Source organism: Micromonospora sp. NPDC047467 (assembly GCF_040643095.1).
Classification (GTDB): domain Bacteria; phylum Actinomycetota; class Actinomycetes; order Mycobacteriales; family Micromonosporaceae; genus Micromonospora.
In genome coordinates this window covers 1-230,686 of record NZ_JBEYTO010000008.1, presented here as the reverse complement: position 1 = coordinate 230,686, position 230,686 = coordinate 1, and the positions used below count along the sequence as shown (strand labels likewise).

The following is a 230,686-nucleotide window of genomic DNA, read 5'->3' as shown; positions in this document are numbered from 1 at the left end:
GACCGAGACCGACCAGTATCCCGACGAGTCTCTGGTCATGTCCCTGAGGAACTCGGTGCCTCCAGAGTGGTAGCGCCCCGGCTGCCACGCTTCCGGCTGATACCGCGTGTTGCCGGTGTTGACGTCGAGCAGAGTCAGGTCCCCGGCAAGGCGGACCTGCGTGGCGTTGGGATTGTGGTAGACGAACTTCGCGGTGTATCCGGTCGGTGAAGCGGGATCCGCCTTGACGGTCGCGCCCTGCACAATCGCGGGTCCGGCTGCGGCGGCAGCCGGCGCCGAGACGATGGCGCCCGCACCGAGTGACACGAACGCGAGCATCGAGATCGCACGCCTGAGCCGGCGCCTTCCGATCGCCTTCCTCAACTGAGCACACTCCTTTGTAGTCTCAAATCGCGGCCTTGAGCTGGGAAAAGCTCCCTCCTGGGCCGCGCGGGTTCCCTCAATCAATGACGTGACCCGCGCCGATGCTCCGGTGGACCTGGTATTCAGCTAAATCGAATTAGCACAGGTAGTGTGGCGGGGCGCTCCTTCCGGTGTCAAGGGATCTCGGGGCCGTCGCGGCCTCGGGTTACTCCTGGTCACGGCATCGACGAAGTCACCCCCGACACGCCGACCCCTGGCTAGACTCAGGGACCGGCGTCGATCGGGGGAGCATGCGCAGGTGAGTTCGTCCCAGCTCCTCGTCACGCTGGACCGTGACAGCCCGGTCCCGTTGCAGCAGCAGCTCTACGACCAGATCAGCAGATCCGTGCGCGCCGGTCGGCTGCGCCCCGGCGACCCGCTGCCGCCCAGCCGCGAACTGGCACACCAACTCCGGGTCTCCCGGACGGTGGTGACCCGGGCGTACGAACTGCTGCGGGCCAACGGGGTGCTCACCTCACGGCGCGGATCCGGCACGCGGGTCAGCGGCGCCCTGCCCGACGCGCCGCCACCCGCCCAGCGCGGCACCCGCGCGCACCTCTGGCCCGAGCCGCCACTGCCCACCGACGCCGGCAGTCCGCTGTGGAAACCCTGGGAACCGGCACCGATGCACCGGCCGGACGGGACGTACGACTTCCGGCACGGCACCCCGGCGCTGGCCAGCTTCCCGATCACCCGGTGGCGGCAGTCGCTCGCCGACGCGGTGAGCCGGGCCGACGCGGCGGCGCTGGGCTACGGCGCGGCCGAGGGCTCCCCGTCGTTGCGTACCGAGATCACGGCGCTGCTGCGCCGTAGCCGGGCACTCGACGCCACCCGCGAGAACACGGTGGTGACCAGCGGCGCCACCCAGGCCATGGACATCCTGGTGCGGCTGCTCGTCGGCCCCGGCGACGTGGTGGTCATCGAGGACCCGAGCCACACCGTGCTGCGCCAGATCTTCGGCTATTCGCGGGCCGCGGTGGTGCCGGTCGCTGTCGACGAGGAGGGCCTGCTGGTCGACGAGATCGACTGCCGGGTCCGCGAGCACGGCCTCGACCCCGCCCGGGTACGCCTGGTCTACGTCACCCCGTCGCACCAGTTCCCGACCGGGTTCATCATGTCCGACCGGCGGCGACGGGCGCTTCTGCGCTGGGCCCGCGAACACGCCGCGACGGTGCTGGAGGACGACTACCACAACGAGTTCACCTTCGTCGAGGAGCGACTCCCATCGCTGGCCGCCGATCCGCAGGACGCGGACGTGGCCTACGTCGGCAGCTTCAGCAAGACCCTCTTCCCCTCACTGCGCATCGGGTACGCGGTGCTGCCGCCGCACCTCGTCCGGTCCTTCCTCGGCGTCAAGTGGATCACCGATCGGCTGAGCCCTACCCTGACCCAGGAGGCGCTGGCCGAGTTCATCTCCTCCGGCGCGTACGCCCGGCACATCGGCCGGATGGACCGCCTCTACCGGCAGCGACGCGCCCGGCTGCTGGAGGCGCTCCACGAGCACTTCGGCGCGGGGGCGCGAATCTCCGGTACGGCGGCCGGGCTGCACGTGCTGGTGACCCTGGGCGGCGCGCCCGACGCCGACGAGGCGGAGATCGTGCGCGCCGCCGCCGCGCGGGGCGTCCGGGTCTACCCGGCCTCGGGTTACTTCGTCACCCGGCCACCGACCGAACCAACCTTCCTGATCGGGTACGCGGCACTGCCGACCGCCCGGATCACCAAGGGTGTGGCGCTGCTGGCCGCCGCGGTGCGGGCCGTGACGGCTCGGTGAAGCGGGGCCGGTTCGGTGGCGGCGACCACGCTGCGGAACTGGGCCGCGTACCGGCCGGCCGCCGGCCGGTAGATCACCAGGATCGCGCGGTTCACGGGCGGCTCCCACGGTGGGTGCCGGCGGGGCTGAGCGGCCCGCCGCCGGTGGACGGGCCGGCGGTGCGCAGGACCACGCTGGTCGTCGTGCCGTCGAGCACCGCCTCCTGCCGCGCGTCGTCCTCCTGCCGCGCGCCGTCGGCCAGCTCGTCGAGGACGGCCGCGAGCCGGGCCAGCGCGTCCGTCACCTCCGCCCGGCCGCCGGGGTGCGCCGACTCGACGGTGAGCAGCAGCCGGTGCCGGCCCAGATCGGTGCGGACCAGGTGGCCCTGCCGCCAGTTCCAGCGCCGCGAGTGGGCCCGCCCGTCGGCGTCCGCGTAGACGACCTCGCCCGGCTCGGGCTGCTCGGGCGCGTCGGGCGCGCCGAGCGGCAGGTACGTCTCGGTGCCGTCGGCCGGCCGGACGACGAGGTCGGCGAAGCCGTCGACCGCGCACGAGGCCACCGGCAGCGCCGCGCCGAGCGAGACCGCGTTGCAGAGATCGACCAGGGCGTTGATCCGGGGCAGTCGATCTCCCTTGGCCACCCGGCGGGCGATCGACTCGGCGGCGCACGGGAACCTGTTCGGGTTCACCCCCACCGCCCGGTACGCGTCCCGCCACGCGGCGATGCCCGGCAGCCCCGCCACCCCGGCCTTGTCCAGGCCCGCCGCGTGCAGCGCGTCCTCGGCGGCCGTCAGCAGCGCCGACACGGCGGGAGGCGCCGGCGCGACCTCGACGGCCGGTATGGCGAGCACGCCGAGCACGTAGTCCGGCACCGCGGTCAGCACCCGGTCGTCGATGCGTATGGTGAGGGTGGCCGCACCGTCGCTGAGCTGGGTCATCGTGATCCTCGTGGAGTTCGGGTCCTGTGGTCGGACCGACCGTACGCAGCGGTGCGGCCACCGGGTGTGGCCAATCCGGGGTGATCCGGTGAGGCCAATCCCCATCACGTAGCCGTCGTCGGGTGACCGCTCGGTGCCGGCCTACTCCACCAGGGTGGCCTTCAGGGCCTTGAGGTCGTCGGCGCCGAAGCCCCGCGCCGCCAGCCAGGTGGCGACGCCGCCGTGCCGCTCCTGCACCAGCGTCAGGAAGTGCTCCATGGTGGCCGGCTCGGCGGTGTGCGCCTCCTCGGGGAGGCTCGCGATCCGCTTCTCCCAGGCCGGTAGGACCCGCGTCTGGTTCCGGATGGCGACCAGGTGTTCCCGGGTACGCGCGTAGTCCTCGACCACGTTGCGCGGGTGCACTCCGAGCGCGGCGAGCAGCACGGCGACGACAACGCCGGTGCGGTCCTTGCCCGCTGTGCAGTGCACGAGCAGGGGATTCTCGCGGGCGTCCACCGCGTGCCGTACCGCCGTAATGATCGTCGGTGCGGACACCACGAGCATGTCGGCGTAGTGCTCGGCCAGGCGCACACTGGGGTCCGGATGGATCGGCCGCAGGCTCGATCGGCCGAACGGCAGATGCATGATCCGCAGCCCGTCGGTGAGCCGGTCCCGTTCGCTGGTCTCGGCGATCTCCCGGCGGCCCCGCAGGTCGATCCTGATGCGGATGCCTGTCGTCTCGCGGAAGGTCTGCGCCTGGTCCGGGTCGAGGAACACCGGGGTGGCGCTGCGGTAGATCGCGCCGGGGCGCACCCGCCCACCCTCGACGGTCGGCAGGCCACCGAGATCCCGGAAGTTCAGCGGCGCGTGGACGCTCATCGGACGGCGAGCAGGTGGTCGATGAGTTCCTCCCGCTGCGTGGCCGGCCCGTCGAACAGCAACTCGCTGCTCTTGGCCCGCTTGAAGTAGAGGCCGATCGGATGCTCCCAGGTGAAGCCGATGCCGCCGTGCACCTGCACGGCCGTGGCGGTGACCCGGAAGTACGCCTCGGAACAGAACGACCGCACGGTCCGGGCCTGGACGGCGAAGGCGTCGTCGGCGAGGGTGTCGTCCACCGCGAGGACGAGCGACCGCATCGATTCCACGTCGAGCAGGCGCTCGGCACACAGGTGTTTGATCGCCTGGAAACCTCCCACCGGGCGGCCGAACTGCTCCCGGGTCAACGCGTGCTCGACCATCAGCTCCAACGCGCGGGCCGCGCCGCCGGTCTGCTCCGCGGCCAGCGCGACCATCGCCTGGTCCCGCACCCGGTCCACCACCGCGCCCGCCTGCCCCGGCCGGCCGAGCCGCCGTGCCCGGACGGAGCTGAACCGCACCACCGCCTGCCGGCGGGTCGGGTCCAGCACGGGGGACGGTTCCACGGTCACCCCCACCTCGGCCGGGTCCACCGCCAGAACGTCGACGCCGTCAACGGTCCGGGCAACCACGAGCAGGAGTGCCGCCGCCTCGGCGTTGACGACGTGCGTCGCCGTGCCATCGACCAGCCACGTGCCGTCCTGACCGGCCCGGCCCCGCAGGTCGCCCCGCAGGGAGACGGCCGTTCGCAGGGACCCGTCGGCGATCCGTGGCAACCAGTCCGAGCAGGCCAGCTCGTCGCCGAGCCGCAGCAGCAGTTCGGCCCCGAGGGCCACGGTGGCGAAGTACGGGCCGCCGTACAGGACGCGACCGAGTTCCTCGAACACGAGCCGCAGCTCCGCGCCGCCGAACCCCTGCCCGCCGTACGTCTCGGGAATGGCCACGCCGGGCAGCCCGAGCTCGACCGCCATCCGCTGCCAGATGGCGGGATCGAAGCCGACCGGGTCCTCCATCAGCCGCCGTACCTCGGACTCCGGTGACGCCTTCGCCAGGAAGCCGCGCAGCGACCGGCGGAAGTCGGCCTGGTCGTCGCTCACCGGGTCGCCTCCCAGGTGTCCCAGTAGACGACGGACTCCACCGGACGTCGGCGGGCCTCGCCCCAGCGGCCGGTCGGGACGCCGATCGGGATCAGCGCCCAGGCGATCGCGTCCGGTGGCAGTCCGAGCACCTCGCGCACCTCGTCGGCGGCGTGGCGGTGGGTGGTGGTCAGGGTCGTGCCCAGGCCCAGCGCCCGCGCCGCCAGCATCAGGTTCTGCACCGCCGGGTACACCGACGACGGCTCGTCCACGGTCGTCACCGGAACGATCAGAGCAGGTGCCTCGCCCATGTGCTCGGCCAGATGGTCCGCCGAGCGCAGCATCCGGGCCTGCTGCTCGGCCGCCTCGGGGTCGTCGGGCACGCGGTCGTCGTACCGCCGGCGGACCGGTGCCCAGCAGGCCCGGTAGATCTCGCCGAGTCGGGCGCGCCGCTCGGCGTCGGTGACCACCACCCACCGCAGCCACTGCGCGTTCCCGCCGGACGGCGCGCAGTGGGCCGCGCGCAGAATGGTCCACAGTTGTTCATCGGTGACCGGTGCGGTCGGGTCCAGCCGCCGCATCGCGCGCGTCGTCCGGATCACCTCGAAGACGTCCATCGGTCAGGCTCCTTCGGCAGCGTTCATCAGGCGGCGTTCCAGGCTGGGGGTCGCCGAGATCAGGGCGCGGGTGTAGTCCGACTCGGGCCGGGTGAGCACCTGCTCGGTCGGCCCGTGTTCCATCACGGTGCCGTTGCTCAGCACCAGGACCCGGTCGGCCAGGTGGCTGACGACGGCGATGTCGTGCGAGATGAAGACCATCGCGATGCCGAGCTCCTCCCGGACCCGGTTGAGCAGGTTGAGAACGGTGGCGCGTACCGACACATCGAGCGAGGACACCGCCTCGTCGCAGACCAGCACCGTCGGCTTGGCCGCCAGCGCTCGGGCGATCGAGACGCGTTGTCGTTGACCGCCGGAGAGCTGTGTCGGGCGGCGGTCCGCGTCGGCCTCAGTGAGACCGACGTATCGGACGTACTCCATCGACGGCTCGCGGAACCGGCGCGACAACCGCCGGTTCACGGCGGAAACCTCGGCCATCGAACGCCAGACCGGCAGCCGGGGGTTCAACGCCCCGGCCGACTCCTGGACGATCATCTGCACCGATCGCGGCCCGCCAGCGAGGTGCTCGACGGTGCCCTCGGTCGGCGGCAGAAACCCGGCGATGATCCGGCCCAGCGTGGACTTGCCCGAGCCCGACTCGCCGACGACGCCGAGCACCTCACCGCGCGCCAACTCCAGGCTGACGTCGGAGAGCACCCGATGGGCCTTCGCGCCCGAGCCGTAGTCCTTGGACACCTTCGAGACCCGCAGGACCGCGCTCACCGGAGCGCCTCCGTCCGGCCGGCGCTCCCGGCGGGGGCGGCCACGCCGAGCGGGTGCCGGCACCGCACCAGGCTCTCCTCGACGGTCCACAGTTCGGGGTGCTCCCGGCAGTCGTCGGCGGCCCGGTGGCACCGGGCGGCGTAGTTGCACCCGCCGCCGGTCCAGCCGCCCGGCCGGTCGGCGGTGATTTCCGGGAACGTCCGCAGCCGGTTGCCCCCGAGCCGCGGCACGCAGTCGAGCAGCGCCTGCGAGTAGGGGTGTCGCGGCCGGCTCAGCATCGCGTCCACCGCGCCGACCTCCTTCACCTCGCCGCGGTAGAGCACCATCACCCGGTCGCTCACGTCGCCGAGGACACCCAGGTCGTGGCTGATGAAGACGGCGCTCAGCCCACGCGAGGCGACCAGTTCCCGGATCAGGACGAGGATGTCCTTCTGCAACGAGACGTCCAGCGCCGTGGTGGGCTCGTCGGCGAGGACCACGTCGGCCTCGCAGCTGAGCGCCATCGCGATCATCACCCGCTGGCACATGCCGCCGGAGAGTTCGTGCGGGTAACTGTTCATGACCCGGTCGGGGTCGAGCCGGACGTCGCGCAGCGCCACCACCGCGCGTGACCCGGCCTCGGTCCGGCTGGCGGGCAGGTGGGCACGGATCACCCGGACGATCTGGTCACCCACCCGGCGCATCGGGTGCAGCGCCGAGACGCTCTCCTGGAAGATCATCGCGATCCTCCGGCCACGGATCGCGCGGAGCGGGCGGCCCCGGAGCCCGACCAGTTCCTGGTCGCCGAGGCGGATGCTTCCGGTCACCTCGGCGTCCGGCGGCAGCAGGCCCAGCGCGGCGAGGGCGATGGAGGACTTGCCGCTGCCGGACTCCCCCGCCACACCGAGGACCTCACCGCGTCCGACCGTGAACGAGACGTTCCGCACCGCGGGCTCGGGGCTCCCCGCGAACCTGATGCTCAGGTCGCGGATCTCCAGGGCCGCCTGCTCCGCGCCTGTCACTTGCGGGCCACCGTCGACATGTCCGGCCGACCGCTGGCGTTCGGCTCATAGCCGGCCACCTGGTCGGACAGCCCGACGATCATCGGCACGGTGAACAGCGGCGCGAACGGCGCGACCTCAACCACCTTCTTGGCGAGGTCGGTCGCCGCGGCCTTGCGCGGCGCGAAGTCGAACGTGGTCAGCAGCTTCTCCTGCAACTGCGCGGTGCCGAAGTCGGTCTTGCCGGCGTTGTAGAAGGAGTCTGGGTTGAGCAACCGGCCGTAGGTGATCGCCGGGTCGGCGTGGCCGGTCCAGCCGGACAGGAAGCAGGGCGCCTGGTCCTTGGCCCAGAAGGCCTCGGTGGCGGCGGCGGCGGTCTCGGACTGGATGGTGACGTCGATGCCGATCTTCTTCAGCGAGTCGATGATGATCGGGCCGCTGGTCTCGTAGTTGAGGCCCGGGAAGGTCAGGCACTTCATGGCCACCCGCTTGCCCCCGGTGGCCTGCGCGACGAGCGCCTTGGCCTTCGCCTCGTCGTAGGCGTAGGTGGGTGTGATCGACGCGTCGTGGTACGGGTGCGTCGGCGGCAGCGCCGTCCAGGTCACCTCGGCGGCCTCACCGCTTGCCGCCTTCCGGATGACCTCGCGATCGAGCGCGTAGTTGATCGCCTGCCGGATCTCCACCTTGTCGGTCGGCGCCAGCTTGGCGTTGAAGTTGATCATCGTCTCGGAGTACGCGGGACCGACCACCACCTCCTTGCCCGGCACCGTCTTCAGCTTCTCCACGCTCAGCGGCGGCACCGAGATCGCCACGTCGACGACATTGCTCTGGAAGGCCGTCACCATGGCCTGCGGGTCCTTGAACACCTGCCAGTTGAGCGTGGGCGCCTTGCCCTTGTCACCCCAGTACGCGTCGTTGCGCTTGTAGTTGACGGCAGCGCCGGTCTGCAGGCTCTCCAGCGTGTACTTCCCGGCTCCGACCGGACGGGCGGCGAAGTCCTTGCCCTCCTTCTCGACCGCGGTCGGTGAGACGATCATCCCGGCCCGGTCACTCAACGCCGTCGGGATCGAGGAGTCCGGCTTGCTCAACGCGAGCACCACGGTGTTCGCACCCTCGGCGGTGATCGCGGAGACGCTGGCGATGTCCTGGCCGTTGGCGGACGCCTTGAACCGGTCCATGCTCGCCTTCACGGCGGCGGCGTCCATCGTCGTTCCGTCGGAGAACGTGACGCCGTCGCGCAGTTCGAGGGTGATCTTGGAGCCGTCGTCCGCGACCTTCCACGAGGTGGCCAGGCCAGGCCCCAGCTCGCCGGTCTTGGGGTCACCGACCAGCAGCCGGTCGTAGACCAGGTTGAGGTGCGGATAGTCGTACCCCGAGGAGCTCACCGTCGGGTCCAGCGAGGTCGGGAAGTTGACCGTGCCGATCTTCAACGGTGCGGCGGCGGACGAGTCGGTTCCCGACTCGCCGGACCCGCAGGCGGACGCGGACGCGAGGACAAGGATGCCGACGGCGAGGGCGGTGATTGGTAGGCGGCGTGGGCCGAAGATGGTCATAGTTGCTCCTCATCGAGGGAATTGGTGAGAAGGATGGGCCGGATGGTGGGACGCTCATCCGATCCGTAGGCGGTCGCGCAGGCCGTCTCCGAACTGGCTGATCGCGAACGCGGTTGCGGTGATCAGCAGGCCGGGGGCGACGGTGAGCAACGGGTTGACGTAGAAGTCGGCGTAGGCGCGGGCCAGGTCCGGCCCCCAACTGGGTGCCGGCGGCTGCACGCCCAGGCCGAGGAATCCGAGAGCGGCCTCGATGATCAGTGCGGTGCTGGCCAGGCCGCAGAGCTGGACGACCACCGGCCCCATCGCGTTGGGCAGCACATGCCGCAGAGCGATCCGCCAGCCGCGCACGCCGAGTGAGCGGGCCACCAGCACGAACTCCGCCTGCCGCAGCGCCAGCACCTGGGCGCGCAGCAGCCGGGCGACGATCGGCGCGAAGACGACGCCGACCGAGAGCATCGCGGTGAGCAGGCTGGGGCCGAGCGCGCCGGTGATCGCGATGGCGAGCACGATGCCCGGGAAGGAGATCACGGCGTCGGCGAGCCGCATCAACACCTCGTCGACCGGCCCGCCGACATAGCCGGCGACCAGGCCCCAGAGGCTGCCGAAGATTCCGGCCACGCCGACGGTGATGGCGATTCCGCGAAAGCTGGAGGCCGACCCGTGCATCAGTCGGGACAGCACGTCGCGGCCGTTCGCGTCGGTGCCGAGCCAGTGCGCGCCGGACGGCCCGGCGTACGGGTTCGAGGGGTCGATGGCCAGCGGGTCGTACGGCGCCAGCCAGGGCGCGAGCAGACCGGCCAGCAGCACCAGCAGGACGACCGCGCCGCCGAGCCAGAAGGCGACGGCACGCGAGGCGCCGGCCGGTCGGGGCCGCCGGGCGGCCGACCCCGGGCGGAACCGGGGCGGCGTGACCGTGGTGCTCGGGTCCATCGACGTGGTCATCGGTGTGCCTCCTGCGATCGGGCTACCGGTGCGGCCAGCCCACGGTCGGCCGGGTCCTGCTGCTGGCGCGGGGCGAGCCCGAGCTCGGTCAGGAGTTCCGCGGTGTGCTCTCCGGTCCTCGGCACGGTGAGCGCGCCGGGCCGGTCGGTGAGGCCGACCCGCACCGGGCGGCCGGGCACCCGCACCGGGCGGCCGTCGGGACCGTCCACGGTCAGCACCATGGCCGCGTCGGCCATCGCCGCGACCGCCTCCCCGACCGAGCGCATCGGTCCCGCCGCGACGCCCGCGGCGTGCATCGCGCCAAGCACCTCGGCGACGCTGCGACCGGAGGTCCAGTCACTGACCACCTGTTCCAGGCGGTCACGCGCCGGCCCGGTGGACTCGTCGTAGCTGACGTCGGTGCCGCCCAGAACGGCCCAGAACCGCTGCCAGGCGGCGTCGCCCAGTGGGGCCAGGAAGACCTGCCCGTCGCGCGCCGGAAAGACGGTCGCGAACGCGGTCTGGACCTGGTTGCCCCAGCGCCCACGGGGGACGCCGGCGGCGGCCAGGCCGACCTCGTGGGCCAGCATGGCGGTGTACGAGTCGAGCATGCTCACGTCGACGAAGGTTCCGACGCCCGTGCTCTCGCGCTCACGCAGAGCCATCAGCACGGCGATTGTCGCGTGGTAGGCGGCCACATGGTCGGCCACGAAGGCCCCGACGAACGTCGGCTCGCCGCCGGGATGCCCGGTGAGATCGGCGATCCCGCCCATCGCCTGGATCACGCCGTCGTACGCGCCCCGGGGCGCGTCGGGCGTCCCGGAGCCGAACCCGGTGACGTGCACCATCACCAGCCGTGGGTTACGGGCCCGCAGCACGTCGTAGGACCAGCCCAGTCGCTGCGGCACGTCGGCGCCGTAGTTGGTCACCACCACGTCGGCGGTGTCGCAGAGCCGGAGCAGCGCCTCCCGGTCGTGCGGGGTCTTCAGGTCCAGGCAGACGCTGCGCTTGCCCCGGTTGTGCGAGGCGAAGTAGACGCTGCGACCGTCCACGACCGGCAGGGCGTTGCGGGACATCTCCCCCGCCGGCGGCTCGACCTTGACGACGTCCGCACCGTGGTCGGCGAGCATCTGCGCGCAGTGCGGGCCGGCGATCGCGTGGCCGAGTTCGATCACCCGGATGTCGGCCAGCGCGCCGGTTGCCGCGCTCACGCCGCCACCCGCCGGTCGAGCCGGGCCAGCACGAGGTCGGCGACGAAGTTGAGGACGAGCACCAGCAGCGCCATCAGCAGCACGGCGCCCTGCAACGTCGCGTAGTCCCGGTTGTCGACCGACTGCACGACCAGGCTGCCCAGCCCGGGGATCGCGAACACGTTCTCGACCACCACGGAGGCCCCCACCAGAGTGGCCACCAACAGCGGCAGCAGGGTCACCACGGCGGGCGCCGCCGAGCGTAACGCGTCGCCGAGGTACACCTGCCGGGGAGAGAGACCCATCGCCCAGGCCGTCCGGATGTGCGCGCTGTCCAGCGCCTGGCCGACCGCGCTGCGTACGTGCCGGCAGACCAGCGCGCCGGTGGCGAAGGAGAGCACCAGCACCGGGAGCACGATCGAGCGGATCGTCTGTACCCAGTCGTCGCCGAGCGGCGTGTAGCCGACAGCCGGCAGCAGTGCCAGGTCGAGGCCGATGAAGCCGGCCGCGATCGTCGCCAGCCAGAAGTCCGGAACGGCGAGGCCGATGCCGGACACCGCGAGCACCGAACGGCCGTCCAGGTGGCGACGCCGGGCTGCCGCCCACAGCCCGGCCCCGCCGCCGATCACCAGGGCCAGCACGAGCGCCGAGACCACCACCAACACGGTCGGTTCGAGGCGGCGGGCGAGCAGCGTGTCCACCGGTTCCCGGCTGAAGTAGGAGGTGCCGAGGTCGCCGCGCACCAGGCTGCCGATCCAGGACGTGTACTGCTCGACGAGCGGCCGGTCCAGCCCGAGCTGCCGGTTGATCTCGTCGATCGACTCCTGGGTGGATCCCGCGCCCGCGATCGCCTCGGCGGGGCCGCCCGGCACGATCTGCTGCAGCCCGAACACCATCAGGGTGATCAGCAGCAGGGTGGGCACGAAGGTGGCCAGTCTGCGAATCAGGAAGGCGCGCATCCCGTCACCTCTCTCGCCATCGGACCGGGAGACCCGACACGCGGGCCCACCAGGGGAAGCTATATTGACGCTGACGTCGGGGTCAGAATCGTTGAGAGGACGTTAAGACGAGGCAGGACCGATGTCCAGGATTTTCTATGATTCGGTTCACACGGCCGGTCGACCCCGGCCGACCGGGCGACACGAGATCGAATGGGGCGACGAGTGACCAACAGGACCACCACGCCGGCGAGTCCGGACGGTGCGGCGACGCAGTCGAAGCGCTATCTGGAGCGTCGCGCCAAGCTGGTGGAGGGTGCCCACCGGGTCTTCGAGCGGGACGGGTTCATCGATGCCCGGATCACCGACATCGCGAAGGAGGTCGGCCTGGCGCACGGCTCGTTCTACACGTACTTCTCCTCCAAGGAAGAGATCTTCCGGGTCGTCGCCGAGCAGATCCAGGCCGAGATGTTCGACGGCCACCGCAGCGGGTCGGCCGACCTCACGCCGTATCAGCGGATCGAGGCCGCGAACCGCCGCTACCTGGAGTCCTACCGCCGGCACAGCCGGATCATGGCAATCATCGAGCAGGTGTCGACGTTCAACGACGACATCCACGCGATCCGCGAGTCCCGGGCGCAGCAGACCATGGGCCGGACCGAACGGTCGATCCGCAGGCTCCAGGCCGAGGGCTTCGCCGACCCGGACCTCGACCCGCACCTGAGCGCCGTCGCCCTCACCTCGATGCTCAGCCGGTTCGCGTACCTGTGGATGGGCGCCGACGCCGGCCCGGACTACGAGTTCGACCTCGACGCCGCGGTCGACGGCCTGACCCGGTTGTGGGCCAACGCGATCGGGCTCAAGAGAGACTGACTCAGGGCGGGCCGGCCGGCCGCACCTCCTTCGGCATCCCGAGCAGGCGCTCGGCCACCACGTTGCGCAGCACCTGCGTGGTGCCGGCGTAGATGGTCCCGGGTCGGGCGTTGTAGAAGATGTCGACCCACGAGGCCGAGCTGATCGGCGCCCCGGCCGCGTCCGGGCCGCCGTAGCCCAACTCCAGCACGCGCCCGGTCGGCGTGGTGGCCTCCGGCCCGAGGATCTCCAGGGCGAGCTCGGTCACCGCCTGGTGGTGCGCGCTCCACTGCAACTTGAACAGGGCGGCGTCCCCTGCCGCGTCGACCCCGGTGAGCCCGCCGCCGGCCAGCCGCCGGCCGAGCGCGTCCATCACCTCGATCCGGACGTACGCGGCGGCCAGGCCGTCGCGGACCCAGGCCCGCTCCAGCATGCCGTTCTCGCGTGCGGTGCGGACCAGCCGCTCCCACTCCGCGCGGTAGCGGATGGCCTGGGTGGTGGCGGACTGCCCGCGCTCGTGGCCGAGCAGCGCCATGGCCACCGCCCAGCCCGCACCGACCGCACCGACCACGTCGGCGGCCACCGCGTCGGTGAGGAACACCTCGTTGAAGTGGGAGGCGCCGGAGAGTTGCCGGATCGGGCGGACCTCGACGCCCGGCTGGTCCAGCGGCACGAGCAGGAAGGTCAGGCCACGGTGCCGATCGGCGCGGGTCCCGGTGCGGGCCAGCACGAAGATCCAGGACGCCAGGTGCGCGTTCGAGGTCCAGATCTTCTGCCCGGTGAGCCGCCAGCGCCCGTCGGACCCGAGCACCGCGCGGGTCTGTACCGCGGCCAGGTCGGACCCGGCGCCCGGCTCGGAGAAGCCCTGGCACCACACGTCGGTGCCGTCGAGGATCCGGGGCAGGTAGTGGGCCTGCTGTTCGGGCGTTCCGAGCGCGAGCAGCGTGTTGCCGAGCATGTCGATGCCGAACGGGTCGTTACCGCTGCCGCTCGGCACTCCGGCTCGGGCGAACTCCTCCTGGAGCACCACCTGCTGGTCCGGGGTCAGACCGAGCCCGCCGTGCTCGACCGGCCAGCCCGGGGCGAGCAGGCGGTGCCGGGCCAGAACCGTGCGCCAGCGCGCGATCCAGGGGTGGAGTTCGTCGCTCCCGAGCGCCCCGAGGCCGCTCCAGCCCGGCGGGAGCTCCCGTTGCAGCAAGGCGCGTACGGAGGCTCGGAACTCCGGTAGCCCGACGCCGGTCTCCAGGCCGCGCACGGGCAGGTACCGCTGCCGCAGGCGGTTCTTGGCGAGCTTGCCGGTGGGCAGCCGCGGCAGGGCCTCCACCACGAACACCGAACGCGGAATCTTGTGCCGGGCCAGCCGCCCGGCCAGGTACGCGAGCAACCCGGCCACGAGTTCGTCGTGGTCGGTCGTCGGATCGACCGGCTGGACCACCGCCACGACCTGCTCACCCAGCTCCTCGTCCGGGACGCCGAACACCGCGACGTCGACCACCGGCTCGTAACCGATCACCGCGTTCTCGATCTCCTGCGGCGAGACGTTCACGCCTCCGGAGATGATCAGATAGTCCCGCCGGTCGGTGAGGTAGAGGTAGCCCTCGTCGTCGAGGTGCCCGATGTCGCCGAGCGTGGACCACTCCGGGCGTACCGGGTGCCGGGCCGCCGAGTTGTCGGCCCCACCGACGTACTCGAACTCGGACCGGCCGCCCTCGGACTCGAAGTACACCAGTCCGTCCTGTCCGGACGGCAGCTCGTCACCCTCGGGGCCGCAGATGTGCACGCGGCAGCCGGCGATGGCGCGGCCCACCGACCCGGGGTGCGCCAGCCACTCCGGCGAGTCGATGAAGGTGGTGCCGTTGTCCTCGCTGCCGGCGTAGTACTCCAGCAGGATCGGCCCCAGCCAGTCGATCATCTGGCGCTTGACGTCGACGGCGCACGGTCCGGCACCGTGGATCATGACCGACAGCGAGTCGAGCACGGCCGTCCGGCGCCGGTCGGCGGGCAGCCGCAGCAGGCGGACGAACATCGTGGGCACCATCAGCGCGTGCGTGATGCCGTACCGCTCGATCGCGGTCAGCGCGGCGTCCGCATCGAACCTGCGCATCAGCACGACGGTGCCGCCCGCCGCCGTGACGGTGCTGGAGAACGAGAGCGGCGCGGCGTGGTACAGCGGGGCCGGAGTCAGGAAGACCGAGTCGTCGGTGAACTTCCACAACTCCCTCAGCCAGCGCAGGAAATGCGGGTGCCCCTCCTGCACGGTGCGGCCGGACAGCTTGCGACGGACCCCCTTGGGCCGCCCGGTGCTGCCGGAGCTGTACACCATCGCGACGCCCAGCGGCTCGTGCTCCAGCGGCTCGGCGGACGACCTGGCGAGCGTCTCGGCGTAGTCGTCGAAGCCCTCCAGCGGGCCACCGACCGCCAGCCGCAGCACCGTCCCCGCAGCGGCGGCGAGGGCCCCCGCGGCAGGCGCCGCCGCGTCCACCACCAGGGCCTTGGCCTCGCAGCTGTCGACGATCCAGGACGCCTCCTCGGCGGTCAGCGACGTGCCGACCGGGGTGAGGAAGAGCCCGGAGCGCATCGCCGCCCAGTACACCTCCAGGAAGCTGAGGTGGTTCGCCATCATCAGGGCGACGTGGTCGCCCGGACGCAGGCCGGCGTCCCACATCGCCCGGGCCAGCCGGCGGGAGGCGTCGTCCAACTGACCATAGGTGAGGGTCTCACCGGTCTCGGCGATCACGACGGCCGGTCGATCCGGCCACCGCAGCGCGTGAGCCGTGGGGTACGTCATCGCGTCACGCCATCCGCTCGACAGCCATGGCCATCCCCTGCCCGCCGCCGACGCACATCGTCTCGACGCCGACCGTACCGCCGGTGGCCTCGAGCCCGTTGAGCAGCGTGGTCATGATCCGGGCACCGGTCATGCCGAAGGGGTGACCCAGGGCGATCGCGCCGCCGTGCGGGTTGAGCTGGTCCTCCACCGAGATCTTCAGGGCGTCCACGACCGCCAGCACCTGCGCCGCGAACGCCTCGTTGAGCTCCAGCACGTCGACGTCCCGGACGGTCAGCCCGGTGCGGTCGAGCAGCCGGCGCACCGCCTCGATCGGGCCGACTCCCATGATCTCCGGTTCCAGGCCGGTGATCGCGCAGCCCAGGATCCGCGCCATGGGCTCGATCCCCAGGTCGCGGGCACGCTCGGCGGACATCACCACGACGGCCGCCGCGCCGTCGTTGAGCGGGCAGGAGTTGCCGGGCGTGACCCGCCCGTCCACCTTGAACGGGGTGGGAAGTCCGGCCAGCACGTCGAGGTCGACGTTGGCGCGCGGGCAGTCGTCCTGCTCCACGAACGTGCCGTCGGCCAGCGTGTACGGGCTGATCTCCCGGGCGAAGAAGCCGCGGTCGCGGGCGGCGACAGCGCGGTCCTGGGAGAGTTTGGCGTACTCGTCCATCCGGGCGCGGGAGATGTCGAACCGCTCGGCCACGTTCTCCGCCGTACGCCCCATCGTGATGTACGCGTCCGGCAGGAGGTCGACGCCGAACCGGGGGTTCATGGCCGCGTCGTCGATGTGCGCGCTGGAGGTCCGGGAGACGCTCTCGACGCCGCCCGCGACGTACACGTCGCCCTCGCCGGCCATGATCGCGTTGGCCGCGATCCGGATCGCGTCCAGCGAGGAGGCGCACCCCCGGCTGACGGTGGTGCCGGTGACGGTGTCGGGGAGCCCGGCCAGCAGCGCGGCCAGTCGACCGATGTTCAGGCCCTGCTCCCCCGCCGGGTTCGCGGTGCCGACGATCACGTCGCTGATCTGGTCGGGGGTGACCGCGGGGACCTTCTCCAGGACCTGCGCGATGGCGAATCCGGCCAGGTCGTCCGGCCGTGCCTGACGGAGCGACCCCTTGTGGGCACGACCGACCGGCGTCCGTGCCGTGGCCACGATGACTGCTTCCCGGGCTGGCGCCACGTCGTCTCCATTCGTCGCGAAAAGGCCCGCGAACGGACCTGTCCGATTTCTTGACGCCGACGTCGACGTCGGATCTAATTTGAGCACCGGGACCGGGCCGACGCAACCATCCGGATCGTCGGAGACCCGGACTCACCTCCGCTTCCGACCGGTCCGCTCGACGACGCTTGGAGCTCCCCGTGGACTTCGCCTACTCGCCCACCTCCGCCGCCCTGCGAGAAACCCTGCTGACGTTCATGGACGAGTGCGTCTATCCGGCCGAGCCGGTGTACCGGCAACAGCTCGCCGACAGCGGCGACCCGCACTTCTTCCCTCCGGTGATGGAGGAGCTGAAGCGCGAGGCGCGCACCCGCGGCCTGTGGAACCTGTTCCTGCCGCACAAGACCCAATGGACCGAGGGCCTGTCGAACCTCGACTACGCGCCGCTGGCCGAGATCCTGGGCCGCTCGCACATCGCCTCGCAGGCGCTGAACTGCTCGGCCCCGGACACCGGGAACATGGAACTGCTCACCATGTTCGGCACCGAGGAGCAGCAGAAGCAGTGGCTCCAGCCGCTGCTGGAGGGCGAGATCCGTTCCTGCTTCGCGATGACCGAACCGGCAGTGGCCAGCTCCGACGCCCGCAACATCCAGTGCTCGATCGTCCGCGACGGCGACGAGTACGTCATCAACGGCCACAAGTGGTGGATCTCCGGAGCCGGCGACGCCCGGTGCAAGCTCGCCATCGTGATGGGCAAAACCGACCCCGACGGCCCCACCTACCGGCAGCAGAGCATGGTCCTCGTGCCGCTGGACACCCCCGGCGTCACCCTCGTCCGCAGCCTCACCGTCATGGGCTACCAGGATCAGGAGGGGCACTGCGAGATCACGTTCGAAAACGTCCGGGTGCCGGTGACGAACCTGCTGGGCGAGGAGGGCGGCGGCTTCGCGATCGCCCAGGCGCGGCTCGGACCGGGCCGGATCCACCACTGCATGCGCTCGATCGGGGCGGCCGAGCGCGCCCTGGAGCTGCTCTGCCAGCGGGTGACGTCCCGGGTGGCGTTCGGCGGCCCGCTCTCCGAGCAGGGCCAGATCCAGCGGTGGATCGCCGACGCGCGGATCGAGATCGACCAGGCACGGCTCTACACGCTCTACACCGCCTGGCTGATGGATACCCAGGGCAACAAGGCCGCCCGGACCCAGATCTCCGGGATCAAGGTCATCGCTCCCAACGTCGCGCTCCGCGTGCTCGACCACGCCATCCAGGCGTTCGGCGCCGCCGGCCTCGGCCCGGACACCCCACTGCCCAGCATGTACGCCCACCAGCGCACGCTGCGCTTCGCCGACGGCCCGGACGAGGTGCACCGGCGCTCGATCGCCCGCGCGGAGCTGAAGGCTCAGACATCAGCCTGACCGGGACGATGACGGCGTGGGCGACAACGCAGAGGAGCTGACCGTGGGGATCTACCCGGATCGCGTGCTGGTGGCAAACCGGGGCGAGGTGGCCGTCCGTGTGCTGCGGACGCTCGCCGACCTCGCCGTACCGTCGGTGGCGGTGTACGCCGCCGACGACGACCGCTGCCTGCACGTACGCCGGGCGGACCAGGCGGTGCCGCTGCCCGGCGCCGGAGTCGGCGCGTACCTCGATCAGAACGCGCTGATCGAGGCCGCCCACGCGGCCGGCGCCACGGCCCTGCACCCCGGCTGGGGGTTCCTGAGCGAGAACGCCGAGTTCGCCCGCCGCTGCGCCGAGGCCGGGCTGGTGTTCGTCGGCCCGGCACCGCAGGTGCTGCGGGTGCTGGGCGACAAGACCGCGGCCCGCGCGACGGCGGAGTCGGCCGGTATCCCCGTGGTGCCGGCGACCGGGCCGGCCACGCCGGACGAAGCGGCGAAGTTCCTGGCCGGCGCGCCGGAGGGCATCATGCTCAAGGCCGTGGCCGGGGGCGGCGGACGCGGAATGCGACCGGTCACCGACCCGGCCGATCTGGCCGCCGCGTTCGAGCGCTGCCGGTCCGAGGCGCTCGGCGCGTTCGGCGACGGCACCCTCTACGCCGAGCGGTTGCTCACCGGCCGCCGGCACATCGAGGTGCAGATCGTCGGTGACGGGACCGGCGCGGCCGTCGCCCTCGGTGACCGGGACTGCAGCCTGCAACGACGCCGGCAGAAGGTGGTGGAACTCGCCCCGGCGCCCGGGCTGACCCCGGAGCTGCGCGACGCGTTGCACAGTGCGGCGGTACGCCTGGCCACCGGTCTGCGCTACCGCGGGGTCGGCACGGTCGAGTTCCTGGTCGGCAAGGACGACTTCGTCTTCCTGGAGGCCAATCCGCGGTTGCAGGTCGAGCACACGGTCACCGAGCAGGTGTTCGGCGTCGACCTGGTGGAGATCCAGCTGCGCCTGGCGGCCGGGGCGACCCTGGCCGCGATCGGTCTGGCCGGTCCCGCGCCGGAGCCGGCCGGAACGGCGATCCAGCTGCGGGTGACCACCGAGACGGCCCGCCCGGACGGTGGCAGCCTGCCCGCCACCGGCGTACTCACCGCCTTCGACCCGCCCGCCGGCCGGGGCGTACGCACCGACACCCACGGCTACGCCGGCTACCGGGTCGGCACCGGGTACGACTCTCTGCTGGCCAAGGTGGTCGTCCACGAACCCGGCGGTGACCCGGCCGTGCTGCGGCGCAAGGCGTCCCGGGCGCTCGCGGAGTTCCGCGTCGAGGGCGTGGACACGAACATCGGCGTACTCGGGCGGCTTCTGCGACGGGCTGAGGTGACCGACGGGACCGCCACCACCGCCTTCCTCGACGAGCACGCCGCCGACCTGACCGCCGCGCCGGATGGCGAGCCGCTGTGGTTCTCGGGCGTCGACGCCGACCCGGCCGTCGCACTCGAGCCGGAGCGGGACGAGGACGGGATCGCGGTTCGGGCGCCGATGGAGGCCACGGTCATCGCGGTCCCGGCGGTCGAGGGCGACCAGGTGACCGCGACGTCCGTCCTGGTCGTGCTCGAGGCGATGAAGATGGAGCACCAGGTCGAGGCCGGCGTGAGCGGCGTGGTGGACCGGCTGCTGGTCACCGTCGGCCAGACCGTGCACCCCGGCACGGTGCTCGCCTCGCTGCTGGCCGGCGAGGTCGCGGCGACGGCGGTGGACACCGTCACCGAGGCCGACCCGGACCTGATCCGCCCCGACCTGCGGCGCGTCCTGGACCGGCAGCACAAGACCCGCGACGAGGCGCGGCCGGACGCCGTGGCGAAGCGGCACGGCCGCGGGCACCGCACCGCCCGGGAGAACCTCGCCGACCTCTGCGACCCGGGCAGCTTCGCCGAGTACGGCTCGCTGGTCCTCGCCGGTCAGCGGGCCCGGCGCAGCCTCGACGACCTGATCGACCGGACCCCCGCCGACGGTCTGGTGGCCGGCGTCGGCCAGATCAACCGCGCCGGCTGCGTGGTGATGGCCTACGACTACACCGTGCTGGCCGGCACCCAGGGCTACAACGGGCACCGCAAGAAGGACCGGCTCTTCGAACTGGCCGAACGCAACCGCTGGCCGGTCGTCATGTTCGCCGAGGGTGGGGGCGGTCGGCCGGGCGACACCGAGAACCCGGGCGTGGCCAACCTGGACACCCGCGCGTTCGCCCTGCTCGCCCGGCTCAGCGGGCTGGTGCCGACGGTGTCGGTGGTGACCGGCAAGTGCTTCGCCGGCAACGCCGCACTGGTCGCGTGCAGCGACTTCATCGTGGCCACCCCGGACGCCAACATCGGGATGGCCGGGCCGGCGATGATCGAGGGTGGCGGCCTCGGCGTGTACCGCCCGGAGGAGATCGGGCCGACCTCGGTACACGCCGTCAACGGCGTGGTCGACCTGGTGGTTCCGGACGACGCGGCGGCCGTGCGCGCCACCCGTCAGTATCTCTCCTACTTCCAGGGCCGGCTCGACACCTGGGAGGAGCCGGACCAGCGCGCGTTGCGCCACGCGGTGCCGGAGAACCGGCGGCGGACGTACGACGTCCGTACCGTGATCGACACGCTGGCCGACCGGGACTCGGTGCTGGAACTCCGGCGCGAGCACGGCGTCGGGATGATCACCGCGCTGATCCGGATAGCGGGCCGCCCGGTGGGGCTCATCGCCAACAACCCGCGCCACCTCGGCGGCGCGATCGACGCCGAGGGCGGCAGCAAGGCGGCCCGGTTCATGGAGTTGTGCGACGCGTTCGACCTGCCGATCGTCTCGCTCTGCGACACGCCGGGCTTCATGGTCGGCCCGGCGGCCGAGGAGACCGCGCAGGTGCGGCACTTCGGTCGGATGTTCCTGGCCGGGGCCAGCCTGACCGTGCCGATGGTGACAGTGGTGCTGCGCAAGGGGTACGGGTTGGGCGCGCAGGCCATGGCCCGGGGCGGCTTCTACGAGCCGGAGCTGACCCTGTCCTGGCCAACCGGCGAGTTCGGCGGAATGGGCCTGGAGGGCGCGGTGCGTCTCGGCTACCGCAAGGAGTTGGACGCGGTCGCCGACCCGGACGAGCGCGAGGCGCTCTACCAGCGGCTGGTGGCGCAGATGTACGAGCGAGGCAGCGCACTGAACATCGCCAGCGTGTTCGAAGTGGACGACGTGATCGACCCGGCGCAGACCCGGGACCGGATCACTGGTGTGCTGGACGCGGCACCGCCGCCGGCGCCCCGGGCCGGGAAGAAGCGGCCCCTGGTCCCCGCATGGTGACCGGGCCGGCAGGACAAGGAGGAGGCGGAATGAAGGCGTGGCAGGTGACCCGGCTGGGCGAGCCCACGGACGTCCTGGAGTGGACCGACGTGCCGCCGCCCCCGGCGCCCGACGGCGCCCTTCGGGTCGCGGTCGAGGCGGTGGCCCTGAACTTCCCCGACGTGCTGCTGTGCCGGGGCGAGTACCAGGACAAGCCAGAACTCCCGTTCACGCCCGGCGCGGAGGTGTGCGGGCGCATCGTGGACGGGCCGAGGGCCGGCGAACGGGTGCTGGCCGCACCCGAACTGCCGTACGGCGGGCTCGCCGAACAGGTGGTCGTCGCGCCGCACCGGGTGTTCGCCATCCCGGACGACCTGCCCGCCGAGAAGGCGGCGTCCATGCTGATCACCTACCAGACCGGCTACGTCGGCCTGCACACCCGAGCCCGGCTGGAGCCCGGCGAGTGGCTGCTGGTGCACGCCGGCGCCGGTGGCGTCGGGTCGGCGGCGATCCAGATCGGCAAGGCGGCGGGGGCCCGGGTGATCGCCACGGCGGGCGGGCCGGACAAGGTGCAGGTGTGCCGGGACCTCGGCGCGGATGTGGTCGTCGACTACCTGTCCGAGGACTTCGTGCCGGTGGTCAAGGAGGTCACCGGCGGGGCCGGCGCCGACGTGGTCTACGACTCGGTCGGCGGCGACGTCTTCGACAAGAGCCGCAGGTGCGTCGCCTTCGAGGGCCGGATCGTCGTTGTCGGCTTCGCGGGCGGCCGGATCGCCCAGGCGCCGACGAACCACGCCCTGATCAAGAACTACAGCGTGGTCGGCCTGTACTGGGGGCTATACCACGTCAAGAACCCAGCCGTGATCGCCCGAACCCACGAGCGGCTGGTCGAGCTGTGGCACCAGGGACTCGTCGATCCCCTGGTCAGTGAGGTGCTCCCGATGAGCGCCGCCCCGTCCGCCCTGGCCAACCTCGGCGACCGCCGCACCGTCGGCAAGGTCGTGCTGGTCAACAACCCCAACTGAGGACGTACGCATGAGTGAACAGGATCTGGTCCGCGACCGGTGCGTGGTGGTCACCGGCGGCGGCAACGGTATCGGCCGGGCGATCGCCCGGAAGATGGCGGCCCAGGGCGCCCGCGTCGTCGTCGGCGACCTGGACCCCGTCGCGGCCGAACGGGTCGCGGCCGAGGTCGGCGGCGTGGCGGTGGGCGGCGACGTGTCGACCGACGAGGGCGTGGCGCGGTTGCTGAGCGCCGCCGGACGCGTCGACGTCTTCTTCGCCAACGCCGGGGTCGGTGTCGGGAAGGGCATCGACACACCCGACGCCGACTGGCACACCGCCATCGAGGTAAACGTCATGGCCCACGTCCGCGCGGCACGCGCGCTGATCCCCGGCTGGCTGGAATCGGGCGGCGGCCGGTTCGTGGTGACCGCCTCGGCGGCGGGACTGCTCACCATGCTGGGCAGCGCGCCGTACTCGGTGTCGAAGCACGCGGCCGTCTCGTTCGCGGAGTGGCTCTCGGTCACCTACGGGCATCGCGGCATCACCGTGCAGGCGCTCTGCCCGCAGGGGGTGAGGACGAAGATGCTCGACGACTCGGGCGAGTTCCGGGACCTGCTGAGCCACGACGTCGCGCTGGAGCCCGAGCAGGTCGCCGAGGTGGTCTGGGAGGCGTTGCACGATGACCGATTCCTGATCCTCCCGCACCCCGAGGTGCAGCGATACTACGAAAACCGCGCGGCCCGGACCGACGCCTGGCTGACCGGCATGCGCAAGCTCCAGAAGCGCTTCGACGACACGGCGGCGGTGCACCATGGCTGAGCGCAAGGTAGCCGTCGTCACCGGGGCGGCACGCGGAATCGGGGCGGCTGTGGCCAGCCGGCTCGGCGCGGACGGCTACGCCGTGGCCGTCTGGGACCTGGACGCCGACGGATGCGACACGATGGTGGCCGACCTGGGCGAGCGGGGAGTCCCCGCGTACGCGGTGGTCGCGGACGTGTCCGACGAGGCGGCCGTCGAGGCCGGTGTCGAGCAGATCGCGCAGCGGCTGGGCCCACCGGTGGCGCTGGTCAACAACGCCGGCGTCCTGCGAGACAACCTGCTGTTCAAGATGTCCTCCGCCGACTGGGACACGGTTCTCGGGGTGCACGTCCGGGGCGCCTTCCTGATGAGCCGGGCGGTCCAGGCGCACATGGTCCGGCAGCGGTGGGGGCGGATCGTCTCGTTGTCCAGCACCTCGGCGTACGGCAACCGGGGTCAGGCGAACTACTCGGCGGCGAAGGCGGCGTTGCAGGGCCTGACCAAGACGCTCGCCATCGAGCTCGGCCCGTTCGGGATCACCGCGAACGCGGTGGCGCCGGGCTTTGTGCAGACCGAGATGACAGCGGCGACCGCGCGCCGGATCGGCCGCCCGTTCGACGAGTTGATCGCCGAGGCGGCGGCCGGGATACCGGTCCGCCGGGTGGGGCAGCCGCAGGACATCGCCGAGGCGGTCTCGTTCTTCCTGGGGGAACGGGCCGGCTACATCAGCGGCCAGGTGCTCGACGTGGCGGGCGGGCCGCAGCGATGAGGGTCTTCACCGGCATCGAGGAGTTGCGCGCGGCGGTCGGCGAGCACCTGGGCCACAGCGACTGGCACCTCGTCACGCAGCGGCAGGTCGACACGTTCGCCGAGGCCACCGGCGACCACCAGTGGATCCACGTGGACCCGGAGCGGGCAGCCGGCGGGCCGTTCGGCGCGACTATCGCGCACGGCTTCCTCACCCTGTCGCTGATCCCCACGCTGGCCGCGCAGGTGTACCGGGTGGACGGGATGAGCATGGGCGTGAACTACGGCTCGGACCGGCTGCGGTTCCCCGCCCCCGTGCCCGTCGGCTCGCGGATCCGTGCCGGGGTGACCCTCACCGGGGTGCACGAGGCCCGGCGCGGTTTCCAGGTCACCTCGGACATCCAGATCGACCTGGAGGCGGGCGGGCCGCCGGCATGTGTGGTCGCCGCCATCTCACTGCTCGTCCCCTGACCCGAACTCATCGATCCCTGACCCGGAACTCAGAAACAGGAGCGAATCGCGTGCAGGATTCTTTCGAGGGCCGAACCGCCGTGGTCACCGGCGCGTCGCGCGGGATCGGTCTCGCCGTCGCCCGGGAGTGGCACGACCGTGGCGGGAACGTGGTGCTCACCGCCCGCACCGCCGAGGCAGCCGAGGCCGCCGCCGCCACGCTCGGCGAACGGGCGCTCGGGTTCGGCGCGCACGTCACCAGAGAGGACCGGGCCCAGGCCTGCCTGGAGGCCACCCTGGAGCACTTCGGACGCATCGACGTGCTGGTGAACAACGCCGGGACGAACCCGGCGTTCGGACCGGTGGTCGAGCAGGACCACGGGCGCTTCGCGAAGCTGATGGATGTCAACCTGTGGGGTCCGCTGTTGTGGACCTCGCTGGCCTGGCGGCTGTGGATGCGCGACAACGGCGGCGCGATCGTCAACGTGGCGTCGCTGGGCGGCATGGCGGTGAGCCCCGATCTCGGCCTGTACCACGTCTCCAAGGCGGCGCTGATCCACCTGACCCGGCAACTGGCCCTGGAACTCGCACCGGGGGTACGGGTCAACGCCGTCGCGCCGGGCGTGGTGCGGACCCGGCTGGCCGAGGCGCTGTGGAAGGAGAACGAGGCCGACGTGAACGCCGTGACCCCGCTCGGGCGGATCGGTGAACCCGTCGACGTGGCGGAGTTGGTGGCCTTCCTGGCCTCCCGCTCGGCGTCCTGGATCACCGGGGAGACCGTCCTCGTCGATGGTGGGCAACTGCTCACCGGCTCCGCCGTCGACCCGGTCGGCGCCTGAGATGGCCCTGGATGTCACCGCGCTCGGGCACTGGCTGCGACAGTCGGGGCAGGACGTGGTCGAGCCCCTGACCGCCAACCGGATCGGCCTCGGCCAGTCCAACCTCACCTATCTGCTGACCGATGCGGCGGGCTGGCGCGGGGTGGCCCGTCGCCCGCCGCTCGGGCACCTCCTCGCCTCGGCGCACGACGTCGCCCGCGAGCACCGCATCCTCGCCGCGCTGGGCCGGACCGGCGTGCCGGTCCCCGGCGTCCTGGGCCTGTGCCGCGACGACCGGGTGGCGGACGTTCCGGTGCTGATCGTCGAGCACGTCGACGGTCTCGTGGTGGACCGGTTGGAGACCGCGGAGGCGATGACGCCCGACCTGCGTCGCGCCGTCGGCCTCGAACTGGGCCGGGTGCTCGCCGACCTGCACGCCGTCGACCCGGCCGAGGTGGGCCTACACGATCTGGCCAGCCATTCCCCGTACGCGCCCAGGCAGTTGAAACGGTGGTCCCGACAGTGGGCCGACAGCCGTACCCGTGAACTGCCCGAGTTGGAGAAGCTGACCGCCCTGCTGCGGGACCGGGTCCCCGAGCCCGGTGACCTGGTGCTCGTACACGGCGACTTCCACCTGGTCAACCTGATCGTGGACCCGTCGTCGGGTGCCGTCCGCGCGGTGCTGGACTGGGAACTCTCCACTCTCGGCGACCCGTTGGCCGACCTCGGCAGCCTGCTCGCCTACTGGCAGGAGCCGGGCGACCCGCCGCTGGGCCTGTTCAACGCCTCCCGCCTGCCCGGCTTCCCGTCCCGAGCCGAGGTGACCGCCGCCTACGCCGAGCGGTCCGGCCGTGACCTGGCCGCGCTCCCCTTCTGGCACGTGCTCGGCCTGTGGAAGGTGGCCATCATCCTGGAGGGCGTGTACCGCCGTGCGCTCGACGAACCGGCGAACGCCGCGCAACCGGGCTCCCTCCCGGACCGTGACGTCGTCGACCGTCTCGTCTCCCAGGCCTGGTCCGTCGCGTACGAGACGGGCTTGGCCGCTTAGGGTGTCCCGTCTCACCGCGGTCTCTCCGGGTGGTGGGCGGTAGCGGCCCGGTAGTCTTGATTGGGACCGGACTGTACCTATATGTCCCACGCACCGGAGGGGTGACCATGCCCGATCACGTGTCCGACCGCATCGACCTCGCCCGCCTGCAGGAAATGCTCGACGGACCGTGGGCCAAGGTGCGCAACGCGCACCGGGACCACCTCGACGAGCGCTTCCTTCCGGTGTACGGCGAGACCGGCGACCAGGCACGTGAGCGGATCACCCGGCTGCTCACCGAACTCCCCGTCGAGCTGGGCATGGCGTCGGCCTTCCCCACCGAGTACGGCGGCAGCGCCGACGTCGGCGGCTCGATCGTCGCCAGCGAGATGCTGGCGCAGGTCGACCTGTCGCTGATGGTCAAGGCGGGCGTGCAGTGGGGTCTGTTCGGCGGCGCGGTCCAGGCCCTCGGCACCCAGCGGCACCACGACGCCTATCTACGGGACATCATCTCGGGCACGATCTTCGGCTGCTTCGCGATGACCGAGACCGGCCACGGCTCCGACGTCCAGCAGCTGCGCACCACCTGCACGTACGACCCGCAGACGCAGACCTTCGACCTGCACACCCCGCACGAGGCGGCCCGGAAGGACTACATCGGCAACGCGGCCCGGGACGGGCGGATGGCGGTGGTCTTCGCGCAGCTGATCACCGACGGGCAGCGGCACGGCGTCCACGCGTGGCTGGTCCCGATCCGCGACGAGCGGGGCAACCCGCTGCCCGGCGTGACAATCGGCGACGCCGGGCCCAAGGCCGGCCTGCTCGGCGTGGACAACGGCCGGCTCAGCTTCGACCACGTGCGAGTGCCACGGGACATGCTGTTGGACCGCTACGGTCAGGTCGCGGAGGACGGGACGTACTCCAGCCCGATCGAGAACGACTCCCGGCGCTTCTTCACCATGCTCGGCACCCTGGTCCGGGGCCGGGTGAGCGTGGGCGGCGCCGCGGCGGCGGCCACCAAGTCGGCGCTGACCATCGCGGTGCGCTACGGCGACATCCGCCGCCAGTTCGACACGCCCGACGCCGACCGGGAGGTGCTGCTCAACGACTACCTGGCCCACCAGCGCAAGCTGCTGCCCGCCCTGGCCACCACGTACGCGCTGCACTTCGCCCAGGCCGAGCTGGTCGCCGCGCTGAGCGAGGTGCAGGGCGGCGGCGGACCGGTCGACGAGCACCGGCAACGGGAGTTGGAGTCCCGGGCCGCCGGCCTGAAGGCCGCACAGACCTGGCACGCGACCCGCACCATCCAGACGTGTCGCGAGGCGTGTGGCGGTGCCGGCTACCTGGCCGAGAACCGGCTACCCAGCCTCAAGGCCGACACCGACGTGTTCACCACGTTCGAGGGTGACAACACGGTGCTGCTGCAACTGGTCGCCAAGGGGCTGCTCACCGGCTACCGCGACGAGTTCGGCTCGTTGGACGGCTGGGGGCGCGCCTCCTTCGTCGCCGAGCAGGTCCGCGAGATGGTGCTGGAGCGCACCGCCGCGCGGTCGCTCATCGAGCGGCTGATCAGCGCCGTGCCCGGTCGCGACGACGAGGTCGCCGTCACCGACCGCGGCTGGCAGCTCAAGGTCTTCGAGGACCGCGAGAAGCACCTCCTCGACGGCGCGGTCCGCCGCCTGCGCAACGGCGCGGCCACGAAGAAGGACCGTCCCTTCGACATCTTCAACGACGTTCAGGACCACGTCCTCGCCGTCGCCGCCGCGCACATCGACCGGGTCACCCTGGAGGCGTTCGTCGCCGGTATCGCAGACACCGCGGACCCGGCGGTCCAGGCGCTGCTCTCCCGGGTCTGTGACCTGTACGCGCTCAGCGTCATCGAGGCCAACAAGGGATGGCTCCTGGAGCACGGCCGTCTCACCCCGGCCCGCGCCAAGGCGATCACCGGCGTGGTGAACGGTCTGCTCAAGGAGCTACGCCCACACATGCGGACACTCGTGGACGGTTTCGCCATCCCGGACACGTGGCTGCACTGCGCCGTCCTGCGCGAGGAACCCCACCGGCAGGAGACCATGGCCGCCCATGACGCCGCCGGTGACCCGCAGGCGGTCCGGGCGTAGGAGCGCCGTCGCCGCGTTGCCGCAACCTTTGCGGGCCGGAGGGCGTGTTGTGGGAAATCACCGCTCCTGCTGGCACCGGAGGAATGATGACCCCGACCGCGCTCCGCGCCCTCGTGCCCGTCGCCCTGCTGGCGGGCCTGGCGGCCTGCCTCAGCGCCTCCCCCACTCCCGCGGCCGAGGGAAGCACCGCACCAGCCTCTGGTGCGGCGCTCCCCTCGGCCTCGAACGACACGGCGGCGACCCGCAGCGCCACGTCACCGACGCCCCGCACCACCGAGAAGGGCTGTCCGGTCAGCGCAGCGACCCTACAGAGGGCATCGGGGCTGACGAGCACCACCCACCGGATCGACCCCGATCACATCAAGTGCGCCGGGCGGTGGGCCACCGCCGGGGTGATCGCCGTCGACCCCGCAACCCAGGGCGACGGAGTGTTCCTGTTCGAGTACGTCGACAGCAGGTGGAAGAAGCTGGATGAGGGCAGCGCGCTCGAATGCAGCCCGTACGGCATCCCGAAGGAGATCGGCGACCAGATCGGCTGCCACGACCGCTGAGGTCTCCGCTCGTCGGGGCGTCAGCCACCCACGCCACGGACCGCCTCGATGATCGTCTCGGCGACCTCGCTCGACCGGACCACCGCCATCGCGTGCGAGCCGCCGGCGATCTCACGCTGGCCCCGCGGGTTCGCCCGCTCGGCCATGAACCGATGCGCGGCGACCGGGATGTTCATGTCGGCGTCCCCGAACACGAACCAACTGGGCAGCGATCGCCAGGCGGGGTCGCCGGAGAGCCCGTCACCGAGGGCCGTTTCGGTGATCGGCCGCTGGGTTCGGGCCATCAGCGCGGCCAGGTCGGCGGGCACGTCCGCGGCGAACTGCGCGTGGTAGGCGTCCTGGCCGATCGCCACCTCGTTGCCACCCGTGGACAGCGGATACTGCACCAGCGTGTCGGCGAGCGTGCTGCCGGGGAACTGCCCGGACAGCCCCAGCGCCGATTCGCCGGTGTCCGGGCAGAGGGCGTTGACGTACACGAGGGCGCGCACCGTTGGATCGCCCGCGGCGGCCTGCGTGATGACCATGCCGCCGTACGAGTGGCCGACGAGGATGACCGGGCCGCCGATCCCGCCCATCACATCCCGGACGTACGCGGCGTCGGCCGCGACGCTCCGCAGCGGGTTCGCGACGGCGACCACGTCGTACGCGGCACCCAGGCGATCGATCACACCGTTCCAGCTCGCCGACTCGGCGAACGCACCGTGGACGAGGACGATGGTGGGCTGCGGATCGGGCATCGCACGCACTCCTTACTCCGTGGCTGTTGACCCACCGGCCGCGGCGGTCCGCATGAGTACCCGACACACGAGCGTGAAACATCCACCTGCCTCTGTAGGGCACGCCAGGTCAGCGCCGGCAACACCCCTTCGCGCCGCGTCGCCCCGTCAGGGATTTCCCGGCCGTCGGCCGTCGGGAGGACGTTGGGACGGATCCTCCGGGACCGGGACCACCCGCTGGTCCCGGTCGGTCGACCGCGCCGAGGGCTGGTGCGGCAGCCGTGACGCGTCGCCGGTCTCGGCGACCAGACGCTCGGTCTCCTGCACCAGATAGTGCGGTCGGCGCTTGGTCTCGTAGTAGATCCGGCCGATGTACTCGCCGATCACGCCCAGGATCATCATCTGGATGCCGCCGAGCCCGATCACGCTGACGATGATGGTGGTGTAACCGGGAACGTCGATGCCCTTTTCGATGGCGTCCGCGACCACCCAGGCCATGTAGCCCACCGCGATGAGGGTGAGAAACAGGCCCCCGTAGATCGCCAGGCGCAGCGGGCGGTTGTTGAACGACAGCAGGCCGTCGAAGGCGTAGTTGAAGAGCTTGCTGAACGTCCACCTGCTCTTGCCCGTCTGCCGGGTCTCGTTGTGATGCGCCACCACCACCGTCCGGAACCCGATCCAGGAGAACATTCCCTTGGAGAACCGGTTGTATTCGGGCATCGCGAGGATCGCGTCCACCGCGAGTCGGGACAGCAGCCGGAAGTCACCCGCCCCGTCCTGCAGGCGCACGTCGATCCACCAGTTGACCACGCGGTAGAAGGACCGCGAGGCGACCATGCGTATGAACCGGTCGCCGCGCCGGTCCCGGCGGGCGATCACCTGGTCGAAGCCCTGCCGGTACAGCGTGACCATCTCGGGCAGCAGCCGTGGCGGGTGTTGGAGGTCGGCGTCCATGATGACGACCGCGTCACCGGTGGCCCGCTGCAGGCCGGCGAGCATCGCCGCCTCCTTGCCGAAGTTGCGGCTCAGCGACGTGTAGCAGACAGCGGGGTCGGCGGCGGCGAGTCGGCGCAGCGCCGCGAGGGTGCCGTCCTCGCTGCCGTCGTCGACGTACACCACCTCGACGTCCACGTCGGACAGCTCGGCGAGCGCGGCTGTCACGCTCTCGTGCAGCCGCTCGACCGACGCTTCCTCGTTGAAGCAGGGAACCACGACGGACAGGCGCATCGTCGTCACCCCGCCCGGCCCGTGCCCAGGCGCCCACCGGCGCCGGCACGCCCTTGCTCAGAGGCGATAGACCAACACACCATCAAGATCCTCTCGGGTGATGCCCAGTCCGTCGACGGGCCGGGCCTCGATGCCCTCCCACGGCGTCCCCGCGGCGCGGCTCGGCACGGCGACGACCGACCGCACGCCGATCCCCCGCAGGTACGCCACGCTGCCCGCGTCGGGGAACGACTCCACCGCGATTCGGGTCTGCGCCTGGGTGACCGGCTCGAATCCTGCCAGCCCGTTGGTCACCCGTGGGAACCCGTCGGTCGTCCACAACATGTACGTCAGGTCGCCGACGCCGCCGGCGGGGAGCACCAGCATCGGTTCCTGCGCTGCCCGCATCGCGGCCGGCGGCTGTGGCACGGTCGGGTGGGGTGTCCGGTTGACGCCCTCCAGGGTGACCAGGGTCAGCGGCACGAGCAGGACCAGCGGCATGACGATCCGCGTCCAGCGGCGCGGCGACGTCTGGCCCGACGGCTCGGTCAACGCCGCCTGGCCCGACGGCTGGGCCAGCGCCGTCACCAGGCCGGCGGCCAGCACCGCCAGCAGAAGGCTGATCCAGTGCATCATCCGGCCCGGTGTGCGCAACGCGTCCCAGCCGGGCAGGTGCACGGACAGGGTCAGATAGCCGGGATCCCCGTCCCCACCGAGGGTGGCGCCCAGGCCCAGCAGCACCGCGCCGAGCACGCCGAGCCCCAGCGCGACCCGGTGCCAGGGCCGGTAGACCGAGACGAACAGCCCCGCCGCTGCCAGCCCGATCAGCGTCATCCCCGGCAGCAGCGCCATCTCCGGTGGCCAGGACAACTGCTCCCGTGCGGCGGCGTGCGCCTCGCCCCACACCCACGAGTCGGCAGGCGCGGTGACGAACCCGATCAGCGGAGGGGAGAACATCTTCGTCCAGTCCAGCGTCCGCTCGGCCTGCGGGTTGATGTCGACAACGCGCAGGTAGACCAGACCGAGCAGCAGCGTCACCGCGCCGAACGCGGCACCGCCGGCCAGATCCGCGAGCAGCAGCCGCCGGCCGAACGGCGGGCGTTCCCGCTTGCGCCACCAGGACCAGCCGTAGCAGCCGGCCGCCACGAGCACTGCGCCCAGCAGGAAGTAGACAAGCGGCAGCCCGATGCCGAAGCCGAGGGTGACCTGCCAGGCAGCGACCAGCCACCCGGCCAACGCCCAGCCGGGCCGTCGTCGCTCCGGCCGGTATCCGTGGCGCAGCGACCAGCCGTGGCCACGGGCCAGCATCGCCAGGGCCAGCGCGATTCCCCCGCTGGACAGGATGTTCAGGTGGCCGGAGTGCGCCAACCGCCAGGGCGCGTACGCCCACGCGATGCCGGCGACCGCCCCGCCCCACCGGCTCGCTCCGAGCTGCCGGGTCAGCGCGTACGCCCCGAGGAACGCCAGTGCGTGCAGCAACACGTACAGCACGTTGTACCGGATCACGGCGGCCTCGAAGCCGGAACCGATCATCCCGAACGGGGCGTAGCCGAGCAGGGTGTCGCTGTAAACGTACGTGTATCTCTCGGGGTAGAACGTGTTCGAGTGCCAGAGGTCGGCCGGGCTGTTCACGAGGGCGTGGCCCGCCCAGGCGACCTGCCACGCCTGCAACGTCGGGTCGCCGAGGTCACCGGGGATCGTGCTCGCCGGATGCCGCAGTGTCGGCCAGGTCAGCACCACGGCCAGCAGCAGGCTGCCCAGTGTCGCCAAGGTCCATTCGTGGCGGGGCCAGCGCCAGCGCCATCGGCTCCGTCCGCCCGGAACCTGGTCGTCTGACGTCTGTTCGGGGCTCGCACTCTCAACTGTTGGCCGAGCGCCGGTGGACCGGATATTCACAAGATGGATGTTCTCCAATATTTTTGGCGTTGTCCACCGACTGCCCGATCCGTGGATCTACGCGCGGTGACGTGACCCGCCACAGGCCGCGATGTTTGCCCTGCGGCCGGGCCGGACGAACGTCGGCGTGCTCGGCCTGGACAACGGCAGCTAGGAGCTGGCCGACGATTGTCACGCATAGGTGCCGCCGGGTCGGGAAGTGCCGGTAGCGAGTGCCGAAGCCCACGCCGGCGCGCCGGACGACCTCGTCGAACGGCGCGTCGGTCCTGCGGTCGATGGTGATCAGCGACGAGGACGCGTCGAGCCCGGACCACGAAACTGGGGAGCTGCGATGGAGTACGCCGTTCATCACGTACGCCGGCCGAGTATGACCCGTGACCTGCCGTACGGTCCGCAGGACCTGCTGTGGGTCGCCAACACCGCCACGCTCCTGGTGGCCGAGAGCGACGCGGTGCTCGTCGACACCTACGTCACGGTGGAGCAGAATCAGCAGTTGATCGACTGGGTACGGTCGTTCGGGCGCAGGCTGACCCACGTCTACGTCACCCACGGCCACGGCGACCACTTCTTCGGCCTCGGCCAGATAGCGGAGGCGTTCCCGGGGGTGCGGGCGGTCGCCACCGAGGCGACCGCGGCGGCGGCCGAGGTCCAGGCCGGGCCCGACATGGTCAGTTCGTTCTGGGAACGGCTGTTCCCCGGCCAGATCCCGGCCCAGCTGACGCCTCCGCAGCCGCTGGCCGACGATCACCTCGACCTCGAAGGTCAGAGGTTGGAGATCGTCGAGACCGGCTTCAGCGACACGGCGGGGAGCACGGTCGTGTGGGTGCCCGATCTCCGATTGATCGTGGGCGGCGACGTCGTCTACAACGACACCCATCCGTACCAGTCCGAGAGCACCGCCGCGACACGCCAGGAGTGGGCCGCGACGCTCGATCGGCTGCGGGAGCGCGACCCCGCCGCCGTGGTGGCCGGGCACAAGAACCCGGCCCAGCCCGACGATCCGCGAATCCTCGCCGACACGGCCGCCTACCTGCGGGAGTTCGCCGAGCTCGACGCCCGTACCGCCACCGCCGAAGAGTTGTACGCCGCGATGCTCGAACGGCATCCCCGGCGGCTCAACCCCGGCTCCCTCTGGGGTGCCGCGAAGCAGGCGAAGCAGGTGCCCTAGTGCTCGACGTGGTGGGCTCGGTGGGGTGACAGCTACTCGAACACGCTGCTGTAGGCGTTGATGGCCGGCTGGCCGCCGAGGTGGGCGTACAGGACGTTCGAGTCGCGGGGAATGTCGCCGTTGCGAACGAGGTCGATCAGCCCGGCCATCGACTTCCCCTCGTACACCGGGTCGATGATCATGCCTTCCAGCCGGCCGGTGAGCCGGATGGCGTCCAGGGTGGACTCCACGGGAATGCCGTAGAGGTCGCCGGCCCAGCCTTCCAGCACGGTGATCTCGTCGTCGCGCAGATCACGGCCGAGCCCGATGAGCGCGGCGGTGTTGTGGGCGATCTTCGCCACCTGGGTCCGGGTCGCGTCGATCGTGGCGGACGCGTCGATGCCGAGCACCCGCCGCAGCCGGTCCTGACCGGCGAACCCGGCGATCATGCCGGCGTGGGTGCTGCCGGTCACGCTGCACACGATGATCGTGTCGAAGAAGACGCCGAGCTCCTGTTCCTGCCGCTGCACCTCGTAGGCCCAGTTCGCGAAGCCGAGGCCGCCGAGCGGGTGGTCGGACGCGCCAGCCGGGATCGCGTACGGCGTACCGCCGGCGGCACGGACATCGTCGAGCGCCTGGTGCCAGCTCTGTTTGAAGCCGATGCCGAACCCGTCCCGCACGAGGCGTACGTCGGCGCCCATGATCCGTGACAGCAGGATGTTGCCGACCTTGTCGTTGACCGGGTCCGGCCAGTCCACCCAGCTCTCCTGCACGAGGACGGCCTTGAGCCCGGCCCGGGCGGCGACCGCGGCCACCTGACGGGTGTGGTTCGACTGGATGCCGCCGATGCTGACCAGGGTGTCGGCGCCCTGCTTCAGCGCGTCCGGCAGCAGGTACTCCAGCTTGCGGGTCTTGTTGCCGCCGAAGGCCAGACCGCTGTTGCAGTCCTCCCGCTTCGCCCAGATCCGGGCACCGCCGAGGTGGTCACTGAGCCGGTCCAACGGATGGATCGGGCTGGGGCCGAACAGCAGCGGGTAACGCTCGAACGCGTCGAGGGGCATGGGCATTCCTTCCTCAGAGGGTCTCGAGCAGGAACTGCGCGCGAGGGCCGGCGCCGCCCCTCCGTCGATGTCACCAGCCTGGCCAGCGCCCTCGACATGCAATATATTGCGTACTGCTCGCGCCGCTGTCAAGGAGAAGTCGACCCGTCCGAGGTGGACGGGGCCACGGACGACCACGATGGAGAGGAATCGTCAACGGTGCGCCGCGATGGCGGGCGCTACGAGCAGCGGGCGTGCCTCAGCGACGCCGAGGCGACGGATGCCTCATCGCGCGGGCGCGTCGTCCGACGCCCCGAAATCGAAGAGCGGATCCAGGCTCAACCAATTGTCCCGGGCGGCCAACGCGGCTCGCTCGGCATCGCCGGCCTCGCACAGAACGATGATGCGTTCATGCAGAGCGACCGAATCGCGCCCGTTCAGCGAGGAGAAGCGCAGCCGTTCGAGCCGTCGCAGAATCGGCGTGAACTGCTCCAGCACCGACCTGATCGCCGAATTGGCGGAGGCCGTCACCGCTACGCGGTGGAATTCGTCGTCCGAGGCGATCGCCGCGTCGACGTCGCCCGTCCGCAGAGCTGCCGCGAACCGCCGGTTGGCCGCCCGCATGGACTCGATCTCCTCGGCGGACAGATTGGGCACAGCCTGACGCACGGCCAACTCGTGCATCGCCGCAGTGACCGACTGCGCTGCCCGCGCGGCCTGGACGTCCAGCGGAGTGACCATCGTGTAGCGGCCGGGCTTGGTCTGGACCAGGCCCGCCTCCTCAAGCCGGGCCAGCGCCTCCCGCACCGGGGTGCGACTCACGCCCAGCCACTGCGCCAGATCCGCATCGTTGAGCCGCTCCCCCGGCGCCAGGGTGCCATCGACAATCGCGTCCCGGATGGTCCGGTACGCGTTGTCCCGCAGCAGGGCACGCGGGATCACACCCTGACGCTCGGGGATCGGCATGCAACATATCCCACACCGCGTCGGACCAGCCGTCAACGAGTGACGCGCCACTACCGATGCAGCTCTCCTCGGGAGAGAGTCAAGGGACGTGACGGCGTCGACTACGGTTCGATCACCAGCCGGGTGATCAGGGCGCCTTCCAGGGCGAACCGATAGTAGGTACGGCCCTCGTCGGTCACCGCGGCGTCGGCGGCGAAGACGCTGATGGCTGCCTCCGTGTCGCGAGCCTGGTGCGCGGGGAGGTACGCCCTGATCGGGGCCGGCAGGTCCTCCCAGGAGATGACGATGCCTCGGCCTGCGTTCGTTTCCATCCCTGCACGGTCAGGCCTCCCCCGGCGGGAGAGTCAAGAGAGCAGACGGGCTCCTCGTTCCGCAGCCCCGTGACGGGAGGCCGTCAGCCGGAGGTGAGACGGAAGACCGGCCAACCGAGCTCGGTCCGCCACCGCGCGGGGTCCCCGGTGTCCCGAGGACCGACGAGGTATGTCTCGTGGACGGGCCCGGCGACGCCCAACGCGTGGGAGATCACCCAGGCACCCAGGCGGCCATAGGTGACGTCGATGTCGTCGTGTGGCCCCCACGTGGACCACCACGGCGAGATCGACCGGCGGCAGGTCGACAACCTCGATCCGGCCAGGTTCCGCACGCTCAGATGACTCAGCGTGGCGAACTCGCCGATGGTCAAGCCCTTTCGCATGGTCACAGTGTCGCCGGTTCCTCAGGCCTCAGGGGCGAGCGTCTCCCACAGGTGTGGGTGCCGTGTCAGGTGCAGCAGCCGCTGCGCAAGCCGTCGGTTGGCGGACGTCCGCGTCGAGGCGCCCCACAGCGGTGCGGTGCTCATCCCGTCCGCTGCTGCCACCACCAGCGCCAGCACGTCGGCGGGCAGCCCGTCAGCGGCAAGTGCCGCCTCCAGCCGTTCCGCGTCGGCCCGGGCGAGTTCGGCGACCGCGGGCAGGGTCATGAGCTGAGTAATCAGGGCAAGAGATTCGCGGGCCGCTGCTTCGTCACCGTCCGGCGCCAGTGCCGCCCGGACGTAGGCCCGGGTCAGCCGTCCAGGCGCGGTGTCCGACGGGTCCAGTGCGGCGTCGACGCTGGCCTGGAAGGCGGCGAGCTGATCACGGGCCAATTCCAGGATCAGCTCGTCCTTGCTGGCGAAGTGGTAGATCAGCCCGCCCTTCGACACGCCGGCGAAGCGGGCGATCTCGTCCAGTGACGCGTGGATCCCACGGACACGGACGGCGTCGGCGGCCGCGTCCAGCAACGCCCGTCGGGTGTCGTGCGGTGACCGCCCAGCTGTGCGTCCCACGGCGACACCGTACCTACGGCCGCGGTGTGCGCGGCGACGGGATCAGCACCCATGCCAGCACCGCCGCTACGAGGGTCAGCGCCGCCGCGACCAGCGAAGTGACCTGCATGCCGGTGATGAACGCGTCCCGCGCGCCGGCAGCGGCCTGCGGCGGCAGCACCTGCAGCGCCGAGCCCAGCGAGTCACGTACCCGCGCCGCGTCCTCGGCCGGCAGCCCGGACGGCACGCTCACGTTGTTGCGGTACAGCAGCGACAGAAGGGAGCCCAGCACCGCGATGCCCAGCACCACGCCGAGTTCGTTGGCGGTCTCGGTGATCGCGGAGACGGAGCCGGCCTTGCGTGGTGGTGCGGCCGAGATGATGGCGTCGCCGGTCAGCGTCATCGCCAGCCCGATGCCGAGGCCGATGGGCACGAGCGCCAGACCGAGCCACAGGTACGGCCCGTGCGCCGCCGCCGCCACCGCTGCCAGCCCCACGGCGGCCAGGCCCAGGCCGAGCGCGATGGCCCGACCCCGGCCGAGCCGGGCCACGACCAGCGCGATGATCGCGATGACGACGATCGAGGCCAACGTCGCGGGCATCTCGGCGAGGCCAGCCTGCAATGGGCCGAACCCGCGGGCGAACTGCAGATACTGCGAGAAGAAGAACAGCAGCCCGACCAGCGCGAAGATGGAGATGACGTTGGCGACGACCGCCCCGGAGAACGCCGCGTTGCGGAACAGGTCGACGTCGAGCATGGGCTGCTCCAGCCGCCGCTGGCGCCGCACGAACAGCACGCCGGCTGCCAGTCCGGCGAGCAGGCAGGACACTGTCACGCCGTCGACGCCAGCCCCGACCACATGCTTGATGGCGTACACCAGGGGCACGATCGCCGCCATGGACAGCACCGCGGATAGCACGTCGAAGCGGCCCGGTTGCGGATCGCGCGACTCCGGCAGCAGAAGAAGGCCGGAGACCACCACCAGGATCATCACGGGCACGTTGATGAGGAACACCGAACCCCACCAGTAGTGCTCCAGCAGGAACCCGCCGACGAGCGGCCCGATCGCCGACCCCGCCCCGAAGGCGGTGGACCAGATCGCGATCGCCCGGGTCCGTTCGCCGCTGTCGGTGAAGATGTTGCGGATCAGCGACAGCGTGGACGGCATCAGCGTCGCCCCTGCCACACCGAGCAGCAGACGCGCCCCGATCAGCGCCTGCGCGCTGGGAGCGAACGCGGCCAGCAGCGACGCCGCACCGAACGCCACCGAACCGATCAGCAGGATCCGCTTACGCCCGAACCGGTCGGCCAGATTGCCCATCAGCACCAGCAGACCCGCCAACGTCAGCGAGTAGATGTCACCGATCCAGAGGATCTGTTCCGCGCTCGGCGCCAGGCTCGCGGTCAGCGCCGGCACCGCCAGCGAGAGCACCGTCCCGTCGATGGCGAGCAACAGCACAGCCGCGGCCAGCACAGCGAGCGCCGCCCACCGTCGACGGGCCGACAGCGCCGGCTCTGGAGCCGACGTCACCAAGGAGGTCATCCCGAAACTGTACCGACCAGTCGGTTCGGTTCGTCAGGATGATCCTGGCCACACGGGGAGCGGCAGCGGTCCTGCGTCGGTCGTGGCGTCGACGTCGAGGACCAGGCGGCGTGGCAGGCGGGCAATCGCCTTGCGCCGGCGTCGCGTTGTGGGCCATAGTCGTTCCATGATCTCTTACCGGAAGGGCGGCGACGCCCTGGCGCTGTGAGCGCCCCCGCGCGGCGCGACGACGCCGCGAAACCCCCACAGGCCGTTCGCAGCGGCAACCCGCGCGACCTGTGGCAGCAGGCCATTCGAATCCGTCAGGAATGGCTCGACCACGCACTGTCCACACAGCCGGCTGACAGGTCGGCCGCCGAGCGCTGCCTGACCGCCATCTACGCCAGGGCATCGCGGCCCCGACCCCGGTTCGAATGGGTCGACTCGCCAGCCAAGGCACTCCCCCTGATCACCGGCTGGCCCACCCTCGATCAACTCTACGAGCGCATCCGGGACCCCCGGCCGCGCGGAACACCGCCGCTGGCAAGCGGTATTGCCATGATCGCCTCCCAGCTGCGCGGCGCGCTGAGTGCGGGCGTCACCCACACCGATCCCGAACTGTCACCCGTGCGTGCGAGCAAGACCAAGGAACCATGGCCGGAACTGGCGCCGCCACACGCGCTCGACAGTGGCGTTCCGCTCGCTGTCGTGCTGCACCAAGGCGTACGCACGGCATTGCACCGAAGCCTCGCGCACGGGTACTACCTGCCCGTGCGCGCGGTCCTCGCGGACGAAGCTCCAGTGCCCGTGTGCTGGTACGGGCAGCAGGACGCGTCATGGATCGCCTACTACGACGTGCTGCATCGGCTCGGCCTTGCCAGGTACGGGCCGGACGAGGCCGAACATCTCGACGCCTGGGCCGGCCTGGCCCGCTCCTGCGGCTGGTGGTGGCCCGGCGAGGACGTCTGCGTCGTGGTGGACCGGCCGCAGGCGATACGAACCGAGCCGGTCTCCGGAACAGCGCACGACCAGATTCGGCTCCACCCTCGCGGTCTGCGCTACCGCGACGGCTGGCAGCCGCTCCTGACCGGGTGACCTGACGAGGGCCGGCCGGGACGGGCACTCGCCAGTCCCGGCCGGCCCGCCCGAGATCACACTCGACACCGACGACAACATCCCGCACGCGCTGTGCGCCGGGCCAGCGGCTTGCCGCTCAAGGGCACCCCGCCGGGACCGGATCGCCGAGGCGGTCCGGTCCCGGCGCTGTCAGCCGCTGGTCGACATACGGGCGCGGTACGCGGCGACGGCGGCACGATTTCCGCAACGACCGTCGCAGTACCTCTTGGATCTGTTCTTGGAGAGGTCCACCATCACGTTGTGGCATTCGGGGTGGGCGCACGACCGTAGCCGGCGAAGCTCTCCCTGACGAAGCAGGTCGGCAACGGCGATCGATGTTCTGATGGCGAAGCGGGTCGCGAGTGGCGCATCCGCTGGAGCGACCTCCCAGCGGAAACCCCAGGTGCCGCGTTTCACCAGTTGCGGAAGCGCGTTGAACTCGTGGAGCAGTTGATTGACCACCTGTGCCGCGGCATCTCCGGTTGCCTGCCAGAGTTCACGGAGTCGAGGGTGGAGGCTGCGGAGCGTCTGCAGATCGTTCCTGCCACAGGTCGGCCCCTCGTCCCAGGCCAGGATCTGCACAATGCGTCTGAGCGCGGCATCATCGGGCTGGGCGCCGTCTCCTCCGCTCGTGTTGACCAGCGCCGCGGCGGCCACCAGTGCCCGTGCCGCGTCCTGCGGGAGGACCAGGCTGGCCCCCTCGTGCCCGCCGATATCCGGTCCTGCCCGCCATCGGTGCGGACCGTACCCACCCGCCCGCGACGGCTGGCTCCCCGCGGGACCGGCGAGCCGAGACGTCATCGCGCGCTGGAGGGCGGGGCCACCGGCCAGTCGATGTCGGTGGCCGAGGCGGCGCTTGTCGTGCACAGCACGGAGACGAGGACGGCAACGGCGATCATGAGGAACCTACGCACAGTCAACTCCAGATGTGAGGGATGCGGGTGAGGGCAAAGCCGGCGGTCGTACCGCGTCGGGTTGTCCTCCCTGGTACGACCAACCTATCTGGGGCACCAGTGCTTGGCAATAAGTTGCCAGAAGATGGCATTAGTGAATATCCGTTTAGGCAACCGCGCTTTAGGTGCGGAAATACGCCGCAGATCGGGATAGGCCGGCACGGCACGGGCACGCGAGTACGCGTTCGTCGACCAGGGCGCAGCCACGGTAGCCCAGCCGTGTTGTCTCGCATGTGCCAAGTTGGTTGTCTCGGACGGCGCGGATCTCGCCCCACGCGTCGAGCCGGGGCCGCCACACGGCGGTGACCCGGCTCCCCGGCGGCTGCTGACCGGCCTCGGTCAGCCGAGCACCCGCCTCAGCCAGCCAATGCGGGCCTGCTGGGCGTTTCGCGAGACCGTGGCGGTAGGCACCCACTCGTCGAAACTGTGGAACGCGCCCGACCAGACGTGCAGCTCGGCCTGCCCGCCGGCACGCCATATCCGGCTCGCGTACTCGATGCCCTCGTCGCGCAGCGCCTCGACCGAGCCCACCTCGATGAAGGCCGGCGGCAGACCGGACAGGTCCGTCGCCCGCGCCGGAGCGGCATAACAGGACACCGACGGCGTGCCTCGGCGCTCGCCGAGCAGCGCGGTCCAGCCCGCTTCATTGGACAGCCCGTCCCACAGGCCGACCCGGCTGAGCTGACGGCAGGAGTCCGAGGCGCACCGGTCGTCCAGCATCGGGAACTGCAGCAGCTGTCCCTTGGGCCGGAGGCCACTGCGGTCCCGCGCGAGCAGGGCCAGGCCGGCGGCCAGGGCGCCACCGGCGCTGTTGCCGCTCAACACGATCCGGTCAGGATCGAGGCCGAGGGAGCCGGCGTGATCGGCGAGCCACAGCAGACCCGCGTGACAGTCCTCCACGGGTGCCGGATCGGGGTGCTCGGGCGCGAGCCGGTACTCGACCGACACCACCGCGAGGGAGAGCGCCTGAGCTCGGTCGAGCTCGCCGATCAGCTCGGTGCTGCGGTGGCTGCCGGCCACCATGCCGCCGCCGTGGGTGTGGTAAACCACCGGGACCGGCGTCGTGACGCCCACCGGCCTGCAGATCAGCAGGCTGATGTCAGGGGCGCCGGCCGGGCCGGGGACCTTCCGTTCCTCGATCTCGAACGCCCCATCGCGGCGGATCTGCGCGTCGGTCAGACGGCCGCTCCGGGAGCGTTGCCGTCGGTCGGCGATCAGGTCGGCGGTGAGCGGCATCGGCAGCTGGGACAGAATCTCCGCCAGCGGACCGGCCAGCTCGGGGTCGAACGGTGGTGGGGCTGCGACGGTCACGGTCCCGGTCATCACGCCTCCTCCAACAGTGCCAGAGCGTCCACTTCGAGCAGCAGGTCCGGGCGGTAGAGCGCGACCACCTGCACCACGGTGCTGGCCGGCGGCCGGGAGGTGTCGATGAACTCGTCACGTACCGCCAGCACCGCCGGCACGAACGCGACGTCGGTGACGAAACAGGTGAGCTTGACGACGTCGTCAAAGCCGCCGCCAGCTGCTGCCAGGCAGCGACCCATATTGGTGAAGACCTGCCGCGCCTGCGCCTCGGGGTCACCCGGGCCGACCAGCTCCCCATCGGCGTCGAACGCCATCTGGCCGGCGATCGCGGCGAGCCGGCCCCGCCCGAGCACGACATGGGTGTAACCGGAGCTTGGCTGCACGCCGGCGGGCTCGGCCAGGTGCGTGATACGTGGTGTTGGCACAGGTGTCCTCCCGAGGGGTTCGGTGATGGTGCGGGCGTACCCGCCGGTTAGCGCGCCCGCAGCCGGACCGGCAGGCTCTCCGTGCCGTTGACCGCGATCGAGCTGACCCGGCGGACCGGGCCGTCCAACTCGATCGCGTACGCCCCGTCGAGCAACTCGGAGAAGAGCACCCGCATCTGGGCCCGGGCCAGCGTGGCACCGATGCAGAAGTGCTCACCGACGGCGAGGGCGATGTGCCGATTGGGCGTACGCGTGATGTCGAACTCGTACGGGTCGGTGAACACGTCCTCGTCACGGTTGGCGGAGGGAAGCCAGAGCACGACCTTGTCGCCGGCGGCGATGCGCTGACCGCGCAGCTCGTACGGGCGCGTGGCGGTCCGCACGCTGTGGGTGGCGCTCGACGTCCACCGCATGATCTCCTCGATCGCGCTGGGCAACAGCGTCCGGTCAGAGGCGAGGCGGTGCCACTGCTGCGGGTGTTCGAGTAACGCCTGCGCCCCGCCGATGAGGGCCAGCCGGCCGTTCTCGGTGGCGCCGATGAGGTTCTCGCAGTTGAGCACGACCTCGATCTCGGTGAGCAGGTCACCGCCCACGGTGCCGTGCAGCAGCGCGCTCACCAGGTCTTCGGTCGGTTCCTCCATCCGGCGGTACAGCAGGTCCATGAAGTAGTCGACGATGTCGGGGTGCGAGACGAGCGAGCTGTGGGCCGCGAACGCCTCGTCGGTCCATCGGTACAGCTTGTCGTGGTCGGCCTCGGGCACCCCGAGGATGTGCGCGATCACCATCAGGGACAGCCGTCCCGCCACATCGGTGGCGAAGTCACAGGTGTCCTGCTCCGCCGCGCGGTCCAGGACGCCTCGGACACTGGCGCGCACGTAGCCCTCCAACGCCCGCACCGCGCGGGTGTTGAACCAACCGGCCATCAGCGCCCGTAACTGCTTGTGACGGGGGGCGTCGGTGAGCGCGAGCGTGAGGTTGCCACCCGGATCGGGGCCTGCCACGGCTGGCCGCAGCAGCACGCCCTGCGCCGAGCTGAACGTGGCGCTGTCCTGGTAGACGGCGCGGATGTCCGCATGCCTGGTCAGTGACCAGAACCCTGGCAGCTCGGTCGCGGGCTGCCAGTGCACCGGCGCTTCCGCGCGCATCCACGCCCACAGTGAGTGCGGATCGCCGGTGGCGTACAGGTCCGAGTCGGTGAGCCGGGACAGCGACGGCGTGCCGGCCACGGCCCGGCCCGGCGCGTCGGTCTCCGCTGGCTCGGTGGTGGTGGCCGGAATGGTGCTAATGGTCATGGCCGGACTCCCGTCGCCTGGCTGTACACGTACTCGGAAAAGTGCTTGGCGAGGTCGGCCGCGGTTTTCTCGGTGACCGCCGTGGGGTTGTAGGTGACCTCCAGCCGCAGGCCGTCGCCGTCGGGCCACAGCTCGGCGTGCAACTGGAGGGGCAGGTCGAGATACGGCTGCCGGACGAAGGTGACGCGGGCGTCCGGCATCCGCAGCTCGGGGACGGCATTGTTCTGGTAGGCGAACAGCGTCTGGTACGCCGGTGGTCGCCCGGCCTCGCCGAGCAGCTGGAACCCGGCCAGGCTCTGGGCCGCGAGCATCTGCTGGACGGTACGACCCACGATCCGGACGGCAGCGGTGTCGCCGGCGCACGCGGCACCGCGCAGTGGCAGGCAGACCATGGTGATGTGGCAGCCGATCGCGCGTTCCAGGGCGGGGTCGTCGCGGCGGGCCACCGGCACCCCGAAGGCGACGTCCCGCTGGCCGGTGACGTCGGCGACGCTGGCCGCCCAGAGGGCGAGCAGCACGACGAAGCGGGTGACGTTGGCAGCGGCAGCGGCGGCGTCAACGGCCGCGAGGGCGTCCGCGGCCAGCGTCGCCTCGACCCGCTCGGGTTGCCGGCGCGGCACGATCACGAACGGTGCCGTCGTGCTGGTCGCGGCCTCGAACGCTGTCACGCCGTCGGCTGCGGACGGCAGGCCGCTCAGCGCGCGGCGGGGGCGTTCGGCGGATGCGACGCGGCCGTCGGATCCCGTGCCGTCGCCGTCGCCGTCGAGGGTTGACGGATCGGAGGGCCACCGCAACGGCGGCACACCGGCCAGGGCGGCGCGCACTTCGGCGAGGCGGCGTTCGGGCTCGGCCAGCCGGCAGCGGGCCAGTTCGGCGTGGGCCAGGTCGGCCAGGGCCGGGCCGGGTCCGAGCGCGACCGCGAGCCGGTCGGGGTCGACGTTGGCCAGGGCGATCCGGTAGGCGGTGCCGAGATCGTTGGCAAGGACCGCCTCGGACCACCCGTCGAAGGCGACATGGTGCACCGCGCATCCGAACACGGCCGTGGGCGGTGCCGGCTCCGGCATGTCGACAGGCACGAGGACGGTCTGCCACACCTGGGCGTCCTGTGGCGCCAACGGCGCGGCGAGCGCCTCGCGGGCGGCGGCCAGGGCCACGTCGACGTCGGCCCGCGGCGGCAGCACGGTCAGCGTGGGCGCCGGCACGTCGTCGGGATACGCCGCCGGTTCCGGGTCGAGCAGGTATGCCGCGCGCAGCGACTCGTGCCGCAGGTGTACGGCAGCGATCGCGGCGGACAGGGCCGACCGGTCGAGTTCGCCCTCGACGACCCAGCTGAGCAGGCAGTGCCCGGTACGGTCGGCCGGGTTCAGCAGTTCCCGGGTCAGTTGCATGACCTGGACGGCGGTCAGCGGGGCGGTGTCGTCGTCGGGGACCGGCACGGCGGCCTCCCGCCCTGAGTCCGGGACGTCCGCCGCGTCGGACAGCCGGCGAGCGAGGCCGGTGACGGTCGGGTACTCGTACAGCCAGGACACCGGCACCGGAATGCCGGTGCGCGCCGAGAGACGGGCACACACCCGGCCGGCGTCGAGCGAGGTCAGACCCATCTCGGGGAACGGCGTGCCCAGCCGGATCGTGCCGACACCGAGGACGGCGGCGACGCACTCCGCGACGTCGCGCAGCACCGGGTCGTCGAGGGTGGCCGGGTCGCGGCCCGCGGCCGGGTCGGAGGTGACAGCGGGGGGTGTCAGCAGCGCCAGCAGCGCCCGCTCGTCCAGCTTGCCCTGGGCGGTGAGCGGAAGCGCGGCGACGCTGACCACCGCGGCCGGGCGGTGGTAGGCGACGAGCGCGTCGCGGATCCGAGACGTCGCCTCGGGCAGCGGGTCACCGTCGCGGACGGGCACGCAGAACGCGACCAACTCCCGGTCGCCACGGCCGGTGGCGCGGGCCACCACTCGGCAGTGCCGTACGTCGACGAGCAGTTCCTCGATCTGGCGTTCGACCTCGGCCGGCTCCACCCGGTTGCCACGAATCTTGAGCTGACGGTCGGCGCGACCGGTCAGGTGCAGCAGACCGTCCTCGTCCCAGGTGCCGAGGTCGCCGGTGCGGTAGACGCGGACGTCCCGATCGCCGACGCGGATCCGGGTGAACTTGACGGCGGTGAGGGCGGGGTCGCCGAGGTACTCGATCGCCAGTCCATCGCCGGCCAGGCAGATCTCGCCGGTCTCGCCGACGGCGCAGGGGCGCTGACCGTCCAACACGTACACCTCGGTGCCGGGCACGGGTCGGCCGAGCGGGATGCCGCCGGGCCGCTCGCAGTCGTCGGCGCGGATGCGGTGGGTGGTGGCGAAGACCGTGCACTCGACCGGGCCGTACCCGTTGAGCAGGACGGTGTCGGGATGCAGCGCCAGGAATCGGCGTACGTGCGGCACGGACAGCCGCTCCCCGCCGATCATCACCTGGCCCAGGCCCTCGAACGCGTCGGGCGCCTCGTCCATGATCAGGTTGAACAGGCTCGCGGTGCACCACGTGGTGTTCGCACCATGCCGGGCCACCCCGTGGCGCAGGGCCGACGCCGACAGGTAGGGATCGGACACGATCACCGAGGTGCCGCCGTTGAGCAGGGCGGACCACAGTTCGAGGGAGAACGCGTCCCAGGGGGTGGCGGCGGCGAGCGGGATCACCGTCCGGTGGTCGAAGCGGGCGAAGCCGCCGGGCCGCAGCAGGCGGGCGGTGGCTCCGTGCGGGCTGACCACCCCCTTCGGCCGACCAGTCGTGCCGGAGGTGAAGAAGACGCAGCACGGGTCGGTGGCGGCGACGGCCACCGACCGGAAGCCGGGGCCCGCATCTACCGGTGCGGCCGAGATCGGCCAGGCCGGCACCGCGAGGTCCCCGGCCGGTTCGGTGCCGGTGACCACCAGTGGGGGTCGCAGGTCGGTGAGCACGGCGTCGAGGCGCGGCGCGGGCCAGTCCGGCGGCAGCAGGCAGTAGGCGGCTCCGGTCTTGAGCACGGCCAGTAGCGCGACGACCAGGTTGGCGCTGCGCGGCAGCAGGATCGGCACCCGGTCACCGGGCCGCACCCCGGCGTCGACCAGGCCGGCCGCCCAGGCATCCGCGGCGGCGTCGAGTTGCGCGTACGTGATGGTGCGAGGGCCCTCCACGACGGCGGCGGCGTCGGGTCGCTGCCGCGCCTGCCGGGCCACGGTCTGGTGGAGCCCTTCCGCCGGAGCGGTGTTGGGCGGGCCGACCGACCATCGCGGGTCTGCGTGCACGCTGTTTTCCCCTCGTCGGTACCTCTCGGGGTGACCAGGCGACGTGCGCCGCCATGTTCGACACGAACGTTGCCATGACATTGCCTAGTCTGGCAACCTACTGGCAAGCCCCGGGCAGGTAGACCGCATCGATCCACGCCGGACGGTGCTCCTGGTGACTGATCAAAGGTGGGTGCATGGCACGCGACCATTCCCTCGACATCGCCGTATCCGGCATGGCCGGCAGGTTTCCCGGCGCACCGGAGCTGACCCAGTGGTGGGACGCTCTCACTGCCGGACGGGTGCTCACCCGGCGTTACCAGCGGCAGGAACTCGCCGCCGAAGGGGTGCCCCCGGACCTGCTCGACGACCCGGACTACGTGGCGGTCCACGGCCACCTCGCCGACGCCGACCGGTTCGACCACGTGCTGTTCCGGATGAGCCCGCGCGAGGCCGAGATGCTCGACCCGCAGCACCGGCTGATGCTGGAGTGCGCCTGGTCGGCCCTTGAGGACGCCGGCGCCAACCCGCTCGACACCGGGTTCACCACCGGCGTGTTCGCCAGCGCCAGCAGCAGCGACTACCTGCGGCGGATGGTGGCCGGCGGCCAGCTCACGCCGCTGACGCTGGAGGACGCGCTGCACGGCACCGAGCCCGACTTCCTGGCCAGCCTCCTGTCCTACCGGCTGAACCTGAACGGCCCCGCGCTGGCGGTGCAGACCGCCTGCTCGTCATCGCTGGTGGCGGTACACCTCGCCGTGCAGGCGCTGCTCAACGGCGACTGCGACCAGGCGCTCGTGGTCGCCGCCGGGATGGCCTTCCCACAGGCGGGGCACCTGCACGTGCCCGGCGGCATCCACTCCCCCACCGGCCACTGCCGCCCGTTCGACGCGAGCGCCGACGGCATCGTCGCCGGGTCCGGTGTCGCCTGCGTGGTGCTGCGGCGCCTCGCCGACGCCCTCGACGACGGCCCCGCCCCGCACGGGGTCATCCTGGGTACCGCCATCAACAACGACGGATCCGCGAAGGCCGGCTACTACGCGCCGTCCGTCGAGGGCCAGCAGTCCGTCATCCGTGCTGCCCTGCGGGCCGCCGACGTCGGCGGCGAGTCCATCGGATACCTGGAGAGCCACGGCACCGGCACCCGCATCGGCGACCCCATCGAGTGGGCCGCCGCGTCCTCGGCCCTGCGCGCGAGTGGCGCCCGTCCCGGGCAGGTCGCGGTGGGCGCGCTGAAGGCGAACACCGGCCACCTCGACAACGCCGCGGGTGTGGCCGGCCTGATCAAGGCGATCCTGGTGGTCCGGGAAGGGGTGATCCCTCCGGTCGCCGGGCACACCACGCTCAACCCGCTCCTCGACCACGACGGGTCGCCGCTGTACGTACCAGACCAGGCTCGGCCATGGCCCGGCACGGCACCTCGGCGCGCCGGGGTCAGCTCGTTCGGCGTCGGCGGCACCAACGCCCACGTGGTCGTGGAGCAGCCCTCGGTCGAGAGCACCGCCCCTCGCAGCGCCCGCCCGGGCCGCCACCTGGCCGTGCTGTCCGCGGCCGACGGTGCCGCGCTCGACCGCGCCGCCACCCGGCTCGCCGCGCACCTGCGCACCCACGACGTCCTGCCGCAGGACGTCGTGCGGACCCTGGCTGCCGGCAGGGCACACCTGGCCGAGCGACTCGCCGTCGTCGGAACCGACGCCGACGAACTCGCCGAGCGGCTGGCGTCCCGTCACACCGCCGTGCACGGCCGCGTGCCCGCGACCGGCCCGGCGCCACTCGTGTTCGCCTTTCCCGGGCAGGGCGCCCAGTACCCCGGCATGGCCCGGCCACTGGCCGCCGACCTGCCCGGCTTCAGCGCCGCGCTGGCGACCGTGCTCGACGAGTACGACCCCGCCACCGCTGAGCTGGTCGGCCGCGCGCTGCTCGACCCCGGGTTCCCCGCCGACGACCTGGCCGAGACCGCCCTGGCCCAGCCCGCCCTGTTCGCGGTGGAGTACGCCGCCGCGATGGCGCTGCGTGAGCTCGGCCTGCGCCCGGCGGCGGTCACCGGGCACAGTCTCGGCGAGATCACCGCCGCGTGCGTGGCCGGTGTGCTCGACCTGGCCGACGCCGCCCGGCTGGTGACCGTCCGCGGGGCGGCCATGCAGCAGTGCCCACCCGGTGCCATGCTCGCCCTGACCTGCGGCGAACAGGAAACCGCTGACCTGGTACGCGCATCCGGCCTTGCGCTGGAGACCGCTGCCGTCAACTCTCCCGAGCACACCGTGGTGGCCGGCACACCGGACGTCGTCGACACCTTTGCGGCCTGGCTGAACGGCCGGGTGCGTGCGCGGCGGCTGCGCACCCGACGCGCGTTCCACACCGCGCTCGTCGACGCCGTGGACGCCCCACTGCGGGAGGCGCTGGCCGGGATGCGACTGCGACCGCCCACGCTGCCGTGGGCCGCGAACAGCGGCGAACTGCTCCTCCCGGGAGCCCCCGTCGGCGCGGCCCAGTTCACCGCACAGGCGCGCCACACGGTGCGGTTCGGACCAGCACTGCGGCGGCTGGCCGACCGGTTCGCCGATGCGGTGGTGGTCGAGGTCGGGCCAGGCCACGCGCTGTCCACTCTGGTGGAGAGCGGCGGCCTCACCGCCGTGCCGCTGTGCGGCGGTCGGCCCGGTGCCGACGACGAGGCGGCGCCCACTGCCCTCGGGCGTTTGTGGACGATCGGTCAGCCGGTGGCGATCGAGGCGACGTGCCCCACCGGGCGCCGCGTCCACCTGCCCGGCTACGCCTTCCACGGGCCACGCCACCTGGCCGCCGAGGCCAGACCGGCACCCGCCGCGCACCAACCGTCGGCTGCCGTCCCGCTGCCCGTCACCGCCCCGGCGCCGGATGCGACCGCACTCGTGACCGGGCGCGACAGCGGCATCGGCGCGACGCCCGGCGCCGACCGCCCGGCTGCGGCTTGCGAGCAGGACGTGCCTGCGCTGCTCGGCCGGCTGTGGAGCGATCTGCTCGGCCGGGACCAGTTGCCCGATGACGCCGACTTTTTCGCGCTGGGCGGCGACTCGCTGAGCATCACCCACCTGGCTCGCCGGCTACGTACCGAACTCGGCATCCGGGTGCCGATCCGCGACCTCATGACCCGCCCGACGCTCGGCGATCACACGTCGATGTGCCGAGCCCTGGTCGACGGCGTCCGCGCACCTGTCGCGGTTGGCTGATCGACGCCGGGGCGACCGCCGTCCGCCGCTACCGCACCTCCGTCCGCACCCTTGTCACCAGGGAAGAAGGAGCTCGTCCATGACCACCCTGTCGATAACCCCACCGCTGGGTACGCCGGCCGAACTGCCGTACCTCGGCGGTCCCCTGCCGGACGGCCCGCTGCCGCCGGTGCCGGACCTGGTGACCGCGGTGGCCGCGCGCACGCCGTCGCGGCCGGCGGTGCGCTGCGGCACCGACGAGATGAGCTACGCCGAACTCGCCACACGCAGCTCCCGGATCGCCGCCGCGCTGACGAACGCCGGGGTGGGCCGCGGCGACCGGGTGGCGGTCCCCGCCGAGGCCAGCACGGCCACCGTCGCCGCCATCCTCGCCGTGCTGCGCTGCGGCGCGGCGTACGTGCCTCTGGACCCCGGCCAGCCCGACCAGCGGTTGGCCGAGATCCTCGCCGATGCCCAGGTCAGCGCGGCCCTGGTCAGTGACGGCACAGGCGACCGTCTGGCGGGCACGGGCCTGCCCCTGGTGTCGGTCACGGCGGGCGACACCGCCGCCGGCGACGACGGGGCACCGGTCGACGTCCCGGTGCTGCTCACCGACCCGGCGTACCTCATCTACACCTCCGGCAGCACCGGGGAGCCCAAGGGCGTGGTGGTCGAGCACGGGCAGTTGGCCGCCTCGACGCTGGCCCGGCGCATGGTCTACCCGGGCGAACCCACGTTCCTGCTGGTCTCCCCACTCAGCTTCGACTCCTCGGTGGCCGGCCTGTGGGGCACGCTGACCGCCGGTGGCTGCCTGATCGTGGCCACCGGCGCGCAGGTACGCGACCCGGAGCAGTTGGTCGGCCTCGTCGACGACCACAGGGCCACCCATCTGCTGTGCATCCCGTCGCTGTACAGCTACCTGCTCGATGCCGCCGCGCGCCTGGGCGCGGGCCGCCTGGAGTCGCTGCGGACCGCGATCGTGGCCGGTGAGGCCCTGCCGCAGGAGCTGGTGGAGCGGCACTTCGTCCAGACCTCCGGTCGCTGCGAGCTGGTGAACGAGTACGGCCCGACGGAGGCGACCGTGTGGGCGACCTACCAGCGCTTCACCGCACCAGCCCCGGTGACCATCGGCCGCCCCATCCCCGGCGCCCGGGTGTACGTCCTGGACGAGCAACTGTGCCCGGTCCCGGTCGGCCAGTCGGGCGAGCTGTACGTGGCCGGCGCCGGTGTGGCCCGCGGCTACCACGGGCGCCCCGAGGCCACGGCCCGGGCGTTCCGCGACGATCCGTTCGCGGCCGATCCCGGCGGGCGGATGTACCGCACCGGTGACCTGTGCCGGTGGACCCGCGACGGCACCCTGGAGTTCCTCGGTCGCCGGGACCATCAGGTCAAGGTACGCGGACATCGGGTCGAGCTCTCGGCCGTCGAGGCACAGCTGTGCGCGCTGCCCGGCGTCCGCGAGGCCGTGGCCGTCCCCGCCGCCGGTGACACCGAGCTGGTCGGCTTCGTCCTCTCCCCCGCCGGAGCTGCTCCGGAGTCCCTGCGACGGCAGTTGGCCGACCGGGTTCCGGCGGTCATGGTGCCGAGCCGGATCGTGGTCCTGGACCACTTCCCGCGCACCGCCAACGGCAAGACCGATCGGGCCGCACTGCGCGGCCTGGCCGACGCCGGCCCCGCGACCGCCGAGGCGGCGACGCCGGCCGGACCGGCCACAGCGGACCCGGCCGATCTGGCCGTGCAGGTCAGTGCGGCGTGGACCGATGTGCTGCAGCGCGACGACGTCCCCGCCGACGTCAACTTCTTCGACCTGGGCGGTCACTCGCTGGCGATGTTCCGGCTACGAGACACGCTGGAGCGGCGTACCGGGCGCCGACTGTCGGTGGTCGCCCTGTTCCAGCACACCACGGTGGCCGCGCAGGTGGCGTTGCTGCGCGACGGCGGCGACGCGGCCGACGCCGACGCGGCCAACGGCGCGGCCCGCTCCGCCCGTGCCCAGCGGGCCCGCGCGCTGCGTGCCCGCCGTACCGGCCTGATGCAGGAGGCAGAGTGATGACGATGCGCGAAACCACCACCTGGTTGCAATGCCCGGTCCCGCTCACCGACCCGAACGCGCGTCTGGTGTGCTTCCCCCACGCGGGCGGCTCCGCCGCCATGTTCCATTCGTGGGGCGGGCGTCTGCCCGGCGTCGAGGTGCACGCGGTCTGCTATCCCGGCCGCGCGCACCGGATCGCCGAACCGCCGCCCACCGACCTTCGCCGGCTCGCCACGCAGATCACCGACGCGCTGGTGCCGCTGGCGGACCGCCCTCTGATCCTGTTCGGTCACAGCATGGGCGCGGCCATCGCCCTGGAGACCGCTGTCGCACTGCAGGACCGCGGGATCGAGCCGTTCCACCTGTTCGCGTCGGGATCGCGCGACGCGCCGTACCCAGGGCCGGAGCAGTTGTCGGACCCGGACGACCTGAACGACGCGGCGGTCGTGCAGCGCCTGCTGACGCTCGGCGGCACCGACCCGGAGTTGGCCGCCGACCCCGAGTTCCAGGAGTTGGTCCTGCCGTACGTGCGCGCCGACGGCCGGATGTTCCACGCGTACGAGCCGGGCGCGGGGCCGATGCTGCGGTGTCCGGTGACGACGATCGTGGGCGACGCCGACGACGACGCTGACTGCCGCCCGTGGTCGACGCTGACCACCGGGACGGTCCGCGCGTACGGCACCCGTGGCGACCACTTCTACCTGGTGGCCGAGCCACCGCTGGCGCTGCTGGGCGACTGCCTGCCCGCGCCGGTGAGGAGCGGGCCGTGACGATCACCTCCACCGACCTGCCCCGTTCTCCCGCCGTCGATGTCGGTCCCGTGGGCGGTTCGCCGCGCCGGACCGCGGCGGACGTCCTGGCGCTGGTCGAGCGGCACGACGTGGAGATCGTCCGCTTCCTGTGGGTGGACCACAACGGAATCCTCCGCGGCAAGGGCGTTGCCCGGGACATGCTGCCCGGCCGGCTACGGTCCGGGGTGCCGCTGTCGGTGGGTCGCCAGGCGGCGAGCCTGCTGGACCAGGCCCAGCCGGTGCCGGGGTTCGCGGTCATGGACGAGGTTCGCATCTCCGCCGACCCGGACACCCTGGCGCTGCTGCCGCACGCGCCGGGTTCCGCAGCCATGCTCGGTGACCTGCTCACCAGGGACGGCACCCCATGGGGAGCGTGTCCGCGGGCGTTCCTCCGCGACGCCGTGGCCGCGGCCGACCAGGAGGGGTACGCCGTCGTGGCCGCGTTCGAACCGGAGTTCACCCTGCTGCGCGACGGGGTGCCGTTCGACGACGGACTCACGCTCGACAACGAGGCGTTCGACATCACCAACGGCTACGTGATCGCGCTGATCCGCGCCCTGCGCTCGGTCGGCGTGGCGGTGGAGCAGTACCACCCGGAGACCTCGCCGGGCCAGCACGAGGTCACGGTCCGGCCCGCCCCGGCGCTGCGGGCCGCCGACAACCACGTGTGGCAGCGGATACTCACCCGGGGTCTGGCCCGGCAGCACGGGCTGCGCGCCACGTTCGCCCCGGTGCCGCTGCCGGGGCTGCGCGGCAACGGCAACCACCTGCACGTGTCCCTCTGGCGTGACGGCAACGCGTTCGCCGCGCCCGGCGCGGGGCTGTCGGACGTCGCGCACCACTTCATCGCCGGGGTGCTGACGCACCTGCCAGCGCTCAGTGCCCTGCTGTGCCCCAGCGTCAACAGCTACGCGCGGCTGGTGCGGGGCAAGTGGGCCGGCGCCTACGGGTGTTACGGCTTCGACAACCGCGAGGCCGCGGTACGGGTCCCGTCGGTGCTGGGCGGCGACGAGTCCGGCACCACCAACGTCGAGATCAAGCCGTGCGACGGCACCGCCAACCCGTACCTGGCCCTGGGCGCCGTCATCCATGCCGGCTTGGACGGGGTACGGCGGCGGCTCGATCCGGGCCCGCCGCTGACCGTCGACCCGAACACCCTGTCCGACGCGGAACTGCGTCGCCGCGGGGTCACCGTCCTGCCCGGCAGCCTGGCCGAGGCGGTGGCCGCGTTGGAACGCGACGAGCTGTTGATGTCGGTGCTGGGCTCGCCCCGCCGGGACCTCTACACCGCGATCAAGCGCGCCGACGTTCGCGACCTGGCGGCGATGCCCGAGTCGGAGGTGTACGCCATACACCACACCCGGTTCTGACCCGGATACGCAGGGTTGCCGGCGCGGCAATGTGCCGGCAACCCGCCGAGGCAACGCCTGTGCCGCCACGCTGTCACAGCGCCTGCCGGCGTGGCTATACTCCTTTTCAGTCACATACCGTCGATGGCAACGCCGAATCATTACCGGCGGTCACACCCGCGGCGCTTGATGTCGGTTGTCGGTGACCTTGGCCTTGGGGGTTTGGAGATGCTGCAGCAGTCCGAGTTCGGGCCCCGGCTCCGTGCACTGCGCGAGAAGCGCGGCCTTTCCCAGGCGGCACTGGCAAAGGGTGGAATCTCCACCGGCTACCTCTCCCGCCTCGAGTCCGGGGCCCGGCGGCCGACCCCCCGGGTGGTGGCGTACCTCGCGCAGCGCCTCGGCGTGCCGCCCTCGGTCCTGGAAGACCCGAATGCCGACCCGGTAGACGCCGTGCAAGCGTCGCCGTTGACCCAGATCCTGGCCGCGATGATCTCCGCGAGCGGTGACGACCGTGTCGCCGAGCCACTGGCCGAGGCGCTGCGCACCGACGGCCAGCGAGACCCGGCCGAGCGTTGGCAGGCGCTCTGGCTGCTCGCGGAGATCCGCGGTGACGCCGGCGAGCGCGACGAGCAGCGCCACCTGTTGGAGGAGCTGGTCAAGCTGAGCACGCAACTCGGCGTCGCGCCGCTGCTGGCCCGCGCGCAGACCCAGCTGTCGCGGTGCCTGCGCACCCTCGGTGACACCACCGGCGCCCGGGAGTACGCGCAACAGGCGCACAGCATCACCGACGAGCTGTCGCTCACCGACCGCGCGGCGACCCTCCAGGCCCTCGTCTCCGCGCTGGCCGAGGCGGGCCAGCTCGACGAGGCCCGTACCCACGCCGACGAGTTGTGCCGCCTCACCAAGCCTGCCGGGGGGACGCTGCACGTCGAGGCGCTCTGGTCGGCCGCGACGGTCCGCACCCGGCAGGGTGACCACGCCGGTGCCATCGCCTATCTGGAGGACGCGCTGTCCGGCGCGACCAGCCGCAACGACCTGCAACTGTGGATCCGGTTGCACCTGGCCGCCGCCTCGCTGTACCTACAGATCACTCCGGCGCGGCCGACGCAGGCCCGCACCGCGCTCGACGCCGTCGGCCCGGTCCTGAACCTGATCGGCACCGAGCGCCACCACCAGGAGTTGCAGAGCCTGCAGGCTCACCTGGCGTTCGCCGAGGGGCGCCTCGACGACGCACGCGTTCTGTGCGAGGCGGCCGCCGCCCAGCGTTCGCTGCTGTCGTTCCGCGACCGGCTCAAGCTCGCCGCCCTGCACGCGCGTCTGTCCATTCTGGGCGGCGACGCCGACGGCGGCATCCGGGCCCTGCAGGACGTCGCCCGCCAGGCCGAGGAGGCCCACAACGTCGAGCTCGCCGCCGAGCTGTGGCGCAACCTCGCGGAGACCCTCGCCAAGCCGTACGGTGACGGCCCTGCCCTCGCCGGCCGAGCCGCAACCGGCTGAACCGGGGCAGCCGAACCGGCGGCCGGCCGGGCCGCCACCGGCTGAGTCGGGGCCGGCTGAGTCGGGGCCGGCTGAGTCGGGGCCGGCTGAGTCGGGGCCGGCTGAGTCGGGGCCGGCTGAGTCGGGGCCGGCTGAACCGGGACCCGCGACCGCTCGCCCCTCGGTGGCACGCGCGTCGGGAGCGGCCCGGTCCCGTACCGGTCAGGCGGCGCAGACACGGCGCAGCGAACGGCCGAGCGCCTCGATGTCGGCGAGGCTGTTGTAGTGGTGCACCGACGTGCGCACGAACCGTTCGATCCCGGCCGTGGCCAGGTAGAGCGGGGTGTGTGCGCCGACGCCGACCCAGGTGTTGAGCCCGTCCTCGGCAAGGGCATCACGGATCCGTTCCGGCGGCAGTCGGTCATGCGTGAAGGACGCGATGCCGCCGTGTCGGCTGCCGGGCATCAACGGGCGGGCACCGGGCGTTTGCCGAATGGTGGCGGTCAGTGCCGCGTACACCTCGGCCGACGGCGCCGGCGACGTGGTGCGGGCGTACTCGGCGGCGGCGAGCAGGCCAAGCACCGCGGCGTTGCCACGCTCGGCGGTCTCGAATTGGGCCGCCGTGGCCACGTCGAGCCGGTGCTCGTGCAGCGAGAGCGCCTGCGCGACGTGCAGGTCGTAGAACACGGGGTCGATCCGGTCCCACAGGTCGGGGCGCAGGTAGGCGAAGCCGGTGCCGCGCGGGCCGCGCAGAAACTTGCGGCCCGCCGCGGTGAGCGCGTGGCAGCCGATCGCGTCGACGTCGACGCGGATCTGGCCCACCGTCTGGCACGCGTCCACCACGTACACGGCCGCGGAGCCGGCCAGCAGGGCGCCGATCTGCTCGACCGGCTGGATCAGCCCGACCGCCGACGGCATGTGGACCACGGACACCAGCGCCACCCGATCGTCGAGGTGGGCGCGCATCCACTCCAGGTCGAGGTCGCCGGCGCCGTCCACCGGGACCACCTCGAGGGCGCACTTGCGGCGAGCGGCGAGCCGCTGCAGGGCGATGAGGTTGCCGGCGTACTCGTACGGGGTCGTCCAGATCCGGCTTCCCTGGGGCAGGGTGAGATGGCACGCGATCCGGCACCACGCGTCGGTGGCACTGGCGAACAGGGCGATGTGCTCCGCTCGCGCACCGACGAGGTCCGCGAGCACGGCGTACACCCTGCTGGTGAGGTCGACGGCGCGGGCCTGCTCGGCTTCGTACGGCCCGGCTGTGGCCTCCGCGTCGAGGTAGCCGGTCATCGCGGCCGTGACGCCGGGGGCCGGCAGGCCCGCGCCGGCGGTGTTGAGGTGGATCATGCCAGCCGTCATCGCCGGGCTCTGGCCGGTACGGGCGACTCCGCAGGCTCCGGCGGCGCCACCGGTGGTGCCGGCGCTGGCACCGGCTCCGCTGGCGGCGTCCACGACTGCCTGGCCAACGCGGCGATCTCGGCGAAACTGCGCTGACCCGGGTCGCCGGGCTCGCCGCCGGTGCGACGCCACTCGCGGTACTTCCCCGCGTAACTGATCAGGGTCTCCTTGTCCCGGCGGCCCGGCGAGCGGGTCATGATGCCAGCCCACATCCCGTCCCACAACGCGTACGCCGGATCGCCGAGCAGGATCCGGTGGGCCTTCTTCATGTTCCAGAAGGGCACGCCGGTGTTGAGGTGGTGAACCAGGTGGTAGTTGTCGTTGTGGCGCCCCAGCAGGAATCGTTCGATGGCCCAGCCGTGCCGGTTGCGGGTCATCAGGATCTGCCTGTTCTCGCTCTCCGGCAACGGGAAGTGCTCGGCGAGTTCGGACAGCCAACCGATGGCAACCGCGGTGGTGAACAGCGGCACAATCCAGAACAGGACGAATTCGAGCAGGTAGCCGCCGGACACGATCGGGGTCAACAGCACCGTCCATACTCCGAGCAGCAGCCAGCGCTCCGCCCGCAGGCTGATCGGCATGGAGACGGCAATCTGGTCCTCACGGAACAGCAGTCGGTCCTCCACCACGTAGCGGACGTACTCGAAGGTTCGCAGACCCAGAGCCGCGAGAAGAATGTTGCGCAGAAAGAAGGCCCGGTTGGAGCCGCCCGGATCGTAGATGCCGCACTCCACGTGGAAGCTGTAGTCGGGGTCCTTGTCTCGGTCCCCGAGGTAGCGGTGGTGGAGGCCGATGTGTGAGCTGCGGTAGGGGTTGTGCATGTGAAACACCAGGTGCCCGGTGAAGACCGTGCTGAGCACCAGGTTCAGGGTCTGATTGCGGGCCAGCACCTTGTGCGACGCTTCGTGCAGGAGGTTGACCAGGGCACGCTGGGTGGACCCGATGAGCACCAGGGACACGGGGTAGAACCAGTACGACACGCCCACGCTCAGGTATACGGCGAACGCCACGACCGCGTAGTCGAAGAGGACGCCGAGTATTCCGTGGTGGTTGTCCAGCCGGCACAGCTTGCGCAGCTCGCGCCGGATCTCGGGAGACAACTTGCTGAAGTCGAGGTCGGTGGGCGGGCTGAGGGTGTTCACCGAGGCCATTCGAGACTCCTCGCAGAGGGCACGCGCCGGAATGTGCACGTGGCAAAAAGCCGCCAGCAGTGGCGAACCCAGCGCCCGCTGACGACCGGCCGCGGGACCAGCCGGCGACTGGCGGAATGGATGGCGGGCGGGGACAGGGTGGCGCTCAGCGACGACGGTAGAGGACGGCAACGTCTTTGACAATGCTGTTGCCTGGCGTTGACAAGGCCGCTATTCCACGACTACCGTCAAGCGCACCAAGAGGCGCGGGGGGTCGCATACGTGACGCCGCAACCCGTCTGCATTCTGTCGTGATTCCGTGTCTCGGCAGATATGAGTCGATGCCGAGTGGCGCCGCCTCCCACACCTCAGGGATGAGACATTGGATCAGCCGCAGTTCGGTCAACGCTTGAGGGCCCTCCGATTGGGACGCGGGCTGTCGCAGGCTGCGCTCGCGGGGGATTACATCTCCACCGGCTACCTGTCGCGGCTGGAGTCGGGCGCCCGGCAACCCACGCCACGTGTGGTGGCATACCTGGCAGAGCGGCTCGGGGTCGAGGAGGCCGCGTTCCTCTCCCAGGCGAGGTCGGCAACATTGGCAATCGTGCTCGCCTCGGTCACATCGGGTGTGCAGCCCGACAGCGCCGAACGCGTGGCCGAGGCGCTCCGCCTCGACGACGGGCGCGCGCCGGAGCTGCGCTGGCAGGCCCTGTGGCTGCTGGCCGGGCTGCGCAGTGATGAGGGCGCGCACGAGGCGGCGTACGCGTTGCTGACCGAACTGCTCGCGCTGGCCGAGGAACTCGACGTGCCCGAACTGCTGGTGCGAACGTGTACCCGGATGTCGCGCTGCCTGCGGGTCCTCGGTGACATCGTGAGAGCCCGCGAGTACGCCGAGCGGGCCGTCAAACTGTCCACCGCGCTCGCGCTGCCGGACCGGACGGCCGCGCTGCACGTGCTGATCCCCACCGAGGCCGAGGCGGGCCGGCTGAGCGAGGCACGCCGGCACGCCGACCTGCTGTGCGCCCTCACCGAAGGCGCTCCGGGCACCGCGTACGTGGAGGCGCTGTGGGCCTCGGCGACGGTCAGCATGCGCCAGGGTGACTACCGTGCCTCGCAGGAGATGCTGGAACAGGCGCTGCGACTGCTGGACAGCCACGAAGATCTCAAGCTGTGGATGCGGCTGAGGCTCGCCGCGGCTTCGCTGTACCTGCAGAGCACCCCGGCCCAGGTCGCGGCGGCACGTGCCCGCCTGGAGGAGGTCGCCCCCGTGCTGCGGATGATCGGCTCCGAGCTGCACCAGCAGGAGATGCTCTCCCTGCAGGCACACCTGGCGTTCGAGGAGGGGCGGTTCGCCGAGGCGCAGGAGCTGGCTGGCAGGATCGACGATTCGGGCGGGCGCCTGTCGTTCCGGGACCGGCTGCGGATCGAGGTGCTGCGCGGCCGCCTGTCCATCGTCGAGGGCGACACCGAGGCCGGCATCGCGCACCTGCAGCGGCTGGCGCACAACGCGACCGCGGCGCACAACCTGGAGTTGGCGGCGGAGGCCTGGCGCAGTCTGGCCGAGACGCTGTCGGCGCCGGCCAGGCTACGGGGTATGAGCGCGCGACCACCGGCGAGCAGCGGAAAGGACGGGTGAGATCATGGGAGAGACGCAGATCAGGCCGATGCGGGTCGAGGACGTGCCCGCCGCCGAGCGTGCCTCGGCGGTGACCTTCTTCGAAGGCGACCGGCTCAGCCGCCGGGTGAGCGAGCCGGAGGTCCAGCCCCGGTCCGCCGCGGTGGGCAAGCAGTGGATCGATCGGATGTCGTACCTCGTGGAGACCGATCCGGGCGGCTGTTGGGCGGCCATGGACGGCGACGACATGGTCGGCTTCGCCATCTCGCAGAACCGGGAGCAGGTCTGGTTCCTCGCCACCTACGGCGTGCTGCCCCAGCACCAGGGGCGCGGGCTGGGCCGGCAGCTGATGGACGCCGTCCTCGCCCATGCCGATGGGCGGCCGGGGCTGTTCTCGTCGACAGTGCACCCGGGGGCCACCCGCCGCTACCGGTTGGCGGGTTTCCTGCTCTATCCGCAGATGCGAATGGTGGGCACCGTGGACCGGTCCACGCTGCTGGCGGTCTCCGGCCTGAGCGAGGGCGACGAGAACGACATCGAGTGGATGGATCGGCTGGACGAGAGCCGGCGCGGCGCCGGGCACGGCCCGGACCACGAATACATGATTCGCCGGATGCGTCTGGTGGTGTCCCGGCAGCCGGGTCGGCACGGGTACGTGTTCATCGACGAGGACCTCGGGCAGGCGAAGCTGCTGGCGGCCCAGGACCCGCAGACGGCGTCCTCGCTGCTGTGGGAGGCGCTGGCCTCGTCGCGCGGGTCGACCCTGATCAACTGCATCACCACGGCCAACCACTGGGCGATCGACGTGGGGCTCGCCGCCCGGCTGGACATCGGCCAGGAGGGCTACCTGGCGCTGCGGGGCATGGCGGAACCCACGCCGTACCTGGCCAGCGGCCACTTCCTCTAGTCAGCGGGCCGTCCGGTGTGGGCGGCGTCGCCACGGCGGCGCCGCCCACGGGCAGCATCGTCAGAAGTAGGTCCGGACGAAGTCGACAACGGTTTCGTCCCGCACGACCGGGATCAGCTGCCACTTGTCGAAGGCCGTGCACGGGTAGGACAGTCCGAGCATGACCCAGTCCCCCACCGCGAGCCCGTGCCCGGCGGGCAGCGTGAGGAAGGCGTGCTGGTCGTTTACCGCGCGGATGGCGCAGTCGGCCAGCTCACGGATCTCGCCGTCGACGCCGCGGACCAGCTGCGGTTCCGGCGGCCAGGCATCGAACGACAGGTCCCGCTTGCCGGCGGTCAGCAGGGCCAACCCGGGCTCCGGCATCGAGGTGACCCGTGCCCACAGCTTCAGGGCCGGCCGTAGCGAGCCGTTGACGGCCTCGCCCCGGGAGAACGGCGACATCCAGCGGTAGAAGCCGTCGTCGTGGGTGACATAGCACCCGCTGCGCAGCACGGTGGTCACCGACATGCCCGGCCACGGCCCGCCGAACACCTCGGCGACCTGGTCGAAGAAGCAGCTACCCCCTGCGGTGAGCAGGATCTCGTCGGTCTCGAACAGTCCCTCGTGATGCAGGGCGATGGTCAGTTCGCGCATGCGGTGCAGGAATTCGTTGACCACCGAGATGCTGTGTGGCGACGGGTCGTTGACCAGCACACCCTCGTAGCCGCCCACCCCGACGAGACGCAGCAGTGGGCTGGCCGCGGCCGCGCGGGCCACCGCCGTCGCTTCGGCCACCGAACGCGCCCCGGCCCGTCCGGCGGTGCGGCCGACCTCGACCAGGACATCCACCGGCGCGGCGCCCACCTGACGCAGCGAGGCTTCCATCTGGGCCACCACGTCGACGGAGTCGACGAAGCAGACGAACTCGAACGCGGGGTCCGCGGACCGTTCCTCGTCGATCCAGCGCAGCCCGGCAGGGTCGACCAGCTCGTTGGCGAAGATGACCCGGGACACCCCGAAGGCGCGGTACACCCGCAGCTGGGCGGTGTTGGCCGCGGTCAGCCCGTACGCCCCCGCCTCGATCTGACGAGCCCAGAGCTGCGGCGCCATCGTCGTCTTCGCGTGTGGGGCGAGCTGCATTCCCCGGTCGGCGCACCACTTCGCCATCGTCGTGAGGTTGTGGGTCAGGGCGTCGTCGTCGAGCACGAGCATCGGCCCGAGGAATCCGTCCTCGAACAGGTTGAGCCCACGTTCCGCGGCCTGCGCGACGGTGCAGCCGTCCAGCGCCACCGGCAGTCCCTTGTACCTCCAGGTGATCAGCTCCTGGCGGATCGCCTCCACGGCCTCGGTATCGATCATGTTTAGCCCTCCCACGAGACGACACGCTTTGCCAAAGCCTGCCAGAGTTGGCAACAGCCGGCAAACGCCAAATCCGAGTCGAAGCCGTCGAGGAGTTCTTATACTGCGGATTTAGGCATTGCCAGCACTGGCAAGACTTGGCAATATGGCTCTCAAGACCGGCGGCGTTGGCCATGCGCCCAGACGTGGAGTGTGTGTGCACCCCTCCCCAGGCTCCACGCGGGCAGAGCCGTCGACTCCGACAAGGAAGGGCAGGACCAGGTGACTCACACCATCGAGACCCCCGTCAACACCCGGGTCCGGATCCGGCAGGTGGCGGGCAACATCGGCGCTGAGATCCTCGGCGTGGACGCCGCCGAGGACCTCAGTGACGATGTGATCCGCGAACTGCGGCAGGCGCTACTGACCCACAAGGTGATCTTCATCCGGCGTCAGAATCTGGACTACGACCGTTTGGTGGCGTTCGGCAAGCGGTTCGGCACCCTGACGCTGGGGCACCCGATCTACGGCGGCCCGGAGGGCAAGCCGCTGCTGCGGGAGATGGACTCCCGCGGCGAGGGCACCCGCGCGAACTACTGGCACGCCGACTTCACCTACATGGACAACCCGCCGGCCTTCGCCTTCCTGCACAACGTGGTCTGCCCCGAGGTGGGCGGCGACACGATCTGGGCCAACACCGGTGCGGCGTACCGGGACCTGCCGGAGGGACTGCGCACGCTGGCCGACGGGCTGCGGGTCATCCACTCCAACGATTCGGACTTCACCGACGCCACCTACGACGGTGACGTGCGGACCAAGTACCTCAAGAACCGCTTCGCGGCCGAACACCCGGCCGTCCGGGTGCACCCGGAGACCGGTGAGCGCTGCCTGTTGCTGGGCGGGTTCGCGCGGGCTGTCACCGGCTACACCCCGCAGGCCGGCCGCGACCTGCTCCGGATCCTGACGGAGTACGCCACCAAGCCCGAGTACACGGTGCGCTGGAAGTGGCAGAAGGGCGACCTGGTGATCTGGGACAACCAGGCGACCCTGCACTACGCGATCAAGGACTACACCGAGCACCGCCGCGGTGAGCGGGTCACCGTCGCCGGCACCACCACGGTCGGTGTCGACGGCGCCCCCGCTGTCACGTTGCAGGGCAACACCTCCGACTTCGTGGCGGGCACGGGCATGTAGCCCACCGTCGACGTGAGCGGACCCGTTCCCCGGGTGCGCGCCGGTGCACTGGCGCACACCCGGGGTTCGCCGCGTCACCCCCCATCCCGGCGAGCCGCTGCGGGATCCATCAGGCAGCGGGGCTGGTGGAACACGGCGACGGCTCCCGGCGGGACCGGGAGCCGTCGTGTCAGCCGAGGAGTCAGGCCGCGGAACAGACAGCGCCGCTCAGGGCGGCGGGGCGGCCGCCGAGGCCGGGCGCTCACCGGGCGGCACCTGGACCACCGCGTCCAGGAACGGCGCGGCGATCCGCTTCACGTCCACCGGCTCGTCGCTGATGACGTACCCGGTCAGCTGCCGCTCGTGCCGACGGCCTGGCACATACCCGAGCATCAGCCCGGGCCCGCTCAGGTGCGTGCCGGTCAGGATCAGGTCCGCGAGGTCGCGGCCCTCGGGGTCGTGGTTGTCCTGCGACGGCACCGGGTGGAAGCCCATGGAGACCTTGAAGGGGAACAGGCCCATCTTGGTCAGGTGGCCGTACAGGTTGGGTTCATCGCCCAGCGTCACCCACTTGAAGCCCTTGTCGCGGGCCACCCGCATCGCGCCGAAGTAGAGGGTGCGGGCCAGGCTGGCCCGGCGCCATTCCTCGGTCACGGCGGAGAAACGGATACGCACCATCTCCTCGTCCGGGCACTCGCGGACCAGGCAGCCGCCGGCGATCTCCGCACCGTCCATCGCGAAGACGCCGTAGTACTTGTCCGGACCGTCCAGCATCGCGTCCCGGTACCGGCACGCGATCGTGATTCCGTAGGTCATCTCCGCCACACGCGAGCGGTACAGGTCCAGGAACCCGTCGAGCAGCGGCGCCGGCAGGGTGTCATGGACAGTCAGGGTCAGCGCGGCCTCGGCCCGGTGGATGGAGCGCCGGATGTCCTGGCGTGGCTTCGTGGCCAGCCGGGCCAGGAACTCCTCCTCGTCCGGGCCGAGCTCGGCGCGCCACGACAGCAGTTCCGGCTTGTGGACGAAGCCGAGCCCGGCGAGCTCGGGCAGGAGGTCGTCCGGGGGGTCTGGCAGGCGTACCACGTCGATGTGCTGGTCGCTGCCGCGCCACGGCCGCCGCGCCACCTCCTCCGGGGCGAGGTCAGCGACAGCCAGGCCGTGGTGGTCGGTGATCCGCACAGTGTCACCCCCTCGTCTCGGCCAGGACGGCCGTCGCCGGGGCGCCGACCGGCTCCGCGGCCACGTCGATGCGGTACCGACGCGCGATCTCGGCGCATCGCTTCGCCACCTGCGCCTCGGTCTCGGCCCGGATCAGCACGATGCCGGCGTAGACCGAGGAGTCCACCGGGCCGGCAAGGTGATCGCCGACCTTCGTGGTGATCTCGGCGTACTCCACACCCGGCGCGGCGCGCAGGTCGGCGGCGGCACTGATCGCGGTGACGGTGCCCACCGGCCGGGGCAGCATGTACTGGATCAGGTAGTCGGATCGGGACGGGACGTCCAACTCGACCGGGTCGCCGATGGAGGTGGCGATGAGGGCGTCGGTGGTGTCCACGCCGTACTGGTGTTCGAGCTGGAGAGGGATGCCGCCGCCAGCGGTCCGGCAGGCGATCTCGCCGACCAGGTAGCCGCGCGAGGACTTGAGAACCTCCAGGTGGGTGACGCCGTCGGGAAGCCCCAGCGCGGTGATCACCCGATCGTGCAGGTCGCAGATCAGGCGGGCGTCGGTGTCGTCATCCGGCAGCGTGTACGAGCCGATCACGCCGCCGAGGCTGTCGAGGACCGGGGCGAGGTACCGGGAGGCGGCGGCAAACACGACCTTGCCGTCGACGACGACCCCATCGCAGTGGAACTCGGTGTCGATGTCGACGAACTCCTCGGCCAGCATCGGGCTGTCCAGGTCGCCCAGTCGGGCCAGGGTCTCGCCAGCCATGATCGACCGGGCGTGCTCGGCGTCGCGGACGACGAACACGTTCTCCGAGCCGCCGCCGAAGGCGGATTTGAGCACGTACGGCCAGCCCAGCTCGTCACCGACGGCGACGAGCTGGCCGAGCGTGTCCACCCGACGGAACGTCGCCACCGGTAGCCCGGCCGCGGCGACCTTCTGCTTCATCACGAACTTGTTGGAGAACGCGTTCGCCACGTCATAGCTCGGCCCGGGGATGCCGAAGTAGGAACGGATGAAGCCGCCGGCGGGGACGCTCCACTCCGACGGGGCGACCACGTAGTCGAAGGGATTACGCTCCCGGATCCGCAGGGCGGCCGCGCGGACCAGATTCAGGTTCTCGATGGTGTCGACGACCTCCAGGTCGGTGCCCGCGTCGTACCAGTCGAGGTAGCCGGGCATGGAGATGACCGACAGCCGGATGTCGTCCCGTTCCTGGAGTGCGCAGCCGACGGCCTTGCGACCCGAGTTGATCAGCAGCACGTTCTTCATGTCACAGCCTCTTCCTCACGGTCCGACAGGGGCCGTGGCGTCAGCGCAGTCCGGCGCTGTATGCGGAGGTGTCACCGGCGATGGTGACGCTGGCCTGCCCGTCGATGCCGACCGGGGTCTGGCCGATGGTCGTCAGCCGCTCGCCACGACGGCGCTCCCGGCCGTAGTCGTAGATCGCGTAGTGCATGGTCGCCTGGTTGTCCCAGATGACGAGGTCACCGACGCGCCACTGCCAGCGGACGGTCTGCTCGGGCTGCGTCACGTACTCCTGCAGCAGCCGGATGAGGTCACGGCCGGCGGCCGGGGTCATCCCCACGACGCTGCGGGCGAATCCGCCGAGCAGCAGAGCGCGCTCGCCGGTCTCCGGGTGCACCCGCACGGCCGGGTGCTCCGCGACGTAGGCGGTGGACACGTAGTCGTCGCGGTGGTCCACCGTGTCGTCGGTGAAGTCGGAGTCGTTGCTGTGCAGGATGCGCAGCTCGTCGGCGAGCGCGCGCAGCGGAGCGGGCAGCGACTGGTACGCGGTGACGCAGTTCGCCCACATCGTGTCCCCGCCCACCGGCGGAATGATTTTGGCGTGCAGGAGGCAGAACGCGGGTGGGCGTTCGATGAAGGTCAGGTCGGTGTGCCAGTGGTTGGCCTTCGTGCCGTGGGCGGAGTCCATCTCGCGCAACGCCGGACGGCGTTCCGGTGCGGCGTAGATGGGGTGGCTGAGCGTGAGCTCGCCCAGCCGCTCGGCAAACGCCTGCTGGCTGTCGTAGTCGAGGTTCTGGTCGCGGAGGAACACCACCTTGTGCGCGAGCAGGGCGGCACGGACGGCGGCGACGGCGTCGTCGCTGAGCGGTCCGCTGGTGTCGACACCACCGATCTCGGCGCCGATGTTTCCCGCGAGCCGGGTCACGGTGACGGACGATGGGGCCACGAGGGTATGCGCCACGGTACTGCCTCTCTCTCCGATGAGTGTGGGCGTGGATTGCGCCTGGCTCGCCTGGCACGTACAAGGCCTTGCCATTATTGCCAATCCTGCGAAGCGGGAGCACCCTCATCGCGCCATCATCGTGACCGCATTGCCAAGATTTGGCAAGGCATGGCAACATGACAGCCGGTGGATAGCCGCGCCGGACGATTTCCCCCACGGAGTCCGCCGCACCGACAAGGCCCTGCCCGACACAGCGAGAGCCGCACCCGGCCGCGACGGCGATGGGAAGATCATGAGAAAGTTCTGGTTGTACACCGGAGCCACGGCCATCTCCATGGCCGGAAACACGTTCCTCTACCTGGCCGTGCCCTGGGCGCTGCTCGAATCCACCGGCTCCAGCCTGCTCGCCGTCACGAGCATGGCCGCCCAGACCGCGCCCTTCCTGCTCGCCCCGCTCCTCGGCGCGTTCATCGATCGGCACGACCGGCGCACCCTGTTCATCGCCGGCGAGATCGTCCAATGCGCCTCCGTGGCGATGATCCCGTTGCTGCTCCTGTTCCAACAGGTCGCCCTGGTCTTCGTCATGCTCGCCGTCATGGGCCTGGCCAAGGTCGTCTCCGACGTGGCCGGCGACTACGGCCTGATCCCCGCCCTCGTCCCCCGCGAACGACTCGACCAGGCAGCCAGTTGGTTCAACTCCACGCAGCTCGTCGCCCGGTTCGCCGGCCCTGCCCTGGCCGGCCTGACCATCGCCGCAGCCGGCGTCACATGGGCCCTCATCATCGACGCCAGCAGCTTCCTCGTCACCGCCATCGCCGCCCTGTTCCTCCCCAAGGTGCGCAGCGTCATCGAACGCCACGGCCCCACCATGCGAGAGCAGATCCGCGAAGGGATCGCCTACTTCCGGGCCCGACCAGACCTGCGCCGGCTCACCGCAGCCGTCGCGCTCTACAACCTCGGAGCCGGCGCCGTCGAACCCACCATCCTCACGATCGGCACCAGCCAGTGGGGCTGGTCCCCTGGTGCGCTCGGCATCGCCGTCTCCTTCGGTGCCGTCGCCGCTGCCATCGGCTCCTGGGTCAGCCCACTCGCACCGAACGGACCGCACCGCCGCCACCTGCGCATCGGCGTGTGGCTCGGCGTCGCAGCCCTCGGCTCCCTCGGCCTGCTGCTCGTCGCGCCCATCCTCGTCGTCATCGCGTTCTGCCTGCTCTGCTTCGGCGAAGGCGGTGTCAACGCCACGACCATGGCCTACCGCCAAGCCGAGATTCCCGCCGAACTGTCCGGCCGGGTCAACGCCGTCATCCGTACCTTCATCACCGGCACCGTGCCGCTGTCGTCACTGCTGCTCGGCCTCACCGTCGGCCTCACCGGCTCCGCATTCGTCTTTCTGCCCGCCGCGGCCACCGCAGTGCTGGCCGTTGTCATCTGGACCAGGTCGCCCACCCGTGACAGCCGGCCCACCGACCCCCGACCCGTCCGGACGGGAACACCCGCCATGGCCCACGCCGTGCCTCAGGAAACGGTGGGGTGACCATGCCCAACGTGCTGCTCATCAACTCCAACTGCCGCACCGGAGCCCGGCTCCTGCAGGACCGCCCCGACGTCCGGCTCTCCGTCATCACCATCGACAAGTACCGGCACTTCTACGACCCGGGCACCGACGTCGAACTCGTCGACTCCGTGGCCGACCTCACCGGCGTACGGCTCGCCGCCCTGCGAATCCGCGAGAGGCACCCCTTCGACTGGGTTGTCGCACCCTCCGAATGGAGCGTCCAGGCCGGCGGCTACCTGCGCTCCTACCTGGGCCTGCCCGGGCCCGGGTACGACGTCGCCAACGCGTTCTCCAACAAGTTCGTGATGAAGCAGAAACTCGCAGCGGCCGGTCTGCCCGTCACCGCGTTCCGGCGGATGGAATCCCTCGACGACACGGTCGAGGCCGCCCGGCACCTCGGCTGGCCCGTCGTCGTCAAACGCGCGTGCGGCGGCGGCGCCGGTTACGTCGTCGTCATCCGCGACCCCGACCACCTGCACGATGTCTTCGCCGACGACAGCCGCGCCGCCATGCGTACCGCACCGTTCCCCCTGCTGGCCGAACAGATGGTCGACATCGAAGCCGAGTACCACTGCGACGGCGTGGTCATCGACGGTCAGGTGCGGTTCGCGCCCGTGTCCCGCTACTTCGCCCCCGTCCTCGACAGCGTCGGCGGCGTCATCGGCTCGTACACCCTGCCCGACGACGACCCCGAAACCCACCTCATCGCCGACCTGCACACCCAGGTCGTCGACGCCCTCGGGCTCCACGATGGCGTCACCCACCTCGAAGTCTTCAAGAGCCCGGACGGCTACCTCATCGGTGAGATCGCCTGCCGCCCCGGCGGCGGCGGCATCACCGCGCAGATCCGCCACCAGTACGGCATCGACCTGTGGGACACCTTCCTCGACCTCGCCACCGGCACCAGCGTCGACATCGCCCCCGCACCCCGCGACGACCACATGATCCAGTACATGCTGCCCCGCCCCACCGGCACCGTCACCGCCATCACCAGCCGAGAGGAACTCCTGCGCCTCGACTGCGTCGTCGACGCCACCATCACCACGCGCGTCGGCGACAACGTCCGCGGCCCGCTCGACTCCTCCGTCTACGCCGGCGTCGTCATCATGCGGGCCGCCACCCCCGGCGACATCACCCGCAACGTCGCCGCCATCGACGCCGCCTTCCAGATCGACGTCACCGACGGTCGCACCAGCCAGGCTTGGTCGAGGTGACCCGCACGTCAGCTCTCGTTGCGGCCGCCAGATGCGAACCCTGGCCGTCACCGCCCGGGAGCGGCACTCCCATGTCCGCCGCGTCCGGTAGTGACCTCGAAACGGGATAGCCATGTCGGCCCGGCCGGTGCGATGATCGACATCTGGGTCGCTAGCTCAACTGGATAGAGCATTCGACTGAGTAGCGCGTCCGCTCTCCGCTCGCGCGGCGATGGGTGCTCTTCCTTCTCCTAGTTGGATCGAAGGGTTCGGGGTTCGAGTCCCCGGCGACCCACTGTGCCGCGGCTGCGGGCCGGCATCTACCGGAGTCGACCGGAACGGGGAACCACGTGCTCGAAAAGCTGATCATCCAGAAGACCCTGCGCGTGCCGGCCAGCACCGGCGCGGCTGGCGATGGCACTCCGGTGGCCCGGCAACTGGACGTGGCGCTGCTCGATGTCGGGTTCTCGGCGTCGCGGGCCCTGCTGGAGCACATCGGCACCCTGGCCCCCGCGCCGGCGATGGACCTGGCCGCCACGGTCGTCTCGGCGGTACGCGAACTGGTGGGCGACCATGTCCGGCACAACGCCTATTTCATCGGCTTCCCGGATGACGTGCCGGACACTGCCGAGTTCTGGACGGATCGGCTGCGGGCGGCCGTTTTCACCGGCGGAGGCACGGCAACCGACGAGCAGCTGCGGGACGCCGTCGCCTCGGGTGCGGTGAACCTGCTGGATCTGCCGGCTTATGGGACCTACCAGCACACCCATGCCGAGCTGTTGGCCGCGCACGACGAGCTGATCACCGCAGCCGGTGACCGGGTGACCGTGCTGCGCCTCGGTGACGCCGTCGACGTGGAGGCAACGAGGCTGTATCTGGCCCTGGCCGGTAGCTCAACGCCGCATGGCGAGGCGGGCCTCGCGATCCTCAGCGAGCTCGCGGTCGCCTGCGTGGACGGCGCGCAGCCGGCCGAGATCCCGGTACGGGAGAACCGTGCCGTGCTCAACGGGATCCGGCTCGTCCTCGGCCGGCCGCTGGTCGGCGTGGACACGACGACCGACGTGCTGCGTCTTGCCTGCCAGGTGTCCGACGGGGATGCCTCGCTCCGGACACCCACGCGATTCCGCGCCTTCCGGCGCCCGGAGCGGCGGATGCTGCTGGCCGCGCTGAACGATGTCGTCGGCGCGAGTCCAGGCAAGCTCGGTGACGTCGTGCGCTACGCGGAGCGGTGGAAGCGGCTCGGGGAACGGCTGCACCCGCACGAGTACGACCAGTGGCCGCACGCACAGGCGGTGTTCGAGGTCGCGCGTGGCGAGCGGCGGGTACGCAACCTAGCCGGTCGCGCGGAGGCGGAGATCCGCGCCGGAGCCATCGGTTCGGCCGCGTCGGTGCTGTCGGCGGCGCCGGGCCTGCTCCTGCGATCCGCGGACCGGCTGCTGCGGCTGGCGTCGGAGCCGCAGCGAAGCGGTGTTGTCGAAGCGGTCGCTGGCGCGCTCGGCTCAGCGTCGGGCCGGGTGCTGCTCTCGCTGCGGGAGCATATGGACAACCGGCTCACGCCCATGTCTGCCCGGATGTACGCGAGCCGCTCGCGCAGCGCGTGGGTGGGTCCCGACGAGCGGCCACCGCTGCCGGCCGAGCTGGTAGCCGAGCTGTCGTCGCTGCTCGACGCCGAGATCAGCGCCCGGCTGCCGCAGCCGGAACGACCGCTGGTGGTGGACCCCGAGGTGCTCGACGTAGCACTGCCGCTGTCCGGCAAGGCGGCCGACGGCGGATTCGCGGTCCTGCCAAGGGGCTCCCGGGCGTCGGTCTCCGGTGAGCTGCTGCGCTTCTTCACATACTGGCGCCAGGCAAGTCGTCGTACCGACTACGACTTGTCCGTGCTGCTGCTAGATGACGAGTTCCACAGTGCAGGCCAGGTGTCGTGGACGAACTACCGCCACGATGGTGTGGTGCATTCCGGCGACATCACCGACGCGGCGGACGGGGCGACCGAATTCATCGACGTGCCCCTGACGACCGGCGGACGCTATGTGGTTCCGCAGGTCCTCATCTATGCGGGCGAGTCGTTCGACGAGGTCGCCGAGTCGATGTTCGGGTATCAGGCCCGCACACGGGACCAGCTCGGTGCCCCCTTCGACGCACGGACGGTGCGGGCGCGTTCGCACCTGCGCGGCCAGGGCCGGATCGCGCTGCCGATGGTGTTCGCCAGGAGCGAGGGCGGCTGGCAGGCCCTGTGGCTTCACCTGTACCTGCCGGGTACGCCGTCATTCAACCGGGTGGAGGACAACACCTTCACCACGGCCGACCGAGTACGAGCGCTGATGGAGCGGCGCTACCTCACCGTGTCCTACCTTGTCGACCGTTGGCGGGCACGGGCCGAGGTAATGACGTGGAACGGCCGGCTACCGGACGAGCCAATCACGTTCATCGGCATTCAGGCGCCTGAGGAGCTGCCAGACGGGTCTGATGTGTATACACTGGATCGGCTCAGTGAGCTGATCCCTGAGTAAGCGGCGACAGCCGAGGCCATGCGGGCGCTTCCTTCTATTCCCGTTCAACTCGGGAACCTCCGCGCAAGCGGAGGATGTGGTAATTCAGCTTCCGCGCTTTCCTCGGCTCTCGCACCACAGGATCGGTGGTCATCCTCATCCGATCCGACCAGCTTGACAGCGCGACGCTGCTTCGAAGGTGAGATTCGAGTCTCGACCTCCGCGATTCATGACGCCGCCAACGCGATGGCTCCACAGCCACGCGTCGATGGGCACGCTCCGCAACGCGGATCGGGCCGTTCTCCCCAGCTCGCGCGACCTGCCCGTCTCGCGGATTGACCAGCGGAACCGCCGAGATGGCACCACTACGCAGCGGGGTGGCGCTTCACAAGCGATGCCCTGGCCCTCCCTACCGCGAATATTAGGGCGGAGGCGCACTCGTGCGAACGAGGTCTTCGGGGCCCGCGACATCGAACACGAAGCTCTCTCCGTCTGCCAGGTCACGAATCGAATTGGCAAACGAACCCCAGTATCTCATCAATGCCACGTCGTGAATTGCGGACACATTTTCGCGGACATACTCACCACCAAGGACGAACGGAACACGTGCCAAGAGACGGTAACCTGGCCGAATGGCGCCGTGAACTGCCTGCCAAGCATGAATAACCGGATAGCCGGTAGCGACCCGATAGTTCTCAAGAACTCCACTAGCCCACTGCTCGATATTGTCAACGACAACCCGTACGCCGCCAGTCTCAGAATTGAACGAAAATACGTGCGCCTCATCAATCGCAAACTGGTGCCCGAAGGCATCTTCAGCGAAGAAGCAGAACCTATCGTCTATCAAGCTTTGATAGGAATGCCTCCATAGCTCAGAGGAATTCCATGCCGAGATGTCGTGGGCACCGTCAGTTCGGCGGGCCGCAGGCCTAACATGCAGCGCAGACTCGAACACGTAGAAACCGTTACGATCCACCAGCAGTTCATGAAGTTGATTACCGAGACTACCCGCAGGCAGATCTTCGCGACTTGGCTCGGTGCGGCTGATTGGGCCGCTCGCGATGTCGAGCAGCTTACGGACGAGGGTCACCCGGAACCCCAATCATATCTAGGTTGTGAATCCTCACGACCACACGACCCATCCGGAATAACCACCAACTGATTCTTCATAGCAGAACCGGCACCGCGATTGTCGCCGACTCCAATATGCTTGACGCTCGCAATGGTGCCACCCTCGGCGAAGATCGCCGGAGGGAATTCGTCCCCTGTCCAATCATCGCCGCCGGCCGGTCGATTGTGAGCTGCCAGCCAGTGCCTGGGTGCCACCAGCACTGGCTCCCGCAGCCGCGCCGTCGAAGGGAGAAAACGCTCACTACCGCCTCACCTTGCCAGCAGTGGCAGTTGACACGCTTATCGTCAGCGGATCGCCCCTCCCTATACCCAGCTCTTGATTCCAAGTCGCGCTGCCTCCTCTCTAATCAAAATCAACGAAGCTCTGGCCCCCTTTAGCGCTGCAGAAAACGAATCGGCCAGCTCGCGGCCCACATTCCTATCGATCTCGACCCCGTGATCTGCGAACCCAGTGTAGCGGGACCATGAAGACTCAAAGAGTTCATAAGACTTTGCGTACGCACCGCTGTGCCGAACCCAACTAGAACGATCGATTAGACCCTTTATCCGTCCTAGTAAATGATTCATTTCAGCGTGCACGGCAATCATCTCGCCCGCCATCGCCGCAAGGTGGCCTCGGGTACCGGGATGCGTTAGAACCTCGACGAAAAGGCCAAAGGGCCCAGTGTAAGCCTTCATGATCACCTCCTCGTCGGATAGAGTTCCGGCGGAATCATGGCCAACCGAATCCGGGGAAGCTTTCGAACCAGGCGGCCGAGGCCGTGACGATCCCCTCGCGGGTCAGCCCGATCGCGACTTCCGGGGATCGGCGCCCCGCCGCTACGCGACGAGCCCACGGACAGCCCGACCGCCAGCCGATCGAGCCAGTAGCCCACGCCCCCTCATCTGACCGCGCTGCTGCCCGTCGCCCGGTCAACTGTCCACCTTAGACAATATCTATCTATTCGCATGCATGCTAAGTGTCTGGCAGCAACCCGGGGCACACAACCACGCACTTCTACACACGAAGCTACGGGGCCAGCACGCCCCGGAGTTGTCCGACTACGCGCGAAATTGCAAGGTCACCGCTGCCCAGCTGGTGTTATGGAAACTCCCTCAGCTGGTTCATTCAGGTCATCCGGAGAGCTGGTAAAGAGTTCAACTCCGGTAGTCGAGATTGTGTACGATGAGTCACCATCGAACTCAACCGGGAGGCCGCCCTGAGCCAGTTCCTCAAGCACGGTTCCAAGAGGCCTTCCGGTTAATTGAATTCCGCCAAGCGATACGGCAGTTTCGCCGCCTATTTCTATGAAATTGAGGTGGTCCAGCTCGTCGTAGGATAGCATGACCATTCCATCCGGATACATGTCTGTCACCCCCGCGCCCGGCACACGCTCGAAGGCCTTATAGCCCCCGAGACGCTCACGATGACTGGAACGGCTTTCCCCGAACCGTGCACGATCAAGGCCGATCCCAGGCAGGACTTCCAACACGCTTGAGCCCTCTGGCATGGTCAAACTCCTCTTCGCTCTCCTGCAGTGCGATCAGCCTATTCCTATGGTCAGCATCTTGCCGAACGAGGGCATCAACCTGGACCGAGACATGTCGGCAAATTGCTGAGCATCTCATGTATCGCGTCATCATACTTAGAGCCAAACTTGCTCTGAATATCGTCGATGCCCATCTTTATCGCCCCAGCCCAATCGCCAGCGTCAACCAACGCTTTCTGTCGCGCCCGGTAAGTCTTCGCGCCAGCGCCCGATCCCCAACTCGCAGTCTGATAGTGGTCAAGGGTGTCCATCTGAATGGCAGGACCTCTGGCCGTGGATAGCGGGCTGACGCTATTTGCGGGCATGTGGTTACGTTCAATACCAGACCCTCGCGGCGCATTCAGTTCCCATGCGGGCCGCCCCGATATGGACCACCAGCGACCGCACACGGCATTGTTGACGTTGTGAACGAGGACTGGCGTGTCGCCGGCCATCACATAGTACGTATGCAGGTCGGCGACGGTGAGGTCCCGCATGTTCTCGGAGCCAACGTAGTTGCGTACCTCGGCGACGGTCGCGCTCGACGGACCGACCGTCAACAGCGCAGCGCCGACTGCCAGCGCGCCGGCCAGCACCCACGTCCGAGCCGTCTTGTCCCAGAACAGATGGTTCTGCGTGGTCTTTAGAGTCGTCGTGCTGGTTGCGGCCGTCGCGGCGGACCGGGTGATCACCTTGACATCGGCCAGGTCTTTGTCCCGGTTGAGGTGCAGGGCGGTGACAGGCTTGGCTTCCGTCCGGCCGGTCTTCGGGTCGGTCGCGGTGACCTTGTCGCCGATGTTGACGTCCTGGATTGGCCGCGTGTTGCCGTCCGCCATCAGCACTCGAGTGGCGGGGGCAAAGCTGTGGCAGGTCCGGCGCCTTGGCGAACCCGCCGGCCATCGCTCCCTTGCCGTGAACCCGGCGCTGCTGGCCGGCTTGGTCCGCCGCTTGGTGCGCCACCAGCGCGGCTTCGGTCGCGTCGCCACGCGGTCACCGCATCCGGTGCCGCCTCCCGACCTCGTGACAGGGCTGCTCGCCGACCATTCACCCCGCAGCAGTTAGTGACCTCGGTCCGGGCGGAGGAAGCACGACAGCAGTTGCCTGAACTCGTGTGGGTGCTCGATCGCCGGCACGTGCCCGCATCGGCCGAACACGTGCAGACGGACATCGGCCAGGTGTTCGAGCAGGGGCTGGGCTGCCGTCCCGAGCGGGGTGACCCGGTCCTGGGCACCGTGAACGAGCAGCACGGGCAGGCGGATCGTTGCCAGCGTCTGCGCCGAGAGGGCGAGTTCGTCGGCCCATCGTGCCCTGGGTGGAGGGAACAACGACGCGAATGCGGCCGCCCCCGCGCGCATCGCCGTTGCACGGGCCTCGACGGCCGAATCGGTCACGAGCGCTTGGTCGGAAACAAGGCGACTCAGCATGTCCCGTGCCCCGAGCGGGCCGGCGGGGGCGGCCCAGATCGCGTCGAGCTCGGCGGACAACGGGGCCCCGGGGGCGCCCATCGTCGAGACCGCCACGACACGGGTGACCTGCTGGGGGCGCGCGGCCGCCAACGCCAGCGCCACGGCACCGCCCATGGAGTGACCCACCACGGCGTAGTGCTCGATACCGAGAGCATCCATCAGGCCCGCGGCCTGCTCCGTCCACAGCCGGAGCCCGCCCTTGGAGCCCTCCGGGATAGGTGTGCGGCCGAACCCCGCCTGGTCAGGAGCCACCACGTGCAGGGACGTACCCAGCGCCTGCGCCGTCGTTGCCCAGGCGCCGGACCCGGTCGTGCCGGGTCCGGAGCCGTGCAGCATCAGCACCGAGGGCCCGGTGCCGCTCTCCAGGACGTGTACAGGAGACCCGTCGACTGTGACGGTCCGAAGTGCCGTCACCGGGGCAGGCCAGGTGCGCTCATGCCGGGGCGGAGCCGACGGACTTCGAGAAGAGCTCCATCATCGCCCGGCCGAATTGCGGCATGTCGGGCCACCCCCGGCAGGAGACGAGGTTGCCGTCCACGACGTCGGGAGCGTCGATAACCGTCGCGCCCGCGTTCTCCATGTCACCCGTGATGGGCGGGAAGCACGCCGTCTTTCGGCCCTTCAGCAGCCCGTACACCGCCGGCACCTGAGCGCCGTGGCACACCAGCGCGATGGGGAGGTTGCGGGCGAAGAAGTGCTCGGTGATGCGCCTGACGTCGGCGTCGACCCGGATCCATTCGGGGGCACGGCCCCCGGGAATGATGAGGGCGTCATAGCGCTCGACGTCGACCTCGGCCCAGGGCACGTCGACCGGCAGCTTCCGGCCGTTCTTCTCCACGTAGGCGTCGGAGTTGGGGTCGAACTCGTGGATGACCAGTTGCACGTCACGCATCGTCCGTGACGAGACGTCGACGTCCCAGCCGCCCTCCTGCACTCGGTAGTAGGGATACATGGTGTCGAGTTCCTCGGCGGCGTCGCCGGTCAGGAGCAGCGCTCTGGGCACCTGCTTCTCCTCGCATCTATTGGTGGTGGGGTGAGGTAGATCCAATCCGATCCGATCCGGTTGAGTTAGCATTCCCCGACCCAGTTCACCCGTCAAGCCTCTACCGCCATCGCGTCCTCGACCTCGTCGAACACTCGTCGGAAGCGCTCGCCGGAGCGCAGGATGTGCCGTCTCATCGCGTACGCGGCGGCGTCGGGATCGCGCGCGGCGATCGCGGCCACCACGTCCTCGTGCTCGGCCATGGCCAGGTGGGTGACCTGGGCGTCGCGGTGCAGCCGGAAGAGATGCACGTGGCTGTGCAGGCGGGCGAGCGTCTCCCGGATGACCTGGTTCTCCGCGCTGTAGGCGACGAGATCGTGGAACGCGGCGTCGCGCAGCCCGAAGGCGCCGTACGCCGCAGGCCCGCTGCCTCCTTCCAACGCCTCCATCTCCTCCAGCATTCGTCGCAGACCGGCCACCTGGTCAGACGATGCGCGTTCGGCCGATCGGCGCGCCGCAGCCGGCTCGAGCAGCAGTCGGACCTCGAGCATGTCCTCGAATCGGTCGCGGGTGATCTGGGGTGGAATGCGGTAGCCGGCATGCGGCACTCGCACGACCAGTCCCTCGGCCTCCATGCGGTTCAGCGCGTCCCGGATCGGCGTCTGCGACACCCCCAGCTCGCGCGCCAGGACGTCGATCGTGACGCGGGAGCCGGGCTCGATCCGTAGCGACATCAGCTGTCCGAGCAGCGTGTCGTACACCTCGTCGGCAAGCCGGCCGCGAGATCTCCCCGGCGGCGTCGCACCCGTCGCGGCCCCACGGCCCCGCACGATCATCGGCTCGTCGTCCATCGTGACCTGAGGTCCTCTCTTGCGCCTTCGTGAAGCTGTTGACATCAGTCACAGTGCTGCGCCATGCTGACGCCCCCGCCAGATCGTATAGGAAAAGTGGCGGGAGCTAGCCATCCCGCTCCTCGCGGCGCCTCGAGACGCCGGGGCGCGGGACGGCGCCGCGAGAGCCCGGCAACGCCTGAACAACCCGCAACTGCTCGGCGAAGCACATAGCGAGGCCTAGAAGTCCCCATCCAGAAAGCAGGCCAGGATATGCGATACCCGAAGCGAATAGGACGATCGGCTACTCCCCGGCGAAAGGTGCAGTTGGCGGCGGCGGCCATGCTGCTGCTGGCCACGACCGTGGCGGCGTGCGGCGGTGGCGAGGACGACGGCGGCAAGACCAGCGCCCCCAAGGCGCCAGCGACGATCCCGGAACTCACCACCGACCCGCTGACCCTCAGCTTCATCTGGTTCGACTGGCCGCCCGCCCACGCCCTGGAAGACTTCGCGAACGCGGAGTACAAGAAGGAGCGGCCGAACGCGACCATCAAGGTCAACACCGTGCCGAACGCGAACTGGCACGACGCGATGTTCACCCAGTTCGCCGCGCGCAAGACCGACTTCGACATCGCGATCCTGGACTCGCAGCACATCGGTGAGGCCGTGACGAACGGCAACATCCTCGACCTCACCGACTACGTCAAGGGCAACATCGACGTCAACGCCTACAACCCGTACCTCCTGGCGGCCTACGGCCAGTTCCCGCAGGCGGAGACCGGTAAGCGTGACGAGAACGCCAGCCTGTACGGGCTGCCGCTGCTCGGCGACACCTGGACGATGATCTACCGCAAGGATCTGATCGGCGACAAGCCGCCGCAGACCTGGGACGAGATGATCTCCGTGGCCGCGAAGTGTCAGGCGGACAACCCCGGCGTCAGCGGGCTGGCCTTCCACCAGGCCAACGGCTCCGACGCGGCGGCCGTCACCTACAACACGGTCAACGGCGTCTACGGCGGCAACCTCTGGGACGCCAAGACGCGCAAGATCGATGGCGTCCTCAACGACGCCGCCGGCCACGAGGCCATGGACGTCCTGGTCAACAAGATGAAGCCGCTGACCGCCAAGGGCTCCGGCAACTGGTTCATCGACGAGGTGAACGCGGCGGTCGCCCAGGGCAAGGCCTGCATCGCCTTCAACTGGATCGCCGCGAGCGGCGGCCTGCTCGACCCGAAGCAGTCGACGCTCGGCACTTCTCGTGAGCAGATTCTCGACAAGCTGGGCTTCGCCACCCTGCCGAGCCAGAAGACGAACCTGGTCCCTCTCGGCGGCATGGGAATGCACGTGTCGGCCTACTCCGCGAAGGCGAACCAGGCGGAGGCCCTGAACTTCATGAAGTGGTTCCAGCGGGCCGACGTCCAGAAGAAGTGGGCCGCGGCCGGTGGCGTGCCATCGCGTACGGACGCGCTTCAGTCGCCTGAGTTCCTCAACGCCGGGCCGTTCAACCAGGTGTACGCCGACTCGGTTCCGCGGATGCGGGACATGTGGAACGTGCCTGAGTACGCGCGCCTTGTCGACATCGAGAACACCAACGTGAACGCGGCGCTCAACGGCGCGAAGGACCCGAAGGCGGCGCTGAACGACATCGCCAAGGAACAGCAGGGCGTGCTCGACTCCAGCGGCCGCAAGGGCGGCGGCGGACTGTGAGCGACGTCCCTCTGACGACCGACCAGCCCGGGCAGGTGGCGTCCACGACGCCACCTGCACCGGGCCGGTCCCGCCGGCTGAGCGACCGAGGGCTCGCCGTGGCCTTCATCTCCCCCGCGCTGCTGCTGTTGCTCGGCATGTCGGTGTTCCCGTTGCTGTGGGCGTTGTACCTGTCCTTCACCGACTACTCGGCCACCCGCGGTGGGCCCGCCAACTTCGTCGGATTCGGGAACTACACGGCCATCCTGACGTCGGCGCAGGTCCACCAGCGGGCCCTCACGACGTTGATCTACGTGATCGGCGCGGTCGGTCTGCAGACCGTGCTCGGTTTCGGCATCGCCTACCTGATCTCACGGCGCACGCGCGGACGAGGAGCGCTGACCACCCTGTTCCTGGTGCCGATGATGCTGTCACCGGTCGTGGTCGGGCTGTTCTGGAAGTTCATGCTCGACGCGCAGTTCGGCGTGGTCAACAGCATGCTCGGCTCGCTCGGCCTGGGGCAGGTGGAGTGGCTCACCCGGCAGCGAACGGCGTTGCTCTCACTGATCGTGGTCGACACCTGGCAGTGGACGCCGTTCATCATGCTCATCGCACTCGCGGGCCTCACCGCGGTACCGAAGTACCTGTACGAGGCCGCCTCGATCGACCGGGCGTCCGAGTGGTTCAAGTTCCGCACCATCACTCTTCCGCTGGTGTGGCCGTTGCTGCTCATCGCCGTGATGTTCCGGGCCATCGAAGCGTTCCGGCTGTTCGACCTTGTCTACATCCTCACCAGCGGCGGCCCGGGTGTCTCCACCGAGACGTTGTCGTTCCACGTCTACAAGGTCGCGTTCCTGGGCTTCAACACCGGAACCGCTTCGGCGTACGGGATTCTCATGGTCCTCGTCGTCATCGTCCTCACGCAGCTCTACCTGCGCTACCTGAACAAGCTCAAGGAGGACTGATGGCCGTCTCCGTCGACGAGACCGTGTCCACGGATCCTACCCCGGATCGCACGCGGCCCGCGCGCCGCAGTGGCGGCCGAGGCCGCTCCGCGCTGGAGATCGTGCTGCTGATCGTCCTGGCCGTCGTGATGCTCTTTCCGGTGCTCTGGATGATCGAGACATCCATCAAGGAGAACCGGGACGTCTACGCCATCCCGGCCAAGTTCTTCGGCTTCACGGTCACCATGGACCACTTCAAGGATGTGTTCGTCGCCCCCGGCGGCGGTCGCTCGGCCCTGTCCGTCGCGTTCCTCAACTCCGTCGTGGTCGCCGGGGTCTCCACGGTGCTGGCCACGGTGCTGGGGGTTCCGGCGGCCTGGGCCTACTCGCGCTTCGCTGTGAAGGCCAAGAAGGACCAACTGTTCTTCATCCTGTCCACCCGCTTCATGCCGCCCGTGGTGGTCGTGGTCCCGATCTTCCTCATGTACCGCCAGGTCGGACTCATCGACAGCAAGATCGGCCTGATCCTCATCTACACCGCGTTCAACGTCCCGTTCACGATCTGGATGATGAAGGGATTCGTCGACGAGGTGCCAGCCGAGTACGAGGACGCCGCCATGCTCGACGGCTACACCCGCTTGCAGGCGTTCTGGAAATACACCCTTCCCCTGCTCCTACCCGGCATCGCCGCGACAGCGGTCTTCGCACTCATCTTCTCGTGGAACGAGTTCGTGTTCGCCATCTTCCTCACCTCCAGCGACAGCGTCCGGACGGCCCCACCCGCCATCGCCGGCCTCATCGGCGGTACCACAGTGGACTGGGGTCTCGTGGCCGCCGCCTCCGTGGTGTTCGCCCTACCGGTGCTCGTCTTCGCGTACCTGGTGCGCAAGCACCTCGTCGCCGGCGTGACGCTCGGGGCGGTGCGACGCTGATGGCGGGCATCGAGGTGACCGCCCTGCACAAGCGCTACCCCGACGGGACGGTCGCGGTTGATCGCGTGGACCTGTCCATCGACGACGGCGAGCTGTTCGTGATGCTCGGCCCTTCGGGTTGCGGCAAGACGACGACGTTGCGGGCGATAGCCGGTCTGGAGAGGCAGACGACGGGCGACATCCGCATCGGCGACACGCTGGTAAACGACCTGCCGCCCGCCGAGCGCGACATCGCCATGGTGTTCCAGTTCTACGCGCTCTATCCGCATTTGAGGACCCGCGACAACCTGGCGTTCCCACTGCGGGCCGAGGGACTGCCCAAGTCGGAGGTGCACAAGCGGGTCGACGAGGCCGCCCGGCTGATGCGGCTCGGACCGCTGCTGAACCGGCGACCGCGCCAGCTGTCCGGCGGGGAGCAGCAGCGCGTCGCGCTCGCTCGTGCCCTGGTGCGACGGCCGCGCGCCTTCCTCATGGACGAACCTCTCACCAATCTGGACGCGGAGCTGCGGGCGGACATGCGCACGGAGATCAAGCACCTGCAGGGGGAACTGGGCGCGACGATGGTCTACGTCACCCACGACCAGGTCGAGGCGATGTCGCTCGGTCACCGGATCGCCATCCTCAACAAGGGTCGCGTCGAGCAGATCGGCACGCCGCTGGAGGTCTATGACCGTCCGGCGAGTCTTTTCTGCGCCGCGTTCATCGGCTCCCCGCCGATGAATCTGATCGATGTGGAGGTGGCCGACGGGAAGCTGCGCGGTCAGGGCGGACTGGTCCTCACGCCACCGCCGGGCGTACCGCGCGACCGTCAACTGGTCGCGGGCGTCCGGCCGGAGGCGCTGGAAGTCACCGAGCCAGGGGCGGACCGTTCGGTCCCGGCCCGCGTGGTCTCGGCGGAGTGGCTGGGCGACGAAATCATCTACGTGGTCGACCACAGCGGCCAGCGTGACGTACGGGTTCGGATGCCACCGACGGTCCGCTTCGCCACTGACGCACAGGTCGGGCTGCGGCACACCGGCGGGACCCCGGCGGTCTACGACGTGAGCACGGAAGAGCTGGTGGCCTGATGGGAACCGTGGCAGTGCAAGGGCTGCGTAAGTCCTTCGGAAGAGTCCAGGCCCTGGACGGGGTGACGTTCGATGTGCCGGACGGCTCGTTCTTCGTCGTGCTCGGGCCCTCCGGGGCAGGCAAGACGACGACCCTGCGAGCGATCGCCGGCCTCGAAAAGCTCGACGCTGGGTCGGTGCATCTGGACGGCAGGGACGCGACAGGTGACGCCCCTGCCGCACGCGACCTGGCCATGGTCTTCCAGAGCTACGCCCTCTACCCGCGACACACGGTGTACGAGAACATCGCCTCGCCGCTGCGGGCACGCCGCTGTTCCTCGAGCGAGATCGCCGCTGCCGTCGAGCAGATGTCGAGTCTGCTGCACATCGAACGTCTGCTGCAGCGTCGTCCCGCGCAGTTGTCGGGCGGCGAGATGCAGCGTGTCGCCCTGGCCCGGGCGCTGGTCCGTCGCCCGCGCGCGTTCCTCATGGACGAGCCGCTGACGAACCTCGACCTCAAGCTCCGCGTCGAGATGCGCACCGAGCTGACCCGCATTCACCGGAGCCTCGGAGCAACCTTCATCTACGTGACGAACGATCAGGTCGAGGCCCTGTCCATGGCCGACCAGGTCGCAGTCCTCAAGGAGGGGAAGGTGCAACAGGTCGGAACGCCGACCGAGGTGTACGAGCGTCCCGCCAACAAGTGGGTCGCAGGGTTCGTCGGGAGCCCGCCGATCAGCCTGCTCCCCTGCCATGCCGAGGGGGATCGTCTGGTCGGCGCGGGAGGATGGACGCTGCCACGGCCCCGTTGGACCACTGCCGAGGACGGTCGTGCGCTGCTGCTGGGCCTGCGCGCGGAGGATCTGTCCGTCGAGCAGCGTGGAAACGCGTCGTTGTCGGGGGAACTCTACGGGCTCGAACCGCTCGGTGATCGAACGGTGGTCGACGTCCGGGTGGGGACGGCGATCCTCAAGGTCAAGGCACGACCTACCGTCGCCGGTACGCCGGGCGAGCGGCTGTCCGTGACTGTCGACCTGGACCGCGCGCACCTGTTCGATGCGGACACCGGGCTGTCGCTGTCCGAGGCCGGGCGGTAACCACGCCGGGCGGCGACGGCACCATGCGCCCGGACGTGACCACCGTGCCTCGACGGACCGTCACCGGTGAGGACGGCCTGACGACGCTGAGACGGCCCCGTGCCCGAGAGGGCGATCAGTGGCGCGGGGCGTCGCCCTGCGGACAGGGCCAACCTCGCCCCCGACGAGGGCGTGTGACCCGTCCGTCTACGCGCACAGCGCGATCACTGAGGCGCACCGGACACCACGTAGATCACAGGAGGCGACGCAATGAGTGACCCGACGACCGTCCTGGCCCCCGAGCACCGGCGGCTCCGGATCGGCGATGCCTGGCGCGACGCCGCAAGCGGAGCCACCTTTGCCGTCGAGGACCCGGCCACCGGCAAGGCCATCGCCGAGGTGGCGGACGCCGACGTCGTTGACGGGCTCGCCGCTCTGGACGTGGCGAGCAGGGCAATGGCGGAGTGGGCGGCGACCCCACCGCGGAAACGGTCAGAGTTGTTGACCGCGACGTACCGGGCACTGACCGAGCGATCCGAGGAGGTCGCCCGGCTGATAACGGTCGAGATGGGCAAGCCGCTCGCCGAGGCTCGGGCAGAGGTGGCCTACGGCGCCGAGTTCTTCCGGTGGTTCGCCGAGGAGGCAGTGCGCGTCGAGGGGCGCTACAGCACCGCTCCCACAGGTGGATACCGCATCCTCACCGTGCCGAAGCCAGTCGGACCGTGCGTCTTCGTGACGCCCTGGAACTTTCCGTTGGCCATGGGTGCCCGCAAGATCGCTCCTGCGTTGGCTGCGGGCTGCACGACGATCACCAAGCCGGCAGCCCAGACGCCACTCACCATGCTGTTCCTGGCCCGCATCATGGAGGAGGTCGGCGTTCCCCCGGGCGTCGTCAACGTGGTGACCACCAAGCGTGCCGGCGAGGTGGTGTCCGCACTGCTTGCCGACAGTCGGACCCGCAAGCTTTCGTTCACCGGGTCGACCGAGGTCGGGCGCGTGCTGCTACGACAGGCGGCGGACAACGTGCTGCGTACCTCCATGGAACTGGGCGGCAACGCGGCCTTGATCGTGTGTGCCGACGCCGACCTGGACGTCGCGGTCAACGGCGCCATGGTGGCCAAGATGCGCAACATCGGGGAGTCCTGCATCGCGGCCAACCGGATCTACGTCGAGGAGCCGGTACGCGAGGAGTTCACGGCGCGCTTTGCCGAGCGGATGGGCGGGCTCTCGGTGGGCCATGGTCTCGACGACGGCGTGGACGTCGGGGCGTTGATCGACGAGGATTCGGTCACCAAGATCGACGCGCTCGTCGCCGACGCGGTCGACCGCGGCGCCCGGGTCGTGGTGGGCGGCGAGCGTCCGGATGGGCCGGGCCACTTCTACCCGCCTACGGTCCTCGTCGACGTGCCCGACGACGCGCGGATGCTCAAGACGGAGATCTTCGGCCCAGTGGCGCCGATCATCTCGTTCACGTCCGACGACGAGGTGCTGGCGAAGGCCAACGACACCGAGCACGGCCTGGTCGGATACGTCTTCACCCGTGACCTCCAGCGGGCGCTCCGGTTCACCGAGGGGCTGGACACAGGGATGATCGGCGTCAACCGGGGCCTGATATCGGACCCGTCAGCTCCGTTCGGAGGCGTGAAGCAGTCCGGCATCGGCAAGGAGGGGTCGCACGAGGGCATCCGTGAGTACCTCGACCTCACCTACGCGGCGATCGACCTACCGTGACCGGCCTGCCGCCCCAGGCGCCCACCGAGGATCGCCGGGCCCAGTGCACGCATGACCTGACCGGCCTCCACCCGGGGGACGCCCGCGCCGCCCGGACGGCCAACCTCGCCGACGCCGTCCCCGTCCCGCAGGTGACCTGGACGTCCGCCCAGCACATCGCCGCCGACGTTCCGGAGAGGCACTGACATGCTTGAGACCGTCCGCGGACCACGCCAGTTGATAGTGGGCGAAGGTGTCGCGCAGAACATCCCACGGGTAGTGGCCGAGAGCGGTTCGCGGGTCCTCATCGTGACCGACCAGATTCTCCTGGGGCAACCGGGCGTGGCCGAGATCGTGGCCGCCGTGCGGGAGAAGGTCGAGGCCGTCGAGGTGTTTTCCGACGCGACCCCGGACGTGCCACTCACCGATGTCGCCCTGGCCGTCTCGGTCGCCGCCGAGGTGGACGCCGACGTCATCCTCGCCATCGGGGGTGGCACAGTGATCGACCTCGCCAAGATCGTCGGCGTCATCCGCCGCCACGGTGGGACGCCGCGCGACTTCTACGGCGAGTCCCGGGTGCCGGGGCCGACATTCCCTCTCATCGCGGTCCCGACGACGTCCGGAACCGGCTCGGAGCTCACGCCCGTCTCGGTGTTGACCGACCCGGACCGCGCGCTGAAGGTGGGGGTTTCCAGCGTCCACATCGTGCCCGACTTCGCCATCGTCGACCCCGAACTCACCTACACCTGCCCTGCGAACGTCACCGCCCACTCTGGCATCGACGCGTTCTGTCACGCGGTGGAGAGCTACACCGCGCGACCCCGGGCCCACGGACCGCGCGACCCGGTGGAGCAGGTCTTCCTCGGCCGCAACCCGATCACCGACCACTACGCGCTCCTGGCCGCGGAGCGGATCGCCCGTAGCTTGCGTCGTGCTGTCAGGGACGGAGGCGACACGGACGCCCGCGCGGACATGTCCTACGGGTCCGTGCTCGCCGGGCTCGCGTTCTCCCACGCGGGCAACGCGGCTCCGCACGCCCTCCAGTACCCCATCGGCGCAGCCACGCATACGCCGCACGGCCTGGGAGTCGGGCTGCTACTGCCCTACGCGCTGGACGCGGCCAGGGATGCCATCGGCGACCGGTTGGCCATCCTCGCCGGGGTGTGCGGGCTCGACGTGGCCGACGCCTCGGATACCGAGGCCGCAGACACCTTCCTCACCTGGCTCGACGAACTCCTTGCCGACATCGGCATCCCTCCTACCTTGGCGGACATCGGCGTGGCACGCGCCGACCTCCCCCGCTTCGCGGAAATGGCCAGTGGCGTCACCCGCTTGATCCAGAACCATCCAGGCCCGGCCGACACCGCCAGCCTGACCGCGATCCTCGAAGCGGCCTGGGCCGGGGACCGGACCTGACACGTCCTGACTCCGAACAGAGACAGTGACCGGCCTTCCACGTGACGACGAGTTCCCTCCCCCACCCTGGGTGTCGGGATGCTCGGCTACGCGATCGCGAGCGCCCTCAGACGGCTTGCGGTACGGCGTGATCACCTCGGGGTTGCCGCGGTAGCCGCCGCCGGTCATCACCGGCCGCCCGTGAAGCTTCTCCCGGATGCCAGAGCTGCGGTAAACGATGGTGTCGTTGCGGTTGCCCGGCTGCGGGTCGCCGACGGCGATGACCAGGCGGGTACTGGCGTCGATCGCAACCTGCAGGTTGACGCCCAAGCCGTCGCTGAGCGTTGAGGGGCGGAACCCGCCTCTCGGCGGGAGCCCAGGCGGCCTCGAGACTCGGACCGCCTGGGCTCGACGGGCTCAGGCGGCGGTCATGCCGCCGTCGATCGCCAGCGCCGCGCCGGTGATGAACTTGGCCTCGTCGCTGAGCAGGAACGCGACGAACGCTGCGATCTCCTCGGGCTGCGCGATCCGTCCGACCGGGTGCATGGCGCCTGCGGCCTTGATGGCCTCTTCCGGGTTGGGGCCCATCGCGCCGCGCAGCAGCGGGGTGTCGACCCCACCGGTTACGAGCGCGTTGACCCGGACCCCCGTCGCGGCCGTGTCGAGCGCGGCCGAGCGGGTGAGCCCGACGACGCCGTGCTTGGCGGCGCTGTAGGAGGCCATGCCGGGCGCGCCGGTGACGCCGAGGTTGGACGAGTTGTTGACGATCGAGCCGCCCCCGGACGCCTGGATCGCAGGGATCTCGTACTTCAGCCCGTAGAAGACGCTGTCGAGGTTGAGCGCTTGGTCGGCACGCCAGGCGTCTTCGTCGATGTCGGTGACCGGGGCGTACGCGGTGGCGGCGCCGACGTTGTTGAACGCGCCGTCGAGACGGCCGTAGTGGTCGACGGCTTGGCGGATCAGCTGCGCGACCTCGGCTGCGACCGTCACATCGGTCGGCGCGAACAGCGCGTCGTGCCCGGCGGCGCGCAGCTGCGCGGCGAAGGCGTCTCCGGTGTCCTTGCCGCGGGCGGCCAGGACGACCTTGGCGCCCTCGGCGGTGACCCGCTCGGCGACGGCCCGGCCCATGCCGGAGGTGGCGCCGGTGATCAGGATGACTTTGTCGGTGAATCGTGCGGGCACGGTTGTTCCTCCTTCGGATGTGTCTTTCGGTTGCGGCGAACTGTCACCAGACGGTGAGCTCTTGTCAGAAGGTGAGTACGAACCGTCCGCGCACGCCGCCCGCCTCGAGCCGGCGGTGGGCGTCGGATGCCTGGTCTGCGGGCAGCACTTCGGCGATCCGGGACGTGAGCACACCGGAGCCGGCCAGGCGGCGGATCTCGTCGAGCTTGTCGGTGCGTCCGTCGTATTCGGGCACGAACGGCGACAGCACCTTGATTCCGCGGGCGCTGTCGGCGGGGTAGCCGCCGGGCTCCTCGGCCTGGCGGAACCGGACGAAGGTGCCGCCGTCGCGGACGGCGTCGAGCAGCTGCGACCCGACCAGCGCCGGGTCGGCGACCGCGTCCACGCCCCCGGGGTAGCGCGCCCGGATGCTGTCGACGACGTCGGGACCCCTCGGCACGATCTCGGTCGCGCCGAGCTCGCGGACGAGCTGCTCGTCGGCCGGGGCGGCGTCGGCGATCACGGTCAGGCCGGCGTGGGCGGCCAACTGGACCAGGTAGCCGCCGAGCGCTCCGGCTGCCCCGATCACGGCCAGGGTCGAGCCGGGCGGCAGCGCCAGCTGGTCGAAAGCCAGCAGCGCGGTCAGGCCGTTCATCGGCAGCGTCGCTGCGGCCTCGTGGCCAAGCCCGTCCGGCGCGCGGACCACTGACGTGGCAGGCAGGACCGCATACTGCGCATAACCGCCGCCGCGGTAGGCCACTGATCCGTCGTCGGCGGGCAGGAAGGGCAGCAGCATCGCCATCACCGGATCGCCGGTTTCAAGGCTGGTGTCGGTATCGGGGCCGATCTCGTCGACCACGCCCGCGATGTCCATTCCCGGCAGGTACGGCGCGGGCACCCCGGCCAGTGCCCATTCCTGCGTGCCGTTGCGGATCAGCACGTCCGCCGGGTTCACGGCGGCAGCGCGCACCCGGATCCGGACCTGGCCAGGGCCGGCATGCGGTTCCGGGACGTCGACGACCCGCAGCACCTCGGGACCGCCGAACTCGCGTAGACCCACAGCTTTCATGATCTTCCCCCGTCTATCTGGCTCAATCCGTGTGGTTTCTGTCACGTACCTGGTACCGGACCCGTACCGTCCTTCGAGTGTGCGCAATACCGGCAAGTCCGACAAGAAGGCACTTCAAAGTGCCCTGGTATAGCCAGAGGTACCGACTGGGCCCCAGGCCAGCACCCGGTATACGTCATATACTGGGTGCATGACGCACCCGACCACCTCTGCGAGCGAACAGGAACTGGTGCTCTGCGGTCAGGGCCGCGAACTGGTGCGCGACGTGCTGGAGCGCATCGGCGACAAATGGTCCGTCGTGGTCATCTGCCAACTGGGGCACTCCACCAAGCGCTTCAACGAGCTCCGCCGGCTCAGTGAGCCGATCACCCAACGCATGCTCAGTGCCACCCTACGAAGCATGGAGCGCGACGGACTCGTCACCCGAACCCTGCACGACACCAAACCTCTGCGCGTCGACTACGCACTCACCCCGCGCGGCCTCAGCCTGCTTGCCGTCGCACGAGACCTCGCCCGTTGGGCGATCGACAACGCCGGCGGCATCCAGCAATCGCGGGAGGTCTTTGACGCCCCGTAGCCCGCGCGGCATGGGTGGTCGCGGCGCGGTTTGGCCGACCAGGACGATGCGCGCGAACCGTCCACTGATGCCACCAGCTTTGCGCCTCGCTGGTGCCTGGCAAACCCCGTGAGGTTCCCCCGGTAGCTCGGAGGCTTTGGGGCCGCGCCGTGCAGGCCGGCGAGGCGCCCAGGCCCCAGACCTATTTTCAGTCCTCCTGCACGTACCGGCTACCGTGACCGCAGCGTCATTACCCAGGCAGCCCGCAGGAGAACGAGTCACCGCTCGTGAGTGTCCTGACAAGGACCTTCGGGGGTAAACGGGGGCGGCGTCGGACCGTTCAGGCCCACCGCACCCCACCACTGCGCACTCCGGCGCACAAACGAGGGCCGACCCTCACCTCAGCGACGCCGGCACCGACGGCTCACCATCCAACACGGCCAAAACCTACGAGCTCACCGCCGATCGACCTCTACAACCGGAGCCGCCCGGCGCTCGCCTGCGACTGACGCCGGTCGCCACCGCTGCGCTCGCCGCGCGATGCGGCGGGCGCACCGAATTCACGGGGTCGTCGAGATCGCCGAGGTCAGGTCTCGTTCGAATTCCACGAGGAGGTCCGCCGGCGCCTCCAGGAACGTGTGGTGGCCGCCGTCGACCAGGACGAGCCGGTAGTCGTCGGCGACGTCCTTCCAGCCGGCCATCGTCGTCACCGGGATTTCGTGATCGTCGCCCCAGCCGATCGCCGTCACCCCGCACGGCAGCGTCGGCGCATGGTCGAACCGGTACTGCCGGTTGGCCTCCAGATCGGCTGTCAAGAGGCCCAGCCCGAGCTTGATCAGCTCTGGGGCAGGCGTGCCGCCGAGGCTGATCGTCAGGCGGCGAAGCTCCTCGGCCAGCCCGTCGCTATCCAGGGTGAGGAACCGCCCGGCCGGACCATCCTGTGGTGCGACCTGCGAGGAGACAAAGATCCTGCGGGGCGTCGGCAGCCCTTCCGCAGCCAGTTGCCGCGCCATTTCCACGCCGTAGAGGGCCCCACCGCAGTGACCGAAGAATCCGAACGGGAGATCAAGCAGACCCACCGGCAGCGATTCGATCATCGATCGCGCGAAGGCGGGATAGGTCTGGAAATGCGGCTCTCGGATCCGGCTCTCGCGGGCCGGCGGCTGAACGAAGCAGATATCGATCTCCCCGATCCGGCGAGGCCACCGGTGGTACATCGAAGCACCGCAGCCGCTGTACGGGAAGCAGAAAAGCCGCGCCCGGGCAGTGGGATCGGGCCGGCGCAACAGCCATCGAGGTTTGGCCGGCTGGGGAGCGGAAGCAGTGGTCACCTCAGCTCTCCCCCCGGCGTCGATCAGTCAAAGAGTGGTGATGGTTGGTTCCCCTATGATCCTGTGAGAACCAACCATCGCTCACGCCTCGGTCTTGTCCGCGTGCGGGTTGACGGCCTCGCTGGAGCTGAACATGATCTGCTCGTCCAGCTGCAGAACCAGCTCGCGAAGCTCGCTCGGGGTCAGGGCGGCGAACTCGTCGGCATCGATGAGCTGAGACAGGATGATCTTCATAGGGTCTCTCCTTCACGAGGGACAGATTGCCTTGATCTTATCAACGAAGTGATATGCGTCAACCCGAAGCCGTCACCGTTCGTCCACTGTGGTATCTGCGTCGACGCGCCTTCCATCTTGGTCCGGGGCGGGGTCGAGGCGCACCGGCAGCGACTCCAAGCGCCATGTGCCAGGGTCTTTGACGCGCTTGAGCCCGTCCGGTTCGGCGGCCGACGCCAGGCCCGGAAAGCGCTCCTGCAGGCCGGTCAGCGCCACCTCCACCAGGACGCGGGCCAGCGCCGCGCCGATGCAGATGTGCGGTCCGTGTGCGAACGTCAGGGAGCTCGGTGTGCCCGATGGACGGTCGAAGTCGAGCCGGTCGGGGTCGGGGTAGACACGTGGGTCCCGGTTGGCCGCGACGAGCGCCGCGACCACCGGATCACCCGCCTTGACCGGAGCTCCGTGCAGGTCCAGGTCCTCCCGGGCGTAGCGGGGAATGGTGAAGACGTTCAACGAGCACCAGCGCAGCAGTTCCTCGACCGCGCGCGGCATGGGCACCACCCCGCTGCGCAGCGCCTCGCGCTGAAGCGGGTGCGTCAGCAGGGCGAGCACCGCGTTGGCGACGAAGTCGGCCGTCGTGGACGCCGCAACCATGATCAACCAAATTAACCCGGTGATCTCCGTGTCGTTGAGCCGGTCGCCGTCATCGGCCTGGACGCGGACAAGATCGGAAATCAGATCGGCGCCGGGGTCCGTCCGACGGCCTTCGATCGCCCGGCGGGTGCTCTCCAGCACTCCGGGCATGACATCGCTCCACCGGTCACCCTCTCCGGCCGACACCGCCGCGCCGTAGGACCGCCAGAGGGCCCGATCCGACGCCGGGATGCCCATCAGGCCGCACAGCACGTCCATCGGCAGGGGCCGGGCGAAGTGCTCCAGCAGGTCGACCTGGCCGTCGACCGCGTTGGCGGCCAGGTCGTCAAGGAGGCCTGCGACGATCAGCGCCATCTGTGGCCGCAGTCGCTGCGCGTGCCGCGGCGTGAAGGCCGACGCCACCAGCCGTCGCAGCCGACGGTGCACGTTGCCGTCGATCAGCATCGACTCGAGGTACGTCAGACCGCTGTCCGGCATGTCCGGCCGGATGGTCAAGCTGTCCACCGTGAACTGGAACTGCGACGAGTTGAGCATGGCCCGGGAGTCGTGATAGCGGGTCAGCGCCCACATCGGACGCAGGCCGGGAGCGAGCAGCCTGGCCACCGGGGACTGCTCGCGGGCGGTGCCGTAAGCGGTGAACGGATCCCTGAGAACCGCCGGATCAACCAGGAGCAGGCGCGGTATCCGACTGCCAGGAACAAGCACGGTCATGGGACGTGAACCTACCCCAGCCCGGAGCAGGTCAGCCGTCCTTGCACGATCAACTGACCTCGACTAGCATCCACGAAATCCGATAGCCGGGCCGGGTGACCGCGCATGTCAACCGCACATCACGGCGCCTGAGAAGGGCCGCTTTACATGCTCAACGATGGCCAGCCCACGGTCGGCTCCGCCCTCAGCGACGTCCTGGCGTTCCACTTCGACGTTCAGCCATGCACTGCCCGCGATCTCGGTCGGCGTGAGTTCGACGGCCGCTTTCCGGATGTGACTCGCCCGCCGGTCCCGGCCCTCATGGAGCTGCGCGACCGGCTGCTTCCCGGCGGAACGGCTGGCAGCCCTGCGGAACGGGCCGACGTTCGAACCGCGGTGTCCTGGCTCGACCGGGAGGCGTTCCGGGTCGGAGTGCTCGGGCTTCGGCATCGTGATCCCGTCGAGTGCCTGGTCGAGGCCGACGTCTGGGGCTACGTGAAGCAGCCGTATGCCAGCACCGAGGAGAAGGTCGCCGCGGTCCAGGCGCACCTGGTCGGGGTTCCGGCGTTTCTACGCCAGGCCGAGGAGGTCGTCGGTGCCACGTTGCCCGCCGGCCAACGAATGCACGCGCTGGAGCTGTCCCGGGCACTCGCCGCCGACCTCCGGGACACGGTGGGTCTTCTGGCAGAGGAGCATCCCGGCCTGCAGGCGCCGCAACTCGACGCGCCGGCTGAGGCGGCGGCCACGGCCTGCGAGAAGTTCGCCGCACGGGTCGAGATGACGACCCCGGAGGCCGCCTTGCTCGGGCCGGAGCTCCTCCAGGAATGGGTGCGCGTCAGTGAGGGCATCGACCGTACCCCCACGGACCTGGTCGGTGAGGCGCAGGCCGAAGTGGACGCGCTGGTGGCGGCGCTGGCGGAGTTGGTCATCGAGTTCGGAGTGGCCCGGCGTCGCGACCTCTACGACGTGATGGAGCGGCCCGAGCCGGGGCAGAGCGTGGCAGACTGCGTCGCACCGATGGTCGACCGGTTGCGGCAGTTTTGGACCGACCGGGACGTGGTCGGCGTCGAGACGCGCAATCCGCTGCTCTACCGGACCCGGCCGCGGATGTTCGCGGCTGCGGAGTTCGGCATCGTCGGCCCGCTGAACCGCCCGCACCCACACCATCTCTACCTACCGCAGAAAGCGGCTCAGGGCAGACACTTCGCCCTGCCGACACTGGAGATGCTGGCCGTGCACGAAACGTACGCCGGCCATTACGTCCACACGGAGGCGGTGTTCCGGCACGTCGACGGCGTCCGCAACAGCATGCGCCTGTGGGCCGGCTTCGTCGAGGGGTGGGCCCACTACGCCGAGGAGTTGGCGATCGAGCAGGGGCTCGCGGATGGACGGCCGCTGGTCCGCGCGGCGCATCTGCTGGCCGCGCTGGAGGCGGCGACCCGGTTGCTCGTCTACGTCTCCGTTCATTCCCGACGTTGGACCTTCGGCGAGGCGGTCCAGCATGCGGCGCACCTGTGTGACTGGCCGATCCCGCAGGCCACCCGGGAGGTGCTCGGCGCGACCGCCGACTGGCGCCTTAGCCTCTACACCTTCGGGAAGCTACGCATCCGCGAGTGGCGGCGGGATTCCGCCGCCAACGCGACGCCGGCCCGGCTACGTGCTTTCCACGACCGGCTGCTGAGAGGCGGCTTCGCGCCGCTGGCCGTCGTCCGGCAGTACGCCCTCGAGTCCGAGAAGATTGAGCCCGATGAGGGGGGACGGAACGCCTATGTCCGAGACAAGCGGCACGAGGCTGCATAGCGTCAGCCGGCCTGAGGCGGACGACTGGATCATCATCCCCGGTGGGCCGTTCACCATGGGCGCCGACGGCGTCCGGCCCGACGGGCGGCCGAGATCCTCGGCACCGGCCCACACGGTGCAGGTCGACACCTTCCGGATCGCGCGACGGCCCGTGCTGGTCCGTGACTTCGCCCGGTTCATCGATGCCACCTCCTACCGGACCACGGCAGAGCGGACCGGCAAGAGTTCGGTCTGGATCGGCGGGCGGACGCCCGACGAACTGTTCCCCGGCAACGACGAGCTGTGGATCGAGATGGCCGGCGCGACCTGGCGTACGCCCCGCGGTCGGGGCTCGGAGGTGACCGGCAAGCAGGACCACCCGGTGACCCACGTGTCCCTCGAAGACTGCTTCGCCTACTGCGAGTGGTCCGGGACGCGGATGCCCACCGAGGCCGAATGGGAGAAGGCCGCGCGCGGCACCGACAGGCGCAAGTTCGCCTGGGGCGCGGAGCCGCCGACGCCGCAGCGGTGTAACTACGGCATGAACGTCGGTGACACCACGCCGGTCGGCCGGTACCCGGACGCGGGCGGGCCGAACGGGCTCGAGGACGTCAGCGGCAACGTGTGGGAGTGGACCGCGACAAGATGGCACCGGTATCCGTATTCCGCGGAGAAGTCACGGGCGATCATCACGCACGGTGGTCGGGTCGAGCTGATCTCCATGCGAGGCGGATCCTTCTTCAACGACTGCAGCGCGATGGGCTTGTCGATTACCAGCCGGCTGTACTCGTTGCCCACCTACACCGGTTACGACGTCGGGTTCCGGGTCTGCGCGGTCGACTGACCGACTCGTCGGCCGTGCGTCTGGCGGCCCGAGTAGCCGCCAGACGCACGGCCGACGCCTCGATCGCTCAGGCCAGGGAGTGGTCGGCCGGGGACCGATGATAAGGAGCCGAGGGATACGGCCGTTCAGCGCTCGAGGAAGATGCCCGCTTCGCGCTCGACCGCGAGCTGCTGGACGGCCGTCGCGACCGCGATGTCGTTGACCGCCATGCCGAAGGGATTGACCACCACACGGTCGTCGGGAGCGGGCGCCACCGCAGTGGCTCCGGCGATGACGTGGCCCAGTTCGGCGTCGACCCGGGCCTGCGCGCTCGCCGTTCGCGCTGAACCGGGAGGGCCCACCTGGCCGTCCATGATGAGCCGCCCGAGCAGCCGGTTGGTGTCGTCGGCAACCAGATCCCAGCTGTCCACCACGAGAAGGTCCGCGCCCAGCAGCAGGTCGCTGGCGCAGTCGTCGAGTCCGACGTTCACGACGATCGCGCCGTCGCGGATGTCCGTCAGGCTCAGGTACGGGTCGGTGCTCGTGGTCGCCGCGATCACCGCGTCGGCGCGGCCGGCCACTCGACGCCAGTCCGGCACCGCTTCGACGGCGACGCCCTCCACGGTCACGGCCGAGGCCAGCGCAGCAGCCCGTTCGCCGTCGAGATCGTAGGACCAGATCACCCGGATGGCCGGGACAGCCGTGCACAGCATGCGTACGTGCGCCTCGCCGATCGGGCCGGCCCCCACAACGAGGGCATGTGTGACGGGCCGCGGCGCGAGACGGCGGATCGCGGCGATGCTGACCGCGGCTGTCCGCATCGCGGAGACGCGCGCGGCGGCCATGACGGTGGTGACCTGTCCGGTCTCGACATCGAACAGCAGGATCAGACCACTGGCGCGAGGTATCCCCCGGCCGGGATTCGCGATGTTGCCGTTGATCACCTTGATCCCGGCCGTGCGCGTCGGCACACCGAGCGCTGCCGGCAAGGTGAGACTGCGGGCCCAACCCGCATCGACGTCCCAGCGCAGGTAGGCCTCCGGCGGCAGCACGGTGCGGCCCAGGGCGTGGTCGCGTTGGGCCGCCTCCACGGCAGCCACGACGTCGATGTCGGTGAGGAGGTCGTCGACGGTCTTCGTGTCCAGGTAGCGAATCATCGACGAGTCATCATAGGCGATCACCGTGCCGCCGGGCAGGGAGATCACAGCCGGGCGAGCAGGCCCTGCAACGGGTAGGGGAGCCGGTCGAGCTCGACCGACTCGGCCAGCAAACGCGCATATCGCAGCTTGCGGCGGGCACCGCTGCCGAAGAACCGGTGCAGTTGAGCCGGCAGTTCCTGGTCGCGCCAGGCCGGCTGAGTCTGCAGGGAGCGGAAGGGCCGCAGATCCCCCTGGCTCTCGATGATCTCTACCACGCGCTCTTCGTGGACCGCCCGGATGAGCTCGTCCTCCAGGTCCTCGACGCAGACGAAGAAGCCCAACTGCTCCATCTCGACCCGGCTGCGCGAGGTCCCGACCCGGGCCTCGGCCAAGCCGCGCAGGAAAACCGTCTCCTCGCCGGCGTCGCACAGACCGAGCAGGCGCATGCCATCGCCGAGCGGCCCGAACCGACGCGCGAATCGAGACAACGCGTGCGCGCCGCCGATCGGGAGGACGACGACGCGGTCGGCGGCCAGATCGATCTGGTTCCGGTCGGCGACCGCCTCCACCGCCATCTGGTCACTGACCCCTTCCACAAGGACGACGGTCCTCGCGTCCGCGGCCCTCTCCAACGCCCGGGCGGTCGCCTCGCCAGAGGTGGATGGCCCGTGGACGCGTCCTTCCAGGAGGTTGCGGTTGATCTCGCGACGCGGGGCTAGGTCCATGCTGTACCACCTGACATCGAGGCGTGTTAGCGTGACTCGTGGGCTGACCCCCGGCCGCTGCCCGGGTACGCAGCTGTCCACGGCGGACCCGTCACCAGAGGGAGCAGCGGCCGGAAGAGCACGTTGCCGGCGGCATCGACGAGCCGTCCGTTCAAGCTATCACCAGCCGACGGGATGTGTAGATGTCGATGTGGAACACGGTGCCTGTCCTCGACACCATCGGCCACGCCGACTTCTACGGCGATTTCGTCGCGAAACGCAGACCGGTCGTGATGCGCGGTCTCACCAGCGGCTGGAAGGCACGTGACTGGGATCTGGAACGGTTCCGGCAGCTGCCCAGCAGCGCGAAGCTGGGCGTGAAGACGGGCACGGTTGCCGACGGCCGACGGGTCAGCATGACCATCGCCGACTACGCCGGCCTGCTGCAGCGCTACGAGGCGAGTCTCGCTGCGGGACAGCCGCTCGACAGTCCCGGCTACCTGCACGACGTGCCGATCTTCCGGTTCTTTCCGGAGCTGGCCGACGAGGCGGCGCCCTTCCCGCTGCCCATGCTGCCGAGGTGGTACCACCGCACCTGGCAGGAGTACGCGCAGTTCTTCATGGGGCCAACCGGCAGCTCCACGCCGCTGCACTTCGACACCCTGCTGACCCACAACATCTTCTTCCACCTGGCCGGCCGGAAGCGTTTCGTGCTCATCCCGGCCGAGCAGCGCCGGCTGTGCTACCCGAAGAGCTGGCGCTGGATGAGCTTCGACCCGATCCGGCCGGACGTCGAGACGTTCCCGCTCGCCGAACAGGTGAAGCCGGTGACAGTCGACCTCGAACCGGGAGACACGCTTTACATGCCGTCCGGCACGCTGCACCAGGTCACGAATCAGACCATGACGATCTCCTTCAACATCGACTGGCACACGGCCGACAGCGCCCGCGACGGGATGGTCAGCGTGGTGAAGGGTGCGCCGTGGAAGAACGGCTACTACAACGCGCTGTCGTGGCTCGGCGTCGGGGCGAGAGTGCCGGCCAAGTACATATTCCCGTTCTACAAGTCCTACCTCACCTACGTGAGCTGACCGTGACCGATCCCGCTCTCGTCCTGGCCACCGTGCCCCGCGTCGTGGTGCACGACCCGCAGGTCCACCTCGACCCGATCGGCGTCTACGGTCGCCTTCGCGAACAGGCGCCGCTGGTTCGCGTCCTCGCGCTGGGCCTCCCCGCCAAATGGGCGATGACCCGGTTCACCGACGTCCGGGCCATGTTCGCCGATCCACGCTTCGCGTTCACCGCCGACAGCGCGATCACCCCGGATGTCCCGGCCGCCGGCCGGACGCACATGCAGGAAACGCTCATCGATCGCGACGGCCACCGGCGGTTACGGTCCGCGATGGCGCGTACGTTCACGCCCCAGCGGTCCGCGGCGTTCCGCCCGCTCGTCGAGGCGATCGTGGACGAGTTGCTCGACGCGCTGCCGGGCCATGCCCACAACGGCGTCGTCGATCTCATGGCCGCGTACGCCGACCCGCTGCCGATCGATGCGACAACCGCCTTCCTGGGCGTGCCACGCTCCGATCAGCCGGCGTGGCGGGAGTTCCCGGGGCCGGTGGGCTCCGGCGACGCCGACCGCTTCGCCGCCGTGATGCCGGCCATTCTGGACCGTACGCGATCGGCCATCGCCTGTCGGGCCGCGCACCCCGGCGACGACGTCATCTCGCTGCTGCTCGATTCCGGGGAGTTCGACGCCGACTCCGTGCAACTGGCCGGGCTCGTCTGGATCAACGTGGTCGCCTCGTCCACCGTTTCCAGCCTGCTGGGCAGCGCCGTTCTCGCCCTGCTCACCCATCCCGAGCAGCGGGAACTGCTGAGTTCGGCGGCTGTCGGGCCGTCGACCGCCATCGACGAACTCGTCCGCTGGTGCGGCGTCCACGTGCTCAGCACGCCACGGTTCGCGGTCGACGACGTCGACTGGCACGGCGTCACCATCCCGAAGGGCGCACCGGTGGTCGGGTGCATAGCAGCCGCGAACCGGGATCCACGGGTGTTCGACGAGCCCGACCGGTTGGATCTGACCCGACCGCTGCGCACCGCCTCGCCGCCGCATCTGGGGTTCGCCCACGGCCCGCACGGGTGCGCCGGCAACGCGCTGGGCCGCGTGATCATCGATGTGGCGCTTGGCCGCCTACTGCACCGGTTCCCCGGGCTTGCGCTGGCCGCGGACCCGGCCGAGCTGTCCTATGTCAACGATCCCGAGGCGCACCGCCTGGCCGCCCTGCCGGTCGTGCTCTGACGGCCGCCGTCAGGCCGCGCCGGCAGACCGGTTGACGCGCGGATAGGCGATCACCGGCAGGTGTTTGATCCCGCCGGTGAAGTTCGAGCAGAGGTGCTCCGGCTCGCCCGCCGCCTCGAAGCGCTCGACCCGGGAGAAGATCTCCCGAAGGGTGATGTCCAGCGTGATCCGGGCCGCCGCCGTGCCGATGCACCGGTGCGGGCCGTAGCCGAAGGAGATCTCGCGGTTCGGGCGACGCCGCACGTCGAATCGGAACGGATCCGGAAACACGTCCTCGTCCCGGTTCGCCGACGCGATCCAGGCCACGACTCCCTGCCCGGCGCGGATGCGCTGACCACCGATCTCGACGTCCTCGACGGCGTACCGGAGGAAGTGGACAACCGGGGATGACCAGCGCAGCGCCTCAGTCAGGCCAGTCTTCCAGCCCGCCTCGTCGCTAGCCCAACGGTCGTACTGCGCGAAGTCGTCCATCAAATGCAGGACGGCGGCCGACAGCACGTGACCCGTGTTGACGTTAGCGCCCAGCAGCATGGAGTAACAGTTGGCGACGATCTCCCCGTCGGTGAGTGGCGAACCTTCGACCGTCATCGTCATCAGCCGGCCGATGAGGTCCCGCGAGCCGAGATCCGGGCCGGGAGCGCGGCGCCGGATCCGGACCTGCTCGGCGAAGTACGCGAAGAGACCGTGGTGCGCTGCCCGCAACGTCGCATCCGGGTCGTTGCGGACCTGGAACTCCTCGTCGTCCGGCGCGACTGTCATCAGCCCTTTGCGGACCAACCCTGGGTGGTCCTCTTCCGGGATGCCCATCAGCACTCCCGACACGATCATCGGTAGCGCGGTCATCGCCACGCCCATGTCCCACGGCTTCTCGTCACACATGGGTGCCAGGAGCTCACGGATGCTCGCCCGGATCTTCGGCAGGTAGGGGACCATCGCCGCCGGGGTCAGCATCTCCTCCAGCGGCTTACGGACGTGGGTGTGCCGGGGCGGGTCGGAGACCGCCATCTGATGGCCGCCGGCTGGGTCGTCCGTGCCGAGCATCTTCAGGATGGCACCGCGCTGGGAGGTGAAGGACGTGTAATCGCTGAGCACGCGGCGACAATCGTCGTACCTGGTCACCGACCAGAAGCCGCGTCCGTCCGGTAGGTCCTGCCAGAAGACGGGCTGCTCGCGGCGCAACGTCTGCCAGACCAGGTGCGGGTCGCCGTGGGCGTACAGGCGTGGATCGTAGAGATCGATGTCGGCCAGCGGTACGCGGGCCGCCGGGTCCGGTGCCGTAATCCTCATCGCTCCCCCAATGCCTCGGCCGCGGTGTCGACCACCGCGGCGAACTCCTGAACTGTCGGATTTTCCAGCAGCAGCAGGTACGGCAGTGACACGCCGACCACGTCCGCCACCCGACTCATCAGGTCCATCGCCAGCAGCGAGTTACCGCCGATTTCGAAGAACTCGTCACGGGCGCCGACCCGGTCGATGTCCAGAGCCTCAGCCCACATGTCGCAGATGAGCTGCTCGGTCGGCGATCCGGCGGCGACGTACTCGGCGTCGCTGTCGCGGACCTCCCGTTTGGGCACAGGTAGGCGGGACCGATCGATCTTGCCGTTGTGGTTGAGCGGAAACTCCTCCACCGCGACGAAGACGGACGGGATCATGTACGGCGGCAGCGAGCCGCGCAGCTCCCGACGCAATCTGGTGCTCAGGTGGCCAGGCACGGTGCCGTCCGGCAGGACATACGCCACCAACGACGAGTCGAGCCCGTCGTGCGTCGCCACGACCACCACCTCGGCCACTCCGGACGACGCGGCGATAGCGCGTTCCACCTCGGGCAGCTCGACGCGGTATCCCCGGATCTTCACCTGGCGATCGATCCGGCCGAGAAACTCCAGGTCGTCCTCGCCGATGTGGCGAACGAGATCGCCCGTCCGGTACATCCGGGCACCCGGCTTCCGGGCAAACGGATCGGGCAGGAAGCGATCGGCCGTCGCACGCGCGTCGTTGACGTAGCCCCGGCCCAGTCCGGCGCCGGCGATCCACAGCTCGCCCTGAACGCCGGGTTCGACCGGGCGCAGGGCGGGATCGAGCACGTGAAGGCGCGTACCCGCGATCGCCCGGCCGATCGGGACGTAGGCGCCGACCGGTGTGGTGATCGGGTTGCAACTGGCGAACGTCGTGTTCTCCGTCGGACCGTACCCGTTGATCAGACGCACCGAGGGGTACTCGCGCAGGAACCGGTCGACCCGGGCCGGGTCGAGGACGTCGCCGCCGGCGAGCAACTGCCGCAGCCGGCTCAGCGCTTCCATCCGGTGATCCACCATCCGGTGGAAGAGACCGCTCGTGAGCCACAGCGTGGTGACGCCCTCGCGGTCCAGCACCGTGCCGAGACCGTCGATGTCGATCGCGCCGCTCGGATAGACGGCCAGCCGCCCGCCGTTCAGCAGCGGCCCCCAGAGCTCGAACGTGGACGCGTCGAAGGAGACGGGCGCAAGCAGCAGGAACACCTCGTCGGGGCCGAACTGTGCCCCGTCGCCGAGTACCAGCCGGGCCACCGCCCGGTGCGGAACCCCCACTCCCTTGGGCGGGCCGGTCGAGCCCGAGGTGAAGGAGATGTAGGCGAGGTTGTCCGGATGCAGCGCCGGGGCCTCCCCTGCCGGCACGTCGGCGATCCCGTCCGGCAGGCGCAGTGTCGGCAGATCCGCCACCTGCGGCCCATCGCTCACCGCTGCCGCCGCACCCACCGCGGCGAGCATGTGCTCCTGCCGGGCCCGGGGGGCGTCGGGCTCCAACGACAGGTACGCCGCACCCGCCTTGAGGATGCCCAGCAGTGCGGCCACCAGGTCGATGCCGCGCGGAAGCTGGAGTGCGACGACGTCCTCGCAGCCGACACCCCGCGCGCGCAGCCAGCCCGCGATGCGGTCGGACCGCTCGTCGAGTTCGGCGTACGTGAGGTTGACGCCGGCGCAGGAGACCGCGACCGCCTCGGGACGTAGCCGAACCTGCGCGGCGTAGAGATCCGGAATCGTGTGCGCCCACGGTGATCCGGGGGAGGCGTCAACTGTCATCGCTGGTCCTGGGTGAGATCGGTCCGTCGGGAGAGGCGGGGACGGTGGTCCGCTCAGCACCGGCCCACCGCCGATGGCGGTCGCGGTAGTGACGGCTGAGTGGGTGCCCGGACTGCCCGCCGGGCGTTTGGAAGTACGCCACCGTCCCGGCCGGAGTCAGCACGGCCCGCCCGGCCGCGCCGAACCCGGGCACGCAGACCCGCACGCTGTGCAGCGTGCCGGACTGCGGTTGCGGTGCGACGTCCATGATCGGAGCGGCCCAGCGGGCGAGCATCGACAGTGGGTGGGAGAGACCGACCGCGTTGAGCCTCCCCCACCGGGGGATCCGGCCGCGCCGACCGGTCTCCCGCACGGTGCGGACGGCGTCGTCCACGCAGCCGGCGATGAAGCCCGGCCACCCGTCGGCGCGCTCGGCGGCCGGCAGCAGGTCCGGGTCGTTCGAGCGCACGATGGCCAGCAGCGGATGGTCGATGGCGCTGGGCGCGTACACGAACTGGGGGTCGTGGTCGCGGCAGGCGACCAGGAGCGGTGCGAGGACCCGTTCGGCCAGCCGTACGCGCAGTTGAGCGAGCACTCCGAAGGACAGCGAGTCCGCGCTGGAGGTGCCATCCCACCCGGTGAGCAGCGCCTCGATCTCCCGGTCGCCGGTGGCGCGCCGGTCGGCGAGTGCCGAAACGGCCAGATCCCGGTACGCCTCGTACATCGTCGCGGCCGTGTCGTGCTGGAGCGCGAGCATGGCCGTCGGGTCGGCCTGTTCGCTGTCGGCGAGCTTTCCGAGAACCTCCCGGATCCGATCCGCCCGATGTCCCGGATCGACGGCGTACCCGATCCGGAACTCACCCGTGAGGAGCAGCTCGTCGTTGGCGGAGGCCACAATCCGCGACGGCGGGTCGATCACCCGCGGGCGTTCCGGACCGCGGAGCATCCCGTCCGGCGGGCCGTCGTGGCCGGCACGACGGCGCGGGATCAGACCGGTCACCATGTGGGCCAGTCGGCCGGCGGTGTCGGTGAGCAGGACGTTGAGCGCGATGCCGTCAGCGTCGTCGAGCACCCGCATACCCTCTTCGACGTTTCCGGCGTGCGCCAGGCGCACGAACTTCAGATCGCAGCTGCGCGGGTCGTAGCCCGTCCAGCGGGCCGCCACCGGCGCGCCGAGCAGGGGTGCTCGCGCGACCGGGACGTCGCCGACATGGGACACGTCGAACCGCCGCGTCCCACCGCCGCGTACGCGGATTTCCTCGGTGCGTACGCGGACCGCGTCGTGGTCGACGGGAACCAGGTCGAGCACGTCCGCGGACAGATCCGTCACGCCCCAGGCGATGCGGCCGTTCGTTCCGGTGAGCACGGCGGGCAGCCCGGCCAGAGCGAGACCACGCAGCATGCCCCCGGGCCACCGTAGGTCCATCTCGTACAGCAGGTTGGGCATCGTCAGCGGCAGGTGTAGGTCGCAGGCGAGCACCGGGCCGTTGGCCGTGGCCGTGGCCCAGCAGTTGGAGCCGGCGATCGGGCGGTCGACCGCGACGAGGTTCGCGGGCGGCTCAGCCGACGAACGCCACCCGGCCAGGCCGGCGGGAACCGGCTTGGCCTCCGCGGCGAGGAGGAAGTCCGCGACCGCCTGCGGGTACGTATGCCTGATCACCGCTTCCGCGCGCTTCTCGCGCTCGTCGAAGGACAACGTGTGGAACATGTACAGCGCCAGCAGGGTGCTGTCCTCAACGGTCCACGGTTGCGGTCGGTAGGACAGGAAACGGCTCTCGAACGGCGGCCCGAGGGCCGCGAAGGCCTCGTTGACGCCGTCAGCGTAGGCCCTGAGCACGTCGCGCTCGGGATCCTCCAGCTCAGCTGCCGCTACCGCCGCGGCTGCCACGAGCCCGGCGGACCGGTAGTGCTCGTCGCTGGGCAGGGCCGCCCGGCCGAGCAGTTCGGCCAGGCGCCCGGCCGCTGTCCGGCGCATGAAGTCCAGCTGGAACCCGCGGTCACGCGCCGTCACGAACCCGGCCTGACGCACCGCGTCCAGCCACGAGTCCGCTCGTATTCGGGTCACGCCGTCGGGCGGCGCGTCGGCCACCAGCGTCCGCGACCGGACCAACGCGTGGATCAGGTGCCGCTCGACGCTTGCGCGGCTGCGGTGACGGTATGTGTACCCGGCCAGGATGACGACGGCGACGACGGCGACGGCGATCGCCGTCCTGCCCGAACCCACGGCGACCGCTCCCGCCATGCCCAGGACGCCGACGCCCAGCACGGCCAGGCTGAACCGAATCGTGGGCAGACGCCACAGCCGCAGGTAACGAGGGCGGCCGTGGCCAGGCCGCTCAGAGCTGCTCATGTAGCTCCCGCGCGAGTGCGACCAACTGCTCGGCCACGGCGTCGACAAGTTCGCGAGCGGCCTCGGGAGCCACCGCCGTCGGCTTGAACCGCAGGGTGAGGTCGATGCCGCTCGGGCCGGTCGTCGCGGCCAGCATCAGCGTGGCAGCCGACGGGGACAGGGTGTTGGTGAGCAGGCCGTCCTTCGGCTGGTACGCACTGAGGCGTAGCCCGTCGACGGTCGCACCGGTGAGCTCGTCCTGTTGAAGCAGCATGGCTTCAAAGAGCTGCCCCGCCTCACCGGAGGCAGTGAGGCTTTCCAGCACGTCCTCGAAGGCCAACTCCTGTCGTCCGTACGCGGCGGCGCAGACCTCGTGCGCCTGGCGGCTGAGCGCAACCGCGTCGGCCGGCTGATCGACCCGCAGCCGTAGCACGACGGTGTTGACGAGGAGGCCGATGACGTCCTCGGCCCCGGGGTCGCCGCGACCGGCGACCATCGTGCCGATCCGAATGTCCCGCTGTCCCGTACGGCTCGCCAGCGCTGCCGCGTATGCCGCCACCAACAGCATGAACTCGGTGTGCCCGTGGACCGCACCGGCCATCCGCAACGTCTCGGCGGTGGCCGCGTCGACCGTCCGGCGGCAGGATCGGAAGGTCAAGCTCTCTATCAGCGACAGCCGGCCAACCGGCTTGATCGGGCTTTCGGCCGGGTCGGACAGCAGCGGCCACGGCGGTGCCAGTTGCGTTGTCCAGAAGCCGCGCTGCTCGTCGGCAGCGGCCGAGCGGGACCAGGCGATCCGGCCGCTGATCAGGGCGGCGGCACCAGCCGGCGCCGGACGCTGCCGCGGCGAGCCGTTCTTGATCTCCAGGTAGGAGTCCGTCAGCTCGCGCTGCATGAGGGCCATCGACCAGCCGTCGCACACGATGTGGTGCAGGTGGAGATGGACGACGTACGCCTCGTCGCCGATCCGGTACGCCGCGACCCGCATCAGCGGCGCGGTGTCGAGCGCGAACGGCTGCCGGGCGGCGACCGCCATCCGCTGCTCGCAGGCGGCGAGCGGATCGTCGTGCCCGGATACGTCCACCACGTCGACCCCGATCCCGGCATCCGGCTCGACGACCTGTTCGACGCCGGTGCCGGCGGCCTCGAAGCGGGTCCGCAGGGCGTCGTGACGGGCGACCAACGCGGCGAACGCGCCGCGCAGCGCGTCGAGGTCGACCGGACCGTCGATGCGGAACGTCCCTGACACCCCGAACAGCGGTAGCTGCGCCATCCGGGTGGCGAGCAGCCAGAGCTGGTGCTGGGTGCGCGAGACGGGGAAACGGCGCGGGCCGTGGGGCCGCCCAACGGCAACCACCGCCGGGGGGTCCGCCGGGGCGGCGGCGAGCACCGCGGCGGCGGCCTCGATCGTCGGCGCGCTGATGAAGGCCCCCATCGAGAACTGGCCGTGCCGGGCCCGGAGCCTGCTCACGACGCGCATGGCGGTCAACGAATCACCGCCGACGGTGAAGAAGTTGGCGTCGGCGGCGTACTCACCGGGACCGAGCACCTCCACCCACGTCTGCTGGACGCTCTCCTCCAGTGGGGTCCGTGGCGGCCGCCCGGTCGAGGCGGGTGGCTCTTCGACGGGCGTCTGCACCGCCGCCGCTACGGCGCCGACGGCATCGAAGACGGGCTGGTCATCGACGTCCACCAGGTCGCCCAGTCGGGCCAGATCGAGGACGCCCGGCAGGCTGACCTGTCGGCACGACGCGGCCGGGTCGGCCACGATCGCTGTCAACGTCCGTCGGTACGCCTCCGCGGCCAGCAACACCGACGAGCGCTCCAGCCGGGTCGAGTCGTACTCGAGGATCAGCCGCAGCTCGTGGCTTCGCAGGTCCACTGTGAAGTTCACACCCATCGCGTAGTGGGTGAACTCCAGCTCCATCGCGTCCAGCAGCTGCAGCTCCTGCTCCAGCAGACGCTTGGTGGTGTGGAAGTCGGTGAAGTTGAAGTAGGAGTCGAACAGTGCTCCCTGGCCACGCTGCTTGAGCACGGCGGCGTGCGGATACCACCGGTGGTTCGTCATGGACATCTCGACGCTGTGGACCTGCTGTGCCAGCTCGATCCAGCTCGGGTCGCCGAGCCGGGTGTACATCGGCAGCTCGTTGAGGAACAGCCCGAGCACCCGGTCAGCGTCGGGTGTCGCCGGCCGGCAGGTCAGCACCAGGCCGGTCACCACGTCGTCCGCGCCCAGCAGCCACGACAGCACACGCGTGTGCGCGGCCAGCAACAAACCTTTCAGGGGCGTGCCGGCCAACTGCGCGACCGGCCGCAACCGGGCGATCGTGCCGGCCGGGAACCCGATGCTCATCCGGCGCATCACGGGCGGCACGGTCGTCGGGGTGGTCAGCAGTTTCGCGTCCGTGGCCGTGATCCGCGCCCAGTAGTCCCGCTCCGCCGGATCGGCGAGCGCGGCTTGTTCGGCGGCGACGTAGTCGGCGAGTCTTCCACGCAGCGCGGGCAGGGCGGGACGGTCATCTCCCAGCGCCCGCCGGTACAGGTGGTGCAGGTCGTCGAAGAGGATGTTGACCGACCAGCCGTCGAGCAGGATGTGGTGGTGGCTGAAGACGAGCTGGTACTCGTCGGCGGACCGGGTCAGCACCACGAAGCGCAGCAGGGGGGCCGAGTCCGACGGGAAGTCGGTGGCGCGCTCCTCGGCCAGCACCGCCTCGACCCGGCGCTCCTGTGCTTCCGCGCTGAGCGCGGTGACGTCCTCGAAACGGACCGGCACCTTGACCCGCTCGTGCACCCGCTGCATCGGCCCGGCGGCATGACCGGGATCGAAGCTGGTCCGCAGCACCGGATGCCGGGCCGCCAGATCCTGAACCGCGGCGTGGAAGGCCTCCGGACGCATCGATCCACGGACGCGGACGCTCAGCAGGTTGTGGTAGACCCTGGCCTGCGGGGCGACCTCCTGGTGGTAGACCATGCCCAGCTGCAGCGCGGTCATCGGGTACGCGTCGACCACGTCCGGTCCGAACGTGGTCGCGTGTGCCGGTGGCACCAATGCGAACGGCGCGGGAGAGGCGGAGCCCGCGAACGCCGTGGGAGAGGCGAGCCCTTCGTCCGGTCCGGCGTGACGAACCACCCGGCTGGCCAGATCGCGCAGCTCCGGGTGGGCGTAGATGTCGCGCAGCGTGAACTCCAGCCCGCTCTCCTGGGCGAGGCTGAGGAGCTTGATGGCGCGCATCGAATCGCCACCGAGGTCGAAGAAGTCCGCCGCGTCGTCGTCGTGGCCGAGCCGGTCCAGGTTCGCCAGGCGGGATCCGTCGCTGAGCGCCCGGCGATACAGGTCCCGGAGCCTCTCCACCACATCCGCGTCGGCCTCGGCGGCCGGACCGGCGACCGTTTGCGCGGGGTTTTCCGCAATGACCGACGACCGGACCGCGGCCGGTGGCGCCATCGCACGCCGCGGATCGGCCGTGCCCGCCGTGAGCACCCTGACAATCGAGCCGGCGAGGGTGGACACCGCCGCACCGGTGATGGCCGCTCGGTCGAACTCGATGTCGACCCGCAGCACATCGCCGAGGTCGCGAACGAGGAAGTTCAGGTCGAACTTCGCGCCGACCTGTTCGATCTCGACCTCGGACGCGTGCAGACCGGTGAAGCCGGTCGGCGTCAGCGGCGCCCCCGCGTCGGTCACCAGGATGTTGAACAACTCGCGCCCGGCCCGGTTCGCGCCGGTCCGCCCCTCCGCCGCCAGCGACGGTGGGAACCGGTGGATCAGCGCGCCCAGCACGGCCGTGCGTACCCGGCCGACGGCCTCGGCGAAGGTCGGCTCGTCGCGTAGGTCGAGGCGGACCGGGACGGTGTCGAGCAGCAGTCCGACGAGATCGGCCAGGCCGTCCAGATCTCGACGAGCGACCGGCATGCCGACGACCATGTCGTCCCGGCCGGTCAGCGCGCGTAGCGCCGCCGCCACGACCGCCGCGACGACGACGAAGGCGCTCGCCCGTGCGGACGCCGCCGTCTCGCGGACCGCCGCCGTCAGATCGGCGTCGATTTCGATCGAATGCGCGCTGCCGCGCGCCGGGCCAGATTCCGGGCTGGGAACCGGCAGCGGCACCGGGTCGGTCGGGCAGTCATGAAGCGCCTCACGCCAGTACCGACGCGTTGCCGACAGATCGCCGGAGCGCAGGTAGCGCTCCTCCCAGACGGCATAGTCGAGCAGATCGGGCTCGATCGGGCGGACGGGCGCCGCTGCTCCGTCCCGCCGAGCGTTGTACCGGCGCATCAGGTCCGCGATGAGAATCTGGAACGAGACGCCGTCGGCGATCACGTGATGAAGCACGACGAAGAAGACGTGATCGTCCTCGTCGAGGCGGTACAGGCTCATCCGCACCGGGGGTGCCGCGTCCAGCGCGAGCAGCCGATCGGCGACGGAGGCACACTCCTGCAGGCACTCCCCCAGCGCCACCTCGGTCGGCAGCCGGCTCAGGTCGTGCTCGGCCAGCGGCACCTCGGCATCTTCCAGGATCACCTGGCGGGGCTCGCCATGCTCGGCCGGGAAGATGGTGCGCAGCGAGGCGTGCCGCCGGTGCACGTCACCGAGCGCGGCGACGAAGGCAGCGCGGTCGAGCGTGCCGCGCAGGCGCAGAGCGCCGCAGAGGTTGAAGGTGCCGTCGGTGACGACATGGCTGGTCGCCCACAGACTGCGTTGGGAGACGGTCAGTGGACCGGTGCGCTGGCCGTCGGTGTCGGACGCGCGGGCCGGCGGCCACGCCAGCCGCTCGCGGGCGGTCAGGATGGCGACAAGCTCGTCGCGGTTCTGCTTCATCTCGGCCAACAACTCCGGTGCGAGAGCTCCGGCCGGACTGCGGTATCGGACCCGGTCGCCGGAGAGCGTCAGTTCGACACCCAACTCGTCGAGCCGGGTCACGAGGTCGACGCCGTTCACAGCTCTCCCTCCTCCATAGGGGGCGCGGCGTTGCGCTGTGCCGACAGCCGATCGATCTCCGCGGCGATCCGGTCCACCGTGGCGAGATCGAAGAATGTGTCCAGGCCCAACTCGAGATCGGTCCGGCGGGACAACTCGTGCACCACCTGAACGGCCAGCAGGGAATGGCCCCCGAGTTCGAAGAAGTCCTGGGAGCGGTCGACTGTCTCGACCTCAAGCAGCTCGCACAGCACTTCCACGACCATCGTCTCGGTGGGGGTGGCGGGAGTCGTCATCGGTCTCTCCGTTCGTCGTCGGCGAGCGGCGATACCGGCGCGGCGCCGACGTCGGCCACGCCTTCCTCGACCGCGGTCGCCACCGCCGTCAGCCAGTCCCCCGCGGTCGTGGCATCGAGCACCTCCGGCCGGTACACCAGTTCCAGTCGCAGCCGGTCGTGCTCGCCCGACACGTCGAGCATCAGGTCGAGGTCGGTCACAGGTTCGGACAGCACATCGGCCTCGACCGACAGTCCCGGCAGGTTCAATGCGTCGCGCCAGGCGCCCTGGTGCGTCACCTTCACCTGGAACAGCGGGAACCGACCCGCCCGGCGTGGCGGGTTCACCGCCGCCACGATCTTGTGGAACGGCAGGCGATCGTGGGCGTACGCGGCCAGGCTCTGCCGGCGCACGAGAGGCAGCAGGTCGGCGAGCGTCGACTGGCCGGGCGCACACCGCAGACGGACCGGCAGCTGGTTGACGAAGGTGCCGATCAGGCTCTCGCTGCCGGGCCAGGATCGGTTTGCCGAGTCGATGCCGAGAACCAGGTCGTCGCTGCCGGTCAAGCTTCGCAACACGGCGGCGAACGCGGCCGTCACCACCATCATCGGCGTCACGCGGGCACGCCGCGCCATCTCGCGCAGGGCCGTGGTCGATTCCGGCGTGAGCGTGCGCTCGACGTGATCCGCGACGAAGGTGGGCCGGTCCGGGTGGGGTCGGGTGAACGGCAGCTCCATCACGTGCGGCGCTCCGGCCAGTTCCTCGCGCCAGAACCGCTCACAGGCCGCCCCGTCCGGCCCGGACAGCCACCGGTGCTCGTCCGCGACGTAGCGGGAATAGGTCGAGGCCAACGATGGCGCGTCCACGTCGCCGGCAAGGTGGCGGCGGTAGTGCAGCCCGAGCTCCTCGCCCAGGACCCCGATCGAGAATCCGTCGGCCACCAGGTGATGCAGGACCATATTCAGTACGTGGTCGTCGTCGGCGCGGCGTACCACCTGGGCGCGCAGCAGTGGGGGAACGTCGGCACGCGCGGACAGCCCGTACGTGTCGAGCGGGTCAGGCAGCTCGGTAACCATCTCCAGCTGGATCTTGGCGTGCGGCGCGATGACGGCGGCGGGCTTGCCGCGCTCGTTGACGAAGGTGGTCCGCAGCGGCTCGTGCCGCTCGATGACGACGTTCAGCGCGTGTTCGAGGGCGCGCAGATCCAGCGGACCACGGACGTCCAGCCGTAGCCGGATCAGCTGGACGTAACGGGACGGGTGCAGCTGTTCGAGGAACCACAACCGTTGCTGTCCGGACGACAGCGCGCTCGACACGGCCTCGACCGGCGGCTCAGGTTCGGGCTCGGCCTGGGCCGCGTGCACCGCCGCCAGCAACCGTCGCGGGGTGGGATCGGTCAGGAAGTCGCGCAGTGTCATTCCGGTGACACCGAAACGTTCGCGGGCCAGCGACATCAGCCGCATCGCCATCAGCGAGTCGCCGCCGGCGGTGAAGAAGTGCTCGTCCGCACCGACCGTCGACACCCCGAGCACCTCGGCGACGACGGCGCACACGCGGTCCACCGTCAGCGCGTCCGCGGCCGGGTCGTGCGCCACCTCGGCATCAGCCGCAGCGGCCACCCGTCGCAGCAGCGCCGAATAGTCGGTCTTGCCGCTGGTGTTGATCGGCATCCGATCGAGGACGGTCACCTCGTGCGGCACGAGAAAGCCGGGGACGGTCGAGCGCACCGCGTCGAGGACGGCGTCGTGGCGCAGTGCGTCCGTCGCCGACCGCGGGGTCACGAATCCGTACACCCGATCCCGGACGAACACCGCCGCCGCGGTGGCCACGCCGGGCACCCGCGCCAGTTCCGCCTCGATCTCGCCCAACTCGACCCGCTGGCCGCGCAGTTTGACCTGGCGGTCCCGGCGGCCGAGGAAGTCGATGGTGCCGTCCGCGGCGCGCCGGGCCCGGTCGCCGGTTCGGTAGAGCCGCGCGCCGGGCGTGCCGGAGAGGTGATCCGGGACGAAGGCGAGCGCCGTGCGAACCGGGTCGGCGTAGTAGCCGCGCCCGACACAGTCGCCGCCGACGAACAGCTCGCCGTCCACGCCCGGGGGCAGCTCGCTGCCGTCATCGCCGACGAGGTGGATCCGGGTGTTGATGATCTCCCGGCCGATCGACGGCGGCCGGCCGGCCTCGCACTGGGCCGCGGTCACGATGTGGTGGGTGACGTCGTCCGAGCACTCCGTCGGTCCGTACGCGTTGACGAGGGCAATCCGGGGACAATGGGTGTACCAGCGGCGTGCGAGCGGCAGCGGCAGCGCCTCCCCCGTGGCGATCAGATGGCGCAGCGTGCCGAGAGATTCGCGCAGCGCGGGATCGATCTCCAGTTCGTCGAGCAACACGGCCATGTAGGACGGAACCAGTTCGAGGAGCGTGACACCGTGGCGGCGCACCCAGGCGAGCGTCTCGACCGGCTCGGACATGTCGACCGGCGATGCGACGACGACCCGCGCTCCGACGGTCAGCGCGGTCAGCGCCTGCCAGACCGAGATGTCGAAGCTGAGCGGGGCGGTGAAGCCGACCGCGTCGTCCGGCCCGATCGCCAGATCGATCGTCTTGGCCGCCGTGTGGTTGGCCAGGCCCGCGTCGGTGACCATGGCGCCCTTGGGTGTGCCGGTCGAGCCCGAGGTGAAGATGACGTATGCCAGCCCGTCCGGATCCCGGCGCACCGCCGGAGCCCTGCCCGGCCCTGACGTCGCTGTGACGATGCGTCGGTCGCCACCGGCCACGTCGGTCGCGTACCGCTCGTGGCCCGGCTGAACGAGCAGGACCGGGGCACGCACGCCGTCGCACATGTCGCGGGCCCGGCGGACGGGCGTCTCCGGGTCGAGCGGAAGGAAGGCCGCACCGGCCCGGAGCACCCCGAGCAGCATGGCCACGTACTGCCCGCACCGGACGGCGACCACCGGGATGACGTCTTCCGGGCCGACTCCCTCGGCCACGAGCGCCTGCGCGTACGCCGCGGCCTCGGCGTCCAGCTGCGCGTAGGTGCGCGTGGTCGTCCCGTCGACAACCGCGGGCGCCCCGGGCTGCTGGGCGCATCGCGCCGCGAAGAGCGCCAGGAGGTTCTCCGGAATCGTCATCGCGTCGCCTCCGGTTCCAACGAATGGCCGGTCCTGGCGAGAGCCGCAGCCAGCGTGGCTTCGGGCTCGTGGGCCAGGGCCGTGAGGACGCCGCGCATCCGCTCGGCCAGCACAGGCATGTCCGCGTCGGCGAACCGGTCGCGGGCGTAGCGGAACGACACCCGGTACACCCCGTCAGCCGGTTCCACGTCGACGGTCAGCGGGTACGGTGCGCCACCCGGTTCCAGCTCGGTCAGCGTGGTCGTCAGCCCGGCGAAGACGGGCACCTTCGTGGTCGGCTGCATGACGAGCATCACCTCGAACGGATCACCATCGGGCCCGGCAACCGGGCGGAGCATGGCGGCCAGGTCCTGGAACGGCAGGTGCCGCTCCCGGTACGCGCGCAGCACGCCGTCCCGGACGCAAAGCAGGGCTGCGGTTCCGGTGTCCGACAGCGACAGGCCCGCTCCCACGACGGAGACGTTGAGCAGCGGTCCGACCACCCGCTGCCATTCGGCCCGGTCCCGCTGCGCCACCAGCGTGCCCAGCAAGGTCGTCTCGCGCCCGGCGCTTCCGCTGTGCAGCAGGCTGCTCAACGCGGTCGCGAAGACGATGAACGGTGTCGTGCCGGTCCGGCCGGCCAGGGTTCGGATGCCCTCGGTCAGCTCGCTGTCGGTGGACCAGCTGTGGCGGCCGGTGCCCGGACCGGACGGCCGGCCCGGCAACGCCAGTGACCGCGCGACAGGGCCGGCGGCCAGCTCCGCCGCCAGCGGCGCGGGGGTGGACCCGCGTCGGCCCAACCAGCCCTGCTCCCAGCGGCAGTAGTCGGCGTAGGTGTAGCGCGCGCCCGTCGGCGCCAGGTCGCCGGCGTCGACCAGCCGGTTGTAGGCATCGGCGAGGTCGGTGAGGAACACCCCCAGGGACACCCCGTCACACGCGATGTGGTCGATGGTGATGACCAGCGCCCAGTCCCGCTCCGCCAGCCGGGCCAGGACGGCGCGGAACGGGCGTTCACGACGCAGATCGAACGGTCGCAGCGCCTCGTCCGCCAGATATCCGTCGAGCGCCTCGTCACCCAGTTCGGCCAGGAGGCCGCGGAGGTCCAGCGGCGCGGCGACCGGCTTGGCGGCAGCTTCGGCCGTCCACTCGAGAGACCCACCGCCCGTGCTGAACCGGGCCAGGAGAACGGGGTGTCCCGACACCGTCGCGTGCAGCGCCGCCTGCAACGCGTCCTCGTCGAGCGGACCGCGTATCCGGAGGACACCGGGCATGTTGTAGGTCGGCCGCCCGGGATCCAGCTCGTGCAGGTACCAGAAGCGCAGCTGTGCCGCGCTCGCCGGGACGGCGGTCGCGTCGGCCCGGGGCGTACCAGCGGCCGGGCCGACCGCTGGCGGCACTTCGGCTGTCCGCACCGCCTCGACGAAGTCCCGCAGCCGCGAGTGGGCGAAGACGGCGTCGACACCGAGATCCACCGAGAGCGCCCGGCTGACGCTGTCCAGCATCGTGAGCGCCGACAGGGAATGGCCGCCGAGGTGGAAGAAGCTGTCGTTCCACCCGACGGTCGGCTGCTGCAGGACGGTGGCCCAGATGCCCCGGACGGTGGTGGCCAACGGGTCGTCGGACCGGTCGCCGTCGTCGTCACCGGTCCGTACGGCGTCCCGGTGGGAGAGCGCGCCGTGATCCAGTTTGCCGTTCTTGGACCGGGGCAGCCGTTCGACCCGCACGAACACCGTCGGGATCATCTGCCGGGGCAGCCGCTGCTCCAGCACCGGACGTAGCGCCGCCACCTCCACAGTGTCGAGCAGCCGGGTCGCCCCCGTTCCGGAGCCCTGCTCCGCGCTGGCGGCGCGGAACGCGACGTATCCGACCAGAACGGGACCGGACGCACCGCGCTCCACCTTCACGACCGAGTCGGCTACGCCGGGGCAGGCCCGCAGTGCCGCCTCGACCTCGCCGGCCTCGATGCGGATGCCGCGTAGCTTGATCTGGGTGTCCTCCCGACCGAGGAACTCCAGGTCGCCGCCGGGTGCCGAACGGCCGAGGTCGCCGGTGACGTACATCCGCGCGCCGGGGGTCGTCGACCATGGATCGGGCACGAACACCTCGGCAGTACGCCGCGGGTCACCCAGGTAGCCTCGGCCCACCGCCGATCCTCCGACGCAGAGCGTGCCGACGACGCCGGATGGGACCGGGACGAAGTCCCGGTCGAGCACCAGCACCGACGTGTTGGCCAACGGGCGGCCGATGGTCGGCGAGACCGGTCCCGGACCGAGGGCACATCGGCCCATCGTGACATCGTCGCTGCATTCGGCCGGCCCGTAGGCGTTGAACAGCGGAACGGCGGGCAGTTCGGTACGCCACCGGTCGGCCACGTCGTACGTCAGCGAGTCGCCCGTCGAGATCATCACCCGCAGGGCTCCCGGTGCCGCCGCGAGACCGGCGTCCAGCAACGCGGTGATCATCGACGGCACCAGCTCGAGCACCGTCACGCCGCCCTCGCGAACCGTCCGCAGCAATCCGGCCGGCGACTGCGCCACGGGGTCCGGCACCACGCGCACGCGACCGCCCACAGCGAGCGGGGCGAGCAGTTGCCACACGGAGATGTCGAACGACACCGGTGCGGTCTGCGCCAGGCAGTCGCCCGGCCCGAAGTCGAAGTGCTCCAGCATCTGCCAGATGTGATTGGTCATCCCCTGGTTGGTCACCACCACCGACTTTGGTGTGCCGGTGGACCCGGAGGTGTGGATGACGAATCCGGCGCCGTCGCGGGGGCACAGGTGTTTCGCCGGTCCGGCGGTCTCGCCACCGGTCACGTCGGCGAGGTCAAGCAGACCCGGCCGCGCGGGGGTGTGCGGCGAGGCAGCGGTGAGGAGGCCGGCCCCGGCCTCGTCGGCGATGCACACGACCGGCCGTACGGCGTCGATCATGGCGGCCGCGCGGCGCGGCGCCTCGGCCGGGCTGATCGGAACGTAGCTGCCGTCGGCCTTGTGCACGCCGAGCACGGCCACGACGTAGTCGGCGCCTCGGCCGGCGCTCACCACAACCGTCGCGTCCACGCCGACCCCGCAGGCCCGCAGCCGGGCGGCCACGTGGTCGGCCCGGCGGTCCAGCTGCGCGTAGGTCAGGGAGACCGAGCCGTCGTCCACGGCGATGGCGTCCGGTTGGGTACGCGCGAGACGCTCGAACGACTCGACGTAGTGCTCGGTGCGCTCCACTCGTGGCCCGGTGCCGGCCGCAACCAGCTCGTGAATCTGCTCCGGAGTCTGCAGCGGCAGTGTGCGTACCGGCCGGTGGGGGTCCGCGGCGACGGCCCGCAGCAGCGTCGCGAAGGTGGTGAGCAGCAGCTGTGCCTGCTCCGGTGCCACTGCCTCGGTCCGATACTGGAGCCGCACCTGGACAGTGCCGCGGATCGCGGCGACGTTAACCGATATGTCGGCCTGTGCGGTGTGTTCGGGCATCGCACGGCCGCGCAGGGTGCACGCGCCCACGTGGACCTCGGCGGATGGGTCGCCCAACACCGCCGCCGCCGCGTCCTCGCCACCGGCCACCGCCGTCGAGTAGAACTCGAACATGGCCTGGAACAGCGTCGTGGCCGCGCCGAGCCGTTCCGGATTGACGAGCCGCGTGATCGCCGCGAGCGACAGGTCCCGGTGATCCAGCGCGTCCAGGACGGACGCCTGCGTGCGTCGCGCCGCCTCGTCGAAGCGTTGGTCCGGCGCATACGCCGAACGCACCGGCACCGCATTGACCAGGTAGCCGACCCAGGCCGCCGCCCGCCGGTCGTCCCGACCCAGGGTCGGCACGCCGATCAGCAGATCGTCCTGTCCGGTGAGCCGATGCAACATGACCTGGTACGCCGCCAGCATCACGTTGTGCAGCGTCAGGCCGGCTTCGCGTGCGAAACCGGTCAGGGCCTCGGCCACCGCGGCGGGCAGGTCGAGGGACAACACCGCGCCCGCGCCGCGGCGGCCCCGTACGGCCGGGACGTCACCCAGCCGGGGCAGCACGAGCACCGGCAGGTCCCCGTCCAGCGTCGCTTTCCAGTAGGCCGCCGTCCGCGCCGCGTCCTTCGGGTGGATCACCGGCTGCCGCGCCGCCGGTTCCAGGGTCTCGCGCGCGTACGCCCGCGCGAAGTCGGTGACGATGACGGCGAGTGAGGCCATGTCACACGCGATGTGATGGACGGACAGAACAAGCAGCCAGGACCCCGGGCGGCGCAGCAGTGCCGCGCGCACCAAGGGGTCGTCCGCCAGGTCGAAGGGGGTCGTGGCGAACGCCTCGTACCACTCGGCCTCATCGGCGTCCGCCCACTCGCGCGCGTCGATGATGCGGAGCGCGACCGGCTGCTCGGGGCGGACGACCGCGCGGGGCTCGCCCTCGACGGTGTGGACCGACAACCGCAGGCTCGGGTGGCGGGCGACGACAGTGGCGAGCGCCGCCTCGGCGGCGTCGGTGTCGACCGGACCGGTCAGCCGGAACGCCCGGGTCACCGTGTATCCGAAGTCGTCCGGGTCAGCGCGCTGAAGGAACCACAGCGCTCGCTGGGCGTCGCTCAACTCGTACGCGTCGGCGGCCGGTTCGACGACCGGGACGGCCTCCTGGGCCGCGGCGCACGCGGTCTCAGCGACCTCCCGGATCGACCCGGCGCGCAGCATCAAGGTCGGGCGCAGGGCTGTCCCGAGCGCCTCCTCCAATTCGTTCTGCACCTGCACAGCGAGCAGCGAGTCGGCGCCGAGCGCGGCCGGGGCGGCGGTGCCCGCCGGCGTCTCCGCCAGCCGGAGCACCTCCCGCAGGTGCGCGCGGAGCACATCGGTGACCACCCCGGCCCGGTCCGCTGGCGCGGCCTCGGCCAGCGCGGCGCGCAGACGGGTGCTCAGCCTGGTCGCGGACGGCGTGGGCGCGGCAAGCGTGCTGGTGTGGTACGGCCGCAGCTCGCCGGCCAGGAACCGGCGCCGCACAGTGTGCCGCTCGGTCTTGCCGCTCGTCGTCCGGGCGATCGAGTTCGGCGGCAGCAGCACGACGGTGTGCAGCGTGACGTCGTGGGCACGGGCGACCGCGTCCCGCAGCGCGGCCGCGATCGTCGGGTAGCGGTCCGCTGGCGTGTCGGGCCGGATCTCCTGCGCCGCCACGAGAGCCTCGTCACCGCCGTCGGGCACGGACAGGACCGCCGCCCGGCCGGAACGCACGGCAGGATCGGCACCGGCCAGGTCGGCCTCGACATCCTCAGGATGGATGTTGCGTCCACGGTGGACGATCAGATCCTTGTGGCGACCGCTGACGTACAGCCGACCATCGTGTACGAAACCCAGATCACCGGTACGCAGGAACGTGGCCGCGTCGCCCGGAAGACTCAGCCCGAAGGTGCCGGCGCTTTCGACCGGATCGTTGAAGTACCCGCGGCCGTTGCTCGGCCCGGCGACGACGATCTCGCCGATTCGACCGTCCGGCAGCGGTTCAAGGGTCGCCGGGTCGACGATCCGGACGGTGGCGTGGTCCGGCATCGCGTACGCGATGAGCACCCTGGCACCTGCCTCGTGCGCGTCGGCCGGCACGGCGTCACCTCGTTCGAGCGAGGCGGTGGTGAACCAGGCGGTGCGCGTCCTGTGCACGCGTGCGACGAGCAACGTGGCCTCGGCGAGCCCGTAGCAGGGCACGTGCGCGTCCGGGCGAAAGCCGGCTTGGGCGAACACCTCAGAGAAGTGGTCAAGCGTCTGCGGAAAGACAGGGGCGGCGCCGTTGAACGCGACCCGCCAGGAGCTGAGGTCGAGGCCGTCCTTCTCCGCCGCCGAGACGGTGCGGGCACACAGGTCGTACGCGAAGTTCGGCGCACCGCTGATGTCGGCCCGCTCCGCCGAGATCGTCGCCAGCCAGGCGCCTGGCCGGCGCAGGAACGTCATCGGGTCGAGGATCACGCTGCGGGCGCCCGTGTGCAGCGGCTGCAGCAACCCGCCGATCAGTCCCATGTCGTGGTGCAGCGGGAGCCAGCTGACGATGGTCGAATGGGGGGTCACCCCGAACGCGTCGCGGATCGCGGCCTCGTTGGCCATCAGGCCGCCGTGGGTGACCATCACCCCGCGCGCCGCCGCGGTGGACCCCGACGTGTACTGGAGGAACGCGACGTCGTCCGGTCCCACCGCCGGTGTGGGAAGGGCCGCCGGCGCGGCGACTGCCGAATCGTACGGCCGTTCGTCGACCAGGATCCACGCGCACGCGCGGAGCTGGTCGGCTTCCGGGGAGCCCGGCGGGAAGGACTCGCGAACCGCCCGAGTCGCGATGATCGCCGCTGGCGCGCAGTCGGCCGCCGCGGCGATCAGCCGCCGCCGCGTTGCCGGACTGCCCGGCACGGGCAGCGGAACCGCGACGACCCCGCTCGCCAGACAGGCGAGGAAGGACACCGCGAAATCGGCGGTTGGGGGGAGCGCCAGCAGCACCCGTTCGCCGGGCGCGAGCTGCCGCGCCAGCCTCTCGCCGAGAACGCGTACGCGCGCTGCGAGCTCGCCGTAGGTCAGCTCTTCGCGGTGCCCGGTACGGTCAGCGGAGAGAAACGTCAGGGCGCGACGGCCCGGCTCCGCTGACGTGTGCTCATTCAACCGGGTGACCAGGTCGACGAAGGTCGTCATGATGACGCCGACCCCGTCATCATCGCCGGCGTCGGGGCGAGATTGGCGGCGACCCAGTCGTCGTCGTACACCGTGTCGCGATAGGGCTCGCCGTTGTCCATGCACAGGAACGCCACCACCGGCGCCGCGCCCTGGAATCCGTCGAAGTATCGGTCGATCGCCGAGTAGACGGCGCCGGTCGAGCCACCGGCATACACCTGATGATCGCGCAGCAGCCGTCGACACCCGACGACCTCGTCCAGCTCCGACACCGTCCGAACCTCGTCGATCACCGCGTCTTCCACGAGCGGAGGGCGGATGCTCGACCCGATGCCGGGTATCAGCCGCCGGTGCGGCGCCGCCCCGAAGATGGCCGACCCAGCCACGTCCACGGCCACCACGATTACGCCGGGGTTGGTCTCGGTAACCCGCCGCGACAGACCGTTGATGGTGGCGCCGGTGCCGACGCCGACGAAGAGGTAGTCGATGCGCTCCAGCTGTGCGACCAGCTCGGCGCCGGTCAGCTCATAGTGCCCGCGCGCGGCCGCCGGGTTGGCGTACTGGTCGGTCCAGTACACGTCGTCGAGCTCTCGCCGCAGCTCCTCGACCCGGGCAAGCCTGCTGAGCAGGAACCCACCCGTCTCGTCGCGGCGGTCGACCTTTTCCACCCGGTGGCACAACCGGCGCAGTCGATCCTCGGTCGGCGCGTTGACGTTGGGATCGATAACGGGGACGAATTCGACGCCCAACTGCCGGCAGAACGTGGCGAGCGACAGCGCGAAGTTTCCGGACGACGACTCGACCACGGTCGTCCGGGGACCGATCGCCCCCGAACGCACCGCGTCGCACAGGACCCACACGGCCGACCGGTCCTTGACGCTGCCGGTCGGGTTGCCGGACTCCAGCTTGACGAACAAGTGCAGTCGCGGGTGCTGCAGCCGAACGAGCTCGGTTTCCGTCACCCCCGCCCGGACCGCTTCGGCCCGCCGCCGCAGCACGTCCTGGTCGGCCGCCGACCCCAACGGGGACGGGTTGACGGCGGGGGTGGGCATAGCGGTCACCCGCGTGGCCAGCCGGTCGGCGCGCCGGGGCCGACGACCGGTGGGTGGCGCGGGGTCAGGTCGGGCCAGGCCGCCGGGTCGATGCCGTGCTGACACAGAAACGCGTAGGCCAGCCGTTCCAGTCCGAACCCCACGCAGCCGGTGGAGACATGACCGGTGGACGCGGTCGTGATGCCGAACGCGTCGGCGAAGAACCGCTCATGGAAGTTGAAGGAAGCGGCCGCGACGGATTCGCCAGGGCCGACATCGAGCCGCAACTCGTACTTCAGCTCCAGGTAGCGCTGCGACCAGATGTGGTCGGCGCTGCGGCCCAGAAAGAACGGGTCGTTGGCGACCTCGCAGCTGCCGTGCAGGCCCAGTCGCTCCATCAGCGCGATCGACGCCTCCATGAACCGTCGTCGGCAGTCCAGCACGAAGTCCCGGTCGCCGAGGAACACCATCTCCCGGATGGTGAAGTCCCACAGCCGCTCCAGGGTGCGCCGGTAGCGCGCCTCGAAGCGGAACGACTTGCCGCGCGACGTGACGACCATGGACGGCGCTGGCAACGGCGCGTCGCGCAGTTGGTGATAGGTGTGCAGGCACATCGTCGGCGGCAGACCGTACTCGCTGTGGCGGCAGTGGTCGAGGACGTGGAGGGGACCGCCGGACTTCACCCCGTCCAGGAATTCCTGGTAGACGTCGACATCGGAGTGCAGCCGTGCCACGAACATCAACTGTTGCGGGAACGATCCGAGGTAGCCGCAGCGACGGAGCACAGACAACGGCAGCAGCGTCGGATAACGGAACTGACGAGCGTCGAACTCGCTGACCGCGATGTCGAGGACGAGGTTGTCGAGCGCGTCCATGAGGCCGAGGACCGGTTCGCCGAGGGTGATCTGTCCCTCGCCGGCCTCAGCCACCGCGCCGATGGCCAGCAGCCGGCCGAACACGTCGCCGTGCGAGGCCGCCGTGCCGCTCGACCGCCAGACCTCCCGAGGCGGGGTCACCTGTTGCGAGAGGACGTCGTTGGCCACCACCCAGCGCAGCTTGCGGGCCAGGTCGACGGCGTCGCCGTCGACCTCGACCTCCACGGCCACGACGTTGCCGCCGTCCCGGACGAGGGAGAAGTCCACGATCGCGTCGGAGACGAAGTAGACCCGCTTGCCGAGCTCATCGGCCAGCGCCCCGGGCACCGGAGTGTCCAGCTCGATCGTCTGACGGGTCATGCGGGATGCCGAGCCGGGACGAGAACACGCGCGTGCGCCTCCCGGCGCAGCACATCGCTGAGGATGTCCAGCCCTTGACTTAGGGTGGACCGCTCGACGTTGAGCGCCGGCAGCAGACGCACCACCTCGCCACCGCGCCCGCCGACCTCGAGGATCAGCCCATTCTCCAGGGCTGCGCGCTGCACCCGGCGGCCCAGCCGGCCGTCGGGCGCACCGGTGTCCGGGTCGATCAGCTCGACCCCTAGCATCAGGCCCCGGCCACGGACGTCGCCGATCACCGGAATCTCCGCGGCGAGCTCGCTGAGCCGCTCGCGGGCGTACGCTCCCTGCACCGCGACGTTGCCCAGCACGTCGGTCTCCCGCATGACGGTGATGGCGGCGAGACCGGCGGCGAAGGCGACCTGGTTGCCGCGGAAGGTGCCGGTGTGCGCCGCCGGCGCCCACACGTCCAGCTTCTCGTGGTACGCCACCAGCGCTGTCGGCATGCCGATGCCGCCGGCGGCCTTGGACATCAGCACCACGTCCGGCGTGATTCCGGCGGCCTCGAAGGCAAACCAGTTCCCGGTACGGCCGTAACCGCTCTGGATCTCATCGACGATGAGCGGGATGTCGAGCTCGGCCGTCAGCCGGCGCAGCCCTCTCAGGAACTCCCCGGAAGCCGGGATGACGCCGCCCTCACCCTGGACGGGCTCGATCAGGACGGCGGCCGGCCGGGGAATGCCGCTCGCCGGATCACGCAGGACCCGCTCGGCGTACGCGAGGCAGCGCTGACCGCACTCGCTCGGCGACCCTCCGAGCGGGCACCGGTACGCGTACGGGAACGGCAGGAAGTGCACGCCTGGCATCAGGTTGGCGAGCGGCTCCTTCGGCGCGACGAAGCCGGTCAGCGCGAGCGCGCTGTGCGTGCTGCCGTGGAAGGCGCCGTGGAACGCGATGACCGTGCCCCGGCCGGTGGCGGTCTTGCAGAGCTTCAACGCCGCGTCCACGGCGTCGGCACCGGCCGGTCCACAGAACTGGAAACGGGCGTGCTCACGAAACGGCTGCGGCAGCAGGGCCAGGTGCGCGTCGAGGAAGTCGTACTTCACCTGCGTCGGGAAGTCCAGCCCCGTGGTGAGGAGGTCGAGCTGCGCCTTGGCGGCGTCCACCACCGTGGCGTGACCGTGCCCCAGCGGCAGAACGCCGGCACCAGTCAGGAAGTCGATGAAGACGTTGCCGTCGACGTCCTCCACAAAGGAGCCGCGGCCCCGGCGCAGCGCGATGGGCAGCCGGCGGGGATAACTGCGGGCGTTGGATTCGTGCCGGGACTGGCGTTCAAGCAGCGCTGCGGACTGAGGGCCTGGCAACGGGCTGGCGACGCGGACGATCGGCGGAACCAGCTCCAACGTCACACCTGAACCCTTCAGATCATCGAGTCCGGGCTCTCGCCCGCCTCCCCACGACCCGGTGACAACGAGAGTCAACAATGGACAGGCTGTGGGCACCGACTACTTGTGACAGGCTCAATTGTCCCGGTGATCTTCGACGTGAGACTATGGGACGCATCGAACCCAGTCAAGACAGCCTCTGAGGGGCGAACGGATGCCGAATCACCAGGCCGACGAGGACGTAGCCGCGTCGCTGCATCACGTCGTCGTCAACCATGAAGAGCAGTACTCGGTGTGGCCCGCCGACCGGCAACCACCCGCCGGCTGGACGACCGTCGGCCCGGCTCGCAGCAAGGACGACTGCCTCGATCACATCGCCGAGGTGTGGACGGACATGCGCCCGCTGAGCCTGCGCCAGAGGATGGACAACGCCTGACGGGCGTTCCCGCCTGAGGCTGATCCCGTTGTGGGACAGCGACGACGGTCGCGGCGCGGACGAGTTCGAGTTGGCGTCGGCGTACCGGCCGTCACCGGGCAGGTGCCACCACGTTGACCGCCTCGGTCAACGTGCCGCCCGCGACGCCGTCCGTGTTGACACGCACTAACGGGCTCACAAGACTGCAGCGGTGGCCGCACTGGAAATGATCGACGTGTCGAGATCCTTCGGGAAGGGCGATCGAGCGGTGCACGCTCTCCGGCACGTCGGGCTGACCGTTGAGCAGGGCGAGACCGTCGGCCTACTCGGCACCAACGGCGCCGGCAAGACCACCATGTTGAAGGTGATCTCGACGCTGCTGCTCCCGACCGCGGGCACGGTCCGCGTCGCCGGCATCGACGTGGTGCGCAACACCCGCCAGGCACGGCACGAGTTGTCCGTGGTGCTGGGGGGCGAACGGGGCTTCTACGGCCGCCTGAATGCGCGTGACAACCTCCGCTACTTCGGCATCCTGAGCGGGTTGTCCCGGCGGGACGCCGCCCGCCGCAGCGAGCAGGTGCTGGATCAGGTTGGCCTTCTGGACGTCGCCGATCGAGCGGTGGAAACCTATTCCAAGGGCATGAAGCAGCGGTTGCACATCGCCTGTGGTCTCCTGACCACACCCACGCTCCTGATGCTCGACGAGCCGACCGTCGGGCTCGACCCGATCGAGGCCGAACGGGTCCGGGTGTCCATCGCCGAGCTTCGTGACAGCGGTGTGACCACCCTGCTCACCAGCCACTACCTCGTCGACATCGAGCGCCTGGCCCGCCGCGTGGTCATCCTCCAGTCCGGACGGATCACCCACGATCTGCCACTGGACCGCCTGATGGAGCGGGCCAGCGCGGCGGCCGAGGTCAGTCTGTCCGGCGTCGGCCGGCCGCCGGAGGCAACCGAGGACGTCATCCACGGCGTACGTGTCGTCCGCAGCGGCCCGACGGAGGTGGGGTGGAACGTGACCTTCGAGGTCCGCGACTGGTCTCCGGGAGCGTTGCGGGCGCTGGCGGACCTCTGGCCAGAGGCCGAAGTCGGCGAGGTGAGGGTGCTACCCGCCAACCTCGAAAGCGTTTTCGCGCAGCTGACGCGATGACAGGCATCCTGCGCGTCTTCTTCGCGTCCGCGGTCGTGCAGATGCGGACGCAACGCTCGCTCGTTCTGATCATCATCGGCATCGCGCAACCGGCCATCTTCCTGGCCGTCACCCTGCTCGCCCGTCGCACCGGGAACCAGGTGCAGCCGGCCAGCCTGGCGCTGGGCATCTGCCTGGTCAGCCTGTGGGGCGCGACCATCTGGCAGACCGGCTTCGTGCTGCAGAGCGAGCGTGTCGACGGGACGCTCGCCCCGGTGCTGTCGCGTCCGGCGAACCTCGGCGCGGTGTTGGTCGGGAAGGCGGCCGCATCGACGATCCGCTCCCTCCTCTTCGTCGTGCCGACGGTCGCCGTCACGATGCTCGTCGCCCGGGAGCCGCTCCCCGTCGCGGCTCCCGGTGCCATGGTCGCGGCGGCGCTCGCGGTCGTCGTCAGCGCCACGGTCTTCGGGCTACTCGTCGGCTCCCTGTTCGTCCTGACCCGGGCCGCCTACCGGATCGCCGAGGCAGCCGCCTATCCCGTCTTCATCCTGGGCGGACTCGTCCTGCCACCGGAACTGCTGCCCGGCTGGTTGCAACCGGTCGCCTGGGGCGTCTCGCTGCACTGGGGCGCGGAGTTGCTGAGCGCCGCCGCGGCCGGCGTCCCGCCACCCGGCACCGCCTGGCCGATGCTCGCCGGGACCACCGCTGCGTACGGGCTCATCGCCGCCTGGCTCTTCGAACGGATGGTGAACCGTGTCCGCCGAGACGGCACCCTCGAACTCTACTGACCGCCGACGGGCCGGGATCAGCGGCTACGGCTTCGCCGCCTCCGTCGCCGTACGCGACTACATCAGCCTCTACCCGCCGAGCATCGTCCTACTGACGATCCTGCCGCGCGTTCTGCTGCAGGTCGCCTTCATTTCCTACCTCGGTTACTACGCCGGCGGCACGGACGGGCGTACCTTCGCCTTCATCGGGGCCGCCCTGCACATCATGACGACGGCGACCGTCGCCAAGGGCGCGGATGCCATCCTCGACGAACGCGTCCACGGCACGATGTACCGGATACGCCTGGGCGTCCTCTCCGTGCCGGGCACGGTGGCCGCCCGCTGGCTCGTCTACGCGGCCGAAGGCTTCTGCGCCTCACTCGCCGCGATCCTCGTGCTCAGCATCCCCTTCGGCGGCACCGATCTCCTGCTGGAACTGCTCCCGGTGACCCCGCTGATCGCCCTGCTGGCCCTGACGACCAGCGCGTTCGGGATGGCGGTCGGTTCCTTCGCCCTCTCCTACCGAGCCGATGTGCTCATCGTCAACCTCGCCACGTACGCCATGCTTCTGCTGTGCGGCGTCGTCGCACCCACCCACGTCTTCACCGTGTTCGGTTGGGACCTGCCGAGGGCACTCCCGCTGACCAACGGAGTACTGGCAGTCCGCGCCGCGGTCGACGGCCAGCCCTGGTTGCTGGCTGCATTCTGGGAGGTCGTCGTAGGCATCGCGTGGGCAGCGGTCGCCGTAGCGTTGTTGGCGCGCCAAGATTTTCGAGCTCGCCACCGTGGCACCGACGACTTTCTGTGACAGGCCCGCTCTCGCTGACACCCAGCCTGGGTCCAGAAGCCCAGCCGAAAGCGGCCATCACCGCCGTCAGATGGGCGAGACGATCGCCCGTGCTGGTTGCCCCTATCGTCGAGGCATGCCCAACGAGACCATCGAATCGGTCGTTCGCACCCACGCCATCAGCGCGACGGCGGTTCTGCGGCAACTGGTCGATCTGCGTGCCTACCCGCACCGGCACCTCGCCGTGGTCGCCTACGCCGCTGGCGGGGACAGCGTCAGCCAGGCACTCGCCGCAGCCGACCACCTTAGCCGCCTGGGTTGGGAACTGATCAATGTGACGCAGGTCGGGAGCGGCAGGGCACTGCACGCGTTCATGCGGCGCAGGTGAGCTAGAAGGTCGCGGCCATCGGTTCGGCGGCGGCCACACCTTGTGACACCTGGGCCTGCGCGAAATTCGGTGGTCATGAGGTTGTTCGCGGTCTACCGTGGCCCGCCGTGCTCTCAATCGAACAGATCATCGAACAGGCCCTGGATCGGATCGAGGCAGGGTACGTCTTTCCTGCGAAGGTCGAGGACATCGACGCCGCGATCCGGCGTCGTCTCGCAGCAGGCGAGTACGACGACCTGGACGGGCCGGTGCTCTGCGAGACGGTGACCGCCCACCTTCAGGAGGTGTGCCCGGACAAGCATCTGCGGCTGCTGTGGTCGGACCAGCCGCAGTCGCTGGATCCGGCGGACGAAGACGGGGGTCGGGCGGCGTTCCTCGCGCTGCTCAGGGCGGAGAACCAGGGAATCCGCCGTGTCGAGCACCTGGACGCAAACGTCGGGCTCATCGACGTGCGGCGCATCGCGTACGCCGACGAAGGCGCCGTCGCGATCGGCGCGGCCATGCAACTGGTCGCCCTCAGCTCCGCCCTCATCCTGGACTTGCGGGCATGCGCCGGCGGCGCACCGGAGGGAGCCGCGATGTGGTGCAGCTACTTCTTCCCCGACGATCAGGTGCACCTCAACGACTTCTACGAGCGGTCCACCGGCGCCACACGCCAGTTCTGGACGACCGCGCACCTACCCGCGCCGCGCTATGCGGACCGCCCGGTCTATGTGCTCACCAGCGCGATGACGTTCTCCGGGGGCGAGGACGTGGCATACACCCTTCAGGCGCACGGCCGGACCGTCGTCGTCGGTGAGACGACACGTGGCGGCGCGCATCCGACGGCCCGCCACGCGGTCACCGAACACATCCTCGTGACCGTGCCGACCGCCCGTTCCATCAACAGCGTCACCGGCACCAACTGGGAAGGCGTTGGAGTGGTCCCCGATGTACCCGTACCGGCAGACCAGGCACTCGACACGGCTCTCAAGGCCATCTCGGGCGCATAGGCGCGGCTGCGTCGGCGGCCGTTCGCTCGAACGCGGGGCTCGGGTCGACCCGGGGGCTGTCAACCAACAACGTCCGCCGTCAGTGGCGAGAGGCCCGGGCCGACACCGACCTCGCCTGGGTCACTCCCCACACCACGCGCACGACCGTGGCCACCCTCATCCCACGGCGCTAACGCGTCCCCCCGTTCCCGCTATAGGGCACGCCGCCGCCGGCTGAGGCGCTGCTGCGTCGGGTCCGTGGCCAGTTTCACGATCACGGGTTGACGGTGTACTGACCGCTTACTGGCCTGGTCTGGCCGGGACGGGAAGCGACAGGAACCGCATGCTCTTCTCCCGTCGGGCACACGCACTCCTACCGCGTCGCGCCGAGCTCGTACGGGAATCCAGCACGAGGTGGAGACCGAAGCTGGTGCCGCAGGCGGCGGATTATCGATGACGGCGGGCCATCCACTGCCAGATGTGGGTGCCGTTGCGGCTCGGGTCGTTGCGGGCCACGTAGATCCAGGACCAGTGACCGGGGAACTGGTAGCCGTTCCATACGACGTGGTCGTACAGGGTGATCAGTGATCCCGGGATGAGGTCGTGGGCGTGGATCGTGTTGGTCTCGGGTGGCACGGTGTCGTCGTCGCGTGAGGTGACCAGCCAGGTCGGGGTGTGGATCTTCGTCAGCTCCGCGTCGGTGATCAGGGGCGGGCCCTCCCCGCCGAGCGGCTCGATAACGCCGCAGATCGGTACCGACGCGGCGAACAGGTCGGGATAGGCAACGGTCATCTCCAGGGACATGTAGCCGCCGTTGCTGCAACCGGCCACGTAGATCCGGTCGGGGTCGACACGCTTGCGGCGTACGAGGTCCTGGACGATTTCGCGGATCAGCGGGGCGAACCGGGGGCCGTCCTCCATCCAGTAGGAGGTGCTCTGCGGAGCGACGACGTACGCGTCGGAGAAGATCCGTTGAGCCTGCGGGGTGGCGAAGCCCAGCGCACCGCGGTTGGCGCGCAGCGTGGTCTCGTTGTCGTAGTAGTCGTCAGGCAGGGAGGCGCCCTCGCCGCCGCCGTGCAGCCAGAGGATCAGCGGCAGCCGACCGTGGCGGGGCGAACGCTCCGGGGAGTACAACCGGTACTTCAGGCCCGAGCCCGAGACGTGGTGGCTGAAGGCATCCACCTCGGGGTTCGACAGCCGCCCCTGCACGAAGCGCGTGATGGTGACCGGCGAGCCGTGACGCCGGACGAGCGGGGTGTTCTGCCTGATGGTGTAGACGAGGTCCAGCCGGACGTTGCGGCCCCTGCTCACGATGTAGCCGAGGGTGCCACCGCCTGGTTGACCTTCGGCGTGGCTCAGCTCCAGCACGATGTTTCCGTGCCGGTCGAGCCGGGCCGCGGTCACCGTGCGGTCCAGGTCGTACTCGCTGAAGATCAGATCGCCGGGAGCGATCGGGATCGGGCTGGTGGCCTTGGCATGCACGGTGAACGTGTCGGAGGTGAGCCCGGCGGCGTCGATCGGCCCCAGCCGGCCGGTGTGGAGAGTGACCGAGGTGACCTGCTCACCACCGTCGAGCGTTGTCGCGTCGAGGGTGAAGCTCACGCTTGTGGGGTGGTGGCCACCGGCGTGGGCGGCGGGGCCGGGCAGCGCTAGGCCGATGGCGGCACCGGCGCCACCGGCCAGGACGGTGCGGCGAGTGACAGACGTTGACATTCGGGCCCCCGGGCACCTTGTGATGTAGACGTTCGTCGATGATTTTCAACCTAGTGTTGCCGAGATCCGCTGGCAACCGGTGCCGCCGCGGGAGATCAGGGCGCCCAAGGCGCCCTGCCCTGATCGCCGTCGCCGCGTTCATTCCGTTCCAGCGGCTACCGATCAACAGCGAAGCCGCCAGGCGCTGGCCTCGGACGACGGCCTCCAGGGCGAACTGCCGAGGGCGGCTGACGGAACTCCCAGAACGGGGTCGACGTTGGGCATCGCCTTGATCGACGGGCCGTACCGGATCGCACCCCCCGGACGGCGCGTCATCGGGACGTGTCCGAGAGGTAGACCCCGAGACCAGCCAGCAACAGGCTGATCAGGCTGGCACCGGCGCGTAAGGAGTTCCACCACGTCCAGGCGGACGAGTAGGAAGCCCACACCCGGACCGCCTCCGCAGGATCGGTCGGCACGCCTGCGGTGTCGAGCGTCTCGTTCATCGGCACGTTGACGACCACCGTCGGGATGAACGCGCCCACCAGGTACACCCCCGCGGCCACCAGGAACAGGACACCCGCCGACCTCTTCCCGAGGATCAACAGGAACACACCGGTCACCGTGGCGGCGACGAGCGGGCCGAAGAACGTGACAAAGAACAGCGGATTCTGGATCCTCTGGTTGATGCTCGTCATGGCCCGGATCGCGGTGCCAGCGTCGGCGGCGTTCAGACCGGGCATCACCGCCACCGAAAAGGCGTAGTAGACACCGGTGATCGCACCCGTCACCACCAGGGTCACCGCCGCCGACCAGGCAGCCAGGGTGGCGTTCATGCCCAGTCTCCACCGGGTGACGTGTCCCATGCACCAGCGGCGGCGGCGTCCCGGGCATAGTCGGTGAAGTCGCGCGGCCTGCGGCCCAGCGCCCGTTGCACACCATCGGCGAGCTGTGCATTGCGGCCGTCCAACACCTTGCCGAACAGTTCGGTCAGCACCGCCGTGAGCTCCGCCGGCACGTCGTACCCGGCCATCACGGCGGCGTACTCCTCGGGCGATACCGACCGGTAGCGGATCTCCCGCCCGAGCGCGTTGCCGATCTCCGAGGTCGCCTCGGCGAAGGTGAGAAGCCGCGGGCCGGTCACCTCGTAAAGCTGCCCCGCGTGCCCGTCGTCGGTCAGCGCCGCGACCACGATGTCGGCGATGTCGAGGGCGTCGACGAACGGCTCCGGCACGTTCCCGGCCGGGAGGGTGACCTCGCCGCCGCGTATCGAGTCGGTCAGAAAGTCCTCGCTGAAGTTCTGGCTGAACCAGCTCGCCCGCACGATCGTCCAGGCCACTCCGGAGTCCTGGACCACCCGCTCGCTGAGTTTGGCCTCCTCCTCGCCCCGGCCGGAGAGCAGAACCAACCGTTCGATCCCGCCGGACACCGCCTGTGCGGTGAACGAGCGGATCCTCGCGAGGGCGTCCGGCGCGACCAGGTCCGGGTAGTACACCAGGTAGACCGACGAAACCCCGTCCAGTACGGGTGCCCAGGTGCGCTGGTCGGTCCAGTCGAACGGCGGCTCGCCGGAGCGGGAGCCGACCCGTACCGGCCGGTCGAGTTTGGCGAGCCGGTCCACCACCCGGCGGCCGGTCTTGCCGGTGCCGCCCAGTACGAGGATTGGCTGCTCATCAACGGTCTTCGTCATGCCAACCAGTCAAGTCGAGGGCGAGCGCACCGGGAATGGGCGAGACTCTCGATCGCATGTCCCGGCGTCTCGACCGCCCACGTCACAGGGCTAACCTGAGCGCATGGATGCGCTCGCGGGGCTGCTGGACGGGCCGAGGGCGCGCGGCGCGTTCCTGATGCGGTCGGTGTTCGACCCGCCCTGGTCGGTACGGATCCAGGATCGCGCGCCCCTCACCCTGGTCACCATGCTGCGCGGCACGGCGTGGGTGGTGCCGGATCAGGGTGTTCCGGTGCCGCTACGCCCCGGCGATGTCGCGATCATCCGTGGCCCGGAGCCGTACACGATCGCCGACGACCCGGCCACGGCGCCGCGGGCAGTGATCCATCCCGGTGAGCACAGCACCACGCCCACCGGGGACGAGTTGTGCGAAGTGATGGACCTGGGTATCCGGACTTGGGGCGAACGCGCTGACGGGATGGCGGTGCTGCTCAGTGGCACGTACCAGTTGCAGGGCGAGGTCAGCCAACGGCTGCTGAGGGTCCTGCCCCATCTCCTGGTGCTGCCGGCCGGAGCACTGGACAGCCCGCTCATCCCGTTGCTCGGCGACGAGATGACCAAGGACGAGCCGGGGCAGGATGTGGTCCTGGACCGGCTGCTCGACCTACTGCTCATCGCCGTACTTCGGGCCTGGTTCTCCCGGCCGGAGGCGGCGGCGCCCGCCTGGTACCGAGCGCACGGCGATCCGGTGGTCGGCAGGGCGTTGCGACTGCTGCATGACCACCCGGCAAAGCCCTGGACGGTGGCCACCCTCGCGGCCGGCACCGGTATCTCGCGGGCGGTGCTGGCCCGCCGGTTCACCGAACTGGTCGGCGAGCCTCCGATGGCGTACCTCACCAACTGGCGGCTCGCGCTGGCCGCCGACCTGTTGCGCGATCCGGACGCCACCGTCGGCGCGGTGGCCCGCCAGGTCGGCTACGGCAGCTCATTCGCACTCAGCGCGGCCTTCAAACGGGTACGCGGTCTCAGCCCGGCCGAACACCGGCAGGCCATCGGGTCGCCTGACCTCACTTCAGTGGGATGACCGTGTCGAGGCTGGCCGTGGGCATCCGTTCCTCATCGTGGACTGAGCCTTTCCAGGCTGATCTTGCAGCTCAGGATGGGTGTGGCGGGCCCGGTGATCGATGGGTACGAGGCTCCCGGTAGGACAGCTGTCCTGCTGCCCACGGCGAGCAACCGCGATCGTGCAGGCCATCCTCGTCCTGCACAACGTCGAAGCCAACCGCTACGCAGGATGAAAATGGCTGTGAGAGTTGTCGTTGGCTGGCCTGGACGAGGATCCGCTGCGACGAGTGCCGTTTGCGGGCCGCGTCGTGCGCGGTCATCGAGATGCCGAATCGGCCGGGACATCTGCGTCCAGTGCCCGGATCGCGTTGACGATGGAGGTCACCGACTGGTGCTCGGCGAGCTGAGCACTTGCAGCGCCCACGCCAACGCCTACGTCACGAAGCCCATCGACGTGGACACGTTCGAGCGCATGGTCAGCGAGATCCACCGGTTCTACAGCAAGATCGCCGCGTTGCCGCTGCCCAGGGCGGCGTGACTCTGGGGCAGCAGCGACGCGCAGGCGGGGTCCCGATTACTTACAACCTCACCCAGATGCAGGGGTGACGCCACGGCCACCGCGCAGCGGCCAGTTGGCCGACGCGGCCGGCGTGAACCGTCAGGCGCTGCGGTACTACGAATGCCTCAAGCCGCACGACGGCCATCGAAGGCGTTGTCCAGCGGCGCGACAGCTACATCACGTTCATCAGACAAGGGCCGGTCCGCCACCACCTGCAACGGTTCGGCCTGCTCGCGCCGCACCTGCCGGACCTGCCGCAAGAACCGGTAGCCGATCCCGAGGACCGCACCGAAGCCGATCACCACGGCGTACGACCAGGCACCGTCGCCGCCGGTCAATTCGCCGAATTGGTTCGCCAGAAACCCGACGAACGTGGCCATGGCCAAACCGGTGACCGCGGCCACGGCGCGCAGGTCAGGAACCCTCGCCGCAAAGGCACCGGCCGCCACAGCGACAACGAGCACCCGCCCCGGCATCTCCGAGCGCGAAAACAGCGCCGCCGCCACGAGGGACGCGGCGATCATCGCTGTCCAGCCGATCGCAACGCTGACGCCCGTCGGCGTCTGCTGCGCGCCCCTTGCTTCCCACAGATTGCGATCCACCGCCATGGCAAGCCCCCGGACCGTGCGGACCCGCGCATCGAGTCCACCTGGTGCCATCTCAGTCCGTCTGGCCGACCACCGTCGACGGCTTTCACGCACCCGTTACGACCACGGGCCGATTCTTGACACGGCCATAACGGCAGCCACTCGGCCCCGGCTTCTCCGAAGGTAGGCACACCTCGGAGGGACGGTTGGTCCGGAGCGCCGGGAAGCCTGGTCGGCATGGGTCTTGATGACGAGAACCGACGGCGGCGATCCTCACCGCTCGGACACATGGCACTCCCACGTGCGGCCTACGCAGTCACGCCAGGCGGTTGGTGCCGGCGCCAAGATGCGCGCATCGGCCGACACGATCCGCCGCAGGCACGATTGGTTACGGAACCGGCGGTCCCTTACGGCAAGCTGGCGTATCGGCGGCGTCAATTCCCGGCCGGGTTCCGTATCAGCGGTGTGAAGAGCCTTGTGGCGCACACCCCGTACGCGATGTGCTCGTTGTCGGAAGGACGAGGTGAAAGGAACGACGGTGGCCAGATTGACTTGGCGCACCCCGGCGGGGCTCGTACGAGCCCAGCCGCAGTGGACGGGCGACCGGTGCGGTCCAGACAGGGCATCGCCGTCCCCCACATCCGGGCAGCGCATGTCGCTAGCTGCTCTCGGCGCCTCCACCCCGTCGCGCGGCGGGTTCGGGCCGATTCGGCTTCGAACCCGCCGCAGCTTCCTTATCTTTCGGGAAGAACCAACCCAACAGCTCACAGCACACCGGTGTTGAGGAGCCTCGCGTACGGGTTGTCCCGCACCGGCCGCGGCGCGGACGCCGCGCCGGTCTTCGCGTCGATCACCGGTACATGATCGGCGTTCCGTGGTCCTGGTGGGGCGGCATGCGCGGCGACGCCGCCTTCATCCATGCCCGCCGCCGCGCCCGCCGAGCTGCCTGACACCGGCCTCGGGTAGCGCGGGCCGGTCCCGCTCCGGGTCCCGGGGCAGCACCGCACCCACGGGCACGGCGCGTCGCACCGCCAGCTGCATCTCGGCGAGCAGACCACATCTCACAGCACTGTGACTTATGGTGAAAATCCGACACAGCCACCATCGTCCGATGCGCGCCGCAGGCGTCCCGACCAGAGCCGCCGGCTTTCACGTTTCCAGTCGAAGAACGGACCGATGACCGAGGGAACATTGACTGCCAACGCTCGCGTCGCCCACCCCTGCTGAGATGGACTGGGCCGGATGGGCGTTGTTCGGGGTCGTCGCCACCGCGGTGCTCACCGCGGCGCTGATCACTGCTCAACTGGCCGGACTCACTCGCCTCGACTTTCCCCTGGTACTCGGAACCCTCGTCACCGAAGATCCCGACCGGGCCCGGGTCATCGGGTTTTTCATCCACCTCGGCGCCGGTCAGGGCTTCGCGCTCGGCTACGCTGCCACGTTCGCCCTGCTGGGCCGCGCCACGTGGTGGACCGGGGCACTGCTCGGGGCCGTCCACGTCGGGATCGCGCTGACGGTGCTCCTGCCGCTACTTCCGGGTGTCCACCCGCGCATGGCGTCCCAGCGGGCGGGCCCAGCCAGCACGGCCGTCCTCGAGCCACCCGGCGTCTTCGCCGTCAACTATGGCGTCCAGACCCCCGTGGTCGTCGGCATCGTCCATGTCATCTACGGGGTGGTCCTCGGACTACTCCTTCACGCCGGCTGACCCGCGCGCCACGTCTCGTCAGGAGCGATCTGCATGACCGGTGGGTTCGAACCGACATCGGTCCGCCCCCCAGCGCCGATCAGCGAGTACGGGCTGCTGGGTGACACCCGCACCGCCGCCCTCGTCGCCGGTGACGGCGGGATCGACTGGCTTTGCGTGCCCCGCTTCGACGGCGAGCCCCTCTTCGGCCGGCTGGTCGGGGGACCCGAGGCGGGAACGTTCCGGGTTGGCCCCGCTCGACCGGCCACGATCGTGCAGCGACGCTACCGGCAGCACACCGCCACTCTGGAGACGACCTGGGCGGTGGGCGGCGGCCGGCTCACCCTCACCGAGGCCATGGTGGCCGAGGTCAGCGGCCGCCTGCTGCCGACAACGCTGATCGTGCGACGGCTTTCCGCCGAGGACACGACGGGCGACGCCGTCGTCGAGTTCGATCCCCGCCTCGGCGAAGGGCACCGCCGGCCTCGAGTTCACCACCGGGGTCCGGGCCTGGTGTGTCAGTGGGGGTCCCTCGCGGTCTCACTGGGCAGCTCGCCCGAGCTCACCATCGAACCGGGTCGGCCCGCCCTGATCAGGGTGCGACCGGGCCGACCGGTCACCCTCGTGCTGGCCGTGGCATACCGCGAACCGCTGATCCACGTCGAGCCCGCATGGGCCTGGGAACTGCTCGCCGAGGACGAGGAGCGCTGGCGAGCCTGGACCGCCGAGATCGACGGGTCGCTTCCGTTTCGGGAAGAGGTGGTACGAAGCCTGCTGACGCTGCGGTTGCTGACCTACTCGCCGTCGCGAGCGCCGGTGGCCGCACCCACCACGTCACTGCCCGAAGATCCCGGCGGGGTACGGAACTGGGACTACCGCTATGTCTGGCCCCGGGACGCCAGCATCGGCGTGAGCGCGTTCCTCAGCGTCGGGAAACCGGACGAGGCCCGCGGTTTCCTCGCGTGGCTGATGCACGCGAGCCGGCTACAGCGGCCACGCCTGCCGGCACTGCTCACCGTTCACGGCCGCGTCGTGCCAGCAGAACGGGAACTAGCCGGCTGGCCCGGCTATCTCGGCAGCGTCCCGGTACGGATCGGCAACGGCGCCGCCGGGCAACACCAACTCGACGGCTACGGCTGGCTGATCGATGCCGCCTGGGCGTTCGTACAGGCCGGACAGCGCCTCTACGCAGAGACGTGGCGGGCGGTGCGGGGCTTCGCCGACGTGGTCGCCCGCTGCTGGCAGGAGCCCGACGCCGGCATCTGGGAGGTCCGCCAACCCGCCCAACACGTACATTCGAAGCTCATGGGGTGGCTCGCTCTGGACCGGGCTTTGCGCATCGCCGATACTCACCCCCTGCCACGCCGTCAACGTCGGCGCTGGCGGGAAGCACGCGAGGCCATCACCGCCGAGGTCCGGTCATCCGGCTTCGACCCGACGGCGGCCAGCTACATGCGCACCTACGGCTCGACGGATCTGGACGCGGCCCTGCTCGTCCTGCCGCTGCTGGACATGGAGAGCATCGAGTCACCCCGGGTGCGCGGCACCATCGACGCCGTTCGAGACGAACTGTCCGCCGGCGGTCCGCTGCTCTACCGCTACCCGCCGGGACGTGACGGTCTCCCGGGGACCGAAGTCGCGTTCCTGCCCTGCTCGTTCTGGATGGTGCAAGCCCTCGCCCGCACCGGCCGCCGCTCCGAGGCGATCGAGCTGTTCGAGGCCATGCTCGGCTATGCCAGCCCTCTCGGCCTCTACGCCGAAGAGCTGGATCCCGCGACCGGCGCCCAGATCGGCAACTACCCCCAGACGCTCACCCACGCGGCGCTCGTCCAGGCCGCGCTCGCCATCCGGGACGCCCCGCCGGAATGTTCGCCGCCGCCTCGGGTGCCGCTCTCATCGCCATCGACGGCGCCATGATCGCCAAAAGAACTCGTACGGAAATGGGCCGTCGCTGACCCGTCTCGTCACGGTCGTCGCGTGCCAGGGCCGAGCCGAGCCACGACGACCGGCCCGATTACCACCGTGCGATCCATCTCGTCGCCATCGCAGGCACCCCGCTGACAGTTTCGTCCGCCGTTTCCGCGGCTGCGGGCGGTGACCCGTGCGGTAGAGACGGACCTCGCCGCGCTCGACCCAGCGTGTGGGGCTGCGACGCGGTGCGAACCTGCAGCGTCTGCGATGGGCCGGTTGACGGTGAGCTTCGCCAAGTCTGGATCTCTGGCCTGGTCGCCACCGACGTGTTGCCGTTGCTGGTAAACGCATGCTCCGCGGCCTGCGTGGCGGCACTGCCGCAGCCGTACACCGGCTAGGACGCCCGTACCAGCCGATGGCCGTTGAGCCGGGGAATCGAGAGCGGCGCCTCGTTGAGGATTTTGCGGTCAACCGCGAGGCGCTCGGTCCGCAGGAGCGTCGCGACGCCGAGCTGCGCGGCTCGGCGGCGCGGGGATGGTGCCGTCAGTACGAGTCGTGGCCGCCGCAGCCGCAGCCGCAGCCTTGGATGTGCGGCGGTGGAGCGTGAGAGTCATGACCAGCACGACCAGCGCTCCGACGATCAGCCCGAGGATCGCGCTGGCCGCCGTGTTGACGAGCCAGCCGACGAGCCCGCCGAGAACACCCGTGGCGTCGTGGGCGGCGACCTCCACGTGGTGCACGGCCTCGTACAGGAAGTGCAGGTTCAGCTCGTTCGTGCCGAGCAGCAGGATGTGCCCGCCCACCCACAGCATCGCCGCCGTGCCGACTACCGTCAGCACGGTGAGGACCACCGGCATCGCCCTCACCAGACCGCGGCCGAACGTGGCGACGGCGCCGGAACGTTGCGACAGGCGCAGCCCGACGTCGTCCATCTTTACGATCAGGGCCACCACGCCGTACACCAGGACGGTTATGACGACGGCGACGATAGCCAGGATCGCCAGGCGGGACCAGAACGCCTGATCGATCACCTCGTTAAGGGAGATGACCATGATCTCTGCCGAGAGGATCAGGTCGGTTCGTACCGCCCCAGACACCAGTGTCGTCTCGTCCTGCACCTTCTCCTCGCCCGCGCCGGAGGCACCGTGATGGGCGATTTTGGCCCACACCTTCTCCGCGCCTTCGTAACAGAGGTAGGCGCCGCCGAGCATGAGGATCGGAGTGAGCAGCCAGGGCACGAACTGACTGAGCAGCAGCACCGCCGGCAGGATGATGAAGAACTTGTTGCGCAGCGACCCCACGGCAATGCGCTTGATAATCGGCAACTCGCGCTCGGCCGCCAGGCTCCGCACATACTGCGGCGTGACGGCAGCATCGTCGACGACGACGCCCGCAGCCTTGGCGCCGGCCTTCGCGGCGGCCGCCCCGATGTCATCGATCGACGCGGCAGCGGCCCGGGCCAGCACCGCCACGTCATCCAACAGGGCTACGAGTCCACCGGCCAAGGGAGGGTCCTTCCAGGGTTGCGCGAGGTTCGAACTGGACCATTCTCGCTCAGGTCCCTGCGCGCGGCACGCCACCGCCCGGTCGTATATCGGGCGAGAGCTCGAGGTGAGCGGCTATCGCGCTCGGCCGACGATCGCCACCACCGCGCCCGGGTCATCACCTGGCGCCAGGCGTGGGTTCGTGTCGGTGACCGGTACATCACCGGTGGTGATTCACCATGACCGGATGCATGTTCTTCGAGGTGTCTTGATTTCTGTGTTTGCGGCGGTGGCGACGGGCGGGTGCTCCGGCGGCCAGGAGCCGCCGCAGGCCAGGCCTTCACCGTCAGCGGTCACGCCTGCGGGGTCGGGCGAGCCAAGTCAGCCGGATGACTTGACGCTCGTAACGGAAGGCCCGGCTGCGGCCGGCGCAGCATGGGGGGACGGGTTGACCACGAAGCTCGTCGCGGTTGAACGCAAGATGCTAGATGGCGGTAGCGCAACAGCAGTCGGGTGCGCAACCCGCGACGGGCAGTCGTCTGCGACGGCGGCCCGCAACAACAGGAGAGAAGAACGCAACGACTCGTGAGCACCCTGCCGATCCGGCAGAACAACGCTGTCCCCGGCCTGAGTATCCGATGGGCTCAGGCTTTGGGGGCCACGCGGACGACGCTCGCTCCGCCTATGACTCCGCCATCCTCTCGTACGGCAAAGATCAGGTTGTAAGACCCGGGCGGCGCGTCCTCCGCGATGGGAATGACGCTGACCGGTCGTTCGCCCGCCGCACCGGATGGCCGCACCGGCTGGGCCTCGAACGTTACCTCTCCCAGAGCGGGCCGAGCTGTACCCCCGGCAGCGTTCTTCAGTTCGCTGACGTCCCCGTACGGGCCAGTCAGACGCGCAGTCAGCTCGACGTGTGTCGGCTTCGCGGCGGGGCCGGTCCCCGACTTGACGATCCAGTGAACCGTCATTTCCTGGCCAGGCTGGTAGACCGTGTCCACGTCCTCGCCATCGCAACACGTGTAGGTCGTCGGGGTGCCTGCTGCGGTGGTGGACCGCCCGGAGCCGCAACCCGATATGACCAGCAAGGCCAGGCAGGCAACGACCGCCATAGGCCGGCACGTTTTCATGAGCAGGAGCATAACGAGCACTACTCTCGAACGTCTCCGGACAGACCTGGCCCCGCCAGCATCCACTTGATGGGCCGGTGCTGAAGTGAACGCTCACGGGCGATCCGGCCGAGCGCAGTGCCGGGCGGCTGACGCTCACCACCATCCGTGCCGAACTGGCCCGGATCGTCGGAGAGCGCGCGGCCGACGACCCGAACCTGCACTACCTCGACGGACGCGACCTGTACGGCGAGGCGGACTACGCCGAGATCCCACTGCCCGACGAGGTCCACCCCGACCCTGCGGGGCACCGCCGCATCGCTGAGAACTTCGCGCGGCTCGCGTTCGGCGACGGTGGCCCCTTCGCCACCAGCACCGGCTGACCGTCGCAGGGCCGGACCGGTGCGGTGGTGTTCCTGGGCAGGGTCTACGCGCCCTGTCCCTGGTTCTGCATCAGACCGCCGTCCATGAAGTACGTCGAGCCGGTGACGTAGTCGGCGTCGTCACTGGCCAGGAAGACGGCGAGCTTGGCGATTTCCTCCGGCTGCGCGGCCCGCTTCCAGGGGATGGACTGCACCTGCTCCTGAAGGAACTTCGGGTCGTCGATTGCCTGCTGGTTGAACGGCGTGAGCACCATGCCGGGCCCGATGTTGTTGACGTTCATGTGCATCGGGGCGACCTCCAGGGCGATGCTCTTGGCCAGCTCCAGCATGCCGCCCTTGCTGGCGTCGTAGTCGGAGCCGCCGGCCCGGGCCACCTCCTGATGGACGGAGGTGATGTTGATGATCTTCCCCTGCCCGCCCTGGTCGCGGCGGTGCCGGATGAACCGCCGGCAGCAGAAGAACATCCCGTACAGGTTGGTGCGGATCGCCCGGTCCCAGGTCTCGGTGTCCAGGTCGGCCACCGGGATGCCGGAGGCGTCCACGCCCGCGTCGTTCATCAGGATGTCCAGCCTGCTGAACTCCCCCAGGGCTTCGTCGAACATCGCCTCCACCTGGTGCTCGACGCTGATGTCACCCTGCACCACGACAGCCCGCTGGCCGGTCCGTTCGATCTCGGCCTTCGTGTGGTTGGCGCCCGCGTGATCGTGCAGGTAGTGCACCACCACATCGGCGCCCTCTCGGCCGAACTCGATGGCGGTGGCCTGCCCGATCCCCGAGTCGGAGCCGGTGATCAGGGCGGTTTTGCCTGTCAGGCGTCCGGTCATCAGCACGCTCCTTCCGTGGCTGTCACGTCGGCGCGCATACCCGCTGGTCGTGGGCGTAAGCCCACCGTGATCAGCGCCGACGCGGCGAGAGGCGGCGCGGCGCGGCACGCCGGCCTGCGGTCTGCCGCCCTGGCCGGGCTCAGTGCACCGGGTCACCCCCGGACTGGACCTGATCGATGATCCAGGCCGCGTTGATGAGACCGATGTGGGACAGCGCCTGGGGAAAGTTCCCGATCAGGGTGCCGTCCCGGTGGTCGACCTCCTCCGACAGCAGACCAACATCGTTCGCCCGGGCGGTGATCCGCTCGAAGATTCGCTTGGCCTCGTCGACCTGCCCGGCGAGCGCCAGAGCCTGGACCAGCACGTACGAGCAGACGATGAAGGTGCCCTCCAACCCCGACCCCGTCCAGCGCTGCAAGAGGCCGTCGTGTCGCACGTCGAGTTCCCGCCGGATGGCGTCCACGGTCGCGATGACCCGGTCGTCGTCGGCGGGGAGGAACCCGAGGGGCGACATGGCGAGCACCCCGGCGTCGAGGTGGTCGGACCCGAACGCGCCGGTGAACGTCCGGGCCTCGGCGTTCCAGCCCTCGGTGAGGATGGCCGCGCGGAGCTGCTCCCTGGCCTGCGACCACCTCGGGACGTGCGTCTCCGCGTCCAGGACCGGCGCCAGCCTGATAGCACGGTCCAATGCCACCCAGCACAGCAGCTTCGACGTCAGGTAGTGCCGCTCGCCCTCGCGCCCTTCCCAGACGCCGGCGTCGGGCTCCCGCCAACCGTCGACGACCCGGTCGGCCAGCGAACGCAGCAGACCCGCGGCGGCGGGCGACAGGTCCGCGAGTTCGTCGCGCAGGACCCAGGCGCACTCCAGGATTTCGCCCAGGACGTCGAGTTGCTTCTGCCGCCAGGCGTCGTTGCCGATCCGCACCGGCCGGCTGCCCTGGTAGCCCTCCAGGTGCTCCAGGGTGTGTTCGGTCAGGTCCCGCTCGCCACCCGCGCCGAACATGATCGGCACGTGGTCCTCCGCTTCCACCGACCCCATCGAGGCGGCCATCCAGTCGAAGAAGCGGTGTGCCTCGTCGGGACAGGCCGCGACCCACAGAGCCTTGAGGGTGAAGCTGCCGTCGCGGAGCCATCCGAACCGGTAGTCCCAGTTCGCCGCACCACCGACCTCCTCCGGCAGAGATGTGGTGGCCGCAGCGATCACCGCACCGGTCGGCTGGTAGGTCAACGCCTGGAGGACCAGGGCGCTGCGCCGGACTTCCTCCCGATAAGCCCCCTGGTAGTCCTGGTGGAGGGTGGCCCAGGACAGCCAGGCGGCGACGGTGTCCCGCAGCGCCGCACGCCCGTCGATCGGCGCGGTCGGCGGGTCGGCGGATCCACGGTGGTGTAGCGCGAACATGGCGCTGTCACCCGCCGTGAGAGTGAATCGCCCGGTCACGAGTGCACCGTCGACGGCAAGATCGCGGTCAGCGACCAGGGTCAGGCGGTCTGCGCCTCCGGAGATCTCGATCCCCACCGGAGTTTCGACGATCGTGGGCGTGACCAAGCCGTACTCGGGCCGGGCCGCGACCTCGACGGCCACCTCCACCGCGCCGGAGACCACCTCGACCTGCCGTAACAGCACGTGCGCGGAGGTGACGCCGATCCGGTGACCGCGTTCCCCGGCACCTAGACTCAGGGCGTCGGTCACCCGCAGCACGCCGTCCTGGGTGTGGAACTCCGTGTTCAGCACCATCGTCCCGTCGAGGTAGCGACGGGCGGTGTGGTACGGCCCGAGTGGTCGGATCGACCAGAAGCCGCCGGTGGAGCCGAGCAGACGCGCGAAGACGCTCGGTGCGTCGAACCGGGGCGGGCACCACCAGTCCACCGACCCGTCCGAGGAGACCAATGCCGCGCCCTGACAGTCTCCGAGAAGTGCGTAGTCACTGATCACAGCCACGTCCGGCTCTACCCGCGGTGGCGCTGCCTACGCCCCGCCGCCCCGTCGCGACACACGCGGGTCGCCCTACCGCTCCAGCCCGAAACTACGGGTTGAAAAACGGGCCGTCATCCCGGCGGTCGCGTGACGCAGCTATCCGCTGGGTCGGCTGCCGCGGTAGGCGGCGGGAACGGCCCTGCAGGGATCGTTGTCCGCCGCTTGATCCTTTGAGTTGTTGATCTATTGCGGACTTAGGTCGGACCTGCCGGAGATCACGATGACGAAGGGGAATCGGCGCTTCTGGGACGTGGTGTCAGCGGTGGGTTGCGAATGTGATGTCGCCACGGGTTTGGGCTCTGATGTGGTCGCTGGCGAGCATCGCGTGCGGGAAGCCGAGCTCGATGGCGCTGGCTTGGTCGAGCCGAGTGAGCTGCGACGGCGTGAACTCGACCTCCAGTGCGCCGAGGTTTTCCTGTAGCTGTGCTGATGTACGGGCACCGATGACTGGGGAGGTGACCGCGGGGTTCTGCAGGGTCCAGGCCAGGCCTACCTGAGCGGGCGTGCGGTTCAGATCGCTGGCGATCTCTTTGACCACGTCGACGATCGCGAGGTTGCGTTCGGTGATCCCACCGAGTGCCAGATTGAAGCCCTTACGGGCGCTTTCGGCGGCTGTGGCATCTGGCGTGGTCAGGTCTTGGCGGCTGTATTTGCCGGTGAGCACCCCGCCGGCGAGTGGTGACCAGAGGACCGTTCCCAGCCCCAGTTCCCGGGCCATGGGAAGCAGGTCGCGTTCCGCGGTGCGTTCGATCAGGTTGTACTCCAGTTGCACCGCGGCCAGCGGCGACCATCCGCGCAGGTCGGCGATGGCGTGCATGCGGGAGATCTGCCAGGCCGGGGTGTTGGAGATCGCCACGTACAGGACCTTGCCTTGACGGACCAGGTCGTCGAGGCCGCGCAGGATCTCCTCCACGGGTGTGGTGAAGTCCCAGACGTGCAGGTAGAGCAGGTCGATGTAGTCGGTTCCCAGCTGTCGCAGGCTGGTCTCGACGGCGCCGTTCAGGCTCTTGCGGCTGGCGCCGCCGGAGTTTGGGTCGCCTGGGGTGCGCAGTGTCGTGTATTTCGTGGCCAGCACCAGGCTGTCCCGGCGGCCGTGGGCGAACTCGCCCAGCATCCGCTCGGAGGTGCCGTTGGTGTAGGTGACCGCGGTGTCGATGAAGTTGCCGCCACGCTCGACGTAGAGGTCGAACAGCCGGCGCGCCTCGTCCTTCTCGGCGCCCCAGCCCCAGTCGTTGCCGAAGGTGGCAGCGCCGAGCGCGAGCGGTGAGATCCACAGCCCGGAGCGGCCGAGTTGGCGGTAGGTGTCGAGGGTGAGTGACATCAGGTTCTCCTGAGTTGGTGATGGCATGCGGTGAGAAAAGCCGGGTGTGCCGCGGCTGGTTGCGCCGAGGGAACGGTCAGGCGCTGAGCCCGTAGCCGCCGGCCACGACGATGTCCTGTCCGGTCAGGTAGCTGGCGGCGTCCGAGGCGAGAAAGGTGACGACTTCCGCGATCTCCTGGCTGGATCCGAAGCGCTCGAAAGGGATGTTCGCGCGCATGGCGTCGCGTCCGGCTTCGGGAACGCCGAGCTTGTCGAAGAGCGGGGTGGCGATCGCTCCGGGACTCACGGTGTTGACCCGGATCCGGCGCGGGGCCAGTTCGAGCGCGAGGGAGGGCAGCATCGCCAGCAGCGCTCCGCGAGTTGCCGCGCCCATCGTGGCGCCGGGGCTGCCGCGCCGGGCGCCGATCCCGACGGTGATGACCACGGAACCGCCGTCGTTGATTAGAGGGAGCGCCTTCTGGAGGGTGAAGTATTGGCCCTTGAAGTTGATGGCGACCTGTTCGTCGAACGATGCCTCAGTCACCTCGGCGACCGGCGCCGGGCGGAAGACGCCGGCGTTGAGGAACAGCAGGTCGAGGGAGCCGAAGTGGTCGGACACCGTTTGGACGAGGGCGTCGGTGTCAGCAAGGCTGCGCGCGTCGGCGCGGGTCACGAGCACGTTGTCGGGGAGTTCGGCTTTCGCCTTGGCGATCGTGTCGGGGTTCTGACCAGTGACGGCGACCTCGTACCCCCGGGCGTGCAGTAGTTCTGCGGTGGCGCGGCCGATCCCGGACGTTCCGCCGGTGATGAGCGCTGTGGGCATGGTGGCTCCTCGGGTCCGAAGCGGGGAGGTCCCCGTTTTGCCTGGCCTACACTAAACGGGGATGCCCCCGTTTTGCCAACCCTGACCCAGCCCGACTCCGCGATTGTGAGGACCATGACTTCTCGATCGGCCGGTCTGCGCGCCGACGCCCGCCGCAACCGCGAACACCTGATAGCCATCGCGGCTGAAGCCTTCGCTGCCGGCAACCAGACGATCTCGCTCGACGCGATCGCCAAACGCGCCGGCGTCGGCAGCGCCACCCTCTACCGCCACTTCCCGACGCGCGAGGACCTGGTCGAAGAGATCTACCGCGATCAGATCCGCCCGCTACGCGAGGACGCCCACGCCCTGCTGGCCGGCCAGCCACCGGACCAGGCGCTACACATCTGGATGAGCCGGTTCGCCGCATGGGCCACCGAGCGGCGCGGCATCTGTGAGGCCCTGGTCGCCATGAGCGCCTCAGGCCGCTTCGGCAGCGGCCCGGTCTGCGACGAGGTCCAGCAGATCCTGGGAGAACTACTAAGCGCCGGGGCACAGACAGGGCACCTGCGCGCCGACGTCGACCCGATCGATGTGGGAAGCATGCTCGCCGGCTTGCTCTCCGTAGCCGGCACTGCGGAACATCGCCCCCAGTTCGACCGCATGCTCGCGATCGTCGTCAACGGCCTGCGGCCCCACGGATCTTGAGTGTGTTCCGCCATGTCCTCAATGACAAGAAGGCCGTAGATCACAGCCATTTCATTTGATGACGGCGGGGTATTGGGCCGTCGACGCCGGTGGAGCGTTTCATGCCGCCTTTGCCGCGGTCGACCGGGGACCGGCCAGCCCGATCTCTGCCGCGTGGGGCCTTCGTGATGGCGCCGTCGGCGTTGACGTCGGCCAGGTTCAGGCCGATCATGCGGTCGTAGGCGTCCAAGGCCAGCTCGTGGAGTTGCTCGCCGAGACCGGCCTGGGCCCATGACCGCAGCCGGCGGCGGCGGATCGTACGGTCCGAGCAGTCATCCGAGGCGACGCGTTCGTAGCCGGAGCCGTGTACCAAAGCGGCGATGACGTGCTCGAACACGACCCGGTCAGGGATCCGACGGCGGTGGCAGCCAGCGGATGCGTCGGGTCGACTCGGGTTGCTCAGGCCACAACGCGGCGAACACGACCCAGACGGGCTCGAACAACGAAGATGGCAGCGCAGGCACGGGACTCCATCGGTCACGAAGCGTAGAGAACTCCGATGATCAATGGACCCGTGCCTGCTTGCTACCTCGGGGTCCCTTCCGTCCAGCCGCCCTACCTATTGCCGGTCGCTCTTAGTTCAAGCTTCCGGTGCAGGTGACGGTGGCGCCGTTGCCGTTTCCGGTGCCCTGGAATCCGAAATTGGTGGTCTGGCCTGCGGCCAGCCGTCCGTTGTAGCTCTGGTTCGCGACGGTGATGGTCCCGCTGGTGCCGCTGTTGACACCGTTCCAGAGCGAGGTGACCGAGGCGCCGCCCGGCAGGTTGAGGGTGACCCGCCAGCCGGTGAGCGGGATGGCTCCTGCCGTGACGTTGACGTTGACGACGAACCCACCGTTCCACTGGTCCTGCACGGAGTAGACGGCGGTGCAGGCGGGGCTCCCACCGGGGGGCGGGGTGGTCGGAGGCGGGGTGGTGGGCGGTGGCGTCGTGGGCGGAGGCGTGGTGGGGGGAGGCGTGGTGGGCGGTGGCGTCGTCGGAGGCGGCGTAGTGGGCGGTGGCGTGGTGGGGGGAGGCGTCGTCGGAGGCGGCGTAGTGGGGGTTGGTGTGGTGCCGCCGTCTAGGGTCAGCTTCCAGCCTTCGAACACGCCCTCATAGTCGGCGACGTTCTCGACCCGCAGTTTCCAGGTGCCGGCTGTGGGCTTGCTTGACAGATCGGTGATGAAGGTTTCGCGGACGTTAGCCCGGTACGACCCCACGTAGGCATCCTTGAGCAGGATTGCCTGCCCGTCCGGCGCGACGAGGGAGACTCGGAGGTCTCGGCCGTACTGGTGACGGATGTTGGGCTCGATGTAGCTCTTGGTCGACGGCGCCAGGCCGCATTCGGCCACGCTGATTGACGATTCGACAGTGCCGGCGGCCGGTATCCGTAGGTTGGTGGTGGTGCGGCCACCGCATGCTGGTGCCGGCAGGTCGGCGCCCGCGAGGTTGATCCGCCACGAGTCGAGGAACCCGGTGCCGGAGTGCAGGAGGTCGTTGAGCCACAGCATCCAGGTGCCGTTCGCGGTCTCGGACGACAGGTCGTGGGTGAAGGTGTAGTCGATGTCGTCGCTGTCGCCGCCGGTGCGGTCCAGCAGGTAATACCAGGTGCCGTCGGGTGAGAGCAGCCGTATGTCGAGGTCACCGATGCCGGAATGGTCGATGTGCAGCTCGATGGTGCTGTTGCGAGCGGCGGCGCCGGGACAGTCGGTGATCGTGATGGGGACCAGAGGGCTATCGCCCTGGGTGATCGGCGTGTCGGTGCCGTTCGAGCCGACGCAGCCGGCCGGGTCGTTGAGGTGTAGCTGGAATGCCGTCGCGCGGGTCGCACCCGTCCCAGTGCCGATCACCGTGATGGTGTAGTCGCCGGCCATGGTTGTCGACGCTGTGTTGATGGTGAGGGTGGTGCTGCCATTGGAGGAGACGCTCGCGGGCTGGAACGTGGCGGTGGCGCCGTCGGGTAGGCCGCGGGCCACCAGGGAGACCGGTTGGGCCGCGCCGCTTGTGACGGTCGCGGTGATGGTGGTGGAGATGGTGCCGCCGACGGTGACGGTGCCGCTGGCGGGGGTAGCGGTCAGTGCGAAGTCGTTGGCCGGGGTGGTGGCGCTGACGTGGAGCAGCCGGTTCGGCGAGCCGACGCCCGGATTGGTCACCACGCCGGGGGTGGTGTCGGCCAGGAGTGCCTGGGTCACCTGCGCCGGGGTGTAGGTGGGGTTGTCGGCCAGGATCAACGCTGCCGCCCCGGTGGCGTGCGGGGTGGCCATCGAGGTTCCGGAGGCGGTACGGGTTGCGGTGTTGCTGCCGATGTAGGCCGAGGTGATGTCGACGCCCGGCGCGAACAGGTCCACGCACGTACCGATGTTGGAAAACGTCGCGCGGGCGTCGGTGGCGTCGGTGGCGGCGACGGTGATCGCCTCCGGGACGGAGGCCGGGGTGTAGGAACACGCGTCGGCGCCGCTCTCGTTGCCCGCGGCCACCACGTAGCTGACGCCGTCTGCGATCGACCGCCGCACGGCGTCGACCATGGGCGCGTACGGCGGGCCGCCGAGGCTCATGTTCGCCACGGCCAACTGCCCGGGGTCATGATCACCGGTCACCCAGTCGACCCCGGCAAGAACATTCGAGGTGGTGCCGCGGCCGTCGCAGTTGAAGACGCGTACGGCCACCAGTTGGACGTTCTTGGCCACCCCGTAGGTGGTGCCGCCGACCGTGCCGGCGACGTGGGTACCGTGCCCCTGACAGTCAGTGGCGTCGGCGTCGTTGTCGATGAAGTCCCAGCCGGACACCGCCCGCCCGGCGAACTCGGTGTGGGTCAGATTGATCCCGGAGTCGATGATGTACGCCCGCACACCCGGTGACACGCGAGGATAGGTGAACGAGTTGTCCAGCGGCAACGCGCGCTGGTCGATCCGGTCCAGGCCCCAGGACGGTGTCGGGCTCTGCACGCCTGCCACGGACATCGTGTGGTTCTGCGTCACGGAGGCGACGGCCGGATGGGCGGCGAGGCGGCGAGCGCCGCGCTCGGAGAGTCGGGCCTCGAAGCCGCGCAGGGCGTGCCGGTAGACCGGGCCGACGCCGCCGCCCTGCTGTGCGGTGAGGTCACGGGCGGTGGTGTCCACGGCGGTGGCTCTGACGGCGGAGTCCCGCAACACGACGATGTAGGAGCCGGCCACGGCGGTCGGGCCGCCCGCGGCGAGGATGTCACCTTCGGCTGGGGCGGCCATCGTGGGTAAGGTGCTCGCGGCGAGTGCCAGCACGGTTGCTGCGGCCACGATGCCGGACCGGAGCAGGGCGAGCCTGCGTGGTCCCGTCGGTGTCATGACTACCTCCCTGTCGAAAGCGACGCGCCCGGGGACCGGCCCTGTCGAGCACGTCATCCGACAGGGTGGGCGGATCTCCGGGCAGCCGTACCGCCAACATCATGAACGCACGACCACTCCCAATGCCAGAGATGAACGTCGAATTTTTGACTCAGCAACAAAAATCTTCGCGCGTCGCAAGGCCGAGGCGGCCCGCCTCAAATCGAAGGGCAGGAAGGCCGCTCGGCCCGCTCAACCCCGGGGAGGACGGCCGGCAAACCCGCGACCGGCAGAGCAAACTCCGGGATCGGCCTACACACCCCCGCCGAGGTCCACCACGGCCGCCACCACACCGTGCGCGCCGGCCGAGAGGACACCCTCGCCGCAGCCCGCGCAGCACACCCGGAACACTTCGGCGCCAACCGGCCCTTGCCCAAGATCCTCGATCTGCCCGAGCGCCCGCAGCTCGGGCAGGCTGCGTGGCGAGGAGGTGGTGTCGGGCATGTTCGGCAGGGTGCCAGAACCGTATGGTCACGCGCCATCGGGTGTCGGTGGCAGTTGTTGTACCAGGTCACGAAGTCGGCCATGAACGCCCGGGCCTGGGCCAGGGACGCGAACCGGTCCGGGAAGACCGGCGCGTACTTCAACGTCTTGAACCAGGCTTCGCTGTACGGGTTGTCGTTGGACACCTTCGGCCGGGAGTGTGACCGGGTCACGGTCAGGTCTTCGAGCAGGTCAGCCACCGATTTCGACGTCGGGTCCTATTCGTCGATTGTGGATGGTACGGTCTACGCCGACCCGGCCGGCCACCCTTCCGCCTGGTGCCACCCCTTTCGCCTGGTGCCGCGCCGCCCCCCGGCTCAGTCGACCATCGGCGGTGTTCCGGAGCCGGGGCGGAACCCCCTCCATTCCGAGGAGACCGAGAATGCCAAGCAGACGTGCCATCCTCACCACCGGCCTGACCGCCGCCTCGGCGGTCCCCTTGGCCGGTCTGTTCGGAGGTCACGCGTCGGCCGCCGAGCCGACCGTACCCCGCACCCTCACCCGGCGTGGGGCGCTCGCGGGCGGGAGCGCCCGGGTGGACCGCACCGCGTTCCCGCTGAGTCATCTCGGGATCCGCTGGACCGGTACGGGCCAACCCGGCATCCGCTTCCGGTCGGAGTCGGGCTGGGCTTCCTGGCAGCCGGTGCACGGCTGCCAGGGGGGCCGCGACGGTGCACCCTCCGGTGCGCGCTCGGCGCTGCTCGCCGCGCCAGCCGCGATCGGCTACGACCTCGACGCTGACGGGGTCACCGGAGTCGAGGTCGTCGAACTCAACACGGTGGACGGCCCCCGGCGACGTCGGCGCGCCAAACCCCGGACCGGGATGCCCGTGGGCGAGCACATCGTTCCGGTCCGCTATCTGAGCCGGGCAGCCTGGGGCGCCGACGAGTCGCTCCGGTTCACCGAGGACGGCACGCCGCTGTGGGGTCCGGAGCAGTTCTACCCGGTGCAGACCGTGACGGTGCACCACACCGCCGACGCAAACGACGACCCGGACCCGGCCGCCTTCGTGCGTGCCCTCTACGAGTACGACACCCTGGTCCGCTACGGCGACCTCGGCTACCACCTGCTCATCGACGAGGCCGGCACAGTCTACGAGGGCCGCTGGTCCGGCGACGACCGCCAACCGGTCTTCGGGCCGATCGGCACCGACGGCCGCCCGCTGATGATCAGCGCCGCCCACGTCGGCGGAATGAACAGCGGCAACATCGGCATCGCTCTGCTGGGCAATTTCACCGAGCGGCAGCCGACGCGGGCGGCCCGACGCGCGCTGACCCAGGTGCTCGCCGCGTTCTGCGCAGTGCAGTTGCTGGACCCCCGCGCACGAGTCACCTTCGTCAATCCCGTCAACGGCGTGCAGGCCGAGGTGCCGACGATCCCGGGACACCGGGACTGGGCAGCGACCGAATGCCCCGGCAACGCCTTCTATCCCAAGCTGCCCTCGGTCCGCGCCGACGTCGCCCACCTACTGAACCACCACGACTAAGGCGTGTTTCATAAGCGGGTCAAAGCCACTCGCAGATGATGACGATGGTCAGGACGGCTTGGAATCGGACGGCCAATTTGTCGTAGCGGGTGGCGACGCCGCGATGGCGTTTGAGCCGGGCGATGCCGTTCTCGACGGCGTGACGCTTCCGGTAGAGGTCCTTGTCGAACGCGGGTGGGCGACCACCGCGGGAGCCTCTGGCCTTGCGGTGGGCGTCTTGGTCCTTCTTGCTCGGGATGCACGCCTTGATTCCGCGTGAGCGCAGGTAACGGCGGTTGCCGCGGCTGGTGTAGGCCTTGTCGGCCAGGACCAGATCGGGGCAGGTCCGGGGTCGGCCCACGCCAAGGCGGGTCACCCGGATACGGCGTAGGACCGGGATGAACTGCGGGCTGTCACCCCGATGGCCGGCGGTCACGACCATCGAGAGAACCTTCTGTCCTTGCTCGCAGGCCAGATGGGTTTTGGTGGTCAGCCCGCCGCGAGATCGTCCGAGGGCGTGATCGGCGGGTTCGTCGTGCACCCCGCCGGGTGGCTCTTTCTGCAGGTGGCCGTCCTTACGGGCGCCAGCGGCATGCTGATGGGCGCGACTGGTCATCGAAGCGGCCGCCAACCGCAGCGGGAACCTGGCTACCCCGCTGGCCCGAGCCCTGTTCGAAATCGCCCCGACTCCTGCCGCAGCGCTCACGCTGTCCAAAGCCCGCATCGCCGCCGCGCTGCGCCGAGCCGGCCGCTCCCGCAACATCGACCAGGTCATCACCGACAACGCGCTGACGGCCGAAGGCCAGAGGCGCGGCGGCGGACCATCGGCCCGGCCCAGGTTCGGCGGCGCGAGCGGCCTGCGAAGCGGGCCGCCTTGATCAATGAGCCGTTGCTGTACTTCGCTGCTGTACAAGATCAGAAATGGCCACCCGGGAGATTCCGAATGGCCTCTGACCTGCGTCGGGACGGCCGGATTCGAACCGACGACCCCTTGTTACCATCCGTAACCAAATCGAGCTGTCGTTGATTGTCAATAATAGGCATTGAGCTACACAGACACATTCAGCCGCTGGTCCGTTCTTGTCACTGATTGTCAACGGCAGACGGGGTTTTCGGGGGGCAAACGGGGGGCCGACCGACGTGGCAGCGCTGGGTCCCACCGCGCCCCACTCCCCCACCATCGGGGACGTGCCGTCACCAGGAAACAGCGTGCGCCTGCCCGTCGCGACTCACCTACCCCCGGGCAAGGGGTTCGTGCCGGTGGACCGCCACGGACCGATGCCCGACGTGGGATACGCCTTATCGGCGCCATCCCGCTGAGCTGAAGATCAGCCCACCTTGATGGGTCCCGAGCCAGGCCTTCGGGATCCGTCTTTGCGCACGAGCCCTCTCAGCCGGACGCGCCTGCACGACCCGGCGCGATGCGCGCTCATAGCCGAGGAGAGCGCAGTGCTCGCGGGGTTTTCGCCTTGATGTCCACGCCTGTGCTGGCGGGTATCGTCGTCGCATGCCCGAGTTGATCGCACCTGCTGCCCGCCTGCACGGTGCCTGGCGCGAGGCTCATGCAGAGTGGGGCCCGGGGTTGCATGAGGACGGTTTCGGGCTGGGCCCGTCCGACGAGGTGGATTCGCCGGCCGGGTTCGCGGCCTGGGTGGCGCAGCTGGCGGAACACCGTTGCACGTATCGATGGATCGTCGAGGGCGATCACGTGCTCGGTGGAATCGCACTGCGGCACGGTAGTAGTGACCACGTGCGGTGGGTCGGCCACCTCGGTTACGGCATCCGACCGTCCGCACGTCGGCGCGGGCTGGCCACCTGGGCGATGGGCCGGATGCTCGACGAGGCCCGAGTGCTCGGCCTGGATCGGCTGTTGGCCGTCTGCGCGGTCGACAATGTCGCCTCGGTGAAAGCGATCGAGCGGTGCGGCGGCGTGTTCGAGTGCATCCGGGACACCAGGATCGGCCCCGCTCGGCGTTATTGGATCGAGCTTTAACGATAGGACCAGGCGCACCCATGTGGCGCTGAGCGGGCGCCCGCCTCTGCATCCCGTTCAGGATGGTGTGGCGCTGGCCTTGAGGCTCCGCAGCTGTTCGATTACGCGCTCGGCGTCCTGCCGTGAGTACGAGCCGAGCGCCGAGAGAGGCATGGCGTCGTCACCGAGACGGAGGACGGGAGCGTAGAGCGGCAAGCCTCTCCGTACGTCGATCTGCACGCAGTCTCCCGACTGGATTGCGCTCCACGGTGTGGCCTGGTCACGGCTATCGAAGCCGCGGGCACGGACACCCTCTCCGTTGATTAGCACGCCGAGTCGAAGAGCCCGCCAGATCCCGGCCATGTCGCTCGTGACGAGTAGGCATCCCGGCGCACCTTCGGACCGGGCAGGGTGCCGCGCGGCACCCCGACCGGCCACGCCTGGCAGGCGGACGGGGTCTCTGTCACGACGCCCACCCGCACGGTCGTCCTCGACTTCGGAGACATCCCGAGCGGCGCCGTGCTGGCGATGCGGCAGCTCTTCCAGGACATCTCCGCGCTCGCCACCGAGTACCTTCCCGCCGAGCCACCAGCGACAACGACGTGAACGGCGGCGATGCCATCCGTCAACCCCACCGGAAAACGGGCGTTCTCAGGACGGGCGGAGCTGCTCGCGGAGCCAGGCTCGGTCGGGGTTCACAACGGCCCGGCCGCCAAGCACTACGGTGGGCACGGTCTCGTTGCCGCCGGCCACCGCCCGGACGACGGCAGCTCCCGCCGGATCGCGCCAGATGTCCACCCAGTGCGCACGCCCGGCGAGCCGGCCGAGGGAGAACCGGAGCTGGAGACAGTAGCGACAGCCGGGGCGCCAGTACACGATCGGTCGTTCGTCCGCCGCGCTGGCCCGCTGTGCTTCGGCGGCGTCCACGGAGCGGGGGAAGGCCCACGGCGACAGCAGCAACGCCAGCGCCAAGAAGATCAGCAGTTCGGCGCCGCCTACGATGGGCAGGCCGTCGGCTAGTTGCGACACCGCCACCAGCACGCCACATGCCGCCATCAGGATCGTCAAGGTCCATCGCCGCAGCACCTCTGGACCCTACATCCGGTAGGCGGATGCGCTGTCTTCGGCGGCTGCCACTGGCAGTGGACGCCTCGGCATGCGCGACGGGTCGGCCGATCAGCTAACGTCTCGGGGGTGGTGGCCCAGGCAGCGGGTGCGTTTCGTCGGACGGCAATTGAGCGATCGGATCAACGCATCGCCTGGGAGCGGACGGACCAGGCTTTTTTCGCCGCCGGAGCATGTCACATCCTGGCCTGGGTGTGCCGGGACTCCTACCCCGATCAACCGATCACGATCGCGGGAGTACGCCTGGCAGGTGGCTGGCAGGTCTTCCACGTCTATGCCCTCTGGGACGGCTGGGCGTTCGACCATTCCGGCTGGAACCCCGAGCAGGAGTTGCTCGCGGTCAACACTGCCTTCGAGGGCCGCCCGCTGGAGAGCGTCAAGATAGTAGAGAGTCTCGCCGACTTCTGCGCGAGGCACTACTCCCGTCTGCCACACCAGTACTGGCGGGACCCGATCCCCCGTGCTCGCGACTACCTGAGCCGTTTCCGTACTCCAACCTCACTTCACCCCTCTTGACCGCCGGCGGTGGCCACCCGGTCGATCAGGGTGCGCAGGTGCGCTTCGCCGAGGCCGTCGGGGCGGAACAGGATGCGGTACATGATCGGCGCGACCAGTTGGTCCATCACCGCTTCCAGGGGAGGTGCCGGGTTCCTGCCGTTCGGTGGCGCGGGCGAGGATGATGTCGATCTGTTCGGCGGCGGACGACGAGCTCTGGCGGCAGCACTCGTGGGGTGCGGATCCCGACGGCACGCTGGTGGAAACCACGGATGAGCGGCGCGCCTACGTTGGCATCGTGCTGCCAGCGAGGGCGCCGAGCATCCAGTTCGCCGGGCGCAACGCCCAGGAACACCTCAAAACAGTGTTACGGCTACGTGGTCCCCGCGCCGCAGAGCTGATCAACATGATCCGCGAGCTGGCAAGTTCGGGGATGTCTCGCTCCTAGCTGACGTCCTTCCGCTGACACTCAACGTTGTACCCGGCTTCGGACACCAAGGTGGGCGATCGAGAATGCTTCCAACAGGCCAAGAACGAAGCCGCCTCGACGAGTACCAGGTCCGCGACTGGCGAGCCTGGTACGCCCACATCACCCTGTCCACGGCCGCCCACGCCTGGCTGTCCGTGACCCGATCCCTTACTACAATGGGGATCCAGTCCCGGAGGCGACATGATGATCGGCTACGCCGTACCGGAGATCCGAAGGCTGCTCACCGCACTCGTAGTCCGATCAACCCACCCACCCGAGCGCGTCTGGGCCTGGTCCCACTGGCGCAGAAGACGCCAACGCCAGGCCGAACCTGCCACTACCGACGACACGGCTACGCTGGCCAACTGCCCGTTGCAGTACCAGTGCCGCACCCACCCGTTAGGCCGGTCCGGCCGGCCAGTGGCACCGGTGAAGGCGTGAGCTGAAGGCATCCCCGGGTCCGATTGAGGACTACTCGATTATTCGCGGCGTTGGCTATGCGTAACGTCACGGAATGCAGCCGAACCATCTACCCACCGAGCAGACTTCTCGGCCCCCACTGGTGCCCGTCCAATCCGGTGCCCCCACGGTGCCCGTCCATCCCGACGAGCCGACCCGCCCGCGCGGGGGCGCCGCCACTGACTTTGCACGAGCGCAACTACCGGTCCCGCTCCCGGATCAGACACTGTCCGCGCGTCTGGCGCACTGGCTCGCGGCCGAGCAGGTAGTCGCCGACGTGGTGAGAGCTCTCGAAACCAGATACGGCATGCCACTGACGGTGGGGCTTCTCCACACGCCCGTCGGCAGCGAATACGTGCCGGGCACCAACACCATCGTCCTGTCCCCGAAGTACGCCACGCCAGAGCTCGTCGCCGTCGCGGACAAGCTGATCCTGTACCGGTTGGCCACGGCATCCGAGCACCTCGGCGTGAACACACTCGACGAGGAGGCGCTTCGGAGGCACAACGACGTGCAACAACGGCTGTGGCGGTTGGCCAACCCGCCTCAGAATCCGCCGCCCGCGGACGTCTACCGGTTCTACCACGGCACCAACCGGGGCAACTATTACGGTGACGGCATCCAGGTCACGGGGCTGATGCCGGACAAAGCCGGCAGCGACATCGGTTGCAAGCGCTGGGAGAAGCACGACGTCGCCAGCGAGAGCAAGGACCAGGGCTGGAACACCGTCACCCTCGACTTCGACCTGGCACTGTCCTACGCCCGGCAGCACACCGAATGGGCCATGGGGAAGAAACGCGGCGAGCCGACCCTGCGCGACGTCGCCGACGAGGGCGGGCTCGTCCTCGCCTTCGACATGCCGAAGAACGACGTCAACGGCAACGACGCGTGGCGTCACGACCGCAGCGGCGACGCGAACAACTTCCAGACCAAGGAAGAGATACCGGCGGCGAGAGTCGTGGTGGTGGAGGAGTTGGGTATCCCGGGGCCGTTGACGGCCATCGCGCCACCGCCGAGATCCACCCAGGCCCCGAAGGCCACGAGCAACTCGGCGCCGGGCACCAGGCGACGCCTCTACCCGGGATCGCAAGTCGGGAAGTGATCTCGTTCTCCAGCTGACAAGAGCTGAGACGCTCCGCTAGGGCACCACCCGGAGGACGCTTCCCCCACTGACCCTCGCTGCACCGCCGACATGGAGGCGCCGGGTTGTAGTAACCCGGCGCCTCCCTACCGGAGGGCGCCGCACTGAGGCTTCCCGCGCAACAACTGCACGTCCGAGCGGGGCGACGCCATCGATCAAACCGAGACAGCAGGCCCAGGCCGGCCAACGCCGCGGGCCAGCCGGGTCATGATCTCCGAGGAGTGGCTTCAGGCCCAAAGGACGATTTCGCCGAGATTCTGCCGATCACTGAGGGGCTGGCGGGCTGGGCCTGAAGCACCGTCGAGGCTCGTGGTGTACCGGCCATTGGAGTCGTTGATCGCCACCCGTTTCCTGTCGGGAGCGGGCAGGACCGTCGGTCGGGAAGCCTTACTCGCTGGCGCGACCTGCTTTACCGTCACCGTCCCAGCAGGCACGTCGACCGTAGCCAGGGCGACGCGACCGTAATACTGGCGCGAAATGTCGAGGGCCAGTAACAGTCGGTACCGAGATCAACGACAGTCCCCCGCCGCCTCTCGACCTCGTCGAACGACCGCGACAGGGCTCGCCGCAGGTCTGCCATAGACACCAAGGTTCGCCGCTCATGGACATAGCGTGCCGGACAAAGCGTGAGCTTGATCCAGTGCCCTCATCTGGCTCCCCTCTGTGTCACGACACCGCCGGGAGGAGAGTTCTATCCTGGGTTTCGGCGGGTCCGGGAAGTGACCTTCCCGAAGATCCGGCTGGGGGATGCAAGTCGGTCACGCTGGAGTCAGTAGTCGTTCCCCGTTGTCCTCCCGGGCCCGCCGCCACGGCGACCGCATCGCTGATCATGCACCGGTAGACGATGTCGGACAGGCCTCGTTTGAGCGCCCGCATCGCCTCCATTGATGTCTTGCCCGTGGCCTTCTTGCGGTCGAAGTAGGCGCGTCCTTCGATGGGGTTGCGTAGTTGGACGGTGGCCATGATGTGCAGCACCCGGTTGATCTGCCGGTTCCCGGCTCGGGAGAGCCGGTGTCGTACCTGCTGGGCGACCTGCTCACGACCTTGCCCGTACCGGTGTCTCAGGTGACGGACTTACAGCGGGCTGCAGTCCCTTGACGTGCAAGCTCTACGTCGATCTATAGCACGCTGGCCGACACAATCCTGGTTACACGAGCCGACCCAGGCGGTAGCCGCCACCGCCTCGGGCAATCGGACAGCGTTCTTGACGTGGCCGCGCCGAAGCAGGTGACCCGGTCGACGCTCACGTGCGGATTAACACCGGGGCTCCTCAGCAAGCGAGGAGCGTCCTCGACCTGGGTGCTCGACGCGACGGGTACGCCTCAGCGTGGTGGCGAGGCCTGCTCGAGAGGGCGTCCGTGAGCTCGGATCGTGTCCGAGATGGCGACGGCGAACAGGACGGCGACAGCTGCTGCGACGACCCCGAGTGGCGGTAGGCCGACCATCACCGGCGCCATGGCCGCGAGGACAAGGATCCCGATCGGCCGTGGCCAGGACACCCGGGCGAAGGCCGCATACTCGAGGAAGGAGCGTCCGGCGAGGTAGAGCGCGGGCCCGCCGACGATGGCCCCGACCCACGCGCGCTTGGCATCGCCGAGTGGATCTATCAGGACGAGTTCGGAGCCGGCTGAGGTGGCGAGGATACCGGCCACCATGAGCAGGTGCGAGAACTCAGCCAACCGTCCGAGCCGGCCGGGGTCAGCGGATGAGGCAATGGCCTCTCCCAGAATCTGGCCGGCTCGGTAGAAGTAGATTCGCCACAGCAACACCGTGGTAAGGAACGACAAGGTGAGGGCCAATATTCGCTCAGCCACGATCGGACCGCGTAAGAGACTCGACCCAGAGGTCAGGATCGTCTCACCAAGCGCGACGATGACGAGCAGCCAGTAACGTTCGGCCAGGTGCTCGCCCGCGACGGCCCACGGGGACACCCGCGAGCGACCCAGCCCAGGCAGCGGCCAGCCGAGCCTGCCCCCCAGGTAATCGATCACCAGGGCCAGCGTCCATAGCGAGTTCCGCGTCAGCTCGGGCGCGAAGGCTCCGGCGAGCCACGGCACGGCAGACGCACTGAACCACACGAGCGCCAGCAGGTTGACTCGGCGAAGATCGTGACCCCGCACAATGAGCACGAAGAAAAGGCTGCGGCCCACCTGTATCGCGACGTACGTGCTCGCGAAGAGCAGGCCGGTCTCGGCGAGAGCCCCCGAAATCGCGACCGCCAGGAGCAGGCTCCCATACATCGTCGTAAGCACAACGAACTGGACTGGGGGCTGGAACGGATCGAATCTGCTGGTCAGCCAGGCGGTCTGGGTCCAGATCCACCAGACAGCCAGCAACAGCAGCAGCGTCTCGCCGTTCTCCGCAAGGGAGGTGGTCAACCTCTCCGCGACGTGATCCCTGGTGTAGTCCAACACCAACTCGTGCACGACCCGGGTGAGCGCGAAGACGAACACGAGATCAAAGAACAGTTCCAGAAACGTCGGCCGCTGCGGACTCTCACGCCTGCGCAGCAGATTGGCCGCCCTATTCGTCGTCACCGCCCCGCTCGCTTCGTCGGCTTGTCAGTGAAGCAGTCGTACCACGTCGCCCACGGATAAGACGCACTTCTCTTGCACAAGAGGTCGTAACTTCCTGAGTGGTGGCGGCGTCACGTCGTTGACCGCCCGCTTCACGGTTCAGATTGCCACCGAAGGTCGGGAGATTCTTTTCATCTTTGACGTGCTGGCCGTCGTCACCGTTGATTGCGCCGCGCCAGCAACTACCTGCGCGTCCCTGACCTTGATCGTGCTGCTCGCCGGGTGCGGTGGAGGCGAACAGGTCGATCCGCAAGCTCCAGCCCCGGTTTGGCAGAGCGCCGCGCCGACCACCCCGGCCGCGCTGACGCCTGCTGAGGCGAAGAGCCGCTACCTGTCAACCGTGGCGTCGTACAACACGGCGTTGGAAGAGCTGGAGGACGCGGTCAACGCCGGGAAGGCGAGGCGGACGGTCCGTACGCTGGCCGCCGATGTGGCCCGGACGAATGCGGCGCACGCGGTTGCGCTGCGCGAGACGGTCTGGCCGGAAGAGGTCCGGGCATCGATGGGCGCACTCCTCAAGGAGAACGACGTCGCGTTACCGCGAGCCGGCGAGGCGGCGAGGCGAGAGATCCGCGCAGCAGCGGCGCACAGCGGAGCCAAGGAGGCCGGCAGGGTCCGCGCCGCGCTCGGGCTGCCCGCCTACCGGGAAGACTGATCGCCTGCTGCCCGCCGATCATCGGCCAGGTGCCGCCGCAGCGCCGGGCGCAGCTGCATACAAGGTTCGCGTGGCTGCCAGCGCCGGAATCGCCGCGTGGGTCAGCTACTGGCACATGGCCGCGGGCCAAGTCTCGCTACGTAAGAAACCGCAACATCGTGCCGGAGAGGGCCAATCCGCCTCTCCGGCCCAATCGTCGTTGAAATGTTGCCGCGTCCACAGGCGCAACAAGGATCGGTCCGGCTCGCAATCCCCACTACTCGGGCCGATCAAAAGTCTCCACGTTCGTTCTGAAGACCGCACTCTTGGAATCAGGACGGATTTCGACAATGAAATCAGGGAGAGCATTTTCACCGGGCTTGCCATCAGGCGTCGTTGAGCCCGGCTCCGCACGCCAATCAACTAGATGGATTGTCACCATATGACGACCTGGCATCAAGGGAATTATCAACTTCTCCAGGTCGAGGTCGGCACCTATAGCCTCAATCCCACCTATAGGGCAACCGGACTACGGGCGATAAGAAGGTAGGGCTCCGAAGTAACCGCCACAGACCCTAGCCCCTCTGCTGGTTGATCAGGTGGTATGGATTCGCGGTGCCTGGCCAGCGGCGGTTGCGGTGATCCAGCCCTTGGCGCAGGAGTTGGTGGGTGAGGTCGTCCAGTGGCCGGACCCAGCCGGCGACGACGATGCGCCGGTTGCCGAGGTCGACGTCATCAAGGCGCAACGCGCGGATCTGACTGGTGCGCGCAGCGTGCGAGGCGGCCACGGCGAGCACGAGCCGGCCGCAGGGGTGGTCGCGGCGGCGACGGCCTGATCGACGTTCGCTTCACGGTTGTGGCCAGGACGGCATCGATGAAAGCAGGCAGGTGACCAGGTCCACCCGCCTCCATGGGATCGACGACGAATCATGTGCTACGGTAGCCAAGTTGCAGTTTTGATTTCCGTAGACGTTTTCCAGCGCCTGATGGGGTATCTGAACCCATCCAGGCGCTTTTCGTTTTTTGTGTCGTTTCGACGCAGGTGATCAACGCGGCGGCGTATGGGTCCGCACAGTGCGGTCTCTAACAGCCTGCGAGGAGCAGACATGACTACAGGTACCGTGAAGTGGTTCAATGCCGACAAGGGCTTCGGCTTCATCAGCCCGGACGACGGCGGTGCCGACGTCTTCGCCCACTTCTCCGCGATCTCGGCGAGCGGCTTCCGCAGCCTCGACGAGAATCAGAAGGTGGAGTTCGACATCACCCAAGGCCAGAAGGGCCCGCAGGCGGAGAACATCCGCCCGCTTTGATCCATGCTCTGCGAACGGCGGCCCGACTGATTCAGCGGGCCGCCGTTCGGCGTTTCATGCGCTCACCGCAGCATCTCAAAAAATCGTCTGATCGGCAGAAGTCCGGCCAACTCGGTGTAGCGAGTGGGTGGCGCAAGCGAGCGCTGCAGCGACGCTGCCTGTGGCCGAAATGGATCGGCTACTCACCCTCGCAGCTGTCTAACCAGACAGCTCAGCGGACCGAGGCGATTTGAACCCACGAGAACCTCTTGTGGATCCTCATTCAGGACTTGTCATTACTTGTCAAAGCCCCTTGTTACGAACCGTAGTCATTGCGCGCCTGTCATTGATTGCCACAAGTTGGCGATGAGCTGCACAGACGCCGGTAAGCGAGGTATCCCGTCTGGGCAATGGGACGTTGCCGTCGCAATCTACATCCTCCCGGTTCAGGAGCGGCATTCTCGTCCTACGCCATGTGAACCACAGCGGTCAGCACCGGTGGATCAGGACTCAGCTACCCGAGAGTTCCGACGAGCCCGGCGCCGGCTGAGTGCCGATGGTTCCCAGTAGCGCGAGTTTACTCTCGGACTCGCTGCCAGGTTCGGCGGTGTATATCATGATCCGGAGGTCATGGCGCTGGGTGCTGAGAATGTCGCAATCCAGGTCAAGGGTCCCGACCTCCGAATGAACAACCCTTCTGATGGTCGGGCCGTGTTCGTCGATCTCATGACGCAGCCAGAGTTCACGAAACTGCGTGCTTGTCTCGTTCAGCCGTGCGACGAGCTGTTGTAGCTGGGGATCGTCGGGGTAACGCCCCGCACTGCGGCGCAGGTCGGCGACCAGGGAGGCGTCGAGGGTTTCGGCGCTCTCGGGGCCGTGCAGGTGGCAGTCGGAAGGGCCGGTGAAGTGCAGCCACAACAGGTTGCGGTCAGCTTCGCGCACCGGGGAGGGGTCACCTGGCAACGCCGCCCATACGGGATTCCAGAGCAGGAGGTTCCACATCGCGTCGAAGACGGCCATGGGGCGTTCGCTGGCGCGCTCCACCAGTCGGCGAATACTCGCGGGCACTATCTGACTAATTCGTCCACCGCCGGTGGCGTGCCCGGCAAGACGGAACAGGTGTTCCTGTTCGGTGTCGCTGAGCTGCAACGCCCGGGCGATCGAGACACACACCTGCACTGAAGGTGCGGAGGAGCGTCCCTGCTCCAGGCGCACGATGTAGTCGGCGGACACAGACGCCAGCACGGCGAGCTCTTCGCGGCGCAGACCTTTGGTCCGCCGGGAGGCGGTCGCCGACATACCTGCCATCTGCGGTGAGAGACGTTCCCGCCACACCCGCAGAATCTCTGCCAGCTCTCCTGGTGCACTCATCAATTCCATTGTTGCAGTCGACGGATGGAAGTGACTGGTACTCCTGCTCACAGGATGTTCCGCCCCTGGCCCCAGCCGAACGAGCGCCCTACGTTCGTGGAGCATGACCGCCAGGTCGAACTGCCGGTCTCCGAGGGCCGAGATCCAAGTCGGGGCCCGCACTCCTTGGCGGAAACCCAGCGGGTGAGGCGCTCAGCAGGTCCGTGCTGGACACAGTCTGAAGAGCAACGTCATCGCTTCCGACTGCACCAACTGGTTCGGCGAGAGCGGATCAAACCTGGTTGCCATGTGTGCATCCCACTACCAGAAGGAACCCAATCATGATTGCTGTCACCGGAGCCGCAGGTCAGCTCGGACACCAGGTCATCAACCACCTACTCCTGCAGGGAGTACCCGCCGGTCAGATTGTTGCCGTCGACCTAGAATCCGCCAAGGCAGCAGAGTTGGCCACCTTGGGAGTTGATGTCCGATTCGCGGACTACGACCAGCCCGAGACCCTGCGACCGGCCTTCGCGGGCGCTGACAAGGTTCTGCTGGTGTCCGCTCCCACAGGTCCAGACGCCACGCGTATTCGGCAGCACCAGGCGGTGATCGACGCGGTAATCGAGTCCGGAGTAGGCATCCTCGCCTACACATCAGTGACTCACGCCCCCACCAACACCATGGGATTGGCACCCGTCCACCGGGTCACCGAGCAGGCCATCGCCGCATCCGGACTGCCCGCTGTCATCCTGCGGAACGGCTGGTACGCCGAGAATCACACGGCCGCACTGCGCAATGCCGTCAGTAGCGGCACCCTCGTCGGCAGCGCGGGCAATGGCCGGATGGCCGCGGCAAGCCGAGCGGACCTTGCCGAAGCCGCAGCCATCATCTTGACCCGCGACGATCAGGCCGGGAAGGTCTATGACCTCACCGGCGATACCGCCTGGACCCTCTCCGAACTCGCAGCCGAGGCAGCAGCGCAGTCGGGCACACCGCTCACCTACGCCAACCTTCCAGCCGAGCAGTACCGACAGGTCCTGCAGCAGGCAGGAATGCCCGAACCCGTCGTAGAGCTCATCGTCGACGCTGATGTCGCGATCTCTCAAGGCACCTTGGACTACATCACGAGCGACTTGTCCACCCTCTTGGGTCGACCCACCACTCCCATGTCCTCCAACGTCGCATCGGCTCTGCAGGCCTAAGGGATGTCTCGTAACTGACGACGATGCAGCAGCCACCACGCCGTGACCAGATCCTCGGTGCGGCGCAGGTCGAGGCCGGTGAGTTCAGTGAAGCGGCGCACCCGGTAGCGCACCGTGTTCTGGTGCACGGCGAGCCGCTGGGCGGTGTCGCGGACCTGCTGATCGCAGTTCAGGAAGACCCTTGTGGTCTCGGCGATGTCCTTGTTCGCCCGGCCGGAGTGATCGAGGGCGTCCAGGTGACGCGCAACGAGGCCAGCCGCGATCTGCGCACCGGCCAGCACCAGGGGCCGTGGCCCGAGGTCCGCCAGCCGTACGACGCCGGATTGGCCGAACCGTTCGGCGGTATCCAAAGCCAGCACCGCCTCGGCGAACGCCGCATGAAGTTGATCCAGCGGGACCGCCGGGCCGGCCGCCACGAGGTGGCCGGTGAGATGGTCGGGCACCTGCGGGGCGATGAAGCCGAGAGTGGCGCCGACCTCGGCAAAGAGTAACCGGTCCGCGGGTATATGCAGCGCGGACGCGATCGCGCGGCGGATCGTGTCGGCGTCGCCGGTCGACGCGGCCCGCGCCGCGAGCGGCACGTGGCGTACGCGCGGATCGAAGCCGAACAGGTGGGCATCGCGGTTGACCTGCTCGGCGGTGAACGTGCCGCGCAGCACCCCACCGGCGTACGTGGAGCGGCGTTCGGCGTCGAAGCGTGCCCGTTCGAGCGCGAGGTCGTGGTGCACCCGCGCGAACACTGCGGACGCCTCGTTGGAGAATTCCCAGGTGTTGTCGTGGATCGCCAGAACCAGATCCGGCGGCAGGCCGACCTCAACGCCCACCTCGTCCAGCACGCCCAGCATCGCACGTGACCCCAACTGGTAGCCGGTGGCCAGCACGTCCGGCGGGATCCCGCGAACCGCGCTGCGCGCGGCAACCGCCTGGACCAGCCCGCGCAGGGCCTCATCGGGGACGCGCAGGTCGGACAGTTCGGCGACCAGGGTGTCCATGAAGCGCTGCGCGGTCGCCCGGATTTCGTCGTCCGGCAAATCCCGGTAGCCGGGCAGGTGCTCCCGCGTGATCTTCAGGAACTGGTCACCGTACGCGTCCTTGCGCGCCCGCAGCAGTTTGACGGCTGTGGCCACCTTCTTCCTGGTGGCCTTGTCGAGCGTGACGAGATCCGGCATTCGGCGCCGTACCGGCCACATCACTTGGGTCGCATCCGTCACCGCCCGAGCCTATGGCATGGACTTTGTTCCCCGGCACAAAGTAGCGCTTCACAATCTTGGTTGACGCTCCGTAGCTAGCCGTGTCCTTGCCGGCAAGACTGTGACACAGCTCATGGGCGAGTGCACCGTCGTCCCGAGCCTCCTCCTCGGCGAAGGGAAACCCATGACGAAATCCCCCGTGGAGGCTCCACGCTCGCACTCCAAAGCCGGTTATGTGCTGGCGCTGCTGTTCATCGGCAACCTGCTCAACTTCTACGATCGGGCGTTGCCGGCGGTTGTGCTGGAGCCGATCAAGGAGGAATACGGGCTCGACGACACCCAGGTCGGCATCCTCGCCTCGGCGTTTGTCCTGGTCGCCGCCGTCGCCGGGGTTCCGCTGGGCCGCCTCGCCGACCGGATCCCGCGCACGATGGTGGCGGGCTGGGGCTTGATCGTGTGGAGCGCGTTCACCGCCGCCGGCGGCGTGCTGACCAGCTTCTGGAGCTTCCTCGCCTCCCGCGTCGGCGTCGGGGTCGGCGAGTCGAGTTACGGGCCAGCGACCGGTTCACTGATCTCCGACCTCTACCCCAGCGAGCGCCGCTCCCGGGCCAACTCCCTGTTCATGCTGGGCTTCCCGATCGGCACGCTGCTGGCGTTCTTCACCGCCGGCGCCCTCGCCGTCGCATTCGACAGCTGGCGGGCACCGTTCCTCATCGCAGCGGTCCCCGGCTTCGTCGTCGCGGTCCTGGTCCTCCGCATCCGTGAACCTCAGCGCGGCGCCGCCGACGACATCCCCGTCACGGCCGCACCGCACCGGCCGTCACTGCGGTCGCTGCTGCGGATCCGCTCCATGTACGGCCTGATCATCGGCTTCGCGGGCTACAACTTCGCGGCGTACGCGATCGGCACCTTCCTCACCCCGGTCCTGCAGCGCTACTACGGCCTCGACCTGGTCGACGCGGGCGTGATCGGCGGGGTCGTCATCGGCATCACCGGGCTCATCGGCCTGCTCATAGGCGGTCGCCTGCTGGACCGCGCAGCCCGCAGGTCGTTCACGGCACGGGTACGCGTCGCCGCTTACAGCCTCGCCGCGGCGGCCGTATTCGCGCTTGCGGGCTTCGCCGCGAACCGGGACAGGCTGTGGCAGCTGGTGCTGTTCCTGAGCCTGGCCTATCTGCTCGGCATCATCTACCTGGCCGCGGCCGTACCCATCCTGTCGGACGTGATCCGGCCGCAGCAGCGCGCCAGCGCGCTCGGCCTGATGTTCGCCATCGGCTACCTGCTGGGTGGCGCGGGCGGCCCGATCGCCGTCGGCATCCTCTCCGATGCCCTCGCCGCGCAGTCGGCGGATACCGCCGACGCCACCGCACAGGGTTTGCAGACCGCGATGATGATCGGCGTCCCCGTAGCCTTCGCCGTGGCGGCGATCGGCATGCTGGCCGCCTCCCGCTTCATCAAGACGGACCACGAGGCAATGGTCGCGGGAGAGGTGTCGGCGTGAACCAGCACGTACGGGTTTTGATCGTCGGCGGCGGATTCTCCGGGATCGGGCTCGGCCGCGCCCTGATCGAGGCCCGGATCACCGAATTCGCCATCCTCGAACGCGAACCCGGGGTCGGCGGCGTCTGGCAGACGAACACCTACCCGGGCTGCACCTGCGACGTCCCGTCCCACCTGTACTCGTTCTCGTTCGCCCCCAACCCGGACTGGTCCTCGACCTACTCCCCGCAGCCGGAGATCCGGGCCTATCTGCGGCGCTGCATCGACGACTTCGGGTTGCGCCCGCACCTGCGCACCGGCATCAGCGTCGAGGCAGCTCGATGGGACGAGGATGACCAGCTGTGGCACGTCGCCACCAGCGCGGGCCCGTGGACCGCCCAGGTGCTGGTCAGCGCGGTAGGCCCACTGACCGAACCCAAGCTCCCCGAGGTGCCGGGCCTCGACATCTTCGACGGCAAGATCATGCACTCGGCGCGGTGGGACCACGACTACGACCTCACCGGCAAGCGGATCGCGTCCATCGGCACCGGAGCCTCGGCGATCCAGTACGTGCCGCACCTGGCCACCGTGGCCAGCCGGCTATTCGTGTTCCAGCGCAGCGCCCCGTGGATCACCCCACACGACAAACGGCCGATCAGCGACGCGGAGCGGGCCAGGTTCCGGGCGCAGCCGTGGCGGCAGAAACTCGAACGTGGCAAGGTCTACGTCGGCAAGGAACTGCTCGTGCTCGGTATGGCCAAGCGCCCCAAGCTGATGACTGTTCTGGAAGGCGTCGCTCGCAAACACCTGGAGCGGCAGGTCGCCGACCCGCGGCTGCGGCGGCTGCTCACCCCTGGCTTCACGCTCGGCTGCAAACGGATCGTGCCGTCGAACACCTGGTATCCGGCGCTACAGGAGCCCAACGTCGAGCTCGTGCCACACGCCCTGCGGGAGATCCGCGAGGACGCCGTGGTCGGTGCCGACGGTGTGGAGCGCAAGGTCGACACCATCATCTTCGGCACCGGCTTCCACGTCACCGACATCCCGTTCGCCGACAAGGTACGCGGACGCGACGGCCGTCTGCTGAACGACGTCTGGGCCGGCTCCCCCAAGGCGTACCTCGGCGTCTCCGTGCCCGGCTTCCCGAACTTCTTCATGTTCCTCGGGCCAAATTCGGGTCTGGGTCACAGTTCGATGGTCTACATGATCGAGGCGCAGATAGAGCACGTGACGAACGCCATCTGCGCCCTCGAACGGTCGGGGGGCACGGCCATCGAGGTGAAGCGGCCAGCGCATGAGGCGTACAACGCCGAGCTGGACCGCAAAATGGCCAGAACGGTGTGGGAGGTGGGCGGCTGCCGCACCTTCTACCAGGACGCAAACGGCCGTAACGCGACCATCTACCCGGACTGGACCTTCCGCTACCGCCGGCAAGCCGTCCGCTGGCGCGAGGACGTCTACCAACTCACCACCGGAGACCCCCGATGAAAGCCGTGACCCTCACCGGCGGCCGCCTCGAAACCGTGGAGCTGCCCACCCCGCAGCCCGGCCCCGGGCAGCTACTCGTGGCAGTGAAGCGATGCGGCATCTGCGGTTCGGACCTGCACGCCCGTACGCACGCTGACGAACTGGCCGAGACGTTGACGCTGTGCGGCTACCCCCGCTACCTGCGCTCGCACGAGAGCGTCGTGCTGGGCCACGAGTTCTACGGCGAGGTAGCTGGCCGCGGCCCGTCGACCACCGGCCGCGTCAGGCCAGGAGCGCCGGTCGTGGCCGTCCCGCTGGTCCGATGTGACGGCCAGGTCGACGGCATCGGCCTGTCCGCTGCCGCCGCCGGCGGGTACGCCGAGTACGTCGTGGTGCAGGAAGCGCTGACCATGGTCGTACCCGATGGGCTCGCCGCCGACGTCGCCGCACTCACGGAGCCGGTGGCGGTGGCCTGGCACGCCGTCAACCGCGGCGAGGTGACGAGGAAGGACGTAGCGGTTGTGCTGGGCTGCGGCCCGGTCGGGCTGGCGGTGATCGCCGTGCTCAAGGCGCGGGGCGTGGCGACGGTCGTCGCCAGCGACTTCTCCGCCGGCCGGCGGGCGCTGGCGAAGGCATGCGGCGCCGATGTGGTCGTCGACCCGGCTGTCGAGTCACCGTGGGCGGCCACCGGAGGGCACGGCTTCCACGAGACGATGACCGCGGAGTACGACGCCGGCATCGACGCGATGCAGGGCCTGCACAAGCTGCCCGTCCCCTGGTGGGCGACCTGGCGGCTGCTGGACAAGGCCGGCAAGACCCGTCCCCAACGGCCGGTCGTGTTCGAGTGCGTCGGCGTACCCGACATGATCGACAACATTCTGGCCGCCGCGCCGCGGCACTCACGCATCGTCGTCGTCGGCGTGTGCATGGGCGCCGACACGTTCCGGCCCTCGCTGGCCGTGAACAAGGAACTGGACCTGCGGTTCGTGGTCGGATACACGCCGCTGGAGTTCCGCGACACGCTCCACGCACTGGCAGCCGGCACCATCGACGTGGCACCGATCGTCACCGGGCGGGTCGGGCTGGCCGGCGTCCCCCGCGCCTTCGAAACCCTGACCGACCCGGAGACCCACGCCAAAATTCTCATCGACCCTGCACTGCCGGGCGACACGATCGTCGCGTCGTCACACCGTTGACCGCACCATCCAATGCTGCCAACCCCGACCTGTCACCCGGCAGCACGGCTCGGGTTCGCGCGCCCGGCGATGGACGGCGGGACACTTATCCACTCCGACCTCAATCCGGCGAACCTGATCGTGACACCACTCGGCCTACGCATCGTGGACTGGGCGTGGGCAACCAAGGCCGCCGCATGGGTCGAACGCGCGCTGCTCGTCCCGTGGCTGATCGGCAGCGGCCACAGCGCCGAGCAGGCAGAAGAGTGGATAGCGCAGCTTCCCGCCTGGACCGCGACCGACAGGTCTTGGACGACTTCGCGTCACAGGACGCAGCGAAGTGGGCGGCCAAGTCCCGGCAGAAGACCGAGCGCTATCCGAGGGTGAAGCGGAAGAAGCGAGGACGGTAGATGCTCGGGTCACGGTAGTGGTCGGCGTCGGGCGAGACGCGGGTGTCCATGCTGTTGACGTTGTACGACGCGATGAACGTGTCGCCGGAGCTGAACGCCGCGTGCACGTGGGCGTTGTACGAGATGACGTTCGGGTTCCAGTAGCTGCCGTACGGACCGGGTTCGGGCATCCGGTAGACAGGGGTCTTCTGGGTGAAGGGACCGTAGGGTGAGCAGGACGTCCAGGCGTTGATCTGGCCGCTGAACGCCTGGGTACTGTCCTGGCTGAGCAGCAGGAACTGTCCGCCCCAGGGGGTGACGCTGTATTCGTTGGCGATGCCGGTCAGCAGGTTGCGGGAGTTCTGCTCACGCATCGTCCAGCCCCACGGCGTGTGGTACTGCCAGGTGCCGGTGGCGAGGTCGCTGCCGTGCACGCGGGCGATGCGCATCTGTTTGTTGATCGGCGAGTCGTCCACGCCGTAGACGTAGGTGTAGCCGTCGCCGCTGCGGCTGGCCGGCAGGAGCGCCGAACCCCAGGCGACGCCGCTGGCCGAGGGTAGCTGTCGGACGCTGGCAGGGGTTCGGAGGTTGGACAGGGCGAAGTTCGCCACCACGTTGCGGTTGAACCGCCAGTCCCAGGCGCCGGAGCCGAAGCGCTCGTATTCCTGGTACACCACCTGGAGTTGCCCGCCGGAGAGGTGACCGTCACCGACCCAGTACCACTTACCTGGTCCGGAGGGCGGCATCAACGCTCGCGGAGCCCCGGCAGTGCCACCCTGGTAGGTGGTCAGGGTCCCGCCGCTCTGCACCACGAATGTGTTGTTCACCAGCGGTGCGCTGACCGGTCGGGTGCCGTCGCCGTTGAGCGGTCCCATCCAGGTGTCGGAGAACAGCCAGACGATCCGACCGTCGGGCAGCTTCACCGAGTACGTGGAGTCACCGCCGGTCCAGCCGTCCCGCGTGCTGGCGGCGTACCGGTTGAATGTGCCCTCCGGCTCGACGGTGGTCTCCACGCTGCGTACCGACAGCGGCCGCAGGACGCACGAGCGGCTTGTGAGCGGCAGCGTGGTCTCCACGTAGGTGCTGAACGTCTTCGGGCTGCTGTCCGCGTCGGCGGAGTGGATGTCCAGCTCGGTCCAGGTGCTCACCAGGGTGGCGACCATGGGGTACGCGAAGTCCGGCACGGTGATCAGGCCGCCGGCGTCGGGGTAGCGCATCGTCTGGATGCTCGGGTACTTCACCTGCGTGCCAGCGCTGCCAGCCGGCGACCAGATGATCACCGCGGAGCTGCGGTTGGCGTCCTTGGTGGTGTCGATCAGCAGCGTCGAGCAGTACCCGCAGCCCGGGTCGCCAGAATTCTGAACGGCCCGGAAATCATGGTAGACAGCGCCGCCCTTACGCAGGATGTCCTGGTACTCCACGTGCGTGCCAGCGGGTGTCGAGTGACTCTTGCGGGCCGGCCTCGCGCCGCCAAGAACGTCGCCGCTCGTCCCGCTCAGGGCGGAGATGTTGTCACGCCACAGTTTCGTGTCGGTATCCGTGTAGCCGTAGCTGCGCCACGCGTCCACCGTCGGGGCGGGGGCGGCGTTCGCCTTGGCCAGCCGATAGTTGGCAATGTGGTAGCCCAGCAGCATGTCCTTGAAGTTCAGGCCGTAGCCCTGCGCGGCGTGCCGGATCGCCTCGATCGGCAGATGCCCGTGGTCCCGGATGCTTTCCCAGGTCCGCCGCACGAAGACCGGGTCGATCTGCTCAGTAAGGTAGGTGGGCAGCAGGAACGCGCCGTACTGCGGACCGCCTCCCAGGCCACCCCACGAGTTGAGCGCTGAGCCCGGCATGCTGAGCACGTCGTAGACGTTGCGCGCATATAGCTTCTCCTCGCCGGGGATGGGCAGGTACGGCTCCCGGACGTAGGTCTGGTGGGCGGCCCACTCCGCGGTGGCCTCCATCCACCAGTTCATCGAACCGAACTCTGTACCGCGCACGAGAGTGGCGAGGAAGTCGAGACTGACGTCAGACTTGTCCCAGTACTGGTACTGCATGACGTGGAACAGCTCATGCCGGGGTAGGTAATCCCAGTCGGTCTGCCCGTTTGGCACCAGGATGGTGGCCTGCTGATTGAGCCCGAACGGCAACACGAAAGGCGCGTCAATCTCCAAGCCGACACCGCCGACGACAGGGATTTCGTCAACGCCGTAGACCAACACCCACGGCTTGCCGTCGCGCACCGGCAGCGGGTAACCCATCTCGCGATACTCGTCGACAGCGATCGCGAGCGAATTCAGCATGTGCTGGACGGCCTTGGCCCGCCCGTTGGAATGGTAGTCCGCCGGAATGCCCGGTCGGCCTGCTCCGGCGATGTTGAACAGGATGAGGAACTCGCCGGCGGATGCCCGGCAGCGGTAGGTGACACCGAGATAGTCGAACGGGTCGGCGGCGCAGTCGTCGTAGCCGGCCGCCGCAGGGGCGGCAGCCGGCGCGGCGACGTCCGGCGCGATCATCCTCGCCGCCTCGGGCTCAACGCTCGCCGCCAGCATCGAGAGGTAGGTCAGGTACCGCTGCGGGTCGCGGATGGCACCGGTCTGCCGTAGGTGGGCGGGTACTGCCCGGGGTGAGCGAAGCGCGGTGAGTCCGTACCGCACCGCGTCGTCCCGGGAGAGCTTGCCCCGGTGGTACGCCGAGAGGATCCGTTCGTTCGGTCCGAAGTCGGGCGGAGTGACTGCCTTGTCCGGCGCAATGCTGGGCGGGGCCTCCTCGAACGGCTTGGGCCTCGGGACCGGCGGGGTAATCAGGTCCGGCTCGGGGGTGTGCGGCGCTGGAGCGGTGCCAACGGCACGGCTGGCGGCTCGCGCGGCGGCCGGGTCGGGTGCCGCCTGCGCAGCGCCACTGGTAGACACTGCCCCGGCCAGAACTACCGTCGCTATGACCAGAGCCAGGGTCTTCCTCATCTACCGCTCCTAGCTTGGGTTGTTGGACGTATCAAGTTGCACGTGCGGATTCAAGGAGCCTTGGGATGACACTGTGGATCGTTTCGACCGCCACGTGGGCCGATCTTCCGCCCTTGGGTCGCCGGCAGATCACGAGCCCGCTCTCCGACGGCGTGTGCGGAAATCTCGGCTACTTCGCGACGATGCTGATGCCGATCATGCGTGCGCCGGTCTCGGTACGCGGGCGGTGCGTGCTGCCCGGAGCAAACACCACGTAACTGCCCGGGCCCAGACGGTGGCCTCGATCGATGAACTCACCCGACACCACGTAGTAGCGTTCCTCGCCCTCGTGCACGTCCACCTCTGGCCACTCCGTTCCCGGGGCGAAGTCGTACATCCAGCCACGGGCCCGCTCGGTTGCCGGCAGGCGCCGCCGGATGATGCCGGGCACGACCTCGACGGGTTCCACCTCGTCGACCTGCAGGATCTGCACATCATCGGATGCATTAGCCATGCAGTCATGATCGTCGTGTTCGCGCCGCACCGGCTAGTGTCTGCAATGACGTTGACAGGTACATTCCTGCCATGATCATTCATCGGGTGGTCGCCCTGGTTCTGCCGCCGCAGTCCACCTTCGAACTCGCCTGTGTCGCTGAGGTGTTCGGCGTGCGGCGCCCCGGTCTACCAGTCAACTACCGGTTCGACGTGTGTGCCGAGCAGCCGGGCATCGTGCCCACCATGGCTGGTTACGACATGGCGGTCACCAGCGGGCTGCACGCGCTCGAGGCCGCGGACACTGTGGTGATTCCGGGCTGGCAACGCCGCGAGCAACCCGCGCCGTCCGCCGTGATCGATGCGCTGCGGCGGGCTCACCGGCGCGGTGCCCGCATCGTCGCCATCTGCTCCGGCGCTTTCCTGCTCGCCCACGCCGGCCTGCTCGATCACCGCAGGGCGACGACTCACTGGCGGATGGCGGCCGAGTTCGCCGCCCGTTTTCCAGGCGTGCATGTCGAAGCCGACAGTCTGTACATCGACCTCGGCGACGTCGCGACAAGCGCGGGGACCGCGGCCGGCATCGACCTGTGCCTGCACCTGGTCCGCAATGACCACGGCGCCGCTCACGCCAACCAGATCGCCCGGCACATGGTCATGCCGCCACATCGCGAGGGCGGGCAGCTGCAGTACGCAGCAGCATCCCTGACCGCGCACACTCCGGTGTCCCTGGGCCCAGTGCTCGACTGGGCCACGGAGAGATTGCAGGACCCGCTCACCGTGAACGACCTCGCCACACAGGCCAGAATGTCCCCGCGCACGTTCGCCCGCAGATTCACCGCGCAACTGGGTACCAGCCCGGGACAGTGGCTGCTCCAGCAACGGATCACGGCGGCACGAGCGCTGTTGGAGGAGACCGATCTGCCGGTCGAGACAATCGCGACCAGAGTCGGCCTGTCCACGGCCACCAACCTGCGCCGCCGTTTCCGCACCACGGTGAACACCACACCAACCGCCTACCGCCGCTCCTTCGGCCGCGGTGGGAGCACGTAGACCGCACGCCACCACACTTGGCCCAAGCTGCCCGTTCGGCACGTGGAGACGGGGAACCGGCGGGCAACACGTCAGGCAGCGCACCCGCAACCCGTACGTCTTCCGCGGCCTGATCTACTGCGCCGCCTGCGACCGACGCATGCAAGGCCAGTACAGCCACGGCGACGCCTACTACCGCTGCCGCTTCCCGCAGGAGTACGCCCTCGCCAACCAGGTCCCCCACCCCCGCAATGTGTACCTACGCGAGAACGCCCTCACCGACCCCTTCGACACCTGGCTGGCCACCGCCTTCGCGCCCGAGCGGATCGAACAGACGATCACCGCGATGGCCGACGCCCAGTCCCTGGATCATCCGCCGCAACCGCAGCAGCCCAGACGATCATCACCGAGTGCGACGCCAAGCTGTAGCGGCGAACTCGACGGCAGTGAGCCCATTGATGACCCACCGGCCGGATTCGCCAGATGGGACGAGTGGCGCGTACACCGCTGGCCGCGATCGGTTTCCTGGCGCCCGATCCTCGCAGCGCTGCCACGACCGTTCAGCGGTTGTTCGCCGGGCCGATCGCGGAAGAATCTGCGATCGTCGGTCAGTTGAGGCTCACGACGACCTTTCCAAGGGCGCGTCCCTTCCCCACGTGGGTCAACGCCTCGGGCGTCTCGTCTAGCGTGAAGAACCGGTCGATGTGGATGACCAGGTCGCCCGCTAGGCAGAGATCGGCCACCGGTTCGAAGTGGGTCGGGCCTTCCCGGACGGCGAGCACGCCCAGCCGGCGGTGGGTGAGCCGGCCGGCCACCGCGCCGATCGTCAGGACGCGCAGCAGCGCCGGGACCGATCCGCCGACGCACCGGTAGCAGCCAGCGGGGGCCAGTGCCCGGCGGTAGGCGAACACCGATCGGTGCGCGACCAGATCGAGGATGAGATCGTACGGGCCGCTGCGGGTGAAGTCCTGGCTGAGGTAGTCGATCACCTCGTCCGCGCCGACGGACCGCATGAAGTCGAGCTTGCCCGCGTTGTCCACGCCGCATACCTGGGCACCAAGTCGTTTGGCCATCTGGATCGCGAATGCGCCGGATCCTCCGCCGGCGCCGTTGATCAGGATCCGGGTGCCGGCTGCGGCGCCCGCGGTGCCCTGTTGTGCGATCACGCCCGCCTGTGGGATCGCCGACGCCTCGGCGAAGGTCAGGGCGGCGGGCTTGCGGGCGAGGACCGATTCGGGCGCGATCGCGTACTCGGCGAACCCGCCCTTGAGCACGAGGTTGTCGCCATACACCTCGTCACCGGGTCGGAACCGAGTGACGGCAGAGCCCACCGCTTCGACCCATCCGGCGATGTCCGAGCCGAGGGTCCGGCGTGCCGGGGAGCGCAGCCCGCCGATGCGCGAATACAGTGGAGAACCCTGCAGAGTCTCCCAATCGCTCAAATTCACCGAGGTCGCCGCGATCTTGACGAGCACCTGTCCGGCAGCGGGGGACGGCTTCGGGACATTCTCGATTCGCAACCCACCCGGGGACCCGTACCGGTCGTACACGACTGCTCTCACCTGGCACCACCCGAGTTCGACCCGACGCATCCGCTGGGCTGCCACCGCATTGCTGTCGGGGACCCTCAGCCCGGGCAACCGCAACGACACTATCGTCTACCGGGCATCGCCGAGAAGCTGGACGGGGGGCCCGTGATGGCCTGCGGCGGTTACCGGCGCAACCCCGGGGTGATCATGCCGTACCGCAAGCCTGTCGACGGCAGCGATCTGCCCGCCTGGAAGGAGGCCCTCAACGTCGAACATCGAACCATCCGAGCAGGCGTCGAACGCCCTGGCCAGAATGAAGTGCTTCAAGATCCTCGCGACTACCGCCGCGCCGCCCACATATTGACCGACGCCGCTTCCAACATTGCCCTGCACCGAGCCCGCCTGGGTCACGCCGTCAGCGCCGGAGTGTCAGCAGACCCGGCCGGTACGGCAAGAATTTGGCTGAGCCGTCAGCTCGGCCGCTTCACCGGGTGGTCGCCGGTGGCGAGCCGAACCGGAAACGGGCGAGATCCGCAGATCTCGCCCGTTCCTGCTCGTGGCGCGTCGATGCGCCCGGGGCGCCTATCTCGGCTTCCGCACCGTCAACGTCTGGTAGTCGGCGGCGTGGGGCCGGTAGGTCGGGTTACCGGAGTAGGCGACGTGAACCCGGTAGTTGCCGGGCTGCAGGTCGACTGTCCGCAGGTCGACGACGGCCTTGCCGTCGGCCAGTGGTACGACCTGCTCGCTGCCGCCGAAGGTGACGGTGACCTCGCCGGTCGGGGTCCCCGCGTTCTGCTTCGGCCCGCCCGCGGGTCCCACCGTCACGTTCAGTCGGAACGTGTCCCCACGGACAACCGACGCCGGCGCGGCCTTCGCGTGGACCTTCACGGCGGCCGGGCCGGAGGGCACCTCGAACGACGCCGTACCGTCCGACGCCGTCAGGTAGTCGAAGCCGAGGTACTCGGCCTTGACCGTCCGGGCGCCCGAGGGCAGACCCGCCGGCAGCGTGACAGTTGCCGCGCCGTCGCTCAGGTGGGCGAGCGTCGACCACGAGCCGATGCTGAACCGCACCTGACCGCCGGTCTCGAACCCGTCGGCTGCCGTGACAGTGGCGGTGGCCGTTGTCGTCTTGGCCCCGCTCGCGTACGGCTCGACAGCCACCTGGGTGGTGGTCGTGACGCCGCTGTTGGGGATGCCCCGGATGTCGTTCCACTCGCGCACGGTCAGCGGGATCACCGTGCCGTGCCGCGGACGGACGACACCCGCGTTGGTCATCGTGATCGCCTTGGCGTTCCAGGTCGGAGCCTCGATGTTCTCGTGGCACGCCGCCTGGTAACCCCCGCCGTTGGTGTACCTGTCACCCCAGAGGTAGAACTGGCCGGGGCAGGAGGTGTCACCGGGGTTGGCCTTGAAGATGACAGGTCCCTCGTACCCCTGGTTGGCGACCCATGTCGTACGTCCCAGAGCCGGCGCGACCAACGTCCAGTTGTCGATGTCGCTGTCCAGGAAGTCGGTGTGCTTCTCGGAGAAGATGTCCGAGCCCTGGTTGCCGGCCTCGTTCTTGGTCACCCGGTAGTAGTGGTCACCGACCCGGATCGCGGTCGTGTCGATCCGCGACAGTGGGGCAGGGTCCTGCCAGACCTTGGGGGCGGAGAACGCCTGGAAGTCCCGCGTCGTGGCGTACCACATCTGCGCGTTGCCCTGACCTGTGCGGTTCACCGGGTCGTTCCACAGCGACTGCGCCCAGAACACAACGTAGGCGCCGATCTCCTCGACCCACAGCGACTCCGGCGCGAAGGCGTTGCCCGCGTTGTCGGGCGCGACCTTCACATGCCGCTGCGGGGTCCAGTTCACCAGGTCGTGCGACTCGAACACCTCGATGTACTGGGTGTCGTTGATGGCGTATCCGCCCTGGTCGTACCAGTTCAGGTCGGTCGCGATCATGTAGAACGTGTCGCCGTCGGGTGAGCGCACGATGTGCGGGTCACGGAGGCCCTGGTCGCCGAGCTGGGAGATGAGCGACGGCCGGCCTCCGGTCAGACCTGTCCAGTCCAGAGCGGTGTTCCCGTTGGACGTGGCGAACATGATCTGCTCGCCGTCGGCTATCCCCTCGCCCTTGAAGTACCCCATGAAGTACCGCTCGTACTCCTCAGACCGGGGCATGGCCGTGATGGTCACCGGGAACGACTTCGTACGCGACGCTGATCCCTTGGTGACGGTCGCCGTGAGGGTGGCGGCGACATCGTCGTGGCCGAAGGCCGGGCGGGTCACCTCACCCGTCGGGGTGACGAGGTCAGTGGTCGAGCGCCACGTGATCGTGGAGCCGAACTCGCCGCGCGCGGGGAGGTTGAGGTTTCCGCGTACGTCGCCGGTGGCGTACAGGGACAGGTCGAAGCTGTCCCTGTCGACGGCCTGCCCGTCGTTGAACTCGGCCTTCACCACGACGGGGATCTCCCGAGTGGTGATCTCCTGGGCGCCCTTGCGGACCGTCGCCGTGAGCGTGGCTGTCGCGTCGGGCTGCCCCTGCGCGGGCCGGGTGATCCGGCCGGTCACCGCGACCTTGCGTGCGCTGGGGACGGCCGGCGGGGTGTAGACCGCGACGACCGACGGGTCGGAACTCGTCCACGTGATGGTCGAGCCCGCCACGGAGCCCACCTTCGGCAGCGTGATGTCGTGTACGACGGCACTGGTCAGACCGAGGTCGATGGCGGCGGCGTCGGCGCGGACGCCGTCGGCTACGGTGCGCTGCGCCAGCGCGATCGTCTCGTCGAGGCTCACCGCCCGGTCGTACACCCGGAAGTCCCGGAGCGTGCCGCGGAACGAGTAGTGGCCCGACGTCTGCGAGCGACCGAGGAAGTTGCAGTTGGTCCCCGCGGCGTTCACCGACGGCGGCGTGGTCAGGTTCGTCGATGTCGCGTGTAGCACGCCGTCGAGGTAGAGCCGACCCGTCCAGCTCGTGCCGTTCGCGTTGAGCGACTGGGTGTAGGTGACGTGCGTCCACGCTCCCTCGAGCATGCGGACCCGGTTCTGCTGGAGGTTCGCCGACCCCACCGCGACGCGGAACCGCTGCGTGTTCGACGCGAAGATGGAGCCTTGGGCGCCGGTGTCGACGTCGCACGAGCCGGACTTGCGACCGAAGCTCCACATCTGGTGCTCGCCGACGTTCGCCGGGTCGATCCACACGTCGTAGTCGACGGTGAGGTTGGACATGCCGGCGGTGATGTCGTCCGGCAGTCTCACGTACGCGCCGTCGAGCGCGCCCGCGTAGGCGTCGGGGTTGAATCTGACCCCCTCGCCGGTCAAGGTCGCCTTCCCGGGGTTCACGAGCGTGGCGTTCGCCGCCGCACCCGCGCTCCCCGAGTTGACAAGCGTCGTTCCGCTGGTCTCGTCGAGTCGGAGATGGTGCACCAGACCCTCGGTGAGCTGCCCTTCGGCAGCGTGCGAGGGCGTCGCCGCGAACGAGACCGACAGAAGTGCACCCAGTGCCACGATCGCGGCACCTCTGCCCTTCCGACTCAGCCTGGGACGGGGCCTTCGCTGTCGCCGTCTCAATTGATCCTCCTTGACCGGTGGTGGGGCGTGGTGGTGGGGCTCCCTCTGGAGTGGACGGAGTTTGTTAACGCTAACTACGGTGCGCAGCAAGGTCAACGCACTGCGTTGCGACCTGCGGCCACGCCGGTTGTTCGGCGCTGCCGCGATCGCCCCATGGCGACGTGGTGCGGGGCTGTCGGACCGTCGTGCCATGATGCCGATCACCTCGAGGCAAGGGAGCGCGACGCAATGGCCACGGTGACGGTGCGGGACGAGACAGCGACGGGCAGGGCCATCGATCGGTGACCGTTGACCGGGTTGCCGGAGCGCATCACCGCGCGGGAGCTGGTCCGGTTGCGCGTCCGCGAGGAGGTGACGCGGTTCAACGCCGACCAGGCCGAGGTCTTCCGGGGCCCGGCGCGGCCGACCGACGCGGAGGCGACGTTGAACGGCTATCGGGTCGGTCGCGGCCGACGGCTGGACTGGGAACGTCAGGCGGACGCGGCGTGTACCGCCTTCGCCCGTAACGGCTCGGTGCTGCTGGTGGGTGACCGCCAGGTCGAGGATCTGGACAAGGAGATCGACCTGCTCGCGGATCCCGAGATGGCCTTCGTGCGGCTCGTCCCGCTGGTGGGTGGCTGACGTGGGTGACTGGCCGTCGTTGCTTCCCGCTCTGACCCCGTCGGAGCGTCGGGAGGTGGAAGACGACCTGGAAGACCTGCTCGAGCTGTTGCCGTTCCAACTGCCCAGCGAGGCCCAATGGGAGTACGCCGCCCCGGCCGGCACCACCACGCTGACCTTCCACGGTGACGGAAAGTCCGACGAGGACCAGCTGCTCGACGACTTCGGCGACGAGGCTCGGACGGCCGCCAGGGAGAACGCGTTCGGGCTGGCGGCGATGGGGGCGACGAACGAGCTCTGCGCCGACGTGTGGATCCCCGGGTTTACGGGCGCGCCGGCGGACGCGCGGCCACGGACCGGTGAGGGGCCCAGGACCGTGCGCGGCGGAGCCGCCGACGCCCACCCGTGGCAGGGCTGCGACGAGTGGCTCCTGATACTTTCCGCCACCCGGTACGAGCATGCCCAGTTCACAGCGGTCCGCCCGGTCGTGCCACTGCCACACCTGGCTGACGGTCATCTCAACGGGTCTGGCGGCACGCCCGCCGCGTTCGGTATGAAGGACAGCCGCCGGTCATCGAACTGCTGCGGGACGACCATGACGGTGGCGCGGTGGGCATGGCTGGCGGGCTGGACGACCTTCATCGCCCGCGGCTTTACTGCAGCGATCCGGCGCCACACCGAGACCCACCTGTACTGACTGCCCGCGGCACCCGTGCCGTGGGAGATCACCAGACGCCTCCGTCGTGGATCGCTGTTTCGACCGCCGTCGGGCGCCCTCGTTGGCCAGCCGGGGCCCCGGGTTGCCCCCATGCCACGGGTGCCGGGCCATCACTTCAAGCGGCCGCCCGGTTTGTGTTCGGCCACGTACTTCATCCGGGACGGAGGCTTGCTGCTGCTGCTGTTATCGGGCCGCTGCTCACGCTCCTGCGGCTCGGTAGGGGTGGCCGCCGGATACGTGGCTGCCGCTGCTGCGGCGGTGTTGTAGCCGCTGTACGCCTGCGAGCCGGTGGGACGAGACGGTGACGTGGTGGGAAGGTCACCCGTAGCCACACTCGAGCTGCCGTAATTGCCGTAGCTCATGCCGCTGACGACTGGCGCGGGAGTGAAGTTGTACACCGACCCGGGAGTCACGGTGTACGGCATTGCGGACGCCGTGGAGGCGTAGGGATTTGGAGGCTCCGTTCGGGCGAACTCTCCCTCCGCGTAGTCCAGCGGTTGATCGCCGTAGCTGTACGGGCGCTGGTCGATGGTCAGGCCGTCCATGTGGTCTTCGAGCGAGCGCGTGGGCGAGGAGTTCGTCGTTTGACCCGGTGCTGGCCTCGGGTATGCACCCGACGGAATGGACGGATCGCTGAGGTCGGGCGTGCGGGTCATGTCGTAGGCGGTGACGAACTGCTTCTCAGCGTCCGGTGCCCGGTCACGCCAGCTGTTGCGGGAGTGGTGGAGCAGGTTTCCGCCGACTTGCCAGTTCGAGGCTCCGTCGATTTGGCCCGGGCCGGTATACGCCTCGTTTACCGGAATCGTCGTGTCGGCGAGGGTCTTCGGCCCCACGTTGTAACTCAAGGGGTTGCCCGGCGTATACCCGGACTGCTCCGGCGGAGCGTAATTCTTGATGTACGCCTCGGCGATCGCATGCATGATGGTGCCGCCGATGAGCTGCTGGCGCCTGTCGTTGTGCTCACGGTGATCGAGCCAGTGCGCGGTGGGGAAGTTGCTGTTGTTCGGGTCGATCGCCTCGAGAGCGAAGGGCTGATTGGCGCGCAGGCGGATGTTGCCGGCGTCCAGGTCCTTCTGCACCACGTCGTGGGCATAGCCCAGCTGGTTGGCGGTGACCTCGGCGAAGAACGCACGTCCTCGTGGGCCCTTGGACCCCATGACGAAGGCGTCCAGATGAGGCGCTTGGACGCGGCCATCCTGCATGTGGTCGAATCGGTGCGGGCTCGACTCGCCTGGCACGTGGCTGATCCGCCGGCGGACGAAGTTGGGCAACAGGATGCCGGTGTGATCTTTGATGTGCAGGTCTGCCTGGATGCCTCGGCGGCCGATGACGCGGTTGATCGCGCTGTTGAGGAAGGCGTTGTCGCTGCGGCGCTGCGGTGCGCCGGGGATCACGTCCGCGCCGAGGTCGAAATAGACCATCTTTTCGGCGAAATCCTTGTGGCCGCTGCTCAGGATGCCGGTCGCGGCGATGTCCTTCACCGCGCTGTAGTTTCTGTTCTCCATATGCATCCGCACATATCCCGCAAACCAGCTGGCGTCGTAGCTGGAACCCACTGCCGCCATCTCCGAGCCGGCGAGCTCAGCGACGTGCTTGCTCACCCGCATGGTGTCGATGCCGCGCTTCTCCGCCTCGGCGAGTGCCTCGGACCAGTCCTTGGAGATGCCGGGTCGCACCTGGTTCTTGCCGTCGCGGTACCAGATGGTCCGCGGCTCATACATGAAGTGCAGATCGTAGTGGCTGCCGAAGTTCTTCTGCAGGTTCTTGTAGCCCTCCTTGCCCCACTCGGGCGGCGCGTCCCCAGCCCAGATGAAGAAAAGATCGTGTTTTCGCATCCGCTGCTCCTTACCGTGGTGGTCCCGTTTCAACGGGGTACACCAGAGCAGGTTCACCGAAGTGGACTGCGTCACATGAGGTGTTTGTGTGGTTGGGGTATCGCCATGTGAGGTGGCGGCCTACCTCTGTGAGCAGGCGCCGGACACGGGCCGCTTCGGACCTGCTCTGGCGAGTCGTTATATTTCTGGTTTAGGTGATAAAAGACGCGTTCAGGGGTTAGAGGGCTGAAGAAGTACAAAGCGTTGCAGCAGTTCTTCGACTGGCTCGAATATGAGGGACTTCTCCGACGACTGCAGGGTCAGGCCCCAGTTGTACTTCACGGTGATCCACATCTTGCTGTAGGTGCACCGGTACGACGACAGAGGCGGCTGCCAGGTGGAGGGGTCCTGGTCGCCCTTGGACTGGTTGACGTTGTCCGTCACCGCGATCAACTGTGGGCGGGTGAGGTCGTTGGCGAAGCTCTGCCGGCGGCTGGTCGTCCACGAGTTCGCGCCGGAGCGCCACGCCTCGGCAAGCGGCACGACGTGGTCGATGTCGACATCGGTGGCCGCCGTCCAGGTCGCCCCGTCGTACGGGCTGTACCAGCGGCCCGAGGTAGGTCCATCTCCCCGCCGTAGCGGGCCTCGGTCGGGAGTCCGGGCCCAACCGGACTCCCGACCGGTCCAGCCTTGGGCGGAACGGGCGCAACATCTGGCGTACCGGCCTACGCACCGCCACCGCGACCGGTGCCGTACTGACCGCCCTGGCCGACCATGTCGCGGTGTCGACATCCTGTTCGCTGCTGCACGTGCCGGTGGACCTCGCCGCCGAACCTGACCTGGACCAGGACCTGCGTGTCCGGCTCGCGTTCGCCCAGCAGAAGGTCCACGAGGTCGTCGCTCTCGGACGCGCACTGCGCGACGGTGTCGGTGGCCTGCCCACTGCTCTGCCGGCGATCCCGGCGGCGTGGCGTAAGGACGGTGTCCGGGCCCGACTCGACGCGCTTCGCCCGGAACACCTACGACGCGGGCCTTACGCGCAGCGGGCCGCCATCCAGCAGGCCCGACTGAACCTTCCACCGCCCACCACCACCGGATCGTTTCCCCAGACCACGGAACTGCGCCAGGCGCCGGGGCAACCCGGGCTGCGGCCTGAGGACCGCGGCTACCCGGAGGTCGAACAAGCCCTGACCCGACTCGTCGCTGGCGCCGCCGAAATCCGCAGCACGCTCACCTGAGCCCAGGGCGGGACGGCGGCGTGCCGCCGCCGATGCCGCACCGGCCGCTCGGGCACGGCAGCGTCAAACTGCCCCGACGGAGATCCGCTGAGCGCGGGAGTCCGGGCGGCCGGCGAGTATCGCGGCGAGGATCTCCGCGCCATCGACGACCCTCGGGCCGGGGCGGTTGAAGTAGGCGGGCCCGTCAACGACCCACACCTGCCCCCGACGAACGGCAGGCAGATCGGCCCAGCCGGGCTGCCCGGCCGCCACAGGCAGCTCGTCGACGGTCCGTTCAGGCGTGAACCCACACGGCCCGAACACCACCACGTCGGGGGCCAGGTCGGCGACCACCGACCACCGATGTGGGGTGCTGTGCGCCCCCGGGCCGAGCAGCAAAGACCGTCCGCCCGCGAGCGTGATCTGCTCCGGTACCCAGTGCCCGCCTGGCATCAACGGGTCGAGCCACTCGACGAACAGCACAGTCGGCGCACCGGTCCCCGGGCCGGGCAATGCGGCGAGACGACGTTCGGCGTCCGCCCGGATCTCGGCCGCCCTGCCCGCGGTGTCGGTCAGGGCGGCCACGGCGTCGACCGTGTCCAGTATCCCGCCGATGGTCCTCGCCTCCAGGGACACCACCCTGGTATCGAGATCGATCAACCGAACCGCGTCGTTGACCCTCGCATAGGAGACCGCACACACATCGCACAGGTCCTGGGTCAGGATCAGATCCGGCTTCAAGTCCTCCAGCATCGGAACGTCGAGCTGGTACAACGAGGACCCTCGGTGCGTATCGCCAGTGATCGCCGCCGATATCTCCCGGCTCGTCAACGCCTCGGGCAATGATGTCCCAGTCACCACCGGAACATCCACCAGGGCACCCGGCGGCCAGTCACATTCGTGCGTGCGGCCAGCCAGGTTCCCGGTCAGGCCGAGCATGGCCACGATATCCGTGGCCGCTGGCAGCAGTGAGACGATGCGCACACCCGCCTGCCTACCAGGCATGACCACGCCACGTCCACTCCGCGAGCCGGACCACGGCGGCGGCCACCGGCCCTCGCTACGACCCGAACGCGAGGCGTACCCCGAGCGCGACGAACGCCGCCGCGCAGATCCGGTTGATGCGCCGCGACCAGCGACCGTCAGTCATGCGACTGCCGAGTCGCCCGGCACCGACGCCCAGGGCGATGTCGACGGCGAGTTGCACCGCAACGAAGACCGCACCGAGAAGCACCAGTTGGGCGGTCGCGTTGCCCTGTGCCGGGTCGACGAACTGAGGCAGGAACGCCACGCTGAACAGGATCATCTTGGGGTTGAGGAGATTGGTCACCAGTCCACGCAGGAAGGCCCGCCCGGAGCTGCCACCCTGCTCCGGCTTCCCGGTGGGCGCAGCGCCGGCGCCGCGCAGGGCCCGCACCCCGAGGATGATCAGGTACGCCGCACCGACCCAGCGGATCACTGTGAACAGCACCGGCGAAGCGGAGATCACCGCGGCGAGTCCGCAGACGACCGCCGCGATGTGTACCGCCTCCCCGGCAGCGACGCCGAGCGCGGCCACCACCCCCGCGCGGGTGCCGTAGCGGGTAGCGTTGGCCAGCACGAACATCATGTCCGGACCCGGCGTCACCATGAGCACGACGATCGCGGCGAGGTACCCGGCCAGCGCCGCAATGGATAGCCCGAGCACGTCTCAGCCCTCCTCGGTGCCGTCGAGCAGCGCCCGCCGCAGGGCCAACCGGTGCTCGCGGCGGATCTCCGCCTCGCGGTACCGCCGCCGATCACCGTCAGTCTCCGGCAGCAATGGCGGCACCGAACGCGGCTGACCGTCGTCGTCGATCGCGACCATGACCAGATGAGCCGTGGCCACATCGGTGGGCGGCACCGCCCGGTCCCACCGGTCGGCGGTCACCTTGACAGCCACCTCCATCGAGCTGCGTCCGGCCCAGGTGATCCGGGCGTCGACGTGCACGACGTCACCGACCCGGACCGCGCGCAGGAACGCGGTCTCGTCGATCGCGGCGGTCACCGCCGGGCCGTCGGAGTGCCGGGCGGCGACCACACCGGCCACCGAGTCGATGAGGTTGAGGATCCGGCCGCCGTGCACCGTACCCATCAGGTTGGTGTGATGCTGATCCATGATCTGCGACAGGGTCAGGTGCGAGGCCGACGGCGCGCGGCCGGCGATCGTGGTGGTGTCGTGCACAGCGGTAGTCCGTCCCTCGGGAAACCACACCACCGGAACCGCGGACACGCTGACGAGCACGCACCGGCGCACACCGCGCGACACGTCACCCGGTCAGCCCACCCGCGAGGCCGACGGCAGCGCACACGGTTGTGTACGCAGCGCGGGCAGGTCTTCGGACTCGCGGGCCTGACCGGTCGTGCCGGTCCCCTACTGGCCGTCGCTTCCCAGGCCGGCTGGCCCAGTGCTGATGACGGCGGTCGTTCCCACTCACCGCTGCGGGGCAGTCCCGGACTTCCACCGGGTTCCCTCTTACGACGCCCAGCCGGTCACGACCAGGCGAACCAGCGCCACCAGCCAGTCTAGTTGATCGTCAAGGACTTGCCGCCGCCGAGGCAGGTGGGCCTGACGTCGACTGGTTCGTTGTCATCGACCGGTCGCGGCCGAGCTGGCTCGGTTGCCCGCCTGACCGGTCCGACCGCTCGGTACGCGGCCGGGCGAAGGTCGCCGCGACGATCACCTACAACGTCGTCGAGGCGGTCATCGCCATCAGCGCCGGGACGATGGCGTCCTCGACCGCGCTAATCGGGTTCGGGCTCGACTCCGTCATCGAGGTGGCCTCGGCCGGCGCCGTCGCCTGGCAGTTCTCCGGCCCCAACCACGAACGCCGCGAACGCACCGCCCTGCGGATCATCGCGCTGTCGTTCTTCGCCCTCGCCGCGTACGTGTCCGTCGAGTCGGTACGCGCGCTCGTCGGCGCCGACCGCGCGGAGCACTCCACGATCGGTCTGGCCCTGGCCGCGGTGTCGCTCGCGGTGATGCCGTTACTGTCGGGCGCGCAGCGGCGTAGCGACTGCCTCGACCACTAACGTTCGCGGTATTGGATGACCGCCGTCCGGCATGCCCGCCGCCAGGGCAAGCCAACTCGGATGTCACCTATCGGTGCCGCAGACCCATACATTCGCTGCAGGTGGTGGCGAAACGTGCCGGCCGTGAGCGGCGCGTCGGATCACTACCGAAGCCACCGTGCCGACGTGCCGGGCGGGACCAGTCGATGGTCCGCCCGGCACGGCCCTCACCTGTCGCGAAGCTCGTTGGCAGCGACGACCAGGTGTTCGAGAGATGCCTCAACCTCGGCATAGCCGCGGGTCTTGAGACCGCAGTCGGGGTTCACCCACAGCCGCTCCGCGGGGACCGCCGCCACTGCCCGTCGTAGCGCCTCGACGACCTCGGCATGCGAGGGCACCCGGGGAGAGTGAATGTCCCACACCCCGGGGCCGACACCCCGGCGGTATCCGATCGCGGCGAGGTCATCAAGGACTTCCATCTTCGAGCGGGATGCCTCGATGCTGGTGACATCGGCGTCGAGAGCGTCGATGGCGGTGATGACCTCCCCGAACTCCGAATAGCACAGGTGGGTGTGGATCTGGGTGTCGTCGGCGACGCCGGAGGTCGCCAGGCGGAACGCGCCGACAGCCCAGTCCAGGTACGCCTTCTGGTCGGCCTTGCGCAACGGCAGCGTCTCACGCAGGGCCGGCTCATCGACCTGGATCACCCGGATACCGGCTGCTTCGAGGTCACGGCACTCGTCACGCAAGGCGAGCGCGACCTGGTCGGCGGTGTCGCCGAGCGGCTGGTCGGCCCGAACGAACGACCAGGCCAGGATCGTCACCGGACCGGTGAGCATCCCCTTGACCGGCCGGTCGGTCAACGACTGGGCGTAGGTGGACCAGCCGACCGTCATGGGTGTCTTGCGGGCCACGTCGCCGTAGATGATCGGTGGGCGTACGCAGCGGGAGCCGTAGGACTGCACCCAGCCGTGCTCGGTGGCGGCGAACCCGCTCAACTGCTCGCCGAAGTACTGGACCATGTCGTTGCGTTCGGGCTCGCCGTGCACCAGCACGTCCAGACCCAACCGCTCCTGAAGTCGGATGACCCGCTCGACTTCAGCCCGCATCCGCTCGGTGTAACCAACCTCGTTGAGCCGGCCAGCCCGGTACGCGGCGCGGGCCCGGCGCAGTTCGTCGGTCTGCGGGAACGAGCCAATGGTCGTCGTTGGCAGCGGCGGCAGGTTCAGCCGGGCCTGCTGTGCGGCGGCGCGGTGCGGGTAGGCGCCGCGTTGCCGGTCCGTGCCCCGCAACGCGGCAAGGCGCCCTCGCACGCTGTCGTCGTGCCACGTCGCCGGGGCCGGCGGCAGCTGCGCGGGCAGGGACGTGGTGCCATTGCGCAGCGCCCGACCCAGCAGGACGACCTCATCAACCTTCTGCCGGGCGAAAGCCAAGCGGTCGCGCAGGTCCGGATCAAGGGCGGTCTCGACGGACAGATCCACCGGCACGTGCAACAGCGAGCACGAGGTGGACACCGCGACGTGGTCGGCGAGCCCCGTCACCGCGGCACCGGAGCTGATCGCCGCTCGCAGGTCGGTGCGCCAAATGTTACGTCCGTCGACGAGCCCCGCGACGATTGTCTTACCACGTAGCTGACCCGCTCCGGCGAGCCGATGCAGGTTGCCGGGCCCGGCAACCAGGTCCAACCCGATCGCCTCGACTGGCGTGTTCAGCAGAGCGGGCAGCGCGTCACCGAGTTCCCCGAAGTAGGTGGCGACGAAGATCCTCGGCCGCTGCGGCACGGCGCACAACCGGGTGTACGCGTCGCGGAGGGCGGCGATCTCTGCGGGGCTGCGGTCGCTGACGTAGGCGGGTTCGTCCAGCTGTACCCACTGCACCCCAGCCTCGGCGAGGGTCCGCAGGAGGTCGGCGTACACGTCGATGAGGTCCGTCAGCCGATCGAACGGTTCACCGCTCCCGTCGGTGGGCTTGGCCAGCAGCAGGAACGTGGCCGGTCCCACCAGCACCGGACGGCTCTCGATGCCCAGCTCACGGGCTTCCCGGTACTCACGCAGCGCCTTCGCGGGGTTCGCGGCGAAAGCGGTGTCGTCACCGATCTCCGGTACCAGATAGTGGTAGTTCGTGTCGAACCACTTCGTGAGCTCCAGCGCCGGCTCGGCGTCGACGCCACGGGCCATCGCGAAATAGGTGTTGAGCGCGGAGAGACCGAGGCGGGAGAAACGTTGCGGGATCGCGCCGACGGCCACGGCGGTGTCGAGCACGTGGTCGTAGTAGGAGAACGTGTTGGACGGAATCGCGCCCAGACCTGCGTCCCGAAGCGCCCGCCAGACCTCGGCCCGCAGGGCGGCGCCGGTCGTCTCCAACCCCTCGGCGTCGATACCTCCCGCCCAGTAGGCCTCCACCGCCTTCTTCAGCTCACGGTTGCCGCCGATACGCGGATAGCCGAGCACGGTGCTCTGACCGAATGCAGTGTTCATGGGTTCCTTCCCTCGAAGTGCCCGAGGACCCAGGAGACAGCGGGAAGGAAGGGGTACGACAACGCACCGGCTTCCGCCCCGGTCGTCCCTAGAGACCGTCGGCGGCGCACACCGGGGTGGTGTGCGCGGCGCTGGCAGGTCTTCGGACTCGTGGGCGTGACCTGTTCGGTCGCCTACTGGCCGTCGCTTCCCAGACCTCGCGGCCCAGTGCTTGATGACGGCGGTCGTTCCCACTCACCGCTGCGGGGCAGTCCCGGTTTCGCACCGGGTTCCCTCTTACGACGCCGCGACCGATCGGGCCTCGGCGAACCAACACCGTTATCTATCGTAAGGGCTCGCGAACACCCCGGCGGCGGTGAACCCGCCTGTCGGGACGGTTCCACGGTGGCGAACCCAACATCACGCAACACGAGAGGGACCAGGGTAGAACAGGAAATCGCCACGGTCGCGGTCGTCGTCAACGGCAGCGAGTGGACGACCCCGAGAGATGGCCGACTTTTGTCATCTGAGGAAAAAGTCCAGCACCTCTTGAAAAAAGTCTCACCACGGCGAAGATATTCAGATGCGCCGTCTCCCTCAGACTCCGGTGCGGGCGCTCTCGGGCCTCCTCGCGCTCCTCCTCGCCTCGGCGGTCGCTCTGCTCGCGTCCGCCCAACCCGCCGGAGCCCACGGGACCCTCGCGATGTCCACGCCAGCGGCGGGTACCACGGTGAGCGAGCCGTTGACGTCGGTGCAGCTGTACTTCACCGAGAAGGCCGCAGCCAACGCGTTCTTCACCATCACCGCCCCGGGCGGCATCCGGGTCGACAACGGCTGGTCGTACGGGGAGCCGAAGCCGCTGGACAAGCCGGTACGGGAATACTTCCTGGTCAACGGCCAGTTCGAGCCACGTGAGTACACGACCGGGTTCCCCGCGACGGTGGCGGTCGCGCACCTACCGGCCAAAGGCCAGTACTCGGTGAGCTACCTGTCGGTCGCCTCGGACGGCGACACCGTGCGCGGCACCCTGACCTTCCGTTACAACGGGCGGGTGACGGCAGCGCCGCAGGGGTGGCGCCCTCCGACGACCCAGCCGGACCCTGCGCTGTTGGCCGCCACGGAGCAACACGGATCATCCGGGCAGGTCTCGGCGGTGCCGACCGTAGCCGCCGAGACGGCGGTACCGCCGTCCGCAGTCGCGGCCCCATCGACCGACTCGGCAGAGGAGAACGGTCCGGGAGCGCTCGCCTGGGCCGGCATGGCGGCGGTGGCCGCAGCGGCGGTGGCCGGATTCGTCGTCTGGCATCGGCGGACGGCTCCCACCGGCAGACCCACCGGCCGGGGCCGTACCTCGTCGGCAGCCCCCGGTCGCGGCGCCGGCGCTCGCCCCATCAACAAGACCGGCGGCGGCAGGACCGGCGCGGGCAAGACCGCCGGGCGCAAGGCCGGCAACGGCGAGACGTCCGGGAGCAAGGCCGGTGCGGCGACCGGCAACGGTACGCAGAGCACGGGCGGTAAGCGCCGGCCCAGCACCGTGCCGGCCGCGCGTAAGGACACCGCGGTCGTCGTGGCTCGCACGGGCGTCGCGGTCGATCCAAATCCGACCGATGAGGACGCGACGGCCCCCGCCACGACGGACACTCGACCGCCCGTCCACTCCGGAGCACGGCCCGACCCGGACCCCGCCACCGTGACACCCGGGTCCGGGCTGAGCAACACTCACCTGGCGCTGCTGGTCGGTGGGCTGGTGCTGGCCTTGCTCGCCGGGTTCGGGTTGGCCCGCATCAGCGGCACCGAGACCCCGGCCGCCGGCACCACCCGGCCCCCGGCGGGCGGCCCGGCCGCCTCGGATCCCGCGCTGTCCGCGAACGACGGACACCAACACCCGGCCGGCACCGGACCGCACACGCACCGGGGTGACGGCGCGACAGGCGAGTCGCTGGTCACCGGGACGACGGTCAGCGCCGGCGGGTACACCCTGCAACCGCTGGAACGAACCCAACCCGTCGGGGTACGCGCCGACTACCGCTTCCGCATCGTCGGCACCGACCGGCAGCCGGCGACGCGCTTCGCGGTCGTCCACGACAAGCCGTTGCACATGATCGTGGTGGGCCGCGACCTGAGCGGCTACCAGCACCTGCATCCGACAATGGCACCCGACGGCACCTGGAGCGTCCCCCTGACGCTGGCCCGGCCCGGCGGCTACCGCGTCTACGCCGACTTCTCCGTCACCGCGGCCAACGGCACTCAGGTGCCTCTCGTGCTGGGCGTCGACCACACCGTGCCCGGCGCGCACACCCCCGCCGCGCTGCCACCGGCGCAGGCGCAGGCGACGGCTGGTCCGTACGCGGTGTCGATGACCGGCACGCCGACGGTGGGCGTGACAGCGCCGATGGAATTTCGGATCAGCCGCGCCGACACAACCACGCCTGCGCAGCTGGAGCGATACCTGGGCGCGTACGGGCATCTGGTCGTCGTCCGTGAGGGCGACCTCGGATACGTGCATGTTCACCCTGAGCAGGAACTCATCGACGGAACCGTCCAGTTCTGGCTGACCAGCCCGAGTTCCGGCCGCTACCGGGCCTTCTTCGACTTCCAGGTCGACGGGAGGGTGCACACCGCCGAATACACGATCGACGTGCCCTGATCGAAGGTTGGTTATTTACTGCTCCCCGTTACGGGAACTGGCGCCCTCGTCGCCCGACTGAGACGGCGCCGTTGCGGTATCGGATCGGCGGACTGTTGAGCCGGGTGTCGGGTCCGTGGTCAGATCGCTTGGGCGAGTTCGGCGAACGCCGCAGCGACCCGCAGAGAGGGCGGGGCGTCGACGGCGAGTTCGTAGTGGCCACGGCGGAGGTTCTGTCTGAAGGCGTGGCCGGCGATGATCACCTGTGCTGTCTTGTCCGTTCGTAGCCCGCGCATCGGTCTCAACCGCTGTTTCAGCTGGCTGTGATCAGCCTCTATCGGATTGTTGGCGTACTGCTCGACGTGGCGCCACACGGACGGGATCAGCTCGTCGAGCACGCCCGGGTAGACCGCGGCGGCATCGGTGACCACCTCCACGGGTGTCACCTTCAACGTCGACAGCGCCCGTCGGAAGAACCGCCGGGCGCCGCCGGCGTCCCGGCGGGCCGAGACCAGCACGTCAATGACCTGCCCGTCCTGGTCGACCGCCCGGTACACATACCGCCAAACACCGTTCACCCTGACGTACGTCTCATCAACGAACCACCTGTCGCCTGGCGAGTGCCGGCAGAAGCGAGCGGCGTCGGCCAACAGCGGCGTGAACCGCTGCACCCACCGGAACACCGTGACGTGATCGACCCCCACGCCACGTTCGACCAGCAACTCCTCCACATCGCGATAGGACAGGTTGAACCGCAGATACCAGCGCACCCCGACGACGATCACCTCTGGCGGGAACCGGAACCCGGCGAACGCCGACTTCGGTGGCAGCCACGGGTCAGGCTGGCTCGATGACTGCACTGCTCAAGTCTGCCTCGATCTTGCCGACACTCAATGCAACAGAGCCCCTGGACGGCCACCCGGCCGCCGCAACACCCAGCCCACCCCGCGCCACGACGTCCACATCGCGACCACCAAGAAGACCAACCAACCGGGCACCAAGAAAACGAAGACCGCGAATCCCCGTCCACGCCGAACGGGTTAAAGATCAAGTTAGCTCACGTTGAAGACAACGGCGACCGCAGGTCGGTAGCCTTCTCGACTCGTTGTGCCCGCCCGTCGTGCTTGCAGCCAGGTTGGGAGCTCTTGATGAACGCCCCGTCCTTCTGGAAGCCCGCTCTCAAATCGGCCATTACCTTCGACGTCCGAGGCCGCACGCGCCCAGTTCCACAGTTGAGCCGGGAGTTCCCGCACGATTTGACTTGGCAGCCCAAGGTCCTTCTTGCGATCGCCGAACAGATGCGACCATGGCCGGCTGTAGCGTAGGTGCTCCTCCAACGCCCTACGGCCGTTCCGGGGTTCTCCCTGGTGACGGCGGGCAACGGCACTCGCGGGCGCGATCGCACAGCCGAAGTCCTCAAGGTAAGCGTGCACGCATCCCATTTGCTCACTGCCATGCGGTAGTGGCACTGCCGGCTTGCTGCGGTTTCGGCAGCCGGCGTTGGAAACGCCCTCCGGCCACGAGCCAGGCCAGCCGTTATAGAAGCAATAGAACGCCCAGATATTATCCCTCTGTGCCTGCTCGAGCAGCAGCTCGTACTGCCGACGACCCCTGACGCGGTGGCCGAGCTGGGCATAGATGCCATCATCGTCAAGCTTTTTGGCCTGGAATCGTAGCCCAAGCCAGTGCGTGTCATCGCTTCCTATCCACCACTCGAAGTCGGCGCCATTGTAGGGCTCCTCGGCCTTGTCGAACTTGTAGACCTCGATCGGAGCAGCTCGTCGATCCAGCTCGAACAGGTTGTGGTCGGTAAGCGACTCCTCGCCGAAGGCTAGACCCCGCGACGGTCCGACCGACACCTTGTACCACGTTTGGGCAGCGAGATCATTGAGTATGCCGACGAGGTGTCTAACGTCCTCATTAGTGCCGATATGCCGCAGAGAGCTTCGCTCGATCACGCACTCAGCAAACCACCACGCGTCCAACAACTACTCGGGGGCATCGACGAGATCATGGTGCCCGCATAACCATGCCCCCTCCCGGCGGTGGACTCGTCGACACGCCGGACGACCGTCACTGCCGACCTCGGGCGGCTCGTCGACCTGGCCCGCACACGGTCGCGCTCCTTGAACGGCCGGTCCACGAGCTGATCGGTGGCCAGCCGCAGATGTGCCACAAGAGGCACGGCCACGCCGGCGGCTCGGTGGCCACCCGTCCGGGACAGGTGACCCTGCCGGGCCCCTGGCCATCCGGTGCCGGGTGGCTCGGTGGCCACCGCTTTCCGTTGGAGGGTTCAGCGGGGAGCGACGCCGCCGGACCTCGCCGGTACACCTGACCGGGGGTCTCCTCGAGGGTGGAACTACACGGGCCTCGACTTCGCCGCCAGCTCGGCTCGTCGAGCACGCAGCTCAAGAATCTTCACGCGCGCCGTATCCCAGTCCATCTCCGCGACGGCCATTTGGCGGTCGTCGGCGTCGTCAGGACGGTTCCAGCGCGTGTAGGCCAGGCTGAAAATCTCGAAGTTCAGTTCCTCGACCTCCGTCTCGGCCTCGGACTTTACTGGCGGCGGCTTCAACGTGCCGGCGGCCCTATTCGCGAGGGCCTCCGCCATCGCCGCTGTAGCTTCCTCCAGAGAAGGCAGCTTGGGTATCTCGGTTCCCTTGTGAATCTCGATCTCCTCCTCGTAACCGGAGTCGGAATCCTCCCGAACAGCGAGGCCCCGCCGCTCCAGTTCCTCGACCGCGCAGCTCAGGGCCGAGGTAGCGGCGTCTCGGTCGCAGTCGGCGACGAGGCTCCACTCGTCCACCATTTCGGTCAAATAGCCCGAGCCGTTCTTGAAGTCCAGGTGCTCCAGAATGAACCGCTGCTCCGCGTCAAGGTTCCCGATCATCGGGCGAGCGTAGATTGCCGCACCTCAGCTCCGGTGAGCGAGGGGGTGAGTACTTGGGCGCCATCTGGCGCCCAGTCGTGTCGCGCGGTTACTGACCATGCCTGGCGGTTGCTCAGGGCAGCGAGGCGATGACCGCCGTTGGTAGGGCGCCACCATGAGCGCGGTGCGACTGATCGGCAGCCGTAGGTGGCCGTGGCGATCCCGGATGGCGGGCGCCGGACAGACCAGGGAGGTCTTCGATCGATGATCCCTGGTCCACGGCCTTCAAATTCCTACGAAGCGCCTACCGCCCCGCAGGCGGGCGTCCACTCGCCTGACCGGTCAATCCGGATCATCGCTTCCTCGCATGGTGACATCGAAGTACATGTTCAGGGCTTGCATCGCCACAGTGGTCGACAAGGTCCCCCAAATCAAGGGCATCCGCGGCAGGCCCCGGCAACGACCCGGCCGGCTCTACGCCGACCGGGGCTACGACTACGACTGCTATAGGCGAGACCTACGGGCCAAGGGCATCACCCCGGTCATCGCCCGACGCGGCATCGGCCACGGGTCCGGGCTCGGTACCCGACGCTGGGTCGTCGAGCAGACCATCGCCCTGCTGCACTGGTTTCGCCGGCTACGCATCCGCTGGGAGATCCGCGACGACATCCACGAAGCCTTCCTCACCCTCGCCTGCGCCATCATCTGCTGGCGCAGACTCCAACGCTCAAAGAGTTAGGAGTTGTTAGTCGCCCAGGTACGACAAAGGGGCCGTCTCGATCTTTCGAGATGGCCCCTCACCTGCGTCGGGACGGCCGGATTCGAACCGACGACCCCTTGTTACCGACAGTAGCCGAATCAAGGTTGTCATTGCTTGCCGAAAGTGGTCGCTGAGCTGCAGAGACACCGCCAAGCGCTGATCGCCGCTTGTCACCGTTCGTCAACGATTGGCCATGGTTTTCGGGGGGTAAACGGGGGGCCGACAACCCCGCCATGCCTGACCGCCCAACCGCAGCTGCCGCCACGCTCTGCACGCCTCACGGCATGCGCACTGACCGAACCTGTAGCAGCCCTTTCCCGGTCAGCACAACCGTCTCCGGAACCCCACGCGGCGGTGGCCTCTCGATGCTGTCTCGCAAGGATCGGTACACGGGGCACCCGCACGACGGATGCAGCGGATCCGGACACCGGAGCAGGTCGACCTTGTTGGCGACTTCGTCGTTGCCTAGCAGGACCTCGTCGTCAGTCCCGCAGAACCACTCGCGGTGGTGTGCGATCGGTGTCGCTGCGAACCGGGACGCCCGCGATCGGTTTCACAAGGGCGGCCGGGGCGTCTCCCAGACCCGCTCGAACTCTTCGGCCACCTGCGGCCACACCAGCGCGAGACCGTCCGCCGCCGAATGGATCTCCGCGGCCTGCGGCTCCCAGACGACGAACTCGTGCGGGATCACCCGGCCAGACTGATCCTTACGCCCCAGCGGGTCCGCGATGCGCAACGCAACTCGGTCCCCGGCACGGTGGCAGGTCTCCGGCGCATCACCGGCGTCCGCGAAAGCGGCCTCGTACTCCGAAAGGGGATCCGAGAATCCACCGGTGAGGAGGAAACGGAAACCCCACGCCCGGCCGCGGGTGGCCCAGATGAGGCTCATCGCACGCTCCGGATCAGGATCTGGCTCTCTTCGCCCTTTTCCAGATCCATCCGGAAGCCGGTCAGCGTGGCCGAGAGGAACTCCTTCTTGGACAGCGCCTCGGCGTTGGCCACCCGGAGCTTGTCCCCGGCCAGTTTCGCCGCTTCACTGAGGAGATCGGGACCGACGATGTTCATCAGCAGGCCCAGCGGGCCGGGAAGCTTGGTCCTGGCCAGCAGCGCGGACGCCAAGTCGCCGGCACGGCCGAGTAGACCCTCGAACACGCGTGCCGGGAGCTGCGTCAACTCGTGCCACCGGTGGTGCCGCTCGAAGGGCAGGATGGCGGACAGCGGCAGGATCAGATCCAGCCCGACGCGCTCGGTCACCGTGATCTTGCCCGGCTCGAACTTCGCCGACGAGAGCAGCACGAAATCCTCGCCGATCGATAGCGCCTCGCGGCCCTCCACCAGCCCGACGATGGCCTCGCGCAGCTGCTCTAGATCGTCGCAGGCCTTGGCGACGAGCAGATCACGGAACCGGTAGACGTCCAGGTCCGGCAAGAGGTCGGCCTTCGACAGCGCCATCACCCAGATCCGCGGGAACTGGGCGAGCGGCTTGCCGTCCTCCAGCAGCTCGTCCCGTAGCGACAGAACGCCGTTGCGGAAGTTGCTGAACAGCGACTTGAGGTACCGATCCTCCTCGCCCGCGTTGTCGAGCAGCTTCTGACCGTCCACCAGCAGCAGGGCGACGTCCGAGCTCAGCAGGGACCGGAAGCTGTCGGCGCGGCGCTGGGCCTCCTCCGGGCTCTGCACCGACTGCTCGAACCACTCACCCGGATAGTCGTGCCACACCACCCGCAGCACGTCGAAGGGCCGGGACTTCGCCGCCGCGGGATCCGACCCGTCCTTCATCTGTACTTTGAAGGCGTACGACGTGGCGGCGAACCGGGTGGTGAGCGGCAGCGTCGCGTCCTCCTTCATGCCGAGGTAGTTCTTGTGCAGCCGGTTACCCTGGCCGATGTCTTCGGCCAGAATGTGGAAGAGGCTCCGCTTCAGATACTGCGGCTCCTGGGCGGCCCCGTAGAACGATGAGAGCAGGACGGTCTTGCCGCTGCCACTCTCCCCGAACACCGCGATGTGCTGCTCGAACGCCCTCGGTTGCATGCGAGGACTTTACGCGAACCGGCGACGATCTCTTGTGCCCGGCAGAGGCCCGGCAATTCGGGAAGACGGCCGGCATCGGCGCCGCGTAGGCATGGTGGTCCGGCCTGGCACGCTCACAGGAGCCCGACACAGTCGGTGCCGACACCAAGAGTGTCCTCGATGGCACCAGGATCGACCGGGCTCATGGGTGACAGCACCATGAACTTCATCGCCGGCGGGCCTGGCGACGCTAGCGACGATGTCCTGCTCACAAACGACAAAGAGCTGGGAGACGAATCCTGTCGGAGGTCTCGGATATGTTGCATTCCACGCTGGCTCACGATGCGCCGGTCCGCCGTACTGAAGGTGCCACCCGCCATGCCCGACCTGTCGTCCGACGCTGTCACCGTCAGCTACCTCAAGAAGCAGGTAATGCCCGACGAGATCCTGCTCACCGAGCCAGTCTCCATCGTGTGGCACGTCTGGCAGTCACGCCTGCAGCCGTTTCACGACCTAGCGCCCCCGGCGATCGAGTCATCATGGTCGACGGTGGCCCGGACACCGGTTCGCGGACCTGGGAGGTCGAGCAGCACAGCAAGGCTCTCGGTTGGAGCATCCGATCTTGGTCGATTGCTGTCTGCCCGTGAGCTTCGTCCTATGTCAACGTTGGGACCCAACCTGACCGTGACCTGCACCGTCACGATGGAAAGGGCTCAGTGCTGCTCAACAACTACATCGACAAGACCAGCAGGAGCGGAGGCTAGAGGGGTGGCAAGGTTGGCCAAGTGGCATCGGCCGTAGCTCACTCGCAGTTGGCAGCCGCGCTCCCTCGGGATGGCAGCGCATCCAAGCTCTCGCGGCGAAGGCTTCAGCAACCGGCAATTCTGGTTGATGATGGTGAGTGTTTGGTGGCTGCCGCCTGGCTACACGACATCGGGTACGCGCCGGTTGCGATAGACGCCGGCTTCCAATCACTAGACGGTGCACGTTTGGTTGGTCCACGAGAGGTTCCCCATACGCGTCGCAAGCTTTGTGGCTTATCGGGGTGATGACGAAAGCTGGCCACGTCGGCTGTGTTCCCAGCAGCCTTTCCTGCGGGGGCCCTGGTCAGCTGGTGCCTGATTCGGCAAGCCCGTTCAGGCTTGTGTGCGTGCCGGTGGTGTTCGGTGCCCCTGATGACGCCCACCTGCCACTGCCGATCGGCACGGACTTTGGCGTCTTCAACCGTCCCTGGGGTGCCGATGGACAAGAGGTTGCGTGCAGATTCAAGATCAATCGATCGCATCTGCTGGCGCTACACATGGGACGGCATGGCCTCACGCATGAGTGGGCACACTGCTCGACCGGACCTTGATCTGGAACTAGTGGCACCTACTCTACGCCCTGCGCGAGTTCGAAGAGTTCTACAACGAACACCGACCACACCAGGGCGTCGCGAACACACGCTCGCTGTACTCGTTACCCGCACCGATCGCCGATCCGGACAAGCTGACCTGCCTCAACGTACAAAGACGCCAGCCCCCCGGCGGCATCGTTCACGAGTACGAGCATGCCGCATGACCTGCGTGGACGAGTTTTCGGCAACTGCAATGCTAGCGCCGCTGCCGGACCATGGCGTACTGGCGTCCGGGGCACCGAACTCGTTCACCCAACACGCGCGGTCGGGTTCCTCGGCCTCGTGTCAGAGGCCGATCGAGGCAAAGGCATCGTCGGGTCCGGATGGCGCCCAGCGTCGGTTTGGCGGGCGTAGCGGCGTGCCGCGTGAGTAGGCGGCGATGCCGGTCATCAGGTGCAACCAGATCTCGGCCCGCCAGCCGGCACCCGTTCGGGTGACCAGGAGCAGGCGGCGTCCGTTCCACCAGCCGTGCACCGCGGGCTCGTCGTCAGACACCACTTGGACGTCGGGGAAGTCGCGCAGAGCGTCCAGGGCGGCGATCACCGCTTGGCGTGTGGTCCGGCCGCGTGCGACGCGGACGAGGGAGTCGTCGAGCCGGGCGCCGTCGAGCCGGTCCACCGCGTCGTGTAACGCCGAGCGTCGCAGAATCCAGTCGAGTTCGGTCACGAAGTTGGTCTGCCCGAACAGCACCCCGAAGGTGTGCCCGCTCAGGCCGGCGGCATACCGTCGGACCGTCTCTTCCGGCACCGCGGCGAGCCAGTCGGTCCACTCCACGTACGCCTGCCGTAGGTCCTCGAACTGTGCGACGAGTTCGCTGTCCGGCTCGGTTCGTCGGTCGATGCCGGTGCGCAGCGCCACGAGCCCGATGGTGGCGAGGGCTGCGTGCTCGTCATCCAGGCTCTCTTCCTGGTCGGTCATCCAGAGTTGCAGCATCACGCAGTAGAGGAGGTCGGACCAGTCGTCTGCATCAACCCAGAGTCCGCCGGCGACCAGGGTCAACACCAGTCGACTGACGGCCAGCTTCGCCGGCAGCGACCATTCCTTCGATGCATTGACGAGTTCTTGGATCTGACGTCGTAGGCGGGTGCGTTGACCTGCAGTGAGAGCGTCGAGCACGGTCGTGACGGTTTCCGGTCGCGCCGGTGAGACGGCGTCCGCCGTCCCGGTGTCGCCCTGCCGGGTGGGCCACGAAGTGTCGTTCTCGTCATCCGAGCCGTCGAAGATCTCCTCGTCGGGCGACGCGGGCCTGCGTCGGCCGTCCATGCCGAGGGCGAAACGCAGCAGGGCAGGACCGACGGTTGCGGTGATTCGACTTTCCACCTGACGGCGCCGGTCGACACCGGGCGAGGCGACGATGCGGTCCGGGCGGACCGAAGCGAGATGGGCGAGCGCCTCGAAGAGCGCGGCCAGGTGCGCCTGGTCGGCGATGACGAACGGCAACGACGCATGTTCCAGCGGAGACGGGTGGTCGATCCGTGACAGCGCTGCGGGCACGTCGGTCACCACGACGTCGCGGATCTGCGCGCCCGTGTCCGTTGCAACACAGGTGGTGGCACGTCCATCGAACGCGCTGGACCAGCCGGGAGCCGGGACACCGGCATAGAGGTGGAGTTTGCCCTCACTGCGCTTGTGGTCGAGTCGCAGCCCTTCCACCGTGAGCCATGCCGGGACCTGGTTGTCGTCGGTGAGGACCGTGGCCTCCACGCTCTCTGCGCCTACCCGGACGCCGAGCACGCGCAGGGCGCACCCGGAGGAGACACCTTCGGCGGGTTTCCGCACGTGCAGGCCTGCAGGTTGTTCCAGGTCCACTTCGTGTGCGGGTACCGCGGAGATCAATGGGGCCGGGGTGCTGGTTAGCAGGCCCAGTTCGCAGTTGCCACCCGTGGCCATGGTCTTGATCAGGGCAGCCTTACTGCAGTTGGCGCTGCCGGTCAACGCCCATGACCGGCTATCCGTTGTCCATTCCACGATCTTCGCGTGGTGGTAGCGGCTGCTTTGTGGGGTAGCGACCACGCTCGTAGGTACCCGTTTGATCATTTGGGCGAGGGCGTCCGGGTCGCACTGGACGTCCCGGGTGAGCAGGAGCTGCAGTTCGGCGGGTGAGAAGCGGCCGACCAGCCGGCGCAGCGCCTCCGCCTGCGGGTCGAAGAACGGGGCGGCGACCGCAAGCGAGGTGATGGGCGTCTTCGGCACCGGGAGTTGCTCAATGATCGGACGTGCCGCCGTCGTCACGAGCACGGGCTGGCCGGACGTCTTTTCTGCCGGGCGGGAGGTGAGCAGCTCTGCAACGCGCTCGAGGCGTTCCCGGCCGAGGTTCTCCATCCAGACGGCGGCGGGCAGTCGACGCAGCCAGGCAGCGAGGTCATGGAATAGCTGCGGCACTGTCGTGCCTGCGCCGCGCAGCACCGTCCAGACCTCGGCGTTGTGGTGCCAGCCCGACGGGGTGGCGTTGCCGGACCCGATGGCCACCACTCCGTCCGTTTCAGAGGCGATCAACACGAGCTTCGGATGGAAGGCTCCGCCTTGCTTGCAGACGACCGGGAGGGCCAGGTAGTCGGCCCGGCGGGGTCCCTGGGTGAGGTGGTCGGCGTCGTACAGGATCGTCGTGCGGGCCCGGACGGCCTGTGCCTCCCGCAGGCAGACGTCCTCGAAGAAGGACAGGTCGCAGGTGTATGTGAGGACGAGGACCTCCTCCGCGTCGGTAAGCGGCCGGCCTCGGAGCAGCGCGGGCGGTGCCGCTCCCCGTAGTTCCTCCCATGCCGTCACGACGTCACCTCATCGGCGTGCCGGCCGGCCCGCCAGGTGTCGCCGTTTTGCGAGAGCACTCCCAGTTGCTGCATGACGTTGGTGAAGGTCGGCAGCCGCAGAGAGACCGCCGCTCGGCCTTCCCTGCCTTCTAGGCGCCATCGGTCTCCGACGCGCCGCAGCCGTGTGGGAAGCCGCAGGCCGTACCGGGTCCACTGCATTTTCTGCCGGCTCACCGACTCGGCCCGATGGAACAGCGCGCCCGCGAGGTCGGAGACGGCATCGACCAGCGGCCGGTGACCGTCGCGGGCCAGCCACGCGGCGACGTAGCCAGGTCCCAGGTCGTCGGAGAACGCGCCGACAAAGGCATCCCGGGTGACCGGGTCGAGGTAGTCCAAACGTCGGGCGCCTACGGCGAGCAGCCGCAGCATGCCGAACACCGTCCAGTCGTCGCTGTTCAAAGCTTCGTCGTACAGGTCGTGCTCGACTGGCAGTGGGGTGCCGACGCCGTCGATCACCGGGGAAAGACCGTCCACGAGGGCCTCGCGAACGGTTGCGTCCGGAAGATCGCGGACAAACTCGGTAATCGCCTGCTCCAGGGTGCCGGTGCCGGACAGCGGCGACACCAAGCGTGCCCAAATGAGCCGCCAGGCCCAGACCGACCAGTTGCGCAGCAGCGCGCCGCGCCAGGCAAGGGCGTGGAGGTACAGGTCCTCGCCCACCATCTCCCGCAGACCCGGCCGGAAGCAGCACCACCGATCCATGGACATGTCGATCGACTCACCGTCGACCTGCTCGCCAGCGAGCGCCCCGACCAGCAGCGCCGCGCTGTTCCGATGGGTCTGGGCGTAGCCGGGGCGCTCCGGGCCGGCGAAGTAGGCATTCCGGACGCACTCACCGTCGGACGCGTCGCCCATGGCGCACACGCACAAGTGACGCAGGGCGTCGAGGTCCGCCAGTGAGAGCGGCTTCTCCCGTTGCGCCAGTTTCAGTATCTCGTCGAGGACGGCGAGCTGGTCGGTATCCGCCGCCGGCCCGGGCAGAGGGACTCGTCCCCCGTTGGTGAGGCCGAGCACGGCCTCGATCCCCGCATACGTCTGCAGATAGCCGCCCCGAACCCGGCTGTACGTGTCGGCGAGCCGGCCCACATCCACGGCACGGTGACGCTGCAATTCAGGCCTGATCGTGTTCACGCCGTGCACCCCGAAAGACCCCGCCCGTAGGTGGTGACCGTCCTCTGCCTCACTGTGAGCGATGGACACCGCGCCCAGGACGACCTCGCTGCGCCGGACCAGCGCACGGAACGCTGTCAACCCCTCGTTATCGGTCCAGCCACACCGCTGTGCCTCGATCGCGAGGCGAGCGTGCAGAGCCAGATAACGGGCATGAGGAGTGGTGGTGATGACGCCGGGAATCAACGCCGCGGCATGCGCCCCGATCACAGTTTCGACGGCAAGCGGCTGACGGCCGGTGTCCTCAGGAGTATCCGGCTTGAGCGTCCAAGCCGGACCAAGCATGACGGTCACGAGCACTCCCCCACACTCGCCCGCTGGACGGAGCGATCCACCGCGCTACCGAACCAGACAGGATGGGCAGCACCAGCGAAGTGACAGATAGCCGACATGCACACGGGAGAAGGACCGAGGACGAGCCCTCATGTGAGCCCCGAAGCGTCTGGGAGGAGCGGCGGGTGGTGGTCCCGCTGGTGGGTGGTGCGGCTGGTCTCATTGAGCCGGTTGCCGGTTTCGTAGACAGGCCAGTCCTGCCAATAGGGCGCTGGCCCTCCCGCAACCGCGCACGAGGTCGTTAGCCTGACCAGTCGGTTTAGGCCGACCGGTGGAGGCGACGGCTTGCTTCGAGTTGGATACTCAATGTGATCGGATGACAGAGGCCAAGGGCGGGCCATGAGACGAAGAGCGATGGCGGTGGTGTTGATCGTCGTGCTCTCGACCGCGGTCGTGGTCGGGGTGTTGGCAACCGGCGGCAAGCGTGTCGGCCAAGCCACCCGTCCACTGCCCACCTCATCGACCGCCCTCGACGAGGTGAAGAGGGACCTCGAGGTTGCCAAGCTGCGACAGGAAACTAGCGCAGAGGGGCGGTGGCGCCCGTTCGTTCCGCTCGCGGCGGCGCTGGTGGCCGCCATTGCGGGCATCTTCGCGGTCGTCAAATACGTCCAGGAGCGACGCGTGGGGCGCGAGATCCGGGTTGATGAGAACATCGACAGGGCACTCGACCAACTGCTGGATTACCCGGCAGAAGGCAAGAGCTTCAGTGTCCGGGCTAGCACCGCTCTGCACAATCTCTCCCGATGGGTGGCTCAGAGCAACGACATCGCGGGCCACACTGGCCGGGTTACCTCGGCGATCATCCACGCGGTCAAAGATGATGTGGATTTTCTCGATCCGCATCAGGCGGGATTCGACCTCATCTGCATCAGGTCTTGGCCGGGCTATGCTCGCCACCTAGCCTCAAATGCCCATGATCAGGATGAAGTCCTATACCGGTACGGACGCGCCCTGCGAGCGCTGCGCGGCAAGGATGAAGACTACGTGACGAACATCCGGTACGGTCCGGACGGGTTCCGGCCGGCTCGGTCCGCTATAGACATCAAAACGTTCCCGCTGTTGTCCCGACTGGCCGAGGGTTACAGGGTTCAGATCAATCTCATCACCGACGTGGCACGACGCGACCGGGCGATAGCAGCCTTCGCCGAGGCGACGAGGAACCAACCGCTGACTGCGGATATTTTCGACACCGGCGCTGGCATGCCGAGCGGCAAAATTTGAGGGGGTAGCGGTTGGCACGCGAACCGCTCCAAGCGACACTAATTATCAAGCGTCACGGCGGGCAGGAGGAGCGCTGGGGGTTCGGCATCTCGCCGGACGCACCCCTAGACGTCGAAGAACCCAAGGAGACGATTGTCCATGAGTTCATCAAGGACAGTCCGGACCCGATGCGGTTCGATCTCTCCCTCGGCGGTTCACTCGCGGAGCCCGTGTTCGTGCTCTCCGAACGGCGGCCGACGATCATCGTCAGTCAGCCGAAGCGCGAAGGTTAGGCGTGCTTCGTGGCGTGGCGCAGGGGTATGATCCACGACAAGCAAAAAATCGGGCTGGACGCAGCCGATCGGGGTGCCAGTGAGGATCGACTGCTGCGTACTGAGGTCGACTTCCCACCGGCCGCCATCGCCGAGGAGTTCGCGTCCATCGGACACGACCACATTGTTGGGAAGTGGCAGAGCCGGCTGATCTTCGTCGACGACACGCTGACGGCGGTGCTTTTGGCCCGCATAGCCGCACATGCCGACAGCTGGAACGCCCTGACCCGCGACCGGGCGGCCGAGCCTCTCCAAACTTTGGATCGGCTTCGAATAGCGCCCGACGTAAATCTTTCGCTCGTCGCCCGCTGCCTACTGGACCTTTCCACCAGCAACACAGCCCTGCCGTACTCCGGGCCTGGCCCATTCCGTGTCGGCAAGCCGGTGCGGATCGTCGGCTCGATCCAAGCGACACAGAGGGCGGACGACGACATTCTGCTGCGAGTCGCCGACGTGTCAGGCCGGAGTCTGATACGCGTCCGTCGTGCCAGCGATTGGGGCTGGACGCCTGCCGACCTCCGCGCCCGGACGGTGGTGGCGGCGGGGTTGACGTATCGGTCCCGGTTTCGTCAGCTTCTCGCTGCGGCGCTCATGCTGGTCGAGCATCCGGCAGAGCCTTAACGAGTTGGTTCACCTCGTAGCCTGAGAGGCACCGGCCGCCGAGTCGAGGGGCCCCTCAACGCGCACCACGGCCCGGATCGACACCACTTGGACAATATGACCCAGAGGCTGGCCACGAGTCGCTCCGTCTCCACGAGCACCTGACTTATCCACAGGCGACGCCGCGACGGTTGATACCGAGAGCCACGCCCTGCTGAAGTACCTCGGAGGAACGCTATGTCCCATCGATCCCTGAAGGGATGGAGGACAGCCATGACCAGGGGCGGGCACGGCCGAACGCTTCGCACGGATACACCGGCACCGCTGCGCTACCTCGCCGGTGTCACTGGCCTCGTCGGCGCGACGGCCGCCCTGATCGCCGCCGTCGCCGGGCTGCTGACAGCCGCCGCCACACTGACGGAGGATCGCTGATGCCCGCCGTCGAGGTATGGCTGCTCGGCGGACCTGCCGACGGCCGCATCACCCACATTGAGGTTGACGACGACGGCTCTCCTCCGCAGGCCATCGTCCTGCCGCAGAGCGGCGCCTACCTCGGTGCCCGAGATCATCCCAGCCAGCCGGTGCAGCACCGCTACCTGCGCTGCGCCGGCGAGGTCGACCCGCCAATCTTCCAGTACGACGGCCCTCTCCCCCCGGACCAGTGACGTCAGCATGGGCTGCCGACCGGCCGAAAGCCAAGCGGCCTGTGCTCCGACCAGGGAACGACACCACCCCAGCCCGGCCACCTCGCTACCCAACATCATCCACCGATCGAACACTTGTACGATTCGCTGGTGGAGGATGTGGCGGCGCGCTGGTGGAACGGGATCGTGCGCCGCGAGGCGCTATTGATCGAGTGGAGGTGGGAGACCTTCACCCGCTCGCTGTCGTAGCAGTGGGCGTGAAGCTGGAGGCAGCCTGACCGCGGGAACGCGCGGGAGGGTGGGAAGCGGCCTCGACAACGCCGGGATGGGTTGGCACTGCCAGACGGCTCAGGTTCGGCAAGCGAGACGGAAAGGTGTACGTGAGGAACCGACGTGTAAAGCCTCTTAATTCCACCACCGGCTCAAATCTGGCGGATATGGGCCGGGATCGCGGACGAACCATCCGGGCTAGCGCCGTCCGGGTGGACACCACGGCGGGGTTGATTCCCCTCGTCGTGGTGGTTGCGGGGAAGGTCTACGGCGTACCCGCAGCAGGCCGCAGGGGCAAAGTCGGGCACCTCCTCCGTCGATCGATCGGTAGTGAACGTGGGAACCGTCCGGTGTGCACCCACCGCCACAGCAGCCAGCGTGGCGGAGATGGGAGGGCACGTTACCTGGCCGGGGCACCGGACGGGGCGGAGTCCGCGTAGTGGTCCGAGGGCGGGAAAGCCGTCCACATGGCGAAGGCGGGCAGCGGGCTCGCGGGGAGGGATTGTCATGCCAGGAGGTCGCTGGTGAATACCGGCGCGCCGTGGCCGAGCTTCGATGAGGCGTGGCGGCGGGTACTGGAGATTCAGACCAAACTGCATCGATGGGCAGGCGAGGATGGTTCTCGTCGGTTTGATGATCTGTTCAACCTTGTCACTGATCCCGCGTTCCTGATGGTGGCGTGGGATCGGGTGCGGAGCAATACCGGCTCGCGTAGCGCTGGTGTGGATGGCTTGACCGCCCATCACCTGCAGGTGTTGGTCGGTGCGGAACCCTTCATGGGCATGATCCGGGAGGCGGTGCGGTCGGGACAGTTCCGGCCGCTTCCGGTGCGGGAGCGAATGATCCCGAAGCCGGGCAGTCTCAAGAAGCGCCGGTTGGGGATCCCGACCGTCGCGGACCGGGTCGTGCAGGCGTCGCTGAAGCTGGTGCTGGAGCCGATCTTCGAGGCGGACTTCCATCCGTGCTCGTTCGGTTTCCGGCCTCGCCGACGCGCTCAGGACGCGATCGCCGACATCCATCTTCTGGCATCCAAGTCATACGAATGGATCTTGGAGGCGGACATCGAGGCGTGCTTCGACTCGATCGACCACGTCGCGCTGATGGCGCGCGTGCGTCGACGCGTCGGAGACAGGCGCGTACTGAGCCTGGTGAAAGCGTTCCTCAAGGCCGGGATCCTCACGGAAGCCGGCTCCCGCGAGGAAACACACACCGGGACGCCGCAAGGGGGCATCCTGTCTCCGCTGTTGGCCAACATTGCCCTGTCCGTGCTGGACGACTTCGCCCAGCACGCATGGCAGACGGCGATGTCAACGAAAGGTCTGCGGGCCAAACGCCGCCGGCACGGCCAGCCGAACTGGCGGCTCGTGCGCTACGCAGACGACTTCGTCATCCTCGTGCACGGCGATCGGCGTGATGCCGAACAGTTACGCGACGAGGTGGCCGTGGTAATCGCCGGGATGGGCCTGCGCCTGTCTCCGCCGAAGACCATGGTGGTCCACATTGACGAGGGCTTCGACTTCCTCGGGTTCCGCATCCAGCGGCACCGGAAACGAGGCACGGGTAGGCGATGCGTATACACGTACCCGTCCAAGAAAGCGGTCACCGCGATCAAGGACAAAGTCCGCGCGCTCACTCACAGTTCAGCACAGGCCGACCTGACCGCCCTGCTGGAACGCGTCAACGGTGTACTACGCGGGTGGAGCAACTACTTCAAGCACGGCGTGTCGAAGCGGACCTTCAGCTACCTCGGTGCCTTCACCTGGCGCCGGACAGCGATCTGGATCCGCAAACGGCACAAGGGCCTGACGTGGAAGCACCTCCGACGGCGCTTCATGGCCGGCGGATGGACGATCACTGACGGACAGTTCACCCTGTTCAACCCGGCCTCGGTCACCGTCTCTCGGTACCGACGCCGCAGCGTGATCCCCAACCCCTGGACGCCACCGACGCGCCGTCTGACCGGGCTTCCACAGATAATCGGGTTCCTGTGACACGTCCACCGGTCCTGTTGCTGGTCAGAGCGTTGCGGTCTGGCGGAAGCTCCGAAAGTCCCTAGTGACACGGCTAGCGTGATTATCCGCAGCGACGTGGGGCTTTCTCTTGATCTACTAGTGGCCGGGTCACTAGGATCGCTGATCGTGTATGTGAAGCGTTCGACTCGGCGTGTGGCGGACGGTCGGGCGGTGGGCTATCTGCAGTTGGCCCACAACGAGTGGGATCCGGTGGCGAAGGTGTCGCGGACGAAGGTGCTGTACTCCTTCGGCCGGGAGGACCAGCTGGACGTTGCGGGGATCCGGCGGCTGGTCGCGGCGCTGTGTCGGTTGTTGGAGCCGGGCCAGGAGGTGGCGGCCACCTCGGCGGACCTGCGGTTTATCGACTCCCGGGCGTTGGGCGGGGCGTACGCGTTGGACGGACTGTGGCGCGCTTTGAGGATCGTCAGCGACTTCGTCCACCCGATCCGCTCAGCGATCACCGTCGCCGGCATCCGCGGGAACTCCGCGAGCAACGCCCGGATCTGCGGCTCGACCTCGTCCACCAACGAACCACGAGGGCCACGCTCACGCGACGGCGGCGCCTCAGCCCGAAGCGCCGAACGGACCGTGTTACGCGCCAAACCCAGCCGACGCGCGATCTCCTTGATCGGAACACCCTCAGCCCGATGCAACCGACGGATCTCAGCCCAGTCTTCCAATACGATCACCCCTCCAGCCTCGGAGGGGTCAGTCCCAATCCGCCGCTAGAGGGTCAGTCTCAGCGCGTCGTCGACAAGGGCAGACGATCGTGACCTCCACCTGGCTGCGCACGTATTCGACCTGGGTGTACTCGTACCTTTCACCGTGGACACGCTGCGCCTTCTCGACGAAGGATGCCGTCGTGTCCGCGTTTGCCGTTCCAACCGCCCGGTGCGCGCACCTCGGGCAACCGGAGCCGATCAGATGGCTTGAGGGGAATTGTGGGAACGGACCATGCTCGCGACAGCGGATCGTGACCTTGATCTGGCTGTGCAGATACTCGACCTGCGAGTAGTCATACCGCTCTCCGTGTACATGAAGCGCCTTCTTTATGAAGGACTCGGCGGTGTCGGTCTGCGCGCGGGTGATGGTCTCCTGCGCGCAGTTGGGGCAACCGCCGCCACTGAGGTGACTGTTCGGGGTCTGTTGAAAATCACCGTGGGCTGGACAGCCGATCGCGACCTTGAGCCGCGACTTGACGTACTCGACCCGCGAGTAGTCGTAGGCTTCGCCGTGGACTGCCCGTGCCTTCAGAACGAACTCCTCCGTCGAGCTGGTGAGCCGCTGGGCTCGCTGCACGGTGCCGCACGCCGGACAGCCGACACCGCGGAGATGGCCGCCGGTCAACTGCTCGAACGGGCCATGCTCAGCGCAGATGATCGTTACCTTGGTCTCGCTGTTGACGTATCGCACCTCGGTGTACCCGTACCGGTCGCCGTGCACCTCAGCGGCCGCGGCGAGGAAGGCAGCCGTCGTGCCTGTTCGGGCCAGGCCACGTTCCCGGTCGGCACATCGCGGGCAACCCCCGCCGGCCATGTGAGTTCCTGGTCGCTGCTGAAATCGCCCATGATCGCCGCAGAAGATCGTCACTGGGTTGCGATTGTTGACGTACTCGGCCAGTGAGTAGTCGTACCGATCGCCGTGAGCCCGGCGAGACCTGTTAATGAAGCGCTGGGTGGTCAGCCGGGCCCGGCCTCCGCAGGAGCCGCACCCCTGCCCGTGAAGAGGCTTCGCCGGTGCCTGTTGGAACTCGCCGTGCTCCTGGCAGATGATCGTCACCTTGGCTTGGCTGTTGACGTACTGGACGAACGAGTAGTCGTACCTGTCGCCGTGCTTTTCGCGGGCTCGGGCGATGAACTCAGCGCCGGTGAGTCGTTCTGCCACGGGCCTACCGTAGCCACAACACCCGGACTCGCCCCGTCCGCGTGCGGGCCAGCGGTATACGACCGCCCACCCGACATGCCCGCAGAGGCGCACGATTCCCGCGACGGCAAGGCCGTGAACTGGACTTCTCGAGGCGCTCGTGCTCCTACGGTTCAGGTGCCCCGACCACCGGTCCCTGCACGCCTTACCGCATGCGTACGGACCGCACCTGCGGCAGCCCATCCTCGGTCAGCACAATTGTCACCGGAATCCGGCGCGGCACTGGCCCCTCGGTGCTGTCCCGCAACGATCGGTGCATCGGGCATCCGCAAGACGGCTGCAGTGGATCCGGGCACCGGGCAAGGGCTGTCTTCAACCGCTGAACCCCGTCAACAGCGACCGGCCACGACCAGTCCATGTCCCACGGTTCCTCCCAGGGCTGGTGGAAGCAGTCGTGATCAAAGGTATATCTGGCCTCGTGGCGAGCCCGGCAGCAGTTTTGCTACCGGGCTCACCATGCTGTCGATCTAGGCGGTCACTGTCCTCGGACGGTCTTCCACGCTGCTGCGAATACCGGCTCGAGCTCCAACTTCCCGTCGCTGGACCGTTCTTCGACGACGTCGAGGTATCGCAACATGGCCACCGACCGGGCGCCTCCGCAGTGGGTCACCTCGAATAGCGCGGTCAGATCCTCGGGGGTCATCGGTTCGTTGAACCCCAGCATCTCGTTGAACGCGGTGACCAGGGTCGCGTTGTCGGCGATGCCGACCTCCTCGATGAGCTTCACCGCGAGCTCGCCACTGGCCAGTTTCGCGCTGATGGTCTCGCATACACGACGTGCGCTGCGACCGGACGCGGGGTGTTGGACGGCCTCGTCGAGCAGGATCCTCCAGCCTCCGGTCGCCTCCATCAACATTCTCTGGCTGGCGTCGTCGCTGAAGGAGGCGACCTTATCGGTTTCGGACGCCACCCAAGAACGAAGACCGGCCGGTGACAGGCGACGCATCACGATGATCTGGTCGGTAAACTCGCTGAGGTCCGGCGCGCCCGGCTGGACGAACAGGTCGCTGGTGCTCGCATCCACAACGGCAACCACGGACCGGGTGACGCCGGCGTTCGGCAGCATCTCCTGCTCGTTCACCAGCGACCCGACCGCATTTTCCAGCCGCGTACCGGACAGTTTCGACAACACCACCCGGTGCTTGTCTCCGGCCGTGCCACCGACCAGTTCCTTCCTGTACGACGACGGACCTGACGCGACGTGAAGGGTGAAGCGTGCCCCGGTCCGGGACGCCTCCTCCTTTAGCAACGTCTCCACTCGGTCGATGCCGGTAGCCGGGGTGCCCACGACAACCAGCAGCCGATTGCCCCGTTCGATCAGTGTGGCGAGCTGTCTCTCCGTCAGCGGCGAGATCGACCCATCTTTGAGAGTGCGGCGTGCCTGCTCGGCCGACAGGTGGGTGACCGACGCGCTCCAGTCCTGCTCGCACAGCTCGTCTTCGATCGTCTCCTTGGTTCCCAAGAGCCGCAGCACGTTGCTCGACCGCAGCCGCCACTGTCCACCCTTCTCGGCGAGAACGCCCAGCCCGCTCATCTCCGACAGCAGCGAGCGGAACTCATCCGGGCGTAGTCGCGAGAAGCCTTCCGGCCACCAGTCCTGACATTCGTCGCGCAGCATGTTCGTGTCGATCGCATGGTCGGCACCGTTGGTGAGCGCGTCGAGTGCGACGACGAGGGCGATCAACTTGTACCGCGAGTCGAGGTTGAGGGTGAGCTGAACTGTCTCGCGGACCTTCTGCTTCACGGTGTCGGAGCCGAAGACCCGCTCAAGGTCCTCGTCCCGGATTAGGTAGTTCGGGCCCTCAGCGCCACGGCGGCTCAGGGACTCGCGCACCAAGGCCTCACCGACGAGCTGCAGCAGCTTCGGCTGGTAGTTGCAGTAGGCCAGTACCCGGTGCACGAGTTCGTCGGCCTCGAACGTAATCCCGAGGGTCTCCATCGGGGTGAACATCAGCCGGTACGCCGGGTCCGGCGCCAACGGCCCGATCGCGATCGGGTCACCAAAGTGCGCGCCAGCAAGTGGCTGGTTAGGCAAGTGCGCGAAACGTTGCACCTGGTGCAGACCAGCGAACACAGGCTTGAACCGCCGATTGGTCGTGTTCATCAAGTCCCGCAGCCGGGTCGTGTGCCGGAAACCTGCCTTGGCGTCGGCGTCGAAGAACCCGTCGCACTCGTCGAGCAGCAACAGCAGTCGACGGTTCGGGTTTGCGTCCAACCACGCGTTCACGGCGGTCTCGACGAACTGGGCGCCGTCGCGGGGTCGACGTCGGGGCGGAACGATGTCGCGCTGGTTGAGCTTGTCGGCAAGCATGCTCCACAGGTCGTCGACCTGGTCGGTTGAGCCGAACCCTCCCGGTAGCGATAGGTACACCGCGACCCGTTCGGGTACGAGTTCGAACTGTCGTGCAGCGGCCAGCAACAGCGCGGACTTACCCAGCTGGCGGCCGCCGTAGATGAGGCTGGAGCCGAACGGCTCGATCACCCGCTGCAGCTCGTTGGTCCGGCCGAAGAACATCTCCTGGGGAACGTTGCCGATCGCGTGCGGGTGGTACGGGTTCGTCGCCGCGAACGGCAGCAGGATCCGTTCCGTGGTCGGGAACTGGCCGCCGCCGGTCGTCGCCAGGTAGGCGATCGCCGCGTCGTCGAGGACCATGACCGGCCGGTCGGCTCGCTCGGCGCACGCCTTCGCCAGCATGTTGCGCTGGTCGAGCGTCATCGTGCCGAACAGAGCGACCAGGATCGGGTCCGTGCTCGGATCCTGCGCAATCCAGGTCAGCAGCGTCTGGGCGTCCTGGACACCCCAGCACATCATCATCTTCAACCGGTCATCGGTTAGCGTGCCGAACGCGGGCACCACAGCTCGCGGCATCCGTTTGAACCCGGTCAGCTCAATCCACTTGCGGTTCGGCGCGATCGTCAGCTTGTACGGCTGACGCTCGCCGGTGAACTCTATGCCGGCCAGCCGCAGCGCCGACGCGAACACCGACTTCATCCGCATGGTCCGCTGGTGGCGGTTCGTCTTCATCTCCAGCCAGTGCTTCAGCCCGTCGTGAGCGGCGGTGCGAGCGGCGTCGGACAGGCGGCTGAAGTCCAGGCCGCTAGCGGTGGTGCCGTCCTGCGCGGCCCGGACGAGTTCGGCGTCGACGCCACCGCGGAACGTTTTCGCGACGGTCATGAACTCCGCTAGGTGCCCGGACGCCGCTGCAGTCGGGGGCACCTCACCGGCGAGGGCGCTGAGGAGGTATTCCTCGGCGGTGGCAAGGTCGCCGGTGTCTATGCAGGCAGTGATCGTCTCCGCCGCGGTGTCGGCTACCCGGCCGGCTGCCGCATTGAGTTCCTGTTGGGCACGCGTCCTTAGCGCCTGCTTCGCCTGCTCGGCGTAAGTAGGCAGGTCCTCGGAGATCCCGTCGAGTTGACGGCGGACGGCACCGAGGTCGCGCCGGTCGACCCGTGCGGCCTCCAGTTGCGCGATCACCTGTGCGTACTCGGTGGAGCCGAGCTGGCCCAGCCGTGCAGCCTTGTCCACGCGTGCCGACACCACCGCCCGCCATGTCTTTAGCTCTGTGCGGGACCGGGTGATGTTCTGCTCGAGCCGGGCGGACATCGCCTCGGCCTGCCCCTCGTCGGATTCGGGGACTGCGTCGACGATGGTCCGCGCGGCGACATAATCCTCGTTGGCGAGGCGACCGTCGAAGGCCACAGTCCAGCTGGTCGTGGCAGCGGTCGCGATGTGCTCTATGGTGATCTGGTCGAGAGGGTGGAGCTTGTCATCCATCCGCAATGAAGGGCTGCGCAGCAGTTCCCGGTTGAGGACCGTGGCCGGGTCAGGTTCGGTGCCGGTGAGACTGCTGCCGTCCAGCAGCTGGACGCTTCGGGTGAGGCTTGCCAAGCAAGCGCCCGCGGCAGCGGCCAGCACCACGTTCGCGTTGGTGTCGGCCAGCATCTGTAGCTCTTCGTGCGCGGCGGCGAACTCGCGGTGGACCGCCGCGCGCAGCTCGGCCAGCACGGTCGGTACCGGTGTGTTGGACTGCTCCGGGCCCGGGTCCGTCCGGACAGCGTCGACCCAGTTGCCGACCGCATCAAGGGACTCCATCGCGTGGTCGAGCAGCCGGCGCCGAGCCGGGCCTTCCAGTGGCCGTCCGCTGGTGCCACGCAGCTTGGCGTCTTCTCGTCCGAGTTCCTGTGCAAGCTGGTCTCGTTTGAGGAGCTTGCGTAGGGCTTCGGCGACGGTATCAACCTCGGCTCGGCGATCATTAGCGGCGATGTCGAGCAGCGATCCGATCAGGCCGAACGACGACCACCAGCTTTCGACGACCTGGTTGGCTCGGGCGAACCGGATCGTGCGCGGCTTGGTGCGTTCCCGGGCGGCCTGCGCGGCGGCGGTCGCGATGTCGTTGTCCGCACCCGCGATCGGCGCGAGCGCCTTCAGTAGGGCGCTGTTAGACAGCAGTCCTTGTGCGGATGCGACGCCGACCGCGCTGGCGAGCTTGCTGGTAGCGGGCAACTCGTGCAGGTTCGCGACCACGTCTTTGACGATTTCGCCGGCGGACGGGTCGGCGATGACCAGCGCGGCACGGACCGCCCCGGCCAGTAGTGCCAGTTGCGCCGGACGGTTGCCGTCCAGGTGGTGCACGCGCAGGTCTCCGATGGCAGTGCGCAGCGCCACCGCCGTCGGGCCGGTCTCGCTGCGGACCGCCTCAGCGAAAGTGAAGACTCGCAGCGCCTGCGCGTGAGGGCCCCGTCCGGCTGCGGTCGCCGCGTGGTAGGCCAGGCAGTACTGGCGGTGGCGCAGCAGCGACGCGATCAGCTCGCCGGCGGCCGGATCCTGACCCCCGGTGACCTGCTGAGTGGGGTGACCGTCGGCGGCGTCCGTTTGGGCGACAACGCCAACTCTGGGTGCGTCATCGGTGGTGTCGAGGCCGTCAACGTCGTCGGGTAGATCATCGGAATCCGGCGAGGCGTGGGTGCTGTCGGTGACAACTCCCCGCACGCTCGTAGCGGCCGGGTCAGCGGTAATGTCCGGGTCGGCGGGTTCGACTCCGACAGCGTCACGGGGGTCCGGCTGGCCGGGCTCAGACGCGTGGTCGCCGGCCGTCTGCTGGTCGTCCCCCACGCGCGGTGCCGCGTCCTCGGCGGGTGACACGCTAATCGCCTGAGCCAGCGCAATTTCGTCGTGTCCCGCGGTTGGCGTGGGCCCGTCGTCGGGTGCGTTGTCCGGTGCGGGTTCGGCCGTCTCCGATCCGTGTGCGTCGGGAGCCTCCAGGGCGTCGAGCCACGCGTCAAGCGAAAAGGGTTCCTGGTCGGCATCGCTGGCTTCGACGAGTTCAGGAGCGTCGGCCACCACAGTGAGCTGCTGCATGAGGGCGATCGCCACGACCGGTGTCAGCGCTGACGGGAGATGTTGGTGGGCGATCGTGTAGTACTGCATCGCCGCGGTGGAGTCGCCGTCGGCGGCCGCGTCGATGAGCCGCAGCAGGGCCATCAGCGCAGTCACATGATCGCGGCTGATGTCATTTCGTCGGGTCGTCTGCGTCAAATCCCGCGCCAGCTCGCGGATCTCTGCGATGACAGCACGGGACGTCTCGGGTCCCTCTAGCGTCGTCAGACGTCGCAGCTGGTCACGTGTCTCCTGGTCTTCCTGTGCCGCCTCGGCCGCTGCCTTCAAAGTCCGGATGAGCGCACCGCAGTCCGCCGCCACGGTCGGATCGACGCTGGCGTCGAACAGCACACCCTCGCCGGAAACGGGATACGGCGCGTATTCGGTCTCCGCCCGTTCGATGAGCTGCTGCGCGCGTTCGACGGCGCGGTACAACGCGGGGATGGGTTCAATGATGCTGGCCCTGGGTAGCCAGCCGGCCGCTATGCACTGGTTGAGCTGGTGCACCGCTCTGCGGGTGATATCCAACGCCAGCGCGAGTTCGTCGGCGGCCGTGGTGAGTGTTGCCGCGTCCGGCGGCCCGTGGTGGGAGGACCGACCCGCGGCTACCTCGCCCGCCCCTGCGGGTTCCGGGTCCGCTCCCGTTCGAGTACCCGCAGAGTCACCATCCTGGCGCATTTGCGGGATGACGGGGTGCTCTATGCCGCTGGTCGTGGTCGCGTCCATCCCCAATGTTGCCCAGTCTGGATCCTGGTCGTCGTCCTGGTCGAGCCACACCGCCTCCAATCGCGCGCAGGCGTCCACGGCACCGTCAACCACATCGACCGGCCAGCTGGGGAGCGCCAGCCCACCAGTGAGAGCGCATCGGAGGGCAGCGACCGCTTCCGGCGCGTCGTACCAGTGTGTGACAACCATCAGTCGGACAGCGTTTGTCTGTGCGGGGTCTTCCGTCAAAGCCCTGCGCAGGGCCTCGTTGTCGAGGTCGTCCACCCAACGCATCAGGTGCGCCCACAATCCCCGCACCACGGAGGTGGTGATGTAGCGGGCGTCGCGCAGCCGTTGATCAGGGGGGCAACTACGCAGACGCGACAACCCCATCGCTGCCGCGGCTGGCGCGAGACGCCGCGCGGATGGTACACGGTGTCTGCGTAGAAAGTTCGTACGACCGGGGTTGGGTTGGCGCCACACCACGTCGGTGAACTCTTCCGGGGTGAGAACCTCGAGCGCGTTGTCGACAGGGTCGCCGAGGCGCTCCAGCTGTCCGGCGAGGTGAGCCTTCGCGGCGTGCAGCTCCCGCGCCAACGGATCAGTCTCGCTGGCTGCCAGCCGCGTGAACTCCTCCGCGTCGCAGACAAGTGGATGATGATGAGAGTGGTCGTGGCGCGGGCGTCGGGGACGGCTGGTCATCTGGGGGTGGATCTCCTATTCGACGGTCGACGTAGAACGGACGGGGCCGGATCGACCGGTAGCTACGGAATTTCCGACAGAGCAGACACCGACAAGGACGAGCGTGATGCGTGGCCCATGTCGTGTCACGTCAGACTCAACCAGGATGACCCGGGTTCACTCCCCCGGGTGTGGCCTCTGACGAAGGTGTAGCCGGTTGGAAGTCGGGTGTCGGCTTTCGGGCCGCGCACCTTTCTGACGAACTCGGCGTACGCGGACCGTGCTTCGTCGCTGGCCTGGTATCCGCCGGGCAGAGCGCGTGTGCCTGGTGGAACCCAGTGCTCGTGAACCTTGCCCCGCAGAGCCACGCGGCGCTGCTGATCACTGTGCGCCTGTGCCTGCCGGCGGGCCGCGTCGTCGGGCCACCATACGAACGTGTCCGGGCCGCCGCTGCCTGGCTTGTCGGGACGTCCCTGGTTTGGTTCGCAGGTGAGCTTGCCCGCGTCCACCAGTCGATCGCAGGTGTAGATCACCTGCCACATCAGGGCCGGGTTGGACAAGTCCGGACCGAACAAGGCGGTGAAGAGTTGCGGGCCGGTCAGGCGACGCGCGCCGAACGATCCGGCGGCACCATGTCGGCGCAGCGCGGTGACGATAAGTTTGCGTAGTGGATCGATGCCCTGGTGGCGGGCGGGCACATTCGGGTTCGCCGCCCTAGGGACTGTTTGCTCCGGTGTCTGCGGGCCAACATCTGGGAGGTCGATGCCGAGTGCGGCGGCGAGGATCTTGACGTCAGCCGCCCACCGGAAGGCCGCACCGTGGAGCAGCGGCTTGGTGAGCAGTGTCGTGGCCGCTGACAGCCTCCGGGCGCCGCGGGCGACCGCGACGGTAACCTTGATCCCCGGGTAGAACGACAGCGGCCAGGCAAACCCCGACAGCTCGCCGTCTGACCGCTCGACCTGCTGGATTCGCTCATTGTCGTCGAGGTTGTCGCCGTCGTGGTGCAGTTCGATGACGAGAGTACCGTCGGCGAGCAGGTCGTCGACGTGGTCCGGTAGCGGCAGCGCGTCACTGTCGAGGTGGACCGGTCGTAACGCAACGGTGTAGACAACGAGGCTGTCGTGGAGGTGTTCAACGACAATCGCGTCCTCGACGGCATCGTCGTCCGATCCGTCGGGCAGGTCGATATCGGCAGCGTCCGGGTCCGCGTCGTCCGGTCGGGTTTCCTGCCGTACCTGGTTCCCGCCGGTCGGGGTGTCCTCACCTGTGTCGCGACCCTTACCATCCGCGGCGGCGTCCGTGTCGGCCCCGTCCGGCTGACCGGCTGTCCCGTCGTCCGGCTGCCGGTCTGAGAGGTCCCGATCCGGTGGGGTGTCGCTAGCGAAGCTGCTGCTGGGTAGCGACTCGTGGTAGCCGAGCGCGAGAGGTCGCAGCGGGTCGACGCCACGCACGTCGGTCTGGACCGGTTCCGGCTGGGCGAGCCAGACCCCTGCGGCTTGCCACCTGTCGTCGATACGTAAATGGACACCGTCGACGAGCAGACCGTCGACGGCGGAGGTGGCGACGTCGGCTATGGCGAGATTGACGTGCGCAACCGCCTCGGCTGCGGCAGTGAGTTCGAGCGGGTCGACGTCGACCTGCTCAGGGTCTGTCACCTTTGCCGAGTCGACCCAGCCGGCCAGCAGCGGCCACACTCCGGTGAACCGGGGCTCAAGCGTGGCCCGGGTAGCGGCGTGAGTGACGTCGTCAAGGTCTGCCCCACCAAGTAGGCCCGGACGGTCGCGGCGGCGCTCGTACCGTTCGGCGGGGGTAGCGTACGCGCCCCAGCGACGCAGATGCGGTGTTTGGTCCAGCAGTTTGTCGATGGTGTCGAGCGCGGTCTGCAGCGCCATGGCGAGAGTGTCGTCGTCGTGTGGGTCGATCAGTAGCCCGCCGAGCGGTCCACCGACCAACAGCGGTTTCCCTGCGGTAAGTAGATGGTGGGCGTACAGGGCGGTGTCGTCCAGGTCGGCGACCTTCGGGTTGGGGTAGCAGACCTTCCCGGTCAGGTGGCCGCGGTCGTCGAGGAGCACGCCGCGTTGGCGCAGTCGGCGCAGTTCGACGCGTTCCCGTGGTGTCAGTGGCGCACCGAATGCCTCAGGGTCGAGGATCACGCGTTCCGGCCGGCAGCCCATGGCGTCGAGGGTGGCCGGTGCTCCCGACAGGTGCGCGGGAACCCACCCGTCGGAATGGGTCTCGTCGTGGGCGCCGAACCGGGCGACGACTTCGGCCCACAGCGACTGCTGGCCCCGTTCGATACGTACGAACGTGCCGACGGGCAGCACGGGCAGGGCCACGGTGCCGGTATCCAGCCGGACGAACAGCTCAGGGTCGAGCACCGCGGCCTGGTAGCCCCGAGTCTGCGGGTCAAAACCGAAGTGCAGCGCGTTGAACGCCGTGGTGGTGTGCAGCGGCGCCCGGCGGACGTGGGCCACCTGCTCGAGATAGGTGATGACGGCCGCCCGCGAGGCTTCGGGTATGTCGTCGACGCCGTGCAGCAGGTCGTCGGTGAACAATGGCTCGTCGTGAAACGGCCGCCATGTGGGTGTTGCGGTCACAATCATCGGCGTGCTCCTGCTTCGGCCTACCGGGCCGATACCACGGCGCGGGACTTGTCATGGTCAACGTGCCGGCGAAGCCGCCACACCCGGCCGAGGTCGGTCAGCACCGCCTCGCCGGCGTTGCCCAGCCGGATGAGCGCGTCGTTGACGTGGGTGAGCTTGATACCGGGATCGACACCGCGCAGCCGGTGATAGAGCAGCTGCGGCCACAGCGGCCGCAGGCGCCCGGACAGGCTGGACAGGTACGAGTCGTCGCCTCGGAGGACCCTGTGCAGCATTCCGGCGGTCAGCCCTCGGTAGTTGTCCCACAGCAACGCCCGCACGTACCGGTCAACCGCCGCCTGGTACGGGGCGCCGTCGCGGTCGGCGGACGGCCGCGGCCGCGGGGTGTTCAACGCGTTCAGCAGCGCCGGTGTCGAGGTGGTGTCGCTGCTGGTCGACCAGCAAGTAGAACAGCGGCAGGCGGCGGTGCTGCAGGTACCGTCCGGCACCGGCTGTCCGGCCTGCCCGAAGTACTCGGTGAAGCCGACGTTGGCACACCGGGTGGACTCCACGTACCAGTCCCGCAACGCGGTCAGTTCGGTGGTGAGCCGGGCCCGGTGGGCATTCATCCGGGCGCCGAAGTCCGCGGGCAGTTTGCCTGCTCGGCCGAGCATTCCCACCGAAACCAGTGTCTGGTTGTTGCCGGCCTGAGAGACGTCAACGACACCAAGGTCATGCAGGGTCGCCAGCAACGCCCAGGTGCCGGCAGCGTCGGCGACAAGGTCGTCGTATCCGTCCACTGCGGCGGTGAGCTGCCGGTGCACCTCGGTCAACCGGTGACGGCCCGGTCGCATGGTGGTGAGCTGCTGGACGACAGTCGCGGCGGCCGCAAGAACGTCGGGGCATGAGACCGGGTCGTCGAGCGGGGTCAGCACGACGGTCGCGGGGAAGTCTCCGCCGTCGTCGATGGTTCCGGCGTCGGCGAGCGCGGCGAGCGCCCGGATGACTGCGGTCCTGTACATCGCCGCCGTCGCCGGTTTGCGGGCGTCGTCGAGTGACATCCACCCAGCGGTGACCTCCTCGCCAATGACGGTGTCGGCGACCAAGTCCGGGTCGAGGACTCCCCTGCCCTGTGCTGCGGATAGGACGGCCCTGCCGATACGTCGCAGCGTCGGATCCGGCAGGGCCTGGGAGATCATCCATGCAACGGTCCGGAAGCCCCGTCCCGTGCCGAGGGCGAGCCCATACGACGGTGCGGTGATCTCGGCCGGGTCCCGTCCGGCCTGGTCGCGGCCGGCGCGGCCAAGCTGCTGATACAGCCCGGCGAGGTCGGTGGGTGGGGAGACAACGAAAACGCAGCGGATGTCGCCACGGTTGACGCCGAGCCCAAATGCGCTGGTCGCCACGATCAGCAGCGGGACGAACCCCTCCTCGCCTTTTTTCGGCGCGTCGCGGAACTCGATGAGGACTGCGGCTTTCTCCGCCTCCGACAACCGGCCGTGGAACCGGCGCACCCGCCGGGTTTCTCCTTCGCCGACGAACTCGCGCAAATGCGCATAGAGCGCGTCGACTTCCCGGACGGTAAGGCAGTAGAAAATCGCGTGGTCGTCGCAGGCGGACGTGACCGCCTCGGCCAGACCGGCGACGATGTTCGGGCCGGCGGCCCGGAACGTCCGCCGGTAGATCGCAAGCTCCGGGCGCAGCGGGTCTGCGGTGACGGTGACCAGCGGCTCACCGACGCTCGGCTCGTCGGGCAGGCCGAACAGCCCGCTGCGCAGCCCGGCCCGTACCCCACGGTTGGCCGTAGCGGTGACCGCGGTGATCCGTACCCCATGCTGTTGCCGGAGTTGGGTGAGCAGACCGGCGGCGCGGCGAAAGCTGGGGCGGAAGTCATCGCCCCACTGCACGAACGTGTGTGCTTCGTCGACGGCGACCCGGCGCAGTTGCCCGTTCGCCGCACCGATTCGCAGCAGTTGCTGGAACCGCCGATTGCCCAGACGTTCGGGCGAGATGTAGATGAGCTTAATGCCGTGGTCGTGGGTGCCGTTGAGCTGCTCGGCGACCTCGGTCTTGCCGCGGCGACTGTTGGACTCCGCCATCGGCCCGACGAGGGCCCGGACCGCGCCGCCGACGCTCGCGTTCAGCTCGAGGGCCTGGTCGGCCATCAGCGCGACCAACGGTGACACGACGACGGTGACGCCAGTCAGCGCGAGCGCGGGGAGCTGGAATGTGTAGGACTTGCCGAACCCGGTCGGTAGGAGCGCGAGCACGTCGGCGTTGTCGGCGACGGCGCGGATCACGTGCTCTTGTTGGGGTCGCAGCTGCAGCGGGGCGTCGGAGAACCGCAGGTAGCCGGCGATCTGGGCGCAGCGCTCGACCAACAGGTCGCCTAGCTTGCCGTCGGCGCGGGCTACCACCTCGGTCTCGTCGTCGATGCGGGCGGCGAGGATTTTGCGGGTGGCGGGAAGCAGGGTGTGTTCGACGAGCGCGTCCGGGGTGCACAACTCATCGGCGCGTTCAGGTGTAATTCGGCCGGAGTCGGCGAGGAACCGCCAGACGCGTTCCCAGCCTTCGGCCATGCTCATCAGGTTCCCGCCGGCCTTCTCGCCGGTGTCGGGGTCGGCCATCAGCAGGCCGGGGTCGAGAGACTCGAGGAATACTCGACGGTAGCTTCGCCGCAGCGCGGTCTGCCCTGCAAGTTTGCGATCGCTGATGATGACGACACCGCGGTGGTGGGCCGACCGGATGAGCCGGCCGACCGCCTGCCGCAGGTCCATCGCCGCCAGGGGCAGGTAGTACGACTCGGTCGCGACTCGGTCCGGGTCCGGATGGCCGGTGTCCGTGGCACGGCGGGCGACGGCGGCACGGCGGGCGGCGACGATCGGGTCGGCGAACGGCGCGAATGGCAGCTTGTTGATCCACACCAGCGATAGCCGGTCGGCGGGGAAGTCGACGCCCTGCCACATGCCACGGGTCGCCACACAGAACCCGCCAGTTTCGGTGAACGCCCGCGCCGCCCGGGCGTTGCCGAGCAGCGGGGCGACCGTGACCGGAACGCCCGGCGCGGCCGCCGGCAGTTCGGCCAGTAACCTCTCCGCGATCGCGGACGCCGCCCGGGTCGACGTGGTCAGCACCAGCCCACCGCCGGTGAACCCGTCGGCACTCGGCCCGTCGTCTCCGGCGGCGGCCGCGGGGCGGACGACCTCGCGGGCGTAGCCAGCGAGCTGGTGGGCGACGGTGCGGACCGCGCCGTCGGTCTGTTCGGCCCAGCTGGGGAAGTCGGTCAGGCACACCAGCCGGGCCTGGGCGGCGAGGTCGAACGGGCCGGACAGGTAGTGGGCGTCCACGTCGGAGCCGAGCCCGAGCCGGTTACGGATGTAGTCCCACCTGCCGGACACCTGCAGCGTCGCCGAGACGAAGAAGGTTCGGGCGAACCGGGAACGGGCCAGCGCCCACTGCTGGTCGCGGGCCAGTTCGATCGGCGCGGACGTCATCGAGAACGCGTACCGGCGAGCGGAGACGCTCAGGGCGTCGATCTCCAATTCGGTGGCGAACACGACGCGGTTCGACCCTATCGGTGCCGCGGCGGGCCCGGGGTCGCCCGCTCCGAGGTCCGGCCGGGTGATGCCGCTGCCGTCCTCTCCGAGCTGTTCTTCGAGCGGGTCGACCGGGGCCACCGTCTCCCCCGCATCGGCGTCACCTATGGTGTCTTCGGCGCTGGCCGGATCCCCGGCAGAGCTGTCGGGCCGGGGCGGGTCGAGGATGTCACGGGCGTCGGCGACGATCCGGTCGGCGGCTTCCCCCAGGGTTCCCACCCGGGCGGCCAGCGACGCGGCCCGTTCCCGTTCCCACCATGACGCGGCCTGCATCTGAGCCGATCCGAGGTGACCAGACATCTGCCGACAGACGTTACCGGCGACGACGGCGAGGCTTTCGAGTCTGGCAAGCAGCTGTCGGGCCGGGGCGCTACCGCCGAGCCCACCGAAAGGGCTGGCCACGGTCGCCGCCCGGGTGCCCGGTTCGCCGCCGGCGGTGTCGAACACCGCCCGCGCGGCCCGGGGCATCGCCTCCGTGTCGAGCATCCGTTCCAGTTCGGTGATCTGCTCGCCGAGCACCTGCGGCGCGACGCGCTGCGTGGTGTACCAACGGCGCAGTTCGGCGACGAGGTTCTCCACCGCCCGATAGTCGACCTCGGCGCTCGCCGCTCCGGTCGCAGCGTTTTCGAGTGAGTGTGCCTCGTCGACGACGAGAAGCGTGTCACCTGCGAACGCGTCCGGGTTGCTCAGCAGCAGCGCGTGATTGGCGATCACCAACCGGTGCCCTGCGAGTGCCTCGGCGACGGTGTCGGTCATGCGGGCCAGCGGAGATCGGGAGCCGGAGCCGTAGTCGTCGGATTCCTGGCTGACGCTTGCCAGCCACAACCCCACCAACGGCCCGGCCGTCGTTTCGAGGTATTCGGCGAGGAAGACCGGGACGTCTACAGTGTCGACGCTTCGCGCGACCCACGCCTGCTGTGCCGACGTGGCTGTGGTGAGCCGTCGGACCAGGTACACCAGCAACTCGCGGTAGCCGGGATGGTCCGCGAACCGGCTTCGACCGCCCCTGCGGCCAGCTCCTGCCGCAGCCGTCACCACGTCGGTCAGCGCGGCGACGAGGGCCCGCAGCGACAGCCGGTTGCGTTTTCCTTTGACCAGGTCGGCGATGTCGTCGAGGCCGGGTACGGCCGACGCGAGCCGGGTGATGTCGGCGGCGAGCTGGGTCTGCAGCTGCTTGGTGAAGGTTGCCAAGACCACCTGTCGCCGTGGGTCGCTGGTCAGCCATTCGAGGGCTGCGGCGAGGATCGCGTAGCTCTTGCCGGTGCCGGTCGGCGCCTCACACAACGCGTCCCGGCCGGCTGCGACCTGACGAGCCAGCAGCTGGGCCATCTGCTGCTGCGCCGGTCGGCGTTCGACAGCGCCGGACGCGGCGACTTGAGCGAGTGCGTACGGGTCCACGCGCCCTATTCGGTCGAACAGGTTCGCCGGTATCGACAGGTTCGGTGGCATGGTACGGCCACGCCGGGTTGGTTCGCGCAGGTCCCCACTGCCGAGCACGTCCGCGAGAACCTCGGCGACCGCTCCGTCGTCAGCCGCCGGCGGCCCGGCTGGTTCAGCCAGTAGCGACGTGAGCAGGTCCCAGCTGGGCGACCCTGCGCTGACGGCGAGCAGCAGATCCCGCACCGGGCCATCCCAGCTGTCGACGACGGCCGCGGCGCGATGCAGCAGGCGGGCGGTCAGGTCCGCGTCGTCGGCGGCGTGGTGCCAGTTCAGCCCAGACCGGTCGACGCTGACGTCGTCGGCGAGCTCCGCAAGACGGTACGACCGGGCGGTCGGCCAGACGGCATGGGCAAGGTACAGCGCGTCGACGCGGCGCAGCCCGCCGAACGGTGGTTGCTGGGCAGCCGTGGCCGCTTCGTCGAGCATCGGAAAGTCGGCGCCGGTGCCGTTGTAAGCCACAATGATGTCCGCGTCCGCCAGGTAGTCCCGCAGGTCATGCAGTGCCTGCTCGACAGGTACGGCGCGGGTGGCGTATTGGCCCCGTACGGAAGCGGACCGCAGCTGCTCTTCCCAGTCGGCGTCCGGCAATTTGACCCACGCGGTGAGCCGCGGCGCCGCCTCGACCCATGTGGCGTCAGACGACAGCCGGACAGCGCCGATCTGGTAGATACGCCGGTCACCGGCGGGACGTTCGGCGGTGGGTCGTACCACCGCTTCGACGTCGACTACTACGGCGCGGGGAACCTTCGACGACGCCATCGGTTGAAGGCGCCCAGAGCTTGGCGAGGCTGCCGCTTCTGCGGTTTGGAGGCTCCCATCCTTGTCGCGGATGAGTCCGGCACCGATCGCAGCAGCGAGGATCTTCTGTAGCCGTCCCCGGGTCATGCCTGGCCAGCGCCGCTGCGCGGCAGCCAGCACTTCATCTCCGCCGCAGGGTCCAATGTCCGAGATGAGCCTGGCGAGCTGCTGCTCGCGGCTACCTGCTCCGTCCGTTGTGCTGTCCTTCCCGCGTGTACGCCCCCGCTGTGGCGCGAAGGGCCGAACCGTGTTCTGGCTACCGTCGACGGCCTATCTTTGGGCCCGTGTGACTGCAAATATGGTCGACCGGATCCGGGGAAGCACTCAAATCTATCCACCGGATGGACGCGAACCGATCGATCAATGCAGATACCCCTTTCGGCAGCGAACTAACCACGCTGAGGTCGGCCGACAGGTACATAGCCCTCAAGCCAGGGCGAGGCGCACAGCCCGCCGGCAGCGTCAGTCAGTTCGGCAGAGCATTGACACGATACCTCACAACCCATTCCCACGCGTCACCATGAACCGCCGACGGTAGCCGCGCAACCGCATCTCGACATCGATCATTCAGGCAACAAAGTCCCGCCGACAGGACCCGTAGAAATGCCCATCCGCTCGGCGAAGTCAAAACCCGGCGGAGTCGAGACCTGCGCCACCGGACGCTGCACAGCACGTCGCGGCTACGGTCGTCCGGCGCGGTGGGGCGTGCTGCCCAGCGACGTCGGGGGGACTGAACAGGTGCGAGCCTGCGGCTGCGGCGGCCGCCTGCCCGCTGCCGAGGGCAGTTTCATCACGGTCATGGACGAGGACTCGGACACCTAACGGATTACCAAGGACACGCGGCAAGGCCGCCACCGACACCGCGTCAGGGCGAGCACGCGCCTCGAACCTCGACGCCCCTCTCTGCGCCAACAGGTGTGGTGTGTGGCGGAGTCCAGTGAACCGTTACATCGTTGAGCCCTTTTCATCGTGATCGTGCTGGTCAAGCCGGGTGTGGTAAAACCGAGATCGATGAAGAGGAGGCTCCAGGTAGGACAGCAGTCGACCAAGATCCGATGCCTCTGCCGGGAGCCTCGCCGTGCTGTCTTACCCCGCCACGATCCCGCTGGCCAGTCGAACCCTGAACCACCTCGCCGGGCTTGTCCGCACCCATCGCCGACAGCGTCGATCCCGGTGGCGGCGCCTGGACACCGGCCGGCAAGCCCTGCTCACCCTCGCCCATCTGCGCAACGGCGATACCTATACCCGCCTCGCCGCCGGGTTCGGTATCGGCGTCGCCACCGCCTGGCGTTACGTCCGCGAAGCCGTCGACCTGCTCACCGCAGCGGCCGACGATCTGGCTACCGCGATGGACTGCATCCGCAAGCTGGCAAGCACAAGCGGCACGGCGTGAACGTGCAGGTCATTGCGGACGCTGCGGGTCGCCTGGTCTGCGCATCGGCTGCGCTGCCCGGCGCCACCCATGACCTGAGCGCCGCCCGTGTTCACGGCATAATCGACGCGCTGAGCAGCGCCGACGTGATGACGTTCGCGGACATGGTCTACCAAGGAGCCGGCGGGAGCGTGCGCACGCCGTTCAAGCGTCACCGCTACCGGCCAAAGTTGTCCCGCCGGCAGAGGACCCTTCAACCGCTCACACGCCCGTATCCGCGCCTGCGGCGAACGCGCCATCGCCACGCCCAAGACCTGGAAGCTCCTGACCAAGCCCCGCTGCTGTCCCCACCGCGCCACCGCGGTCGTGCAGGCCATCCTCGTCCTGCACCGCGTCGAGACCGGCCGCTACTCAGGATGAAAACGGCTCACTGATAACCCGTTTGCACGCCTCGTTGCTCGCTCGGATGACCTCGGTCGGAGCCGGCAGCACGGCACCGGGCCGAGAGTCAGCAGGTGCCAGTAGGCTTCGCCGCGGACGCCACCCGCAAGGTCGGGCTCGGCGAAACACATGCGTAGCTCCATTCTGCCGCCGCGTGCGTCCGGCAGGATCGCCATCCGCGACGCGCACGCTTCCGGCGCCACCCCCACTCGTTTCCGTGCATCGGCTCGAGCGACAGCGCCACCGTGTAGCCACGCCGGGCCCGGTACGTCACGGTGCCAGCGGCGACATCGACGCCGTACATCCAGACCAACCCCTTCGAGCGGCGGGGCAGCGTGGCCGGCTGTCACCGCACCGAAGTGCGGAAAGGTGCTGAAGACCGCCCAGTCCCGGTCGGGGGCCCGAGCCCGCGCCGTTGAAGAACGAGGCGGCGCATCTGCTCGGTCAGCTCAAGATTCTCCCGTGACGGCGGGTGCGCCAGCTTCGAAGTTGGCCGAAGCGGCGGCAGCGTTCCGGTAGAGGGCGCGTCCTGTCGATCCAATTTCCGTTCGTTCGACAAGAGCCGGCGTAGGATCGTCAGCCAACCCGCCACGCCGCAAATAACGATTACCCCGGTACCCCATAGTCGGGTGACGGGCTGGTCGACAAGCCACAAGCCCCCGGCGAGAATGGCCGCTCGCACGACTATAACCACGGCAAACCGCCAACCCTTAGCCCGCCCCCCGATGATGGGAAGGCCACAAAGCCACCACAAGCAGCCCAGTAACAGGGTAAGCACGAGGGGGATGATCCATTCAACCCAGCTCTCTTGCTTGGATCGCTTCAACACACACGAATCCTCGCCGGTTTGGTCCGGTTGCGGGACACCCAAACGTCCATACTCGCCGCCGAAGGAAGCAGGCGGTTGCGATGACTCCCCTCAGCACGCCGTAAGGCGAGACAGTCACCTACGCCAGGTCCCAGCGGACGCCCGGTACGAAGACGGTGGCGGCTGATGTTCGTGCCACCTCGACTTTGGTAAGCCGGTAGGTGTAGGGCTTACCGACCCTGAGGTGTGCTCGCCGAGATCGCAGACGAGGTACTCCGCAGGCTCGAGATTGTGCAGGCCGGCGGTCGACTCCTCGCTCTGCCGCCACTGCACCAGGCTGAACGGTTTGGGGATCACTATGCCGGTGACAAACTCCAGCCCCGGGGTAGATGCTGGTCTCTGGTCACGATGTGGGCTAATGGCTCGATCGGGACCCTCATCCAGTCCGGCAGGTGGTGTACCCGGCGTGACCGTTCGGCGAGGGTGCGGAAGTAGATGCCGTGGTGAACTCCGATGGACCGGCAGAGTCTTCCCATCGGGTGAAGTACCAGGGCACCGTCTGCCAGGGCGGCAGGTCAGCTGGCAGGTACCGCCACGGGCACCCGGACTGCACCACGTACAGGATCGCGTTAACGATCTCCCGCCGCGGATGCTTCTCCCGGCGGCCGTCTGTGTTCGGCTCCGGAAGCAGCGGCTCGATCAGCGCCCACTAGGCATCGGTCAGCTCGCAGGGGTAGCCACGGCGTGCAGACACCGCGCCACCCTGCCCGTCCCGCCGGTGGAAGTCATGCCACCCACCATGCCGTCCACAACAGACCTTTCAAACACGTCCTTAAGAGGACGTCTGATTCACGTATTTTGTGTGTGATGTGGTTGTAGGGGTTCTCGCCAGGTTGGGGTGGTTTCGGTGGTGAGGCGTTTGGCGAGGTTGTCGATCATGGCGATGGTGATCATGCTGGCGGAGTTGTCGGGTCGGGTTTCGTAGTCGCGAACGAGTCGGCGGTGGTGCATGAGCCAGCCGATGGTGCGTTCGACGACCCATCTGCGCTTGACCACGCTGAAGCCCTTGACCTGCGGGTCTTTGGTGACGATTTCGACGTCGACGCCGAGGTGGGCGCCGTGTTCGATGACGCGGTTCTTGAAGCCGGCGTCGGCCCAGGTTTTGGTCAGTGTGGGGTAGGTGGTGGTGGCTTGGTCGAACAGGTCCATGCCGATGGTGTTGTCGCTCGCGCTGGCGGCGGTGACGATGACGGCGAGGAGCAGGCCGAGGGTGTCGGTGATGATGCCGCGTTTGCGGCCGACGATCTTCTTTCCGGCGTCGGTGCCCTGGGTGGCCAGTGGGACGTTGGTGGAGGTCTTCACGCTCTGGCTGTCCATGATGGACGCGGTGGGTGCGATGGTGCGGCCGTGGTGGTCGCGAACGAGTCCGGTGAGCTGGTAGTTCAGGTCGGTGAAGATGCCTTCCTTGCTCCAGGCGGCGAAGTAGCCGTAGACCGTCGGGTGGGGCGGGAAGTCGTGGGGCAGGTAGCGCCAGGCGATGCCGGTGCGGTTGACGTACAGGATCGCGTTGACGATCTCGCGCAGGTCGTGGGTGGGGGTGCGGCCGCTGACGCCGGCGTCGGTGCGGGCCTGTCGCCAGGCTGTCAGGCGGGGTGCGATCAGAGCCCATCGGGCGTCGGACAGGTCGGACGGATAGGCTCGTCGTGCGGTCATGATTCAGGCGTACGGCGTCTGGGGGTCGGATCGACGGACCTCATGTACGTCGATGTCGGGTGAAAGTGAATCAGACACGATCGCGGGCTGAAATGCTCTGATTCTGGTCAGGGCAGAGCTGGCCAGAATGTGTGCAATCTGGGTCAGGTCCCGCGCATCGCCCTGACGAGGTCGAGGCGTAAATCGGCCGCTACTGACGCGAACGCGAAACAAACGTCCAGTTAGCACTAGCGTGGTGTCGCGCAATTAGGTAGTCAGTAAGTATGATGCTGGTCGTGAGCCGTGCTGCCGCACCGTTGGTGCTTGATCGGGGCCAGCGTGAGCTGCTGGACTCTTTGGCGAAGTCGCGTACTGCGCAGCATCGGCTGGTGCAGAGGGCGCGGGTGCTGCTGCACGCGGCTGACGGGGTGTCCAACTCCGATATCGCGGTGCTGGCCGGGGTGACCCGGATGACGGTGCGGGCGTGGCGGGCGGAGTTCGCCGAGCGTGGGCTTGCCGATTTGGGCAAGGTGTCGGCGGGTCGGGGCCGTAAGGCCTCGATCCCGCAGGCGGTGATCGATCAGATCGTGGAGTTGACGCTGCATTCGCGGCCCGAGGGGGCCACGCATTGGTCGTGCCGGTTGATGGCGGCGAAGGTGGGGGTCTCCAAGGACACGGTGCAGCGGGTATGGGACGCGCGCGGGCTCAAGCCGCACTTGGTGGAGACGTTCAAGCTGTCGAACGACAAGCGGTTCGAGGAGGAGCTCGTCGACGTCGTGGGGCTGTACCTGAACCCGCCGGACAAGGCGGTGGTCTTGTGCATGGATGAGAAGTCCCAGATCCAGGCCCTGGACCGCACGCAGCCGAGCCTGCCGCTCAAGCCGGGCCGGGCCGGCACGATGACCCACGACTACAAGCGCCACGGCACCACGACCCTGTTCGCGGCCTTGGACGTGCTAACGGGCAAGGTGATCGGCAAGTGCTTCGCCCGGCACCGTCATGACGAGTTCCTGCGGTTCCTGCGCACGATCGACACGTCGGTGCCCCGCAAGCTGCAGATCCACCTGATCGTCGACAACTACGGCACCCACACCCACCCGAACGTGAAGGCCTGGCTGGCCAAGCATCCGCGCTTCCACCTGCACTTCACCCCGACCAGTTCGTCCTGGCTGAACATGGTCGAGCGCTGGTTCGCCGAACTGACCGAGAAGATGATCCGCCGTGGCGTGTTCCGCAGCGTGGATGACCTCGTCAAGGCGATCGAGGAGTACCTGCGGGTGCACAACGACGACCCGAAGCCGTTCGTGTGGACCGCGACCACCGAATCGATCCTGGCCAAGGTCCGACGTGGACGCGTCACCCTCCAGCAAGTGGCAAGCCAAAACTGAGACAGAACACTAGATTCCGCTCGCCCCCTTTGGCAGTGTTGGTGGGCTCGGCCGGTTGCCTCGCGCCCGTAGCGTGAGATCAGTGGCTTACTCGAGGGTTGGAGGAAGTTGTTGGGGAACTGGCTGACATCCGTCCCTGGCGGACTGATCTCGGGCGCCGCGGTCGGCCTGATCTTCGGTGTCCTCTTCGAGGACCCGCTCAAGAAACTGCTTTGGTGGGCCGCCCGGCGGCTCCGACGAATGATCACCAGGTCAGCGGCGCCTATAGCTCTTGGCCGCGAGTTCCGTCTAGGTCCGTTGCATGCCCCCTGCGTCATCCTTGAGGGCGACGGCACGCGCATGCTTGAACCGGAGCGTGTTCGCGTGTTGGTGAGCCCGGTCGACGTTCAACTTCCTGAGGAACTAGTGCCTCGTCATGCGGCCTTGAACGGGTAATCGGGATGGCGGATCTTGGAGTTGATCGCGTATCCGGTTTTGGGTTGGGCGTGTTGGTTGCGC

The 230,686-nt window shown here is 69.1% G+C and carries 171 protein-coding genes, 1 tRNA gene, 12 pseudogenes and 2 riboswitches (1 of these 186 cut by a window edge); of the genes and pseudogenes, 82 read left to right on the top strand and 102 right to left on the bottom strand.

Annotation, left to right across the window (positions count from 1 at the left end; all coding sequences use genetic code 11):
* Window positions 1–306, bottom strand: the beginning of a protein-coding gene (locus ABZ780_RS22960; RefSeq protein WP_357487445.1) for an alpha/beta hydrolase-fold protein. Its footprint begins 1,521 nt before the window's first position; the window shows 306 of its 1,827 coding nt (coding positions 1–306); its start codon is at window positions 304–306; its stop codon lies off the left edge, out of view.
* A gap of 355 nt (window positions 307–661) precedes the next feature.
* Between ABZ780_RS22960 and ABZ780_RS22955 the strand changes: the two genes are divergently transcribed.
* Window positions 662–2,173, top strand: coding sequence for a PLP-dependent aminotransferase family protein (locus ABZ780_RS22955; protein WP_357487443.1), 1,512 nt, complete (start codon window positions 662–664; stop codon window positions 2,171–2,173).
* A 91-nt stretch (window positions 2,174–2,264) separates the two neighbouring features.
* On the opposite strand, the gene ABZ780_RS22950 is transcribed toward ABZ780_RS22955, so the two are convergent.
* The 10 genes from ABZ780_RS22950 to ABZ780_RS22905 all read right to left on the bottom strand — a co-directional run bounded on the left by ABZ780_RS22950 (window position 2,265) and on the right by ABZ780_RS22905 (window position 11,981).
* Window positions 2,265–3,089, bottom strand: coding sequence for a phenylalanine--tRNA ligase beta subunit-related protein (locus tag ABZ780_RS22950; protein ID WP_357487441.1), 825 nt, complete (start codon window positions 3,087–3,089; stop codon window positions 2,265–2,267).
* Window positions 3,090–3,230: 141 nt separating this feature from the next.
* Entirely contained in the window at window positions 3,231–3,947 is a 717-nt protein-coding gene (locus ABZ780_RS22945; RefSeq protein WP_357487440.1) for a tyrosine-protein phosphatase, read from the bottom strand.
* Entirely contained in the window at window positions 3,944–5,020 is a 1,077-nt protein-coding gene (locus tag ABZ780_RS22940; RefSeq protein ID WP_357487438.1) for an acyl-CoA dehydrogenase family protein, read from the bottom strand. The genes ABZ780_RS22945 and ABZ780_RS22940 overlap by 4 nt, the downstream gene beginning before the upstream one ends.
* On the bottom strand, window positions 5,017–5,616 hold the full coding sequence (locus ABZ780_RS22935) for a nitroreductase family protein (protein ID WP_357002382.1): 600 nt from the start codon (window positions 5,614–5,616) through the stop codon (window positions 5,017–5,019). The genes ABZ780_RS22940 and ABZ780_RS22935 overlap by 4 nt, the downstream gene beginning before the upstream one ends.
* A 3-nt stretch (window positions 5,617–5,619) precedes the next feature.
* The gene (locus ABZ780_RS22930) at window positions 5,620–6,378 is read right to left on the bottom strand and encodes an ABC transporter ATP-binding protein (protein ID WP_357487436.1); all 759 of its coding nucleotides are present in this window, start codon (window positions 6,376–6,378) and stop codon (window positions 5,620–5,622) included.
* Window positions 6,375–7,379 (bottom strand): ABC transporter ATP-binding protein, encoded by a 1,005-nt coding sequence (locus ABZ780_RS22925; RefSeq protein ID WP_357487435.1) that lies wholly within the window; start codon window positions 7,377–7,379, stop codon window positions 6,375–6,377. Before ABZ780_RS22925 ends, ABZ780_RS22930 begins: the two co-directional genes overlap by 4 nt.
* Window positions 7,376–8,911: an ABC transporter substrate-binding protein gene (locus ABZ780_RS22920; RefSeq protein ID WP_357487433.1), complete on the bottom strand. Its 1,536-nt coding sequence runs from the start codon at window positions 8,909–8,911 to the stop codon at window positions 7,376–7,378. The genes ABZ780_RS22925 and ABZ780_RS22920 overlap by 4 nt, the downstream gene beginning before the upstream one ends.
* Window positions 8,912–8,965: 54 nt before the next feature.
* Window positions 8,966–9,853, bottom strand: coding sequence for an ABC transporter permease (locus ABZ780_RS22915; RefSeq protein ID WP_357487431.1), 888 nt, complete (start codon window positions 9,851–9,853; stop codon window positions 8,966–8,968).
* On the bottom strand, window positions 9,850–11,043 hold the full coding sequence (locus tag ABZ780_RS22910; RefSeq protein ID WP_357487429.1) for a CoA transferase: 1,194 nt from the start codon (window positions 11,041–11,043) through the stop codon (window positions 9,850–9,852). Before ABZ780_RS22910 ends, ABZ780_RS22915 begins: the two co-directional genes overlap by 4 nt.
* Window positions 11,040–11,981 carry an ABC transporter permease gene (locus tag ABZ780_RS22905; RefSeq protein WP_357002395.1) on the bottom strand — a complete coding sequence of 314 codons (942 nt, stop codon included), beginning with the start codon at window positions 11,979–11,981 and terminating at the stop codon, window positions 11,040–11,042. Before ABZ780_RS22905 ends, ABZ780_RS22910 begins: the two co-directional genes overlap by 4 nt.
* A gap of 204 nt (window positions 11,982–12,185) precedes the next feature.
* Here ABZ780_RS22905 and ABZ780_RS22900 point away from each other — a divergent pair, with 204 nt between their 5' ends.
* Window positions 12,186–12,833 carry a TetR/AcrR family transcriptional regulator gene (locus tag ABZ780_RS22900; protein WP_357002397.1) on the top strand — a complete coding sequence of 216 codons (648 nt, stop codon included), beginning with the start codon at window positions 12,186–12,188 and terminating at the stop codon, window positions 12,831–12,833.
* A gap of 1 nt (window position 12,834) precedes the next feature.
* On the opposite strand, the gene ABZ780_RS22895 is transcribed toward ABZ780_RS22900, so the two are convergent.
* On the bottom strand, window positions 12,835–15,600 hold the full coding sequence (locus ABZ780_RS22895) for an AMP-binding protein (protein ID WP_357487427.1): 2,766 nt from the start codon (window positions 15,598–15,600) through the stop codon (window positions 12,835–12,837).
* Between the two features lie 4 nt (window positions 15,601–15,604).
* Window positions 15,605–16,768: an acetyl-CoA C-acyltransferase gene (locus ABZ780_RS22890; protein WP_357002401.1), complete on the bottom strand. Its 1,164-nt coding sequence runs from the start codon at window positions 16,766–16,768 to the stop codon at window positions 15,605–15,607.
* Between the two features lie 179 nt (window positions 16,769–16,947).
* Between ABZ780_RS22890 and ABZ780_RS22885 the strand changes: the two genes are divergently transcribed.
* The 10 genes from ABZ780_RS22885 to ABZ780_RS22840 all read left to right on the top strand — a co-directional run bounded on the left by ABZ780_RS22885 (window position 16,948) and on the right by ABZ780_RS22840 (window position 28,949).
* Window positions 16,948–18,159 carry an acyl-CoA dehydrogenase family protein gene (locus ABZ780_RS22885; protein WP_357487425.1) on the top strand — a complete coding sequence of 404 codons (1,212 nt, stop codon included), beginning with the start codon at window positions 16,948–16,950 and terminating at the stop codon, window positions 18,157–18,159.
* Window positions 18,160–18,175: 16 nt separating this feature from the next.
* The gene (locus tag ABZ780_RS22880) at window positions 18,176–21,454 is read left to right on the top strand and encodes a carboxyl transferase domain-containing protein (protein ID WP_357487423.1); all 3,279 of its coding nucleotides are present in this window, start codon (window positions 18,176–18,178) and stop codon (window positions 21,452–21,454) included.
* A 29-nt stretch (window positions 21,455–21,483) separates the two neighbouring features.
* The gene (locus tag ABZ780_RS22875) at window positions 21,484–22,458 is read left to right on the top strand and encodes an NADPH:quinone oxidoreductase family protein (protein ID WP_357487422.1); all 975 of its coding nucleotides are present in this window, start codon (window positions 21,484–21,486) and stop codon (window positions 22,456–22,458) included.
* Between the two features lie 10 nt (window positions 22,459–22,468).
* The gene (locus tag ABZ780_RS22870; protein ID WP_357487420.1) at window positions 22,469–23,257 is read left to right on the top strand and encodes an SDR family oxidoreductase; all 789 of its coding nucleotides are present in this window, start codon (window positions 22,469–22,471) and stop codon (window positions 23,255–23,257) included.
* Window positions 23,250–24,005, top strand: coding sequence for an SDR family oxidoreductase (locus ABZ780_RS22865; RefSeq protein ID WP_357002412.1), 756 nt, complete (start codon window positions 23,250–23,252; stop codon window positions 24,003–24,005). Before ABZ780_RS22870 ends, ABZ780_RS22865 begins: the two co-directional genes overlap by 8 nt.
* Window positions 24,002–24,454 carry a MaoC family dehydratase gene (locus ABZ780_RS22860; protein WP_357002414.1) on the top strand — a complete coding sequence of 151 codons (453 nt, stop codon included), beginning with the start codon at window positions 24,002–24,004 and terminating at the stop codon, window positions 24,452–24,454. The genes ABZ780_RS22865 and ABZ780_RS22860 overlap by 4 nt, the downstream gene beginning before the upstream one ends.
* 50 nt (window positions 24,455–24,504) lie before the next feature.
* A complete protein-coding gene (locus ABZ780_RS22855) occupies window positions 24,505–25,272 on the top strand; it encodes an SDR family oxidoreductase (protein ID WP_357487418.1) in 768 nt (255 codons plus the stop codon).
* A 1-nt stretch (window position 25,273) separates the two neighbouring features.
* The gene (locus ABZ780_RS22850; RefSeq protein WP_357487417.1) at window positions 25,274–26,299 is read left to right on the top strand and encodes a phosphotransferase family protein; all 1,026 of its coding nucleotides are present in this window, start codon (window positions 25,274–25,276) and stop codon (window positions 26,297–26,299) included.
* A 107-nt stretch (window positions 26,300–26,406) separates the two neighbouring features.
* Window positions 26,407–28,398, top strand: coding sequence for an acyl-CoA dehydrogenase (locus ABZ780_RS22845; protein ID WP_357487415.1), 1,992 nt, complete (start codon window positions 26,407–26,409; stop codon window positions 28,396–28,398).
* Window positions 28,399–28,484: 86 nt separating this feature from the next.
* Window positions 28,485–28,949, top strand: a complete 465-nt coding sequence (locus ABZ780_RS22840) for a hypothetical protein (protein ID WP_357487414.1) — start codon at window positions 28,485–28,487, stop codon at window positions 28,947–28,949.
* A gap of 20 nt (window positions 28,950–28,969) precedes the next feature.
* Here the strand turns inward: ABZ780_RS22840 and ABZ780_RS22835 are convergent, their stop codons facing one another.
* From ABZ780_RS22835 to ABZ780_RS22820, 4 genes are all read right to left on the bottom strand, one after another.
* Entirely contained in the window at window positions 28,970–29,686 is a 717-nt protein-coding gene (locus tag ABZ780_RS22835; protein ID WP_357487412.1) for an alpha/beta hydrolase, read from the bottom strand.
* 147 nt (window positions 29,687–29,833) lie between these two features.
* Window positions 29,834–30,901: a glycosyltransferase family 2 protein gene (locus ABZ780_RS22830; protein WP_357487410.1), complete on the bottom strand. Its 1,068-nt coding sequence runs from the start codon at window positions 30,899–30,901 to the stop codon at window positions 29,834–29,836.
* 48 nt (window positions 30,902–30,949) lie between these two features.
* Window positions 30,950–32,767 (bottom strand): hypothetical protein, encoded by a 1,818-nt coding sequence (locus ABZ780_RS22825; RefSeq protein ID WP_357487409.1) that lies wholly within the window; start codon window positions 32,765–32,767, stop codon window positions 30,950–30,952.
* Window positions 32,730–33,116 carry a hypothetical protein gene (locus ABZ780_RS22820; RefSeq protein ID WP_357487407.1) on the bottom strand — a complete coding sequence of 129 codons (387 nt, stop codon included), beginning with the start codon at window positions 33,114–33,116 and terminating at the stop codon, window positions 32,730–32,732. Before ABZ780_RS22820 ends, ABZ780_RS22825 begins: the two co-directional genes overlap by 38 nt.
* On the opposite strand from ABZ780_RS22820, the gene ABZ780_RS22815 reads away from it, so the two are divergent.
* The gene (locus ABZ780_RS22815) at window positions 33,099–33,935 is read left to right on the top strand and encodes an MBL fold metallo-hydrolase (protein WP_357487405.1); all 837 of its coding nucleotides are present in this window, start codon (window positions 33,099–33,101) and stop codon (window positions 33,933–33,935) included. The two genes, ABZ780_RS22820 and ABZ780_RS22815, sit on opposite strands and share 18 nt — an antisense overlap.
* A 32-nt stretch (window positions 33,936–33,967) precedes the next feature.
* Here the strand turns inward: ABZ780_RS22815 and ABZ780_RS22810 are convergent, their stop codons facing one another.
* From ABZ780_RS22810 to ABZ780_RS22785, 6 genes are all read right to left on the bottom strand, one after another.
* On the bottom strand, window positions 33,968–34,975 hold the full coding sequence (locus ABZ780_RS22810) for a 1-aminocyclopropane-1-carboxylate deaminase (protein ID WP_357487404.1): 1,008 nt from the start codon (window positions 34,973–34,975) through the stop codon (window positions 33,968–33,970).
* 264 nt (window positions 34,976–35,239) lie between these two features.
* Window positions 35,240–35,920 (bottom strand): GntR family transcriptional regulator, encoded by a 681-nt coding sequence (locus tag ABZ780_RS22805; RefSeq protein ID WP_357002437.1) that lies wholly within the window; start codon window positions 35,918–35,920, stop codon window positions 35,240–35,242.
* Between the two features lie 101 nt (window positions 35,921–36,021).
* The gene (locus tag ABZ780_RS22800; RefSeq protein ID WP_357487402.1) at window positions 36,022–36,231 is read right to left on the bottom strand and encodes a hypothetical protein; all 210 of its coding nucleotides are present in this window, start codon (window positions 36,229–36,231) and stop codon (window positions 36,022–36,024) included.
* 83 nt (window positions 36,232–36,314) lie between these two features.
* Window positions 36,315–36,614 carry a GyrI-like domain-containing protein gene (locus ABZ780_RS22795; protein WP_357487400.1) on the bottom strand — a complete coding sequence of 100 codons (300 nt, stop codon included), beginning with the start codon at window positions 36,612–36,614 and terminating at the stop codon, window positions 36,315–36,317.
* Between the two features lie 21 nt (window positions 36,615–36,635).
* Entirely contained in the window at window positions 36,636–37,223 is a 588-nt protein-coding gene (locus ABZ780_RS22790; protein WP_357487398.1) for a TetR/AcrR family transcriptional regulator, read from the bottom strand.
* 13 nt (window positions 37,224–37,236) lie between these two features.
* On the bottom strand, window positions 37,237–38,745 hold the full coding sequence (locus ABZ780_RS22785; RefSeq protein WP_357487396.1) for an MFS transporter: 1,509 nt from the start codon (window positions 38,743–38,745) through the stop codon (window positions 37,237–37,239).
* A gap of 204 nt (window positions 38,746–38,949) precedes the next feature.
* Here ABZ780_RS22785 and ABZ780_RS22780 point away from each other — a divergent pair, with 204 nt between their 5' ends.
* Entirely contained in the window at window positions 38,950–39,819 is an 870-nt protein-coding gene (locus ABZ780_RS22780; protein WP_357487394.1) for a DUF6745 domain-containing protein, read from the top strand.
* 171 nt (window positions 39,820–39,990) lie between these two features.
* On the opposite strand, the gene ABZ780_RS22775 is transcribed toward ABZ780_RS22780, so the two are convergent.
* The 5 genes from ABZ780_RS22775 to ABZ780_RS22755 all read right to left on the bottom strand — a co-directional run bounded on the left by ABZ780_RS22775 (window position 39,991) and on the right by ABZ780_RS22755 (window position 47,081).
* Window positions 39,991–40,497, bottom strand: coding sequence for a CGNR zinc finger domain-containing protein (locus ABZ780_RS22775; protein WP_357487392.1), 507 nt, complete (start codon window positions 40,495–40,497; stop codon window positions 39,991–39,993).
* 635 nt (window positions 40,498–41,132) lie between these two features.
* Window positions 41,133–42,116 carry an alpha/beta hydrolase gene (locus ABZ780_RS22770; protein ID WP_357487390.1) on the bottom strand — a complete coding sequence of 328 codons (984 nt, stop codon included), beginning with the start codon at window positions 42,114–42,116 and terminating at the stop codon, window positions 41,133–41,135.
* A complete protein-coding gene (locus ABZ780_RS22765) occupies window positions 42,116–42,523 on the bottom strand; it encodes a RidA family protein (RefSeq protein ID WP_357002453.1) in 408 nt (135 codons plus the stop codon). The genes ABZ780_RS22770 and ABZ780_RS22765 overlap by 1 nt, the downstream gene beginning before the upstream one ends.
* Window positions 42,524–42,570: 47 nt before the next feature.
* A complete protein-coding gene (locus tag ABZ780_RS22760; RefSeq protein WP_357487388.1) occupies window positions 42,571–43,815 on the bottom strand; it encodes a cytochrome P450 in 1,245 nt (414 codons plus the stop codon).
* Entirely contained in the window at window positions 43,812–47,081 is a 3,270-nt protein-coding gene (locus tag ABZ780_RS22755; RefSeq protein WP_357487387.1) for an AMP-binding protein, read from the bottom strand. The genes ABZ780_RS22760 and ABZ780_RS22755 overlap by 4 nt, the downstream gene beginning before the upstream one ends.
* Before the next feature lie 176 nt (window positions 47,082–47,257).
* Here ABZ780_RS22755 and ABZ780_RS22750 point away from each other — a divergent pair, with 176 nt between their 5' ends.
* The 5 genes from ABZ780_RS22750 to ABZ780_RS22730 all read left to right on the top strand — a co-directional run bounded on the left by ABZ780_RS22750 (window position 47,258) and on the right by ABZ780_RS22730 (window position 55,914).
* Window positions 47,258–50,266 carry a beta-ketoacyl synthase N-terminal-like domain-containing protein gene (locus tag ABZ780_RS22750; RefSeq protein ID WP_357487386.1) on the top strand — a complete coding sequence of 1,003 codons (3,009 nt, stop codon included), beginning with the start codon at window positions 47,258–47,260 and terminating at the stop codon, window positions 50,264–50,266.
* Between the two features lie 79 nt (window positions 50,267–50,345).
* A complete protein-coding gene (locus ABZ780_RS22745) occupies window positions 50,346–52,295 on the top strand; it encodes a non-ribosomal peptide synthetase (protein ID WP_357487384.1) in 1,950 nt (649 codons plus the stop codon).
* Complete coding sequence (locus ABZ780_RS22740) at window positions 52,295–53,047, top strand: alpha/beta fold hydrolase (protein WP_357002464.1); 753 nt, start codon at window positions 52,295–52,297, stop codon at window positions 53,045–53,047. Before ABZ780_RS22745 ends, ABZ780_RS22740 begins: the two co-directional genes overlap by 1 nt.
* Window positions 53,044–54,438: a glutamine synthetase family protein gene (locus tag ABZ780_RS22735; protein ID WP_357487382.1), complete on the top strand. Its 1,395-nt coding sequence runs from the start codon at window positions 53,044–53,046 to the stop codon at window positions 54,436–54,438. The genes ABZ780_RS22740 and ABZ780_RS22735 overlap by 4 nt, the downstream gene beginning before the upstream one ends.
* Window positions 54,439–54,645: 207 nt before the next feature.
* Window positions 54,646–55,914 carry a helix-turn-helix domain-containing protein gene (locus ABZ780_RS22730; protein ID WP_357487380.1) on the top strand — a complete coding sequence of 423 codons (1,269 nt, stop codon included), beginning with the start codon at window positions 54,646–54,648 and terminating at the stop codon, window positions 55,912–55,914.
* A 201-nt stretch (window positions 55,915–56,115) separates the two neighbouring features.
* On the opposite strand, the gene ABZ780_RS22725 is transcribed toward ABZ780_RS22730, so the two are convergent.
* Together ABZ780_RS22725 and ABZ780_RS22720 are read right to left on the bottom strand one after the other, a co-directional pair.
* Window positions 56,116–57,252: an aminotransferase class V-fold PLP-dependent enzyme gene (locus tag ABZ780_RS22725; RefSeq protein ID WP_357487379.1), complete on the bottom strand. Its 1,137-nt coding sequence runs from the start codon at window positions 57,250–57,252 to the stop codon at window positions 56,116–56,118.
* Window positions 57,249–58,442 carry a fatty acid desaturase family protein gene (locus tag ABZ780_RS22720; protein WP_357002473.1) on the bottom strand — a complete coding sequence of 398 codons (1,194 nt, stop codon included), beginning with the start codon at window positions 58,440–58,442 and terminating at the stop codon, window positions 57,249–57,251. The genes ABZ780_RS22725 and ABZ780_RS22720 overlap by 4 nt, the downstream gene beginning before the upstream one ends.
* Before the next feature lie 361 nt (window positions 58,443–58,803).
* On the opposite strand from ABZ780_RS22720, the gene ABZ780_RS22715 reads away from it, so the two are divergent.
* Entirely contained in the window at window positions 58,804–60,057 is a 1,254-nt protein-coding gene (locus ABZ780_RS22715) for a helix-turn-helix domain-containing protein (protein WP_357487377.1), read from the top strand.
* 4 nt (window positions 60,058–60,061) lie between these two features.
* Window positions 60,062–60,943: a GNAT family N-acetyltransferase gene (locus tag ABZ780_RS22710; RefSeq protein ID WP_357487375.1), complete on the top strand. Its 882-nt coding sequence runs from the start codon at window positions 60,062–60,064 to the stop codon at window positions 60,941–60,943.
* Between the two features lie 60 nt (window positions 60,944–61,003).
* Here ABZ780_RS22710 and ABZ780_RS22705 read toward each other — a convergent pair whose 3' ends face one another.
* A complete protein-coding gene (locus tag ABZ780_RS22705) occupies window positions 61,004–62,281 on the bottom strand; it encodes an amino acid deaminase (RefSeq protein ID WP_357002479.1) in 1,278 nt (425 codons plus the stop codon).
* A gap of 261 nt (window positions 62,282–62,542) precedes the next feature.
* Here ABZ780_RS22705 and ABZ780_RS22700 point away from each other — a divergent pair, with 261 nt between their 5' ends.
* Window positions 62,543–63,454 carry a TauD/TfdA family dioxygenase gene (locus tag ABZ780_RS22700; RefSeq protein WP_357487373.1) on the top strand — a complete coding sequence of 304 codons (912 nt, stop codon included), beginning with the start codon at window positions 62,543–62,545 and terminating at the stop codon, window positions 63,452–63,454.
* Window positions 63,455–63,661: 207 nt separating this feature from the next.
* Here ABZ780_RS22700 and ABZ780_RS22695 read toward each other — a convergent pair whose 3' ends face one another.
* The 3 genes from ABZ780_RS22695 to ABZ780_RS22685 are packed head-to-tail and all read right to left on the bottom strand — an operon-like array spanning window position 63,662 to window position 66,771.
* Complete coding sequence (locus ABZ780_RS22695) at window positions 63,662–64,612, bottom strand: GNAT family N-acetyltransferase (RefSeq protein WP_357487371.1); 951 nt, start codon at window positions 64,610–64,612, stop codon at window positions 63,662–63,664.
* 4 nt (window positions 64,613–64,616) lie between these two features.
* A complete protein-coding gene (locus ABZ780_RS22690; RefSeq protein WP_357487370.1) occupies window positions 64,617–65,870 on the bottom strand; it encodes a hypothetical protein in 1,254 nt (417 codons plus the stop codon).
* Between the two features lie 40 nt (window positions 65,871–65,910).
* Window positions 65,911–66,771 carry a TauD/TfdA family dioxygenase gene (locus ABZ780_RS22685; RefSeq protein ID WP_357487368.1) on the bottom strand — a complete coding sequence of 287 codons (861 nt, stop codon included), beginning with the start codon at window positions 66,769–66,771 and terminating at the stop codon, window positions 65,911–65,913.
* Window positions 66,772–67,081: 310 nt separating this feature from the next.
* Here ABZ780_RS22685 and ABZ780_RS22680 point away from each other — a divergent pair, with 310 nt between their 5' ends.
* The 4 genes from ABZ780_RS22680 (at window position 67,082) to ABZ780_RS22665 (ending at window position 72,047) form a co-directional block, all read left to right on the top strand.
* Window positions 67,082–68,323, top strand: coding sequence for an MFS transporter (locus ABZ780_RS22680; protein ID WP_357487366.1), 1,242 nt, complete (start codon window positions 67,082–67,084; stop codon window positions 68,321–68,323).
* Window positions 68,324–68,325: 2 nt separating this feature from the next.
* Entirely contained in the window at window positions 68,326–69,558 is a 1,233-nt protein-coding gene (locus tag ABZ780_RS22675; RefSeq protein WP_357487539.1) for an ATP-grasp domain-containing protein, read from the top strand.
* Between the two features lie 145 nt (window positions 69,559–69,703).
* Window positions 69,704–69,832, top strand: a tRNA-OTHER gene (locus ABZ780_RS22670).
* Window positions 69,833–69,887: 55 nt separating this feature from the next.
* Window positions 69,888–72,047 (top strand): hypothetical protein, encoded by a 2,160-nt coding sequence (locus tag ABZ780_RS22665; protein WP_357487364.1) that lies wholly within the window; start codon window positions 69,888–69,890, stop codon window positions 72,045–72,047.
* Between the two features lie 400 nt (window positions 72,048–72,447).
* Here the strand turns inward: ABZ780_RS22665 and ABZ780_RS22660 are convergent, their stop codons facing one another.
* From ABZ780_RS22660 to ABZ780_RS22635, 6 genes are all read right to left on the bottom strand, one after another.
* Complete coding sequence (locus tag ABZ780_RS22660; protein ID WP_357487362.1) at window positions 72,448–73,116, bottom strand: hypothetical protein; 669 nt, start codon at window positions 73,114–73,116, stop codon at window positions 72,448–72,450.
* Window positions 73,117–74,218: 1,102 nt separating this feature from the next.
* Window positions 74,219–74,647 (bottom strand): hypothetical protein, encoded by a 429-nt coding sequence (locus ABZ780_RS22655; RefSeq protein ID WP_357487360.1) that lies wholly within the window; start codon window positions 74,645–74,647, stop codon window positions 74,219–74,221.
* Between the two features lie 74 nt (window positions 74,648–74,721).
* Entirely contained in the window at window positions 74,722–75,651 is a 930-nt protein-coding gene (locus ABZ780_RS22650) for a polymorphic toxin-type HINT domain-containing protein (RefSeq protein WP_357487358.1), read from the bottom strand.
* Between the two features lie 72 nt (window positions 75,652–75,723).
* The gene (locus ABZ780_RS22645; protein WP_357487538.1) at window positions 75,724–76,467 is read right to left on the bottom strand and encodes an alpha/beta hydrolase; all 744 of its coding nucleotides are present in this window, start codon (window positions 76,465–76,467) and stop codon (window positions 75,724–75,726) included.
* A 97-nt stretch (window positions 76,468–76,564) separates the two neighbouring features.
* Window positions 76,565–77,134 carry a DJ-1/PfpI family protein gene (locus ABZ780_RS22640; RefSeq protein WP_357002511.1) on the bottom strand — a complete coding sequence of 190 codons (570 nt, stop codon included), beginning with the start codon at window positions 77,132–77,134 and terminating at the stop codon, window positions 76,565–76,567.
* A 92-nt stretch (window positions 77,135–77,226) separates the two neighbouring features.
* A complete protein-coding gene (locus ABZ780_RS22635) occupies window positions 77,227–77,964 on the bottom strand; it encodes a GntR family transcriptional regulator (protein WP_357487356.1) in 738 nt (245 codons plus the stop codon).
* A 300-nt stretch (window positions 77,965–78,264) separates the two neighbouring features.
* On the opposite strand from ABZ780_RS22635, the gene ABZ780_RS22630 reads away from it, so the two are divergent.
* The 8 genes from ABZ780_RS22630 to ABZ780_RS22595 all read left to right on the top strand — a co-directional run bounded on the left by ABZ780_RS22630 (window position 78,265) and on the right by ABZ780_RS22595 (window position 86,753).
* Window positions 78,265–79,650 carry an extracellular solute-binding protein gene (locus ABZ780_RS22630; protein WP_357002515.1) on the top strand — a complete coding sequence of 462 codons (1,386 nt, stop codon included), beginning with the start codon at window positions 78,265–78,267 and terminating at the stop codon, window positions 79,648–79,650.
* Window positions 79,647–80,594, top strand: coding sequence for a sugar ABC transporter permease (locus tag ABZ780_RS22625; protein WP_357487354.1), 948 nt, complete (start codon window positions 79,647–79,649; stop codon window positions 80,592–80,594). The genes ABZ780_RS22630 and ABZ780_RS22625 overlap by 4 nt, the downstream gene beginning before the upstream one ends.
* Window positions 80,594–81,505 carry a carbohydrate ABC transporter permease gene (locus ABZ780_RS22620; protein ID WP_357487352.1) on the top strand — a complete coding sequence of 304 codons (912 nt, stop codon included), beginning with the start codon at window positions 80,594–80,596 and terminating at the stop codon, window positions 81,503–81,505. The genes ABZ780_RS22625 and ABZ780_RS22620 overlap by 1 nt, the downstream gene beginning before the upstream one ends.
* A complete protein-coding gene (locus ABZ780_RS22615; RefSeq protein WP_357487350.1) occupies window positions 81,505–82,572 on the top strand; it encodes an ABC transporter ATP-binding protein in 1,068 nt (355 codons plus the stop codon). Before ABZ780_RS22620 ends, ABZ780_RS22615 begins: the two co-directional genes overlap by 1 nt.
* A gap of 62 nt (window positions 82,573–82,634) precedes the next feature.
* Complete coding sequence (locus tag ABZ780_RS22610; protein ID WP_357487348.1) at window positions 82,635–83,648, top strand: ABC transporter ATP-binding protein; 1,014 nt, start codon at window positions 82,635–82,637, stop codon at window positions 83,646–83,648.
* 249 nt (window positions 83,649–83,897) lie between these two features.
* A complete protein-coding gene (locus tag ABZ780_RS22605; protein WP_357487346.1) occupies window positions 83,898–85,358 on the top strand; it encodes an NAD-dependent succinate-semialdehyde dehydrogenase in 1,461 nt (486 codons plus the stop codon).
* Window positions 85,355–85,543 carry a hypothetical protein gene (locus ABZ780_RS22600; protein WP_357487344.1) on the top strand — a complete coding sequence of 63 codons (189 nt, stop codon included), beginning with the start codon at window positions 85,355–85,357 and terminating at the stop codon, window positions 85,541–85,543. Before ABZ780_RS22605 ends, ABZ780_RS22600 begins: the two co-directional genes overlap by 4 nt.
* 1 nt (window position 85,544) lies before the next feature.
* Window positions 85,545–86,753 carry an iron-containing alcohol dehydrogenase gene (locus ABZ780_RS22595; protein ID WP_357487343.1) on the top strand — a complete coding sequence of 403 codons (1,209 nt, stop codon included), beginning with the start codon at window positions 85,545–85,547 and terminating at the stop codon, window positions 86,751–86,753.
* Window positions 86,754–86,855: 102 nt separating this feature from the next.
* Here the strand turns inward: ABZ780_RS22595 and ABZ780_RS22590 are convergent.
* The 3 genes and pseudogenes from ABZ780_RS22590 to ABZ780_RS22580 all read right to left on the bottom strand — a co-directional run.
* A pseudogene (locus ABZ780_RS22590) lies at window positions 86,856–87,053 on the bottom strand (IS5/IS1182 family transposase); the annotation flags it as partial.
* A 96-nt stretch (window positions 87,054–87,149) separates the two neighbouring features.
* Window positions 87,150–87,914, bottom strand: a complete 765-nt coding sequence (locus tag ABZ780_RS22585; protein ID WP_357487341.1) for an SDR family oxidoreductase — start codon at window positions 87,912–87,914, stop codon at window positions 87,150–87,152.
* A 64-nt stretch (window positions 87,915–87,978) separates the two neighbouring features.
* On the bottom strand, window positions 87,979–89,067 hold the full coding sequence (locus tag ABZ780_RS22580) for an NADP-dependent oxidoreductase (RefSeq protein WP_357487339.1): 1,089 nt from the start codon (window positions 89,065–89,067) through the stop codon (window positions 87,979–87,981).
* A gap of 85 nt (window positions 89,068–89,152) precedes the next feature.
* On the opposite strand from ABZ780_RS22580, the gene ABZ780_RS22575 reads away from it, so the two are divergent.
* Window positions 89,153–89,539 (top strand): helix-turn-helix domain-containing protein, encoded by a 387-nt coding sequence (locus ABZ780_RS22575; protein WP_357487337.1) that lies wholly within the window; start codon window positions 89,153–89,155, stop codon window positions 89,537–89,539.
* A 539-nt stretch (window positions 89,540–90,078) separates the two neighbouring features.
* Here ABZ780_RS22575 and ABZ780_RS22570 read toward each other — a convergent pair.
* The 3 genes from ABZ780_RS22570 to ABZ780_RS22560 all read right to left on the bottom strand — a co-directional run bounded on the left by ABZ780_RS22570 (window position 90,079) and on the right by ABZ780_RS22560 (window position 92,319).
* A complete protein-coding gene (locus tag ABZ780_RS22570) occupies window positions 90,079–90,849 on the bottom strand; it encodes a thioesterase domain-containing protein (protein ID WP_357487335.1) in 771 nt (256 codons plus the stop codon).
* An 81-nt stretch (window positions 90,850–90,930) separates the two neighbouring features.
* The gene (locus tag ABZ780_RS22565) at window positions 90,931–91,083 is read right to left on the bottom strand and encodes a hypothetical protein (RefSeq protein WP_357487333.1); all 153 of its coding nucleotides are present in this window, start codon (window positions 91,081–91,083) and stop codon (window positions 90,931–90,933) included.
* A gap of 72 nt (window positions 91,084–91,155) precedes the next feature.
* Entirely contained in the window at window positions 91,156–92,319 is a 1,164-nt protein-coding gene (locus ABZ780_RS22560) for a cytochrome P450 (protein WP_357487331.1), read from the bottom strand.
* A 255-nt stretch (window positions 92,320–92,574) separates the two neighbouring features.
* Here ABZ780_RS22560 and ABZ780_RS22555 point away from each other — a divergent pair, with 255 nt between their 5' ends.
* Entirely contained in the window at window positions 92,575–94,206 is a 1,632-nt protein-coding gene (locus tag ABZ780_RS22555; RefSeq protein WP_357487330.1) for a DUF885 family protein, read from the top strand.
* A complete protein-coding gene (locus ABZ780_RS22550; RefSeq protein WP_357487328.1) occupies window positions 94,175–95,029 on the top strand; it encodes an SUMF1/EgtB/PvdO family nonheme iron enzyme in 855 nt (284 codons plus the stop codon). The genes ABZ780_RS22555 and ABZ780_RS22550 overlap by 32 nt, the downstream gene beginning before the upstream one ends.
* Before the next feature lie 125 nt (window positions 95,030–95,154).
* Here the strand turns inward: ABZ780_RS22550 and ABZ780_RS22545 are convergent, their stop codons facing one another.
* Both ABZ780_RS22545 and ABZ780_RS22540 read right to left on the bottom strand, forming a co-directional pair.
* Window positions 95,155–96,213, bottom strand: a complete 1,059-nt coding sequence (locus ABZ780_RS22545; RefSeq protein ID WP_357487326.1) for an ornithine cyclodeaminase family protein — start codon at window positions 96,211–96,213, stop codon at window positions 95,155–95,157.
* Complete coding sequence (locus tag ABZ780_RS22540; protein WP_357487324.1) at window positions 96,210–96,872, bottom strand: ATP-dependent endonuclease; 663 nt, start codon at window positions 96,870–96,872, stop codon at window positions 96,210–96,212. Before ABZ780_RS22540 ends, ABZ780_RS22545 begins: the two co-directional genes overlap by 4 nt.
* Window positions 96,873–97,054: 182 nt before the next feature.
* On the opposite strand from ABZ780_RS22540, the gene ABZ780_RS22535 reads away from it, so the two are divergent.
* Window positions 97,055–97,942, top strand: coding sequence for a cupin-like domain-containing protein (locus tag ABZ780_RS22535; protein ID WP_357487322.1), 888 nt, complete (start codon window positions 97,055–97,057; stop codon window positions 97,940–97,942).
* 2 nt (window positions 97,943–97,944) lie between these two features.
* Window positions 97,945–99,153 (top strand): cytochrome P450, encoded by a 1,209-nt coding sequence (locus tag ABZ780_RS22530; RefSeq protein ID WP_357487320.1) that lies wholly within the window; start codon window positions 97,945–97,947, stop codon window positions 99,151–99,153.
* A gap of 9 nt (window positions 99,154–99,162) precedes the next feature.
* Here the strand turns inward: ABZ780_RS22530 and ABZ780_RS22525 are convergent, their stop codons facing one another.
* From ABZ780_RS22525 to ABZ780_RS22480, 10 genes are read right to left on the bottom strand one after another with little or no spacing between them, the layout of a single operon-like run.
* A complete protein-coding gene (locus ABZ780_RS22525; RefSeq protein ID WP_357487318.1) occupies window positions 99,163–100,440 on the bottom strand; it encodes a cytochrome P450 in 1,278 nt (425 codons plus the stop codon).
* The gene (locus ABZ780_RS22520; protein ID WP_357487316.1) at window positions 100,437–102,212 is read right to left on the bottom strand and encodes a non-ribosomal peptide synthetase; all 1,776 of its coding nucleotides are present in this window, start codon (window positions 102,210–102,212) and stop codon (window positions 100,437–100,439) included. Before ABZ780_RS22520 ends, ABZ780_RS22525 begins: the two co-directional genes overlap by 4 nt.
* Window positions 102,202–104,541 carry a penicillin acylase family protein gene (locus ABZ780_RS22515; RefSeq protein WP_357487314.1) on the bottom strand — a complete coding sequence of 780 codons (2,340 nt, stop codon included), beginning with the start codon at window positions 104,539–104,541 and terminating at the stop codon, window positions 102,202–102,204. The genes ABZ780_RS22520 and ABZ780_RS22515 overlap by 11 nt, the downstream gene beginning before the upstream one ends.
* Complete coding sequence (locus tag ABZ780_RS22510) at window positions 104,528–109,459, bottom strand: condensation domain-containing protein (RefSeq protein ID WP_357487313.1); 4,932 nt, start codon at window positions 109,457–109,459, stop codon at window positions 104,528–104,530. The genes ABZ780_RS22515 and ABZ780_RS22510 overlap by 14 nt, the downstream gene beginning before the upstream one ends.
* A complete protein-coding gene (locus ABZ780_RS22505) occupies window positions 109,456–109,734 on the bottom strand; it encodes a phosphopantetheine-binding protein (RefSeq protein WP_357487311.1) in 279 nt (92 codons plus the stop codon). The genes ABZ780_RS22510 and ABZ780_RS22505 overlap by 4 nt, the downstream gene beginning before the upstream one ends.
* On the bottom strand, window positions 109,731–112,838 hold the full coding sequence (locus ABZ780_RS22500) for an amino acid adenylation domain-containing protein (RefSeq protein WP_357487309.1): 3,108 nt from the start codon (window positions 112,836–112,838) through the stop codon (window positions 109,731–109,733). Before ABZ780_RS22500 ends, ABZ780_RS22505 begins: the two co-directional genes overlap by 4 nt.
* Complete coding sequence (locus ABZ780_RS22495) at window positions 112,835–119,437, bottom strand: amino acid adenylation domain-containing protein (protein WP_357487307.1); 6,603 nt, start codon at window positions 119,435–119,437, stop codon at window positions 112,835–112,837. Before ABZ780_RS22495 ends, ABZ780_RS22500 begins: the two co-directional genes overlap by 4 nt.
* Window positions 119,434–120,468 carry a 2,3-diaminopropionate biosynthesis protein SbnA gene (sbnA, locus tag ABZ780_RS22490; RefSeq protein WP_357487305.1) on the bottom strand — a complete coding sequence of 345 codons (1,035 nt, stop codon included), beginning with the start codon at window positions 120,466–120,468 and terminating at the stop codon, window positions 119,434–119,436. Before sbnA ends, ABZ780_RS22495 begins: the two co-directional genes overlap by 4 nt.
* Window positions 120,469–120,473: 5 nt before the next feature.
* Entirely contained in the window at window positions 120,474–121,682 is a 1,209-nt protein-coding gene (locus tag ABZ780_RS22485) for a hypothetical protein (RefSeq protein WP_357487304.1), read from the bottom strand.
* Window positions 121,679–123,070, bottom strand: coding sequence for a diaminobutyrate--2-oxoglutarate transaminase family protein (locus tag ABZ780_RS22480; protein ID WP_357487302.1), 1,392 nt, complete (start codon window positions 123,068–123,070; stop codon window positions 121,679–121,681). The genes ABZ780_RS22485 and ABZ780_RS22480 overlap by 4 nt, the downstream gene beginning before the upstream one ends.
* Window positions 123,071–123,260: 190 nt before the next feature.
* On the opposite strand from ABZ780_RS22480, the gene ABZ780_RS22475 reads away from it, so the two are divergent.
* The 6 genes from ABZ780_RS22475 (at window position 123,261) to ABZ780_RS22450 (ending at window position 127,524) form a co-directional block, all read left to right on the top strand.
* On the top strand, window positions 123,261–123,482 hold the full coding sequence (locus ABZ780_RS22475; protein WP_357487300.1) for an MbtH family NRPS accessory protein: 222 nt from the start codon (window positions 123,261–123,263) through the stop codon (window positions 123,480–123,482).
* A 190-nt stretch (window positions 123,483–123,672) separates the two neighbouring features.
* Window positions 123,673–124,611 carry an ABC transporter ATP-binding protein gene (locus tag ABZ780_RS22470; RefSeq protein WP_357487299.1) on the top strand — a complete coding sequence of 313 codons (939 nt, stop codon included), beginning with the start codon at window positions 123,673–123,675 and terminating at the stop codon, window positions 124,609–124,611.
* Window positions 124,608–125,378, top strand: a complete 771-nt coding sequence (locus ABZ780_RS22465; protein WP_357487297.1) for an ABC transporter permease — start codon at window positions 124,608–124,610, stop codon at window positions 125,376–125,378. The genes ABZ780_RS22470 and ABZ780_RS22465 overlap by 4 nt, the downstream gene beginning before the upstream one ends.
* Complete coding sequence (locus ABZ780_RS22460) at window positions 125,344–126,165, top strand: ABC transporter permease (RefSeq protein ID WP_357487295.1); 822 nt, start codon at window positions 125,344–125,346, stop codon at window positions 126,163–126,165. Before ABZ780_RS22465 ends, ABZ780_RS22460 begins: the two co-directional genes overlap by 35 nt.
* Window positions 126,166–126,280: 115 nt before the next feature.
* Window positions 126,281–126,532, top strand: a complete 252-nt coding sequence (locus ABZ780_RS22455) for a transcriptional regulator (RefSeq protein WP_357487293.1) — start codon at window positions 126,281–126,283, stop codon at window positions 126,530–126,532.
* Window positions 126,533–126,639: 107 nt separating this feature from the next.
* The gene (locus ABZ780_RS22450; protein ID WP_357487291.1) at window positions 126,640–127,524 is read left to right on the top strand and encodes a S41 family peptidase; all 885 of its coding nucleotides are present in this window, start codon (window positions 126,640–126,642) and stop codon (window positions 127,522–127,524) included.
* A gap of 426 nt (window positions 127,525–127,950) precedes the next feature.
* Here ABZ780_RS22450 and ABZ780_RS22445 read toward each other — a convergent pair whose 3' ends face one another.
* The 3 genes from ABZ780_RS22445 to ABZ780_RS22435 all read right to left on the bottom strand — a co-directional run bounded on the left by ABZ780_RS22445 (window position 127,951) and on the right by ABZ780_RS22435 (window position 130,885).
* Complete coding sequence (locus ABZ780_RS22445) at window positions 127,951–129,216, bottom strand: PHB depolymerase family esterase (RefSeq protein WP_357487289.1); 1,266 nt, start codon at window positions 129,214–129,216, stop codon at window positions 127,951–127,953.
* A gap of 311 nt (window positions 129,217–129,527) precedes the next feature.
* The gene (locus ABZ780_RS22440; RefSeq protein ID WP_357487287.1) at window positions 129,528–130,031 is read right to left on the bottom strand and encodes an anthrone oxygenase family protein; all 504 of its coding nucleotides are present in this window, start codon (window positions 130,029–130,031) and stop codon (window positions 129,528–129,530) included.
* Entirely contained in the window at window positions 130,028–130,885 is an 858-nt protein-coding gene (locus tag ABZ780_RS22435) for an NmrA family transcriptional regulator (RefSeq protein WP_357487285.1), read from the bottom strand. The genes ABZ780_RS22440 and ABZ780_RS22435 overlap by 4 nt, the downstream gene beginning before the upstream one ends.
* Window positions 130,886–130,988: 103 nt before the next feature.
* Here ABZ780_RS22435 and ABZ780_RS22430 point away from each other — a divergent pair, with 103 nt between their 5' ends.
* The 3 genes and pseudogenes from ABZ780_RS22430 to ABZ780_RS22420 all read left to right on the top strand — a co-directional run bounded on the left by ABZ780_RS22430 (window position 130,989) and on the right by ABZ780_RS22420 (window position 132,467).
* Entirely contained in the window at window positions 130,989–131,948 is a 960-nt protein-coding gene (locus tag ABZ780_RS22430; protein ID WP_357487283.1) for an AraC family transcriptional regulator, read from the top strand.
* A gap of 118 nt (window positions 131,949–132,066) precedes the next feature.
* A pseudogene (locus tag ABZ780_RS22425) lies at window positions 132,067–132,162 on the top strand (IS5/IS1182 family transposase); the annotation flags it as partial.
* Window positions 132,163–132,320: 158 nt separating this feature from the next.
* Window positions 132,321–132,467 carry a hypothetical protein gene (locus ABZ780_RS22420; protein ID WP_357487281.1) on the top strand — a complete coding sequence of 49 codons (147 nt, stop codon included), beginning with the start codon at window positions 132,321–132,323 and terminating at the stop codon, window positions 132,465–132,467.
* Between the two features lie 146 nt (window positions 132,468–132,613).
* Here ABZ780_RS22420 and ABZ780_RS22415 read toward each other — a convergent pair whose 3' ends face one another.
* Together ABZ780_RS22415 and ABZ780_RS22410 are read right to left on the bottom strand one after the other, a co-directional pair.
* A complete protein-coding gene (locus tag ABZ780_RS22415; protein ID WP_357487279.1) occupies window positions 132,614–133,096 on the bottom strand; it encodes a hypothetical protein in 483 nt (160 codons plus the stop codon).
* 891 nt (window positions 133,097–133,987) lie between these two features.
* A complete protein-coding gene (locus ABZ780_RS22410; RefSeq protein ID WP_357487277.1) occupies window positions 133,988–134,116 on the bottom strand; it encodes a hypothetical protein in 129 nt (42 codons plus the stop codon).
* A 187-nt stretch (window positions 134,117–134,303) separates the two neighbouring features.
* Here ABZ780_RS22410 and ABZ780_RS22405 point away from each other — a divergent pair, with 187 nt between their 5' ends.
* The gene (locus ABZ780_RS22405; protein WP_357002563.1) at window positions 134,304–134,780 is read left to right on the top strand and encodes a hypothetical protein; all 477 of its coding nucleotides are present in this window, start codon (window positions 134,304–134,306) and stop codon (window positions 134,778–134,780) included.
* Between the two features lie 33 nt (window positions 134,781–134,813).
* Entirely contained in the window at window positions 134,814–136,676 is a 1,863-nt protein-coding gene (locus ABZ780_RS22400; protein WP_357487276.1) for a glycoside hydrolase family 15 protein, read from the top strand.
* A 461-nt stretch (window positions 136,677–137,137) separates the two neighbouring features.
* Here ABZ780_RS22400 and ABZ780_RS22395 read toward each other — a convergent pair whose 3' ends face one another.
* The 7 genes from ABZ780_RS22395 to ABZ780_RS22365 all read right to left on the bottom strand — a co-directional run bounded on the left by ABZ780_RS22395 (window position 137,138) and on the right by ABZ780_RS22365 (window position 144,568).
* Window positions 137,138–138,175 (bottom strand): DUF808 domain-containing protein, encoded by a 1,038-nt coding sequence (locus ABZ780_RS22395; RefSeq protein ID WP_357487274.1) that lies wholly within the window; start codon window positions 138,173–138,175, stop codon window positions 137,138–137,140.
* Window positions 138,176–138,798: 623 nt separating this feature from the next.
* Window positions 138,799–139,266 carry a hypothetical protein gene (locus ABZ780_RS22390; protein ID WP_357487272.1) on the bottom strand — a complete coding sequence of 156 codons (468 nt, stop codon included), beginning with the start codon at window positions 139,264–139,266 and terminating at the stop codon, window positions 138,799–138,801.
* A gap of 38 nt (window positions 139,267–139,304) precedes the next feature.
* Window positions 139,305–139,556 (bottom strand): hypothetical protein, encoded by a 252-nt coding sequence (locus ABZ780_RS22385; RefSeq protein ID WP_357487270.1) that lies wholly within the window; start codon window positions 139,554–139,556, stop codon window positions 139,305–139,307.
* A 134-nt stretch (window positions 139,557–139,690) separates the two neighbouring features.
* On the bottom strand, window positions 139,691–140,470 hold the full coding sequence (locus ABZ780_RS22380; protein ID WP_357002573.1) for an SDR family oxidoreductase: 780 nt from the start codon (window positions 140,468–140,470) through the stop codon (window positions 139,691–139,693).
* Between the two features lie 139 nt (window positions 140,471–140,609).
* A complete protein-coding gene (locus tag ABZ780_RS22375) occupies window positions 140,610–142,409 on the bottom strand; it encodes a glycoside hydrolase family 15 protein (protein WP_357487268.1) in 1,800 nt (599 codons plus the stop codon).
* A 292-nt stretch (window positions 142,410–142,701) separates the two neighbouring features.
* Window positions 142,702–143,766: an aldo/keto reductase gene (locus tag ABZ780_RS22370; RefSeq protein ID WP_357487267.1), complete on the bottom strand. Its 1,065-nt coding sequence runs from the start codon at window positions 143,764–143,766 to the stop codon at window positions 142,702–142,704.
* A gap of 76 nt (window positions 143,767–143,842) precedes the next feature.
* Window positions 143,843–144,568, bottom strand: a complete 726-nt coding sequence (locus ABZ780_RS22365) for an SDR family oxidoreductase (protein ID WP_357002579.1) — start codon at window positions 144,566–144,568, stop codon at window positions 143,843–143,845.
* A gap of 114 nt (window positions 144,569–144,682) precedes the next feature.
* On the opposite strand from ABZ780_RS22365, the gene ABZ780_RS22360 reads away from it, so the two are divergent.
* Window positions 144,683–145,255, top strand: a complete 573-nt coding sequence (locus ABZ780_RS22360; protein WP_357002581.1) for a TetR/AcrR family transcriptional regulator — start codon at window positions 144,683–144,685, stop codon at window positions 145,253–145,255.
* A 76-nt stretch (window positions 145,256–145,331) separates the two neighbouring features.
* On the opposite strand, the pseudogene ABZ780_RS22355 reads toward ABZ780_RS22360, so the two are convergent.
* Together ABZ780_RS22355 and ABZ780_RS22350 are read right to left on the bottom strand one after the other, a co-directional pair.
* Window positions 145,332–145,758: pseudogene (locus ABZ780_RS22355) on the bottom strand (IS5/IS1182 family transposase); the annotation flags it as partial.
* Between the two features lie 111 nt (window positions 145,759–145,869).
* Window positions 145,870–148,590, bottom strand: coding sequence for a S8 family serine peptidase (locus tag ABZ780_RS22350; RefSeq protein ID WP_357487265.1), 2,721 nt, complete (start codon window positions 148,588–148,590; stop codon window positions 145,870–145,872).
* Between the two features lie 276 nt (window positions 148,591–148,866).
* Between ABZ780_RS22350 and ABZ780_RS22345 the strand changes: the two are divergent.
* Window positions 148,867–149,025, top strand: a pseudogene (locus ABZ780_RS22345) (IS3 family transposase); the annotation flags it as partial.
* 89 nt (window positions 149,026–149,114) lie between these two features.
* Here ABZ780_RS22345 and ABZ780_RS22340 read toward each other — a convergent pair.
* A pseudogene (locus ABZ780_RS22340) lies at window positions 149,115–149,324 on the bottom strand (integrase core domain-containing protein); the annotation flags it as partial.
* A 170-nt stretch (window positions 149,325–149,494) separates the two neighbouring features.
* Between ABZ780_RS22340 and ABZ780_RS22335 the strand changes: the two are divergent.
* Complete coding sequence (locus ABZ780_RS22335; RefSeq protein WP_357002585.1) at window positions 149,495–150,598, top strand: peptidoglycan recognition family protein; 1,104 nt, start codon at window positions 149,495–149,497, stop codon at window positions 150,596–150,598.
* Between the two features lie 19 nt (window positions 150,599–150,617).
* Here the strand turns inward: ABZ780_RS22335 and ABZ780_RS22330 are convergent, their stop codons facing one another.
* Complete coding sequence (locus ABZ780_RS22330) at window positions 150,618–151,301, bottom strand: IS5 family transposase (protein WP_357487537.1); 684 nt, start codon at window positions 151,299–151,301, stop codon at window positions 150,618–150,620.
* Window positions 151,302–152,084: 783 nt separating this feature from the next.
* On the opposite strand from ABZ780_RS22330, the gene ABZ780_RS22325 reads away from it, so the two are divergent.
* Window positions 152,085–152,570 carry a GNAT family N-acetyltransferase gene (locus ABZ780_RS22325; protein WP_357002587.1) on the top strand — a complete coding sequence of 162 codons (486 nt, stop codon included), beginning with the start codon at window positions 152,085–152,087 and terminating at the stop codon, window positions 152,568–152,570.
* A gap of 390 nt (window positions 152,571–152,960) precedes the next feature.
* Window positions 152,961–153,155, top strand: a complete 195-nt coding sequence (locus ABZ780_RS22320) for a hypothetical protein (protein WP_357002589.1) — start codon at window positions 152,961–152,963, stop codon at window positions 153,153–153,155.
* 45 nt (window positions 153,156–153,200) lie between these two features.
* On the opposite strand, the gene ABZ780_RS22315 is transcribed toward ABZ780_RS22320, so the two are convergent.
* Window positions 153,201–153,635, bottom strand: a complete 435-nt coding sequence (locus ABZ780_RS22315; RefSeq protein WP_357002591.1) for a glutaredoxin domain-containing protein — start codon at window positions 153,633–153,635, stop codon at window positions 153,201–153,203.
* Between the two features lie 231 nt (window positions 153,636–153,866).
* Here ABZ780_RS22315 and ABZ780_RS22310 point away from each other — a divergent pair, with 231 nt between their 5' ends.
* From ABZ780_RS22310 to ABZ780_RS22295, 4 genes and pseudogenes are all read left to right on the top strand, one after another.
* Window positions 153,867–154,190, top strand: coding sequence for a hypothetical protein (locus tag ABZ780_RS22310; RefSeq protein WP_357002593.1), 324 nt, complete (start codon window positions 153,867–153,869; stop codon window positions 154,188–154,190).
* A gap of 163 nt (window positions 154,191–154,353) precedes the next feature.
* Entirely contained in the window at window positions 154,354–154,617 is a 264-nt protein-coding gene (locus ABZ780_RS22305; RefSeq protein WP_357002595.1) for a hypothetical protein, read from the top strand.
* Between the two features lie 63 nt (window positions 154,618–154,680).
* Window positions 154,681–154,805, top strand: a pseudogene (locus ABZ780_RS22300) (IS701 family transposase); the annotation flags it as partial.
* Between the two features lie 347 nt (window positions 154,806–155,152).
* Entirely contained in the window at window positions 155,153–156,199 is a 1,047-nt protein-coding gene (locus ABZ780_RS22295; protein WP_357002597.1) for a hypothetical protein, read from the top strand.
* Between the two features lie 1,361 nt (window positions 156,200–157,560).
* Here ABZ780_RS22295 and ABZ780_RS22290 read toward each other — a convergent pair.
* Window positions 157,561–158,775 (bottom strand): low temperature requirement protein A, encoded by a 1,215-nt coding sequence (locus ABZ780_RS22290; protein ID WP_357002598.1) that lies wholly within the window; start codon window positions 158,773–158,775, stop codon window positions 157,561–157,563.
* A 118-nt stretch (window positions 158,776–158,893) separates the two neighbouring features.
* On the opposite strand from ABZ780_RS22290, the gene ABZ780_RS22285 reads away from it, so the two are divergent.
* From ABZ780_RS22285 to ABZ780_RS22275, 3 genes are all read left to right on the top strand, one after another.
* Window positions 158,894–159,469, top strand: a complete 576-nt coding sequence (locus ABZ780_RS22285) for a hypothetical protein (protein WP_357002600.1) — start codon at window positions 158,894–158,896, stop codon at window positions 159,467–159,469.
* Window positions 159,470–160,086: 617 nt separating this feature from the next.
* Entirely contained in the window at window positions 160,087–160,284 is a 198-nt protein-coding gene (locus ABZ780_RS22280) for a hypothetical protein (RefSeq protein WP_357002602.1), read from the top strand.
* Between the two features lie 270 nt (window positions 160,285–160,554).
* Complete coding sequence (locus ABZ780_RS22275) at window positions 160,555–160,758, top strand: cold-shock protein (protein WP_013283833.1); 204 nt, start codon at window positions 160,555–160,557, stop codon at window positions 160,756–160,758.
* Between the two features lie 489 nt (window positions 160,759–161,247).
* On the opposite strand, the gene ABZ780_RS22270 is transcribed toward ABZ780_RS22275, so the two are convergent.
* Window positions 161,248–162,117, bottom strand: a complete 870-nt coding sequence (locus ABZ780_RS22270; RefSeq protein ID WP_357002604.1) for a helix-turn-helix transcriptional regulator — start codon at window positions 162,115–162,117, stop codon at window positions 161,248–161,250.
* A 311-nt stretch (window positions 162,118–162,428) separates the two neighbouring features.
* On the opposite strand from ABZ780_RS22270, the gene ABZ780_RS22265 reads away from it, so the two are divergent.
* Window positions 162,429–163,292 carry an SDR family oxidoreductase gene (locus ABZ780_RS22265; protein ID WP_357002606.1) on the top strand — a complete coding sequence of 288 codons (864 nt, stop codon included), beginning with the start codon at window positions 162,429–162,431 and terminating at the stop codon, window positions 163,290–163,292.
* On the opposite strand, the gene ABZ780_RS22260 is transcribed toward ABZ780_RS22265, so the two are convergent.
* Window positions 163,289–164,503 (bottom strand): helix-turn-helix domain-containing protein, encoded by a 1,215-nt coding sequence (locus tag ABZ780_RS22260; RefSeq protein WP_357487263.1) that lies wholly within the window; start codon window positions 164,501–164,503, stop codon window positions 163,289–163,291. The two genes, ABZ780_RS22265 and ABZ780_RS22260, sit on opposite strands and share 4 nt — an antisense overlap.
* A gap of 163 nt (window positions 164,504–164,666) precedes the next feature.
* Between ABZ780_RS22260 and ABZ780_RS22255 the strand changes: the two genes are divergently transcribed.
* The 3 genes from ABZ780_RS22255 to ABZ780_RS22245 are packed head-to-tail and all read left to right on the top strand — an operon-like array spanning window position 164,667 to window position 168,624.
* Entirely contained in the window at window positions 164,667–165,983 is a 1,317-nt protein-coding gene (locus ABZ780_RS22255; protein ID WP_357002610.1) for an MFS transporter, read from the top strand.
* Entirely contained in the window at window positions 165,980–167,449 is a 1,470-nt protein-coding gene (locus ABZ780_RS22250; protein ID WP_357002612.1) for an NAD(P)/FAD-dependent oxidoreductase, read from the top strand. The genes ABZ780_RS22255 and ABZ780_RS22250 overlap by 4 nt, the downstream gene beginning before the upstream one ends.
* Window positions 167,446–168,624 carry a zinc-binding dehydrogenase gene (locus ABZ780_RS22245; RefSeq protein WP_357002614.1) on the top strand — a complete coding sequence of 393 codons (1,179 nt, stop codon included), beginning with the start codon at window positions 167,446–167,448 and terminating at the stop codon, window positions 168,622–168,624. Before ABZ780_RS22250 ends, ABZ780_RS22245 begins: the two co-directional genes overlap by 4 nt.
* 352 nt (window positions 168,625–168,976) lie before the next feature.
* On the opposite strand, the gene ABZ780_RS22240 is transcribed toward ABZ780_RS22245, so the two are convergent.
* Both ABZ780_RS22240 and ABZ780_RS22235 read right to left on the bottom strand, forming a co-directional pair.
* The gene (locus tag ABZ780_RS22240) at window positions 168,977–171,937 is read right to left on the bottom strand and encodes a hypothetical protein (RefSeq protein WP_357002617.1); all 2,961 of its coding nucleotides are present in this window, start codon (window positions 171,935–171,937) and stop codon (window positions 168,977–168,979) included.
* A 169-nt stretch (window positions 171,938–172,106) separates the two neighbouring features.
* A complete protein-coding gene (locus tag ABZ780_RS22235) occupies window positions 172,107–172,460 on the bottom strand; it encodes a cupin domain-containing protein (RefSeq protein ID WP_357002619.1) in 354 nt (117 codons plus the stop codon).
* Window positions 172,461–172,501: 41 nt separating this feature from the next.
* Here ABZ780_RS22235 and ABZ780_RS22230 point away from each other — a divergent pair, with 41 nt between their 5' ends.
* Together ABZ780_RS22230 and ABZ780_RS22225 are read left to right on the top strand one after the other, a co-directional pair.
* Window positions 172,502–173,461 (top strand): helix-turn-helix domain-containing protein, encoded by a 960-nt coding sequence (locus ABZ780_RS22230; RefSeq protein WP_357002621.1) that lies wholly within the window; start codon window positions 172,502–172,504, stop codon window positions 173,459–173,461.
* Window positions 173,448–174,056 carry a zinc ribbon domain-containing protein gene (locus ABZ780_RS22225; protein ID WP_357002623.1) on the top strand — a complete coding sequence of 203 codons (609 nt, stop codon included), beginning with the start codon at window positions 173,448–173,450 and terminating at the stop codon, window positions 174,054–174,056. Before ABZ780_RS22230 ends, ABZ780_RS22225 begins: the two co-directional genes overlap by 14 nt.
* On the opposite strand, the gene ABZ780_RS22220 is transcribed toward ABZ780_RS22225, so the two are convergent.
* Both ABZ780_RS22220 and ABZ780_RS22215 read right to left on the bottom strand, forming a co-directional pair.
* Window positions 174,049–174,915 carry an NAD(P)-dependent alcohol dehydrogenase gene (locus ABZ780_RS22220; protein WP_357002625.1) on the bottom strand — a complete coding sequence of 289 codons (867 nt, stop codon included), beginning with the start codon at window positions 174,913–174,915 and terminating at the stop codon, window positions 174,049–174,051. The genes ABZ780_RS22225 and ABZ780_RS22220 overlap by 8 nt on opposite strands.
* A 636-nt stretch (window positions 174,916–175,551) precedes the next feature.
* Complete coding sequence (locus ABZ780_RS22215) at window positions 175,552–178,458, bottom strand: immunoglobulin-like domain-containing protein (RefSeq protein WP_357002627.1); 2,907 nt, start codon at window positions 178,456–178,458, stop codon at window positions 175,552–175,554.
* Window positions 178,459–178,818: 360 nt separating this feature from the next.
* On the opposite strand from ABZ780_RS22215, the gene ABZ780_RS22210 reads away from it, so the two are divergent.
* Together ABZ780_RS22210 and ABZ780_RS22205 are read left to right on the top strand one after the other, a co-directional pair.
* Window positions 178,819–179,142, top strand: a complete 324-nt coding sequence (locus ABZ780_RS22210) for a hypothetical protein (RefSeq protein WP_357487261.1) — start codon at window positions 178,819–178,821, stop codon at window positions 179,140–179,142.
* Between the two features lies 1 nt (window position 179,143).
* Complete coding sequence (locus ABZ780_RS22205; protein WP_357487259.1) at window positions 179,144–179,818, top strand: SUMF1/EgtB/PvdO family nonheme iron enzyme; 675 nt, start codon at window positions 179,144–179,146, stop codon at window positions 179,816–179,818.
* Between the two features lie 131 nt (window positions 179,819–179,949).
* Here the strand turns inward: ABZ780_RS22205 and ABZ780_RS22200 are convergent, their stop codons facing one another.
* A complete protein-coding gene (locus tag ABZ780_RS22200) occupies window positions 179,950–181,674 on the bottom strand; it encodes a hypothetical protein (protein WP_357487258.1) in 1,725 nt (574 codons plus the stop codon).
* 210 nt (window positions 181,675–181,884) lie between these two features.
* Window positions 181,885–182,271, bottom strand: a pseudogene (locus tag ABZ780_RS22195) (DUF1524 domain-containing protein); the annotation flags it as partial.
* 164 nt (window positions 182,272–182,435) lie between these two features.
* Between ABZ780_RS22195 and ABZ780_RS22190 the strand changes: the two are divergent.
* A complete protein-coding gene (locus tag ABZ780_RS22190; protein WP_357487256.1) occupies window positions 182,436–182,891 on the top strand; it encodes a hypothetical protein in 456 nt (151 codons plus the stop codon).
* Window positions 182,892–182,954: 63 nt separating this feature from the next.
* Here ABZ780_RS22190 and ABZ780_RS22185 read toward each other — a convergent pair whose 3' ends face one another.
* From ABZ780_RS22185 to ABZ780_RS22175, 3 genes are all read right to left on the bottom strand, one after another.
* Window positions 182,955–183,809 (bottom strand): ABC transporter substrate-binding protein, encoded by an 855-nt coding sequence (locus tag ABZ780_RS22185; protein WP_357487254.1) that lies wholly within the window; start codon window positions 183,807–183,809, stop codon window positions 182,955–182,957.
* A gap of 121 nt (window positions 183,810–183,930) precedes the next feature.
* Window positions 183,931–184,557: a LysE family translocator gene (locus ABZ780_RS22180; protein ID WP_357487253.1), complete on the bottom strand. Its 627-nt coding sequence runs from the start codon at window positions 184,555–184,557 to the stop codon at window positions 183,931–183,933.
* 3 nt (window positions 184,558–184,560) lie between these two features.
* On the bottom strand, window positions 184,561–185,073 hold the full coding sequence (locus tag ABZ780_RS22175) for an acyl-CoA thioesterase (protein WP_357487251.1): 513 nt from the start codon (window positions 185,071–185,073) through the stop codon (window positions 184,561–184,563).
* A gap of 127 nt (window positions 185,074–185,200) precedes the next feature.
* Window positions 185,201–185,416, bottom strand: a riboswitch (cobalamin riboswitch).
* A gap of 64 nt (window positions 185,417–185,480) precedes the next feature.
* On the opposite strand from ABZ780_RS22175, the pseudogene ABZ780_RS22170 reads away from it, so the two are divergent.
* Window positions 185,481–185,903: pseudogene (locus ABZ780_RS22170) on the top strand (cobalt transporter); the annotation flags it as partial.
* Window positions 185,904–186,127: 224 nt separating this feature from the next.
* Here ABZ780_RS22170 and metE read toward each other — a convergent pair.
* On the bottom strand, window positions 186,128–188,377 hold the full coding sequence (gene metE, locus ABZ780_RS22165) for a 5-methyltetrahydropteroyltriglutamate--homocysteine S-methyltransferase (RefSeq protein ID WP_357487250.1): 2,250 nt from the start codon (window positions 188,375–188,377) through the stop codon (window positions 186,128–186,130).
* 115 nt (window positions 188,378–188,492) lie between these two features.
* Window positions 188,493–188,706: riboswitch (cobalamin riboswitch) on the bottom strand.
* Window positions 188,707–188,939: 233 nt separating this feature from the next.
* Here metE and ABZ780_RS22160 point away from each other — a divergent pair.
* Window positions 188,940–191,003, top strand: a complete 2,064-nt coding sequence (locus tag ABZ780_RS22160) for a copper resistance protein CopC (protein WP_357487248.1) — start codon at window positions 188,940–188,942, stop codon at window positions 191,001–191,003.
* Between the two features lie 119 nt (window positions 191,004–191,122).
* On the opposite strand, the gene ABZ780_RS22155 is transcribed toward ABZ780_RS22160, so the two are convergent.
* From ABZ780_RS22155 to ABZ780_RS22145, 3 genes are all read right to left on the bottom strand, one after another.
* Window positions 191,123–191,812, bottom strand: coding sequence for an IS6 family transposase (locus ABZ780_RS22155; protein WP_357487536.1), 690 nt, complete (start codon window positions 191,810–191,812; stop codon window positions 191,123–191,125).
* Window positions 191,813–192,034: 222 nt separating this feature from the next.
* Entirely contained in the window at window positions 192,035–192,940 is a 906-nt protein-coding gene (locus ABZ780_RS22150) for a DUF6615 family protein (protein ID WP_357487246.1), read from the bottom strand.
* Between the two features lie 401 nt (window positions 192,941–193,341).
* Window positions 193,342–193,872, bottom strand: coding sequence for a hypothetical protein (locus tag ABZ780_RS22145; RefSeq protein WP_357487244.1), 531 nt, complete (start codon window positions 193,870–193,872; stop codon window positions 193,342–193,344).
* A gap of 388 nt (window positions 193,873–194,260) precedes the next feature.
* Here ABZ780_RS22145 and ABZ780_RS22140 point away from each other — a divergent pair.
* Window positions 194,261–194,590, top strand: a pseudogene (locus ABZ780_RS22140) (transposase); the annotation flags it as partial.
* 574 nt (window positions 194,591–195,164) lie between these two features.
* Here the strand turns inward: ABZ780_RS22140 and ABZ780_RS22135 are convergent.
* The 4 genes from ABZ780_RS22135 to ABZ780_RS22120 all read right to left on the bottom strand — a co-directional run bounded on the left by ABZ780_RS22135 (window position 195,165) and on the right by ABZ780_RS22120 (window position 202,288).
* On the bottom strand, window positions 195,165–195,500 hold the full coding sequence (locus ABZ780_RS22135) for a hypothetical protein (RefSeq protein ID WP_357487242.1): 336 nt from the start codon (window positions 195,498–195,500) through the stop codon (window positions 195,165–195,167).
* Window positions 195,497–196,642, bottom strand: a complete 1,146-nt coding sequence (locus ABZ780_RS22130) for a hypothetical protein (protein WP_357487241.1) — start codon at window positions 196,640–196,642, stop codon at window positions 195,497–195,499. The genes ABZ780_RS22135 and ABZ780_RS22130 overlap by 4 nt, the downstream gene beginning before the upstream one ends.
* Window positions 196,643–198,302: 1,660 nt before the next feature.
* Window positions 198,303–200,516, bottom strand: a complete 2,214-nt coding sequence (locus ABZ780_RS22125) for a hypothetical protein (protein WP_357487239.1) — start codon at window positions 200,514–200,516, stop codon at window positions 198,303–198,305.
* Between the two features lie 263 nt (window positions 200,517–200,779).
* Entirely contained in the window at window positions 200,780–202,288 is a 1,509-nt protein-coding gene (locus ABZ780_RS22120) for a hypothetical protein (RefSeq protein WP_357487237.1), read from the bottom strand.
* Window positions 202,289–202,681: 393 nt separating this feature from the next.
* Between ABZ780_RS22120 and ABZ780_RS22115 the strand changes: the two genes are divergently transcribed.
* The 6 genes from ABZ780_RS22115 to ltrA all read left to right on the top strand — a co-directional run bounded on the left by ABZ780_RS22115 (window position 202,682) and on the right by ltrA (window position 207,364).
* Entirely contained in the window at window positions 202,682–203,548 is an 867-nt protein-coding gene (locus tag ABZ780_RS22115) for a hypothetical protein (protein WP_357487236.1), read from the top strand.
* Between the two features lie 11 nt (window positions 203,549–203,559).
* A complete protein-coding gene (locus ABZ780_RS22110; protein ID WP_357487234.1) occupies window positions 203,560–203,820 on the top strand; it encodes a hypothetical protein in 261 nt (86 codons plus the stop codon).
* Between the two features lie 27 nt (window positions 203,821–203,847).
* Window positions 203,848–204,480, top strand: coding sequence for a hypothetical protein (locus ABZ780_RS22105; protein ID WP_357487232.1), 633 nt, complete (start codon window positions 203,848–203,850; stop codon window positions 204,478–204,480).
* Between the two features lie 252 nt (window positions 204,481–204,732).
* Window positions 204,733–204,891, top strand: a complete 159-nt coding sequence (locus ABZ780_RS22100) for a hypothetical protein (RefSeq protein ID WP_357487231.1) — start codon at window positions 204,733–204,735, stop codon at window positions 204,889–204,891.
* Window positions 204,891–205,124, top strand: coding sequence for a hypothetical protein (locus ABZ780_RS22095; RefSeq protein ID WP_357487229.1), 234 nt, complete (start codon window positions 204,891–204,893; stop codon window positions 205,122–205,124). The genes ABZ780_RS22100 and ABZ780_RS22095 overlap by 1 nt, the downstream gene beginning before the upstream one ends.
* A 773-nt stretch (window positions 205,125–205,897) precedes the next feature.
* Entirely contained in the window at window positions 205,898–207,364 is a 1,467-nt protein-coding gene (gene ltrA, locus ABZ780_RS22090; protein WP_357487227.1) for a group II intron reverse transcriptase/maturase, read from the top strand.
* 428 nt (window positions 207,365–207,792) lie between these two features.
* Here ltrA and ABZ780_RS22085 read toward each other — a convergent pair.
* From ABZ780_RS22085 to ABZ780_RS22065, 5 genes and pseudogenes are all read right to left on the bottom strand, one after another.
* Window positions 207,793–208,074, bottom strand: a pseudogene (locus ABZ780_RS22085) (helix-turn-helix domain-containing protein); the annotation flags it as partial.
* A 19-nt stretch (window positions 208,075–208,093) separates the two neighbouring features.
* Window positions 208,094–209,269: a hypothetical protein gene (locus ABZ780_RS22080; protein ID WP_357487226.1), complete on the bottom strand. Its 1,176-nt coding sequence runs from the start codon at window positions 209,267–209,269 to the stop codon at window positions 208,094–208,096.
* 514 nt (window positions 209,270–209,783) lie between these two features.
* Entirely contained in the window at window positions 209,784–216,092 is a 6,309-nt protein-coding gene (locus ABZ780_RS22075) for a hypothetical protein (RefSeq protein WP_357487224.1), read from the bottom strand.
* A gap of 125 nt (window positions 216,093–216,217) precedes the next feature.
* A complete protein-coding gene (locus ABZ780_RS22070) occupies window positions 216,218–218,674 on the bottom strand; it encodes a hypothetical protein (RefSeq protein ID WP_357487223.1) in 2,457 nt (818 codons plus the stop codon).
* Between the two features lie 20 nt (window positions 218,675–218,694).
* Window positions 218,695–224,448 (bottom strand): DEAD/DEAH box helicase, encoded by a 5,754-nt coding sequence (locus ABZ780_RS22065; RefSeq protein WP_357487221.1) that lies wholly within the window; start codon window positions 224,446–224,448, stop codon window positions 218,695–218,697.
* 1,117 nt (window positions 224,449–225,565) lie between these two features.
* Between ABZ780_RS22065 and ABZ780_RS22060 the strand changes: the two are divergent.
* Window positions 225,566–226,279, top strand: a pseudogene (locus ABZ780_RS22060) (transposase family protein).
* A gap of 1,355 nt (window positions 226,280–227,634) precedes the next feature.
* Here the strand turns inward: ABZ780_RS22060 and ABZ780_RS22055 are convergent.
* Window positions 227,635–227,811 (bottom strand): annotated as a pseudogene (locus ABZ780_RS22055) (transposase); the annotation flags it as partial.
* Between the two features lie 146 nt (window positions 227,812–227,957).
* Window positions 227,958–228,821, bottom strand: coding sequence for an IS5 family transposase (locus ABZ780_RS22050; RefSeq protein WP_357487219.1), 864 nt, complete (start codon window positions 228,819–228,821; stop codon window positions 227,958–227,960).
* 296 nt (window positions 228,822–229,117) lie between these two features.
* On the opposite strand from ABZ780_RS22050, the gene ABZ780_RS22045 reads away from it, so the two are divergent.
* Entirely contained in the window at window positions 229,118–230,188 is a 1,071-nt protein-coding gene (locus ABZ780_RS22045) for an IS630 family transposase (protein ID WP_357487535.1), read from the top strand.
* Window positions 230,189–230,686 lie beyond the last annotated feature (498 nt).

What these genes read in the sequence shown, in the direction of transcription:
- ABZ780_RS22115 (WP_357487236.1), top strand. Translation starts at nt 202,682, where the DNA reads ATGGCGGTGGTGTTGATCGTCGTGCTCTCGACCGCGGTCGTGGTCGGG.
- ABZ780_RS22595 (WP_357487343.1), top strand. Translation starts at nt 85,545, where the DNA reads ATGCTTGAGACCGTCCGCGGACCACGCCAGTTGATAGTGGGCGAAGGT.
- ABZ780_RS22295 (WP_357002597.1), top strand. Translation starts at nt 155,153, where the DNA reads ATGCAGCCGAACCATCTACCCACCGAGCAGACTTCTCGGCCCCCACTG.
- ABZ780_RS22675 (WP_357487539.1), top strand. Translation starts at nt 68,326, where the DNA reads ATGCCCAACGTGCTGCTCATCAACTCCAACTGCCGCACCGGAGCCCGG.
- ABZ780_RS22415 (WP_357487279.1), bottom strand. Translation starts at nt 133,096, where the DNA reads ATGGCGGTGGATCGCAATCTGTGGGAAGCAAGGGGCGCGCAGCAGACG.
- ABZ780_RS22805 (WP_357002437.1), bottom strand. Translation starts at nt 35,920, where the DNA reads ATGCCGATCCCCGAGCGTCAGGGTGTGATCCCGCGTGCCCTGCTGCGG.
- ABZ780_RS22105 (WP_357487232.1), top strand. Translation starts at nt 203,848, where the DNA reads ATGATCCACGACAAGCAAAAAATCGGGCTGGACGCAGCCGATCGGGGT.
- ABZ780_RS22145 (WP_357487244.1), bottom strand. Translation starts at nt 193,872, where the DNA reads ATGATCGGGAACCTTGACGCGGAGCAGCGGTTCATTCTGGAGCACCTG.
- ABZ780_RS22795 (WP_357487400.1), bottom strand. Translation starts at nt 36,614, where the DNA reads ATGCGAAAGGGCTTGACCATCGGCGAGTTCGCCACGCTGAGTCATCTG.
- ABZ780_RS22245 (WP_357002614.1), top strand. Translation starts at nt 167,446, where the DNA reads ATGAAAGCCGTGACCCTCACCGGCGGCCGCCTCGAAACCGTGGAGCTG.
- ABZ780_RS22575 (WP_357487337.1), top strand. Translation starts at nt 89,153, where the DNA reads ATGACGCACCCGACCACCTCTGCGAGCGAACAGGAACTGGTGCTCTGC.
- ABZ780_RS22435 (WP_357487285.1), bottom strand. Translation starts at nt 130,885, where the DNA reads ATGACGAAGACCGTTGATGAGCAGCCAATCCTCGTACTGGGCGGCACC.
- ABZ780_RS22485 (WP_357487304.1), bottom strand. Translation starts at nt 121,682, where the DNA reads ATGACCCGTCAGACGATCGAGCTGGACACTCCGGTGCCCGGGGCGCTG.
- ABZ780_RS22230 (WP_357002621.1), top strand. Translation starts at nt 172,502, where the DNA reads ATGATCATTCATCGGGTGGTCGCCCTGGTTCTGCCGCCGCAGTCCACC.
- ABZ780_RS22065 (WP_357487221.1), bottom strand. Translation starts at nt 224,448, where the DNA reads ATGGCGTCGTCGAAGGTTCCCCGCGCCGTAGTAGTCGACGTCGAAGCG.
- ABZ780_RS22330 (WP_357487537.1), bottom strand. Translation starts at nt 151,301, where the DNA reads ATGCGGGCTTTGGACAGCGTGAGCGCTGCGGCAGGAGTCGGGGCGATT.
- ABZ780_RS22935 (WP_357002382.1), bottom strand. Translation starts at nt 5,616, where the DNA reads ATGGACGTCTTCGAGGTGATCCGGACGACGCGCGCGATGCGGCGGCTG.
- ABZ780_RS22680 (WP_357487366.1), top strand. Translation starts at nt 67,082, where the DNA reads ATGAGAAAGTTCTGGTTGTACACCGGAGCCACGGCCATCTCCATGGCC.
- ABZ780_RS22335 (WP_357002585.1), top strand. Translation starts at nt 149,495, where the DNA reads ATGCCAAGCAGACGTGCCATCCTCACCACCGGCCTGACCGCCGCCTCG.
- ABZ780_RS22740 (WP_357002464.1), top strand. Translation starts at nt 52,295, where the DNA reads ATGACGATGCGCGAAACCACCACCTGGTTGCAATGCCCGGTCCCGCTC.
- ABZ780_RS22725 (WP_357487379.1), bottom strand. Translation starts at nt 57,252, where the DNA reads ATGACGGCTGGCATGATCCACCTCAACACCGCCGGCGCGGGCCTGCCG.
- ABZ780_RS22815 (WP_357487405.1), top strand. Translation starts at nt 33,099, where the DNA reads ATGGAGTACGCCGTTCATCACGTACGCCGGCCGAGTATGACCCGTGAC.
- ABZ780_RS22810 (WP_357487404.1), bottom strand. Translation starts at nt 34,975, where the DNA reads ATGCCCCTCGACGCGTTCGAGCGTTACCCGCTGCTGTTCGGCCCCAGC.
- ABZ780_RS22800 (WP_357487402.1), bottom strand. Translation starts at nt 36,231, where the DNA reads ATGGAAACGAACGCAGGCCGAGGCATCGTCATCTCCTGGGAGGACCTG.
- ABZ780_RS22305 (WP_357002595.1), top strand. Translation starts at nt 154,354, where the DNA reads ATGTCGATCTGTTCGGCGGCGGACGACGAGCTCTGGCGGCAGCACTCG.
- ABZ780_RS22185 (WP_357487254.1), bottom strand. Translation starts at nt 183,809, where the DNA reads ATGCTCGGCCTGACCGGGAACCTGGCTGGCCGCACGCACGAATGTGAC.
- ABZ780_RS22845 (WP_357487415.1), top strand. Translation starts at nt 26,407, where the DNA reads ATGCCCGATCACGTGTCCGACCGCATCGACCTCGCCCGCCTGCAGGAA.
- ABZ780_RS22615 (WP_357487350.1), top strand. Translation starts at nt 81,505, where the DNA reads ATGGCGGGCATCGAGGTGACCGCCCTGCACAAGCGCTACCCCGACGGG.
- ABZ780_RS22255 (WP_357002610.1), top strand. Translation starts at nt 164,667, where the DNA reads ATGACGAAATCCCCCGTGGAGGCTCCACGCTCGCACTCCAAAGCCGGT.
- ABZ780_RS22130 (WP_357487241.1), bottom strand. Translation starts at nt 196,642, where the DNA reads ATGCAACCGAGGGCGTTCGAGCAGCACATCGCGGTGTTCGGGGAGAGT.
- ABZ780_RS22390 (WP_357487272.1), bottom strand. Translation starts at nt 139,266, where the DNA reads ATGGCGGTCGTTGCCTGCCTGGCCTTGCTGGTCATATCGGGTTGCGGC.
- ABZ780_RS22095 (WP_357487229.1), top strand. Translation starts at nt 204,891, where the DNA reads ATGCCCGCCGTCGAGGTATGGCTGCTCGGCGGACCTGCCGACGGCCGC.
- ABZ780_RS22850 (WP_357487417.1), top strand. Translation starts at nt 25,274, where the DNA reads ATGGCCCTGGATGTCACCGCGCTCGGGCACTGGCTGCGACAGTCGGGG.
- ABZ780_RS22160 (WP_357487248.1), top strand. Translation starts at nt 188,940, where the DNA reads ATGCGCCGTCTCCCTCAGACTCCGGTGCGGGCGCTCTCGGGCCTCCTC.
- ABZ780_RS22950 (WP_357487441.1), bottom strand. Translation starts at nt 3,089, where the DNA reads ATGACCCAGCTCAGCGACGGTGCGGCCACCCTCACCATACGCATCGAC.
- ABZ780_RS22535 (WP_357487322.1), top strand. Translation starts at nt 97,055, where the DNA reads ATGTCGATGTGGAACACGGTGCCTGTCCTCGACACCATCGGCCACGCC.
- ABZ780_RS22690 (WP_357487370.1), bottom strand. Translation starts at nt 65,870, where the DNA reads ATGAAGAACGTGCTGCTGATCAACTCGGGTCGCAAGGCCGTCGGCTGC.
- ABZ780_RS22720 (WP_357002473.1), bottom strand. Translation starts at nt 58,442, where the DNA reads ATGGCCTCGGTGAACACCCTCAGCCCGCCCACCGACCTCGACTTCAGC.
- ABZ780_RS22730 (WP_357487380.1), top strand. Translation starts at nt 54,646, where the DNA reads ATGCTGCAGCAGTCCGAGTTCGGGCCCCGGCTCCGTGCACTGCGCGAG.
- ABZ780_RS22870 (WP_357487420.1), top strand. Translation starts at nt 22,469, where the DNA reads ATGAGTGAACAGGATCTGGTCCGCGACCGGTGCGTGGTGGTCACCGGC.
- ABZ780_RS22705 (WP_357002479.1), bottom strand. Translation starts at nt 62,281, where the DNA reads ATGATCGATACCGAGGCCGTGGAGGCGATCCGCCAGGAGCTGATCACC.
- ABZ780_RS22520 (WP_357487316.1), bottom strand. Translation starts at nt 102,212, where the DNA reads ATGACAGTTGACGCCTCCCCCGGATCACCGTGGGCGCACACGATTCCG.
- ABZ780_RS22710 (WP_357487375.1), top strand. Translation starts at nt 60,062, where the DNA reads ATGGGAGAGACGCAGATCAGGCCGATGCGGGTCGAGGACGTGCCCGCC.
- ABZ780_RS22605 (WP_357487346.1), top strand. Translation starts at nt 83,898, where the DNA reads ATGAGTGACCCGACGACCGTCCTGGCCCCCGAGCACCGGCGGCTCCGG.
- ABZ780_RS22325 (WP_357002587.1), top strand. Translation starts at nt 152,085, where the DNA reads ATGCCCGAGTTGATCGCACCTGCTGCCCGCCTGCACGGTGCCTGGCGC.
- ABZ780_RS22635 (WP_357487356.1), bottom strand. Translation starts at nt 77,964, where the DNA reads ATGGACGACGAGCCGATGATCGTGCGGGGCCGTGGGGCCGCGACGGGT.
- ABZ780_RS22070 (WP_357487223.1), bottom strand. Translation starts at nt 218,674, where the DNA reads ATGATTGTGACCGCAACACCCACATGGCGGCCGTTTCACGACGAGCCA.
- ABZ780_RS22785 (WP_357487396.1), bottom strand. Translation starts at nt 38,745, where the DNA reads ATGACCTCCTTGGTGACGTCGGCTCCAGAGCCGGCGCTGTCGGCCCGT.
- ABZ780_RS22945 (WP_357487440.1), bottom strand. Translation starts at nt 3,947, where the DNA reads ATGAGCGTCCACGCGCCGCTGAACTTCCGGGATCTCGGTGGCCTGCCG.
- ABZ780_RS22895 (WP_357487427.1), bottom strand. Translation starts at nt 15,600, where the DNA reads ATGACGTACCCCACGGCTCACGCGCTGCGGTGGCCGGATCGACCGGCC.
- sbnA (WP_357487305.1), bottom strand. Translation starts at nt 120,468, where the DNA reads ATGCCCACCCCCGCCGTCAACCCGTCCCCGTTGGGGTCGGCGGCCGAC.
- ABZ780_RS22875 (WP_357487422.1), top strand. Translation starts at nt 21,484, where the DNA reads ATGAAGGCGTGGCAGGTGACCCGGCTGGGCGAGCCCACGGACGTCCTG.
- ABZ780_RS22525 (WP_357487318.1), bottom strand. Translation starts at nt 100,440, where the DNA reads ATGAGGATTACGGCACCGGACCCGGCGGCCCGCGTACCGCTGGCCGAC.
- ABZ780_RS22270 (WP_357002604.1), bottom strand. Translation starts at nt 162,117, where the DNA reads ATGGAATTGATGAGTGCACCAGGAGAGCTGGCAGAGATTCTGCGGGTG.
- ABZ780_RS22820 (WP_357487407.1), bottom strand. Translation starts at nt 33,116, where the DNA reads ATGAACGGCGTACTCCATCGCAGCTCCCCAGTTTCGTGGTCCGGGCTC.
- ABZ780_RS22565 (WP_357487333.1), bottom strand. Translation starts at nt 91,083, where the DNA reads ATGAAGATCATCCTGTCTCAGCTCATCGATGCCGACGAGTTCGCCGCC.
- ABZ780_RS22555 (WP_357487330.1), top strand. Translation starts at nt 92,575, where the DNA reads ATGCTCAACGATGGCCAGCCCACGGTCGGCTCCGCCCTCAGCGACGTC.
- ABZ780_RS22905 (WP_357002395.1), bottom strand. Translation starts at nt 11,981, where the DNA reads ATGCGCGCCTTCCTGATTCGCAGACTGGCCACCTTCGTGCCCACCCTG.
- ABZ780_RS22840 (WP_357487414.1), top strand. Translation starts at nt 28,485, where the DNA reads ATGACCCCGACCGCGCTCCGCGCCCTCGTGCCCGTCGCCCTGCTGGCG.
- ABZ780_RS22455 (WP_357487293.1), top strand. Translation starts at nt 126,281, where the DNA reads ATGCCCAACGAGACCATCGAATCGGTCGTTCGCACCCACGCCATCAGC.
- ABZ780_RS22540 (WP_357487324.1), bottom strand. Translation starts at nt 96,872, where the DNA reads ATGGACCTAGCCCCGCGTCGCGAGATCAACCGCAACCTCCTGGAAGGA.
- ABZ780_RS22445 (WP_357487289.1), bottom strand. Translation starts at nt 129,216, where the DNA reads ATGTCAACGTCTGTCACTCGCCGCACCGTCCTGGCCGGTGGCGCCGGT.
- ABZ780_RS22920 (WP_357487433.1), bottom strand. Translation starts at nt 8,911, where the DNA reads ATGACCATCTTCGGCCCACGCCGCCTACCAATCACCGCCCTCGCCGTC.
- ABZ780_RS22550 (WP_357487328.1), top strand. Translation starts at nt 94,175, where the DNA reads ATGTCCGAGACAAGCGGCACGAGGCTGCATAGCGTCAGCCGGCCTGAG.
- ABZ780_RS22760 (WP_357487388.1), bottom strand. Translation starts at nt 43,815, where the DNA reads ATGACCATTAGCACCATTCCGGCCACCACCACCGAGCCAGCGGAGACC.
- ABZ780_RS22240 (WP_357002617.1), bottom strand. Translation starts at nt 171,937, where the DNA reads ATGAGGAAGACCCTGGCTCTGGTCATAGCGACGGTAGTTCTGGCCGGG.
- metE (WP_357487250.1), bottom strand. Translation starts at nt 188,377, where the DNA reads ATGAACACTGCATTCGGTCAGAGCACCGTGCTCGGCTATCCGCGTATC.
- ABZ780_RS22275 (WP_013283833.1), top strand. Translation starts at nt 160,555, where the DNA reads ATGACTACAGGTACCGTGAAGTGGTTCAATGCCGACAAGGGCTTCGGC.
- ABZ780_RS22835 (WP_357487412.1), bottom strand. Translation starts at nt 29,686, where the DNA reads ATGCCCGATCCGCAGCCCACCATCGTCCTCGTCCACGGTGCGTTCGCC.
- ABZ780_RS22380 (WP_357002573.1), bottom strand. Translation starts at nt 140,470, where the DNA reads ATGACCGGACGCCTGACAGGCAAAACCGCCCTGATCACCGGCTCCGAC.
- ABZ780_RS22135 (WP_357487242.1), bottom strand. Translation starts at nt 195,500, where the DNA reads ATGAGCCTCATCTGGGCCACCCGCGGCCGGGCGTGGGGTTTCCGTTTC.
- ABZ780_RS22465 (WP_357487297.1), top strand. Translation starts at nt 124,608, where the DNA reads ATGACAGGCATCCTGCGCGTCTTCTTCGCGTCCGCGGTCGTGCAGATG.
- ABZ780_RS22515 (WP_357487314.1), bottom strand. Translation starts at nt 104,541, where the DNA reads ATGAGCAGCTCTGAGCGGCCTGGCCACGGCCGCCCTCGTTACCTGCGG.
- ABZ780_RS22360 (WP_357002581.1), top strand. Translation starts at nt 144,683, where the DNA reads ATGACTTCTCGATCGGCCGGTCTGCGCGCCGACGCCCGCCGCAACCGC.
- ABZ780_RS22405 (WP_357002563.1), top strand. Translation starts at nt 134,304, where the DNA reads ATGGACTGGGCCGGATGGGCGTTGTTCGGGGTCGTCGCCACCGCGGTG.
- ABZ780_RS22505 (WP_357487311.1), bottom strand. Translation starts at nt 109,734, where the DNA reads ATGACGACTCCCGCCACCCCCACCGAGACGATGGTCGTGGAAGTGCTG.
- ABZ780_RS22440 (WP_357487287.1), bottom strand. Translation starts at nt 130,031, where the DNA reads ATGAACGCCACCCTGGCTGCCTGGTCGGCGGCGGTGACCCTGGTGGTG.
- ABZ780_RS22050 (WP_357487219.1), bottom strand. Translation starts at nt 228,821, where the DNA reads ATGACCGCACGACGAGCCTATCCGTCCGACCTGTCCGACGCCCGATGG.
- ABZ780_RS22400 (WP_357487276.1), top strand. Translation starts at nt 134,814, where the DNA reads ATGACCGGTGGGTTCGAACCGACATCGGTCCGCCCCCCAGCGCCGATC.
- ABZ780_RS22750 (WP_357487386.1), top strand. Translation starts at nt 47,258, where the DNA reads ATGGCACGCGACCATTCCCTCGACATCGCCGTATCCGGCATGGCCGGC.
- ABZ780_RS22475 (WP_357487300.1), top strand. Translation starts at nt 123,261, where the DNA reads ATGCCGAATCACCAGGCCGACGAGGACGTAGCCGCGTCGCTGCATCAC.
- ABZ780_RS22495 (WP_357487307.1), bottom strand. Translation starts at nt 119,437, where the DNA reads ATGACGACCTTCGTCGACCTGGTCACCCGGTTGAATGAGCACACGTCA.
- ABZ780_RS22350 (WP_357487265.1), bottom strand. Translation starts at nt 148,590, where the DNA reads ATGACACCGACGGGACCACGCAGGCTCGCCCTGCTCCGGTCCGGCATC.
- ABZ780_RS22365 (WP_357002579.1), bottom strand. Translation starts at nt 144,568, where the DNA reads ATGCCCACAGCGCTCATCACCGGCGGAACGTCCGGGATCGGCCGCGCC.
- ABZ780_RS22860 (WP_357002414.1), top strand. Translation starts at nt 24,002, where the DNA reads ATGAGGGTCTTCACCGGCATCGAGGAGTTGCGCGCGGCGGTCGGCGAG.
- ABZ780_RS22865 (WP_357002412.1), top strand. Translation starts at nt 23,250, where the DNA reads ATGGCTGAGCGCAAGGTAGCCGTCGTCACCGGGGCGGCACGCGGAATC.
- ABZ780_RS22410 (WP_357487277.1), bottom strand. Translation starts at nt 134,116, where the DNA reads ATGCAGCTGGCGGTGCGACGCGCCGTGCCCGTGGGTGCGGTGCTGCCC.
- ABZ780_RS22075 (WP_357487224.1), bottom strand. Translation starts at nt 216,092, where the DNA reads ATGACCAGCCGTCCCCGACGCCCGCGCCACGACCACTCTCATCATCAT.
- ABZ780_RS22915 (WP_357487431.1), bottom strand. Translation starts at nt 9,853, where the DNA reads ATGACCACGTCGATGGACCCGAGCACCACGGTCACGCCGCCCCGGTTC.
- ABZ780_RS22265 (WP_357002606.1), top strand. Translation starts at nt 162,429, where the DNA reads ATGATTGCTGTCACCGGAGCCGCAGGTCAGCTCGGACACCAGGTCATC.
- ABZ780_RS22620 (WP_357487352.1), top strand. Translation starts at nt 80,594, where the DNA reads ATGGCCGTCTCCGTCGACGAGACCGTGTCCACGGATCCTACCCCGGAT.
- ABZ780_RS22370 (WP_357487267.1), bottom strand. Translation starts at nt 143,766, where the DNA reads ATGTCACTCACCCTCGACACCTACCGCCAACTCGGCCGCTCCGGGCTG.
- ABZ780_RS22200 (WP_357487258.1), bottom strand. Translation starts at nt 181,674, where the DNA reads ATGCGAAAACACGATCTTTTCTTCATCTGGGCTGGGGACGCGCCGCCC.
- ABZ780_RS22770 (WP_357487390.1), bottom strand. Translation starts at nt 42,116, where the DNA reads ATGACCGGGACCGTGACCGTCGCAGCCCCACCACCGTTCGACCCCGAG.
- ABZ780_RS22500 (WP_357487309.1), bottom strand. Translation starts at nt 112,838, where the DNA reads ATGACGATTCCGGAGAACCTCCTGGCGCTCTTCGCGGCGCGATGCGCC.
- ABZ780_RS22745 (WP_357487384.1), top strand. Translation starts at nt 50,346, where the DNA reads ATGACCACCCTGTCGATAACCCCACCGCTGGGTACGCCGGCCGAACTG.
- ABZ780_RS22645 (WP_357487538.1), bottom strand. Translation starts at nt 76,467, where the DNA reads ATGCTGCACGGCTCCGGACCCGGCACGACCGGGTCCGGCGCCTGGGCA.
- ABZ780_RS22100 (WP_357487231.1), top strand. Translation starts at nt 204,733, where the DNA reads ATGACCAGGGGCGGGCACGGCCGAACGCTTCGCACGGATACACCGGCA.
- ABZ780_RS22655 (WP_357487360.1), bottom strand. Translation starts at nt 74,647, where the DNA reads ATGCCAGAGGGCTCAAGCGTGTTGGAAGTCCTGCCTGGGATCGGCCTT.
- ABZ780_RS22430 (WP_357487283.1), top strand. Translation starts at nt 130,989, where the DNA reads ATGGATGCGCTCGCGGGGCTGCTGGACGGGCCGAGGGCGCGCGGCGCG.